This is a genomic window from Paenibacillus sp. Y5S-9, from assembly GCF_036894235.1.
Classification (GTDB): Bacteria; Bacillota; Bacilli; order Paenibacillales; family Paenibacillaceae; genus Paenibacillus.
The window spans coordinates 6,170,844-6,401,529 of sequence record NZ_CP145887.1; the positions used below are offsets into that span (position 1 = coordinate 6,170,844).

The 230,686-nt window shown below is 46.1% G+C and carries 173 protein-coding genes and 1 riboswitch (1 of these 174 running past the window's edge); of the genes, 27 read left to right on the top strand and 146 right to left on the bottom strand.

Annotated features, from left to right (window positions below; all coding sequences use genetic code 11):
• Positions 1 to 46 precede the first annotated feature (46 nt).
• The 3 genes from argB to argC form a co-directional block, all read right to left on the bottom strand.
• Positions 47 to 886, bottom strand: coding sequence for an acetylglutamate kinase (argB, locus tag V6669_RS27210; protein ID WP_338588680.1), 840 nt, complete (start codon positions 884 to 886; stop codon positions 47 to 49).
• A 317-nt stretch (positions 887 to 1,203) separates the two neighbouring features.
• Complete coding sequence (gene argJ / locus V6669_RS27215) at positions 1,204 to 2,442, bottom strand: bifunctional glutamate N-acetyltransferase/amino-acid acetyltransferase ArgJ (protein WP_338588681.1); 1,239 nt, start codon at positions 2,440 to 2,442, stop codon at positions 1,204 to 1,206.
• A gap of 131 nt (positions 2,443 to 2,573) precedes the next feature.
• Complete coding sequence (argC, locus tag V6669_RS27220; RefSeq protein WP_338588682.1) at positions 2,574 to 3,623, bottom strand: N-acetyl-gamma-glutamyl-phosphate reductase; 1,050 nt, start codon at positions 3,621 to 3,623, stop codon at positions 2,574 to 2,576.
• Between the two features lie 331 nt (positions 3,624 to 3,954).
• Here argC and cls point away from each other — a divergent pair, with 331 nt between their 5' ends.
• The gene (gene cls / locus V6669_RS27225; protein WP_289390479.1) at positions 3,955 to 5,403 is read left to right on the top strand and encodes a cardiolipin synthase; all 1,449 of its coding nucleotides are present in this window, start codon (positions 3,955 to 3,957) and stop codon (positions 5,401 to 5,403) included.
• A 280-nt stretch (positions 5,404 to 5,683) separates the two neighbouring features.
• Here cls and V6669_RS27230 read toward each other — a convergent pair whose 3' ends face one another.
• The 9 genes from V6669_RS27230 to V6669_RS27270 form a co-directional block, all read right to left on the bottom strand.
• Positions 5,684 to 6,592 (bottom strand): YitT family protein, encoded by a 909-nt coding sequence (locus tag V6669_RS27230; protein ID WP_133386069.1) that lies wholly within the window; start codon positions 6,590 to 6,592, stop codon positions 5,684 to 5,686.
• Between the two features lie 134 nt (positions 6,593 to 6,726).
• A protein-coding gene (prfB, locus tag V6669_RS27235) for a peptide chain release factor 2 (RefSeq protein ID WP_124116498.1) occupies positions 6,727 to 7,840 on the bottom strand; the annotation gives its coding sequence in 2 pieces (ribosomal slippage) (positions 6,727 to 7,767 and positions 7,769 to 7,840; 1,113 coding nt in all).
• Between the two features lie 243 nt (positions 7,841 to 8,083).
• Positions 8,084 to 10,588 carry a preprotein translocase subunit SecA gene (secA, locus tag V6669_RS27240; RefSeq protein WP_338595056.1) on the bottom strand — a complete coding sequence of 835 codons (2,505 nt, stop codon included), beginning with the start codon at positions 10,586 to 10,588 and terminating at the stop codon, positions 8,084 to 8,086.
• A 786-nt stretch (positions 10,589 to 11,374) separates the two neighbouring features.
• Positions 11,375 to 11,938, bottom strand: coding sequence for a ribosome-associated translation inhibitor RaiA (raiA, locus tag V6669_RS27245; protein ID WP_047840659.1), 564 nt, complete (start codon positions 11,936 to 11,938; stop codon positions 11,375 to 11,377).
• Between the two features lie 421 nt (positions 11,939 to 12,359).
• Positions 12,360 to 12,557 carry a cold shock domain-containing protein gene (locus V6669_RS27250; RefSeq protein WP_024631599.1) on the bottom strand — a complete coding sequence of 66 codons (198 nt, stop codon included), beginning with the start codon at positions 12,555 to 12,557 and terminating at the stop codon, positions 12,360 to 12,362.
• Positions 12,558 to 12,849: 292 nt separating this feature from the next.
• Positions 12,850 to 13,209 (bottom strand): hypothetical protein, encoded by a 360-nt coding sequence (locus V6669_RS27255; protein WP_338588683.1) that lies wholly within the window; start codon positions 13,207 to 13,209, stop codon positions 12,850 to 12,852.
• Complete coding sequence (gene fliS / locus V6669_RS27260; protein WP_338588684.1) at positions 13,206 to 13,589, bottom strand: flagellar export chaperone FliS; 384 nt, start codon at positions 13,587 to 13,589, stop codon at positions 13,206 to 13,208. Before fliS ends, V6669_RS27255 begins: the two co-directional genes overlap by 4 nt.
• A 23-nt stretch (positions 13,590 to 13,612) precedes the next feature.
• Positions 13,613 to 15,094, bottom strand: coding sequence for a flagellar filament capping protein FliD (gene fliD, locus V6669_RS27265; protein WP_338588685.1), 1,482 nt, complete (start codon positions 15,092 to 15,094; stop codon positions 13,613 to 13,615).
• Positions 15,095 to 15,107: 13 nt separating this feature from the next.
• Positions 15,108 to 15,500 (bottom strand): flagellar protein FlaG, encoded by a 393-nt coding sequence (locus V6669_RS27270; RefSeq protein ID WP_338588686.1) that lies wholly within the window; start codon positions 15,498 to 15,500, stop codon positions 15,108 to 15,110.
• 163 nt (positions 15,501 to 15,663) lie between these two features.
• On the opposite strand from V6669_RS27270, the gene V6669_RS27275 reads away from it, so the two are divergent.
• A complete protein-coding gene (locus V6669_RS27275; protein ID WP_338588687.1) occupies positions 15,664 to 16,131 on the top strand; it encodes an adenylyltransferase/cytidyltransferase family protein in 468 nt (155 codons plus the stop codon).
• 102 nt (positions 16,132 to 16,233) lie between these two features.
• Here V6669_RS27275 and V6669_RS27280 read toward each other — a convergent pair whose 3' ends face one another.
• The 24 genes from V6669_RS27280 to V6669_RS27395 all read right to left on the bottom strand — a co-directional run bounded on the left by V6669_RS27280 (position 16,234) and on the right by V6669_RS27395 (position 48,485).
• Positions 16,234 to 18,363, bottom strand: coding sequence for a hypothetical protein (locus V6669_RS27280; protein WP_338588688.1), 2,130 nt, complete (start codon positions 18,361 to 18,363; stop codon positions 16,234 to 16,236).
• Between the two features lie 12 nt (positions 18,364 to 18,375).
• Positions 18,376 to 20,040, bottom strand: a complete 1,665-nt coding sequence (locus V6669_RS27285; RefSeq protein ID WP_338588689.1) for a methyltransferase domain-containing protein — start codon at positions 20,038 to 20,040, stop codon at positions 18,376 to 18,378.
• 14 nt (positions 20,041 to 20,054) lie between these two features.
• Complete coding sequence (locus V6669_RS27290; RefSeq protein ID WP_338588690.1) at positions 20,055 to 22,196, bottom strand: hypothetical protein; 2,142 nt, start codon at positions 22,194 to 22,196, stop codon at positions 20,055 to 20,057.
• 21 nt (positions 22,197 to 22,217) lie between these two features.
• Positions 22,218 to 23,393, bottom strand: coding sequence for a LicD family protein (locus V6669_RS27295; RefSeq protein ID WP_338588691.1), 1,176 nt, complete (start codon positions 23,391 to 23,393; stop codon positions 22,218 to 22,220).
• A gap of 16 nt (positions 23,394 to 23,409) precedes the next feature.
• Positions 23,410 to 25,953, bottom strand: coding sequence for a hypothetical protein (locus V6669_RS27300; RefSeq protein ID WP_338588692.1), 2,544 nt, complete (start codon positions 25,951 to 25,953; stop codon positions 23,410 to 23,412).
• 11 nt (positions 25,954 to 25,964) lie between these two features.
• Positions 25,965 to 28,130, bottom strand: coding sequence for a hypothetical protein (locus tag V6669_RS27305; RefSeq protein WP_338588693.1), 2,166 nt, complete (start codon positions 28,128 to 28,130; stop codon positions 25,965 to 25,967).
• Between the two features lie 72 nt (positions 28,131 to 28,202).
• Positions 28,203 to 29,252 (bottom strand): NAD(P)-dependent oxidoreductase, encoded by a 1,050-nt coding sequence (locus V6669_RS27310; protein WP_338588694.1) that lies wholly within the window; start codon positions 29,250 to 29,252, stop codon positions 28,203 to 28,205.
• 20 nt (positions 29,253 to 29,272) lie between these two features.
• Positions 29,273 to 29,998 (bottom strand): IspD/TarI family cytidylyltransferase, encoded by a 726-nt coding sequence (locus V6669_RS27315; RefSeq protein WP_338588695.1) that lies wholly within the window; start codon positions 29,996 to 29,998, stop codon positions 29,273 to 29,275.
• A 291-nt stretch (positions 29,999 to 30,289) separates the two neighbouring features.
• On the bottom strand, positions 30,290 to 31,489 hold the full coding sequence (locus V6669_RS27320; protein ID WP_338588696.1) for a CDP-glycerol glycerophosphotransferase family protein: 1,200 nt from the start codon (positions 31,487 to 31,489) through the stop codon (positions 30,290 to 30,292).
• An 11-nt stretch (positions 31,490 to 31,500) separates the two neighbouring features.
• Positions 31,501 to 32,571 (bottom strand): NAD-dependent epimerase/dehydratase family protein, encoded by a 1,071-nt coding sequence (locus V6669_RS27325; RefSeq protein WP_338588697.1) that lies wholly within the window; start codon positions 32,569 to 32,571, stop codon positions 31,501 to 31,503.
• Positions 32,572 to 32,683: 112 nt separating this feature from the next.
• Complete coding sequence (locus V6669_RS27330; RefSeq protein WP_338588698.1) at positions 32,684 to 33,376, bottom strand: IspD/TarI family cytidylyltransferase; 693 nt, start codon at positions 33,374 to 33,376, stop codon at positions 32,684 to 32,686.
• Between the two features lie 280 nt (positions 33,377 to 33,656).
• Positions 33,657 to 34,499 (bottom strand): TylF/MycF/NovP-related O-methyltransferase, encoded by an 843-nt coding sequence (locus V6669_RS27335; RefSeq protein ID WP_338588699.1) that lies wholly within the window; start codon positions 34,497 to 34,499, stop codon positions 33,657 to 33,659.
• A 71-nt stretch (positions 34,500 to 34,570) separates the two neighbouring features.
• Positions 34,571 to 36,454: a glycosyltransferase gene (locus tag V6669_RS27340; RefSeq protein ID WP_338588700.1), complete on the bottom strand. Its 1,884-nt coding sequence runs from the start codon at positions 36,452 to 36,454 to the stop codon at positions 34,571 to 34,573.
• Between the two features lie 161 nt (positions 36,455 to 36,615).
• Entirely contained in the window at positions 36,616 to 37,509 is an 894-nt protein-coding gene (hag, locus tag V6669_RS27345; protein ID WP_338588701.1) for a flagellin Hag, read from the bottom strand.
• A 144-nt stretch (positions 37,510 to 37,653) separates the two neighbouring features.
• Complete coding sequence (gene csrA, locus V6669_RS27350; protein ID WP_237177432.1) at positions 37,654 to 37,899, bottom strand: carbon storage regulator CsrA; 246 nt, start codon at positions 37,897 to 37,899, stop codon at positions 37,654 to 37,656.
• A 1-nt stretch (position 37,900) separates the two neighbouring features.
• Positions 37,901 to 38,386, bottom strand: coding sequence for a flagellar assembly protein FliW (fliW, locus tag V6669_RS27355; protein WP_338595058.1), 486 nt, complete (start codon positions 38,384 to 38,386; stop codon positions 37,901 to 37,903).
• A 39-nt stretch (positions 38,387 to 38,425) separates the two neighbouring features.
• Complete coding sequence (locus tag V6669_RS27360) at positions 38,426 to 38,995, bottom strand: DUF6470 family protein (RefSeq protein ID WP_047840674.1); 570 nt, start codon at positions 38,993 to 38,995, stop codon at positions 38,426 to 38,428.
• Between the two features lie 18 nt (positions 38,996 to 39,013).
• Positions 39,014 to 39,934 carry a flagellar hook-associated protein FlgL gene (gene flgL, locus V6669_RS27365; RefSeq protein WP_338588702.1) on the bottom strand — a complete coding sequence of 307 codons (921 nt, stop codon included), beginning with the start codon at positions 39,932 to 39,934 and terminating at the stop codon, positions 39,014 to 39,016.
• A gap of 24 nt (positions 39,935 to 39,958) precedes the next feature.
• A complete protein-coding gene (gene flgK, locus V6669_RS27370) occupies positions 39,959 to 41,515 on the bottom strand; it encodes a flagellar hook-associated protein FlgK (RefSeq protein ID WP_338588703.1) in 1,557 nt (518 codons plus the stop codon).
• A 19-nt stretch (positions 41,516 to 41,534) separates the two neighbouring features.
• A complete protein-coding gene (locus V6669_RS27375; protein WP_338588704.1) occupies positions 41,535 to 42,038 on the bottom strand; it encodes a flagellar protein FlgN in 504 nt (167 codons plus the stop codon).
• An 11-nt stretch (positions 42,039 to 42,049) separates the two neighbouring features.
• Positions 42,050 to 42,334, bottom strand: coding sequence for a flagellar biosynthesis anti-sigma factor FlgM (gene flgM, locus V6669_RS27380; RefSeq protein WP_047840678.1), 285 nt, complete (start codon positions 42,332 to 42,334; stop codon positions 42,050 to 42,052).
• A gap of 178 nt (positions 42,335 to 42,512) precedes the next feature.
• Complete coding sequence (locus V6669_RS27385; protein WP_338588705.1) at positions 42,513 to 42,917, bottom strand: TIGR03826 family flagellar region protein; 405 nt, start codon at positions 42,915 to 42,917, stop codon at positions 42,513 to 42,515.
• Positions 42,918 to 43,066: 149 nt separating this feature from the next.
• Entirely contained in the window at positions 43,067 to 47,578 is a 4,512-nt protein-coding gene (locus V6669_RS27390; RefSeq protein ID WP_338588706.1) for a fibronectin type III domain-containing protein, read from the bottom strand.
• 316 nt (positions 47,579 to 47,894) lie between these two features.
• Entirely contained in the window at positions 47,895 to 48,485 is a 591-nt protein-coding gene (locus V6669_RS27395; protein WP_338588707.1) for a ComF family protein, read from the bottom strand.
• Here V6669_RS27395 and V6669_RS27400 point away from each other — a divergent pair.
• Positions 48,465 to 48,827, top strand: coding sequence for a hypothetical protein (locus V6669_RS27400; protein ID WP_338588708.1), 363 nt, complete (start codon positions 48,465 to 48,467; stop codon positions 48,825 to 48,827). The two genes, V6669_RS27395 and V6669_RS27400, sit on opposite strands and share 21 nt — an antisense overlap.
• Positions 48,828 to 48,856: 29 nt before the next feature.
• Here V6669_RS27400 and V6669_RS27405 read toward each other — a convergent pair whose 3' ends face one another.
• The 53 genes from V6669_RS27405 to V6669_RS27665 form a co-directional block, all read right to left on the bottom strand.
• Positions 48,857 to 50,746, bottom strand: coding sequence for a helicase-related protein (locus tag V6669_RS27405; protein ID WP_338588709.1), 1,890 nt, complete (start codon positions 50,744 to 50,746; stop codon positions 48,857 to 48,859).
• Between the two features lie 456 nt (positions 50,747 to 51,202).
• Positions 51,203 to 51,580 carry a hypothetical protein gene (locus tag V6669_RS27410; RefSeq protein WP_036612497.1) on the bottom strand — a complete coding sequence of 126 codons (378 nt, stop codon included), beginning with the start codon at positions 51,578 to 51,580 and terminating at the stop codon, positions 51,203 to 51,205.
• A 357-nt stretch (positions 51,581 to 51,937) separates the two neighbouring features.
• A complete protein-coding gene (locus V6669_RS27415) occupies positions 51,938 to 52,660 on the bottom strand; it encodes a response regulator transcription factor (protein ID WP_026081439.1) in 723 nt (240 codons plus the stop codon).
• 7 nt (positions 52,661 to 52,667) lie between these two features.
• Entirely contained in the window at positions 52,668 to 53,828 is a 1,161-nt protein-coding gene (locus V6669_RS27420) for a sensor histidine kinase (RefSeq protein ID WP_074092506.1), read from the bottom strand.
• Positions 53,829 to 53,875: 47 nt separating this feature from the next.
• Positions 53,876 to 56,599: a stalk domain-containing protein gene (locus tag V6669_RS27425; RefSeq protein ID WP_338588710.1), complete on the bottom strand. Its 2,724-nt coding sequence runs from the start codon at positions 56,597 to 56,599 to the stop codon at positions 53,876 to 53,878.
• A gap of 329 nt (positions 56,600 to 56,928) precedes the next feature.
• Entirely contained in the window at positions 56,929 to 60,639 is a 3,711-nt protein-coding gene (locus V6669_RS27430) for a SwmB domain-containing protein (RefSeq protein WP_338588711.1), read from the bottom strand.
• A gap of 192 nt (positions 60,640 to 60,831) precedes the next feature.
• A complete protein-coding gene (gene metK / locus V6669_RS27435) occupies positions 60,832 to 62,034 on the bottom strand; it encodes a methionine adenosyltransferase (RefSeq protein ID WP_091036339.1) in 1,203 nt (400 codons plus the stop codon).
• 255 nt (positions 62,035 to 62,289) lie between these two features.
• Positions 62,290 to 62,562 carry an alpha/beta-type small acid-soluble spore protein gene (locus V6669_RS27440; RefSeq protein ID WP_017691962.1) on the bottom strand — a complete coding sequence of 91 codons (273 nt, stop codon included), beginning with the start codon at positions 62,560 to 62,562 and terminating at the stop codon, positions 62,290 to 62,292.
• Between the two features lie 148 nt (positions 62,563 to 62,710).
• A complete protein-coding gene (locus V6669_RS27445) occupies positions 62,711 to 63,277 on the bottom strand; it encodes a hypothetical protein (protein WP_091036335.1) in 567 nt (188 codons plus the stop codon).
• A gap of 140 nt (positions 63,278 to 63,417) precedes the next feature.
• Complete coding sequence (locus tag V6669_RS27450; RefSeq protein WP_338588712.1) at positions 63,418 to 66,015, bottom strand: hypothetical protein; 2,598 nt, start codon at positions 66,013 to 66,015, stop codon at positions 63,418 to 63,420.
• Positions 66,016 to 66,151: 136 nt separating this feature from the next.
• Complete coding sequence (locus V6669_RS27455) at positions 66,152 to 69,439, bottom strand: S-layer homology domain-containing protein (RefSeq protein WP_338588713.1); 3,288 nt, start codon at positions 69,437 to 69,439, stop codon at positions 66,152 to 66,154.
• Positions 69,440 to 70,025: 586 nt separating this feature from the next.
• Complete coding sequence (locus V6669_RS27460; protein WP_076332560.1) at positions 70,026 to 70,367, bottom strand: hypothetical protein; 342 nt, start codon at positions 70,365 to 70,367, stop codon at positions 70,026 to 70,028.
• 204 nt (positions 70,368 to 70,571) lie between these two features.
• Complete coding sequence (locus V6669_RS27465) at positions 70,572 to 74,483, bottom strand: S-layer homology domain-containing protein (protein ID WP_338588714.1); 3,912 nt, start codon at positions 74,481 to 74,483, stop codon at positions 70,572 to 70,574.
• Positions 74,484 to 74,648: 165 nt separating this feature from the next.
• On the bottom strand, positions 74,649 to 75,776 hold the full coding sequence (locus V6669_RS27470) for an MraY family glycosyltransferase (protein ID WP_036612523.1): 1,128 nt from the start codon (positions 75,774 to 75,776) through the stop codon (positions 74,649 to 74,651).
• A gap of 374 nt (positions 75,777 to 76,150) precedes the next feature.
• Positions 76,151 to 76,909 carry a WecB/TagA/CpsF family glycosyltransferase gene (locus V6669_RS27475; RefSeq protein WP_338588715.1) on the bottom strand — a complete coding sequence of 253 codons (759 nt, stop codon included), beginning with the start codon at positions 76,907 to 76,909 and terminating at the stop codon, positions 76,151 to 76,153.
• 7 nt (positions 76,910 to 76,916) lie between these two features.
• Positions 76,917 to 78,098, bottom strand: a complete 1,182-nt coding sequence (csaB, locus tag V6669_RS27480; RefSeq protein ID WP_338588716.1) for a polysaccharide pyruvyl transferase CsaB — start codon at positions 78,096 to 78,098, stop codon at positions 76,917 to 76,919.
• Positions 78,074 to 80,095: a DUF5693 family protein gene (locus V6669_RS27485; protein ID WP_338588717.1), complete on the bottom strand. Its 2,022-nt coding sequence runs from the start codon at positions 80,093 to 80,095 to the stop codon at positions 78,074 to 78,076. The genes csaB and V6669_RS27485 overlap by 25 nt, the downstream gene beginning before the upstream one ends.
• A 217-nt stretch (positions 80,096 to 80,312) precedes the next feature.
• Entirely contained in the window at positions 80,313 to 82,034 is a 1,722-nt protein-coding gene (locus V6669_RS27490) for a phospho-sugar mutase (RefSeq protein ID WP_076209803.1), read from the bottom strand.
• 111 nt (positions 82,035 to 82,145) lie between these two features.
• A complete protein-coding gene (gene fabZ / locus V6669_RS27495) occupies positions 82,146 to 82,577 on the bottom strand; it encodes a 3-hydroxyacyl-ACP dehydratase FabZ (protein ID WP_036613058.1) in 432 nt (143 codons plus the stop codon).
• A gap of 487 nt (positions 82,578 to 83,064) precedes the next feature.
• Positions 83,065 to 83,289, bottom strand: coding sequence for a DNA-directed RNA polymerase subunit beta (locus V6669_RS27500; RefSeq protein WP_017691949.1), 225 nt, complete (start codon positions 83,287 to 83,289; stop codon positions 83,065 to 83,067).
• A 12-nt stretch (positions 83,290 to 83,301) separates the two neighbouring features.
• Entirely contained in the window at positions 83,302 to 84,141 is an 840-nt protein-coding gene (locus V6669_RS27505; RefSeq protein ID WP_338588718.1) for a flagellar hook-basal body protein, read from the bottom strand.
• A 44-nt stretch (positions 84,142 to 84,185) separates the two neighbouring features.
• Entirely contained in the window at positions 84,186 to 85,070 is an 885-nt protein-coding gene (locus V6669_RS27510) for a flagellar hook-basal body protein (RefSeq protein WP_338588719.1), read from the bottom strand.
• A 102-nt stretch (positions 85,071 to 85,172) separates the two neighbouring features.
• Entirely contained in the window at positions 85,173 to 86,171 is a 999-nt protein-coding gene (locus V6669_RS27515; RefSeq protein ID WP_133386096.1) for a rod shape-determining protein, read from the bottom strand.
• 219 nt (positions 86,172 to 86,390) lie between these two features.
• Positions 86,391 to 86,678 carry a sporulation transcriptional regulator SpoIIID gene (spoIIID, locus tag V6669_RS27520; RefSeq protein ID WP_024632710.1) on the bottom strand — a complete coding sequence of 96 codons (288 nt, stop codon included), beginning with the start codon at positions 86,676 to 86,678 and terminating at the stop codon, positions 86,391 to 86,393.
• A 170-nt stretch (positions 86,679 to 86,848) separates the two neighbouring features.
• On the bottom strand, positions 86,849 to 87,586 hold the full coding sequence (locus tag V6669_RS27525) for a M23 family metallopeptidase (protein WP_133386097.1): 738 nt from the start codon (positions 87,584 to 87,586) through the stop codon (positions 86,849 to 86,851).
• A gap of 1,039 nt (positions 87,587 to 88,625) precedes the next feature.
• Positions 88,626 to 89,966 carry a stage II sporulation protein D gene (gene spoIID, locus V6669_RS27530; RefSeq protein WP_338588720.1) on the bottom strand — a complete coding sequence of 447 codons (1,341 nt, stop codon included), beginning with the start codon at positions 89,964 to 89,966 and terminating at the stop codon, positions 88,626 to 88,628.
• 471 nt (positions 89,967 to 90,437) lie between these two features.
• On the bottom strand, positions 90,438 to 91,784 hold the full coding sequence (gene murA / locus V6669_RS27535; protein WP_338595061.1) for a UDP-N-acetylglucosamine 1-carboxyvinyltransferase: 1,347 nt from the start codon (positions 91,782 to 91,784) through the stop codon (positions 90,438 to 90,440).
• A gap of 522 nt (positions 91,785 to 92,306) precedes the next feature.
• Positions 92,307 to 92,564, bottom strand: coding sequence for a DUF1146 family protein (locus V6669_RS27540; protein ID WP_017691941.1), 258 nt, complete (start codon positions 92,562 to 92,564; stop codon positions 92,307 to 92,309).
• Between the two features lie 606 nt (positions 92,565 to 93,170).
• The gene (locus V6669_RS27545; protein WP_091036299.1) at positions 93,171 to 93,575 is read right to left on the bottom strand and encodes a F0F1 ATP synthase subunit epsilon; all 405 of its coding nucleotides are present in this window, start codon (positions 93,573 to 93,575) and stop codon (positions 93,171 to 93,173) included.
• Between the two features lie 62 nt (positions 93,576 to 93,637).
• Positions 93,638 to 95,041 (bottom strand): F0F1 ATP synthase subunit beta, encoded by a 1,404-nt coding sequence (gene atpD, locus V6669_RS27550; protein WP_047840699.1) that lies wholly within the window; start codon positions 95,039 to 95,041, stop codon positions 93,638 to 93,640.
• A gap of 96 nt (positions 95,042 to 95,137) precedes the next feature.
• A complete protein-coding gene (atpG, locus tag V6669_RS27555) occupies positions 95,138 to 96,010 on the bottom strand; it encodes an ATP synthase F1 subunit gamma (RefSeq protein ID WP_338588721.1) in 873 nt (290 codons plus the stop codon).
• A 130-nt stretch (positions 96,011 to 96,140) separates the two neighbouring features.
• A complete protein-coding gene (gene atpA, locus V6669_RS27560; RefSeq protein WP_047840700.1) occupies positions 96,141 to 97,655 on the bottom strand; it encodes a F0F1 ATP synthase subunit alpha in 1,515 nt (504 codons plus the stop codon).
• 16 nt (positions 97,656 to 97,671) lie between these two features.
• Positions 97,672 to 98,220, bottom strand: coding sequence for a F0F1 ATP synthase subunit delta (locus V6669_RS27565; protein ID WP_036612565.1), 549 nt, complete (start codon positions 98,218 to 98,220; stop codon positions 97,672 to 97,674).
• Positions 98,217 to 98,705 carry a F0F1 ATP synthase subunit B gene (gene atpF, locus V6669_RS27570; protein WP_036612568.1) on the bottom strand — a complete coding sequence of 163 codons (489 nt, stop codon included), beginning with the start codon at positions 98,703 to 98,705 and terminating at the stop codon, positions 98,217 to 98,219. The genes V6669_RS27565 and atpF overlap by 4 nt, the downstream gene beginning before the upstream one ends.
• A 113-nt stretch (positions 98,706 to 98,818) precedes the next feature.
• The gene (gene atpE / locus V6669_RS27575) at positions 98,819 to 99,043 is read right to left on the bottom strand and encodes a F0F1 ATP synthase subunit C (protein WP_017691934.1); all 225 of its coding nucleotides are present in this window, start codon (positions 99,041 to 99,043) and stop codon (positions 98,819 to 98,821) included.
• Positions 99,044 to 99,121: 78 nt separating this feature from the next.
• Positions 99,122 to 99,940 (bottom strand): F0F1 ATP synthase subunit A, encoded by an 819-nt coding sequence (atpB, locus tag V6669_RS27580; protein ID WP_091036293.1) that lies wholly within the window; start codon positions 99,938 to 99,940, stop codon positions 99,122 to 99,124.
• A 45-nt stretch (positions 99,941 to 99,985) separates the two neighbouring features.
• Complete coding sequence (locus tag V6669_RS27585) at positions 99,986 to 100,363, bottom strand: ATP synthase subunit I (RefSeq protein WP_062836961.1); 378 nt, start codon at positions 100,361 to 100,363, stop codon at positions 99,986 to 99,988.
• Complete coding sequence (locus tag V6669_RS27590; protein ID WP_024632723.1) at positions 100,356 to 100,610, bottom strand: AtpZ/AtpI family protein; 255 nt, start codon at positions 100,608 to 100,610, stop codon at positions 100,356 to 100,358. The genes V6669_RS27585 and V6669_RS27590 overlap by 8 nt, the downstream gene beginning before the upstream one ends.
• A 186-nt stretch (positions 100,611 to 100,796) precedes the next feature.
• Positions 100,797 to 101,954 (bottom strand): UDP-N-acetylglucosamine 2-epimerase (non-hydrolyzing), encoded by a 1,158-nt coding sequence (gene wecB, locus V6669_RS27595; RefSeq protein ID WP_036667768.1) that lies wholly within the window; start codon positions 101,952 to 101,954, stop codon positions 100,797 to 100,799.
• Positions 101,955 to 102,004: 50 nt separating this feature from the next.
• A complete protein-coding gene (gene upp, locus V6669_RS27600; protein WP_017691929.1) occupies positions 102,005 to 102,634 on the bottom strand; it encodes a uracil phosphoribosyltransferase in 630 nt (209 codons plus the stop codon).
• A 430-nt stretch (positions 102,635 to 103,064) separates the two neighbouring features.
• Positions 103,065 to 104,312: a serine hydroxymethyltransferase gene (gene glyA / locus V6669_RS27605; RefSeq protein WP_017691928.1), complete on the bottom strand. Its 1,248-nt coding sequence runs from the start codon at positions 104,310 to 104,312 to the stop codon at positions 103,065 to 103,067.
• Between the two features lie 255 nt (positions 104,313 to 104,567).
• Complete coding sequence (locus V6669_RS27610) at positions 104,568 to 105,161, bottom strand: TIGR01440 family protein (protein WP_076254013.1); 594 nt, start codon at positions 105,159 to 105,161, stop codon at positions 104,568 to 104,570.
• Between the two features lie 141 nt (positions 105,162 to 105,302).
• Positions 105,303 to 105,384, bottom strand: a riboswitch (ZMP/ZTP riboswitch).
• Positions 105,385 to 105,480: 96 nt separating this feature from the next.
• Positions 105,481 to 106,053, bottom strand: coding sequence for a low molecular weight protein arginine phosphatase (locus V6669_RS27615; RefSeq protein ID WP_338588722.1), 573 nt, complete (start codon positions 106,051 to 106,053; stop codon positions 105,481 to 105,483).
• Between the two features lie 58 nt (positions 106,054 to 106,111).
• Positions 106,112 to 106,672 (bottom strand): manganese efflux pump MntP family protein, encoded by a 561-nt coding sequence (locus V6669_RS27620; protein WP_338588723.1) that lies wholly within the window; start codon positions 106,670 to 106,672, stop codon positions 106,112 to 106,114.
• 205 nt (positions 106,673 to 106,877) lie between these two features.
• On the bottom strand, positions 106,878 to 107,960 hold the full coding sequence (locus V6669_RS27625) for an L-threonylcarbamoyladenylate synthase (RefSeq protein ID WP_338595062.1): 1,083 nt from the start codon (positions 107,958 to 107,960) through the stop codon (positions 106,878 to 106,880).
• A 354-nt stretch (positions 107,961 to 108,314) separates the two neighbouring features.
• On the bottom strand, positions 108,315 to 108,974 hold the full coding sequence (gene spoIIR, locus V6669_RS27630) for a stage II sporulation protein R (protein WP_338588724.1): 660 nt from the start codon (positions 108,972 to 108,974) through the stop codon (positions 108,315 to 108,317).
• 424 nt (positions 108,975 to 109,398) lie between these two features.
• A complete protein-coding gene (locus V6669_RS27635; protein WP_338588725.1) occupies positions 109,399 to 109,545 on the bottom strand; it encodes a hypothetical protein in 147 nt (48 codons plus the stop codon).
• A gap of 128 nt (positions 109,546 to 109,673) precedes the next feature.
• Positions 109,674 to 110,891: an FtsW/RodA/SpoVE family cell cycle protein gene (locus V6669_RS27640; protein ID WP_338588726.1), complete on the bottom strand. Its 1,218-nt coding sequence runs from the start codon at positions 110,889 to 110,891 to the stop codon at positions 109,674 to 109,676.
• 271 nt (positions 110,892 to 111,162) lie between these two features.
• Positions 111,163 to 112,383 (bottom strand): FtsW/RodA/SpoVE family cell cycle protein, encoded by a 1,221-nt coding sequence (locus V6669_RS27645; RefSeq protein WP_091036279.1) that lies wholly within the window; start codon positions 112,381 to 112,383, stop codon positions 111,163 to 111,165.
• Between the two features lie 85 nt (positions 112,384 to 112,468).
• Positions 112,469 to 113,353 carry a peptide chain release factor N(5)-glutamine methyltransferase gene (gene prmC / locus V6669_RS27650; RefSeq protein ID WP_338595064.1) on the bottom strand — a complete coding sequence of 295 codons (885 nt, stop codon included), beginning with the start codon at positions 113,351 to 113,353 and terminating at the stop codon, positions 112,469 to 112,471.
• 24 nt (positions 113,354 to 113,377) lie between these two features.
• Positions 113,378 to 114,445 (bottom strand): peptide chain release factor 1, encoded by a 1,068-nt coding sequence (gene prfA / locus V6669_RS27655; protein WP_091036276.1) that lies wholly within the window; start codon positions 114,443 to 114,445, stop codon positions 113,378 to 113,380.
• A gap of 669 nt (positions 114,446 to 115,114) precedes the next feature.
• The gene (gene ychF / locus V6669_RS27660) at positions 115,115 to 116,215 is read right to left on the bottom strand and encodes a redox-regulated ATPase YchF (protein WP_062836948.1); all 1,101 of its coding nucleotides are present in this window, start codon (positions 116,213 to 116,215) and stop codon (positions 115,115 to 115,117) included.
• A 192-nt stretch (positions 116,216 to 116,407) separates the two neighbouring features.
• Entirely contained in the window at positions 116,408 to 116,878 is a 471-nt protein-coding gene (locus V6669_RS27665; protein WP_338588727.1) for a GNAT family N-acetyltransferase, read from the bottom strand.
• Positions 116,879 to 117,092: 214 nt separating this feature from the next.
• Here V6669_RS27665 and V6669_RS27670 point away from each other — a divergent pair, with 214 nt between their 5' ends.
• Together V6669_RS27670 and V6669_RS27675 are read left to right on the top strand one after the other, a co-directional pair.
• Complete coding sequence (locus tag V6669_RS27670; protein ID WP_338588729.1) at positions 117,093 to 117,527, top strand: hypothetical protein; 435 nt, start codon at positions 117,093 to 117,095, stop codon at positions 117,525 to 117,527.
• A 71-nt stretch (positions 117,528 to 117,598) separates the two neighbouring features.
• Positions 117,599 to 118,051, top strand: a complete 453-nt coding sequence (locus tag V6669_RS27675) for a hypothetical protein (RefSeq protein ID WP_338588731.1) — start codon at positions 117,599 to 117,601, stop codon at positions 118,049 to 118,051.
• 151 nt (positions 118,052 to 118,202) lie between these two features.
• Here V6669_RS27675 and fni read toward each other — a convergent pair whose 3' ends face one another.
• The 9 genes from fni to V6669_RS27720 form a co-directional block, all read right to left on the bottom strand.
• Positions 118,203 to 119,270 (bottom strand): type 2 isopentenyl-diphosphate Delta-isomerase, encoded by a 1,068-nt coding sequence (gene fni / locus V6669_RS27680; protein WP_338588733.1) that lies wholly within the window; start codon positions 119,268 to 119,270, stop codon positions 118,203 to 118,205.
• A 309-nt stretch (positions 119,271 to 119,579) separates the two neighbouring features.
• Complete coding sequence (gene crtI / locus V6669_RS27685; RefSeq protein WP_338588735.1) at positions 119,580 to 121,061, bottom strand: phytoene desaturase family protein; 1,482 nt, start codon at positions 121,059 to 121,061, stop codon at positions 119,580 to 119,582.
• Positions 121,058 to 122,206 carry a glycosyltransferase family 2 protein gene (locus tag V6669_RS27690; RefSeq protein WP_338588737.1) on the bottom strand — a complete coding sequence of 383 codons (1,149 nt, stop codon included), beginning with the start codon at positions 122,204 to 122,206 and terminating at the stop codon, positions 121,058 to 121,060. The genes crtI (V6669_RS27685) and V6669_RS27690 overlap by 4 nt, the downstream gene beginning before the upstream one ends.
• Before the next feature lies 1 nt (position 122,207).
• Complete coding sequence (locus tag V6669_RS27695; RefSeq protein WP_338588739.1) at positions 122,208 to 122,969, bottom strand: lysophospholipid acyltransferase family protein; 762 nt, start codon at positions 122,967 to 122,969, stop codon at positions 122,208 to 122,210.
• Positions 122,938 to 123,705, bottom strand: a complete 768-nt coding sequence (locus V6669_RS27700) for a carotenoid biosynthesis protein (RefSeq protein ID WP_338588741.1) — start codon at positions 123,703 to 123,705, stop codon at positions 122,938 to 122,940. Before V6669_RS27700 ends, V6669_RS27695 begins: the two co-directional genes overlap by 32 nt.
• Entirely contained in the window at positions 123,705 to 124,577 is an 873-nt protein-coding gene (locus tag V6669_RS27705; RefSeq protein WP_338588743.1) for a phytoene/squalene synthase family protein, read from the bottom strand. Before V6669_RS27705 ends, V6669_RS27700 begins: the two co-directional genes overlap by 1 nt.
• On the bottom strand, positions 124,574 to 126,037 hold the full coding sequence (gene crtI / locus V6669_RS27710; RefSeq protein WP_338588745.1) for a phytoene desaturase family protein: 1,464 nt from the start codon (positions 126,035 to 126,037) through the stop codon (positions 124,574 to 124,576). Before crtI (V6669_RS27710) ends, V6669_RS27705 begins: the two co-directional genes overlap by 4 nt.
• Complete coding sequence (crtI, locus tag V6669_RS27715) at positions 126,034 to 127,584, bottom strand: phytoene desaturase family protein (protein WP_338588747.1); 1,551 nt, start codon at positions 127,582 to 127,584, stop codon at positions 126,034 to 126,036. Before crtI (V6669_RS27715) ends, crtI (V6669_RS27710) begins: the two co-directional genes overlap by 4 nt.
• Before the next feature lie 265 nt (positions 127,585 to 127,849).
• Positions 127,850 to 128,794: a MerR family transcriptional regulator gene (locus tag V6669_RS27720; protein WP_338588749.1), complete on the bottom strand. Its 945-nt coding sequence runs from the start codon at positions 128,792 to 128,794 to the stop codon at positions 127,850 to 127,852.
• 267 nt (positions 128,795 to 129,061) lie between these two features.
• Between V6669_RS27720 and V6669_RS27725 the strand changes: the two genes are divergently transcribed.
• The 8 genes from V6669_RS27725 (at position 129,062) to V6669_RS27760 (ending at position 138,721) form a co-directional block, all read left to right on the top strand.
• A complete protein-coding gene (locus tag V6669_RS27725) occupies positions 129,062 to 130,537 on the top strand; it encodes a phospholipase D family protein (RefSeq protein ID WP_338588751.1) in 1,476 nt (491 codons plus the stop codon).
• Positions 130,538 to 130,663: 126 nt separating this feature from the next.
• Positions 130,664 to 131,287, top strand: coding sequence for a TetR/AcrR family transcriptional regulator (locus V6669_RS27730; protein WP_338588753.1), 624 nt, complete (start codon positions 130,664 to 130,666; stop codon positions 131,285 to 131,287).
• Entirely contained in the window at positions 131,284 to 131,625 is a 342-nt protein-coding gene (locus V6669_RS27735) for a multidrug efflux SMR transporter (protein WP_017691902.1), read from the top strand. Before V6669_RS27730 ends, V6669_RS27735 begins: the two co-directional genes overlap by 4 nt.
• Positions 131,625 to 131,939: a multidrug efflux SMR transporter gene (locus tag V6669_RS27740; RefSeq protein ID WP_017691901.1), complete on the top strand. Its 315-nt coding sequence runs from the start codon at positions 131,625 to 131,627 to the stop codon at positions 131,937 to 131,939. The genes V6669_RS27735 and V6669_RS27740 overlap by 1 nt, the downstream gene beginning before the upstream one ends.
• Before the next feature lie 199 nt (positions 131,940 to 132,138).
• Positions 132,139 to 132,270, top strand: a complete 132-nt coding sequence (locus tag V6669_RS27745; protein WP_338588759.1) for a hypothetical protein — start codon at positions 132,139 to 132,141, stop codon at positions 132,268 to 132,270.
• A 213-nt stretch (positions 132,271 to 132,483) separates the two neighbouring features.
• The gene (locus tag V6669_RS27750) at positions 132,484 to 133,431 is read left to right on the top strand and encodes a TetR/AcrR family transcriptional regulator (protein WP_124116559.1); all 948 of its coding nucleotides are present in this window, start codon (positions 132,484 to 132,486) and stop codon (positions 133,429 to 133,431) included.
• Between the two features lie 33 nt (positions 133,432 to 133,464).
• Positions 133,465 to 136,701: an efflux RND transporter permease subunit gene (locus V6669_RS27755; protein WP_338588762.1), complete on the top strand. Its 3,237-nt coding sequence runs from the start codon at positions 133,465 to 133,467 to the stop codon at positions 136,699 to 136,701.
• Positions 136,702 to 137,044: 343 nt separating this feature from the next.
• Complete coding sequence (locus V6669_RS27760) at positions 137,045 to 138,721, top strand: PucR family transcriptional regulator ligand-binding domain-containing protein (RefSeq protein ID WP_338588764.1); 1,677 nt, start codon at positions 137,045 to 137,047, stop codon at positions 138,719 to 138,721.
• 15 nt (positions 138,722 to 138,736) lie between these two features.
• Here the strand turns inward: V6669_RS27760 and V6669_RS27765 are convergent, their stop codons facing one another.
• From V6669_RS27765 to V6669_RS27815, 11 genes are all read right to left on the bottom strand, one after another.
• The gene (locus V6669_RS27765) at positions 138,737 to 138,964 is read right to left on the bottom strand and encodes a hypothetical protein (protein ID WP_062836929.1); all 228 of its coding nucleotides are present in this window, start codon (positions 138,962 to 138,964) and stop codon (positions 138,737 to 138,739) included.
• Positions 138,964 to 140,409 (bottom strand): dihydropyrimidinase, encoded by a 1,446-nt coding sequence (gene hydA / locus V6669_RS27770; RefSeq protein ID WP_338588766.1) that lies wholly within the window; start codon positions 140,407 to 140,409, stop codon positions 138,964 to 138,966. The genes V6669_RS27765 and hydA overlap by 1 nt, the downstream gene beginning before the upstream one ends.
• On the bottom strand, positions 140,406 to 141,701 hold the full coding sequence (preA, locus tag V6669_RS27775) for an NAD-dependent dihydropyrimidine dehydrogenase subunit PreA (protein ID WP_249912690.1): 1,296 nt from the start codon (positions 141,699 to 141,701) through the stop codon (positions 140,406 to 140,408). The genes hydA and preA overlap by 4 nt, the downstream gene beginning before the upstream one ends.
• A gap of 697 nt (positions 141,702 to 142,398) precedes the next feature.
• Positions 142,399 to 143,766 carry an NAD(P)-dependent oxidoreductase gene (locus tag V6669_RS27780; RefSeq protein WP_338595065.1) on the bottom strand — a complete coding sequence of 456 codons (1,368 nt, stop codon included), beginning with the start codon at positions 143,764 to 143,766 and terminating at the stop codon, positions 142,399 to 142,401.
• Between the two features lie 50 nt (positions 143,767 to 143,816).
• Entirely contained in the window at positions 143,817 to 144,698 is an 882-nt protein-coding gene (locus V6669_RS27785) for a nitrilase-related carbon-nitrogen hydrolase (protein WP_338588770.1), read from the bottom strand.
• 4 nt (positions 144,699 to 144,702) lie between these two features.
• Positions 144,703 to 145,992: a M20 family metallo-hydrolase gene (locus V6669_RS27790; protein ID WP_338588772.1), complete on the bottom strand. Its 1,290-nt coding sequence runs from the start codon at positions 145,990 to 145,992 to the stop codon at positions 144,703 to 144,705.
• A gap of 109 nt (positions 145,993 to 146,101) precedes the next feature.
• Positions 146,102 to 147,475, bottom strand: a complete 1,374-nt coding sequence (locus V6669_RS27795) for an aspartate aminotransferase family protein (RefSeq protein WP_338588774.1) — start codon at positions 147,473 to 147,475, stop codon at positions 146,102 to 146,104.
• 199 nt (positions 147,476 to 147,674) lie between these two features.
• A complete protein-coding gene (locus tag V6669_RS27800) occupies positions 147,675 to 148,739 on the bottom strand; it encodes an ABC transporter substrate-binding protein (protein WP_338588776.1) in 1,065 nt (354 codons plus the stop codon).
• A 140-nt stretch (positions 148,740 to 148,879) separates the two neighbouring features.
• The gene (locus V6669_RS27805; protein ID WP_338588778.1) at positions 148,880 to 149,818 is read right to left on the bottom strand and encodes an ABC transporter permease; all 939 of its coding nucleotides are present in this window, start codon (positions 149,816 to 149,818) and stop codon (positions 148,880 to 148,882) included.
• Positions 149,815 to 150,627, bottom strand: coding sequence for an ABC transporter permease subunit (locus V6669_RS27810; protein ID WP_091036204.1), 813 nt, complete (start codon positions 150,625 to 150,627; stop codon positions 149,815 to 149,817). The genes V6669_RS27805 and V6669_RS27810 overlap by 4 nt, the downstream gene beginning before the upstream one ends.
• Entirely contained in the window at positions 150,608 to 151,432 is an 825-nt protein-coding gene (locus V6669_RS27815) for an ABC transporter ATP-binding protein (protein ID WP_338588782.1), read from the bottom strand. The genes V6669_RS27810 and V6669_RS27815 overlap by 20 nt, the downstream gene beginning before the upstream one ends.
• 443 nt (positions 151,433 to 151,875) lie before the next feature.
• On the opposite strand from V6669_RS27815, the gene V6669_RS27820 reads away from it, so the two are divergent.
• The 3 genes from V6669_RS27820 to V6669_RS27830 all read left to right on the top strand — a co-directional run bounded on the left by V6669_RS27820 (position 151,876) and on the right by V6669_RS27830 (position 156,438).
• Positions 151,876 to 154,101, top strand: coding sequence for a methyl-accepting chemotaxis protein (locus tag V6669_RS27820; RefSeq protein ID WP_338588784.1), 2,226 nt, complete (start codon positions 151,876 to 151,878; stop codon positions 154,099 to 154,101).
• A gap of 119 nt (positions 154,102 to 154,220) precedes the next feature.
• Positions 154,221 to 155,222: a GTP 3',8-cyclase MoaA gene (gene moaA / locus V6669_RS27825; RefSeq protein WP_017691896.1), complete on the top strand. Its 1,002-nt coding sequence runs from the start codon at positions 154,221 to 154,223 to the stop codon at positions 155,220 to 155,222.
• A 379-nt stretch (positions 155,223 to 155,601) separates the two neighbouring features.
• Positions 155,602 to 156,438 (top strand): methyl-accepting chemotaxis protein, encoded by an 837-nt coding sequence (locus V6669_RS27830; protein WP_338588787.1) that lies wholly within the window; start codon positions 155,602 to 155,604, stop codon positions 156,436 to 156,438.
• Positions 156,439 to 156,648: 210 nt separating this feature from the next.
• Here V6669_RS27830 and V6669_RS27835 read toward each other — a convergent pair whose 3' ends face one another.
• Positions 156,649 to 157,257 carry a LysE/ArgO family amino acid transporter gene (locus tag V6669_RS27835; protein WP_338588789.1) on the bottom strand — a complete coding sequence of 203 codons (609 nt, stop codon included), beginning with the start codon at positions 157,255 to 157,257 and terminating at the stop codon, positions 156,649 to 156,651.
• A gap of 361 nt (positions 157,258 to 157,618) precedes the next feature.
• Between V6669_RS27835 and V6669_RS27840 the strand changes: the two genes are divergently transcribed.
• A complete protein-coding gene (locus V6669_RS27840) occupies positions 157,619 to 159,112 on the top strand; it encodes a PLP-dependent aminotransferase family protein (protein WP_338588792.1) in 1,494 nt (497 codons plus the stop codon).
• 158 nt (positions 159,113 to 159,270) lie between these two features.
• Here the strand turns inward: V6669_RS27840 and V6669_RS27845 are convergent, their stop codons facing one another.
• The 6 genes from V6669_RS27845 to V6669_RS27870 all read right to left on the bottom strand — a co-directional run bounded on the left by V6669_RS27845 (position 159,271) and on the right by V6669_RS27870 (position 167,837).
• A complete protein-coding gene (locus V6669_RS27845; protein ID WP_062836914.1) occupies positions 159,271 to 160,098 on the bottom strand; it encodes a carbohydrate ABC transporter permease in 828 nt (275 codons plus the stop codon).
• On the bottom strand, positions 160,095 to 160,979 hold the full coding sequence (locus V6669_RS27850; protein ID WP_338588795.1) for a sugar ABC transporter permease: 885 nt from the start codon (positions 160,977 to 160,979) through the stop codon (positions 160,095 to 160,097). Before V6669_RS27850 ends, V6669_RS27845 begins: the two co-directional genes overlap by 4 nt.
• Positions 160,980 to 161,160: 181 nt before the next feature.
• On the bottom strand, positions 161,161 to 162,441 hold the full coding sequence (locus V6669_RS27855; protein WP_338588797.1) for an extracellular solute-binding protein: 1,281 nt from the start codon (positions 162,439 to 162,441) through the stop codon (positions 161,161 to 161,163).
• A 147-nt stretch (positions 162,442 to 162,588) separates the two neighbouring features.
• Positions 162,589 to 163,698: a response regulator gene (locus tag V6669_RS27860; protein ID WP_338588799.1), complete on the bottom strand. Its 1,110-nt coding sequence runs from the start codon at positions 163,696 to 163,698 to the stop codon at positions 162,589 to 162,591.
• The gene (locus V6669_RS27865; RefSeq protein ID WP_338588801.1) at positions 163,695 to 165,485 is read right to left on the bottom strand and encodes a sensor histidine kinase; all 1,791 of its coding nucleotides are present in this window, start codon (positions 165,483 to 165,485) and stop codon (positions 163,695 to 163,697) included. The genes V6669_RS27860 and V6669_RS27865 overlap by 4 nt, the downstream gene beginning before the upstream one ends.
• A 348-nt stretch (positions 165,486 to 165,833) precedes the next feature.
• Positions 165,834 to 167,837 (bottom strand): beta-galactosidase, encoded by a 2,004-nt coding sequence (locus V6669_RS27870; RefSeq protein ID WP_338588803.1) that lies wholly within the window; start codon positions 167,835 to 167,837, stop codon positions 165,834 to 165,836.
• Between the two features lie 245 nt (positions 167,838 to 168,082).
• Between V6669_RS27870 and V6669_RS27875 the strand changes: the two genes are divergently transcribed.
• Positions 168,083 to 169,057, top strand: coding sequence for an AraC family transcriptional regulator (locus V6669_RS27875; protein ID WP_338588805.1), 975 nt, complete (start codon positions 168,083 to 168,085; stop codon positions 169,055 to 169,057).
• Here V6669_RS27875 and V6669_RS27880 read toward each other — a convergent pair.
• Complete coding sequence (locus V6669_RS27880; RefSeq protein WP_338588807.1) at positions 169,027 to 169,656, bottom strand: molybdenum cofactor guanylyltransferase; 630 nt, start codon at positions 169,654 to 169,656, stop codon at positions 169,027 to 169,029. The two genes, V6669_RS27875 and V6669_RS27880, sit on opposite strands and share 31 nt — an antisense overlap.
• Before the next feature lie 126 nt (positions 169,657 to 169,782).
• Here V6669_RS27880 and V6669_RS27885 point away from each other — a divergent pair, with 126 nt between their 5' ends.
• On the top strand, positions 169,783 to 171,012 hold the full coding sequence (locus tag V6669_RS27885; protein ID WP_338588809.1) for an MFS transporter: 1,230 nt from the start codon (positions 169,783 to 169,785) through the stop codon (positions 171,010 to 171,012).
• 646 nt (positions 171,013 to 171,658) lie between these two features.
• Here V6669_RS27885 and V6669_RS27890 read toward each other — a convergent pair.
• Positions 171,659 to 173,392 carry a glutamine--tRNA ligase/YqeY domain fusion protein gene (locus V6669_RS27890; RefSeq protein WP_338588811.1) on the bottom strand — a complete coding sequence of 578 codons (1,734 nt, stop codon included), beginning with the start codon at positions 173,390 to 173,392 and terminating at the stop codon, positions 171,659 to 171,661.
• 280 nt (positions 173,393 to 173,672) lie between these two features.
• Between V6669_RS27890 and V6669_RS27895 the strand changes: the two genes are divergently transcribed.
• The 3 genes from V6669_RS27895 to V6669_RS27905 all read left to right on the top strand — a co-directional run bounded on the left by V6669_RS27895 (position 173,673) and on the right by V6669_RS27905 (position 175,640).
• Entirely contained in the window at positions 173,673 to 173,915 is a 243-nt protein-coding gene (locus V6669_RS27895; protein ID WP_244988428.1) for a DUF2164 domain-containing protein, read from the top strand.
• A gap of 47 nt (positions 173,916 to 173,962) precedes the next feature.
• On the top strand, positions 173,963 to 174,511 hold the full coding sequence (locus V6669_RS27900) for a GNAT family protein (RefSeq protein WP_036612698.1): 549 nt from the start codon (positions 173,963 to 173,965) through the stop codon (positions 174,509 to 174,511).
• Positions 174,512 to 174,725: 214 nt separating this feature from the next.
• Positions 174,726 to 175,640 (top strand): hypothetical protein, encoded by a 915-nt coding sequence (locus tag V6669_RS27905; protein ID WP_338588816.1) that lies wholly within the window; start codon positions 174,726 to 174,728, stop codon positions 175,638 to 175,640.
• Between the two features lie 219 nt (positions 175,641 to 175,859).
• On the opposite strand, the gene V6669_RS27910 is transcribed toward V6669_RS27905, so the two are convergent.
• Together V6669_RS27910 and V6669_RS27915 are read right to left on the bottom strand one after the other, a co-directional pair.
• Positions 175,860 to 176,648: an SDR family oxidoreductase gene (locus V6669_RS27910; protein WP_338588818.1), complete on the bottom strand. Its 789-nt coding sequence runs from the start codon at positions 176,646 to 176,648 to the stop codon at positions 175,860 to 175,862.
• A gap of 32 nt (positions 176,649 to 176,680) precedes the next feature.
• On the bottom strand, positions 176,681 to 177,172 hold the full coding sequence (locus V6669_RS27915; protein WP_338588820.1) for a GNAT family N-acetyltransferase: 492 nt from the start codon (positions 177,170 to 177,172) through the stop codon (positions 176,681 to 176,683).
• Between the two features lie 269 nt (positions 177,173 to 177,441).
• Between V6669_RS27915 and V6669_RS27920 the strand changes: the two genes are divergently transcribed.
• Complete coding sequence (locus V6669_RS27920; protein WP_338588822.1) at positions 177,442 to 178,644, top strand: methyltransferase domain-containing protein; 1,203 nt, start codon at positions 177,442 to 177,444, stop codon at positions 178,642 to 178,644.
• Between the two features lie 82 nt (positions 178,645 to 178,726).
• Here V6669_RS27920 and V6669_RS27925 read toward each other — a convergent pair whose 3' ends face one another.
• Both V6669_RS27925 and V6669_RS27930 read right to left on the bottom strand, forming a co-directional pair.
• Positions 178,727 to 182,119, bottom strand: a complete 3,393-nt coding sequence (locus V6669_RS27925) for a cellobiose phosphorylase (RefSeq protein WP_338588824.1) — start codon at positions 182,117 to 182,119, stop codon at positions 178,727 to 178,729.
• 162 nt (positions 182,120 to 182,281) lie between these two features.
• Positions 182,282 to 183,271 (bottom strand): LacI family DNA-binding transcriptional regulator, encoded by a 990-nt coding sequence (locus tag V6669_RS27930; RefSeq protein WP_338588826.1) that lies wholly within the window; start codon positions 183,269 to 183,271, stop codon positions 182,282 to 182,284.
• Between the two features lie 762 nt (positions 183,272 to 184,033).
• On the opposite strand from V6669_RS27930, the gene V6669_RS27935 reads away from it, so the two are divergent.
• The 3 genes from V6669_RS27935 to V6669_RS27945 all read left to right on the top strand — a co-directional run bounded on the left by V6669_RS27935 (position 184,034) and on the right by V6669_RS27945 (position 188,601).
• Positions 184,034 to 185,671, top strand: a complete 1,638-nt coding sequence (locus tag V6669_RS27935) for an AraC family transcriptional regulator (RefSeq protein WP_338588828.1) — start codon at positions 184,034 to 184,036, stop codon at positions 185,669 to 185,671.
• 110 nt (positions 185,672 to 185,781) lie between these two features.
• Complete coding sequence (locus V6669_RS27940) at positions 185,782 to 186,810, top strand: ABC transporter substrate-binding protein (protein WP_338588830.1); 1,029 nt, start codon at positions 185,782 to 185,784, stop codon at positions 186,808 to 186,810.
• 78 nt (positions 186,811 to 186,888) lie between these two features.
• A complete protein-coding gene (locus tag V6669_RS27945; RefSeq protein ID WP_338588832.1) occupies positions 186,889 to 188,601 on the top strand; it encodes an ABC transporter ATP-binding protein in 1,713 nt (570 codons plus the stop codon).
• Between the two features lie 52 nt (positions 188,602 to 188,653).
• Here V6669_RS27945 and V6669_RS27950 read toward each other — a convergent pair whose 3' ends face one another.
• The 21 genes from V6669_RS27950 to V6669_RS28050 form a co-directional block, all read right to left on the bottom strand.
• Positions 188,654 to 190,234 carry a hypothetical protein gene (locus tag V6669_RS27950; protein WP_338588835.1) on the bottom strand — a complete coding sequence of 527 codons (1,581 nt, stop codon included), beginning with the start codon at positions 190,232 to 190,234 and terminating at the stop codon, positions 188,654 to 188,656.
• Positions 190,235 to 190,430: 196 nt separating this feature from the next.
• Positions 190,431 to 191,723, bottom strand: a complete 1,293-nt coding sequence (locus V6669_RS27955) for an ABC transporter substrate-binding protein (RefSeq protein ID WP_338588837.1) — start codon at positions 191,721 to 191,723, stop codon at positions 190,431 to 190,433.
• The gene (locus V6669_RS27960; RefSeq protein WP_338588839.1) at positions 191,702 to 193,477 is read right to left on the bottom strand and encodes a sensor histidine kinase; all 1,776 of its coding nucleotides are present in this window, start codon (positions 193,475 to 193,477) and stop codon (positions 191,702 to 191,704) included. The genes V6669_RS27955 and V6669_RS27960 overlap by 22 nt, the downstream gene beginning before the upstream one ends.
• 92 nt (positions 193,478 to 193,569) lie before the next feature.
• The gene (locus V6669_RS27965; protein ID WP_338588841.1) at positions 193,570 to 195,219 is read right to left on the bottom strand and encodes an ABC transporter substrate-binding protein; all 1,650 of its coding nucleotides are present in this window, start codon (positions 195,217 to 195,219) and stop codon (positions 193,570 to 193,572) included.
• 27 nt (positions 195,220 to 195,246) lie between these two features.
• The gene (locus V6669_RS27970; RefSeq protein ID WP_338588843.1) at positions 195,247 to 196,116 is read right to left on the bottom strand and encodes a carbohydrate ABC transporter permease; all 870 of its coding nucleotides are present in this window, start codon (positions 196,114 to 196,116) and stop codon (positions 195,247 to 195,249) included.
• Positions 196,117 to 196,131: 15 nt separating this feature from the next.
• Positions 196,132 to 197,097, bottom strand: coding sequence for an ABC transporter permease subunit (locus tag V6669_RS27975; RefSeq protein ID WP_017691858.1), 966 nt, complete (start codon positions 197,095 to 197,097; stop codon positions 196,132 to 196,134).
• A gap of 443 nt (positions 197,098 to 197,540) precedes the next feature.
• Entirely contained in the window at positions 197,541 to 199,088 is a 1,548-nt protein-coding gene (locus V6669_RS27980; RefSeq protein ID WP_338588846.1) for a response regulator, read from the bottom strand.
• A gap of 270 nt (positions 199,089 to 199,358) precedes the next feature.
• Positions 199,359 to 200,273 carry a class I SAM-dependent methyltransferase gene (locus tag V6669_RS27985; protein WP_338595069.1) on the bottom strand — a complete coding sequence of 305 codons (915 nt, stop codon included), beginning with the start codon at positions 200,271 to 200,273 and terminating at the stop codon, positions 199,359 to 199,361.
• Positions 200,274 to 200,486: 213 nt separating this feature from the next.
• A complete protein-coding gene (locus tag V6669_RS27990) occupies positions 200,487 to 201,710 on the bottom strand; it encodes an MFS transporter (protein ID WP_026081431.1) in 1,224 nt (407 codons plus the stop codon).
• 193 nt (positions 201,711 to 201,903) lie between these two features.
• Entirely contained in the window at positions 201,904 to 203,967 is a 2,064-nt protein-coding gene (locus V6669_RS27995; protein ID WP_338588848.1) for a molybdopterin oxidoreductase family protein, read from the bottom strand.
• 443 nt (positions 203,968 to 204,410) lie between these two features.
• Positions 204,411 to 205,262, bottom strand: a complete 852-nt coding sequence (locus V6669_RS28000; protein ID WP_338588850.1) for a formate/nitrite transporter family protein — start codon at positions 205,260 to 205,262, stop codon at positions 204,411 to 204,413.
• A 375-nt stretch (positions 205,263 to 205,637) separates the two neighbouring features.
• Positions 205,638 to 206,999 carry an FAD-dependent oxidoreductase gene (locus V6669_RS28005; protein ID WP_338588852.1) on the bottom strand — a complete coding sequence of 454 codons (1,362 nt, stop codon included), beginning with the start codon at positions 206,997 to 206,999 and terminating at the stop codon, positions 205,638 to 205,640.
• Positions 207,000 to 207,507: 508 nt separating this feature from the next.
• Positions 207,508 to 207,987: a glutathione peroxidase gene (locus V6669_RS28010; RefSeq protein WP_047840764.1), complete on the bottom strand. Its 480-nt coding sequence runs from the start codon at positions 207,985 to 207,987 to the stop codon at positions 207,508 to 207,510.
• A gap of 239 nt (positions 207,988 to 208,226) precedes the next feature.
• Positions 208,227 to 209,111, bottom strand: coding sequence for an ABC transporter ATP-binding protein (locus V6669_RS28015; protein WP_091012819.1), 885 nt, complete (start codon positions 209,109 to 209,111; stop codon positions 208,227 to 208,229).
• A gap of 499 nt (positions 209,112 to 209,610) precedes the next feature.
• Positions 209,611 to 212,808, bottom strand: a complete 3,198-nt coding sequence (locus V6669_RS28020) for a hypothetical protein (protein WP_338588858.1) — start codon at positions 212,806 to 212,808, stop codon at positions 209,611 to 209,613.
• Positions 212,805 to 214,064 carry a hypothetical protein gene (locus tag V6669_RS28025; protein WP_024632789.1) on the bottom strand — a complete coding sequence of 420 codons (1,260 nt, stop codon included), beginning with the start codon at positions 214,062 to 214,064 and terminating at the stop codon, positions 212,805 to 212,807. The genes V6669_RS28020 and V6669_RS28025 overlap by 4 nt, the downstream gene beginning before the upstream one ends.
• A 90-nt stretch (positions 214,065 to 214,154) precedes the next feature.
• Positions 214,155 to 214,802: a beta-mannanase gene (locus V6669_RS28030; RefSeq protein ID WP_338588864.1), complete on the bottom strand. Its 648-nt coding sequence runs from the start codon at positions 214,800 to 214,802 to the stop codon at positions 214,155 to 214,157.
• Between the two features lie 19 nt (positions 214,803 to 214,821).
• Positions 214,822 to 216,105: a vWA domain-containing protein gene (locus tag V6669_RS28035; protein WP_338588866.1), complete on the bottom strand. Its 1,284-nt coding sequence runs from the start codon at positions 216,103 to 216,105 to the stop codon at positions 214,822 to 214,824.
• An 88-nt stretch (positions 216,106 to 216,193) separates the two neighbouring features.
• On the bottom strand, positions 216,194 to 218,641 hold the full coding sequence (locus V6669_RS28040) for a transcription initiation factor TFIID (protein ID WP_338588868.1): 2,448 nt from the start codon (positions 218,639 to 218,641) through the stop codon (positions 216,194 to 216,196).
• 1 nt (position 218,642) lies between these two features.
• Positions 218,643 to 222,032 carry a tubulin-like doman-containing protein gene (locus V6669_RS28045; protein WP_091036105.1) on the bottom strand — a complete coding sequence of 1,130 codons (3,390 nt, stop codon included), beginning with the start codon at positions 222,030 to 222,032 and terminating at the stop codon, positions 218,643 to 218,645.
• Positions 222,033 to 222,291: 259 nt separating this feature from the next.
• Positions 222,292 to 224,085, bottom strand: coding sequence for a VWA domain-containing protein (locus V6669_RS28050; protein WP_338588872.1), 1,794 nt, complete (start codon positions 224,083 to 224,085; stop codon positions 222,292 to 222,294).
• A gap of 408 nt (positions 224,086 to 224,493) precedes the next feature.
• Here V6669_RS28050 and V6669_RS28055 point away from each other — a divergent pair, with 408 nt between their 5' ends.
• Positions 224,494 to 225,426 (top strand): hypothetical protein, encoded by a 933-nt coding sequence (locus V6669_RS28055; protein WP_338588874.1) that lies wholly within the window; start codon positions 224,494 to 224,496, stop codon positions 225,424 to 225,426.
• Positions 225,427 to 225,918: 492 nt separating this feature from the next.
• Here V6669_RS28055 and V6669_RS28060 read toward each other — a convergent pair whose 3' ends face one another.
• The 3 genes from V6669_RS28060 to V6669_RS28070 form a co-directional block, all read right to left on the bottom strand.
• A complete protein-coding gene (locus V6669_RS28060; protein WP_074092592.1) occupies positions 225,919 to 227,526 on the bottom strand; it encodes a DEAD/DEAH box helicase in 1,608 nt (535 codons plus the stop codon).
• A gap of 903 nt (positions 227,527 to 228,429) precedes the next feature.
• Positions 228,430 to 229,881, bottom strand: a complete 1,452-nt coding sequence (locus V6669_RS28065) for a SulP family inorganic anion transporter (RefSeq protein WP_338588878.1) — start codon at positions 229,879 to 229,881, stop codon at positions 228,430 to 228,432.
• Between the two features lie 519 nt (positions 229,882 to 230,400).
• Positions 230,401 to 230,686: the 3' end of an AarF/ABC1/UbiB kinase family protein gene (locus V6669_RS28070; RefSeq protein ID WP_338588880.1), read on the bottom strand. The gene runs 1,385 nt beyond the window's last position; the window shows 286 of its 1,671 coding nt (coding positions 1,386-1,671); the start codon falls outside the window, past its right edge — the gene reads right to left on this strand; the stop codon is at positions 230,401 to 230,403.

Sequence of the window (230,686 nt, forward strand, 5' to 3'; positions counted from 1 at the left end):
CACATATTTTTTATTTACTATCAGACCATGAATACCCAAGTGAACCTTATTGCATACGGATGATTTTTGTTCCGATGATTTCTCCGCCGAGCACGCGGCTCAGGATTTGGGGTTCGCTGCCGTCTACGATGACGACCTCACGTACTTGGCCATGGATACAAGCGATAGCTGCACGTACTTTGGGAATCATGCCGCCATAGATTTCTCCGGTCTGGATCATGTCCTCAATCTCTTGTACAGATACGGATGGCAGCACTTTTTTCTCACCGCCTACGTTCTTCATAATGCCAGGAACGTCAGTCACGACAATCATCCGACTTACGCCGAGATGAGACGCCACTGCACCCGCAGCTGTATCTGCGTTAATGTTGTAGCGTTGTCCGGTTGCATCTACACCAACTGGTGCGATAACTGGCATGTAACCCATGTTCACGATACCTTGAATAATCTCTGCATTCACACCAGTGACATCGCCTACCCAACCGATCTCTGCGTGGTTTGTAACAGGTTTAGCCTGAATCAGGCCACCGTCCACGCCAGACAAGCCTAGTGCACGACCACCAACACGTTGAATCAAACGCACGATCTGTTTGTTGATACTTCCAGCGAGTACCATCTCCACTACGTCCAGCACAGGTTCAGTTGTTTTGCGCAGGCCGTTAACGAATTCGGTTTCGATGCCAAGCTTCGCCAGGTTATCTGAGATTGCAGGACCTCCACCATGTACGATGACTGGCTGTGTGCCCTGAGACTGCATATCACGCAGATCCGCAAAGAAAGACTCGGGCAATGCCGCCAGCGTGCTGCCTCCACATTTCATGACAAACATCTGTTTCTCTGTGCTCGCTTCCGTTGCGGTACTCTTGTTTGGCATTGTTGAATTCATGAGGGCAAGCTCCTTCCGTTCAAATATTCTAAAAGGTTTAACACTTAATAAATCCATGTTAGACGGGTCTAGCCGTTACAAATTCGGATCGTTCTTTTGATCGCTGTTGTCTCCAGGTTTTTTTGATTCCCATATTTAAAGGGAAAACCCGGAGACAAAGGCGCACGCTTCGCTTCTTCAGAATCGATTCCGACTTTTTCACTACCCCCGTCAATGATCAAACTAAAAAGTTTAATCCTTATAGATGTTCTACATATTTTTACAAAGCAGCTTTTCAATCATGAAGCTGCTAGATTATTAAAACTAAATACAAAATATTACGTGCGGTATGCTGCGTTAATTCGGACGTAGTCATACGTCAGGTCGCAGCCCCATGCTGTTGCAGTACCTTCGCCGTGGTGCAGATCCACCACAATGCGAACTGTATCGGTCTGCAAATAAGCCAATGCCAATTCTTCGTCAAACACGACTGGGCGGGACTGCGCGAGTACCGAGATATCTCCCAAACGGATATCTACTTTATCCGGGTTTACTGGCTGTCCTGCACGCCCTACGGCTGCAATAATCCGTCCCCAGTTGGCATCTGCGCCGAACATGGCGGATTTCACCAAACTGGAACCGATGACGGTTTTGGCAATTGCCTGTGCGGATTCATCACTTACTGCACCTGTAACTTCTACCTCAACCAGTTTGGTTGCTCCTTCACCATCGCGAGCAATGGCTTTGGCCAGCACTTGGCATACATAGGTGAAGCCTGCTGCAAAAGCTTCCCAATCCGGGTGATCCATCGTCAGCTCTTCATTGCCTGCATATCCACTGGACATGGCTACCAGCATGTCGTTTGTACTTGTATCCCCATCAACGGTAATCATGTTGAATGTGTGATTCGTTGCCTGGCGCAGCAGGCGCTGCAACGCTTCTGCACCAATGACCGCGTCAGAGGTCATGAAAGCGAGCATTGTCGCCATATTCGGATGAATCATACCCGAGCCTTTGGCGGCTCCCGCAATCGTAACCATCTTGCCGTTAACCATAACGGAGACGCAGGCTTCCTTTTTCACCAAATCCGTTGTCAGAATCGCTTGTGAAAATTGTTCCGCCTCATTCGACTCCTTGCCCATATGTGCTGGAAGTCCGGTGATGCCTGAATGTACAGCATCCATTTTGAGCAATTCCCCAATGACACCTGTGGATGCCACAGCCACGTCCTCATCCGCCACACCCAACTCACGCGCAGCAGCCGAACGCATCGCATAAGCATCTTCTTCCCCTTGTTGCCCTGTACATGCATTGGCATTACCACTGTTAACGATAACAGCTTGAAGGCGTCCGTTGCTCAAGCTTTCGCGCGTTACTTTGAGTGGTGCGGCCTGAAACACGTTCGTTGTGTATACAGCAGCAGCTGTAGCAGGTACATCACAGCGGATCGCTCCGATGTCATTACGAGATGTCTTTTTCAATCCGCAGTGAAGTCCACCAGCAGTGAATCCCCCAGGGGTTACAATTGTTCCGTTCTCAACCACGGTAAAGTTCTGTTGCTCCACATTCGTTCCCATATCATATCCCCCGTATGCGTTCAGCTATATGCCGATGATCCGCCTGCTTAACCTGATCCGTTCTCCCTAAAAGACTCTGAGAGAGCACTTTTACACCGAATGTTCCAGTGCTCCTCCTGAATTCCAATCCCTTATGGATATACCGGTGTCATGTTCAGCCCGAGGTTCTCCTCCCATCCCATCATCAGGTTCATATTTTGAATCGCTTGCCCGGAAGCACCCTTCACCAGGTTGTCGATGACCGAAATAATCGTCAAACGCCCTGTGCGAGGATCTACCGCAAATCCGATATCACAATAGTTGGATCCGTACACTTCTTTGGTAGAAGGCCAGATGCCCGGTTCACGTACACGTACAAAAGGTCTGTTCTCATAATATTTACGATACAGATTCACGATCTCCCGGTCGCTGTGTTCCCCAACGAGTTTTGCATACATCGTACTCATGATTCCACGTGTCATTGGCACCAGTTGTGTTGTAAAGGTAACCGTAACAGGCGTTCCTGTTATATCACCAAGCACTTGTTCAATCTCGGGAATATGTTGGTGTTTGTTCAGTTTATAGGCTTTGAAATTTTCATTCATCTCTGCATAATGGTTTGTCAGACTTGTTCCGCGTCCTGCACCGGATACGCCTGATTTAGCATCAATTATAATTGTAGAAGGATCAATCCAGCCTGCCTCTACTGCAGGGATCAGTCCAAGAAGTGTAGCTGTTGGATAACAGCCTGGGTTGGATATAAAATTCTGTCCCTTCACTTCTTCGCCATACACCTCAGCCATGCCGTATACCGCTTGTTCCAGCAAATCAGCTGAAGGCGCCGGATGTTTGTACCACTCTTCGTACACTGTTCCATCCTTGAGTCTGAAATCGCCAGACAGGTCAATCACCTTAAGTCCTGCTGCCAGCAGGCTTGGTACGAGCTTTGCACTTACGCCGGACGGGGTCGCTGTGAATACCAGATCCGCACGACTCGCAATTTCAGCCGGATCTACACCGTCGAGTGGCCTGTGAATCACATCCGTCAAATGCGGGAATCCATCTGCGATGGACTCACCACTGCTCGATGATGAGATCACCGATGTGATTTCAACCAGCGGATGGTTCTGGAAAAAACGAATCAGCTCCACCCCGCCGTAGCCGGTGGAACCGACGATTGCTACTTTTAATTTGTTATTCACTCTCGCTCCCCCAATCTCGATGTATGCGCTACTTGTGCTATGCCCTTGCATGAATGAGGCCTGAACACAGCAATTCCGTCGCTTATATGCATATTTGTGTATTATTATACGACTCTGGTTATATAAATACAACACTCTATCATCAATTTCACATGGATTTCCATCCAATCCGAACATATCTTTTTTTAACATCCGGGACGAATAGGTATACTTCTGTTAAAATACGTATTAGTAGGAAACATTACAATCAGGGTCTCATTCATAACTAACCTGCTAATCAAGGACATATGAATAGATTCATGATGGTCATTATGAGACGTGGGGGACTATAGTGCATATTGAATCCATTTTACTTATTGTACTCCTTGGCCTGAATATTATTTTTGCCGCAGCAGTCGTTTTCTTCGAACGGAAGGATGCCAGCGCTTCCTGGGCTTGGCTGCTCGTCTTGAACTTTATTCCGGTGTTTGGGTTTGTACTTTATCTTTTAACCGGTCAGAATCTGACCCGATACCGGCTTTTCCAGTGGAAAGAACGAAAGAAGCTCGGGCTAGAGGAACGTATTGAAGCCCAGCTCACGCAGTTGCACGATAACCGCACCCCTTTCCGCAACCAAGCAACCGAGAGTAGCCAGGACATGATCTATATGAACCTGAAGCAGAACGGCGCTCTGTTAACGGAGGATAATGCGGTTGAGATCATTACGGACGGAACAGACAAGTTCCAACGGCTCTTGGATGACATCGAAGCGGCTCAGGATCACGTGCACGTACAATACTACATTTATAGAGGCGACCGTCTGGGCAAAAGAATTCGGGATGCACTTATCCGCAAAGCGCGGGAAGGTATCAAAGTCCGTTTACTGTATGACGCGCTCGGATCGCGGCGGGTATCAAAACGCTTTTTCAAAGAATTGCGCGAGGCAGGCGGTTTGGTTGAAGTCTTTTTCCCCTCCAAATTCAGTCTGATCAACTTGCGTATGAACTACCGGAACCACCGGAAGATTGTCATCATCGATGGTAACCTTGGGTACACAGGCGGGTTTAATGTCGGAGATGAGTATCTCGGCTTAAACTCGAAATTCGGTTACTGGCGCGACACACATCTGCGTATTCAGGGGAATGCCGTTCATGCGCTGCAGACCCGTTTCCTCCTGGATTGGAACGAAGCTTCCAAGCAACACGACACACCTTATGTTCCGGCGCATTTCCCTCATATCGAGGGCACAGGAAAGATTGCCATGCAGATTGTCTCCAGTGGACCGGATGCAGAGACCGAGCATATCAAGAACAGTTATCTCAAGATGATTAATGGTGCCAAACATTCGATTCTGATTCAAACACCTTATTTTATCCCGGATGCCAGTGTATTCGAAGCTATTCGTCTCGCGTGTCTGTCCGGCATAGATGTTCGCATCATGATTCCAAATAAACCCGACCATGCCTTTGTATATTGGGCTACGTTATCTTATATTGGTGAGTTGTTAAAAGTTGGCGCCAAAGTATTTATATATGATAATGGCTTCATTCATGCCAAAACACTTATCATTGACAGTTTGGTTGCATCCGTGGGAACCGCCAATATAGACTACCGCAGTTTCCGCTTGAACTTTGAGGTTAATGCCTTTATGTACGATGAGACGATTGCGACAGCACTTGTACAAACCTTTGAGCACGACCTGCATGTATCGCGGGAAATGACGCTCGATGAATACCAAAAACGCAGTCTGATTATCCGCTTCAAAGAAGCCATTTCCCGTCTGCTGTCTCCGATTCTGTAGTGGTGGCACTCCGATGACAGAACATCCTTCCGATCGCTGTTATCCCCAGATTTTTTTGATTCTCTATTCTAAAGGGGGAAAATCCGGGGATAAAGCCGAACGTTCCACTTCTTCAGGATATTTCTGTCCTCTCCGTTATGTGAAATATTAAGTTAAACTTTTAATAAGAGAAAAGCAGGCACTCCCTCTCCGTCATCTTAGAGAAGGATGTACCTGCTTTTTTTCTTAAATTTTCAAACTTATGAGCCTACACGGCTCACTCGCTGTATTTTAAACCCGTTCACACATGTTCTCCCCGCTTAAAACCTTCGCCGAGCACTTCGTGCGCGTTACTGATAATGACAAAAGCTCCCGGGTCCACAGAGCGGATTAACGCTTTGAGTCTTGGTACCTCATTTTGCCCAACCACTACCATCAGTACTGTTCGTTGATCGTCAGTGTAACCGCCTTTGGCCTCGAGCTTTGTTAATCCGCGATCCAGGTCATCCAGAATTACTTTGCTGATCGCTTCCGTCTGGTTGGAAATAATATAAGCCACCTTGGAGAAGCCAAGCCCCATCTCAACCGCATCGATCACTTTACCGGTAACATACAACCCAATCAGCGCGTAGAGAGACTGCTCCAACGATAATACAAATGCAGCCATAATAATAACTGTGGCATCCATAATCACAACACAGAGAGAGTAACTCAGCCCACTGTATTTCTGTACGATTCTGGCAAGAATACTCATGCCCCCTGTTGATCCTCTACCTCGATATACAATGCCAATCCCCAGACCCACGCCAATTCCACCGTACAGTGAACCCAGAAGCGGATTCGTTGTTGGAATGGCCCAATCCTTCGTCAGATAGACTAACAATGGCAGGACAATACTGCCGAGAACTGAACGGATACCATACTGTTTGCCAATGAGCAAAAACCCTGCAATCAGGAGTGGTATATTAATTGCCCACTGCGTATAAGCCGGCTCCCAATTGAGCCATTCCTTGCCGAGGATCGATAACCCGGACACCCCGCCTGAAGCGATCTGATTCGGTAATAGGAATAAATTAAAGGCCACTGCGATTAAAAATGAACCTACAATGATGGATAACGTATCCACGACGTTTCTCCAGGGCCCGTTTAGGGGGATGAGGCTGGTTAACCTCTTTTTGCGATTATTATGAAATTGTGATCGTTGTTGCATGTTCTCGTGCTCTCCTTTGTTGTGACTGATCAATTGTTCGCTCATTTTTTCTATATCCTATAAAATTATTCAAAAAAAAGCTCCCATATACACCAGCATACGCCTACACGTATGGGTCCATACAGGAACTTATATTAATCGGTTTCTACTTTAATCTGGCTACGCAAATAACCATCGATGAATGCATCGAGGTCGCCGTCCATTACTGCACCTGTATTCCCAGTCTCTACGCTTGTACGGTGATCCTTTACCATACTATAGGGATGGAACACATAGGAGCGAATCTGGCTACCCCATGAAATATCCGACTGATCTCCTCGGATTTCATCCAGCTGTTGTTTTTGCTCTTCAATTTTACGCTCATACAATTTCGAACGGAGCATCGTCATCGCTCGCTCACGGTTCTTGATCTGTGAACGTTCATTCTGACACGTTACAACTACACCTGTTGGAAGGTGAGTAATCCGTACGGCAGAGTCGGTGGTATTGATATGTTGTCCACCCGCGCCACTTGCCCGGTACGTATCGATCTTGAGGTCCTCTGTGCGAATGTCCAATTCAATCGTATCATCAATCTCCGGTACCACATCACAGGATACAAAGGACGTATGTCTACGGCCCGATGAGTCAAAAGGTGAGATCCGCACCAGTCGGTGTACACCCTTCTCGGCTTTCAGATAACCATAAGCGTTATGTCCCTTAATCGACAACGTAACACTCTTGATCCCAGCCTCATCACCTGGCAGATAATCCAGTACCTCAACCTTGAAGCCACGCTTCTCGGACCAACGTGTGTACATCCGGAGCAGCATCTGTCCCCAATCCTGGGACTCGGTACCACCCGCACCCGGGTGAAGCTCCAGAATCGCATTCATCTTGTCATATGGTTGATTCAGCAGAAGCTGAAGTTCGAACTCTGCAACCTTATTCACGATCGCCGTAATACTGTTACCAATCTCGGTAGCGAGGTCTTCGTCGCCTTCTTCGTCCGCCAGTTCGATCATCATCACTGCGTCATCATAGTCCTGTTGGAGTTTGGTGTATTGATCCACAGATCCTTTCACCGCATTTAGCTCAGCGATTACGGATTGCGCCTTGTCACTATCGTCCCAGAAATCCGGGGCAGACATCTTCACTTCGAAGTTGCCAATCATCTCTTGCTTCAGATCTAAGTCAAAGAGACCCCCTAAGGTTTGTTAGTTTCTTGCCTATTTCACGCAGGTCATGCTTCACGTTTGGATCGATCATGTGCAATTCCTCTTTTCATTAAGATAAGCTCCCCGCATCCAGGGTATTCCTCCAGATCAAGTATGCGATGCGTCACCCTGGTGTAGAGACAACTGTTGTATCAGTATATCTCTTCTCCGTGATCATGGTCATATTATTATAACTATGCACCATTAATCGGTTTTGCATCCTTCACTTTCATCCTATGGAATACCCGGCTGCAAGGAGCCGTTCATGTCATTCGTGTATAGAAAAAACCTTCAACTACTCTTGACCGTGGCAGTGTTTGAACTTCTTGCCACTACCGCATGGGCATGGATCGTTACGTCCGATTTGGTCAGAAACCTTCACTGGACGTTTCTCAGCAGGTTCACCGCTTGTCGAGATCTGACTTTCCTCAACAACCGCTTGACGCTCCTGATTGCTCTCGATCTGTGCTCTCATCACATAAGTCGCTACTTCTTCCTGAATCGAAGCGATCATCTGATGGAACATCTCGAAGCCTTCGAACTGGTACTCACGCAGTGGATCTGTACCGCCGTAAGCGCGAAGGTGGATACCTTGACGCAATTGATCCATAGCATCAATATGATCCATCCACTTGCTGTCTACTGCACGAAGCACAACCACTTTCTCGAACTCACGAACCATATCTTCGCCAATTCGCTCTTCACGTGCATTGTACTTGTTCTGAACTCTCTCGAACAGATACTCGATAATCTCTTCTGCTTCCTTGCCCCACAGATCATCTTTTGTTACCGAACCATCATCCAGCAATTTGCTGTTCATGTAATCGGCAACTTCCTGCAGCTCCCAGTTTTCTGGAATATCGTCACCACAATGCGCTTCAACGATACGTTCAATGGAAGGTTTGATCATATCCATAACGATCTGTTTGATATTTTCGGACTCCAGTACCTCGCGGCGCTGTTTATATATAATTTCACGTTGTTGGTTCATGACATCATCATATTGGAGAACGACTTTACGCACGTCAAAGTTGTTACCTTCAACACGTTTCTGCGCCGATTCTACTGCACGGGTAATCATCCGGCTCTCAATCGGTTGGTCTTCTTCAAAACCAAGGCGTTCCATCATGTTCAATACATTGTCTGCACCGAAACGTCTCATCAATTCATCGCCGAGTGACAGATAAAATTGTGTTGAACCCGGGTCACCTTGACGTCCCGCACGACCACGCAGCTGATTATCGATCCGGCGTGATTCGTGACGCTCTGTACCGATGATATGAAGGCCGCCTACTTCAGCTACACCTTCACCCAAGATAATATCCGTACCCCGTCCAGCCATGTTGGTTGCAATCGTTACTGCACCCGCTTGACCAGCTCCTGAAATGATCTCTGCTTCTTCCGCATGGTACTTGGCGTTCAGTACCTGGTGTTTTACACCACGGCGCTTAAGCATGTCAGACAGGCGTTCAGAATTCTCGATGGATACTGTACCTACCAGAACCGGCTGGTTCTTGCTGTGGCGTTCCACAATCTCTTCCACAACCGCTTTGAACTTGCCATCAATACTCTTATACACGACATCTGCCATGTCATCCCGTTTGTTCGGACGGTTAGTTGGAATCTGCAGTACTTCGAGACCGTAGATTTTTTTGAACTCTTCTTCCTCGGTTTTCGCCGTACCCGTCATACCCGCAAGTTTACGGTACATCCGGAAATAGTTCTGGAAGGTAATCGTAGCAAGCGTCATGCTCTCGTTTTGTACTTCGATACCTTCTTTGGCTTCAATCGCTTGATGCAATCCATCACTGTAACGACGTCCAGACATCAGACGACCTGTGAATTCATCAACGATCATAACCTCTTCATCACTGACCACATAATCCACGTCACGACGCATGATTACGTTAGCTTTCAAGCCCTGTACAATGTGATGGTTGAGAGTAACGTTGGCATGATCATACAAGTTCTCGATACCAAATGCTTTCTCCGCTTTGGCCACGCCGGCCTCAGTCAACGCTACGGATTTCACCTTAATGTCTACCGTAAAGTCTTCTTCCGGCACCAAACGTTTCACAAAACGATCTGCTGCATAGTACATATCCGTCGACTTCTGAGCTTGTCCGGAGATAATGAGTGGCGTACGCGCCTCATCGACCAGGATGGAGTCTACTTCATCAATGATACAGAAGAACAATGGACGTTGTACCATTTGCTCTTTGTAAAGAACCATGTTGTCACGCAGATAATCAAAACCAAACTCGTTGTTCGTTCCGTACGTAATATCACATGCATACGCATGTTGTTTCAAAGCATGGTCCATACCGCTCAGGTTAACCCCTACCGTCATGCCCATGAATTCATAGATTTGTCCCATTTCCTGGCTATCCCGCTGTGCCAAATAGTCATTGACCGTGACCACGTGTACACCTTTGGACATCAACGCGTTCAGATACACAGGGAGTGTTCCTACCAGTGTTTTACCTTCACCCGTTTTCATCTCGGAAATACGGCCTTCATGCAGAGCGATACCGCCCAGCATCTGTACATCGTAGTGACGTTTGCCCAGTACACGGCGTGAAGCCTCACGTACGGTTGCAAATGCCTCTGGAAGAAGCTCATCTGTTGTTTCTCCCTTTTCAATACGAGCACGGTATTCGTCCGTTTTACCTTTCAGTTGTTCATCAGACAACGCCTGAAATTGTGGTTCCAGTTTATTGATCACATCGACCGTCTTCATCAGACGTTTAACATCACGTTCATTCATGTCGCCGAAGATCTTTTTGACAAGTCCTAGCATGGTATACCCCTTTCGTGCAAAACAGAATAGACCCCCTGTTGCCGCCACGCGACACCATCGGATGGATGTTGCATCCACTTGCCCGGGGGTGACAAACAATATAAAAGTAATATGATGAATCAACTCCAGGCTTGCCAAGGGTTCCTCATGAAGCTGATTCGGTATTCATACGGATTCGGTTATTAAAAACTAGCCGAAGCCCGAGCCTTGCGAATCATGTTCATGGTGCTGTGCCTGTCATTGATTATGATTAGCGATCATTCGTTGACAATTCCTCATCAGGACAATGATTCTCTTTGCATAAATTGTAACAGTTTGTAAGGGCCGCCGCAACACGCCACGGCACACTTCTTTGAACTTCTGAGACATATCAAACGGAGTTTAAGTGCAAAAAATCATAGTCGTTACCAGAAGCGTCCGATTGTCATGTTTCATTTTGCAAGGTAGACAGCCCTGTCAACGAATTTTGATGGTAAATTTGGATGATAATCTCAATATTCAGTTCTCGAATGTAGGTGTACGATTATTTTCGTAACCATCGGAATCTGGCAGTAAACTTTTACAGTTTGTGCTTCTTCTTACTATCTATTAGACGCAGCAGCATAGGGAATAGTTTCACCATTTTATTTCCAAAGATCATTTCCCAGCTCCTCTACGCACAAAAGAGCCCCATCCCCTAAGGGATGGAAGCTCTTGATAAATCTAATCCAGGAAACAATAGTCCCTGTCTTCATTATTATTAGATATTCATACGCATGTCCGTTCCGGTGATCCTGTACGTTAAGATTAACCTTGTTCGATCAATCCGTACTTACCATCGTTCCGTTTGTAAACAACGCTAACTTCTTCACTGTCAATGTTGGAGAATACGAAGAAATTGTGACCAACCATGTTCATTTGGAGGATGGCCTCTTCCACGTCCATTGGTTTCAACATAAAGCGTTTCGTCCGTACAACTTCCAGATCATCGTCATCCGTGTCCGCATCCAGTTCAGCTGTAGCTACAGTACCTGTTGGATCTTCAACGAAGAGTGTTTTCAGGCTACCTTCCTGGCGGAACTTACGGTTAATTTTTGTTTTGTGTTTGCGGATCTGACGTTCCAGCTTGTCCACCACGGAGTCAATGGATGCATACATATCATCGCTCTCATCCTCAGCGCGGAGCACAATGCCTTTCAAAGGGATCGTCACCTCTACCGTATGCAAACCTCTCGTCGTGCTCAATGTAACAGCACCGTCAGAGTTAAGGGGTGCATCGAAATACTTCTCGAGTCTACTCAACTTTTTGTCGACATAATCCTTCAAAGCATCAGTAACCTCGATTTGTTGACCTCGAATACTTAAATTCATAGGGCACTCCTCCTTTTTCCTTTGCCACTTCATTATAACACGAATGTAAGCGCCATGTAAAAACTCCCGGTGACCGAATAATGACATCTGTTCAAGCCACATCTGCCAACGTAGGCATAACGCCATATTTCGCGATATTTCATCATATTCAGCCATAATCGTATATTTACATGGTATGAATTATTAGGCGCTTGATGATGTAATTAACCCATTTTGAGCTTGCTCAATCTAATATGTAAAATGAACTTCAATCTATCTCTTGAATCTATTAAATTCAATAGAAAAATGTTACTCGGATGATTCTCAAATCTCTAATCTATTAAAACAAAAAAAGACCCCGGAAAGTACCGGAGTCTGATGCTAGCGATAATTCAATTTGGTAACCATCTAACCATATATGTAGGTCGGATTGTCCGGATGATTATAATTTGATTACGTTAGCTGCTTGCGGTCCACGCGCGCCTTCGACGATGTCGAATTCTACGGATTGACCTTCTTCCAAAGTTTTGAATCCTTCGGATTGAATTGCGGAGAAATGTACGAATACGTCGCCGCCATCTTCAGTCTCAATGAAACCGTAACCTTTTTCTGCGTTGAACCATTTTACTTTACCTTGCATGCACTAACATTCCCTTCGTCATCAAATGAAGTGAAGCTTTCGGCCTTAACCTCTGCCCACAACTCAGATGATACCACCCAAAGTTATCCATTGTCAATTGGTAAAGTAAATGTTTTCTTGGAATTTTTTGTAGATTAATTGGGGATTGTGTTGAAAGGTGGGATAACTTGAATATATCAGGTAAATGGAAGGTTGGTAAGTCTATTTTTGTGGTATTAATGACGGCAAGAAAAAACCCGTACGGAGTATTTACCCGTACGGAGTTTCGTTATAATTATAGGATCCTTTTTAGCTACTTTCGTTTATCCATAAGATAACTTTCAGAAGCATATTTGGATTCATATACCGTGCGTTGTGTTTTTGCAGTATTGCGTTGGAGCAACCATTCCTGCGCTTCGTTCTTAAGTGATGACATACGTTGCTCTATTATCTTGTCGTATGCCAAAACTTTCTTCAGCGCTTCCTTTTGCAGATCACTCATCTCTTCAACGTCCAAAACTTCATGCAATTGCTGAACTAGAAGTTCACGCTCTTGAACAAATTGTTCTACATGATCAGAATCTTGAATTTCTAAATCTTTAATAAAACTCTGCGTAAGCTCAGAAAGTTGGCTCAGAAGATTGTCTATCAGAGTCTTGTTGCTACTACTCATTGAGCTGAAGCTCCCATTGCTTGTTTGCTGGCTACAACCCAGGTCTCACGCAGTTCCTGGAAATATCCCAGAGCTTCTTCCCCATGCTTGATATCTTTTTTGATATTGGCTTGAATCAGCAAATGGTTCATGTACTCATATAGCGAGAACAAATCTTTGGAGACAGGATAAGATAGATTCAACGTAGACATTAGCTCACTGACAATCGTTTGAGCTTTACCGAGGTTCACATTCGCTTTAGAATAATCCTTGGTTCTAATTCCTTCCAAGCCCATTTTCGTAAATCGAATTGCACCATCATACAACATAATAACCAGTTGCCCTGGAGTAGATGTTTGAACTGAAGATTGCTTATACTTGTCATAAGGAGATGTAATCATGCCAAAATATTCCCCCTTTTATTTTATTGGAAATAACTTGATAGACTCGAGGACTGTGACTGGAATTGACTCATTGCCTTTTCCATAGCGGCAAATTGTTTATAATATCGAGTTTCCCAAGTAACCATTTTTCTATCTAAGTCTGAAATCCTATTGTTGTAATTTTTCAATTGTTGGCCCATACTACTCTCCGTTTTGAGAGTCATGCTTGCATCAGTGTCTGTCTTAGAAGTACCCACTTTTTTGACCAACATATCCAGGGTTGAATTCAACTCTTTTCTCAATCCACTAAATATAGCAGGATTGTTAGCGTCGGTAGAAGGGCCTCTAAAAGCACTTAGAATTCTATCGGGATTACTGTCCAACGCGCTTTTAAGTTTAACTTCATCAATCTGTAGCTTACCCTTTTCATAATATTGCCCTGTTGTTATTCCTGCCTCACTTAGCACCTTCAAGTTTCCTGTAATGACAGACCTCATCGAAGCTACGGCCGAGCTTAGAATGGTATCATTCTTCAGAAGCCCACTTTTGGCTCGCTCTTCCCAGTTTTTAATGTCATCTTCCTTCATATCTTTCTTTTGCTCTGCGGTCAAAGGTGCGTAATCACGATACTTTTCTTCTGATAATCTTGTGTTCATTAACCCCAACAATTCATTGTAAGTATCAACAAAAGACTTGATCGTCTCTATCGCTTTTGTAGGATCGGACTGTGTTGAGACCTTGCTGGGTGAGCCTACGTTCGTTTCTAACAGGGTCAAATTCACACCATTGACTAATAGTGTATCTCCCGTAGTTTCATACTTACGGGTACCTGAAGAAGTGGTAATGTTTACTTCCCCTTTTTCCGCAGCATTCGCTGACAAACCTAACATAGCTGATAAGGTACTGGTTTGAGGCTGACCATTACTTCCCGTCAACATAATTTCTTTCCCGTTTTCTCTCGAAGTAATCGTCAGCTTGCCACTGATTTCATCATAACTTGCGTTAGCTGTTGGGATTTCGGAATTAATACGAGATAATACAGTTGATAAAGAATCTGTATTTTTGAATTCCAACGATTTATTATTAATATGAAGTTCATATTTTTCTGGCGGGGAGCCTGATTTATCAAGTTGTACTAAGGTAGTGCTTAGGCTTGCTTTTACACTAGGTGTTCCCGTGGTTAGTTCAGTTGCATTTTGTAAATTGGCCTTTTTGGCAAGCGTCTTGACTTCGACACTCATCGTTACAGAAATTGCATCAGCATTAGCCTCGGCTCTAACTGCTGTTGTGTTTCCACTGACCGTTGATTTTTGTGTGTTTGTCGCTGCTGACAGATCCATCTGTTGCAATTTATTGCTTAACTGCACAATTTTACTGTTCAACTGTCTATAGCTATCCCTGGTCCAATCCAGAATCTGTTTCTGTTGATTTAACTTATCAAGCGGAACTCTCTTCACTGTCATAAGAGATTTGACCATACTGTCAATATCCATACCAGAGAAGCCGTTAATTCTCATGTTCATTTATAGTAACCTCCTATACCTTTTCATCAATCAGGATACCGGCAATTTCCATCATTTTGGCTACCAAGTCTAATGTTTTTTCAGGTGGAATCTCACGAATCAATTCACCGGTTTCTTTATTCAGGACTTTCACTAAGATTTGATGAGTTTTTTCATGAACGCTCATCTCCAAAGTTGTTGTAGGTCCCTGAAGAGCTTTTACAGCTTTGTCGATCGCTTTAATAAGGTGTTCGTCACCATACGGAATGCTAATCCCTTGTCGTTCAAGCTTAGACATATCAACGCCGTTTCTCACCGCTTGAATGAGTTGTGTGTTCGAATTTACTGATGCTTCACTTGGTTGACTTAAAGAACTTGAAGTACTGTTGTTCACTGAATTCGTTGAAAGTGAGAACTGTAGATTCATCGTTCATCCCCCGATGGAATTATTTATTATATTTATCGGTTGAATTAAAGAGAGAATGAAGAGGTATTTAAAATTCGCATATAAATAGACTTTACATGCATTTTTTTTTAAAATACGCTTAGACAAATGCGTATTCCAAAAAAAGATAGTAGGAGTGAAATAAATGGATCGTTTAAAAGATATTATAAGTCAAGAACCTCCTTACAAGGTTGGATACATTGCAGGAGTCTTCGATTTATTCCATGTAGGACATCTCAATTTACTCAAGAAAGCAAAAGAACGTTGTCATTTCTTAATTGTGGGAATTTTAGAAGACGAACTAGTAATGCACTTCAAGAACATAATGCCTTTTATTTCTCAAGAAGAAAGACGTACGATAATTGAGTCAATTAAATATGTAGATCAAGCTGTATTGGTTTCTATGGATAATATCGACAAATTAAAAGCATGGGAAATATATCAGTTTGATTGTCTTTTTTCTGGAGATGATTGGAAAAATGAACCGAGTTGGAACAAAGATAAGGATCGTTTAAACCAACTTGGCTCTAATATTGAATTTTTCCCTTACACAAAAGGAACCAGTTCTACACAAATTCGTAAATCAATACAGAATTCAGCAAAAAAAAGTTAAATCTGAATTAAAAGAAAGCGTCCAAATTAATTTTGGCGCTTTCTTTTAATTACCAGTTCTCTACATTTCTCCTGGATATACAGCATATATCCCAACAAATTTTTAACAAACTACCTCTATTTCCCCTACACCAAAATCATCAATCAATACCATATTATAGAAACTTTCATTCTCGATATTTGTGAATTTCTCTTGAATGAAACTATACATTACTTCAGAAACCATGTTATTAATAGGCGCGGATCGTTGATATACATTAAGAATATAATCACAGCAGAAATCTGTAATCGCTTGATGCATTTCACTTAAATATTTCATCTCTTTCTCAGTTCGTTTTTCAGGTCTATAGATAGGATTAGTATTCTCATCAAAAGAAGCTAATGAGGGCTCAAATGAAGTTACAACTAGTTCCATAAAATTGTAATTTTCAAAAATATAGCTTTGTGTTTGATATGTGAAATCATTTTCGTAAAATGCCTTAATTGATAGCTGATTCTTCTTGAGGTTGTTAATTTTATAATTCAAGAAATATAGCCCCGTTAATTCGCAGGGAAGTAGGTCTGTAAGATACATTTGACAAGTGCCCGTTGATACAAAATCGAATACTGCTATTTTATCCTCTTTGGAAAAGTTAAATTGTCTTATATATTTCATGTAATTTTCTTTTAATACAGAAGAGCGTGATAAGATAGTTGTCTCATGCATTAAGACGTACTCTTCAACAGTTATTTTCGGATTATATGGTAGTATTTCAATATTTTCTAGACTAAAACGTGTTTTTAGCAACTCTTCAGGTGAGTCCGTAAAGGGTATTTTGGCAATCTCAATAATATCTTCTCTTGAAACGATTGATGATCCCGCACAGATCATTCTTGAAGTGAGAAAATACTCATTTTCTGGCATAATGTCCATATTTAAAATACGAGTAGCCTGTTGATACAGTTTTTGTATTAAGTATCCATCTCTCGCTAAAAACAAAATTTTATCATAATTCCCCTCTTTAGATGCTTTAAGCAACCACAGTACAAAGTTGGTTATAATAGGGGCAACAAAAGAATAGCCAACGTCATACGTCGAAATGAGCTTTGGACGACCATCAGACTGATAAAGAGCAAAGGGGTTGTTAAATACCCGGGATAACTGAAGTCCTAACAAAGACCGATCGTTAATTGAAGTTAAACTCTTAAAAATACTACGATAAGATGAGATTTCTAGCATTTCCAAAGAACTTTTTATATGAAATGAGTCCAAACCATGTAACTTGGCAAATGTATAGTCCGCATCATAATTATCCCCTATATGAAGATAACTACTTGCTTTAACTTTATCTTTGAAAATATCAAACAAACCATCACATTTAGGTGTACGATATTCACAAGAAACAAATACATCTTTAAATCCACGAACACCCAAGTCAGAAAGGTAACGAAGTAATATGGTCTTCGGTAGATACATATCAGAGATGAGATATACATCCTTACCATGAGAGACCGCATAATGAAGTAACTCAACCATTTTTTCTCTTTTTATGAGCACTTCTTTTTCTGTCGCCAGTTCAAGCGCTAATAACTCTTCTTTCTCTTCTGATGATATTTGAGTTAGATCTTGCAGTTCCTCATAAATTTCATAGATATTAGGGTTTGTTCTCATTAATAATGAACGCTCAGACTCAGCTCTTTTTTGTCTGAATTGTTGCACACTTAATCCAATTTGCAGAGCCTTCCCTTCAACTATTTCAAATACGTCTTGAGGATAAAGAACTTTCCTCATCATTAACGTATCAAAAATATCAAAACTAATAACTTCATGCTTTAATATTTCTTCTTTTAGTGAATTCTCATTAACCTGGAAATATAACTCATTCTCATCCGAAATTCTTTGGTCATCAAACAACTCAAACAAATTATTTTTATTAACATCATAGAGGATAACATTACTATCAGCATATAAATTAGAAATCCTATTAAATATAATTTTAACTGATTTTGAGCGCGCTATCACAATAATGGCTTCAACATCCAATTCAGAGGCTTCCTCAAATGTTAGTATTTTCTTGTCATAAATATCACCTGTTCTTACCGGATCCATTAATCCAATGATATTGAAGTCAGGAAACGCAGAGAGAATAGCTTGAGTATGAAAACCGATTCCGTACAGAACAATCCTACGATTTTTGAAATCAGAGAAATTCTCTCTAAATGTGTTTACTACAAAATCCTTCTCGCTGATCATACTCAGTTCCCCTTAATCATTTTTTCGATTTGCTCTTAATAATTGTTTTGCATTAACGCGCATCCCATTTCGATCTATATAGGTTCTTTTAAGGAAATTATGATACTCGTTATATTTTCGGTTCAAGGATACAAAGTTGTATTCTTCTTTTTCGAATTCTTCCCACAAATGATTAAGCCCGTATCTTTCCTGCATGTCACCGAGCGAGATATATCTTTCTGCATCTTGAATGAAAAAATACGTATACTTTAACGCCCTGAACAAAACATATTTAGCAGGGTATTGTTCCTTCACAAATTCCTGATCAAAGAAAATAAGCTCCTTATCATGATAAAAACAGTTCACCGGAATCATATCGATATAAGCCTTTTCAAGAATGACTCCATAGTCTAATGAGTCGTTATAGCCATGAAAGGAAGGATTCATGTGTTCAGTTATACTGGATGATTGCAGTATACTATTGTATAACTGATCAAATAACAATACGAATTCTTCAGGATTCTTTCGGATGATGATCTTTAAATAATCCGATAAAGTATCGTAAGCTACGTAAGGCATAACTAATCTATTTTCTTTGAGAAGCGTTCGAATTACTTTTAACTGACTGGATTCTAATTCATCGTGGTTTTCTTTTATATTTCGCAATTGAGGCAACCCTTCTGAATATAAAGGTGTTTTCTTGACATTGCCATCACTATGAATTGTCGTTGCGAACCCTTCTCTCCGTCCGCGATCAGTAGAGACAGCAGCATAAATTACATCACAAAAATCCATATCATTAAAAGAGCATTCCACCAGGAAAGAATTTGCCACAAATTCCAAAGCATTGTTTTCAATTACATCATCGTACAGATCGTTCTCATACGCCAGCAGTGAAGAAGAATCAATATAATACGGGGTTAATCTTTCCTTCAAACTTGTTTTAGGTATACATTTTTCAGAATAGATCAATTGAGGCAATCTATAGTCTGGCAGAGGATAATAAAATTTAAAATGTTTATAACCTGCATTTTCTATTATTGTAGTTAGTTCCTGCTTACTGAAAGAGTGGCCTGTTCCCTTCTTGTAAGAGCTTTGATTGATTTGGGCAAACGGAATTCCATAGTATGGATCAGGCGCACCACACAAATATTTCAAGCCAAATCTGTTCTCGACAGCGATGATAAGTTTTCCACCAGGTTTAAGACGCTCACCTATTGATTTTAAAAAGTCACTGTAGATTAATCTGTCCTTACTCCCTTTTCCTTCAAACTCCAAAAGTCCAATAAGAGCAATATAATCAAACTTTTGATCTATTGGAATATCTCCAATGTTGCCGGCATATATTTTGAGGTTCGTTCGATTTTTATGTCTTTCCTGAATGTGTTTGGCTCGTTGAAGAGACCCCTCCACTGAAACAACTTCTGCACAATGATCACAGAAGAGACCAGTCAAAGCTCCGAAACCACCACCTATTTCAAGTAACGTAGAACCAGGTTTAAAGTCATACCAATTTAACAATGATTTCCTCAGTCGTGTTAGTTGTAGAAAAACATTCCACCTTGGATCCTCTGATATCAATTGATCATAGTTATCTTCGTTATTCTGAGAAATATAACTACAGATATCCATCTCTTCCTGACTGAGTTCTACTTCATCATTCTCACTTTTATAATATTGTGTTATGAGTAAAGTCATTTCTTATCCACCTTCTAAGTTACTCGTGGTAATGTCATATGCCATTGACCGAAGTCTTCCATTAACCTTAAGTTATCAAAAATCTCACATTGTTCGTTAGTATATCTTGATTGATGATAGCTAAATATGCGATCTACAACAAATTTATTGATCTCAATATTCATAATGTGCATATTCTCTATATAGTCTAAAAAAATGTCTTCGACAGCTTGATGGACTTCCTGAACATAGATCATTTCCTTACTGTTTCTTACTTCCTCACCATAAATAAATTGACCGTCAGGGCCAATGCTTGCAATGGAAGGATTCAGCGAAGTCATCACCGTTTCTAATAACAAGTAATTTTCGTAAGAAAAACTACAATAGACTTGTTCTACCATATTCTCAAACATAGCATCACCTGAAAGGTTCAATTTTGATTCATCATTGTTATTGTATTTACAATAATATAATCCTTCCAAATTTAATGCGGTAATCTTATCCAATAACAATTGACAAGTCCCTGAAGAGACAAAATCCACAAAAGCATACTTTCCTTCAGATTTCAGATTTAAACTTTCTATATAATTCAAGTAGCTTTCTCTAATACGTTTTGCGTTGATGAGTATACCTTCTGTGTGGTAATATGCATACCACACAGAATCTACATGATTTTCTTCAACGTACTCATGTATTTCTGAATTATTTAATCCGAATCTACGTTTAAGCATCTGTTCTGGCTCATATGCATGAGGCACTTCAGCTATCCACCGAATATCCTCTTCTGTCGTCACAGAAGCAAGAGTGCAGAGTGTTCTTGATGTCTGAAAATATATCCCTTTGGGAATGTTAATACTCATTTTCTCACGTAAAATAGAGTACAGCCTATGTGTAATCCACCCATCTCTAGCAGCAAATAATACATCATCATATTTTTCATTCTTCGTCTTGCCTATGATCCAAAATACGTACTTTATAATTAATGGAGCTATAAAAACGTACCCAAAGTTATAATTATTATCGACTTTCGGTTTTCCATCCGAATTATAGAGTGCAAATGGAGAATTAAACAATTTGGCTACAATTAGTCCGAACAGAGAGCGCTCATTGATATTATTGAGGCTATAGATCATATCCTTATATGAAGATAAAAGAAACATGTCATATGCACTTTTGATCAAAAAGATGTTAAACTTACTTTGGTTTACCTGGACTATTTCACTTTCCGAGTCCACTCCTATATAAAGAGAACTTTCATTGCTATAATTGTTATCCCAAAAACTGAGCAATCCCTCACGTTTTGTTCGTTTATGTTCATTTGAGATTATTAAATCAGAATAACCAGTTATTCCTTGGCTTAGTAACAGCGATTCTAAAAATCCTTTTTGAAAATAAGTATCACTGACCAAGTATACCTTTTTATTTTCATCTAAAGCATATCGCATCATAGCTTTGATTGAACTCCGACTACAAGTAATAGACGTCTCAACTTCGAGTTCAACTGCCATAGCTTCAAGAGCATTTTCAACTGAGATGTTGCTAATTTTAGCTAATTTTTCATATATTTCATTGATTGTGCCGTGTGACATCATAACTTCTTGTTCGGCTTTGATTCTTGCATTAATGTAGTCAGGAATCTTAATGTTAGCTTGAGTTAATCTATATTCAACAATATCCAATACATCCAACTTGATTAATGTCTTTCTCATGATTAGAACATCGTAAATATCAAAATAAATGATCTCATTTTTGTCAATTTGACTCTTTAGTAATTCTTCATGTACATCAAAATACTGTATCTGAGAATCGGATAGCCCATGATAGCCGTAGGCAGTAAATAAATTTCTCCCGTCAACAGAGTACAATGGAATATTATTGGTATGACAAAAATAAGCTAACCGATCATAGATCATTTCTACATTTCTTTTAGCAGCTGCCACGATAATAAGATCTGGCTTGTTTTTTAACACCTCTTCATAGGAATATACCTTCTTACCTAATAGCTCTCCGTACTTCTTATTTCCATCCATTAGACCTATAATATTATAGCTGGGGTTATTATTCAGGATGAACTCGGCTACTACCCCTGTCCCATAAAGTAAGATCTTCTTATTTTTATAAGTGGAGAAATTCTCTTTAAATGCCTTCTGGATTGTAGTCTCAAATAGATTGTCCATAATACCTCCCCCTGTTTTTAATTAAAGCCAATATTGATTCTGTACAAAAATTGCATATTCACTGATATTCATATTTTTTAGTTGATTCACAATACTTCTATAATGAATACTGCAAATTAAAACAATTGTTTCTTTATCATTTTCATCTAGTAGATACTGTGGCGATTTCACATCAATATCTTGTATCGACATTCCCCACTTCATTGGATCATTATCTAGGATATATTTCGGGCGCTTGTTTACTGTTCTTTCTAAATAGTATTGAAGCATCTGTCCAGCTCCGAAAATAACAACGTTTTTACTATCAGTTACATCTTTAAGATTGTCAGAATTTATAATGAATTTAGTATAAGGGATCTCGCTACTCAACACTCCAATATGGGCGGGCTTACGTTCTTCCTCTGGAGGCAAATCCATATAATCCCTTCCATATTTCAAATATAAGTAATTCTTGAATCCAACCGGAGCGGGCAATAGCATTGTCTGAAAATTCATAGGAGTTACATCTTCAAAATCTACTGTCTCCAGTTCTATAGGAAAATACTGATCAGCATGATATGCAAAACTAGTTACAAATTTAGAGTATTCACAGGAAGAGCTTGCTGCTTTAAGCTGTTTACTTATCCAACTTCTCGAACACATTTTAGTTCCTAATTTAAATAAGAACCAATGGAAATCCGATAACTCTAACAGCCCCTCCTTTCTTTTAAATGTTTTCGCATACATTAATCTTTGAAAAAATCTAATTCTGTTAACTTGTATTTTTCTTTTTAACTTATCTTCAGCGAGAAAATCTAATATACTAATATCTATCCAAATCCCAAAATTCGCCTTACAGCTCATGTGAGCATAAGTAATATTAGTAGTATGACTATTTCTAAGTCTTGCAAATCCCCCCAAATACAAGCCAGGATCGCTCTCCTCAGTCTGCAAAAAATATGGCTCTGTAAACTCCTTAGCCGCAACCAGTTTTAGTTTCTCATAATCCTTTCGGGGCATTAGAAAATCTGCATCATCATCCCAAGGAATAAACCCCTGGTGTCTAACTGCTCCCAGCAAGGTTCCACCCGACATATAATAGGTAAGATTATGTCTATCACATACTTCTTTTAATCTATCAATCAGATCCATTTCCACAGCCCATAATTTTTTCAATTCTTCTGAAGCCATATAATCTCTTACTACGACCTCTTTCACCTTCCCTCTTCTTCCACTAATATTGCCCTTTTTCCGCACTTTCCAATTGATTCGTGATCTTTAATTGGTTAGTTATATGTTGATGTATTTTCAAGCCACTTGTTCCGTCCATGTTATTAATAACCTTTTGATAAGCTTTTTTTTGAGCTACACTGTGTTCAATATTATATTTATCTAAACCGTCAAGAAAGTCTTCAACGTTGGAAAGTACTCCTTCTCTACAAGCATACGGTAGATTGCTGCCCCATTCTTGAAAATGTAGTCTGGATTCATTTTTAATAAATTTGCTCTCTTTCAAAACTACCTGTCGAGTTTCAGTATTTATAAATAGCAGTGAGCTATCATATGCTGTAAGTGCAACGATCTGATCTTCGTTAATTCTTTTCACAAAATAGTAATTATTCGGCCAATTATGTTGTTCTGATTTCCTTTCCCCTTCTTTGTATGGCAAATCCAAAATGTATTCTTGCATAATCCCTGATTCTTTATTAATTTCGACAATCATATTACCTTTTTTGGGGAATAACAGCATATAGTCTGTGGCACAATTTATTATGCTGAAAAATCCTTTTCCTCCTGACAAAAATCCTTTTGGATATTTATCATATTCGAATGTTTGATTTGTTTTACGATTCCACTTAACTATTGGTCCATCTTCATTTGAAATCAACCAATAGTACTCACCGTCATTTTCCATACGATAAAATCCTGTTTCTTTAGTTCCGACTTTGTGCAGTATTATAGTCTCGGTAACTGTATTAAATTCAATAATAATATTTGTCTGAGCAGCTGCCAAAAAAAGTGATTCGCCTTCTTGAACAATTGCATTCATAAAATATAGACCCTGCTTATTATTCAAAGAATATTTTTTTATTTTTTTCACTATTTCAGAATAATATTTGAAGGTTCCATCCGTTACGTTATACCTCACTAAAGCAAAATGATTTACTGGTAAAAAGTACAGAAAATTATTCAGTCGCACTGCTCTTGTAAATTTAGAGAAAACATTATCATTCTCATTTTCATATGCAACTTTTTCGAATTTGTTGTTTTCCATATCATAAATGGCCATCTCTTCTGCACGACTTGGTACAAAGTATAATTTATGATCTACTTTAGCGATATCGTGATACAACAGATCTTTTATTGGAAGCTCATTGGGGATACTATTCAAAATCTCAACTTGAGCAGTGTGAATGTTCATTTTACATAAAGCATTATAATGAGCGTGAGTAAACCACAGTTCTTCACCTTCTAGATGTGCATCTGCAAATCCTAGTCGGTTAATACTTTCGTCTCCATAATGGAGTAAAAATATTGGTTTTCCTGTAGCCCCAAACAAATGAATAACAGAAGAGCCTTCTTCCCCAATATATGCATCTGAAATCGCTACAGAAAGTGAGATGTCAGGACTTGCATCCAAAATACCTATTTGATTAAATATAAATTCTTCTTCTATCTCGCAGTACTCCTGATACAGTTGTGGAAACGTTGACTTTAATGTAGCCTTAACTAGAGGATGTGGTCTCCATAACAACACTTCGTTCTCTCTGCCCTTAAAACAAGTAAAAACATCCTTCATCTTCTCAAGGCATTTTTCTCTATATTCATATAAGCTGGATAGACTTGTATTATAGAAAATGATCTTCTTATCTTGGATAATGGACTCCCACTCTATCGGTATTACTCTATTTTCTTTAGAAAGCACTTGTACTTTGTCTACTTTTGGGGAGCCTAGCGCGACTAATTTTTCTGAAGCGACATTACCTTTATAGAAACTACTCACACTTTCCGATTGAGTGACAATCACATCCATAAATTGGTATGTTGGTAACGAAGTAAGACTTTTTGAGATTGATCCTCCGGTTACAAAATAAGGAATATACACAAGAAGATCGGTATACTCTTTTAATATAGAAGCATAGAACGAAGGATGAACAGATGTAACATTATTGTATTGATCATATGGATTGTGTATATAGATTACGTCAGGCATTTGCTGCTTAAAATCATAGTTATTAAATGGCATAGTCGGAACGTATGATGGAAATTCGGCTCCATCATATCTTAACACTTGTGTTTTTGGATTTTGAATAAATTCAAAGTATGGGACAGGAATAACATAAGAATTACAATTCGGATCTTCATTCGCAGCTTTCCACACGCTCTCCATTGAATCCCACATGGAAGCTTTATATGGAAGAAATACAACCTCATATTTCACATGAATTTCACTTTCAATACATATTTCTATATCGTGCAATTGGTCAGCTAAATTTTTCAACGGATTACTCGCAAGATAATCTGCATTCTCTACATTTATATAAACCCGGTAGACACTCTCACAATAATTCTCTAATTTCTTGATAATGTGTCCCGTATCTTGGTTAGCCTGCTGCTCTATTGTAGTTCCAATACTTATAGCACCTTCTTGACAAGCTTTTAGTACTTCTAACGAATCGGTATATCGCCCAGCATGAACAAGTGTTTCTAAATTAGAGGTCGCTTGTTGAAGTGAATAAACTACATTCAACAGAGTACTTTTCATCTTTTTTCGCACTAATAATCTCCTTAAATCATATTTTCCCAGATATTCATCGTTTCTTCTGAGGCGAAGCTGTCATAATACGCAAAACCCTTACTTAGTGTTGGTGACATAATCGTTCTCTTAACATCCATCATTTCACTAAAAGAATCTACCATGCCTAAATTAATAGGTTGCAGATACCAACTTTCATTTAAGTATTCCAAATCAGCTATAAAGTCTTGAACACCTCTCTGCAAGGCTATAATTTCGTTGTGGTTATACTCACTAGACTTTATAAACTGAGGATTCCCTTTTTCGTCGAAGCACTTTAACTGTCCTTCGGATGACGCATACGCAACTTCAAAAAGCTGATAAAATTTTTGAAAAGAGAAACGAGCTTCTCCTGCATCTCCAAACAATCGCTGTATCTCATCCAAATTGGAGATATATTCATTGGGGGCATCTTTAACATCAAAACATATCAATTTCATATCTGAGAGTAATTTTTTGAGATTATGAAAACTTGTTCCTTTTGTAAATAAGTCAAAGAAGTATACCTCACGGTCATCATTGTACTTATTCTGAAGGACCAGGTCTATATACTTGAAATAGTTGACTCGCTCTTTTAAAGCATTACTGAGAATTAACTGCTTATATTCAAGTACTCGTTCTATAATTTGATCGCTCTCTTGGGTATCCTGAATTGTATTTAGTTCAGAATTCAGAATCTCATCCTTAGGATCGAAATCAATACCTAACCGTTGCCCTAAAATTTGATTCAGCTTACCTCTTGATAAATCCAATACTGAACGAACAATATTTGCTATATCCTTTTCCGAATGGATACAAGCAACGTTTACCGCTCTTCTGGATATATAAAAATAGATGCCTTCAGGCAATCCCAAATCAACTTGTTGACTTCTTATTTTTTCGTATAATTGATGCAACAGATACCCATCTCGCGAAGCGAATAAAATAACAGCATTATGGTTAAATCTATATTTCTCTGTAAGCCAAGTAAGGAACTTTACTGTTAAGCCAGCGAAACAATAGTATCCAAGTTCATATAAATTGTTAATCTCCATTTTACCTTTAGAAGAGGATAAAACGAACGGATCGTTAAACGCTTTTGATGCTAGGACGCCTAATAAGATGCTGTCGTTTAACGTTATCGCCTTCGGAAGGATATAACGAATTGAGGATTTACTCCATAACTCATATGAAGTCGCCAAATAAATTGCTTCGATATTATAATTTCTGACCTTATCAACATTTCTATTACCGATGTGCATTTTCTTTCCTGTGCCAGCAATTTCATTAAAATACTTATAGATTGAGCCATCTCGAGTTGTCTTTCTAATTTCATTAGAGATTAAACACTCACAATTCTCAACATTAATAAAGCAATTTTCAAGAAGACTTTGAATCTGAGGGCTTGTAAGGCTTGTTTCAAATATTAAATAGACCCTTTTACCTTGATCCCTAGCATAGTCTAGTAGATAAACAATAGATTCTCTTTTAATTGAGTACTTCCTTTCCGTCTCAATCTCCAGTTCCATTAACCGTGACCACAACTGTGAGTCGATCTTAGGCTGATTGTTTCGAATCTCTTTGTATATTTCTGTCAAATTCGGAACATACCCCATATCTATTAGTGTTTGCTCTGCTTTAACCCTTAAATAGCTAAAATTCAAATTATCCACAAAAGATTTCGACTTGGACTCAACGATATCAAAAATATGATCTGGATGCAGAACTTTTCGCATAATCAATGTGTCCCATAGATCAAATGAAACGATATCACTTCTATCAATATGATTCTTCAATTCTGTAATGTTCTTCTCCCAGTATGGCTCATCAAAAAATTCGTTCTCATGATCCTTAGCAGACAAATTTTCACCTGTTAAATCATATATTTCTAAACCAGCCTCTTCAGCGTGCTTTATTCTATTGTAGATTGTTTTAACCGATTTCATTTGAGAAACAATAATAATTAATTCGGCACTATTCATTACCGAATCGATAGACATAACTTCTTTTCCATACACAACTTCACCGATTCTTTCATTTGCCACAATACCAACAAAATTATAGAGTTCATACAAATCTAAAATCTTTCTTGTAGTAATCCCCAACCCGTATAAAGCAATGGGCCGTTTATTATGCTCTTTAAATGTTTCAATAAACTTTTGATGGATTTGTTCACTCATTATGCAAACCTACCCTATAATTATACTGAAAAACTTTACATATACCGGATCAATAAATAATAAATGTGACTTCTAAACAGTTAATTCCTGTTCATTCAATGTCATGTAATCAATCATACGTTTGTACATGAGTTCTAATCCATACTTAGGTTTCCAACCAAGTTCCCCAATTTTTGAAGCTGATAGCTTTATATTAGTTGTAACAGCATATCCGTATTGATTTAGCGTAGGAATTTCATACTTCACTTTAATATTTCCCCCAGAAACATTCTGAGCTACAAGATTTGCCATTTCTCTAATACTTAAGCTTGCTTCTTCATTGACCACATTATATTCCTGTCCATTAACACCATTGAATAGAATATAGAACAGCCCCCGAATTACATCCGCTGAATAGCAATAATTACCCATGGATGATCCATCTGTATGAAGCACGATATCCTTACCTTGAAGAACGCTACGGGCAAATTGCGCAAAGACTCTATTCTCATTCTCAGAAATACCAGCTCCAAAGGTTTGTGCAAGTCTTGCAACCTTAACAGGTACCTTGTATTCAGAAAAATAACTGAAGCAAATGTTCTCTGCCATTCTCTTACCGAGAGGGTAACAGTTCCTTGTATTATAAATTTCAATACACCCCAGATCCTTCTCACCAACTTTGGAACTCCCCTCACTACTACCGTAGACTTCCATAGAAGAAAGGAAAACAACACTTTTTACGTTTTGTTCTGCTGATAACTTCATGACATTAAATGTCCCTTGCACAATTCCCTCGGTCACTTCAACAGGTTCTGCAATCATTGCCTTCGAATTGGTCACAGCTGCACAATGGAAAATAAAATCAACTTGCATTTCGAGTGATAACAACTGTCGAATGTCACTTTCCACTATTTCTACTTCCAATGAATTAAATACATTCATTGCTTTATTGTAATCACGAGCAAGTGCTACAATTCTAATGTTATATTGATAGTTCTTATTCATATAATCAAAAAAACGAACTAATAAAGACCCTATATATCCTGTTGCTCCTGTAATAAATACAGTGCTATTCTTAATACTTTCCCACGGTAGATGAGCATCCTGTATATATTCAAAATCTTCTTTTAGAATTTCATTCATCGTATCACCAATTTTCAATGTTATAGTCCGAATATTTGCGAGTTCTCCTCGGCTTCAAATAAAGCTCTAAAAATATAATAATCTGCAGGAGTCGTAATTTTGATGTTATAGTTAGAACCAAGTACTGTATGAAGATCATGTCCATAATAATTCATTAAGGAAGCAGCATCTATCATTGAATGAATCCCCTCAGTCTGTGCCTTATAATGTGCTTCCATAAGTCTGTCCATATAAAAACATTGAGGTGCTTTTGCAATTCTAGCCTTGTCCCTATTCTCTACTCGTAAAATCTTTCCATCATCATCTACTGAGGTTATAGTTTCAATCGCGTAACTAACAGTCACAGAGGATCCTCGATTTTTAACCGTTTCAATATTATCTGTTATTAACTTTTCATCTATTAACGGACGTACCCCATCATGAATTATTGCAATATGATTTTTTAAATGACCCATTTCATTGTAAACAGCTTTCAGTCCATTATAGGTTGACATTTGGACTGTTTCTCCGCCTCCTACAACCCACTTCACCTTAGTTATATAATTTCTTTTTATGACATTCTCTAGTTCTTTTTTCCACCCTTTAACACAAACTACCACTATATTATCCACTTTTGGATGGCGTTCGAAATGTTCTAATGTATGAATAATGATTGGTTTTCCATGAAGCTCCAGAAATTGTTTAGGTTTTGTTCTACTATTCATTCTTACTCCAGTTCCACCTGCCAAAATGATTGCCGTGATCATTTTATGCCTCCTCCTATGTTGTCTGATATCCAAGATAAACTCATGATGGGTTTCGATTAAATTAAGCATATATTATGCACGGTATTGTGAGATAAACTTACTACTGTTCTCTAACTTATATCGGATTAAAAGGAAACTTTCATTAGCTCAAAACTCACAACTCAACATCCAATTTATTCCAAAAATGAAGCAAAAAAAATAAGAAGACGTCTCCTAAAAAGGGAACCATCTTCTATACATTTGAAGCCAGTAATAGTCAAAAATTAAAGCTGTAGCGTTAGATCTCTTAAGTTATTTCTTTTGTATAAGATCAACAACTCTTTGGCTCGCATAACCGTCTTCCAATAATTCAACTTCCTCACGTAATTTACCTAGGCCATTATGATACTCTTCCTCATTAAACTCAATGATATTTTTTAATAGCTCATCATTGCTATATGATACTTTAAAAGGTAAATCCTCCATATCCCAAAGAAGCCTGCCTCTATCTTTCACATAATCATCCATATCCTCAGCGAAAATAAATACGGGGATATTCATAGCTGCAGCGTCGAAGGCTATACTTGAGTAATCTGAAATAAACAGATCCGTGGCAGCTAATACGTCATATGCATCATCTCTATTGGTTATATCAAAAATGATAGAGTTATTCTCTTTGTTCTCAAATTTCTGACCTTTGAGGCTTGGATGTAACCGTACAAAGATATACCAATCTCCCTGGAACTTTTTATTTAATACTTCGTGTAGAGCTTCATATGACAGTCGGCTCTCCCCCGATAAAGTATTCATAACTATATTTTGTGTCCCACTCCGAAATGTTGGAGCATAAAGCAATATTTTTGAATTTTCAGGCAGTTCAAATTCTTTGCGTATTCTATTACGCATATGCTCTGCCTCTCTATAAACATCACATCTTGGAGAGCCGGTTTTAATGATTTCACCTTCGTAAAAGAACGCCTTTCTATACATATCACTGCACCATGAAGAATTAGACAAAAAATAATCCACAAGTTGCGAATCATGTTTGCTGACCAATCGGGCTATCTCAGGAAAGGAAGTTCCTCTCAATTCACCTACAGCTTTAAAGCCAATTGCTCCATGCCACGTAGCTATATACAATTGCTTTTTTCTCTTTCTAGTTTCCAATGGCTTTCTATGGTTATCGATCCATATGGCTGCTGTGGATAGTTGGTATGCTCTATTCCAAAAACTGTTTTTCTTCACAAGAATCTCACTCGGAAATATATTGGAAGTATCATTTACTAACCAAATAAGTTTGTATGCTTGGCTGCTTAATTTATTTCTCTTTAAAATCTCCTCAGCTATATATTTAGGATTACAACTGTATCCTTGTTTTCCTTCAAAACTGGATAATACAACTTTTTTATCGTCTATTGGTAAAAACCGAAACAAATAGTACAAAGCTGCTATAGAGATAGCTTTTATACGTCGATAACCAATGTATAGACTTTCACTGAACGCTCTGCTCATGTTGCCTCCGATTACCTGGAATCTAATTTAAGTTCAAGGATTATTTCAACAGTATTTTTCAAACTTTCTTTTATATCAAATATGGGGGACCAATCCAATAATCTTAATTTATCAATATTTAAAATGGCTTTACTCGCCTTAGAATATCCCATTTGTTCATCTTCATTTGCTAATTCGTATCTGACCTGTCTTCCATTAAGGCTAGCCAAGTATGTTGCTAAATCTTTAAGAGTGATATTCCCTTTTTTCCCAGAAAGATTGTAACATTCCCCACTCTCACTCTCGAACATTATTTTTAATATGCCTAATACAGCATCACCAACATAACAATAACTAAAATATTGATTCCCTTCACTTTTCAGGACGATATCATCTTTATTAACCGCATTTTTTATAAGTTGAGACACTGCTTTACTATCATCCATATTCATGGTTGGCCCAAAAATTCTTGCCAAACGAACAGTTACAAAATCAACGTTTTTCTCTTTATAATACGCTTGGCATAGTGCTTCTGCTACCCGCTTCCCTTCTGGGTATCCTGCCCTTAAAGTATTGCAGTCAATATAGCCACAATAATCTTCAGTGAATTCCTCAACGTCTCCTCTATTTTCTCCATATACTTCAACCGAAGATAATAGTACAAATCGTGCTCCCTGTCCACGAGTTGCTAATTCAAGCATATTGTTTGTACCCAACGTATTAATTAATATTGTATCAATAGGTGCATTGGAATATTCTAAAGGGTGGGTTTTGCTGGCTGCATGAATAACAAAATCAACTGCTTCAATTTCTCTAAGCGTGTTAATATCATTGATATCACATGGTATGAATTGAAATCTTTCATAACCAAGATAATCAGTAAATAAAGAACTAGCTTGACTCATTGTTCTCCCTAAAGCAATAATGGATATGTTATTCTGATAGATCTTATTGCGATACATAATTACATCAATTAAAAATCTCCCGATCATCCCACTGGCACCTGATATTAATATTTTTTTATTACTAACCTTGTCCCAGTTGAGATCTTGAGCTGCCACTTTCTTTATATCCATAACATAATTCAAACTTTTATGAATCATAAGTTATTGTCTCCTTGGAATATAACTTGAACCTTTATTTAATGTTTTGAATTAAAATAATCAACTATTACACATAATCACTAATATCATTTATATAGCAAATTGATATAGTCTACTGTGTATGCAGAAGTGCCTTGAGTATTTCCATATCTTCCATCGTTGTCAACTTTATATTTTTTTCCGAACCTTTTGATAAATATATTTTCTCCCCCAACTCCTGCATTAAAGTGCAACTTGCTACTGAATTTTCTATCCCCTTTTTTGCTGCCTCTTCATGCGCCCAGAGAAGTTTGCCAAGAGAATAGGTATGAGGCGTCTGAGTCCTGAATAATTGTTCTCTAGGTATATAAAAATCAGATGAAAGTCCATCCTCGCTTCTAAATACCGCTTCATTACAAGGTATAGCAGCTACAGCACCGCCATAATCTTTAAATGTAGCCAAACTATCGGATATAATTTCATTAGTAATTAACGGTCGATTCCCATCATGAACCATGACTGTATCTTGTGCTTCACATGAATATTCTAGTTCTTTTAAACCCTTATATATTGATTCTTGACCTGTACTCCCACCAGCAACAACCCATTTCAACTTTGTAATTCCATGTTGGTTAGCATAAGATAACAAAACTTCTCTCCATCCCTCTAAGGTCACAACCATTAAAGCGTCTATGTTGGGATCATTCTGGAAAACTTCCATTGTATAGATGATTATTGGTTTATTATCTATATGAAGAAATTGCTTCGGAATACTTTGGCGCATTCTACTGGCAGTACCCGCAGCTGTTAATAAAGCTATGTTCATCTCTAGAACACCCCAATTCATTCTCATATACATATAAATTAATAAGTTTCTTGAATATATCATTAATTTATATATTGCATTTAAAATCCTATACTTAAGTGAGCTAGGCTAAATCCAAATTTCCCTCTTAAGTAATCTTAGGTTTTCTCGTTTACAGTACTCTGAATAATTATTCACGGACTAATTTTTCAACACTTATATTTGAGTTCTAAACGATTCTCCCCTATCTTGTTTCTTCACCTAGCTCAAAAAAGCACCTACATTAAGGCTGTTATCCCAATTATTTAGCTATAACAACACTACTGCCTCTATCCAAGATAGGGAGGTAGGGAACATTATATTTCTCACTAAATTCTCTTACGGCCAAGGTGGCCCCAGGCCAATTGACCTTATCATAATCGTGAATAAATATATAACCTCCACTTACTAATCGTGGATAAAAATATTCTAGTCCTTGTAAAATTGGCTTGTACAAATCAGCATCCAAACTTACAAAACAAAAAGTATCCTCTAATCCAACTGCAGTATCAGGAAAGTATCCTTTTTTCACGGTCACCTTTTCAGGAAATTGCATCCTATTCAAAACGAGTTCTACATTTGTATCCGTAAACATTGGTGAACTAGATACATATTCATCTTTATGATGCTCATCTCGTTGATCAAACCCCTCAAAAGTGTCAAAAAGATACAGGTTTTTATCTGGGAAGAACCTATTCAAATAACTAGCAAATTCTCCTTTATATACGCCGAGTTCTGCAATATTTCCAGGAATTTGACGCTTATTTATTTCTTCAATGCACGCACGAGCCATCACATATCTATTCTCAAGCCATTGAATATTCCTATCATCAGGATGGAAAGTTATAATTCTCTCTTCTTCTACGCCTAGATTCATTAGTTGATTTTTTATATCTTTTTCTAAGGTTCCAACAGAAACAATGATACTGTCATACTGATAGTACTGAATTTTTTCGGGAGGAATAATCGGTACATCATTTACCATATGACCATGTTTTGCTTGATGATTGTCTACAAAAGCTACTACTTTAATATATCGCTCATCCAAGGAATACAGTATACGCTTACCATATCCGGAAGCCCCAAAAATTAAAACATTCTTCATTTAATTTATCCCTCTCCTACACCTTTCACTTTACAGCGAAATTAAAGTTAAGTTAATCTTCCTTCTTTAATTTAAAATTGTATGTTAGCTACCCATAGGGCAGTTGGATAAAGTTTTGATATCTCCTTCTGTAATTGCACTTTCTCAAACTCATCATTGGAATTTTTAATTAATTCAAAACATCTCTCATAGACTTGATAGTTAGGGTTATTTTTCTTTAAATAATTATAAAAGAATGTCGCATCTTCTAGGTAATTATTACGGAAGCACAAGTCTCCAAGTAACTGAATCACTTCAATATTACTGTTCTCATTGTTATAAAGAGTAGTTAACAAATCTATAGCTAACTCATCAAATTTATATTTTTTTAAGAGCTTGCTGAGTGTTATTTTGTAATTTCGCTTCGATTCCATAAGCTTTTCTGCAAGTTCCTGGAACAAATCAAACTCCTCGATAATAATCAGCTTCTCACACAATACAAAAAACGCTCTTTCTAAACTCACACTCATTGAGCCAGGTAAGGCTTTTCCTTCAAAAAGCATTCTGATAACCTTTAATTCTTTACTCCCCAAGTTCATCAAAGGTTGAAGTTGAGTGATTAAAGTCATCTCTTTGAACGCATACGCTAAAAGTAGAAGATCTTCACCATTTTCTTCTTTAGTGATATTTCCAGACTGGTCTAAAGCTCTCTTCATAGCTTGCTTATCCTTACTGTAAATCATCGATACTACATTAATATGGGCATCTGCTTCTATTTTGAATTTTTCCAGATAATAATGGAGTAATGGGTGACGTAAACCATATAACATATTCATTAGGTTTTGTAAGTCTTGTATATTATCCATTTTATAAAACTTCTTAATATTTTGTATAATTTCATCAGCAGGTTGATTCATTCTCAATGTAAATTCCAAATAATTAAAAATAATTTCTAATGAGCTTTTTGTTTCCAAAGCTTGTATCTTCTTCTTATAACTTTCACTCAGATCACCTTGTAGTTCATATACCTCAGACAGCTCAAGATGAGCCCTAAAGCTACCACTACCTTCAGTCACCGCAGTACCCTGATCCCCCAGTTCAAGACAGCGTAAAAAACAATCTTCGGCGTCTCTATAATATCCTGCATTTTTATATATAACACCTTGGATATATTTCATTTCAGTTTCATTAGGATAAATAGAGGTTGCATCTCTTAAAATACTTAATGCTTCATCGCTCTGTCCTATCTCTGCAAGAGAATATGCCAATTTAGTTAGTAATTCAGGCAAGTACATACGGTCTTTACTTAGTGGATAAGATCGTTTGAAAAATTCTATTGCTTTCATGTAGTCATGCAATCCAAAATATGTCTTTCCCATATTAAATAAGTTATAGCCTGTCGGATTTTCTTTAACTTCCAATTTCATCAGCGGAAGATTTCGATTCACCTTTTTTTCTTCAAGTTTATTGGAATCGCCGTATCCCGAGTGAACGATTAAACAATTAGAAGTCCCACTTATAAAGTTTTTATGATTATCAATAATATTTAAATGTTCATGTAGTCTGTTCTCATAATATAATTCAAAATTATTTTTAAATAATCTTACTGCAGTATGATTAAATGCTGTACCTTGATTTGTTGTATTTTTAATATTAAAAACATAGAAATCTAGTTCCTCTTGTAAATCTTTTTTTAATTCATATCCCGATTCCAAATATTCGTCGGCGTCCAACACTAAAATGTAATCAGATGTAGCATATCCAATGGATTCATTCCTTGCTGCAGAAAAATCATTAATCCATTCAAATGAATAGATTTTATCTGTATATTTTCTTGCTATATCTGGAGTTCTATCTATTGATCCCGTATCTACAATAATGATTTCATCAACAAATTCTTTAACACTATCTAAACATCGTTCCAAAACGCTCTCTTCATCTTTAACTATCATGCATAACGAAATCGTATTAGTCATAGAACCCTCTCGTCTCTTCAGTCTTATACTATATGTCGGTGCACTTCCCTATTTTAATTAGTCGTTTTTCGGGGAATTCATCTGAAAATTTATGGAATTTATATTTTAAACACAAAAAAACTGCCAAGACAAAGCCTGGCAGTTTTTGAGATAATATAAAATTAACGAAGCAATTGCAGTACAGCTTGTGGCTGTTGGTTTGCTTGTGCCAACATTGCTTGGGAAGCTTGAGCCAAGATGTTGTTTTTCGTTTGGTTCATCATTTCTTTAGCCATGTCTACGTCACGAATACGGGATTCAGCAGCAGACAAGTTCTCGGAAGTTGTTCCCAAGTTGTTGATTGTGTGCTCCAAACGGTTTTGATAAGCACCCAGTTTTGCGCGTTCTGTAGAAACTGTTTCGATCGCGTTGTTGATTGTTGTGATGGCAGCGTTCGCGGAAGTTGCGCTGGAAATGCTGATACCACCAGTTACAGCTGCTGCTGTTGCGCCAGTAGCAGAAGAAGATCCTGTTGCTGCACCAACAGACAAACTTGCAGCGTCCATTGCTTTAATTGTAAGCGAGATGTTTTGATCAGCGTTTGCACCAATATGGAAGCTCAGGTTAGCTGCACTACTTACGCCAGAAGCACCATCTGCGAAACCGTTAAGCAATTTCTTAGTATTGAACTCAGTTGTGTTGGAGATACGAGTGATCTCTTTAGCCAACTCATCCACTTCGTTTTGAAGAGCTTCACGGTCTTTATCTGTGTTCGTGTCATTGGAAGATTGAACTGCCAATTCACGCATACGTTGCAGGATAGAGTGAGTTTCGTTCAATGCACCCTCAGCTGTTTGGATCAAGGAAATGCTATCTTGACCGTTTTTAGTAGCCATATCCAAACCGCGGATTTGACCGCGCATTTTTTCGGAAATTGCCAAACCTGCAGCATCGTCACCAGCGCGGTTAATACGCAGACCGGAAGACAATTTTTCAATAGCCTTGTTTGTGTTGGCTGTGTTTGCACCCAATTGACGGTGAGTGTTCATTGCAGCGATATTGTGGTTGATAATCATTAGAAATTTCCTCCCTGAAAATAAGTTAGTTCCACATCCTTGTGGTAAACGCCGCGACATTAAGGTCGGCCGCCCTGCCGAAGCAGCGTCTAAACTATATATCGACAGGAAGAGAAGAACTGTTAATAGTAAATTGGAATATTTTTATTTTTTTTTATTTTCAATGCCTTGAAGTAATTCCATAAAAGCAGCGACACTAGGGGCATCAGGTTTTGCAGACTCTCGATTAGCCTCCTGAATAGATGCATATACCTCTTTCCGGAAGATATCAATGTGTTTGGGGGCGGAGATACCAATTCGCACTGTATCACCTTCCACTGCCAATACAGTTACCTCAATGTTATCATGAATGATAATAGATTCGCCCTTTTTACGTGACAATACTAACATTTCAGACCCCCTCCTTAGCCGAAGTCGCCTCTTCTGTCCATATGAGATGTTTAGTCATATAACCGGTTTGCTGGAGAACAACTTGCTTGCCTACTCGATGTGCAGGATTAATTATAACTGGGGCCAAGAGATTCATCGTTGATTTTGTCACATCTGAATGTACAGTGACTATGGAATAAACGGCTACATCTTCTTCGATTTTGAGTTCTTCTTTATCTTCTTCACTCAATTCAAAACTATAGTTCTGCTTAAACTCAAAAGGACTGACTACCAAGAAAGAGAGCTCTTTCTCCGTTAATGATTGTAAGTAACTAAATGGTGTGTCTTCCCAAGGGATTAGTGCAAAACTAGTTTCGTTTTCAAAACCAGGCAGACCTCTTGGAAATTGATATGTGCTGTTTTCATCTACTTCAATTTTTCCCCATGTACTTGTCTCAATAAAAATAATAAACGCCTCCTTGGCGATGATTTTATAGAAAAAAGCTATAGCGGGGTATTATAACCGTCTATAGCTCTACATTATATATTATAATCCCATATCAATCGTAGGCGGAGTGTATTGTATAGAAGCATATTGCTGCACATAAATATCCAACTTACCACGTTGATATTCAATCTCTGGCTTGTTCACAATTACATTCATCTCGGATTCTGCTGCTTCAAATCGAATGTCTGGTGCTTGCGTAAACACACGTACATCCACATTATCAGAGGAAGCTGCCGTGCGTGTCTCAGGAAACGGTTTAGCCTGCCAATTCGTTCCTACAATATTGGCAATCGTATTGCCTGGTTTGTGGATGGCTGCCATATCATTTCCTTGTTGCACACGCTCAGCCATATTCTGCATGAATAATTGCTGAATACCCGAATATATTCGGGCATTCATATCAATCATATTCCCACCATGATAGGCAGAAAAAGCCTTGGACTGATCCACATTCAGCTCTATTGCATGGCTTTGCACCGTTAATTTACTAGGCTTGGTATGGAGTTGGACCTCCGCCTTCGGCTGACGAATCGAATACTGACCAATGTCCGCATCGATATGTAATAGCGTGGGCGTTGTGTGTATTTGTACCACTGGAAGAGTATTCATCAGATGATCTCTCCTTTGTTATCTAAGAAAATCAACTAATGATTGAGAGATAATTTTAGCACCAGCAGAAAGTGAAGCATTATATATGTTTTCCTGGATTTTAGACTTGATTGATAACTCAGCGTAATCTGCATCTTCAACCTTTGCTTGTAAATCCGTTAAGTTCACTTCAAGATCACTTAATCTACCTTGCATGAGTTCGACGCGATTGGTTTTCGCCCCGATTTCTGCACGAATCCCGAGCATCTTGTTTGTTCGAGTATCAATGTTTGTAAGCTGATTGGACAATTCCTTTTGATCCCCACTCGCGAGAGCCTGACTAATCGTATTAAAGATTACAAATAGATTATCGGCTTCCGTAGAATCACCAAATACTTCATTGCCAGTTACGTTAATTGGTAATTGGATACTCTCACCCACGATAAAATTAATTTTACCGGGATCAGTAACGATGGAAGCAGCATTAGTTGTATCGAACGAACCATCAGCACTGGTAGGAAAGTCATAAGGTTTCACATCGTAGGTTTCACCATTGAATACATACTTCCCGTTCAACGTGCTGTTTGAAATATCAACAAGTTGTGCTTTTAATTGTTTGACCTCTTCGTTGATGCTATCTAGTGCAGATTGGGGGTTAGTACCCGTAGCCGCCTGCACCGTCAGTTCTCTCAACCGCTGAACCACACTGCCAGCTTGGTCCATTACTGTATCATTAAAATCCAACCATGATACAGCGCTATCCACATTTTTTTGATACTGCTCATTGGAAGACAATTCTGCACGATAACGAAGGGAGTACGTAATCCCTACCGGATCGTCAGAAGGTTTGTTGATCTTCCGTCCCGTTGCCAATTGAGTTTGTGTACTATTCATCTGTTGTGCATTCCGATTCAAGTTAAGAATCAATTGCGAGCTCAACATATTATTAGTAATTCTCATCGTCTGTTATGTCACTCCTTTCTATTATCTGCCTACTACGCCGGTGGAGTTAATTAATTTTTCGAGCAATTGGTCATATGTGGTCATAAAACGTGCAGAAGCACTGTAAGCATGCTGGAATTTGATCATATTGGCCATCTCTTCATCCAAGGAAACACCACTGACCGATTGACGACGAGTGTCCACTTGTTCTACGAGAAACTCGGAATTGGACGTCTGACGGGACGCTTCTTGGGATTGAACACCCAACTGTCCAACGATTGCACTAAACTGAGCACCAATCGTTGCATTACGCAAACCATCAACGGATTTCATTGGAGTATCCTTCAAATTAGCCAGCAGATTAGCCAGTGTATTGTTACCTTTAATTACCGTTTCTACTCCTGAAGAATCCGTTGTGGTTCGGAGCGAGGTTGCGATCTTGTTGGGATCAGCCAAGATTTCGGCATTCAATGAAATATTGCCAGCTGTGATGGCTGTTCCACCACCTGCTGCTGTAAAGAAAGGTAATCCTGGCGAATTCGTTCCGTCCATACTGTATCCAAGCTGATGCAATCCGTTTAGGCCTTTGACTGTAACCTTCAGATCAGTTGCCAGTGTCCGTGCTGCACCTGTGTATGTAACTCCATCCAGTACAGTATTATCTGGCAAGACAGAACCCGCAGGAAGGGTGATCTCAATATCCCCATTGGCAAGTGTATTAGCCAAGTCGTCCATTTGCTTCTGATAATCAGTCACCAAAGTATCTCTGGACTTAATCATGCCGTGGACCTCGCCGTTGGTGAGCGTGCCTGCTGTATATGCAGCATTCAGAAAAGCAGGATCAACCGCTACTTGTACCGCCCCACCAGTGACGAGTGCCTGTCCATTCATCTGAACCTGGTATCCTTGCGGAGAATCCGTAACGGTAACATTCATGATTTTGGAAAGCTTGTCTGTCATCAGATCACGTTGGTCACGTAAATCGTTGGCATTGTCGCCAAGAGACTCGACTTTTACAATGGCACTATTAAGGTTCGCAATGTTACCGAGGTAGCCCTGAATTTCATTGCTTTTCACAGCAATGTTACTATCAAGATCCTCGCTAAGTGCATCCAGTTGACGGCTAATCTGATTCATCGCATCGGTCAGAGCCAACGTCGTTTCTTTTACGATCCGCCGTGCTGTGACATCCTCAGGATTTTTACTCAGATCTGACCATGATTTGTAGAAATTATCCATAACGGTTCGAAAACCAGTGTTTGATGGTTCATTTACAATAGCTTCAAGTTTCTCAAGAGTATCTCGTTGAATGGACCAACTCCCGAAGTTGGTATTTTCATTGCGATACTGGTCATCCAGAAATTTCTCGCGCACACGTGTAATGGAGTCAAATTCTACCCCTGTACCGAGCTGTCCTGGTGTTGTACTATGCAGAAATGCGAACGGCTCCATCGGAATAGATGCCTGCATGTTTACCTTTTGGCGTGAATAGCCTTCAGTGTTGGCATTGGCTATGTTATGGCCTGTTGTGCTAAGAGCTGTCGTCTGTGTGAACAAACTGCGTTTAGCCGTTTCGATTGAATGAAATGTAGATGTCACCTGGTTTCCCCCTAATTAATCAGGCACGCGTGTCAAACAGACCGATTCGCCCTGGATTACCGTTCTTATCAGCAGGATGCTGATATGTGGCATCCTGTTCTGGTCGAGAAGCAAAGATGTCCATGGATAAGTCAATAAACATCAGCGATTGCTCGATCAACTTTTGATTCAGTTGATTGATTTCTTTTAATTCATGCAGTGTTCCCGCCAGCTTTTTCTGGACTTCAAGCAATCGCAGTTTGTCAGCCGGATCAAAAATCAGCTTCGAGATCTCAGTAATATTCAGGTTCAGCATAGATTTGATTCCACGCTCCTGTAGCAGTTCATGAACTGCACTCTGCCGTTCGATCTCTAATGGCTCCTGTTGTTTCATGAAACGAGATTCTTTGTTGAGGAGGGCAATGAGTTCATCTACATCATTTTTGACAATGACCTGTCTCTTGACCTCACTGAGTGCCAGCATCTCGCGGTGACTTTGTTCCATTTGCTGCAAAACTGCAATCAATCTGTCCAGTGCTGCCATTACGTGATCACCTATTCCTTATCAAAAGACTTAAAATACGGTAGCAACTTGTCAGCAAGCTTGCTGCTATCTACCTGATACGTTCCCGAACTCACCTGTTCTTTCAGTTCCTGTATCCGTTGTATGCGTCCTGCGTCCTGTGTACGACTTTGTTCCTCAAGCATCTTCATCGCCTCCGGAGAAATGGATACCTCGTCCTTACGGCGGCTCTTCTTGGCATCAGCCTGCTGATTGGATTCAACGTTCCTTTGATATGAATTGATTGCTCCAATTCTACTCGGTTCATTGATTTTCATTCAAAATACACTTCCTTCCATGATTAGGAGTTTACGTTGATATACGTTTTTCTTACTTTAATCTTTATGTTGTCAAAATGATTAGGATAATAAAAAAAACCGATAATCTTTAATAAGTTTATCGGTACGTTTCAAAACATTTGTTATAGCAAAACATGTATTTGAGCCCTCGCTCCTATTAATCGCGTAGTTTGTCGACAGCATTGTAGGTTCGTCCGCCTACATTGTTGTTATCCTTCTGACCTACTTCACGAGCTGCTCCTGCCAAGTCTTTCGTTAAACGATTGCGGCAAGAGTCACACATATGACCTTCACGAATCAACGTTCCGCATACTTCACAAGGATACATCATATTTGGGGCGTTCTCGATGGAAATTCGTCCCTCACGGATGAACTTGGTAATATTTCTAATTGAAACCTCTGTTGCATCAGATAGTTCCTGTATGTTGGTGCCCTTGTTTTCGCGCAAATAATCTACACAGATCTGATATTCCTGCTCTATTTCCTTGATACAATTCGAGCATACATCTCTAAAATTCAACGCATATAATTTACCACAGCGAGGACAATTACCTAGATTCATCGCTAAAACGCCCCTCTCAAACTTCCATTTCCGAATAGATAATAACTATACATTACCTTATTTTCTCTGATGAAGCCATAGTCTATTTACAGAACAAAAGATGGGAACAGGATGCACATATACGCAAGCCTGTTCCCCATTATACAACACTAATTCAATGTTCTAATACTTAGTACAGAAGACCATGCACTTGTGTTCTGGTCGTTGAATGCCCGAATGCGATATTTATGCGAACTGGACGGTAATAGGTCAGAATGAATAAACGTTGCATCACTGACAGTCGCCACAATTTGCCCATCTGCTTCAATTTCGTAAGATGAAGCTCCCCCAACCGCGTCCCAAGTCAGAATAACGTTTGTTCTGTCTGAAGTTCCCTTCAGCACAGGTGTAGTTAATTGAGTCACTCCCGTTATAATCTCACTCCAAGCTCCTGCACCAGAAGCATTTTTTGCACGAATTCGGAAGGTATGTTCCGTATTTGGTGCAAGTCCGCTCTTCGTATAAGCAACTCCACTCACGGCAACCACCGTACCATCAATCTCCAGATCATACCCTGTAGCTCCAGATACAGCAGTCCATCTCAGCGCGATAGCCGCTGTGGTTGCTGAGTTAATACTCAAACCTGAGACACTGGCAGGTAACGTATTTTGGGACAATATTGCTGTCCATGCACTCACATTAGTGTCGGTCAGGGCACGAATACGGTATTTATGCGCCGTCCCACCAAGCAATCCATTGTGGACAAACAAGAGATCACTCACCGTAGCAACCACTATGCCATCTGCTTCAATCTCATATTTTGTTGCACCATCAACTTCATTCCATGTCAGCGTAAATGCAGTTTCTTCAGGTACAGCTTTCAGCGTTGTTGGTACATTTAATTGGGTCGAGGCGGTTACAATCTCACTCCAGTTACCGATGCCCGCAGCATTTTTGGCACGAATGCGGAAGGTGTGATCTGTATTGGCTAGAAGACCACTTTTCGTATAAGCAGACCCACTCACAGAAATTACAGCACCATCAATGTCCAAATCATAAGCGGTAGCGCCTGTAACAGGGCTCCATTTCAATGAAATAGCAACAGGTGTAGCGGTATTTAACATGAAACCGTTAACGGAAGCAGGGATGGTACTTTGCGTCAGCACTGCTGTCCATGCACTTGTGTTGGTATCCGTCATCGCACGAATGCGATATTTATGAGCCGTTCCTGGTAATAATGATGTATGGGTGAAGCTAGGCTCTTCTACTGTTGCCACTACTGCTCCATCCGCCTCAATTTCATATTTCGTTGCATCTACTACATCAGCCCATGTCAGGTTAATTGCAGTTTCTTCCGATGTTACTTTTAGTACCGGTGTATTTAGAAGTGTCGTTCCATCGATGAGTTCGCTCCAGGCCCCTACACCAGCAGCATTCTTCGAACGAATACGGAAAGTATGGTCTGTGTTCGCTGCAAGACCGCTCTTCGTATAAGCTACTCCCGTTACTGGGACAACCGTTCCGTCAATCTCCAGATCATATCCCGTCGCTCCAGTCACTGCTGTCCATTTCAATGCAATAGCTACGTTTGTAGTTGAACTAACAGTTAATCCTGTCACTGAAGCAGGTATCGTGCTCTGTGTCAGGGTTGCTGTCCATGCACTGTTGTTAGTATCCGTCAAGGCACGAATACGATATTTATGGGCTGTTCCTGGTAACAATGATGTGTGACTGTACCTAGGCTCCTCTACAGTTGCAACCACTGCTCCGTCTGCCTCAATCTCATACTTCGTTGCGTCTGCTACCTCAGCCCACGTCAGATTGACAGCAGTTTCTTCCGATGTTGCTTTTAGTACTGGTGTATTCAGCAGTGTCGTTCCACTGATCAGATCACTCCAAGCACCTACACCGGCGGCATTTTTCGAGCGAATACGGAAGGTGTGATCTGTGTTTGTTGCAAGACCACTCTTCGTATACGCTACTCCCGTTACTGGGACAACGGTACCGTCGATTTCTAGATCATATCCCGTGGCTCCAGTTACTGCTGTCCACTTCAAAGCAATAGCCACGTTCGTTATTGAACTAATGGTCAATCCTGTCACCGAAGCAGGAATCGTGCTTTGCGTCAGAGTTGCTGTCCATGCACTTGTATTGGTATCCGTCAACGCACGAATGCGATACTTATGCGCCGTTCCTGGAAGCAGTGTTGTATGGGTAAAGCTAGGTTCCCCAACTGTCGTGACTACTGCTCCATCGGCTTCAATCTCATACTTCGTTGCATCAGCAATGGCTGCCCATGTCAAATTGATTGCAGTTTCTTCTGATGTTGCTTTTAACACCGGTGTATTTAGAAGTGTTGTTCCACTGATCAACTCACTCCATGCCCCTACACCGGCGGCATTCTTCGAACGGATTCGGAAGGTATGATCTGTATTGGCTACAAGACCACTCTTCGTATAGGCCACTCCCGTCACTGGGAAAACCGTTCCATCGATCTCTAGATCATATCCCGTTGCACCTGTAACTGCTGTCCATTTCAGAGCAATGGCTACGTTCGTAGACGAGCTAACCGTTAAGCCTGTAACAGATGCAGGTATAGTACTCTGCGTCAGAATTGCTGTCCATGGACTTGTATTGGTATCCGTCAACGCACGAATGCGATACTTATGGGCAGTTCCTGGCAGCAGTGCTGCATGGCTATAGTTAGACTCTTCTACTGTTGCCACTACTGCTCCGTCCGCCTCAATTTCGTATGTAGTCGCATCTGCTACATCAGCCCAAGTCAGATTGATATTCGTTTCTTCTGATGCCGCCTTTAATACAGGTGTATTCAACAGTGTCGTTGTACTGAGCGGATCACTCCAATCACCCACACCTGCAGCATTTTTCGAACGAATACGGAAGGTATGTTCTGTATTGGCTGCAAGGCTACTCTTTGTGTAGGCTACGCCAGTAACAGCTACAATTGTACCGTCAATCTCCAAATCATATCCTGTCGCTCCGGTCACTGCTGTCCATTTCAGACCAACAGCTGCATTAGTGACAGTGTTTATAGTGAGATTCGAAACAGGACCAGGGAGTGTACTTTGGGACAACATTGTAGTCCATGCACTTGTATTCGTATCATTCAAAGCTCGTACACGATATTTATGAAGTGTCCCTGGTGATAGATCAGTGTGCGTGTATGCCGGATCTACAACAATTCCTACATTAACTCCATCAGCTTCAACCTCATAAGAGGTAGCCCCCTCAATTGCAGGCCATGCCACAAACATATCTTCTTGCGAAGAAATCGCTTTAATAACAGGCGTACTTAGAAGTGTCGAAACAGTTAGCATGTCAGTCCACTTACCTACGCCGCCTGCATTTTTAGATCTCAATCGAAATGTGTGCTCGGTATTGGGCGTAAGAGCCGTCTTGCTGTATGTTGTACCAGAGACCGGAACAACGACCCCATCAACCTCCAGGTCATATCCACTAGAACCTTTAATTGCAGTCCAACTTAAAGAGATTTTATTGAATGTATTTTCTGTAATTTTCAAACCACTTGCTGAGTCAGGTACAACAAGTTGCGTAGCCGTTCTACTCCAGTTGCTCTCATTATCTGATGATACTGCTTTTAATGCATAGGTATGACTGGAATTGGCCTCCAAACCAACGTGTTCGTAATTCGTTACATTACCTAGGTCAATTGGGGCTTCACCATCAATTTGGAGTTGATATCCATAGGCATGATTAATTGCAGCCCACTCTACTATATTTTTCCCTTGCTCAGAGCTCGTGGAGATAACAGGTTCGTTAAGAAGTGTTTTGATATTATAGACACTACTCCATTCACTTTTCCCTATAGAATTTATAGCACGTATTTTGTAAGAGTAATTTTTGTTAGGAATGAGTACAGCATCATCCAAGCTCGTACCATAATAAGGCCCCATTAAAATACCATCACGCTCAATTTCATACTGTACAGCTTCCTGTGCATGATCCCAGCGAATATGAGTCGTGTTTTCACTTGAGTTACCCGTTATATTCGAAGGCACAGAGGGTACATTATTAATCGGTAACGGATTTACCTCCTGTTTGGTAAAAGAAGCGGGCTCAGCTTTACGTGTATAGTACGGATTAAGTTCAGAGTAAAAATCTACAACTTCTCCCGTATCTGCGTTTACAACCAAACTCAACTGTCTGACATCATAATCATATACATCAATTGGCGTTAGTTGACCTAGCACATTATAGTGTGTAATCGTCCACTCGCCAACTTGGTTATACGGTTGTCTGTACGTCATCTCAGTAGCAATCTCACGAACTTTGCTCAGATCGATAAGAAAAGCATTGTCGATCTGTCCGGCATATTTGGATGTATACGATCCGAAGCTTATGTTGGTAATATCACTTGTGAAACCCAGGATAGACTGCATTCTGGTGAACGAATAACCTGTTGATGAAATATTGTAGGATCTCGCCCAACTCAGTTTAACTGATTTTTGGTTCACCTGTAGTTGACCGTTGTTGTTGGTCATTACATATTGGTAATCATTACTTGATGAGACTATCCCGCTTCCTACTGCTGCATGTGCCCGGTTCCCCCCGTACACGCCAAACTGTCCGAATACCAGCATGAATACTAGTAGACGGACAGTCCATAAGTAAAATCCGTTTTTTCTTTTTCCTGCGACCACTTTTGTTCTCCCCTTCAAAAGATATGTTGTGCCACTCCCTATGCTGTCACCTGTGGTGAACGGCAAAACTATCTATTCTGCGCGAGAAAACCAATTCCTCTTTTTTACATGTAAAAAATTTCTTATTGCGCTTTCATTCATCATTTCTTCAAACAACTATACTTCAAACGGTATAAATGGAATGGAGACAATCACAATTATAACAATGATTATTAAAGGAACATATTTTCCTGTCTACTTGAAGGTAAAGCGTAGGTTGTGTATACAGGCAGACTTGAAGAATATTAAACAGTAGCTCAATATACTGATTTGCCGATTACGATCTCGCCAGTGTCAGCGTGTAAATCTCGACCGGAATCGCCATGTAGAAACCAGCATTTAGAATAACCCGCCCACAAGCGTCCAAGGTGCTGCCTGTTGTGTAGATATCATCGATTAGAAGTAACTGTATGGGTTTGGCATGTGACATGCCCATATGTGTTGGCAGATGAGATCTCCTGTTTAGCTCTTCAATTAACTTAATGCCATCTGGGTTGATGGAAAAAGCGTTTTTCATCGTTTCAATACGCTCACCGCGTGATTTGAAGCTTTGTTTGGTGGTGTTGATCTGGCGCTGCAACAGATCAACAATGGGTAGGCGGCAGGCGGTGGCAAGTCCAGCAGCCAACCGCTCCGCCTGATTGAAGCCACGCTCGGCCAGACGCTCGCTGCTCACCGGGACATAGGTGACCGCGTCAGGCCGCCATTGCGGCTTCTTTTGTTGAGCAAGTGTGGCGGAATAAGCCACGGGGGCTGGGGGTTCTTTTGCCAAAGCAGAATTCTGCTCCTCTCTCATCGCTTGAAAGGATTGAATCAACAGCGCGGTTAAGAGCGGCGCGTATCTTTCATGGCCTCGAAATTTGTACATTCCAATCCATTCTCTCATAAGAGTGTTGTATTGTACGGCGCTGCGGTTGGCGATAAAAGAACGGTTTTGCATATGTGGACGAGCACAGTCCGGGCATCCGACACCCCGACCACAACGCAGGCAACGGATGGAACGGATCCATGGAATCTGCTTCACACAACGTGGGCATATGCCTGGATAGGTAGAAGACAGAATCGCTCGAGTCCCACATGTCAGACAAGTCGCTCCCGGCGGGGCGAGCAGATGATGAAGACGCTGGGTCAGGTACTGCGCGTGATCGGTTATGTTGCTGAGCCAGTTGAACATAGGGGGCATACCTCCAGTCTCGGGAATGTATTGTGATATGTGGATACGAACTGGGCAGATGACAATTATGTCTGGGATGGTGGATGCAGGTAACCTTTGCGACGAGCGATGGTGTTCATTTTCCGAATCTGGGCAACGGCCTTCACCTGTGAGCGCGTCCGACGAGACGATGCAAAAACCACTCTACCTGCCGGGTCATCCATGGAACGCCCAGCTCTGCCTGCCATCTGAACCAGTGAAGCTTCATCAAAGAGACCATTGTCTGCGTCCAATATAAAGACATCGCTACGCGGAATGGTTACGCCACGCTCCAGAATCGTTGTCGTTACGAGCAAACGAATTGTGCGCTCACGAAAGGCTATAACTTTGCTAGCACGATCAGGGTCCTGAGATGAGGTTCCTTCGATATGGATTCCGGGAAAAGTACGACGCATCAGGTTCACAAACGTCTCAATCTGGGCAATGCGTGTTACAAAGACAAATACCTGAGCGTCGCGCTCCAATGAAATTTGGATGTTAGTCTTCAAGGCAGAAGGAAGATTTCGTTTCTTAATACATTCAGCAACGGTAACCATCTTGATCAATCTTGGCACGGGCAAAGGATGACGGTGGAAACGTACTGGAACTTTGGCATGAGTTAGTTTCCCCTGTGCTGCTTCCCTCTGGAGCCGAGCTGGCGGTGTAGCAGATAGATAGACAAATCTCCCGTCCGGCTTACAGGAGGATGCTGCCGCGTGAGCGAGCATGGGATCGTTGTGATAAGGGAAAGCATCCAGTTCGTCAATGATGACGAGATCAAACCCCTGATAAAAACGCATCAGTTGATGTGTGGTCGCAAGCGTGAGCTGAGCGTCTTTCCAACGTTCATCACTACCTCCGTAGAGAGTAGCGAGCGAGGTGTCCGGAAAAGCTTTCGCCAGACGCGGAGCTAGTTCCAGCACCACATCCCTGCGCGGCGTAGCGACCAAAGCTCGTCCGCCACGATCCAATGTATGTTGGAGTAGAGGGAAAATCATCTCGGTCTTGCCGGCCCCGGTCACGGCCCACAGCAAGAACCGCCCCGGCCCTTCCCCTGCGGGTGGCCGGGCCAAAAACGCAAGCGCCGTGGCTGCTGCCGCGCTCTGCGCTGCGCTAAGCCCCCACCGGGCGAGCCCGCCGCCGGTGGGGGCCAAGGCCGTGCCACGCGATGCTTCGCCGCGTCGTGGCACGGCCCCTTGCGCTGCACTGCGTAGCAGCAGCGCACAAGCACGGCTGCGCCCTAGCGCGAGGCAAGCCTCGCAGTAGGCGCACGCCGCCAGGCCGCAGGCAGCGCAGGGCACGCGCTGCCTGGCTTCGCTGCCACAGCGGTGGCAGCGGGACGCGCTCCGCGCGCGTCCAAGCCACGCGTGCCGACGGCGCGTGGCAGGCCCTTCGAGGGCGGCTGTGATACTCAGCCGCCCGTGCAAGCGCGCGAGCTGCGCAGCCGCGCGCCAATCCTTTGGCGGCTGGGCGGTATCCGCCAGCAACGCCTCCGCCTCGGCCGCCAGTAATTGGCGGCCGCTGATCCGCTCAGCCAGCAGGGCCGCGTCCCGCTCCAGCTGAGCCCACTGCCCGGCGGGATACGACTCTGGCATCCCGCCTACCAAAGCACCACGCACAGCGACACTCCCCGCTGTGCCCGCTATACCTTTTCTGGCCTCTGTTTCCCCCGAGGCCAGTTCATACACATCCAGCCTCCGTGCAAAATAGCTCTGCCATTCGTACTGCCCCCACCGATCCATACCTCGCTCCATCTCAAAATGTTCAACCAACCAGGATGCCTGGCTTAACGGCACCATCTTATCTAACAGCAACCAACGCAGCACATGTCGCCCACTTCCACCCTCCAGCCACCAAGCCACATCCACTCGAATGTCGATTGATAACATCATGCTCCACCCTTCCCCTACACGGCACACATACAAAGCAACCTTCATTTACTCTCCTCCCCCATCCTACTTTCTCCTAAACGCAAAAAAAGCACATGCCAACCCGGCTGTTCGCCGGAGCATGTGCTTCATGTCCATATTTCATCTTCTTATGATTAATCTACTTATCACTATACCAATTGAATCTCTACATCACAAGATTAGTCACACAACATGATACCATCATACAATTCTGCTAATAACCAGAATCTTTCTATAAAATTGCGAAACTTTTTCCAATCTGAATCGTCTATACTTTTAAATTAAGAGTTCTGACTTCGAAAAGTTTATTTCAGTGCTCATGAACTCACCTTAACCCAGACAATAACCATAGATTGCATAAAAACCCATTTTTAATTTAAAAGCAGACTTGGCTACAATTACAAAAAAAGACTACAGCTTCTGCTGTAATCTTTTCACTGTAGATCTGCGAAATGTTAATCCCATTTTCCGTTCACATATGATTTATTGCTCTGACTCACGCAAATCAATCAGGCGAAACGTGTGATCGGTCTGTGCTACCCGTTCAATATCAGCAGGGACAGCAGGCAGATAAGATGTCTCCATTCCTTGCCTTTGCATAAGCTTTTCAATAATCGTAATCGTTTCCGCTTCTGTACGATCAGCAACAACGGTTAATCTGAAGCTCTTACCACGGTATAATAATTCCCGGCAAAGTTCTCTTACAATGCCTTCGATCCGCCCTGCCTGATTGGAAGGGATGAGCAGGATCTGCTCGAAACCTTCAGATTCCGGACGGGAAAGATGGCGCTGGTGCATGGCATGAACGGCCATTGCCGCCAGGAAGTATATGAGCAGAATCATAGTCAGATGAGCAACCATGGCAACTGCACCTCCTCGGAAGGTCATGCTCACCCATGGCGAACATCCCTGTATACAACAAGTATATGCTGTACTTCCTGAAGGGTTACAATTGCATTTCCTATCACTCATATTCCACGCTGATCGACACCGGACGAAGAAAGACAGGCCAGGTCATTCATTCACGCCTAAGCTTGAACATATGTTCCGCACAACCTTGCACTTTGCTCATTTGCAGTGATAAAGTCCATTAACCCGCAGACCAATCCAACATTCTGGAAAGGGCGCGAGTGAACACCAATCTATACTTCGTCAAGGTTGAATCAACCAATGGACTGACTTACCGTAAGAATACTGCTTTACGAAAAACATAAGGTATTAGAGCGTAACCCAACCATATTTGATCGAATTGATAACAGCTTGTGTACGGTCATCCACTTCCATCTTCTGCAGAATACTGCTGACATGGTTTTTTACTGTTTTTTCACTGATGAACAGGAATTCACCAATCATTTTATTGCTCTTACCTTCTGCCATCAAGCGAAGTACTTCAGCCTCACGACGTGTGAGCGGGTTATTGTCGCCAGCGACAAATTTAACGCCTGCTTCCTTCGAAGCTCCTTCACTCATTGCCCCTGTTTCATTAAGATACGTCATACGACGCAGCTGCATGATCAGTTTGCCTGTTACTTTCGGATGAATGAACGCATGTCCTTCATGCACGGAACGAATCGCATTGATCAGAGACTCAGCCTCCATATCCTTCAGCAAGTATCCGTTAGCCCCTTTACGAAGCGTCTCAAATACATAACTTTCATCATCATGAATGGACAAGATAATTACTTTGACATCAGGGAACAGCTCACGCAATTTCTCCGTTGCCTCAACCCCGTTTTCAATCGGCATGTTGATATCCATCAATACGATATCAGGTTTATCCTGATTGCAGAATTCGAGCACTTGAATTCCATCGCCGCATTCGCCGATGACCTCAATGTCGTCCTCCATATTTAAAATGCGTTTCAGTCCCTCACGGAACAGCTGATGATCATCAGCCAAAAGAACTTTAATCGATGCTTTACCAGTATCACGGTTTTCCATCATCCTGCTACTCCTTTCCCTTATCCACGTTTGTCGGGATATGAATCACTATTTTGGTTCCTTGATTTTCTCCGGATTCAATCTCTATTCTTCCTTCTAACAGTTCAACCCGTTCTCTCATCCCAATCAGACCGAAGTGGGTATGATCCTTGCTTTTCTTCGCAAGAAGCTCCGGTTTGAACCCAAGCCCATTGTCCTGAACGACAATTTTGACGAGCTGAGCCTGGTATGTAATTTCCACTACAACATAAGTGGGATAAGCATGCTTTGCAGCATTCGACAGACCTTCCTGCACGAGGCGGTAGATCGCTGCCTCCATCGCGGAAGATAAACGGTGTTCCTTACCTCTTGTTTCAAAAAGCGACCGGATTTTCGTTTTTACCTCAAAATCCTGCACGTACTTCCGAAGCGTTGGAATCAGTCCCAGATCATCCAGTGCCATAGGACGCAGATTGAAAATAACTTTTCTCATTTCTTCAAGACTGGAACGAACCTGGCCTTTCAAATCTACTATTTCGGCCTGGACCATCTTAAAATCCTGCTTAATGAGCATTCTTTCTACAATTTCCGTCCTAAGCACTAGATTGGCGAGCATCTGCGCAGGCCCGTCATGAATCTCACGAGCAATACGTTTCCGCTCTTCTTCCTGGGCCAAAATTATTTTCAAACCAATCATTTGTCGATTTTTGGCTGATTCGATGATCCGGGTCACTTGACCCAGTTCACCTGACAGGTACTCGAGTACAACACCCATCTGCGAACCGATGGTCTCGGCACGCTCCACAGAAGCTTCCACATTTTTGGCACGCTTCTGCAGATCATCCCGACGAGCCTTCAGATACATTTCCTTCTCACGATAAATCATCAGATCCAGCTGCAGCTGTGTTGCTTTCTCGTACGCCTGCTTGATATCATGCTCGGAATAACGGACAAAGTCGCGGCTAACCTCAGTCAGCCGGATCCGGGAACGGCGGTAGTTCAGCTCCAATTGATCTACTTTCTCGATCGTTTCCGCCGTCTCCTTCAGTACCGACTTTAACTCCTCGTTGAGTGTTTTCAGCTCATCACGAGTTGCGTCCATAATTTCGAACATTTGATATTTGCTGTTTTCCATGACTTGTATGGCGTTTTTAATGACGCGGTCTATGGCATCGGCTTGTAAATCCACGTTTGTTCGACTCCATTTCTATCGTTTCCGGTATATATCATACCATATCACGATGAGATGGTAACGGTCTTCGTTTTCTGTTCCCATTTTACAGTCAGACCAAGTTGCTCGGAAACGAGTCTTAACGGGACTAAAGTCCTACCACCCGTTACGTATGGTGCAACAGTTGCGCTCTGTCTTTTACCATTCAGAATGAATTCTTTCTGCCCTACAACCAGATCAATCAGCTTGCCACCACGTAATACCGTGATCCGCTGATTTTTGCTATCCCAGCTTGCCTGACCTCCAAAAGCATCTAAAACATGTTTGATTGGCACATACGTCGTACCATTTTTCAGGACCGGTGCTGCGTCAATCGCTTTTTTCGTTCCATTCACCGTCATCGATTTCTGTCCAAGCACAAGCGAAGCTGTACCCGTAGGCAATCCAACTTCACTGGACTTGGAAGGCATCGTGAATGCGATGTTGTCAAAAGCAACCGTACCTGATTTCGCACGCTCATCCTGACCTTCTTCCACGTTCACCACATAGACCCGCTTCAGTTTCGCCGGATAGGCAATGTTCAGTCCGTTCAGGTCCACACTCAGCTTCTTCCACCCGTTCCAGTCAATCGCCTTGGCGAGATCGGCATATACCGTTTTGCCATTGGCATCCGTGAATTCGGCACGCAGCCAGTTCAGGCTCTTATCTCCCATAACATCCATGGACATTGATGTAGCTGCTGCAGATACCTCTTTACCTGTGGAACCGTTCAGTTGTGCATATGCATACATTTTGCCTGTTCCAGCAGTCATATCATAATCGAGTTGCAGCACATTGGAGCCAGCTTTTTCACCCGTTCCTGCAGTAACAGTTGCCGAACCAGTCACACCCGCTGCGTTTGTCGTGAAGTTGATCGGATAATTCACGTTGTCGAAATTCTCCCAGATCGTTTCGCTGGCAGAAGCCGAGAGGACTACGACTGTGCTGTAACCATCGTAACGACCAATCGCATATCCCACTTGTGCACCAGAATTGACGGAAGATACGGTTAATTGGTCAGCAGTAACTTTACCTTTGAATCCGATAAATTCCCATGTCAGCGAGTCCGCCGGAACCGTAACACTTTGTCCGCTCTTCGTTGTTGCCGTTACCGGAATGGACATCGTTGTGCCCGCTTTGAGGGAACCGAGACCTGATCCTGCTGTCAGGGAAGCCAATTCACTACCACCCAGTACCGATACTTTAATGGAGGATGAAGCTCCATTGCTCGTTGCCGTCAGGGTAGCTGTACCTGGTTTCACGCCTTTGATTGTGCCGTTGCTTACACTCACGATGCCGTTGTTGCTGGACTTCCAAGACATGCTGATATCGCCTGTTGCAATCGGGTTGTAGTAGGTGTCATATCCTTTGGCTGTGTACTTGCCCTCTTGTCCCACCAGCAACGTTTGGCTGCCACTTACAGCAAAGCCCTTCAGTGTACCTACAGGAGCCGTAGAGAACACACCTAGCGTGTTTACAACCTGACGTTGCTCGGTGCCATATTCTGTGTTAAACGTCAGACCGGCGGTTTGCTCACCTAACGGACGGGTTACCATTGTTGTGGAGCCGCCTCCGTCCAGGTTCATGCCTTTCCAGACACCCACACTGGTCATAAAGGATTGTAGTTCCGTCAGCGACATCCCGCTGCTGTTACTGTTTTTCTCTGCTGCAATGATGTAGACATACCGACCATCCTGCGAGTATCCTACTGCCGTTCTTGCACGAATGCCACCGATGCCGGAAGATGCGATATCACGGGAAAAGGAAGCTGCCTTGCCACCGTTCACCAAAATGGTGTGACCGCCAATCATCATCTCCAGATTACTTGGATCGACCGATTGCCCGGTTGTTTTAGCTTTCAGCTTGTAATCCGCATCCAAGGTTTGGCCAACAGATAGATGGCTCATGATCCATGTCGCCGCTGTTCCATGCGCACGCAAAATGTACCCATCCTGCGGCACCGTCATGTTTAACGCTTTTTTATCCGAGATTTGGGTAATTACTCCGTTCTGCACGAGAACCTCTGTCGGCGTTGTAGAAGGGTCATTTGGACGTTTGGTGGATGTCCATGCCGGTGTATAAATATACATCGAGTTGGCATGACTATATTTCACCGCACCCGACTCTACTGTATAATCCTCTTTATTTATCCCACGCAAAGCAAAGGTTGAACCATCCTGGGCCTTCACGGTTCCGTCAAAAGAATACTCGTCGATCATCGGCTTGCCATCCTTGGTCACCGTGAGGGCATACATGCCCGACAGTTCGGAAGGTGTGGAGACCAGTACGCCATCGGAGACCTGTCCACCAATCGGCGCGAGCTCCCCGGATACATTGAAGTAATCGCCATTCACAGCAGCTACTGCACCATTTTCCTTAGCCATGGCACCTGTGCTCTGTTTACTGTTCAGATTACCGCCCTTGCCTGTCATCACATCCAGCTTCACATACGGGTTCTGCAGATCCACCTGGATGACATCAGCCAGTACGTTGACCTTGGAACCAGAACGTGTTGTTGTATATCTGTATTTCATGAGCTTCGCACCCGAAGTCAGAATTTCTTCACTCAACTTGCTTGTATTCGTAGATGCCGCTGCGGCCACCGATTGCCACGAAGTGCCTGACCACATCTGCCCACCTGCGCTCATCACCGGTGCAATCCAGATCACACCCGCCAGCGTCACAATTGCCCATTTCTTCACCTTACTGCCCTTAACGTCTTCCAGCTGTTTCCCATGTTTCCCCAGCATGTCTGAAACGTCTCTCCCATCTTGTATATCAATCTTAGACATCACGAACACTGCCAAGTAGGCAGCAGATAGCGAGATCCCTAGTATACTCTTCTATTAATAGACTGCTTTTTGTGGAAAAAGTTACGTTTGTCCCCTATATTAGCATGCATAGATTTTGAAAATAGCACACTTTCATATCTCGGATGTAATATTCCATTCATTCATATGTAGGTCTATATAAAAAGAAACACATCAGCGTGAGTAGTTCGGCTGATGTGCTTCTAAGTTGGTATATATAAACTCAAGTATTGTAGAATACATTTCCGCAATACTTGAAGTCATTATTTTTATAGATAACCGATTTGATTCAACATCCGTTTTAACATTACTGCTGCCTGTTCTCTGGTCGCTCTGTCCAAAGGCTTGAATTCCTTATTTTCTGTCCCTTGAATAAGGCCTGTCTGTACTGCCTTGGCAACAAGATCCGGAGATTTAATCTTTTTATGATCCTTGAATTTGGCCAAGGTATTCGCGGCTGACAATTGAAGAGTTGGTGACTGCCCCGCGTAATTCATTGCTTTAACTAACATAATCGCCATTTGTTCACGGGTAATCAGATTGTTAGGTTGGAACTTCCCATTACCAACGCCCTGAATAATCCCCGCCTCGACTGCAGCACCGATATACCCGTTCGTTGTGCTGTTCTTGCCAAGATCACTAAATTGCGCAGCAGCCGCGTTTCCTTTCAGTCCGAGCCCTTTTGCAACAAGTTCAGCAAACTCAGCACGGGTGATCTTACTTTTTGTATTGTATTTAGCAAGATTATCCGCTGTAATAATCCATTTAGAAGCTAATTCCGTTACAGCATCACGTGCCCAATCCGGTACGCTCGGGAAGCTAACCAGATGTGTGATCGGCGCGACAACCTGGTTACCATTGAGCATTCCTCGTGCCACAATCCCTGTTGATGTCGTTCTGTACGCAGTAGGGATATACGATAATGACTGTGAATTGGGATCAATCGCTGTCAAACTTGTTAGTGTAGTAGACGTGTTGCCAGGAAGTTTGATTGAATACTGGCTTTTAATATTTTGCTCCACACTTTTCCCTGTATTTCCGTTGAAGAGTGTAATATAAGCTTCCGTTGCATCTCCCAGACTCTGAGCATTGGATCTGGACAACATGTAATCCATAGCACCTGAAGATAGTCTCGGGACAGTTTCCATCTGTACATATAATGTTGCCGTACCTGGAGCCGTTGTTATTCCTGCACTTTGTCCCATGGATACCAGTTTCAAATCAGCGAGGGGCACACTCCATATACTGTCTTTATATTTGACCCCAATCGTACCTGTGCGATACCTGGAAGCGATTTGGGATAGCTTATGGAATGGAATTCCAACGTATGCTGTCTCATTACTTGCTGGCACCTCGAACAATATAGGTTGGTTTAATTTATAACTTGCAGAAGCATATTCAAATGCTTGACCAAGCTTGGTCTCATCGATCGTATATTGCTGCGTTGTACGATTATTATGTGAAGGAGTAGTCTTGGCAGAAGCTACATCCGTACTCATGACCAGAAGTCCTTGACCAAATCCAGAATCAGCGGCACTCCACTCGGTCAGCCACGCTGGACGCCCTACTGCTGTAGTATCTGTGGGATTAGTAATTGTGCTCTCCTGAAGTGTTAACGGACCGAAAGCCCCTACCTCAGAATTCAGCGCATCTCTAAGCGACACTGTTCCAGGTGTGTAAGTAACCGTACCCGTCTGTCCAGCCGGTACCGTTTCGGAAAGTTTCAAGGTAACCACTGATCCTGTTACAGAGGCAGAATTCACCGGAATGGTCTTACTACCAATCAGTACTTTGAATTGAGCAGGTGTTAATAACGGCTCTGTTTTTAACGCGTTTCGGAAATTAATCCGTATTGTGTCCCCTTGTAAAACACCTGACAAGATCGTTCCGTTCCCATAAGTATGCGTCACAGGCACAAGATCCAGCAGAGCTGCTTGATTACCAGCTAAGTCTGTCAGACGATAAGCCCCTGGAACATAAGAAAGGGTTACGATCTGTGTACTTGTTACAGGTGAGGCAAGCTTCAGTGTCACAAGATCGTCCTCGATGTCTACATTGTTAACAAATACGGCTTTTCCATCTACCAATACGGAATACTGATTGTTCAAAGGTTTGTTCAATCGACTTAATGGCTCATTATAATACACCCACAACTTATCACCATTAATCTCAGCTTTCTGGAATTCAGGCGGCTTCGTATCATTGTTATTGCGCACATAAAACCCACTGAAGCCAGCAAGCGCCTGACCACGGCTATCTTTAACAGGCTGTTCACCCGGCTGATAGGATACACGGACAACTTCACCATTAGATATTGAACGACTGAGATTCAATGTAACAAGTGAACTGGTATTGGTTGACATACTGCTGACACCCACAACTGATCCATCTGCAGTAACACTGAATTGTTTATATGCATCACTGGAGTTAATATACACGGTCTCAGGATAATAGAGATTAATTGTATTCGTATACGCTATACCTTCACGTGGCTTGGACATGATTGAATCCAGACCATTCTCCACGTCTCTGGCAGAGAATGCTGGCGCTGCATTAAGTGATAGATCCTGAATCTTGCGTATCCCAGTTGCAGGTGTATAAGCGATTCTCACCACCTGCCCTACCGCTACTCCCGTATCAAGTACAACATACACACTATCACCTGACACGTAGGATGAGCTTACATTCCGATTTTCACCATTAACCGTAACTGCAAAACTTGATGATAACGGATCAAGGGTTGAAAGCAACTCATCATACGTTAATCGGATGATCGTATTACTGTACATTTTTACTGTCTTAAGTACAGGGGCGGTTGTATCAACAGACAACGTTCTGAAGGTCCATGCTGTAGCTCCATTCAATCCAGTGAACAAATTTCCGGATTTATCTCGAAATACATTAGCAGGAATATCAATCGTATACGTTGTGTTACTCGTCAAACTTGTTTGTGGAATGATGCGTAACTGACGGTTATTTGAACTGTTTATAATTGTTGTAGCATTAACCGTTCCACCATTCATATTGTTAAGGACGGCTTGGGCCGTGTAATTGGTATCTAGCTCTTTGGTAAAAGTTAAGGTGATCTCAGGTGTAAGACCTATACCTGTTGCTCCGTTTGTAGGAGTCAGGGAGGCTACTGTTATCGCATTTGGGTCGGATAGCACACTGAATCCCCAGTCGATTCGTTGTATTGCGGACGTGTCGTTCCCATTTGCATCACGTAAGAAACCTGCTGGTACAGCTATGTATATCGTGCTGTTATTTGGCCAATTTCTAGCCGGATCAATCGTAACCGTTGTTTGGGATGTGTTAAAACTGATCTGTGTTGAATTCGCATCAATCTCCTCATATAAGGTACTTCCCTGATAGATCTGCAGTTTGCCAGTACCTCTGGACATTGCTTGATCGTAGGTAAGCACGATATTAGCAGACGGTGATACACCTATAGCAGCTGTTTGCGGTGACCGGTTTAACAGTCTGGCTGGATTAGCTGCAGCAACATGGAATACCCATTCCCTATTTAATCCTGCAAAGGTTTGATTATTCTCATAGACAAAAGATTGACTGCCAATAGAAACATAGAAGCTACCGCCTGGCAAAGGTGAAGCTGGTCTGATTTCTACCAATTTCCCTAGGCTCGCATCAGCATCGATATCATCTGGTCTGACGGTTACCGCTGGACTATTCACGTCAATCTCTCTAACGATAGAGCCATCGGAGATCCGACGGATGGTGATTTTATCTCTAGTACCATCAAACTTCTTTACTGGGTTATCGAATTCAATCTTGAGTGGCACAGAACCGTCCACCTGAGTAGCATTTAACAAAGGAAGCGTCGCAATAATTCCTTTCCCAGCCAATTCGTCTGCTGCATATGCAGACTCCATACCTACCCATCCGGTCAACCAGCCTTGTGCAACTAACATCACAACCATAAGACTAAGCAAACCCTTACGGGCCATTTTTTTCACAAACACCCAACCTTCCCCCTTATCTCAATATCCTAGTTGTCTGATATACAGACCTCTATATTTATGTCGGTCAGAGGGAGATTTTCAATTAACAAAATGGAAATGTATGGTTCTTAATTTTGTAAAAAGATGCAAAAAGCCCCTGATTCCATAGCGGAATCAAGGGCTTCATTGGATGACCATATAGCGTTAGCTAACTTACAGACCTGCTTGAGTTTTCAAAAGGTCTACTTTGTCCACTTGCTCCCAAGGTACATCCAGGTCTGTACGGCCGAAGTGACCGTAAGCAGCAGTTTGTTTGTAGATTGGGCGACGCAGATCCAGCATACGAATGATGCCAGCCGGACGAAGATCAAAGTTGTTGCGTACAAGCTCAACCAATTTCTCGTCGCTGACTTTGCCAGTTCCGTATGTATCCACGTTGATTGATACCGGGTTGGCTACACCAATCGCGTAAGCGAGCTGGATTTCCACTTTGTCTGCAAGTCCTGCAGCTACAAGGTTTTTCGCTACGTAACGAGCCGCATATGCTGCGGAGCGGTCTACTTTTGTTGGATCTTTACCAGAGAACGCACCACCGCCGTGACGTGCATAACCGCCGTAGGTATCTACGATGATTTTGCGTCCAGTAAGGCCTGCATCTCCCTGAGGTCCGCCAATAACGAAACGTCCTGTTGGGTTGATGAAATATTTAGTCTGCTCATCCAGCAATTCAGCTGGTACCACAGGCAAGATGACATGTTCTTTGATGTCTTTTTGGATCTGCGCAAGTGTAGTCTCTTCAGCGTGCTGAGTAGACACCACGATTGTATCCACACGTACCGGCTTGTCACCGTCGTATTCAATCGTTACTTGCGTTTTACCATCCGGACGAAGATATTCCAATGTACCGTTCTTACGCACTTCCGCCAGACGGCGTGCGATACGGTGGGACAGAGCGATTGGCAAAGGCATGAGTTCTGGTGTCTCGTTCGTTGCAAAACCGAACATCAGACCTTGGTCACCTGCACCAATGTTTTCTGTTTCACGAGCGACTTGTTCCGGGTCACGATTCTCAAGCGCTGCGTTCACGCCTTGGGCAATATCAGCGGACTGCTCATTCAGAGAAGTCAGAACTGCACAAGTGTTATAATCAAAACCGAACTTGGCACGTGTGTAGCCAATATCCTTAATTGTATTACGAACGATGGACGGAATGTCCACGTATTCAGAAGCTGAACTGATTTCACCGATGACAAGCACTAAGCCTGTGGCTACGGAAACTTCGCAAGCTACACGAGCATTGGGGTCGTTTGCAAGAAACGCGTCCAATACGGCGTCTGAGATCTGATCGCAGATTTTATCCGGATGTCCTTCAGTTACAGACTCCGATGTAAATAGATGCCGGCCTTTAACAGACATGAAGTTTCAACCTCCCATAACTAGTAGTATGGCGATTGCCCGAACAAAACATGACAGCGATTCGTTCACTGTACCCTCGAAGCTTTCCAAAATGGAATAAGGACGCGGAGTCCGCAGTACCGAAGATAAGGATTTTTCAGGTAATTGCCTCAAACGAAAATCAACCTTTCCCTAGTGGAAAAGGTTGCATACCTCAAGTGCCATCTTAACGTATTTGTCAAGACGTGTCAAACGAAATGGGGTAAGGAAAATGCCCTATAAGTGCTGCTCTGCCTGACGAATTAGCCTTTTGGTGATCTCTCCACCAACCGATCCATTCTCGCGGGAAGTCAGATGTCCCCACCCTTTGTATTGCCCATAAGAGTGATCACTCACTTCACCCAGTTCAGATCCAAATTCTGTATCCGCACCAGCTAAACCTCTGCCACCATAACCTACATTGAGACCAAACTCTGCAGCAATCTCATACTTCATCTGATCCAGCATTTGACGACTTTCGGGTACCACTTTGCGATTGCTTCTAGCCATGGTTCCTGCACCTCCATTAATTGATTGTCAACAGTTATAGAGTGAGCAGGAACAAGGTTGGCTAGCCGTATTAATGTTTGTTAGAAATGGGTAATCTGAGCAAATGAAAAGTAAGACTAATGAATAATTCCTTTAACAGCTACAAATCCTATTTCAGAGTATATCCACCACGAACCATTACGGTTAGGCTATATTTGTTTCCTTCCAATACCGTGATCCCCCGTCCATCCCTTGGAAAAGAGAGCAGGTGATTGGTCGGCGCTGCCTGTCCATTCGTCAGGTCAATCCCGTCCGTCAGATCCGCTACACCATTCGTACCTTCACTGACGATCACAGCTTTGCCGCTACGTACAATGAACTCCGCTCCAGACTTGCCGATCAGCTGTTGACCCGGCTTCACGGTTACGATCTCAACGGCATCAGAAGCGCCTGAGACCAGTGGAGGAAGCGAAGTGTCTCCACCTGTGCTACCTGAGTTCCCGGTTCCCGTAGATCCGGAATTATTACCGGATGAATTGCCAGAACCCGTGCTAACGCCACCACCCAATGCTTTTTGAATCTGCTGGTCAACATAACTCTTCGTTACAACTGGATCGTCTGCTGTTCCTGGCTGGCTTGTCCCTGCACCGATCGCTGTATTACTGTATACCGACCCAACCCACACGCCAACACCAATCGCGAGCGCAGCAAGGGATACTTTCATATAAGGTTTCATGTGAATCATTTTCCTCCTCTGGTAATCTATTAACTTTAACTATAGAGAAAAAATAGAGATGCGACAAGCAAAACCTCGTTTCCTTGGAGGTGGAAACGAGGTTTTGTGGACAAATCTAACGATTATTTGAATCTATCCATCTATCTTATATCGACGGGTTCTTCCTTCGGAAGTTTGGTCAGGTCATATCCGTAGCTTTGTTCCGCAAGACGAAGACGTTGTCCCTGGAACTGATCATCTACGCTTAAGCGATACGAACCGCCACGCAGCTTCTCGAAGAAGCTGTCTTCTACGCTCCAACTCAGTGTCTGGTTGGTTCCCACTTTCAGATCGGTTCCCAAAGTCAACTCTTTCTCATATGATTTGCCTGCTTGATCCGTCATTGTAAGGATTAACTTATGCTCGTTCTCGCCCATCTCAATCTCTTCATTACGTGATAAGCTGTAATTCATCTCGATCTGTACAGACGAGCTGCCTGCCAGGTATGCTCTCACACTGTTGGCAGTCCAAGAGTAAGGATAGAGATCAATATTGGTTAACGAGCCTTGAACACTAATGGAGGTTGGCGGCACTTCGAATGCCAGAGCATTCACATAAGCAGTTGCTTCCCCTTCGCCCGTTACAAACTTGCTGTCTGCAATACCTTCACCCACAATCAGACGCAAGTCTGAGAAGGTAACGGACTTCGGAATCTTAGCCCAGAACGTAACAATCGACTTTTGACCCGGTCCAGGCAAACGCTCTGCTTGTTTCGCTGTTGCCCTGTAATATTGGCCATCCGATGTTTTGAAGTATCCTACTAGTTTACCGAGACCACTTTGACGGAGTGATTTGTTCGTCATTTCGAATTCGGTATATACGATGTCCGATGACGTTCCTGGATAACGAATCGTTCTCCGCACACCCATTTCGGTCTCTTTATCCGCTGTACCCGATGTGTATGTCTTGCCGCTTCCAACATAAGATACAGGTGAAATCAGTCCAGACGTGTTGAGCGTGATCCACTCATTCGTTTCTTCTTCACTAACTTTCTCGTTCAGACTAAGTTCCAGACGAGAGATACGTAATTCAGAAGGAATCTTGGTCAACAGGTACGCCTCGGTTGTCATGCCTGCTCCAAGTAGCTTGCCACTTTGTGTATAAATTAGCTTCTTGTCTCCCTCAATCTCAGCAGAATCAATCATAAACATTGCTTCAAGTTCAGGAAGTTGGACTGTTTTGTTACCTGCGTTACGAATGGTCACTTTTGCCGCAATAATATCACTGTCAAGCCACGGCAACCGCTGTAGCGATCCAAAAGATACACCAAATGTACCTTTGTTATTTTTAATGACCGTTTCGGTCGTCAATCCATCTCCACTGGATACCGATTCAGGAATCGCATAGACACCTACAGGATAGGAGAAAACAAATCCATTTGTTGGAGAAGACGTTGTGGATTCTGTGCTTTCATTTTTGTCGACCGGACTCATTACATACAGCTTGATTTTGCTTGTATTACCATCACCCTGAAGGGTTGTACTTAGCTTAATCGTCTTGATATCGCCTGGGTTCAACTTCAAAGTATCCAGAGCTTTGGTTTCGATCGGATAGACCGTTCCGTCTGTATTCCGTACCTCGAAGGTATATGCCGGCACCTTAATGGCTTTCTTGCCTTCATTCTTTAGCTTCATTTGAAGGTTAAGACTATACTCACCATCATCGATTCGAACTTTAGCAGATTCAAGCAATGTGGACAGTCGTTGTCCTTCAACAGAGATGATATTGGGCTGATTGGCAGCAACCTCTACATTCGTCTTGCTAGCCTCTGGCAATTGCAGAGCAGCAACAGGCAGAACACTCTTCTCTTCACCCTGTTCTTCTACAAGCAAGAGCTCAGACTTTTGCAGCTTCACTGACGTAGGAAGAGATGCCATCAGGCTAAGTGCCTTATTGGCCTGTGCCTGAATGCTAACATTCGTACTGTCTTTATCCGGAGTTAAGGGATAGTTCGTACCACTTGGCGTACGTAGAATCCATTTGATATTCGGATTTTCAAGCAATTTATAACTAATATTGTTTAAATTCACGCCAATTTTCACATACTGTTTCTTATCTTCACCTGGAAACACTTTAATACCTGATACTTTCACCTTCACCGCAGAATCACTCAGACGAACCGTCTTTGGTTTTCCTACAGGAGTGGTAATGCTATAGGATGCGGGCACGTTAAACTTACCCAGCGTACGTTCATAATTAGTTTGACTGAAATCCCATTTAACGATGAGAAAGTTCAGATCACTGAGTTTCACTTCGCGACCCACTTTCATAACATAGGTTAGGTCAACCGTTGATCCAGGCGCGACTGTTTTCTTTTCCTGATCTTTTGCAATCAGTTTGGGCGAGAACGATGTTCCACCCTTAGTTTTCACCTTGCTCCAGTAATCGAGCATCATCATTGGGGTGCTGTCATTGTTTTTGTAAGACAATGTATACGTAACCACATTGCCATCGTCCTGAGCCAAGATATTCACATCTGTTAATCTTACGGAACTTCGTGCTGTCACTTTAACAGCCGATAGGTTACCGAGTGTATGTACAACCTGTTTCGTGGTGGTTGTTGTTTTCTTCGATGTACTGCTATTTGAACTGATGGCAGACGTTTTATTGGTTGTGCTCGCTGCCATGGCTATGCCAGCTGTTGAACTAATCAACATTGCACTTGCGAGCAAGCTCACAAACATTTTCTTTTGATTCACTTCCAAACCTCCCATAAGTTTCTTGTTGCTATTATAGTATAAACGTTTGGGAAGGGGAGAAAGTTACGATGTTGTTTAAATCAAAAAAAAGTGTTTCTCTCTTAAAGAGAGAAACACTTTTTTTAAAAAGAATTAATTATTCAGCAGCAAAAGTTACAGCTGTACGTGCAGATTCAGTTTTACCAGCTTTAGTTACAGTTACATGAACTGTATCACCAGCAGGGTTCAAAGTGAGTCCTGTAACAGTAGCAGTTGTCCCAGTAGATGTAACAGAACCAATCGCTGTTCCACCAGTTGCAACATCGTATACTTTTACAATGTCACCTGCAACTACGTTATCTACTTCAACACTATCACCTGTACCAACAACAACATTTACAGTGATATCAGCTACAGCTGGAGCTGCGCTAGTACCAGAAGTAACTGCCAAAGTACCAGTGGAGTTATCGGAACCACGAGTATCGAAATCAGCAAGTTTCAGGTCTGTTTTAGCAACACCATCAAGTCCTACTGCAGAAGCATCAACGAAGTTTCCGTTGCTGTTTGTGAATACGATGTTGATAGCTCCACTGTAGTTAACATTTGCAAAGTCAAGCACGATTGAGTTTGCACCTGCAGCGTTTGTAAGAGCATTTGCGTTCTTCACAGCATAAGTGTTTGATCCACTACCATAAGTGATTTCAGTACCATCTGCTTTGTAAACTTTGAAGTTATCTTTCAAGTTGGCAGTGTTTTTAACAACTACCTCTTCATCAAGTTTAATAGTAACATCATTTGTAGTACCACTGAAGGAGATATCTCCACCAGCACCCAATGCAATTTTACCATCAGTTTTGCTTACAGATGGAGCGATTGTATCAAAGATAGTAATGCTATCTGCAGTCAATGGAGCATTAACAAGGTTTTTAGCTGCATCTACAGTGTATGCAAGAGTTTCACCCGCATTTGCACTCAACTTGCTGCCAAGAGTCAATTTAACTACTGTATTGTCATTGGAATCAACAACAGCATTTGTGATTGTGTTAGAAGCAATAGAGAATGCAGTTCTGTCAACATTGGAAACTGGTTGGTTGAATTTAACCAAAACAGTATCTTTTGCAGTTGCATTTGCACGATCTACTTTGAATGTGTTAGTGATTGGGTTTCCAGCAGTTCCGTATGTTGCAGAGTATCCTGACAAGAATACACCAGCATTACTCTTAACACCTTGAATTGTAAGTTCTTTAACAGCAGTTACATTCGTAGGCAAAGTGATAATTACACCTTTATTGTCATTCACTGGTGTGATGTTCGTACCAGCTGGCAATTTACCTGTGATGTCATTAGCTGTTCCAGTTCTTGTGTACTTAACAAAGTAGTTCTCAGTGTTAAGAATAGAAGCTGTAGAAGATACATCCATAGATTTGCTGAATGTTACATAATACACATTTCCGTTACCGGATACGCCAGCTACTGAAGGTGCTGCAGCATCTTTAGCTTCAATTGTAGTTGTGTGTGGAAGCATAGTGTTTTTCAAAGTTGTTGTGTCTTGCAATCCAGACAATTCAACTGTGTATTTACCAGCATCCAAAGCTTTAGAGAATTGAAGTGTGAACTCTTTAGCTGTTCCAGTAGCACCACCAAAGATGGATACACCAACATCTGTTACTGCTTTACCATCTTTATCTTTAATTACTACGTTTGTAGTTTTGAAAGTGGAAAGATCAACAGATTTAGAGAAAGTGTATTTAATGCTATCGTAAGAATTTTCATCATACAATGCACTTACAACTTCAGGGCGAACTTGGTCAACCACAGGGTTAATAGATACTTTAGTATCTGCCGCAATCACATTGCCACTGTAGTCAAGAATGTTTTGAACATACAGATCAGTTGCAACAGCTGGAAGCTTATCGGAACCACTGAATGTCAATTTGAATGTTTTGGAGTTGATTCTTTCAACAGTGCTGTTAGCATAATGTTTAGTCGAACCATTCAACCAGTAGTAGTTACCACCTTTGATTGCTTCAGAGTCTTTAACATCTTCGCTAAATACTACTGTCGCACCTTCAAGAGTAACATCTTTAACTTCTGTAACTGTTGGAGCAGTTTTGTCTTCAACAACTTCGAAGTCTTTAGTTGTTTCAATCAATTTGTAAGGAACATAGTCTTGAACACGATCATTGATTGTCAAAGTGTGTTTACCAACACTCAATGTGTTGAACACTTCAACGATCACTTCACGAGTACCAGATCCTGAAATCACACCAGAAATTGCATTTCCGTCCAATTTGAATGTTGCAGCAACAGAACTTGTTACAACTACTGGCTCAGAGAATGTGATTTTAACTGCTTTATTACCCAAACCTTCAACATTCTCTACTGTAGGCAATACAGAATCAACTGGTTTGAACTCAATATCTTTTTGAGATACAAGTTTAGTTGTGTCTGAACCTTTCAGCGAGTTAACAGAAAGTTTGTAGTCTTGTTGGTTAGTAAGGGAATTAGTCAAAGTCAGAATAACAGACTTACCACCGTTTTGAAGTTCTACAGACTTGATAGAAACATTGTTATCAGCTTCATCTTTGATTGTGTAAGTAGCTACATTCTCAGCAGATGCTTTATTAACGTCTCCGTCAAAGTTTACAGTTACTTCTTTCAAGTTAGTAGCAGATACGCTCTCAACTTTAGTAGCTGTAGTTACTACATAAGTAACTTTCTCAGTGAACTCTTTATCTTTGTAAGTGAATTTCACTTCAGTTTCTTTGTTAGCTTCAAGAGCTTTATCCAAAGTTACTTTAACAGTTTCGCCGTCGCTGATTTTGAATTCAACTACTTTACCAGCTTCAGTTACTGTGTAAGATTCTACTTTCAAGCTTTGAGCTTGATCGATAGAGTAAGCTGCACCTACCAACAATTCGCGGGAAGCGTTGCCGCTGAAGTTAGCGTTAGCGTCGATCAGACCTGCGTTGATCGCTGCTTGAACATAACCTTTAGCCCATGCTGCTGCATTGTTGTTAGTTTCAGTTGGGATTTCAAGGTCAAGTGCACGAGTCAAGATTGTAGCCATTTCAGCTACTGTCACTTTACCATTGAAGTCGAAGATTTTTTTCTCTACGTTTTTACCTTCCATGATACCCGCAGCAGTTACTGCTTCGATGTAAGGTACAGCCCAGTTTTTAGCTGTGTAGTTTTTGTCGTTGTAAGAAAGAGTTCCAGTGATCTCTTTCAGACCGAGCAATTTAGTGATAACTTTTGCGAACTCAGCGCGAGTCATCTCTTTGTCCAGACCAGCTGTTCCATCTGGGTAACCATTGAAGATACCTTTTGCTTTCAAAGCATCAAACTGTTGTTGTGGTGTTACTGCTGTGTCACCGAATGCTACAGATGCAAACATTGAGAATGCCATTGCTGTAGACAGTGCTACGGATAAAATTTTCTTCATAACCTTTTTGTCTCCTCCTTGGGCGTTCATAACATTGGAATTTTCTTTAATAGGGTCGCTCGTATTCCTCATTCTATTGTCGCACCCCCTTTCCAGAGTTATGAGCAAGTTAATATAAATGATGTCTGTGAGCATATCACAGAAACTTGTAAACAAGAATAAAAGATAGAATCATACGTAAATAGAGTAGTTTCCTAATCCTACCTTACGTATTATACAATGGGTCTCTCGTGCCGTAAAGCAATTTTTTCTAATAAATAGACAAGATTCTTCACGAGGTCATTCTTGGTAAGTTGCCCAATGTTTTCGACTCTACATCTTAAACGCAGCAGATTTCAAAAAGTTGCGGATTCCTCAAAAAAAGTTTTGAATTTATTTATGTATTGATGCAGTGCGGGTCTTTAACGGATTCAAATCCTTTAATGCAGTTGAATTAATGACGTATTTTCCGAAATCACTCTGTGTAAGGAATGCTGTGGACGTTTATTTATACCCGTTATTTTCCACAATGAAGCGACAAATTCTACAATATTGAAAATAAAAAAGAGGACCCCCAGGGCCCTCTTCTTCAATAAGTCACTATAACTTAGCGAATCTTCATCGCTAGCTCAATAATCTGAGCACGCATATTCGGATCGCTGTTCAATCTCAGATACATATCGTCAATTGGTTGTCTGTTCTCCCGGTATGTCTTCTCATGCTTCATCGTGGTGTGAGACCATTCAATCAATTCATTCTCGGCCAGAACCAGACTGTTATACGCATCATGGAAGCCGGTGGACTGTACAAGTCCTTCCATGACTTCCTGAGAGATCTCCTCTGTCTTACGTGTATCTTCCAACTTTTTCTCCAGAATGACTGCCTGCTTCTCGAACTGTGTCTTTGCCTTCATGTAGCCCAACTGGGCTCTCGAATAAATCGGTTTCATTAGCTAACTTCACCCTCTAGATCATTGTGTATTTACCGTTATTGTATCTTAATCTCTAGCAAATTACAAAAATAGTTATTGGTAAAAAACAGATTTCTTCTATTATAAATGAATTCTATACAAGCTCTTCTTCAGTCATAAAAAGAACCCATCCCTTTAGTAAAAGGGACAGGTCCTTCCTAAAATTATCTCAACTATGCTAGATTAGCTCAATGTTTTAGGGAATAACTTCGTGCTCTTCTTAAGAAGTTCTACAGCAATTTTGGCTGCTTCCGCACGTGTCAGATTCCCTTTAGGATTAAACTGATACATCGTTTTGGTAGATCCTGTAACCTGTACAGGGCTACCTTCCATAATTTTCGCTTTTGTTATTGCTTGTACTGACGGACGAGCATAGTACTCAATGGAAGTGGAATCCTGGAACGACTTCGCTAAAGCTGAGGACAATTTGCTATCATTGGCCGCAAGCTTGCTACTCATTGCCCGTGCAATCATTACCGCTGCCTGTTCACGTGTAATTGAGTCCTCTACTCCAAAATATCCATCGCTTAAACCCGTTACAATACCTGCTCTCGCTGCTGTCTCAATGGAGGCATAGTCCCACGTATCGCTCTTGGTCGTAGGAGACACGTCAGTAAAGGTTTGTGTATTGGTATAGTTCAATGGAATATCCAGACCTTTAATCAGCAAGGTAGCAAATTCTCCCCGTGTCGTCTGATCATCTGCACCAAACGCGTTGAAACGCAGGTTATTCATGATCCCTTTGGAATACAATGCATTCAACAGATTTCTTGCCCATGGATGATTCGTGATGTCCTGATAGCTCTTACTTTGCTTCATAACTTTATAGTATCCAAACTCATCAAATGAAACCGTAATTGTGTGTTTCTTGGTGTCTACTACTCCGCCAATCGGTACCCATTCACCAATGTTGGTTTTGTCTGTGTAACGGAATACCGTAATCGTTGAACCTACTTCATCAACAATGGTCGGATCATACGCAAGCGTTAACGTTCCCCGGTTAGAAGGGACTAGGACACGTTCTGTTGGATACTGCGTAAAGCTCCCTTCCAACGAGTAAGGTGTCACACCATCTGTTCCAGGCTTGTACCCACTCGATCCTTTATCTCCAAGCTCACCAATTCCGCCGTTGATCCAGTATGTCTCCGAAATTGGCACAAAGTTACTTGTAGTCAGATTTGAGTTAAACAACTCTGTTAAAATGGTTGGTACTGTGATCGGTGTCAGTCCTCCCGTACTGCGAGGATCAGCCTGTCCGATATTAAAGCCATAGTCATTTTTCCGTTCAAGCACGCCATCCTTCGGATCGGCAATACCAAACAAAATTTTATTATCTGGATAAAATTTGACTACACCACTGCTCGATTTGGAAGCCGATTGCAGTATGGTGCCTTTAGGGAAGGCCAATTCAACCTTCTTGTTAAATACCGAATATTTGTTGGCAATTTTAGGTGTCATATACTGTGCATCTGTTCCGACTGTGCCCGTATAGAACACATTTATCGTGTCGTTGATGGTAGCGCCATCCCTAATAATCTGAATTTTGATAGCATTGCTCTTATCCTGTTTCAACCCCACATAATTCAGAACAAAGCGATCATTCATATCTGGACGTTTAATGGCAGGCACTTTATCGATTAGAACTTGTGTAGCACCTTCGGCTTCAATGTCAAAGTTTACATAGTTTTTATTCACGACAATCTGCTCACCTACAGTTGCTACAGGAGAAAGAATGCGATAGGAAGATGGCTCCCTTACGATTTCAAGTCGTTGTGTTGTTCTTGCACCTGTACTGTTAATCAACTCTAACGTGTATACATGGCTGCCAGGTGTATCAAAGACATAGTTACGGATCCGAACCATGAATTCATCCTGGTTACCTGCAAAATCAGAAATATGACTATCTAAAGTTTGTTTATTGGTATCCGCTGTATCTGTTTCCGGCATTGGATTATACGTGTAGATCAGCTTAGAGCCTGAGTATAGGTTAGCAATCTGTGCACCGCCACCTTTGAATACCAGATCATATCTCTCTTCACTCGTTACGTATTTGCCATCCCTAATGATAAAGTCCGTTGTAACTTTGAAAATATTGGACATTTCCTCAGGTGTATACAGACTGACATCTGCCTTGGTAAAATCCTGACGAGTATCCGTCGGAACGGGAACCGGCATGAATTTATCAATATTGGAAACATTACTATCCGAAATATATATCCTTAATTTTTTCTCGATTACTTTCGTCTTTCCAGCGCCGTCCTTATCCGTACCTGTAATGGTAATCGTATTTTCACCGTACACAAGATTACCATTCGTACCCCCAATCTGAAGTTCGAAAGAAAACTTTCCAACTGTTGTTCCAGGAAAACCTGTAACAGTTGTGTTTACACCATTGACCAATAACTGGCCAACAAATTGAGGAGATTGCAATGTACTAAACCCTACAAACTCACCATCTACCTTCAATTTCTGAGTTATTTTAGAATTAAAGGTATAGGTCTGTCCATCATACAAGTTAGCTACATAAATATAACTTTTGGATGAATATGATACAGTCACATCATACGATGGGTCTGGCGTTGAATAATAGAAACGAATTTTTTGCGTACCATTGGCCAAATTTTTCACCAGGTAGACAGCTTGCTTGGTTGTCAGCCCTGAAGGAGCAGGGGTAAGCGCAGCAGGCGCCTCAATGGTTAATTTCGTTGCACCTGTAGGCAAATATTCTCCGATTGGCACTTCTGCTCCAATATCCTGACTGGACTCCACCATAATATAAAAGCTTTCTTTGTCAATCTGTGCATTATTCAAAGCAACTTTATTGGTCACTGCACCACCATTGTAATCCGGAAGGTAGTACATGTTCGTAATTGCTTTTACCCCTGGAGCATAAATGAACTTCCCTTGATAACCGGAACTGAAGTTACCAAATCCAACAACAGCGTTGACCGTTTGATTCTTGAGAATTACTGCTGGTGTTGCTCCATCTGTTTGTAACGGATATGCATTGGTTGTTTTGAACGTTACTATGCGATATTCCGGTGTAGATCCGTCTGGACCTGGAATAATAATTTCTGTTGGATCGCTGAATGTCATGGTCGTTCCGTTCACAGTGAACGAGCCCACATCTTTGAATGTGCTGTTGCTTGCCGCGTATGGTAACACCATTTGTACGTCTAGTTGTGCTTGTGCAGCTGTTGTAGAGAACGTTGGTATATTATCCAGAACAGACTTACTGTCTGTCGTACTTAACATTACGTTGAGTGTAGAGAACGGCTGATCCTTGTCATAATAATAGACAGCCCGCTCGGTAATCACTGAATCTGAGCCATTGGCAATCTTAAATTTCAAATTGTTCAATCCGGCTTTTAGCTTCAATTGTGGTGTGAAAAATGTCCCGTTCTGAAGCAAAGAGGAATCAAGCTCTTCTTCTCCATTAAGAGAAACAGTTACCTTATTCGCATTTTGCACTTTACCTTGAACAGAGACGAACTGTGTATTTACAACGGTCTGCGATCCTTCATTTAGACCATAAGATGTGTTAGAACCCGTGCTTGGATCGGTAAAAATTTTAAAATCTTGAATAAAAGGAACCTGATCATAGAGTACATAGAACGTATCTGAACGCTCTACTGAACCTTGACTACCGTAGAACGTAATCCGGTTGAACCCGGGGAACAGGGTAAGATTGTTGGCGGAAAATTTATTATTACCCGCGGTGCTTGCAGTAACTGCGGTTGTATTGGAACGTGTGGCATCTGGCTCCCATTTTGTCTTATTGCCTTCTACAACGGAATTCAGTTGCTCCACTTTAACCCGCATTGTATCTTTCGATACAAATGCATAAGCACCTGTTATTGTAATTGTCCCTGAAGTCGTTTGATAAGCCAAAGACCGGGACAGAAATCTCGTATTAGTGGAATCATCCAAGTTAAGATCAGATGTGTTACTAATCAGAGTATTGTCTGGTGTAAAATAGGTAGTCTGTGCGTTGGCAGCCGAAGCAACGGAACCACCGAATAGACCTTGTGGGAACAATGAGAACACCATGGTGACCAACATGATCCAGACCAACGGCCGTTTCTTTTGTTGCATTACGTATCATCTCTCCTCTTTTTAAGTCAGTTACCTTTATATATCGGCAAAAGGTTCCAATTATTTAGTAAAAACCTCAAAATAAACAAAAAACCTTATCCACAAGGGATAAGGTTGGGTCTGGAATAATATTCAAGAATAGCTGTAACCATTACATTTATCTATTTATGATTTCGAACGGGTCTCCGGATTCAGCTTGACGCGCATGCGCATCAGGAAGTTAATAACCGGTCTTCTCGTTTTGCTAACAAGCCCGATGACTTCTGCTCCCACCTGAAGGAAGAACATCATGATACAGATGACCACGAATGTTACCCAGTTCGCTTCAAACATGGCAGCGGAAGATTGGATAATCGCCAGAACTCCGAAGAATGCGGCAATTCCATAAATGATCAGTACCGTCTGACGGTGACTGAATCCTAGTTCACGCAAGCAGTGATGCAGGTGACCTTTATCCGGTGCGAAAATCGGTTTCCGTTGTACCGCACGACGGATAATCGCGAAGAATGTATCCGAGAGCGGCACACCGATAATGATCAGCGGGGTAATAAAGGACACGATAGCAATTTGTTTGAATCCCAGCATGGACAGCATCGCCAGAGAGAAACCAAGGAATAGCGATCCGGTATCCCCCATGAAGATCTTGGCTGGGTGGAAGTTGAAAAACAGGAATCCAATGATGCTACCCAACAACACAAGGCACATCAAGGCGATCATCATGTTACCCATCAGGAATGACATCACGGCAATGGTACCAATCGCGATACCAGATACACCAGCTGCCAGACCATCCAAACCGTCAATCAGGTTAATCGCATTCGTTACACCAACGATCCATAAGATCGTCAGCGGAATGGATACCCAAGCTTCGAGTGAAGAATAGGAATCCTGAAAAGGGATGTTAACGAAATCTACCCGGATATTAAATCCGAATACAACGACAGAAGCAGCAACGATCTGACCGAGCAACTTCACTTTGGCCGACAGCTCAAACCGATCATCGAGTGCTCCGATCAGTACGATAATGGTTCCACCAATCAGAAACGCGCTGACAAAACTCATATCACGAGTCGTGAACCATGCCGATACAAACGGAAGCAATGCAGCAACTGTAATAATAAAGGCCAGGAATATCCCCAGACCACCAAGACGTGGCATGATCCGTGTGTGTACTTTACGTGCATTCGGCGTATCCATTGCGCCAATGCGGACTGCGAACTTTTTGACAAGTGGTGTCAGGGCAAGAGCCAGTCCCATTGACACGATAAATCCAATGATAAAGATCGCTACCATTTGAACATTCGACCCCCAATTATAATACCTGTACGAAATTATAAATCCCCTGATCTCTTTTTATATATAAAAAATTATTGTTAGTCACTTTTGATGAAAAATTCTGTTACACGATAACGAAGAGTGCAAGGAAAACCTAGAGAAGTGTAACGTTCGCATTTATCGCCGGATTTCATCCTTTGGAAAAGGATAAAAGGAAATCTGGGGATAACGGCGATCGACAGGTTGCCTTGCAATCGTAGTGCCAAGTGTAACGCTTCTGTTTTCATGGAGTGGCACACATGTAATCCGGAATGAATTATACGCTCATCACACCCGAAAAGCCATCCTTAATTTCTAGCAAAAACAAGCATTTATCTCGCAATTACCTGTTTTTAACGGACTTTCGTCACGTTTTCTTTGTCCCGCATCACCTTAACAGCGAATTTCGGAAGCGCAAGCATCCGGCCAGCCCGGCTTGGTTCACGCAATAAGCGATAGAACCACTCCAGTCTTAACTTTTGGAACAGCATAGGCGCACGTTTGGTTTTGCCCGAAATCACATCAAAGCTGCCGCCAACGCCCATGGTTACGGGAACTTGAAGTGCATCTTTGTGTTTGTGAATCCACGGTTCTTGGGTGTCTGCCCCACGTGCTACAAACAACAGATCAGGTGCAGCTTCCCGTATGGAAGCAACAACCTGTTCATCCTCAGCCGGACCAAAATAACCGTCGCGATAACCCACAATTCGAATCGCCGGATACTGCTGTTGTAACCGAACTGCCGTTTCTTGAATCACCTCAGGGGTGGAACCCAGCAGATATACGCCCCATCGATAGTTTTCTCCAACACGCAGCAATTCATGTAAAAGCTCAAAACCCGGCACTCGCTCAGCTACAGGATCTCCACAATAGTTTGCAGCCCATACGACACCTGTTCCATCAGGAACGATCAATTCCGCAGCTTGCATGACTTCCATAATTGCGGGATTTTCCAGTGCAGCCATAACCATAATCGGGTTAGCTGTAATGACTTGGTGTGGTTGCTTGGACAGCACAGCTTCCTGAAGAACCTTTACCGTTTCTTTCATCGTCAGTTTGGAAAAAGGAATGCCGTAGATCGAAACGGTAGGTATTGATCCGGTCTGACTCATCTTTATCTCATCCTTTGCGGCCTAAATAGTTAATAATCTGCTGTGCAGGTACTCTAGCTTCCTGCTTCAGTTGGGTGATACCTTCTTCATGTTCCTTCAGCCACTGTGAACGTTGATCCAGCAGTCCAACAACAGTCTTAGCGAGTTTGTCGCCATCGAGTGTATCCGTATTGCCTGCTGGTTCACTATCCAGGCGAAGCAGGAATTGATCAATTTTCGGATCATACGAGATGCCCACCGGAGGCACATACTGTGATGCCGCATAAATCAGACTGTGCAGACGCATACCGATGACAAGATCACACTTGCTGACTTCCTCCAGCATAAGCTGAGGATCGGTCAGATCTTCTGTGATGCTAATCTCACTGCCTTTGCTGCTCACATCACCGAGCATTTCCATAAGGAATCGTGAAGCCTGTTCATCAACTGGCAAATGGAATGGCAGAAAACGCAAGTGCACAGCTCTTTTGGAGCACAACTTTTTCAATCCTGCGGCAATAGCCGTAAGTTCCTTTCGGTCTGATTCCCAAAAACGTACCGAAATGCCGATCACAGGAAGCTTGGTATGTCCTCCAGTTGAAGGTTCCACTCGATTAGCCTGGTTAACAGCATCTGCTGAAGTAGCGCCTGCTACAGCTTTCGAATTTGTTTCAGGTAATGGCAAGCCCATTACTGGGTCGGGTACAACATGGATCTGATTCCACTGTAACCCGAGCCCACGCAAGTAGTCTGCGGATTGTTCATCCCGAACGGATACATAGGTGCAGGCCTTAAAGACCGATTTGATCATCGGATTAAAAATTTTACGATTCACAGGGCCAATCCCCTGTGCATAGATAAACGTTGGTTTTTTCAACATCTGAGCCAGCTTGATTACACCCAGATAATAAGGAATGGATTTCAGTCCAGTTGCATCCTGCAATAGACTTCCTCCGCCACTGATTAACCCGTCGCTCTCCTTGAGTGCTTCACGGACTTCCTTCAATTTCATGCGATGCACGGAGCGTACACCGTACATGGCGGTTGTTGACTCGGGATCACCCGAGAGAACAATAGGTTCAATGGTGACGTTCGACCTTTGGCTTTCCTCTTCCAGCGCTGTCAAAATCGACTTTAGCACCGCTTCGTCTCCGCTATTGCGGAATCCGTAATACCCCGAGATGACTAACTTTTGAGAAGTGGTGACCATTTTTTCCAACATCCTTCCGCTACTTGCCACACACCCACAGCAATGATACCGAAGATTAAGCCAAGTCCCAATCCCATCACTCCACGAATGAGTGACAATACAGCCGGCGTATGGATATGCGCGAACGTATCCACCATGGACAATTGTCCAATCGCTGCAATAATGAGCACAAAGATGACTTTACGATATTTTAAAGCGGCGAACACGCCAACGATAAATAGCGGGTGTCCCAGCATAAATTCTTTGAATCTCGGCCGCACACCGAACGTATCTTCCAACGTGGTACGAAGGAACATCTCGAATGGTGTTACTGAACCCGAGTTGCCTGTACGGCTCAAGTAATAGTATCCAACAACGGCAGCAACAAGCGCCAAAACAACCATTAACACATTAATTGGCATACGAAGCATTTCTTTAATTTTCTTAATAGAGAATGAACCCGAACCACGATAAAACACAATATAGATCGCTACCAGTGCCATAGGTGCAAAGTGCAACAGACTTACGCCGCGGAACTGGTTAATTACCAGACTGTACGTAATACTGTTAAGCAATGCGATGACAAAAGGTACCGCCAGGAACGACAGAATTGACGTTCTTACATATAATACTAATGTCTGTTTCAAACGACGACCCGCAGATGCGTCAGGTTGACGCTGCTGCTGATAGTTCACTGTACGAACGGCCAGCACCATCGCTATGGTCGGCGCCGCTATGGCCACAAGCAAGGCAATTCCTTGCTCCAGCAGCGTTGGTTTCAAGAGGAACAATCCTGCACTGCCCACCAGAGCAACCACAAATGCTATCAAAGTCAGCAGTGGGATAAAATAAGAAACCATAAGTGCAATCATGGCAATTGCACCAACAAGAGCAACCAGCTTGGCATAACGTTGAATCGAAGAATCCTTAACTGTAAATGCCTCAGCTTGTCCTAGCTCGAATCCATGCTTCGCCATGCGTTCTACCGCATGACCCGGCTCACCCAGGCTGTTGATCAGATTCTCAATTGGATCTGTAATCATGGCCTTTGCTGTATTCCGGCTTGGTGATGCATTCATATAGAGCATACGAATGTTGCGATCCTTGGTTGCGAGAACAAAACGGTCAGCAATCGTATCTACGTCCAGATTGGCATCTCCATCACTAAGCGAGTACAGACGCGTAACGTTGTAATCCGTTTTATAAGCAAGGGTCTGGAATCCAGACTGCGGTTTCTTCAAGTTCTCGATGGCTGCAAGACCAATATTGTGCTTGTTCAGCAATTGTGCGAATTGGTCGAGACTTTTCATCTCTGCATTATCATTGTACCCTTTCACAGCATCACCATCAAACAAGATGCGCTTTACGCCATTCTCTTCGAAGAAGGTAAGCAAGCGCTCCATCGATTCCTGGCTGTATGGCACACTGTCCGAGATCCGCGGCAAAATGTAAAAACCTTTATCACGCAGCATCTTCACGGCAACCGGATCGGGCTGCAAAGGCTGCATGTTGGCATTCTCCGGAGGAGTCTGCAATATTAAGCCGCTACGACCTTCATATTCCCATGGTACTACCGGAATCTGCCGATCAGCGAACGTTTGTTCAATAATAGGAGTATACGTCTGTGCGTTTTCCTCCGATGTAAATAACACATACGTGTAATTTTCATTAGAAGGAATCACATTTTTGGTCAAGTTCGCGAGATCTTGGCCATTGTACACCATTAGTCGGCGTGTCTTTCTCAGCTCGTCCAATGTACTTTCGAACACAGCCATCGTTGTTACGCCTGCGTCTTTCAGACGAGTCAATTGTTCGTTCATGAAATCTTGCGGATGTGCCTGATACGCGGAGATATCCAGCAGACCTCTATAGTTGAAGACAAGCTCCACCTTTTTGGCAGAAGATTCTGTCTGTACCCGATCACTGATGACAGGGATGGACGCAACCAGACCGATAATAACGACGAGCCACAACCACTTCCGAGAAGCGTTATTCCAATAAAGCCATTTTTGACGCACTACATGTACCTCCTCAAGTGTTGGAACCAAATGCACGTTCAGCTCAAGTAATTCGTTCATTTAACATTCATACAATAGGTTACAAACAGCTTGTGTCAACAAGCCCTCTTATATGCTAGATCCATCTACACTTTTATTTCAAAGAAAAACCCCTCCGCCAACCAACCTTACGGTGCGGAGAGGCCTTCTCATGTTCTTGCTCATTGTTGCATTCGTATTATTGTGCGTCTACACGCGACATCACTGTAGTCACCAGACGCTCGATCCGGCTTTCCGCATCTTCCAAGTTCTCTCCACGCACGGCGAAGTATACTTTGATCTTTGGCTCTGTTCCTGAAGGGCGCAAGCAGAACCATGAACCGTCTGCCAAAATGAACTTCAGTACGTTCTCCTTCGGAAGACCGTCCAGACCAAGGGAATAGTCCAGTACATCCTGTACAGCAATTCCCGCTACTTCTTGTGGCGGATTGGAACGCCAGTCCGTCATTTTGGCCTGAATCTGAGCTACGCCGTCTTTGCCTTTCAGCGTACGGGACTCCAGCTTCTCCAAGAAATATCCGAATTGGTTGTACAACTCTTGCAAAACATCATACAACGTCTTGCCTTGGCTCTTATAATACGCAGCTGCTTCAGCAATCAGCATCGAGGCAAGGACAGCATCCTTGTCACGGGCATAGTTGCCGGAAAGGTAGCCATAACTCTCTTCATATCCGAACAAGAATGTATGACTGCCTGTTGCTTCGAACTGGTTCATTTTTTCACCGATATATTTGAAGCCTGTCAGTGTGTTCATCACTTCTGCCCCGTAATGTTCAGCAATGACAGCACCCATCTCACTTGTTACGATCGTTTTGACAACTGCACCGTTGCTTGGCAGCGTTCCAGTCTCTTGCAGGCGACTGAGCAGGTAATGTACCATAATGGCACCGGACTGGTTACCAGACAAGACGAAATATTTGCCATCGTTGTCTTTCACGACAGCACCCATACGGTCTGCATCCGGATCTGTACCGATCAGAATGTCAGCACCCACGGATTCTCCCAGTTTCATTGCAAGCGTAAATGCTTCTCGTTCTTCCGGGTTAGGGGATTTCACGGTCGAGAACTCAGCATCCGGCTGTTCCTGTTCAGCTACAATGTGCACTTGCTCGAATCCGATCTGCTCCAGCACGCGACGTACAGGGATGTTGCCTGTTCCGTGCAGCGGTGTGTAAACGATTTTGAAATCACGGCCTATGCCGGATTGAATCAGTTCGCGGCTCAGACTGCGGCTTGCTACGGTATCCACAAACGCTTGGTCTTGGTCTTCACCCAACCAGATCAGGAGCCCCTGAGCTTCTGCTTCTTCTTGCGTCAGTTTCTTCACGTCAGCAAGGGAAGGCACTTCCTGAATGTACTGAATGACTTTTTCCGCTTCATTCGGTACCAATTGACCGCCCTCATGATTGTAGACTTTGTAGCCGTTATATTCCGGTGGGTTATGGCTCGCTGTTACAACAATTCCGCCAGTTGCCTTCTGATGACGCACCGCGAATGACAACTCAGGAGTTGAACGCAGGGATGGGAACAGCTTGGCTACAATGCCGTTTCCAGCCAGTACAAGCGCAGCATCCAGTGTGAATTCAGGTGAGAAATGACGGGAATCATGAGCAATGACAACAGAAGGTTTGCCTTCTTGGTCACCATGCTGCTCAAGCAAATAACGCGCAAATCCTTGCGTTGCCCGACCTACGGTGTAACGGTTCATCCGGTTGCTTCCGGCACCAATAACTCCGCGCAATCCACCTGTACCAAACTCCAGGTTTCTGTAAAAACGTTCCTCCAGCTCTTTCGGTTGATCCTGCAAGTCACGAAGCTCCTGTTTCGTTGCTTCATCAATCGAAGCATCCTCCAACCATTGCTGCAACGTCTCTGCTGCTGCTGTGCTTAACTGTTCCATTCCGATAAACCCCTTCCGTCTATATAAATTCAGGTGTGCTGAGTTACTTCAGCATCTTGCATCATTCGGTCCGTCTACGTTCCTGCATGATGTAAATGCTCACGTATGTAATCAGCTTGGGTCAGACAGTGCAAACATAATCTCGCCTTCAGCGACAACTTTGTCGTTCACTCGGGCAGTTGCTTTACCTTTACCAATAGAACCCTTCAGACGTGTAATCTCCACTTCCAGAATCAACGTATCTCCGGGCACAACTTGTCCACGGAATCGGAAATTGTCCAGTCCCGCCAAAAAGCCGATTTTGCCTTTGTTGCCTTCCAAATTCAGAATGGCTACTGCACCAACTTGTGCAAGCGCTTCTGTAATCAGTACACCCGGCATTACCGGATACTCTGGGAAATGACCAATGAAGAAAGGTTCGTTAATGGTTACGTTTTTCAAACCAACGGCACGTTTTCCATCCTCAATCTCTAGAATCTTGTCCACCAGCAGAAACGGGGGGCGGTGCGGGATGATTTCTTGAATCTGTTTGATATCGAGCACAGTGTAATCTCCTCTCGGGATGTTTATATGAGCGTTCTTCATCATGGATTGACTCTTAGCGCTACGGTGGTCGTTACGGTTACGGATCGTCCCTCTGATCGCTGTTGTCTCCGAATTTTTTTGATCCACCTCAGAGAGGTCAAAATTCGGTGACAAAGGCGAGCGCTTTGCTTCTTCTGAACGATTCCGTTCCCTCCACTTACTTCGGTGCTGCAAGGTCAACCCCCACATGACAAAATCGAAGCTCATATAAATGGTTTTTTAATTTTTAAATTTTGTATGAAAAGCATATTTTGGGTTAACACTAGTTATATCCTTCATGACTGCAGTAGTGAAGGTTAAGATAAGGGGTCTCTCTTCGCGATGACGAATGTCTTTCGCAGGGGAGGCCTCTTTTGTGACGTCAAACGTCATCCATCATTATACTGTTTTCAACGTCAAAAAGAAAACTCCTGCCTGCGCAGGAGTTTTCGCTTAACTCGTTACATTATGGAGCGAACACCAGATTATATACATGTTCCCATGTACTCCATTGCCATACGGAACCGATATCCTGTTTGCCCAGTACCACATATCCAGCTACCATTCCGCCAGCGAGGGCAAGAACAAGCAGGACCGGAACCAGGAACCATCTTGCGATGCGCCATCCACTCTTCTTCTTCTTGACTTCCTTTTTCTCTGGCTTACTGTTTTGCTGCTGTGTTTCTGTCATCACATTCACCTTTTACGCTCTCATATTGTTGGCAAGACCCAACATGGAATCACTTGATGTTAGCGCCTTTGCCGCCAGCTGATATGTCCGCTGTCCTTGCATAAGCAGAGACATCTCCTGTGTCAGATCCACATTGGATTGCTCCAGAAATCCTGGACGGATCAAGGCAGCCGCTTGACGTGTAGCTGCATTAGCGCCAAATACATCATCTTCGGTTAATCCCGCATCCAGACCAAAAAGGTTATCCGCATACTGTACCAGCCCCTCAGGGCGTTCAATGTCTACCACTTGCAGCTGTGCTCCAATGGTTGCGTTTGCCTCATTACCGCGTCGGATTAACAGGTTGCCATTTTCATCAAAAGCAACTTTGCTATTATTCGGTGCCGTAATACGATTGCCTTGACGATCCAGGGCAAAGTGGCCTTCGCCATTGACCATCACCATCATATCAGGTGAATTTGGAGTAGGCTTGGGTCTTGTATCAGGTACAAAATGAAATGCACCCTGACGTGTCCACATTTTCTCCCCATTCGCTTCAACTGCAAACATCGCATTTCCCTCAATGGCCAGATCGGTCGGAAGGCCAGTCTCGTTCAAGGGGCCTTGAGACATATCCTTCGTTACATCTGCCAAACGAGCACCAAAACCGAGGTTATATCCCATTGGTGTGGAACGTCCATCCAGTTTGTACTTGTCCGGTTGTTGTTGAACCCGGGTCAGCACATCCTCGAAAGCCGCTTGTTTGCTTTTATAGCCTGCCGTATTCACGTTGGCAATATTATCGGAAATGACATCCAGACGCTGCTGTATGGCAGTCATGGACACCTTGGCACTAATCATGGAATTATTCATCGGTGGTTACCCTCCCGCTGCGCGGTTATATTTAAACGTCGACGTTATACACGCCCGACTTCATTGACGGCTTTATCCAGACTGCGGTCGTAGAATTGTACGACCTTCTGGTTTGCTTCATACGCACGGAATGCGGCGTTCATATCAACCGTTGCCTGTGAGGCATCAACATTCGAGCCTTCCAAGTATCCCTGACGGATCTGCACATTATCTCCTGCAGCCATCATCCGGGCTGTTGCCCCGTTTGCATCGCTGAGACTGAAATTGCCATCACCTTGACGAACCAGTTGATTCGGCTGGTCAATGACACTAATGCCAAGAGTAACCCCTGTTGGTGCACCCGTTGCTGCATCCACCAAACGGCCTTGCTCATCCACTTTAAATTGCTCTATGGAACCTGTCAACACTACAGGTTGTCCATTATTATCCAACACTTGTGAACCTGTTGAGCTCAGCAATTGTCCCGTTCCTGTGATCTCGAAGTGACCATCGCGTGTATATCGGGTGTTACCTTCTGCATCCTGAACTGTAAAATACGCCTGAGGCTGGTAAGTCACCGTGCCGTCGGCCCGTACAAATTTGCCTGATGCGTCAAACGGGACAGGTTGTCCAGTCTGCGGATCATTGACAGTCATATTGGATGAAATGGAAAAATCATTTTTCTGCCCAGTCTCCATAATGGTCCCCTGCAAATTCATGGACAAACTTTCTTCCGCGAACACCCCCGTGTTCAGCTTGCCCAGCCGCTTTGTCGGGAGATTTGCATCTCCGCCTACCAAGGTAATGAGCATTTCCGGGAAGGAACGGCTTACGCTGTTCACCTGTTTGTATCCCGTGGTGTTCATATTTACGATATTCTGTGTTGCTGTGTCATGGCGGCGTTGTTGCGTAATCATTCCCGCAGTAGCGGTGTACAGACCTCTTAACATGAATTAACCCCTCTCCTCAAGCGCTTGACCTGCATCACAGGTTGGCTGCTTGTCCGTTCTGCTTTCCGAGCATGGCGAACCTTTGCTATTTATATCGGCAGATTAGAACTTTTTCTTAACCACCTGATCCAAATTATTAAGCATTATGCCTGTCCCCTTCACGACACAGTGCATTGGATCTTCAGCCACCCATACCGGTACATGTAATTCATTGGACAAAAGCTCGTCCAGTCCGTTCAGCAATGCACCTCCGCCAGTCAATACAACACCACGGTCGATAATGTCCGCTGACAATTCAGGCGGTGTACGTTCCAATACCGACTTCGCTGCCACGATGATGGATTGTACGGAATCCCAGAGTGCTTCCTGTACTTCATTTCCCGATACCGTTACGGTAACCGGCAGACCGGATACCATATCGCGTCCGCGAATGTCCATCTCCGTTTGATGTCCACCCGGATGTACGGTACCAATCGCAATTTTGATATCTTCAGCGGTCCGTTCACCGATCATGAGCTTGTACTTGGCTTTGATAAACTTGATAATGGCTTCGTCGAACTTGTCCCCTGCGACTTTAATAGAAGAGGCGGTGACCACGTCGCCCATAGAAAGGACTGCAACGTCAGTCGTACCGCCGCCGATATCCACGACCATATTGCCGCTCGGCTGAAAAATGTCCATTCCCGCACCGATCGCTGCCGCTTTCGGCTCTTCTTCCAGAAACACTTCTTTGGCACCGCTGCGTTCTGCCGCCTCACGGATGGCCTTCTGCTCCACGGAAGTAATGTTCGTTGGTGCACAGATCAGAATCCGAGGGTGGCTGTACCAGCTTCTTGCACCCACACGATTAATGAAATGTCTGAGCATCGCTTCTGTAATCTCGAAGTCCGCAATAACGCCGTCACGCAGCGGTCTAATGGCAACAATGTTACCTGGAGTACGCCCCACCATACGACGCGCTTCTTCCCCAACAGCAAGGACACGCTTCGTATCTCTTTCAATGGTCACGACGGAAGGTTCATCGAGGACAACCCCACTTCCTTTCACGTGAATAAGCACGTTCGCCGTGCCAAGATCAATACCGATATCCTTGCTAAACATAAAAGAGCCCCCAAAGTGATATTATTTGGTCAGCGTATCCTGTGAAAAAGAGTCCCTTATCACGTCACCGCTCGTTCGACAAAGTGCAACATATATATGTAAAAATCGGGCTGATAAGATGTCATAATTCGATCCTGTACCAGCTTTTAACATATCATACTTCAGGGGAGGGATTCAATGCATGTGTGAGCTTTTTGGCCTACGTCTTTGTGAAGATGCTTACGATTTGGCGGAAGCCAACACCTCACGTTTCTTGCCACTCGTTTTTTTGTATTTAATTTTGGTCGCTTCACCGCCCCGCAAATGGCGGATGGACTTGTGATACTCCAAAATGTGTTTCACCTGGTCAGCAAGATCAGGGTTGATTTCCGGCAGACGCTCCGTCAGATCCTTATGCACAGTACTCTTTGACACGCCGAATTCTTTGGCTATGGTACGGACCGTATTCCTCGTCTCAACAATGCAGCGACCAATTTTGATGGTCCGTTCCTTGATGTAATCGTGCACGCTCCCGCCTCCCTACTGTGTGGATAGTTTGGTACATTATATGAGGAGCATGCCTATATATTCGCGGTTTAGAGGTATGACAAGCTTCGAAGGTCCCATTATTTTCTGAAAAGCACAAAAAGAGCAGAGGTTCAACCCTCTGCCCATCATGTTGCTGCGGTAAAATTCATTTATTTTTCCGGAAGATATCCTTGCGGGTTAACCGGCTGTCCGTCTTCGTACACTTCAAAGTGAAGGTGGTTGCCAAGCGTTTTACCCAATTCATTGACGCCAGCGGATGCAATCGCATCTCCCTGTTTCACTTCGTCGTCCTGTTTCACTTTGACGTCTGCCAAGCTTTGGTATACCGTCTTCAGGTTATCGCTGTGTGTGATTTCCACAACCTGACCTGTGAGCGGATTTTGCTCAACCCGGGTAACTTTACCGGCAAGCGCTGCTTTTACTTCAAATGTTTTATTATCCCCACGTGCCAGATCCACACCCGTGTTCGGGATGAATGTATCATTGTACTGCACCATCGCCGCTTCATGTTCCTCGGTTGAAGCTTCGCTATCATAGAAAGGTTTTACTACCGAAATTTCGGACGGTACCGCTACCGGCCATACAAAATTCTCCGACTTTGCAACAACTTCCACACTTTCTTCTTCGCCTACTGCTGTTCCTTCTGTACCCGCCGATGCGCCTGTTTCTACTACCCCGCTAGCAGGGTCCGAGTTCAGCGTTTTGTCGCCTGTGCCCTGATAGACCCACACTAAGGTTAGTATAATGCCTGCTGCTGCGATGTAGGCTGCCGGGAAGACCCAGCGTTTGGACATTGCTCTTTTCCATGAAGAGGGCTGGCTAGCCGGTACTCCTTGAGTTGTTTTAGGAGTTTCTTCTTGGACTGATTTTTTGTTTTGTTCATTCATGTTAATCACCTCAGTAACAAGTGTTACCGGGTGCAACTCTTTTATACACGCGCGACTCTAATTATTTTCACGGAGGTTTCAGAGAGTGCTATATATGTGAGGGGTGAGTGATTAGTGCGTGCACCGCTTCGGGGCCAGAAAACCTTTCGACCGCTGGTTACTACCAGATTTCTTCTATCACCTTCTTCAAAGGTGAAATCCGGTAGTAAAGGCGGACACTTTGTTTCTACAGGTCTTTTCTGTCCCCTGCGCTCTCCATACGCTAGCACTCTCGGCATATATAGCCAAATCTCGAAAGCTCCGGAATGGGTGTTGGTAGACTGGTCCGGATTGGCTGTAAAGGTCAATCCTTCTATGAAGTTCATTTATCGGTGAGAGCGAAATGATATAGGTTGTGACCGGATAATACAGATTTAGGACGCCCAGGTTCTTTAAAGTGAGATTTGAGATTAGAGATAGACAGGGCGCGCCACTAATGACTGTTTCATTTAACATCTAGATTTTAAAGAAGCTGAATCATGATTGGTTACAGTATAGTTAGAAGTTGCTTGGTAGACAGGGAACATAAATCATTTTTTTAACCTTAGGGCTCGGAGACTTGATTTCAACGTTCTGGTTCTGTTTTGGTTTTGGTTCGGCTTGCTTATTGCGAATGAGCATGTGGTGAATGACAGAACCCTCAATTTTGCTCATGATTAGATAATAATATATTTCTAACGAACTCAGACGGTCTTATTGGCGGGGAAATCGCTGCTTAGGAATTCTAAAGAACCCTAGACACGCTAATTACCCTTTTGGGCGCTATTATCGGATCAGCTCGGTGGTATATCGTGATATAGCGTGTCTGAGGTTCGTTAGAATTTTCATTCATCTTGATAACGCCCAATAAGGTCTGTCAGATTCGTTAGCGCGCCAAAGCTTATATGGGAAGCCTGATCATTTCGTCCAAACAAATCTAAACAGCTCTCATCCCCTTACATTTGCACACATTTGCATCCATTCGAATTAATTTACATTTATCCATCCGTGTTCATCTCTCCTACTTCGATGCAAGCATCTTGGATGCCTGTCCGAATGAGATGCCGGTATAGTAGTGTTTGAGAATCTGGGTGGCCGTGTGTCCCTCCTGCGCCATGCCGTTTGCTCCCCATTGGCTCATGCCAACCCCATGCCCGTACCCGTACGTTGTAATTTGGACCTCATCACCTGTGGTCTTCCAACTGAACTGGCTGGATCTTAATCCAAGCAGTTTGCGAACTTCGGGTCCGCTGAATGTCTCACCTGCGATCTGCATTTCCTTAATCCGATGCCCTTTGGTTGTAGACAATACTTCCATCCACGATCCACCCTTCTGGGCGGTAACCGGAATGGCATCCAAGTTCAACTTCTGCAGAATCTCATTACGCTTCAAGGTAACGGTCTGCTTGAATCCTGGTGCCAGATTTTTGTCCCACGGACTGTCTACACTTTGCAGATACGGCACAGCGTTCCCCCATACATCCTCGGCATTCTCGGTATACCCATTACTTGTGGAAAAAAAGGATGCGGTGATTGCCTTGCCCTGATAGGTCATCACCGTATCTCGACTTTCGCGCACAGCCTGTTGCAGCTTCTCCCATTCCTTTGCCTTCCCTAGACGCGTCCAATCCGCTTTCACCTGATCTGGCGGAATAAACACCTGATGGCTGACCGTATCCGTCACATCCGCCGCACCTGATGGAACTCCGCTTGTATCACTAGCAGCAAGTCTTCGCACGATAAATGTGCGAGCTGCTATCGCCTGTGCCTTTAACGCCTCCAGTCTGAATTCCGCCGGCATCTCAGCTGCCACAACCCCGGTAACATAGTCTTCCAATGGCAGATTCATCGTTGTGCCCGTTGCAGACAGGTATACGCGTACTTTAGGTTCAGGGTAGGTACCAGGAACGGCTGGTGCAGGAGCTGGGTTTCTTGTACTGCTTGAATCTGTTGGAACAGGGATCGGCTTTGGTGATTCGTTTGTCCGCGGCCATACCAGAATTACCGGAATCAGCAACGCCATTACCAATAAGGCAGATACAGCGGCAGCGGGTTGCCATCGCGTCGTATTACGTCCCCATCGGGGTTTTCGTCCAAATGTCCGCATTCGACGACGCTTCACACGGCGGAACTGGTCCAGCTCAATAACAGGTATATGAATATGCTCGGTTGTCTTTCGGTTCAGTTCATCTGTCGACACCCGTCCTGGATTGGATAATCTTGCAGGCTGTGATGGAACAGTCCTCAGGTTCAATGGGGCAGGCTTGTCTTTTTCCACTCCAGAAACGGTAGTTCCCTCCGGCTCTTGCATACCTTGACGAGGGACAAGGGGTACCTTTACCTGTACACGAGCTTCTTTCATTCGAATATAACCCTCCGTTATCTATGGCCGGTCATGTGCCGGTCGTGTTGTTCAAATCCATAGTTTAGGTTATGAGCTGGCTTGATCTGATAGAACCTGATTTAAGAGAAACGAGACCCTTTTCGTTCTGTTTAATTTCCTGTTTTCTTTTGCTATGTACATCTTAGAAACGTTGATCTGTCGCTGAATACCGGTGTTTAGCTGGACCCAACACCCTATATAAAGTTCGCTCTTTCATTTGGTTCAGAATCGATACAGAATACGATGTTATGCTATACAAGTTAGGACCAGCTATTAATAGAATCAGGTATCAAATATCTCGTTGTCTTCTTAAAAGTAAACACAAAAAAAGCCAAGCCGGATGGCTTAGCTTTATCACTTTTTTTACAATATACGTTCCATCGTATTCATAATCCACACAACTGTGTGACTCATCATAGGAGGACCATATTTTTTCTATTCAATCCAGTGTTAAGCCAAAGTTGGTTGCACCTTAAACATCGGTACTTCTTTCTCCACTTTTTCACTAGGTGCTTTGGTTGCTTCCAGCTTAGGCTCATCAACCGAGATCCGATAGATGTCAGCGCCAAGTCCGTTAAGCTTCTCAGCGAGATGTACATAGCCACGGTCGATGTGATGAACACCGCCCACTTCCGTTGTACCTTCAGCAACGAGACCTGCAATAATGAGTGCGGCACCCGCACGCAAATCGGTAGCCGTTACTTTGGCACCCTTCAGTTTGGCATTACCTGTGATGATGGACGAACGTCCTTCAACTTTGATCTCCGCATTCATCAATTGGAATTCATCAACATGCATGAATCGGTTTTCAAAAACAGTCTCTGTCACGACACTTGTTCCTTCAGATGCGAGCAAGAGTGCCATCATCTGGGATTGCATATCTGTAGGGAATCCTGGGTATGGTAATGTTTTCACATCCACAGCCTTAAGAGGACGATCTGCGATTACACGCACGCCATTCTCATCCGGTTGGATTGTAACACCCATCTCTTCAAGCTTCGCGATAACGGAGCCTAAATGATCAGAGATTGCACCTTCAATGTACACGTCGCCACCAGAGATTGCAGCAGCAGCCATATACGTACCAGCTTCTACCCGATCCGGAATAACGGTGTGTGTAACACCTGCAAGTTTCTCCACACCTTCAATGCGGATCACTCCAGTACCAGCACCACGTACGATGGCACCCATTCCATTCAGGAAGTTGGCAAGATCCACAATCTCAGGTTCTTTCGCCGCGTTCTCCAGAACAGTTACACCTTCGGCCAATGTTGCAGCCATCATAATATTTTGAGTGGCACCTACGGAAGCCACATCCAGATAAATTTTCGCGCCACGCAACCGTCCTTGGCTACGAGCTTCGATATAACCTTGGCCCAAGCTGATCTCTGCGCCCATGGCTTCAAAACCTTTCAAATGCTGATCAATAGGCCGTGTACCGATGGCACATCCACCAGGAAGTGAGATTCTTGTATGACCCATTCGAGTCAACAAAGGCCCCATGACCAGGAAAGACGCCCGCATTTTACTTACCCATTCATACGGGGCTTCACAGGAAGTAAGTTTCTCCGCATTTACGGTAATCACTTCGTCCCGGTATGTAACTCCCGCTCCCAGCGATTCCAACACCTTGTTAATCGTCATCACATCGTCTAGAGGAGGCGCGTCAATAATAACGCTTTGTCCTTCTTCCCCTAAGAGAGAGGCAGCGATGATCGGAAGAACAGAATTTTTAGCGCCGCTAACTTTGACACTTCCGGTCAACCTTTTGCCACCGCGGACGATAAATTTGCTCATCATGGTTCCCTCCGCGCTTTTATTCCCTTTTCTTCATTCCGGAATACGTAAGCCCCACTATGCTAGAAAGGACTGTTGCTGTGTGTGGAATTTCGACATATTCTGGCATATTGCCACAGATGTCTGTTCAGAAAAGAATTGGTTTTTATAATCCATATCAATGATACCATGTGCCGTGCATCTTGCTATTCAGCATGTAAAAATCAGTGTCTTACAAGCCAGCAGAGCATCAGAACAGACAGAGTGGGATGGTTATTAGCCGGCATGAACCGGATATCCCGTTTATAACTACAAAATAAGTGAACAATTGTGAATTCCCTAACTTCCATCATAACATTGTTGAATTGTACGATACAAGCATTTTTACATAAAACATCTCAAATTCATCCAATTTTACGTCACATTTTTTTCTTAATTTCTTTACCGACAACTCATACTCTAATTGTTAACACAATTAATCGATGTTATTCGACAATGAGCAGCTTGAAGAACCTAACAGATGATTAACCAACCATCTCAACATTAAAACAAATTACGCAACATTTGAGTCCAGGACAAGTAGTCAATGACAAAGCCAGCAACGGCATGCCCCAAAATGATGGCGAGCAACAAATGCAACAGTCTTCCCTGAGCACCTCGTGGTTGCCTGATGATTAAATCCAGTTTGAGATTGGTCAAAGCCCACCAAGACAATGCTATACATAACAGGGAGACGATGATTGAGACCAAGCCATTGGTGCTTAACGCCTGATTCACCTGATTCGTCAGATCAGTATCCATATATTCTTTACCTCCACATTTGTTGCAGCGATCAGCATATCATATGCCCGGCACCCATAACTTGTTAGTATACTGGAATGTCTTGAGCACAACATACTGAGCGTACTGTCAGATTTACTCCTGCCAGGCAGGAATCTCCTGATGCCCAATCACCGAGCAGCAACAATGCGGCTGTGCATGACTATGGAATCTACTACGCAGCTTCCTGCTTCTGCTGACTCTATGGAATATAGGCTCTTTCATCATACATTGTCAATTACATTGATTTCCACTTCTAAAATATTTTAATTTTAAAATGCCGGGATTTTGTGACTAAAACGACATAAAAGAGCGCTATTTCGATATCGATTCTGTCATTTCCTCGGAAATAATTTAAATTAATTCATGAAAAAAATGGTTCTCTTAGTGGTAAATGCGCCCACTACTTTAGTCCTACATTCTATTCAAATCCTCGTAATCGGTGAATATTTTGCTTAAAATACTTCTGTTTACTGAAGGGAACTTATGGATTTGTGGTCAGCCATTTTAATATATTCGATAAAACAATTCTATCAAACAAACTCAAAAAAGCCCGGCAGACTAAGCCGCCGGGCTTCCAAGAATCGTTTATTTGCCGAACACATTAATCCGGTTAACCGCTTTTTGCAGCGCAATCTCTGCACGACGGTGATCAAAGTGGTCCTGATTGCTTTGGCTTGCAAGCCGGCGTTCTGCCCGCTCTTTCGCCGCACGCGCACGATCCACATCAATGTTTTCCGGGAATTCAGCACTCTCTGCTAGTACAACAACCTTATCTTTACGTACTTCAATAAACCCGCCACCGATAGCAACTCGTTTATTTTCTTTTCCGTTATGGATATAGATCGGTGCAATCTGCAAAGGTGTAACCATAGGAATATGACCTGGCAGAATGCCCAGTTCCCCTTCAATACCACGAGCCGTAATGCTATTCACCTGTTCTGAATAGACCAAACGCTCAGGTGTTACGATTTCCAACAAAAAGGTGCTCAATTCCATCCCTCCTGAAATATCCGAAGGATAGCCCGCTTCATAAGGACAATCCTGGATTCAGACTAAACCAGTGTTTTGGCTTTCTCCACTGCCTCTTCAATTGTACCAACAAAGAGGAAAGCTGCTTCCGGAAGATCATCATACTTACCTTCGAGAATCTCTTTAAAGCTGCGCACCGTTTCTTTAACTGGAACGTATTTACCCGGAATACCGTTAAATGCTTCAGCAACGTGGAATGGCTGGGACAAGAAACGTTGGATTTTACGAGCACGGTATACAAGCGCTCTATCTTCTTCACTCAACTCGTCCATACCCAGGATTGCAATGATATCTTGCAATTCATTGTAACGTGCCAAGATACGTTTAACGCCTTGAGCTACGCTGTAGTGTTCTTCACCTACAACTTCAGGGGACAAGATCCGGGAGCTGGAAGCCAGCGGATCTACCGCAGGGTAGATACCCATCTCGGAAATTTTACGCTCCAGGTTTGTCGTTGCATCCAAGTGGGCAAACGTCGTTGCAGGAGCCGGGTCAGTGTAGTCATCCGCAGGCACGTAGATGGCCTGGATGGATGTTACAGAACCTTTTTTCGTTGATGTGATACGTTCTTGCAGTTGACCCATTTCTGTTGCCAGCGTAGGTTGGTAACCTACCGCGGAAGGCATACGTCCAAGCAAGGCAGATACTTCTGAACCCGCTTGGGTGAAACGGAAGATATTATCGATAAAGAGCAACACGTCACGGCCTTCTTCATCACGGAAGTATTCCGCCATCGTCAGACCTGTGAGGGCTACACGAAGACGTGCGCCTGGAGGCTCGTTCATTTGTCCGAAGACCATTGCTGTTTTGTTGATAACGCCAGAATCACTCATCTCGTGATACAAGTCATTACCTTCACGTGTACGCTCACCAACACCCGCAAATACGGAGATACCGCCGTGCTCTTGTGCGATGTTGTTGATCAATTCCTGAATGGTTACCGTCTTACCTACACCGGCACCACCGAAGAGACCGATTTTACCACCTTTAGCGTAAGGAGCGAGCAAGTCGATAACTTTGATTCCTGTCTCCAGCATCTCTGCTTGGGTAGTCAGTTCATCAAATGCAGGTGCTGAACGGTGAATCGGGTTCTTATGCTCAGCAGCTACGGCACCGCCAGTATCAATTGCTTCGCCGAGTACGTTAAATACACGACCCAGTGTTGCTTCTCCGACAGGTACAGAGATTGGCGCTCCTGTATCTAAAGCTTCCATACCACGAACAAGTCCATCCGTGGAGGACATCGCAATACAACGTACTCGGTTGTCACCCAGATGTTTCGAAGCTTCGAGTGTAAGGTTTACACTAACGCCGCTCTCACTTACTGTAGTGATCGTAATGGCATTGAGGATTTCCGGCAGACCGCCGCGATCAAACTCGACGTCAACAACCGGACCCATGATGCTCACAACGCGTCCTTTGTTCATCTTAACGTTCCCCTCCTACAAGCCTGCTACTTTTGCAAAAATAATGTACCGTTCGTTTATCTTTGCTCTGCAAGCCTTCATTAATAAAAAAAACGGTTAGCCTTGTGCTGCGTTGGCACCTGCCACAATTTCCGTAATCTCCTGCGTAATCGCCGCTTGACGGGCACGGTTATAGGTCAATGACAAGTCGTTAATGAGTTTGGATGCATTTTTGGTTGCATTACCCATTGCCGTCATTTTCGCACCCAGCTCACTTGCCTTACCGTTCAGAAGTGCACCATAGATCAGCGTTTCCGCGTAACGCGGAAGCAAAACCTCCAGTACAGCTTCAGCAGACGGCTCGTATTCGTAGCTTGCCGTTGGTCCTTCCGCAGCAGTTACCTCAGGTGTTTCCATCGGAAGAAGTTTTTCTACCGTAGGAATCTGGGTCAACGCATTCACAAAGCGGTTATAACAAATGTACAATTCATCAAATTCAGCCAGTTCAAACCCATGAACAGCTTCGTGTGCGATGGATTTGATGTCTGCAAATGAAGGCGAATCCGACAGATCCGTTGTTGTGGATGCCATCGCCATTTCACGACGTCTGAAGTAATCGCGTCCTTTACGTCCAATGACGAACAATTCGTAGTCATCCTCGGAGTTGTGGCGCTCTTTGAGCGTCTGATTAACCTGACGCAAAACGTTCGCATTGTATCCACCTGCAAGACCACGGTCCGATGTAATAATTAGGTAAGCTGTCTTTTTGACCGGACGGCTCTCCAGCATCGGATGCTGTATGCCTTGCGTGCTTGATGCAATACTAGCTACAACTTCTTTCAGTTTCTCCGAATAAGGACGGGCTGCTTCCGCTTTTTCCTGCGCTTTACGCAGTTTTGCAGCAGCTACCATCTCCATTGCTTTGGTGATCTGCTTGGTGCTTTGTACGCTTTTAATTTGCCGCTTAATTTCGCGCATGCCTTTTGCCATGATTTCACCACCTTAAAGTTTTGACAGAGTCAAAACTACATCGTAAGCATCATCTTTTTTTGACAGAGTCAAAGTATTACATGCAGACATGCGGAATCGGTTAGACAACTCCGCACCTGCAATCATTTATTTAGACAGAGACAGCAAAGCTCTTTCTGAACTTCTCAATTGCACCTTTCAGTGCATTTTCGTTGTCTGCAGTCAATTCTTTAGTATCACGGATGGATGCAAGAATCTCCGGATGGCTGCTCTCCATGAACGCGAGGAACTCACGCTCGAAACGAGTAACATCACCTGTTGGAATCTCATCCAGGAATCCTTTAACCGCAGTGTACAAGCTGACAACCTGTTGTTCTACAGGCAGAGGCTGGTTAACACCTTGCTTCAGGATTTCCATCATACGCGCACCACGATTCAGGCGGGCCTGAGTCGCTTTATCCAGATCGGAACCGAACTGGGAGAACGCTTGAAGCTCACGATATTGAGCGAGGTCGAGACGCAGGGAACCTGCAACCTTTTTCATCGCTTTGATCTGAGCAGAACCACCGACACGAGATACGGAAATACCTACGTTGATCGCCGGGCGTTGTCCAGCATTGAACAAGTCAGCTTCAAGGAAGATTTGTCCGTCCGTGATGGAGATTACGTTCGTTGGAATGTATGCAGATACGTCGGAAGCTTGTGTTTCAATAAACGGAAGTGCGGTTAAAGAACCACCACCAAGTTCATCATTCAGCTTCGCAGCACGCTCCAGCAAACGGGAGTGCAGGTAGAAGACGTCACCCGGATAAGCCTCACGGCCCGGTGGACGACGAAGCAACAAGGAAAGCTCACGATATGCAGAGGCTTGTTTGGTCAAGTCATCATAGATAACCAGAACGTGCTCGCCTTTGTACATGAAGTACTCACCCATCGAACAACCGGAATACGGTGCGATGTACAAGAGTGGTGATGGATCGGAAGCTGCTGCAGTTACAACGATTGTGTACTCCATTGCGCCTTTACGACGAAGAGTTTCCACAACTTGAGCAACCGTAGACTGTTTCTGACCAATAGCCACATAGATACACTTCATGCCGCTACCTTTTTGGTTCAGGATCGCATCAATTGCGATGGATGTTTTACCTGTTTGACGGTCACCGATGATCAACTCACGTTGTCCACGACCGATTGGAACCATTGCATCAATGGCTTTGATCCCTGTTTGCATCGGCTCATGAACCGATTTACGATCCATTACGCCTGGTGCTTTACCTTCAACCGGACGGAATTCCGTTGTAGCGATTGGCCCTTTGCCATCTACAGGAATACCGAGCGGGTTCACAACGCGTCCAATCAATGCTTCGCCTACAGGCACTTGCATGATTTGACCAGTACGTTTCACTTGGTCACCTTCACGAATATCGTAGTAAGGTCCCAGGATAACGACACCGACATTGCTTTCTTCGACGTTCATGGCGAGTCCCATAACACCGCTTGGGAATTCAACCAACTCGTTGGACATGACGTTCTCAAGTCCGTAAACACGAGCGATACCATCACCAACCTCGATTACCGTTCCGACTTCGACTACATCGATATCGGTCTTGTATTGTTCGATTTGGCTCTTAATTAATGTACTGATTTCTTCTGGTTTGATACTCAAGTGTCCTCACCCCAATCTACTGTACTCGTCTGTTAAAAGACTGCTCAAGACGTTCGAGCTTGCCAGCCAAGCTGCCGTCATAGATCGTATCGCCAATGGCGACTTTCAATCCGCCCAGCAGAGTCGGATCAACAATGTTCTCGATACGAATCTTTTTATTCACACGGCCACCGAATTCACGAGCTACCGCTTCTTTTTCTTCATCATTCAACGCATAAGTCGAGTAGACACGTGCATCTGCGATGCCTAGCGACTCACCTTGGATCTTCCGATAATCATTCAGCAAGTCTCCCAGCAATTCAACGCGTCCGCGCTCAATCAACAGCAAGACTGTACGAAGGACTGAATCGGATACCTTGCCATCAAGACTTGAGTGAATCACGTTCTGTTTGGCTTCATCAGAAATATTAGGGGATACGATAAATTTCTCGATATCTGCATCTCCGGTCAATGCACTGACTACTGCAACCAGTTCCTGTTCAACCTCAAGCACCTGCTGTTGCTGAAGAGCAACTTCGAACAATGCTTTCGCATAACGCTTGGCAACAATCGTATCGCGGCTCATTGTCGGCCTCCTACCTCATTGAGGTATTGGTTCACAAGCTCTTCTTGTGCAGGACCGTTCTCAACTTCTTTTTTGATCAACTTGGATGCAATCTGAACGGAAGCTGTACCCAGTTCGCTGCGAAGTGCTGCGACTGCTTTGTTCTTCTCGCTCTCGATTTCGCGTACTGCATCGTCTTTCAGACGATTAGCTTCAGCTTTTGCATCAGCCAAAATCGATTCAGCTTGTTTGCCACCCGTTTGTTTGGACTGTTCAATGATGTCGTAAGCATCTTGACGTGCTTGCTCAAGAGCTTGTTTTTGTTCCTCCACATAGGCAATGGCCTGTTCCCGAGTCTGTGCAGCCTCATTCATCTGCGTCATCACGAGTTCACGACGTTTTTCCATAATGGAGAACAAAGGCCCGAAGGCATAACGGCTAAGCAGCCAATATAAAATTGCAAATGCAACAATCGCAAGAAGCGTATTTTCCCATATGAAACTCAATCTGTTCACTCCTTCCTGGAGGTATCCTTGAAACGTCATCCGTTAGAACGGACATTACCTAAAAAGAAGGCGCGGATGGCTATGGCCTTCCCCGCCAAACCTTTAAAATTTAATTAAGCCATACCGTAGAACATGAACGCGAGTACCACACCGATGATCGGCAATACCTCGATCAAACCTACACCGATAAACATTGTTGTTTGAAGAGTGGATTTTGCTTCCGGTTGACGGGCAATACCTTCCACCGTTTTGCTGATTACCATACCGTTACCAATACCTGCGCCAAACGCGCCCAGTCCTGCAACAATTGCTGCTGCGATTAATGCCATTGCTCCCATTTGTATATCCTCCTTAAAATGATAAATCGAATTTTTTATTGTTCAGCCTGGTGAAGAAATCTTCGTAGGGCTTGAAACTTAATGCTCGTCGTGCGTCTCGATGCTCTGTGAAATGTACACCATCATCAAGATAACAAACACAAATGCCTGGATCGCGCCGATAAAGATACTGAAGCCTTGCCACACCATTAGTAGCGGAATCGCTGCAATAGCACCAAACACTTTGAATGTGGTCAGTTTCAGGATCGTTGCGATCAGTACCTCACCCGCGAAGATATTCGCGAATAGACGCATACCGTGTGTCAACAGCTTGGATGCCGTCTCAATCAAGTTGATTGGCAAGAACAAGGCGAATGGCTTAAGGTAATGCTGGAGATACCCTTTTGTGTTGCGGAACAATCCTAGTCCATGAGATACAAGGAACGCTACGAGAGCGAGTCCCATCGTTACAGACAAGTCGGCTGTTGGTGATTTCCACCAGGCCAGTTCAACGTGTGGGTGTGCTTCAGGATCCTTGGCATGCGCTTCTTCAAACGCCTCCACCGCTGTAACAATCGGCTTACCGAATACCTGTGCCTGACTAACATCTGTTACTTCAGATACAGCCACGAGCGGAAGGCCGAGCATATTCCCTACAAAAATGAACATAATCATGGAAAGAGCGAGAGAGATAAAATGTTTACCTTTCTTCATATCCATTGTGCTGGAAATCAGATTGCGGACGAATTCTACTGCCCACTCCATAAAATTTTGCAGCTTGCCGGGATTTTCAACGGATAATCTCCGTGTTGCCAGTACAGCAAAAATAAAAACAATTGCACCTGTAACTACCAGCATCAACAGAACCGATAGATCCAGTCGAAATCCGCCAAGCATAATAATTGGAGCTTCATGCATATTTTTCTCACCCCTTTCTCGACTTGAAAGCTGCAACCCTTAACATCATTCTGCTCTGCGGGAATGGACAATCCCTATAATCAGTAAGGAAAATTGTGCAATGACGAGACCGCCTGCAACCGCATATGTATTGAAGTACTGCGGAAAGCGCATCGATATGAATATACCGAGCACAGCGAGTGCCGCTCTTGTCAAAAATCCCAGGTTCACACGCTTCAAGTTACCTTCTGCCGCATCATCAGACATTTTCCTTACTTTGTAGCCCAAGTAAAATGCATTGATCCAACTAATTCCTGTACCCAGGGCCAGTCCCAAAGCAATTGTCTCCACACGTGGCATAAAGGCCGCTGCGAGAAAACAAATCATAAGAAAGTACATGATGAAAACAGTCATCGATCTGCGGTATCTGGTTAGTTCACTCATCACTTTCCCCCATGAATTTTTTCGCGATAAAGTAGATGCTTACACCGCCTGCCGCAAGAAAAAAGAGAACGCTTACGGCGATCCATATTCCGTTACCTCCGATGGTCTTGTCCAACCAGGAGCCAGCGTAATATCCGGCAACAGCGAGAATGGCAATCTCGATCCCAAAAGCTGTCACGAGTCCCATCGCTTTCCATACATTATCGTCATGGTTACGGGATGAATTTGGTTTGTTCGAATCGGCCATTTTCCACGCCACCCTTGCAATCCCAGTTAATTTTACTGAATGATGAGAGCCTTTGTCAATTGAATGATTTTAGCGTTTTAAAGGGGAAAACGACGGGAATACAGACCCTCAAAGCCCATAAACCCGCGTAAACCGTACAGTTTAACTGTATGCTATGCCCTTTATAAATCCGTCAGAAAAATTGTATTATTTTTTGAATTTTCTGTGAAATGATTCCGGACGCTCACTATTTACACCAAAATGGTGCAGAATCGCATTGACAATTCTTTCCGAAGCATGTCCATCACCGTATGGATTGGCAGCCTGACTCATGCTTGCATACAGGGTTTTGTCTGTAAGCAGAGCTTTGGTCCGTTCATACACACGTTCCTCTTCGGTACCTACCAGTTCCAGCGTTCCGGCTTCAATACCTTCCGGGCGTTCTGTTGTATCGCGCAATACGAGCACAGGCACACCAAACGAAGGTGCTTCTTCCTGCAAACCGCCTGAATCGGTCAAAATCAAGTGAGTGTGCGGGTAAAAGTTATGCAAATCCACCACGTCTAGTGGATCAATTAATTGAATACGGGGATGATTCCCCAAAATCGCGTGAGCCGGCTCCTTCACAGCAGGACTTGGATGCACCGGGTACACGATGGCAATATCTTCGAATTCGTCGGCAATCCGTTTGACGGCCTGGAAAATGTTGCGGTGAGGCTCGCCTTGAGATTCACGGCGATGAGCTGTCATCAGCACAAGGCGTTTGCCTTGGGCCCAATCAAGTACCGGGTGTGTGTAGTCCTCCCGTACTGTATATTGAAACACATCTGTTACCGTGTTGCCTGTGACGTACGTACTAGACTCCGATTTATTTTCTTTGGCAAGATTGGAAGAAGACCAATCCGTAGGCGCAAAGTGTAGATCAGCCAGTACTCCCGTCAGCTGACGATTCATCTCTTCCGGATATGGAGACAGCTTGTTCCACGTCCGCAGCCCCGCTTCCACATGCCCTACCTGAATCTGTTGCAAGAATGCTGCGTAGCTCGCTACAAAGGTAGTTAATGTATCTCCGTGAACCAGCACAATATCCGGCTTAGCTTCAGCTAACACCGGCTCCAGACCGCCAAGCACACGAATTGTGATTTCATTCAATGTCTGACGGTCCTTCATCACATCCAGATCATAATCGGGATGAATGTCGAAAACTTCAAGTACCTGATCCAACATCTGGCGATGCTGCGCAGTTACGCAAACAATAGATTCAATAGACTCAGGGTGTTTTTGCAATTCCAAAATAAGCGGAGCCATCTTAATGGCTTCCGGACGCACCCCGAAGATCGTCATGACTTTAATTTTGTTGGACATTCGAGCAAAGCCCCTTTTCTATAAGTTCCGATTACAAGCATGCGATATGCTTATTTAGTGCCGTATAGACGGTCTCCTGCATCTCCAAGTCCTGGAACGATGTAACCATGATCATCCAGACGGTCGTCCAATGCTGCTACATAGATGTCCACATCGGGATGTGCATCTTGCACAGCTTTTACGCCTTCCGGTGCTGCAACCAGGTTCATCATTTTGATTTGGGTACAGCCACGTTTTTTGAGCACGTCAATAGCTGCAATTGCCGAACCACCCGTTGCCAGCATCGGATCAATTACAATCAATTGACGCTCTGTTACGTCTGTAGGCAGTTTGGTGTAGTATTCTACCGGTTGCAGTGTTTCCGGGTCACGGAACAGACCAACATGTCCAACTTTTGCCGCTGGCAACAATTTCACAACGCCATCCAACATTCCGAGTCCTGCACGCAGAATCGGCACCAGTCCGAGCATACGTCCAGAGATGACTTTACCTTGTGTTGCAGCTACAGGTGTCTGTACATCAATCGTTTCCAGTTCAACATCTCTTGTAATCTCATAAGCCATCAACGTTGCTACTTCATCCACCAATTCACGAAAATCTTTCGTATTCGTACGCATGTCGCGTATAAACGTCAGTTTGTGTTGAATCAAAGGGTGATCACATATTACTAATTTTCCCATCTAATTTGTCCCTCCGGTAAGTTCTTCATGTTAAGCATTTCCAAATATACCTAGCCACCATTCATGGGCTCGATAAATCCTGTATATTATATCATCACCAACAACGAATTACACCATCAAAGGGCACCCAATCATTACAGATTACCGAATCCTATAAAAAACAGGACCGGAAAATGATCCATCCGGTCCTGTTTTGCTCATGTTGTTATGTCGTTGAGATAAGGAAAATGATAAATACAATTGCACTCCGCCACCAGAATGCTCCTTCGATCGCTGTTATTCCCGAATTTTATGAATCTCCTTATAAAGGTGTAAATTCGGGAATAAATGCGAACGCTTCGCTTCTACGGCCTCATTCTGTCTGCTTCGTTTTTTTGTATCCCATTTTAAGAACGAACATCTCAAATACAAACAGCATGAGCAAAGTTTTTTAGTATTTAAGGTCGGTATAAAGCGGGAATTGGTCTGTCAGTGCAGTCACTTCTGCACGAGCTTCATCCAGCTTCGCTGTATCTTTTGGATTTTTCAACGTTTTGGCAATGATCTTACCAATAGCAACCATCGCTTCTTCGTTCATGCCACGGGAAGTTGCAGCAGGTGTACCAATTCGAATACCGCTCGTTACAAACGGGCTTGTAGGGTCGAATGGAATTGCATTTTTGTTCACGGTAATACCGATGGAATCAAGCACATGCTCAGCTTCCTTACCTGTGATGTTCACACTGCGTGTATCGATCAGCATCAAGTGGTTATCTGTACCACCAGATACAATGTTCAATCCTTCAGCGATCAGTGTTTCAGCCAGAACCTGTGCGTTTTTCACAACGTTCTGTGCATATGTTTTGAACGAAGGCTGCAAAGCTTCTCCGAATGCTACCGCTTTGGATGCGATCACGTGCATCAGAGGTCCACCTTGGGAACCAGGGAATACGGCTTTATCAATCGCTGCTGCCCACGCTTTACGGCACAGAATCATACCACCACGAGGTCCACGCAGCGTTTTGTGTGTTGTTGTTGTTACGAAATGCGCATGTGGAACCGGGTTTGGATGCAAACCAGCAGCAACCAGTCCTGCGATGTGAGCCATGTCCACCATGAACAAAGCGCCTACATCATTAGCGATGGAAGCCAGCTTTTCAAAATCAATGGTACGCGGATATGCACTTGCACCAGCAACGATCAGACGAGGGCGGTGTTTGAAAGCCGCTTTGCGTACTTCATCATAATCAATCAGGAATGTATCTTCCTGTACGCCGTATGCTACGAAATTGTACAGCAAACCGGATGCGTTAACCGGGCTACCGTGTGTGAGGTGTCCACCATGGGCAAGGTTCATACCGAGTACAGTATCACCAGGTTTCAACGCTGCAAGATATACTGCCATGTTCGCTTGTGCACCGGAGTGAGGTTGAACATTCACGTGTTCTGCTCCGAACAATTCTTTTGCACGATCACGCGCGATGTCTTCAACGATGTCCACATGCTCACAACCGCCATAGTAACGTTTACCTGGATATCCTTCAGCGTACTTGTTGGTCAGAACAGATCCCATTGCTTCAATTACTGCTTCACTTACGATGTTCTCGGATGCAATCAGTTCGATGTTGTTCTGTTGACGTTTCAGTTCAAGATTCATCGCTTCCAGTACTGCCGGGTCATTCTTGCGCAATTGTTCCATGATTAAATTCCTCCCAGTTTATAAGTGAATTTATAAAGTGAAACTAATGTTTACACGAAAACGGCGAGTGCAACACCAATCTGAAGAAACAAAGTAGTCGCCAAAAAGCTTTCTTTAGAAAGCTACTCCGGAAGCATAGGCTATCACCGGATTTCCCCTTTAAATAGGGAATTAAAAATCTGGGGATAACAGCGATCGGAAGATGGTGATGCAATCAAAGTCAGGAGTGTAACCCAATTAGTCTCGCTTTATATGTTAGTCACAAAATGTTGAATCTGGTTGTTCTTCCATACGATACACCGCGCGTTCGCCGCCAATCAACTTCGGACGAGTCAACGCTGTGGTCACACGTGCATCTCCAACATAGCGGAGCGCTGTACGATAGGGTACGGCTACATGCCGGAGATGCATCCCAATCATCGTCTCCCCAATGTCCAGTCCCGCATGGGCCTGCACATGTTCAGCCAGGCATGGATCGGTCAGCGAACGATATGCTGCGGATGCCATTGAACCTCCGGCCTTGGGCACGGGTACTGCACCAACCTCGGTCAATCCAAGACGAGTAAGCACAGAACGCTCCATTACCAGCGCACGGTTCAGATGCTCACAACATTGGAATACCGTATCAAAACCGAATTCCTCCTGCACCTCGCGTATACCCGCAAGAAGCTGCTGTGCCACTTCAATGGCACCACTCGTACCAATCCGAGCGCCTGCGACTTCACTTGTGCTTGTACCGATCACAACGATCTGTCCAGGCCCAAGCTGTCCAGCAAGCGCCAGTTCATGCAGAATAGACGCGGTCTGTTCCTGCAATCCGGGTTGTTCCGAATCTAACTCTATAGTCATCCTATCATCGCCTCCCGATAAAATCATGCCCGCTGTCTCTTGGTTGTCCTTCGTATTCTTGCACGGCATCTCAGGTACTATTATAGCGAATAATCAGATGAAAGACGAAAAAAAGAGCAGTCTGCGGGTAACGCAGAATTGCTCTTTTGCCCAGGCGACCGGCCGTTTGTTCCGGTGCTCCATCGTGGTTATGCCCACTTCGTCGCCAGTTACACCGGATCCCTGTTTTCCCCTTCATCATAAAACAACCCGCGGCTAAAATCAACGGTTAATTTACATCACGTGTTCTATTTCTATAACCTGCCTCGCAGGATCAGAATTATCTCAGCTTATCCAAAAGCCGGTCCAATGCCGTCCGAATCTCAGCTGCAGCTATATTGTAATCATCACGACTTCCCCCAAACGGATCAGAGATGTCGAAACTTGGAATTCGTTGTCTAATCTCAATGGCTCGCTCCCGCTCCGATGCCAGGATCTCTTGCCCAAGGGCACGTTTCATCTCCAGCGTTGCAAACAGGCTGTCCAACTCCTGGACATCACTTAATACCTGTTCATCATCCTCCACATATTCTTTCAATGTATAGGTTTTGTGGACTGAATCGGGAAAAACCTGCATGACATGCTGCTTGTGACTCCGTGTTAATGTTAGAACCAGATCGGCCCAACCTACCAGGTTAGAGCTAAGTTGTGTGGAATGAGGTGGACCTTCAACGTTATGATCTCTCAAAACCGCTTCCGCATGACGAGAGATCGGCATACCCGACGTTGCTGCCACACCTGCGGAACGAACTTCTACCTGAATGCCACGCTCCGATGCCAGTTTTCGCAAAAGCCCCTCTGCCATGGGGCTGCGGCACGTATTTCCTGTACATACGAATAAAATATGTTTCATTGTGTTAGCCTCCCCATTTTACATATGATGCGAATGATATGATATCTCAAGTTTTATTCTAAAATATAAACAAAAGTCCAAACGCAAGCAAGATTGCGCCACCAATAGCTTCGCCGTAATCCCCGAGATTCTGACTCACCCGACGGCCTAATAGCAGACCCATAACCGACATCACCCCGCCACAAAAGCCGAAAGCAAGTACGGTTAAGATCAGATCACTGCTAAACATCCCTAAGGAAACGCCAACGGAGAACGAATCCACACTTACACTGAGGGAGAACAAAACAACGCCGAGCAGGGAACGGTGGTCCACCAGCTTAGTATCGCCTTCACGGAATGCATTCAGAATCATATGAGCACCCAGCAAAACAAGTAATCCACCTGCCGCATACGTTGTAATGTCACCGAGCAGGGAGCTGACGTATTTGCCCATATACATGCCGATGAGCGGCATGATGATATGAAATAGCGCGGTTACAATACTGATTCGCAATACATCCCTCAGCCGAATGCCCTTCATGCCAATTCCGATTCCGAGTGAGAAGGCATCGAGGCCAAGCGCAACAGCCATGATCAAAATGGTTACCAACTGCCCTACATGGGCAGACACATCCCACATCCCCATACCCCCAAGTCACGTAAAGGTTCTTGTACACGATATGCGGACAAGGACCTAAACATGACCGATGAAAGGCAAACGGCGGCGACGGATCTACTCGATATCCGTGGTGCATAAAGCTAGATTGGCGTGAAAGTGGATATGGTGGTTTATTGATTGTTTTGAAAAAGAGTACGTAGCTCTCCTGATATATGATCAGGGGAGGTTAAGAGGGTTGCTGGTTGCCAACTTGTATGAGTTGGTTCCCCGCAGCCTTGAGCAGCCGATTCATGACGGCTGCTCCCAGCCCTTCGCGTGAGCAGGCTTCAGCCACAATATATGTGGCGCCTTGCTCATCGCAGCTGCGCAGCGCGGCGTATAGCCGGCGCGCTGCCTCTTCCAGCTCGCTGGCGTCTCCCAGCGAGAACACGGCATCGGCGCGGTACTGCTCCGCGTGCTCGGCGAACGCCAGCACAGCGGTGCGCTCTCCGCGCTGCGCCGCCTCTGCGAGGGCGGCGCTGATCCAGGCCGCCACCGCTGCGAGCGGCCCCTCTACCACGCACAGCGCCCCTGCGGGTGCGTAGTGCGTGTACTTCATGCCCGGCGAGCGTGGCGCCGGGCTGCCCACGCCATCGGCCCCCTCCGCGAGTAGCGCGGGGTCCGTGGCGACATGGGCGGCAACGGCGGACAACTGTTCCGCCGTAATGCCGCCAGGGCGCAGGATGGTGACGGTACCGTCGTCACCGACCTGCACCACCGTGGACTCGACGCCCACCCCGGTGGGGCCGCCGTCCACGATGCCGCCGATGCGGCCATCCAGATCCTCGCGTACATGAGACGCGAGTGTCGGGCTTGGCCGCCCGGAGCGGTTGGCGCTTGGTGCAGCCACAGGGCATGCCGCCGCTGCGATCAACTGCAAGGCCACCGGATGGTCCGGCATGCGCACGGCCACCGTGTCCAAACCGGCGGTCACACGCGGGGACACCGCCCCCGGCCTAACCGGCAGCACCAGCGTCAGTGGTCCCGGCCAGAAGGCCGCCATCAGCGCTTCCGCCGTTTCATTCACTTCCGTGACCAGAGTATCCAACTGGTCACGGTGCGCGATATGCACGATCAGTGGATTGTCGGAAGGTCGGCCTTTGGCGACAAATACAGCCTCCACGGCTGCTGTGCTACGCGCATCGGCACCCAAGCCATAGACCGTCTCGGTCGGAAAGGCCACCGTCTGACCGAGACGAATGCAGGCTGCGGCAGCCTGCAAGTCGGCGAGCGCCTGTTGATCGGCGCTCCCCTTTTTCACATCCAACATTTCAATATTACCCAATCCGTGATCGTTCTCAGCGCTCACCAAGACGCGTACATCCCACATCTCAGTGACCAGCTCTCCCTTAGCTTTCATATCACGTTCTTCTCTACCATCCCTCATCTCAGAGGTGTGTTGCAATGGTTCATTTTCTCTGCTCATATATCATCATTCCTAAACTTCAAGTAGGTTAGTTCATATCCATATTCAATATAAGTAATTATAACATACCTGTACCGCCTCGGATGCCCTTCACACTTCACTCCACGCATAAGTCTCGCTATATCCTCGCCACTAATTCATATCAAAAGGGCAGCTCCCTGAATCGAAGTCGCCCTTATTCATAGTATAAGTACCTTGTTATGCGAACAATCCAGTTATCCAACTCCACAGTTTCACAGCCATATCCCACAGAAAGAATCTTGCTTCCGGTGTATCTCCCTGCACAGATGCCTCTGCATCTCCAGGTTCAGCTGAAGCGGCCGATAACATTGAAGGTTTCGCCAGGGCATCCCCAGTCCCTGCATCAATGAAGCACAGCGGCGGGAACAACACACACCACCAATTCTGACCTTTTCCTTCGCCCAGCGTAATCCGAACCGCTTCATAATCTCCGGCAGGATACACAGTTCCTCCATATAGTTTGGTCGGGAACGGAACGGAACCCAGCTCCACCTGATACTCATAATTTAAACCGCGACTGGCCAACTCTTCTCCTACTCTATTCTCAATCTCGGACAAATGCTCACGAATAACCTTGCGCGCTTCATCCAGACTTTGCGGATTCTCCAGTTCGGCTACCCACTCACCCATCTGAGCTACGACAGCATCCCGAATCTCGCGTTTCACCAATTGATCTCCCGGTGCATCCGAGTTTGCTAGAATGCGCAAGCGAATCGATTGTTCCGGAATTGCTGTGGCCGCCACAGCTGCATCCGTTTTCTGACCTTCCCACATCATGATAATCATCATAAGACATACAATAATAAGTCCAATTTGCTTTACGATTCGTCTGTTCATTCCGTTCTCCCCCTCGGCTCTCTGATCACGTTGCCTACAACTCTCTCATGTCTATCAGTATGCCCCGGAGAATCGGAAGTAAACCTAGCATTTGCAATAAATCTACTAGAGTTTGTCTTTAAACTCAGGCAAGTTATACGACGATGAGCCTCAGCATACACAAAAGCTTGAAGTCTGGGCTGACTCACCCTAGCGAATGAACAGCCGATGTTTTAAGGAACCGAGGAAGTCTTATTTGCCCTTCAGGTCTTCTTTTGAAATTGTAAGGAACATGAGGAACGTTATTTCCCAAATTCATCTGACCCACACGCTACAAAAGGCTGTTTATGCTGACATAACGTGTCTCAGATTCCTTAGCTTTCTCCGGGTACTTCAAATCCCCGAATAAGATGTGCGAGGTTCGTTAGCTCCTAACTTTTAACTCTTAACTCCTAACAGCTGGCACCTGAAGCTCCACACCATGCTTAACACTCTGTTCCCGATTCTTTTCAGGTACATTTCTACTTACGACAAGCTTGAAGACACCCTCTGCATTGATTCTCTCTTTTCTCTTCTCCCATCTCTCATTCACACTTTCTCTCCCATCATGTTAAAAAGGCTGATCTGCACCTGGTTACAGGGCAAATCAACCTCTTCATTCCTACGAACGATTACGTTATAAGTCCCACCACTTTACTTTTCACTGCACCGACTCAACAGTTACACAGCACTTTTCTCTTTCTTGAGCATATTCCATAAACGTTCCGACAACCGGGGTTGCTGCTCCCCCATCAGAAGTTCATCCTCCTCTTCCTGTCCATACAACTTAATGCTCATGACCACCCCAATACAAGCCATATTAATGAGCAAAGAAGTGCCGCCGTAACTGATGAACGGCAACGTAATACCTGTGAGCGGCATCAGTCCGAGGAAAGCCCCCACGTTCTCAAATACCTGATACAATAACATTCCGATAATACCTACAATGATGACGGGTCCCGCGCGATCTCTACAAGTCAGAGCAATCAGCACCATACGTTGAATCAGAATAAAGTACAACAAAATCAGTACGGATGCACCAACAAAGCCAAACTCCTCTGCAATTACAACAAAAATGGAATCAGAATACGTATAGGGGACTCGTCCACTCTGAACGGATGTTCCTTGCAAATAACCCTTGCCCATGATGCCCCCTGAACCGATGGCTAAACCTGCATTTTTCGTATGCCAGGAAGCTTTGGAGGTAGCCTTTTCCGGTACAAGCCAGGGATCAATTCGCTCCGCCCAATGCTCACGTTTTATCTTCTCAAGAAAAGTGAATACTTCATCATGGTAGAAGGTATAGGCTTTAACAAAACCAAAAAACGCTACCCCCACGATCGCCAGTGCAATCAATGCGTGCTTCAGCCTCATATTTCCGATCCAGAATACCGCAGCCAAAATCACCACATACCCGAGCGCATTCCCCAAATCATTCTGAGCCATAACAAGGGCAAACGGAATAAACGCCCAGCAGCCAATCGGCACAATATCTCTCCAAAATTCCAACGTACCTCGTTGTCTCTTCACAATTAAATGGGCGAGGAACAGAATCAGAATCATCTTGAACAGCTCTGCCGGTTGAAAAGAAAATTCCCCCAGCTTAAGCCAGCCGTTAGCATTATTGATCGAACTGCCCAGGACATTAGCCAAGATCAGCAGTATAATTCCCAACCCATACAAATAAAACGCATATTTCACGTATAACTTGTAATTCACAAGCCCGATCACAAGCACCGCAATGAACCCGGCCACATAGAAATAAATCGTTTTGACATGGTGATTCGCCAGCTTGGCATCTGTCTGCGTTCCGCTGTAAATCGCAAATATACTAATAATCATGAGCAACAGCATTACGAAGAGAATCACACCATCCATCTTTTTCAGCATTCTCAACATGACTCCGTCCATCCCCCTGAATCTAACATTCTATGATTTCCAATTGAACTCAATATTACCATTGTATATAATTGGATAATAAAATGGAAATCTGGATCGCTTCAGGTTATAAAGTGAACTATTCAATGGCCTGAATTACACCGTAAAAACAATAAAAACCCCAAAACATCCACCCCAATGTGACTTGGGCTGATCTGTTCCAGAGTTCTATAGTTATCTAGCTAGCTTATATACATAAATCTAACGTGTTTCACGGTTTGATTCGAGAACGTTATTGCTCCTGCTGGGATGGCTTGCGTCTTAGCAATTTCATCACCAAATCGGTAATACTTGGTTGTTCCGCAGAGCCAAGAATATCCTCGTTCTCTTCCGTGTGGACCTTAATACTCATCACAAGACCCATGCTGATCATGTTGATCATAATGGAGGTACCACCTGAACTAATAAACGGTAGGGTAATCCCTGTCAATGGCATCAGACCAATGAACGGACCAATATTGACAAAGATCTGGTAGAGCAGCATCGCTATAATACCTACAATTAGATATGGCCCCGCGCGATCCTTACACTCCAGTGCAATCAGCACCAGCCTGTGAATAAGGATAAAGTACAGTAGAAGCAATACCGAGGCACCGATAAAGCCAAATTCTTCACCGATCTGTACAAAAATGGAGTCAGCATAGGCCAGCGGCACCCGATTTGACTGAATCGTCGTGCCTTCCATATACCCTTTGCCTGTAATCCCGCCAGAACCAATCGCAAGTTTTGCATTATACGTCTGCCAGAGCACATCTCTTGAGGTCAGCTCTGGTACAAGCCAAGGGTCAAAACGATCCGCCCAGTGCGAACGTCCAATGTCATTCAGGAATTTAACAATCTCATCATGATAATGAATATATGCCTGTGTACCGCCGATAAAGGTAGCCACAGCAATAATAAAGCCAATGAGGGCATGCGTAAATTTAATGTTGCCGATCCATAATAGGCCCACAAGAATGACAACATAACTCAACGCATTTCCCAAGTCATTTTGAAGCAATACGAGTAGTAACGGTGGCAGCACACAGAGAGAGATCGGAATAACATCACGTCCAAAATAGAGCGGACGATTCTTCTTTCGGGCCAAAAAGGCCGATAAAAACACAATTAGGCATAACTTGAACAACTCAGCAGGCTGCAAACTGACCCCGAAGATGGACAGCCAGCCTTTTGCACCGTAATACTCTTTACCAAAGAACATTACGAAAATGAGCAGCAGCATACCCACGCCATAGATATATAAATAATTTTTGATTATGAATTTATAGTTGATCATCGACATCCCAAAAAAGACTACGAATCCCAAAATATAAAAGATCACTGCACTTTTCGGGAGTCCCTCCAGCTTTGGACGACCAAACGTTGTACTGTAAATCGACAAAATACTGATAACCATTAGAATAACCAGTATAAACACAATAGAATAGTCTATCTTTTTAAATTTGTGCAGCATGTAATTATGTTCCCCCAAGCATTCAGAAATCTTCGGTATATCTCATTGTAGAGGATTTCACGGCAAAAAGAAAACCCGCGGAACCTTACATTTTCGTCACCTGTTCCGAAGTACGAACACCCAGGACATGCCGCTCGATTCCGGCAAGGTCCGGTACAATGATTATTTCCGGCCAATGTCCCGCCGATTCAAGCAAAGCCGCGATGTCGCGAGCTTGCCCCTGGCCCAGCTCAAAACCAATGATCTGTGGCGGCGCAGACAGTAGCGCCAGTTGCTCCAGCATGATACGGTACGGTGCAAGCCCGTCCGGACCGCCGTCCAGTGCCATGCGCGGCTCATGATCGCGCACTTCTTTCTGTAACCCGGCGATGTCTGCCGCTGGGATATATGGCGGGTTGGACACCAGGATATCCACCCGAGCCCCGGCGAACGGGGCCAGCAGATCGCCTTCACGGAAGTCGATCTGTACCCCGTTCGCGGCCGCGTTCCGCGCGGCCACTTGCAGGGCAGCCGCCGAGAGATCTCCGGCGCCTACCTGCCAGCGCGGGCGTAGTGAAGCCATCGTCACCGCGATGGCACCACTGCCCGTGCCAATATCGACGGCGAGCGGAGCGCCGTCGGGAAACACGCGGTCGGCTTCGCGCAGCACAGCCTCGACCAACAGCTCGGTCTCCGGCCGCGGAATCAGCACGGCCGGCGTGACCTCGAACGGCAGCCCGTAGAATTCCTGGCTGCCGATAATGTATTGCGCTGGCTCACCTGCAGCCTTGCGCGTGACAGCGTCCTCCCAGCGGCTGCGATGCTCGCTGGGAAAGGGCTCCGGCTGCATCATGTAGTACTGGGCGCCATAGACGCCGAGTACATGTTCCAGCAGCAGCCGAGCATTGTTTTGCGGCTCGTACACGCCGCACTTTTCCAAAAAAGAGGAAGCCTCCACGAAGGCTTCCCGACAGCTCTGTTCCGGCGTCATGACAAACTGCGCTCGGGTCACAGATTATTCTCCTCTATCCATCATCTCAGTCTGCTGAGCAATCGTCAGTGCAGACAAAATATCTTCAATCTCTCCGTTCATCACCTGATCCAACTTGTGCATCGTCAGGCCGATACGGTGATCCGTCACACGGCTTTGCGGGAAGTTGTACGTACGAATCCGCTCACTGCGGTCGCCCGTTCCCACTTTGCTCTTCCGCTCAACAGAGATCTTCGCTTCCTCTTCCATACGTTTCATATCGAAGATACGTGTACGCAGAACTTGCAACGCTTTTTCCTTGTTGGAGTTCTGTGATTTTCCATCCTGACATGTCGCCACGATTCCCGTTGGAACGTGCGTTACCCGTACTGCGGATTTTGTAGTATTAACCGATTGTCCACCGGCACCACTGGAACAGAACGTATCCACACGGATGTCTTTGTCATGAATTTCGATATCAAAATCTTCGGCTTCAGGCATAACCGCAACCGTTGAAGTTGACGTATGAATACGTCCGCCAGACTCGGTTGTTGGAATACGCTGCACACGGTGTGCGCCGCTTTCGTATTTCATTTTGCTGTATGCGCCACGTCCGTTGATCAGGAAAACAACCTCTTTGAATCCACCGAGATCATTCGTGTTAACGTCCATCAGCTCTACACGCCAGCCTTGTGCATCTGCATAACGTGTGTACATCCGATACAGATCTGCTGCAAACAACGCTGCTTCATCTCCACCAGCTGCTCCGCGAATCTCAACAATAACGTTTTTGTCGTCATTCGGATCTTTTGGCAACATAAGCACACGAATCAATTCGTCCAGTTCCTTCTGGCGAGTGCTCAGTTCGTCAATTTCCATTTTGACCATTTCGCGCATCTCATCATCCAGTTTCTCCCCCTGCATTTCCTTCGCAGCTTCGAGATCCTGACTTACCTGTTTGTATTCATTGTACGCTTCATAAGTCGGTTGCAGATCGGATTGTTCTTTGGAGTATTCCCGCAGCTTTTTGTTGTCACTTGCCACATCCGGGTCACACAAAAGCTCGCTCAACTTGTCATAACGGTCGGCTAACGCCTGTAATTTATCCAACATGTATAGTCACCTCACGCATTATTTTGTCCAAGCACATCACATTTTCGATACTTATTTCAATTCAACATTAATTACATCTATAATCTATATTCCACAACGCACAGGATTCTCACCGAATCCCCTGACCGCAGCATGTATTCACATTCATGTATGATCGACGTATAACATCGCTACAACGTCATCAAATCCTTTACTTTTAAAGTGATATCAAGAAATCGTGTACCCTGTATGAAACCCGCTTCAGCTCATCTGTTACAGCGCGAATTTTAACGTGGTATACGACTCTTAATTATAGCATATTCTTATGGTTCTGAATAGTAACTGTTCCGCATGCGGATGAACTAATTTTTGTGTTGCAAAATACAAAATGAAATTGTTGTTTGATGTTGTTACGAAACGTTCCTACTGTGGTGTAATACAAGTATAACAAGTGTAAAATAAACAAAAGCCACGATGCGCTAACATCGTGACTTCTCTAACAAAGGCCGGTGGGCGACCACCGCGAATTTCAATCAAATGAATGAAGAACCACCGGATTGCAAGGCGACCAACCTAATCCCGGTGGTTTTTCTTGTTCCGCACTGCAAAACTCTAAGTCAAAGACCCCACGAACTTCACGAGAAGGTCGCAGGGTCTTGTTATTAAATCTACATATAAAGGTGTAACAACCTATACGTTGAAACGGAAGTGCATAACGTCGCCGTCATTTACAACATACTCTTTACCTTCAAGGCGAAGTTGTCCGCGCTCTTTGGCACCGTTCATGGAACCCGCTGCAACCAGATCGTCGTAGGAAACAACTTCTGCACGGATGAATCCACGCTCGAAGTCTGTGTGAATGACACCCGCTGCGCCTGGTGCTTTCGTTCCTTTACGGATTGTCCATGCACGAACTTCCTGCACACCTGCTGTGAAGTATGTGTACAGACCGAGCAATTTGTAGGCTGCTTTGATCAACAGGTTCAGACCGGAATCCTCGATACCGAGTTCTTCCAGGAACATTTGTTTATCTTCGCCTTCCAACTCAGAGATTTCTTCTTCAACCTTCGCGCTGATCGGCACCACTTCTGCGTTTTCAGCAGCTGCGAATTCCCTTACTTTTTGCACATAAGCATTGTTTGCCACATCACCGATTTCGTCCTCAGCTACATTGGCTGCGTACAGAACTGGCTTCAGGGTAAGCAAGTGCAGATCACGTATGATCAGAAGCTCATCATCGGTAAGTTCCATGCTGCGTGCCGGCTTGTCATCGTACAGAACAGCCTTCACTCTCTCCAATACTTCTACTTCTTGAGAGGCAGTCTTGTTGCCGCCCTTCATGTTTTTCTTGGAGCGATCGATTTTCTTCTCAACACTCTCGATATCGGCCAGGATCAGCTCCAGATTGATCGTCTGGATGTCGCTCACCGGGTCAATTTTACCATCGACGTGTGTGATGTTCTCATCTACAAAGCAACGTACCACGTGTACAATTGCATCTACTTCACGAATGTGGGCAAGGAACTTGTTACCCAGACCTTCGCCTTTGCTTGCACCGCGAACAAGACCAGCGATATCTACAAACTCAAACGCCGTTGGTACTGTTTTCTTAGGTACAACGAGTTCTGTCAGTTTGTCCAAACGCTCATCGGGTACTTCAACGATCCCTACGTTAGGGTCAATCGTACAGAACGGATAGTTTGCCGATTCGGCACCTGCTTGTGTAATTGCGTTAAACAATGTAGATTTACCAACGTTAGGCAAACCCACGATTCCAGCTTTCAAAGCCATGTATATGACAACTCCTCATTGATTACTTGTTCGGTATGGATAATCCTATACATTATATATGACAAACCTCAAGGCATCAAGGAACTTCGCCAATTCGACCAGAGTCCCATCCGCTTCCCGAAATCCCCGGTTAATGCAGATAATTCGTTTTGCGCAGATCTTAAGTTTTGCCCAGAATATCCGCTATTAGGTCTACCCTTTGATTTCCTTATACATCGTCAGATCCGTTACCTCATATCCCATCTTGCGATACAGGCTGCTCGCCCGCACATTATGTCCAAAGACATGCAAACCAATGCGATCCACGCCAAGACTCAAGGCCGTCTGTTCAAGCGCCTGCATCGTCTCTGTTCCGTATCCCTTACCACGGTGTGCTTCTTCAACCACAATATCCAGCAAAAAAGCATCTTTCCCGCGACGATTATCCGTGATGTTAAACCAGATATATCCCACATTTCCGTCCACAGAATGCACCAGATTGTAGAGATACGCTCCCGGTGTGTTCAAGCCTTCTGGCAGATAACGTTCGTAAGATTCCTCCGCCAGTTGCTGAGCCTCTTCCTCAGCCCAGGTGCCCGCTTCTACTTTTTCCTGTGCAAAATCCTTAATCGATCGAATGCGAAAACTCGCATAATCTTCCTGATTCATTGGAGAAAGTTTCAACTTTTTCCCCTCCTTATTTCGAGTGATCTTGATTATGTATGATCTCTGTGCAGCCCTTTTTGCACTACTAGTATCTTATTGTATCCTGTTCTTCCGCTTAGCGCATGAAGAATTCTGACGATTCGGATTTCAGTTTTCATATTTATCCATTTTAATTATAACTTTTGATCTCTTCCCATCGTTTATACCTCATGAAGGAAAGGAGTGGATCACATTGAACACACGTCGCCGATTCTCCAAAAAGAAGATGATTATCTTGTCCACTATTATAATCGTCATAGGCATCATCGCCTTTAGGAGCTTGCTGAATGCAGTCGATCCCTTTCGCCACTTAAGGATCACGATCCACAACCAGTCCGACTATGATCTCACCAATATTCAGGCTAGCCTAGTCCAAGGCGACAACTCATCTAACAACAACGAGAGTGGCTCCACCTACGTATTTGATAAGGATATTCCCAGCGGAACAAACGTGAAATTCGCCCCACGGCTGAAACTTTCCGGCGAGGGCGCCATCTCCTTGGCGTTTACGGACAGCCGTGGCAAAACCTATAACAAAATGGTTTGCGGTTATACGGAATACTTGTCAGGCAATTCGTACGTTACTGTAACCAATGAGAATGTCACCGTGAAAGAGGAATGTATGTAATAATTCGGCAACAGTATGTATGTAAGTAATTGAAACATTATTACATAATACTGAATAAGGAGGGAATTACATTGTTATTCAATATAATTTTAGGTACAGGTGTAGCTTTGTCTATATTACTTTCTGCACATCCAGCTAGTACTGTTGAATTAGAGTATAGAGTGAAAGATGCTTTTACTCCCCCTCCAATCACTGTGGAGAACACTGAGGATCCGATTATTAATCCAATGGATGTACAGCTTATCAGACCATTCAATTACAGCAGTTACAATGCATACGAAAAATCCTTCACATTGGATCCTGACAATGGAGAAGATGCCGATGTTTGGATTCAGAACAATAGTACGGATACTATTTATGCCAAACTTACTGTGGGCAATCTTTCCCCAATTGATATTCCAATCAAAAAAGGGACTCAAAAAACAACAAGAATAGGTGTTATAGGCACAACAAACGTCAAAGTTTATATCTATAGTTCAGCAGGTCATAAAATGCATATGAATATCAGTGCCCGACAATTTTAATATTATAAACAGTGTAGGGGATACTTCTTAAATGAAGTATCCTCTACACTGTTTTTGTTCCAGATTATATAGAAAGCAATATGAGTAGACTCAAAATATATAATTAAATAACTCCAATGAAGTTTATATCATCTTCATTTTGACCCCACGCCTAACGCCGTTCCACCAGACGTGACGTCTGCTGCAAATCCTCGATCCGACCTGCGCCAATGCCAAACATCACGGTACGCAGCTCAAATTCAACCTGTTCCAACCGCTCATTCAGCGCATCATCCGAAGCGACTGCGGATTCGAGCAGAGATCGACCGAAACCAGCGAGATCTGCCCCGAGCGCGAGGGCTTTGGCCGCATCCACGCCAGTGTGCAGTCCACCACTGCCGATCAGGGCACCGGTAGGGTTCAGCGCCCGCACTTCCTGAATACACTCCGCTGTCGGAATGCCCCAGTCGGCAAAAGCTTCCGCTGCCGCCCGGCGTACCGGGTTATTGTTGCGGTACTTCTCTACCTGCACCCAGCTTGTACCTCCAGCCCCGGCTACATCGATAAACGCGACACCCGCTTCATACAAGGCTTTCGCTGTAACACCATCGATGCCAAAACCTACTTCTTTTACGCCAACAGGTACGTCTAGCTCACGACACAAGTTTTCAATCCGCTGAAATAATCCGCTGAAATTGGTGTTACCTTCCGGCTGGAAAACTTCCTGCAACGTGTTCAGATGAAGCACGAGCATGTCCGCACCCGCAATATCTACGGCACGCTGGAAATCAGCTGTTGTGAAACCATAGTTCAGCTGCACCGCACCCAGGTTGGCAATAACCGGGATGTCCGGTGCCCAGCGTCGCACATCGAAGGTACTTGCGAGTTCCGGCTGTTCTACAGCAGCCCGGATCGAACCTACGCCGAGTGCCCAGCCTCTGGCGTTTGCTACTCGAGCGAGGCGCTCATTGATGGCGCCCGTTGTTTTGCTTCCACCCGTCATCGAACTGATGAGCAAGGGGGTACGTACTTTTTTGCCAATGAACGAAGTCTCCAGATGCACCTCTTCAAAATCCAGTTCCGGCAGTGGGTGATGGCGAAAAGCAAACCGCTCCATACCGCTGGTTACCCCTTCTCCTGCCACATTCTCCTCAAGACAGAGGCGCACGTGTTCCAGCTTCCGTTCTCCCGTAGCCACTTCGGGAAGCAGCCGTTCGCCGGCTCGCTCTTGTTCATTCATGATGAGACCTCCTATGTGAGAATCGTGCGGATCGACAGGATAACCTGCCCGTTCCTTGCTTCTATGTATATACGTCTTATGTACAAGACAAAAACATTAATCCTATAAGCATTGCAGCTCAGCAGTTTAACTCTATCCAGTATAACGTTCCAAACCATCTATTGAAAGGATGCCCCGACACCAAATGTCTCACTTAAATCTCGGAGCACCACTATTCTATACCTACGCAAAAGATCTGGTTAGCGCGGACGACGCACATAGGTGTCGATCAACAGAATGCACTTCCACTCCATCATCTGCAGAACGAACTTATCTCAAAATTTCAGATGCTAACTGCTCACCAACAAGCTGTCCGGACAATGTCACAATCGGGGTTCCGCCGCCTGGATGTGTTGTACCGCCGACGTACCAGAGTCCTTGTACATCTTTACTTCGATTGCCCGGACGCATAAAGGTCTGCTTCACGGAGTTGGACGAGATGCCGTAGATTGAACCTTGATGCGCCAAGGTATCCCGTTCGATATCTCGCGGCGTATATCGGATCAGCACATCAGATTGGTTCAACCCGGTAATTCCTCGCGCTGCCAATTGTTTCAGTACAAACGCTCCGTAACGTTCCGTTTGTTCCTCCCAATTCCATGAATCCGACAAGTAGGGGGCATTGACCAGAATGAACAGGTTACTTGCTCCCTCCGGAGCCATACCTGCTTCCGAATAACCGGAATAACAGATGTAGATCGTCGGATCTTCGGGCATTTTACGGTCGCGGAAAATATGGTTGAACTCCGGTTGATACCGTTCCGGGAAGAACACCGTATGGTGCAGTAGTGCATCATATTGTCTTCGCACACCTGCCAGCGTCACAAATCCCGAAATGGATGGTTCATACTTCCGTATGCGGCCATCGCTCATCTCTTTCCGATGTTCCGGTGCAAGCAGCAGTCGATTCACACTAAGCACATCTCCATTGGCAACCACCTGATCAGCTTCCCGGAAGCCTTGATCCGTATCCACGCCTGCCACTTTGCCATTCCGAACAACAATCTGCCGGACCTCTGTGCCGGTAATGATCTGTACACCTTTTTCCCGAGCCAGCCGGGTCATTCCTTCGATCAGTTGATAGGTTCCGCCTTTGACCCCGTAGATGCCGACTTCTGCTTCCACATGACCCATCATGGCAAAGATGGAAGGCGATTGATACGGCGATGATCCCACATAGGTCGCGTACCGTCCGAACATAGCCAGCGTATGCGGATGTTGGAAATACGAGCGCAGTAACTTATCCAACTTCACCGTTGGCCGCACGCGGAGCAGGCTGCGCAACATTTGGAGATTGTATTTGTCAGAAGGAGACAGCAGCAACTTACCGAGAAAATGACGATTGGCTTCCGCATACAGTGCAGCAGACTCATCCATAAATGCATCATAACGAGCCGCATCCTCCGGACTGTACGCCGCGATCTGCTCCTTCATCCACCCGCGATTGCCTGACAAATCTACCACTGTGCCATCTGCGAATATATTACGCGTGCGCGGCTCTAACTCATATAACTGTACGTAATCTTCCATTGCTACTCCAGCATGGTCGAAGACTGAACGAAAGGTCGATGGCATCGTGATCGTGCTCGGTCCCCGGTCAAAATGATACCCGTCCCGCTCAATCTGCTGCAGCTTGCCACCTACGTGTTCCTGCCGTTCCATAATGGTTACCTGCAAACCTTGTGAAGCCAGTCGTATCGCACACGACAGACCTCCGAATCCTGCTCCGATAATAATGACGTTACCTCTCAACTGTACCGCCTACCTTTCCATACATACCCCTTGCCGGAGCGGCCTGCCTGCCAGGAAGCAAGTCCGATGGCAATGACACAGGCCATGCTGACCGGTTGCAGAAGGGCGAGCCACCAGGGTTGTCCGCCAGCATGATCCGCTACTCTTTTCACAGCCATACCTAATAAAGTTCCTATCAATCCATACAGAATGGACACCGAACTACCCATCATAATTCCAATAATCAAGCCTAGCGGGGGCACAATATACATCAGTGTATACATGAACATCGTGCCAAGCAGCAGTACGTCTTTGCGTCCCATACCTTCGTACATATTTTTCTTATATCCGTTCCATACTTCTGCCCCGTTCTGATACATGCGGGTATTTGTTACGTCATGCACATCGGTCAGCATCACCGGATGGCCTGTACGCTTGACTGCTTTGGCGAGACTCATGTCATCCACCAGATGCGCCTGAATGGCAGCATGACCACCGGAAGCCTCGTAACTGGAGCGATGAATCAGCAAAAAAGCCCCCGTAGCGGCCACAAACATCGGACTGGATGATCTGCGTATCATAAAAATGGGCAGATGACTGATGATGGTGAAGACCATCATGGGCACAACAAGCTTTTCCATCCATGTCTTTGTTACCTGATAAGGAAAACCGGTTACCAGCCCCCCGCTCTGCTCACACCCTGCTGCAAGAGTCTGCCGAATGGCACTTGGCTCCAGACGCACATCCGCATCCACGAACATATACCATTCTCCCTTGGCCTCCTGAACCAGCCTGTGACACGCATGGGATTTACCCATCCAGCCCTCGGGAAGATCGACACCATGCAGCAAACGCACACGTGTATCGCGATCCGCAATCGCCTGTACCATGGCCGCTGTCTCATCTTCGGAGCGATCATCCAGCACCAGCACTTCCATCCGGAATCCCGATGTCTCGCTCGCTAGTACACTTTCAAGACATCCTTCGATATGTAGTCTTTCATTTCTGGCCGGAATCAGTACCGAGACCAGCAGGTCTGGTGGTTGTATCTTATCTGCCCGGAATGAACGTACTTTGGGCAGACAGGAGACGTTCCATAGAGCGAACAGCAACTGTATGCCCAATATACATGTAAGCACAATCCAGAAGATTTCAGATGCATTCATGCTAACGGTTCACCCGCTTTCGTGCCGCATCGTATTTTTCACTTGTCGAACGTACATGACGAATCAACGGAAGCGCATCTGGCAAACTTCCCTGCCCCATCCGTACAAGTGCTGATCTATGATCGTCTAACTGCTGTTCCAACACATGGCCGAGTCTGGCGGCAATCTCTTCACTCTTCAACGCCTTCCAGTCTTCTAACACAGGCGGGCCTGCCTGCATCGATATTTCCGGTAAATCATGCTGGACCATTCCATGGCACAAGGTTACCGGTACGGCGATGGCATTCGGGGAGCGACGAAGCAGCAATCCGATGCCTGGACGGAACCGAATCGGTCTGGCCTCCTGATGCAGAATTTCTCCTTGTGGAAAAATCCAGACCCTTTTGCCCGAATTCAACAGCTCACTGGTGTACTGTAGAGAGGTCCGAATACCGGACGCACTCTCCTTATTGATCGAATACGCACCCAATTTACGAAAAAAAGCATATTGCTGAAGCTGTTGCTCCTCCATCATCACATAATGATCTCCCCGCGATGTCTGTCTGGCCGCATGATAGAGCAGCAGACCATCCCACCAGGAACTGTGGTTCATGAAATAGATCACCGGACGAGTCGGTTCAATCGGGGAGTTGTCCCTGATGTCCACCTGTGGGTCCAGTGACCCTGTGAGCGTGAAGGAGCGGAAGCGCCGACGTAGCAGATAATAGTGATTGTATAAGGCAAAAATATAATTAAACGGTTTTGATTTTACGGCGCGAATCATAGAGCCAGCTCCCTTCGGCAAGAAGCACACCAGCAATGGCGATGATAAAGCTGCCTGTAATCCCTTCCTTTAGAGCAAGCAGGCCGAACAGAAGAATAAACAGCTGATACAGCCATTTTGCACGCAGCAATGAGCTACGGTCATTAGGCATGGCCGGAAGGAAGAGGGATAGGAATGCACCCATGATAAACCAGCTTATGTAATTGGTCCACGGAACACCGTAGAATCCACCTGGGGCCTGCCACTCCCAGAATCCTCTTGCATGCGCAACAGGGTCGAGTACAAGATCAAGAACAATCGCCCAGAACCCGGTCTTCACTGCTCGAAGCAGTTTGCCAGTCCGTGTTGAACCACCACCACTTAACAGCGCCGAGTTACCAACCACTGCGATCCAGGCAAAACCCAGCGTAACTGGCACACTGAACATATGAATCCCAAAGAAGTCTGAGTAAGCATACTCACCAAAAGGCCAGTGCGTATGCACTCCTATCCACTCTACGCCCATACCTCCAAGCCAGATAATCACAGAGGATATCCAGAGTCCGGGTTTCAGCCAGATGACTGACTGGTCGGACAGACCTGTCCGATTACGCCCTTGGTAGATCAGATCCAGCACATACAATGCATAGAAGATTAGAAATAAACCATTTGAAAAAGATAATACGTCAGGCACACCTATCGTTAGCATCAAGGTTGCTCCAATGACATACCACGCCCAGTAAAGCCACTGGATCATCAGGATACCGCCGTTCGGGAGGCTTGATAGGCCAGCATCGGGTAACGTTTCACAATCGCACCCAGCATCTCCAGTTTCAATTCATCGCTAACATATGCCCGTTTGGTATATACGTCATAGTCGTTGCGTTCAACCGCGTGTAGAATGGTGGAGTAAAAGGCTGCTGCCAGCTCGATGGAAAACGCACTTTCCGTTGGGTACGTATCCAGACGATCCATGCCAATACGGAACCAGTTCAATGCTGCAGCTTTTAATTCATGAACAATGGCAATAAACCGTTCGTCCACGACCCCGTCTTCAAAGTCCTGCTCGGTGTAACCATGCTTCTCCATGATCTCCAGCGGAACATACCGGCGTACTCTGGCCCGATCTTCACCAACATCCCGAATAATATTAACGATCTGCATCCCTTTACCCAAAGCAATCCCGTTCATGGCTACTTCCGCGCCGTTATCATCCCGCAATACAGGCAACAACATCTCGCCTACGGTTCCGGCTACCAGATAACAATAATGCTCCAGTTCCTGCATCGTTGCATAATGCGTTACTTTAAGATCCGTGAGCTGCCCTTCCATCTGACGGAAAAATGGCCCCTTATCCAGATGAGAGAAATTGCTGAACAACCATCTCAGTGCTGGCCAGATAAAATGTCCTTCCGCGTCATCCAACTGATCAAACAAATCATGGATCTCGTGAATTGTATAGGGCGAGTGTTCCGGCTCGTCTACACTGTCATCAATCATGCGGCAGAAGGCATAAATGACATATACCGCTTCCCGACGTGGACTTGGCAGCCCTCTAAAGGCCTGATAAAAAGAGGAAGAACCCTTTTGCATCAACTCTTCACACCTGCTCAAAATCGCTTCATTCATGTTCCCATCTCCTTCATGAGTTGATTGACGGCCATCCGTGCACTCTGCATTACAATCGGCACTCCGCCACCTGGATGTACAGATGCTCCTGCGGCATATAATCCCTTTATATTAGGGAATGGTTTGGGTTGCGGTCGGTATACACCGGACTGGAACAATACAGGTGCTATACCAAAGCTTCCGCCCCCATAGAGCCCGTCTCGCTCTGCGTCAGCGGGTGTACGTACCTTTTTCCACTTGATCGCTGCACGAAGTCCCGGGAATCCTCGTTGCTCCGCTTCTTCCAGTACACGTTCTGCCAATGCTTCACTCTCCTGATCCCAGTCGACACCTTCAGCATCTGGTACGGGAATGAGGAAATACAATACACTCTGTCCTTGAGGTGCTGCAGTTTCATCCAATGCGACCGGATTAAATACGTAAAATGAGGACTTTGCCGGAATGCGTCGCTGATTGAAGACTTCCTGTAAACTACCTTCTAGACTCGGTGGCAAGAAGAACTGATGCGTCGTTGCATCTTCCCAGGTTTTGTCCACGCCCACATAGAGCAATACACATCCGGAAGAGGGACGATACGGTTTTCTTTTACGTGCTACCTCTGGTGATTGTCCAAGCAAACCTGATAGATGGGGGAAATCACCATTGTAGATAACTGCATCCACATTTTCTGCGCCTGCTGCCGTTTCTATACCTTCACATACACCATTTTTAATCGTGAGCCCGGTAACTTCCGCATTCAGCACGACACGCCCACCACGTGATATCAGTTCCTGTTCCAGAATAGCCGGCAATGCTGCATATCCACCTTTGACCATCCAGATACCATATTCATGCTCTGCGTAAGGCAAAAGGGAATAGATGCCAGGGGTCCCGAACGGTGATCCACCGATATACAGACTTTGCAGTGAGTATGCATCGAGCAATTCCTCGTGCTGAAAATAATCGCCTACCGCTTTCCGGACACTTTTGTGTGCGCGCAATCTGCCCATGAGTGACATGAGAGATGGTGTGAAGAAATCCCTTTTGCGCGGAAAAGCCCTTTCCAGGAACGCTGCCCGGCCTGCCGGAAACAACGTGTCCATATCTTTCATGAATCGTGTGAATCCCCGGCTCTCTCCCGGGAACAAACGCTCAATCTCCGCCGTCTGCTCTTCACGTGACGTCATCTTGGTCATGACACGACCACTGTGGTAATGCACTCTGTATAACGGATCACAGCGAAGTAACTCAATCTTCGAACGATCTACGCCTGCTTCCTCAAGTATGCCAAGTAACATCTCTGGCAGCAGCACGATGGTTGGCCCCTGATCGATCCGGTACTCACCTTCCTGCTCATAGCCAATGCGTCCGCCAACGCGGGAACCCCGTTCATACACGGTGACATCCCATCCCTGACGGTTCAATAACAATGCAGAAGTAAGTCCACCAATCCCTGCCCCTACAATAGCGGCCCGCTTCATGAATGCCCTCCGGCTTCTGCCGTCTTCACGTACGAGGATGGTTTGGAGCTTCTGCGCGCGTCCTCTTCCTGAATCAGTCTGACACTGATTCGTGCCGACTCAAAGATCGTTGGCAACCCGCTGCCCGGATGTGTTCCGCCGCCTACCAGCCATACACTTTTCAACTCTTCAAACTGGTTATGGGGACGCAGATACATCATCTGACCCAAATTATGAGCCATATTAAACGTTGCTCCGCGATACACATCCAGTTCATTTTCCCAATCGAGTGGAGTGAACAGCATACATTCTTCAATGCGGCTGCGAATGTCTGCCAGCTCAGGAATGCCCTCCATGCGTTTCATCATGGCCTCCTGCACATTCTCACGTTCTGCTTCCCAATCGATGTCTGCGGTAAGGTTAGGCGTAGGCATGAGAACATATAAAGCGGATTTCCCTTCTGGTGCCAGCGTCGAATCGAGTCTGGAAGGGTTATGAATATATAGAGATGGATCGGCTGACAACATTTTGTGCTTTGTAATCTCATCAACGTTCAACCGGTAGTCCTCTGGAAAATAGATCGAGTGATGCGGAAGGTCCACATCACCATCCACACCCAGATACAGCATTGCTGTAGAGCAGGAATACTTTTTGCGTTTCATTTTCTCCGGGGTATATTTCTTAAGAACACCCGGTTCGAAGAGATGATTCACCGCATGTGCAAAGTCGGCGTTCACCACCACATGGTCCGCTTCGATGCGTTCACCGTTCTCAAGCAACACACCTTCTGCACGACCATTGCGAACAATGACCTGTTTTACCGGAGTAGAAGTATGTATGCGTCCTCCGTATTCTTCCACGACATCAGCCATGGCTTGGAATATCCGATTCACGCCGCCGATGGGGTGGAACAATCCATAGTGGTGCTCAATGAACGATAGTATGGTAAAGGTTCCCGGACAATCCCAGGCAGACATGCCAAGGTATTTGGATTGGAATGTAAATGCCCAGCGTAGACGCTCATCTGTAAAATAGCGGGACAAGATTCCGTAGACCGTATTATGGACATCAAGCTTGGGTAGAGCTGTTACCGCATCTTTGCGCAAATAGTCAGTCAGCTTGCCAAAAGGACGGCGGAGCAAAGGCATGACTTTGCCAAATTTCACTTCTTCTTCTTGCATGAACCGAAGGTAATTGTCTTCATTGCCCGGAAACAATTCCTTAATCTGTGCAGCTGTATCTTCCCGATTACGAGAAGGCGTGAACACCTTATCACCAAAGTTCAGTGCGTACAGTGGGGTTAGCTCTTTCATATGCACATAATCGGATAACTTGCGTCCCACCACGTCGAACATCTCTTCAATCAGCTGAGGCATCATCAAAAATGTAGCACCCCGGTCGAATCGATATTCACCCAGTTCCAATCTGGCAGAACGCCCCCCGATGACTGGCTGTTTCTCATACACATCTACCTCGTACCCCTGACCGGACAATAACATCGCTGCTGCAAGTCCACCTGGACCTGCGCCAATGACAGCTGCACGTTTGCGTTGTTGATTCGGTATCATGCCACTCACCTTTCTATGTAGGGAATTCCTATAGTTCTCTAGCCCCTAACCTATTATTAAACCGCCCAAGAACACTTTAAGCGGTAACTAGCAAAAACATTATACAAATATAATACAAATATTATACGGCCTTGTAAACCAAAAAATGACCCACTGGTCAAAATACGAGGATACTCCATTTATTAACGCAAAAAAACATCCCTTGATCACTTCGTCAAAGGATGTCCTGTATTCACTAACCTATTCATATCATTTGAGATTATGTTTAATTATTGGCCTGTCCGAACCTTGCACCAGTTGCTCGCTCGGAGAGATACTCACGCTCCATCCACGATTGCCAGTCCGCAGAACTCTCCGGCATAATCCATTGCGGATAACGCGCATGCTCTGCACGCTCATAGCCTTTACCTCCCAGTACAAAGCGAATATGCGGGAACTCGTTCATAATACGCTCGACGAGCTGATCACATTTTTCAAGAAGTCCTGGACTTGTGATCGACAGGCAGACCAACTTGATCTTCTGCTCCCGGATAATCGGGAAGATGCCTTCCTCTGGCGTGTTGGCACCGAGATATAGTACTTCCGCTCCATTTTTGCGCATAAAGAGAGAGAACAGCAGCAATCCAACCTGATGGTGCTCCCCTTCCGGACACAACGCCAGAACTTTGGGCAGATGCGGATAGATCGGGAACAGATGGAAAAACTGATAAAACCGCTGTGATATCAGCTGTGTCATGAAGTGTTCCTGAGCCACCGAAGCCCTGCCTTGCTCCCATGCATCTCCAACCCGAACCAGAATGGGCACCAACACATGATAGAACATCGAGTCATACCCATACATGGTGAAACCAAAATCAATCAAACCATTGGCACGTTCACCCTGAAAGTTGTAGAGCGAGTCATAGATCTGATCTGCCATGCGTGCGTAGGCTTCTTCCATCGTAGGCACCGGAGCCATGATCGGCGTGGGCACAGCCTCGGGCGGATTTAATTTGTTTACTTTCAACATCCGTACCGCTTCCGAAATATTGGTCTGATGCAGCTCAACTTGTTCTTTCAACCAGCGCAGATCCGCAACATTCTCTTCGGTATACATTCGATAACCCGATTCCGTCCGCTCAGGGGTGACCGCACTATACCGATTCTCCCAAGCCCGGAGCGTTACCGTCGGGATACCGAGCATGGCAGCGACTTGTTTGATGGAATACACCTTATTACCCACTTTCTTTCCTAAATGTCCAGATTTCAAAGGTTATATCATTGGTTCCCCGTCCTTGTCAGGCATATGAAAACCCTAACATTCTACAAAAATAATACACTCATTATACACAACGCTCAGACACCTGTCGATTGCATCCTGCCAATTTTGCCATATGCATTTTACCGCTACATTCCTTATGCTGGTGGGTTCTCCTGCGTCAACGTTATCATCCGTGTGGTAATAGAAGTCAGCAAGTACAGAAGGGGGAGTCCACCGTTGGTCTCATTACGCCGCCATACATCAGACCGCAAATCTTCACGCGGCAAATTTCCATACATACGAACAGGAATCGTCCTATTGGTCCTATGGCTCATCGCCGTCATGCTCTATCAAACCTACAAACCATTACCAGCGGGCATTTCCTACGAAAGTCCGGAGTATCGTGTGGATCAAGTCGAGTTCCTGCATGACCTCACTTATCCTTCCTCCGACGGACAGATGGAGCACGAACAGCAGATTTTCCAGCGCATGATGCAAATTGTGGAGAAAGCAGAGCAGTTTGTCCTGGTGGATATGTTCCTGTTCAATAATTATCAGCACAAGGGACAGAACTTTCCTCCCGTGAGTACTGAATTCACCGAGGCTCTGGTCGCCAAAAAAAATCAGCATCCTGATATGGATATCTGGTTCATTACAGATGAAGTAAATACCAACTATAACTCAGCACCCAATCCGTTACTGGAACAAATGAAACAAGCAGGCATTCATGTGGTCATCACGGATGTGGACCCTTTGCGTGATTCAACTCCAGTATACTCTGCGGTCTGGCGGACCTTCTTCCAATGGTTCGGTCAATCCGGAGATGGCTGGATCAAAAACCTGATGGCGACGGATGGTCCAGATGTAACTGTACGTTCCTATCTCAAGCTGCTCAATGTGAAAGCCAATCATCGCAAAGTTGTTGTTAGTGAGAAGAAGGCGATTGTCTCTTCTGGCAATATTCATGATGCGAGTGCCTACCACTCAAATATTGCATTTGAAGTAACAGGTCCAATCATTGGCGATATTCTTCAGTCAGAGCAAGCTGTTCTCGACATCTCGGGCGGAGGCCAGGTTCCTGCCTACACAGCTCCTCCCACGGATTCCAAAACGGGAGATTTGCGAGTCCGCTATTTAACTGAAGGCAAAGTGAATGACGCTGTACTCCATGAGATCAATCAGGCTGGCAAAGGTGACACCTTATGGATGGGCATGTTCTATGTGGCCTCTCCAAAAGTATTGGAAGCCCTGCTGGAAGCCGCAAAACGAGGAACCGAGATCCGGCTTGTACTGGATCCAAATGAAAATGCCTTTGGTCAGGAAAAGATCGGCATTCCGAACCGTCCTGTCGCTGCTGAATTGCATGATAAATCCGACGGTAAAATTCAGATACGCTGGTATAACACCACCAAGGAGCAATACCATACCAAGATGATCTATATTGCCAAAGCAACCGGAGATCATATTGTCCTCGGGGGTTCAACCAATTTCACCCCCCGAAACATGAATGACTACAATCTGGAGAATGATCTATGGGTTGCTGCACCTCCAGACAATAAGTTCACGCTTGATATCGCGAATTATTTCGAGCGTATTTGGAATAATGATGATGCGGAGTTCACGTTAGACCTGGATGAGTTTCAGGAGAAGACTACGTTTTTGAAAGGTATCCTATATAAGCTGCAGCTGATTCTGGGTCTTACGACCTTTTGATCAAAAACCACATTCATACCTGTTATATCCGCCTGTACTCTACTGTGCAGGCGGATATTTTCATCTTGACAGGCGATGTGAAGTGTGAAAATATAATTACCTAACGACCGTTAGGAAGGTGATTGAATGACTGCTCAATCCATTCGGGATGCAGCCCTGTTCCATTTTGCGAGAGATGGCTATGAGGGGGCTTCTCTGAGAGCTATTGCTGATGAAGTCGGGATTAAAAAACCGTCCATATATGCACATTTTAGCTGCAAGGATGACTTGTTTTTACACACACTGGCCTTTGCTTTTCACGAGGTAAAACGGCACACACTGGAATATTTCCGTGATCATGCGGATCTGCCATTGGAGCAGAGGCTGAAAGGCTTGTTGATCTGGTTCGAACAAGAATACAATGCCCATGCTTCGGCTCGTTTGATGTTGCGCAATTGTTTTTACCCACCACTTTCTCTGTATAGCGAAGTGATGGATCAGGTGTATCCGTTTATCGATGGCATGGAACGTGCTCTGAATCGTCTGCTGCAACGGGCAATGCGTAATGGAGATATACCGCCCCTTCCGGCGGAACAAGCCGCCATTGCATTTATGACGTTCCTCGACGGTATCACCGTGGAAATAATCTATGGAAGCTCACGTCGGTACAAGAGACGGTTGGAAGCATCCTGGCCTGTCTTTTGGCATGGCATTCATCATTTGAACGAAGAGGCACAACACGTTGTGCCGGAAGGAGATTTAACATCATGAACCGCAACTGGTTATATGTATTTATCGGTGGAATTATTGAGATTGTCTGGGTAAGCGGGCTGAAACATGCCTCGAATGCCTGGGAGTGGACTTTAACGGGGATTGCCATCGTGATCAGCTTTGGACTGATCATTGCCGCTTCCAAAAGGTTGCCTGTAGGTACGGTGTATGCCGTCTTTACGGGAATTGGTACGGCGGGTACCGTCCTTACGGAAATGGTACTGTTTGGTGAGCCATTCCGCTTGGCCAAAGTATTGCTCATCGGGCTGCTGCTCTGCGGCGTAATCGGACTGAAGCTGGTTACGGATCAACAAGAAGCCAAAGGAGGTGCAGTATAATGGCTTGGATGGCAATTGTAGGTGCAGGGATATGTGAAATTTTCGGCGTAATCGGTATTAATGGTGCTTCCACCAAGAAAGGATGGCCATACATCGTACTTATGCTAGTGTCGTTTGTGTTCAGCTTCTCGTTGTTGTCCTACGCCATGACGTCCATTCCCATGGGCACAGCGTATGCCGTGTGGACAGGGATCGGGACTGTCGGCAGTACGTTAACAGGCATGTTCCTGTTCGGTGAACGGAAAGAAGCGAAACGTATCCTGTTTATCGCGATGATTTTGGTGGCAGCGGTGGGTCTTAAACTGATCACATAATGGAACAACTGAATTACACTCTATATCTCCGTTGGTTCTGCAATCTCCGTTATCGTGTAATTCTGAGCTTCCATTATGATATCTAGTAAATTTTAGCAATAAAGTTAGACGACTTCGATCAAGAAGTCGTCTTTTTGGGGTTATAATAGAAATAGGAAACCTCTCTATACTTTTCTACGTAAGAAAGGAAGTCGTAATTATGAAAAAATTATTGGCACGCATGGGCTCTTATACAGGGTATACCCTTCTGATCGGCATGGCCATCTTCTATCTCATCGCTCTGGTCGCCATTATTATACTCGCCTTGTACGCCTTTGCCGGAGTAAACTAACTTATCCATTCTTGATACCTTATCCATAACGTACATACAAGCTACACCTTGTTACTTGCCGTCTCTACTTCCATTTGATCAACCTCTTTTCTCCGCTCTAATTTTCCAATTTACTCCCATTTGAATTCCTTCAACCAGATCGTTTATACTAAGTTTGACCCTAGAGTCAATTCAAGAACTCATAAGTTCCCTGATGAGGTGAAAGTATCGTTAATGAACCCTATACATGAGATGAATGAGAAGAAAAAACTCATCATTACTACAGCACTCAAGCTATTCTCGGAAAAAGGCAGTGCCGCAACCTCCATGCAGGAGATTGCAGAGATATGCGGGATGTCTAAGGGAAGCCTTTACCTTATATTCAAATCCAAAGAGGAATTGGAAGACAGCACGATGGAGTACTGCTTATTTACACTCATAGATGAACTATCCCAGATCGAACATGAAGCTGACCTTACTCCGAGAGAACGTTCACACAAACAGATTGAGACACTGCTGGGCCATGTGTCCGAGCTAAAGGAATTTTTGCGTGTACAGATGCAAAGCATGATGATGAATGATGAGCCACATCGCAAGGAAAAATGCAGCCCGCAGCATAAAGATCTGGAGATTCTTACCCTACACGGTTTCAAGGACAAACTGGAAGATATGTACGGACCGGAGATTGAACCCTATACGATAGACCTTATTTTGCTCATACAGGGTATGTTCCTCTCCTACGTTAAGATCTGGTTTACCGAAATGCCTTCCCTTACCGTCTCCAAAATGGCAACCAATATGCTGCAAATGATTGATTATGCAGCTTACGGATTGCTCGATCAGCGCCCTGCGCCTTTGATTTTGTTGGAAGACTGGCCCGCATGGAATAGTGATCCAAACACAGACTCCACTGTGATGCGTCATCCCATTCACATCATCAAGCAAATGCAGGATATCGCTGGTTCCGAATTGCCCGCAGGGCAAACAAAGAATGATGTGCTCGAAACTATCGCCATTCTCAGACAGGAGATGATGGAATTCACGCCTCGGCGTGCCATCATTCTCGGCATGATGCACAATTTGGAGAGCGTATCTGCCATCAAACCTTTGCACTCTGAGCTTAAGCACAGTCTGGATGCCAAGTATAGCCGGTTTATCCAGGCTGACTCGTCACACATATAAACAGGAGAAACAGAGAGGAGAAGAAACCATCGTATGAAAGGTATTATTAATTTTTCACTGAACAACAAGTTTGCGATTTGGATTCTGACGATTATCATCTCTTTTGCAGGTCTGTACAGCGGACTGACGATGAAACAAGAAACAATCCCGAACATCAACGTACCGTTTCTGAATGTCACTGCCATTGATCCGGGGGCTGCACCGGAGGGGATTGTTGAGGATGTCACGAAGCCTCTCGAAGTAAAACTACGTAATGTAGATGGCGTGAAGACGGTGACCTCCACTTCCATGGAGAATGCAGCATCCATCACACTCGAATTTGATTATGGAACAGATCTGACCAACGCAACGGCAACCGTTCGTGAGGCACTGAATGAAGTTCAATTGCCTGACAGCGTGCAGAAGCCGACCATTTCCAAGTTCAGCATTAACTCTTTCCCGGTTGTATCTCTGAGCCTGTCCGACAAGGACGGCGGTGACCTGGAACAATTGACACGACTGGTTGAATCGGATATTCAGCCTGCACTCGAAGATATTGACGGTGTAGCTCAGGTTCAGGTGTCCGGTCAATATGTGAAAGAAGTTCAATTGAAGTTTGATCAAGCCAAAATGGCCGAGCTGGGCCTGACCGAAGATACGGTAAACGGCATCGTTCAAGGTTCATCCATTCGTGTGCCCCTTGGACTGTTTGAACTGGATAAATCCCAGAAGGCCGTTGTTGTAGATGGAAACATCGTCGACATCGATGATCTGAAAAACCTTGCCATTCCAGTCGTACCCGGCGGTGCTGGCGCTTCTGCAGGTAATGGTGCAAGCGCAGCCCCACAAGGCTCTGGAGCACCAACTGGTGAAGCTGGTCAAGGTACCGCTCCAAGTGCTTCACAAGGAACGGACCAGACTGCAGGCCAGGTTGCTGGCGGTAATGCCGGCGTGGGTAGTCCTTCGGGCGCTGCCAACGCAGCTGGTATCCCTACAGTGAAATTAAGTGAAATTGCCAAGATCGAAGTCATCGGTCAAGCGGAATCCATTTCCCGGACAGATGGCAAAGAATCGATCGGTATTTCCATTGTAAAATCCAACGATGCCAACACGGTTGATGTCGTTAACGCAGTCAAAGATAAAGCGGAAGAATTGCAATCGCAGTTCAAAAATGCTGATTTGACTGTCCTGCTCGACCAAGGTAAGCCGATTCAGGACTCGGTGAACACGATGCTGGGCAAAGCCGTTTTTGGCGCCTTGTTTGCCATCCTGATCATCCTGCTCTTCCTGCGTAATATTCGTTCAACCATTATCTCCATTATCTCGATCCCGCTCTCCTTGCTCATGGCATTGACTGCGCTCAATATGATGGATATCACCTTGAACATGATGACGCTGGGTGCCATGACGGTTGCCATCGGACGGGTTGTCGATGACTCCATCGTTGTTATCGAGAACATCTACCGCAGATTAACACTCAAAGGTGAGAAATTGAAAGGCCGTGAACTGGTCCGCGAAGCAACTCGCGAGATGTTTATTCCAATTCTTTCTTCCACCATCGTAACAATTGCTGTATTCCTGCCACTGGCATTGGTAAGCGGTATGGTTGGTGAGTTATTCACGCCATTTGCACTGACAATGGTATTTGCTTTGCTGGCATCCCTGATCGTTGCCATTACCATTGTGCCGATGCTCGCGCATACCCTGTTCCGTAAAGGGTTGAAGAATAAACAGAATCACGAAGAAAAACCAGGCAAAATGGCGGAAGGTTACAAACGCCTGCTGAACTGGACACTGTCTCACAAACTCATCACGGTCAGTATTGCAGTAATCCTGCTGGTCGGCAGTTTATTCCTGTACCCGTTCATCGGTGCAAGCTTCTTGCCGGAACAACAAGATAAATATGTGACCATTACGTACAGCCCACAAACAGGAGCTTTGCGTGAAGATGTAGAAAAAGAAGCACTCGTTGCCGAGAAGTGGTTGCTGGAACAACCGGGTCTGGAGAAAATGCAATATTCCATCGGCGGAAGTAATCCACTGAGCAGTATGGGTGGCGGTGGTTCCAACTCGGCTCTATTCTATATTGAATATAACGAAGATACGAAAGACTTTACTCAAGTGAAGGAACAGCTTGTAGAAGGTCTGAAGAAGGAAGTTAGCGTAGGAACCTGGAGTGAGCTTGATATGTCCGGGGGGCTGGGTGGCAGCGGACTGAGCCTCTCCATCTATGGCGATAATGTAGAGCAACTCAAACCTGTATCGGATGAAATTCTGAAACTGGTTGAAGCGGATAAGGATAATTTTGAAAAAGCAGATACAACACTTGCTGACACCTACGGGCAGTATACGCTCGTTGCAGATCAGGAGAAACTAAGTTCCTTGGGCCTGACTGCAGGCCAACTGGCTATGGCACTGAGCCCGGCACGGGAACGTCCTGTGCTCACAGAAGTCGATATCGATAATAAAACGTATAAAGTATATGTAGAAACAGACAACAAAACATTTAGCAGTATTGATGAGATTGAGGATGAAACCGTCACTTCACCGCTTGGCATCCAAGTTCCGATCAAAGATGTTGCCAAAGTGGAAGAAGGTACCTCCCCGAACTCCATCATGCAAATTGATGGTAAGGTTGTCGTGCAAGTTACAGCCAACATCCTGGCTTCGGATGTAACAAAAGCTTCGAGTAACTTACAGGCTGAGATCGACAAGCTGGATCTCCCTGATGGCGTTGAAGTGAAGTTCGGCGGTACAACCGAACAGATTAATGATACATTCACTCAACTGGGTCTCGCCATGCTGGCGGCCATCGCCATTGTATACTTCGTGCTCGTTGTTACATTCGGCGGCGGATTGGCACCATTCGCAATCCTGTTCTCCCTGCCATTTACGGTCATTGGTATTATGGTAGGTCTGTTCATCGCTGGTGGTACGCTCGACGTCTCGGCTATGATGGGTGGACTGATGCTCATCGGAATCGTGGTCACCAACGCCATCGTGTTGATCGACCGTGTTATTCACAAGGAAAAAGAGGGTATGCCTACCCGTGAAGCTTTGCTGGAAGCCGGTGCAACTCGTCTGCGTCCAATTCTGATGACCGCTCTCGCAACCATCGGTGCCCTGTTGCCACTGGTTACGGGCCTCGAAGAGAGTGCCGGTATCATCTCCAAAGGATTGGGAATTACCGTAATCGGCGGTCTGATCAGCTCCACGCTGCTCACGCTGGTTATCGTACCGATTGTGTATGAGTTCCTGATGAAATTTAAAAAGAAAAGAATTGAAGATTAAGAAGTAGTTAGTCGTGCTCATGTAAAGATTTGAGTACAACTTAACTACAGACTGTACGCTCTAACTTCTCGCCCCTTAGCGCATATTGGAATGATTGAATTCCGATGTGATGCTAAGGGGCTTTTTTATTTGAGTCGAAATTACGTTACATAGACTGACATAGAAACCATTCATTTTTAATCAAAATCACAAAAAGAATAGTCTCGATTGTCATTTGAAACAAATGAACGTGAGATTTTAGCCCATTGGCTGTAAATCGACATATAATATGGATTAATTATGCAAGTTGACGGATTCCAGACTCCAGATAGATCACATGTGATTGGGGAAGGATGGTGGTTGTGTGGGGGAGACAACGCTTCACATTCAAGTCAGAGACATGTTAAAACGTCCCGTGTTTCGCAAGGCAGAAGTCCTTGCTAGTGAACGCGCACTGGAGCGGTATGTACGCTGGGTTCATATCATGGAAGTCCCTGAAGTAGGGGACTTGCTTAATGGCGGGGAATTGGTGCTGACGACAGGCATTGGCTGGCAGGAAGGTGAGCAGCAAGGTCTGTCTTTTCTGCGTCAGTTAATTGCACGTGGAGCTGCCGGACTCTGTATGGAATTGGGGGATCACACCAAATCACAGCTCGGTGCCATGAAGGAAATTGCAGTGGCAGCAGATTTCCCGTTGATCTGGTTCCACGAACAAGTCCGTTATATTGATATTACGCAAGATCTGCATTTCACCCTGATTCGCAGTCATCAGCGGATGATTGCCGAACTCGATAGTCTCACCACCTCGTTTAACCAACTTCTTCTGAATGGAGATGGCGTACAACCTCTGCTTCGATTATTGTCACGAACAACCGGATGTGCCGCGGCCTTATACCCACTTGAAGGGGAAGCGAGCAGCGTTCCCTATTGCGCTCCAGAGCAGCTGGAGACTCGTCGGCAGGATTGGTTTTTGCAGCGGGAACATTTGGCGGGAGAGGATATTCCGAATATAATGCAGCTCTCAGATAACACATTACATGCGTTCAGCATGCCTGTTCGGGCGTTAGACTACACCTTTGCCGATCTTGTACTCATGCACCAAAAACTGCCGGATCACGATTCAAATATACCTATCAAACCCTCGGATGAATTCGTCATTCAGGCACTGGAACGTTGCGCGGCCGCGATTGCCCAGGACTGGATGCGAACCAAATACATGGAAGAGAAACGCCGCTACAAAGAAGATATGTGGGTCATTGACTGGCTTAACGGACATCACTCCACGAAGGAAATCCATGAATATGTATCCACCGTTAATCCCCTTCTCGCAACGAGCAAAGCCACGATTATTTTATTCGACAGTAACCCTGCATACACAGACAGCCTCAGGCTTCAGAAATTATTGATCCAACGTAACATCGTCGCCCGTTCCGTGTTTGCTCGGGAGAACTTCACCCTCTACAGCACCGTTCTGAATCACCAGATCATTCTTATCATTCTCGACCCATTACCTGGATCTCAGCGCAAAAGCAGTCTCTGGCGCTGCATCGAACAACTGCAGCAGCACGAGCAGGAACAGACCCACTGCCTCTTCTCAGGCCTGTTCGGTATCGGTCATAGCTGCACGGACCTCTCCCGTCTCAAGGACAGCCTGGAATCCGCGAAGGAGACACTGCGAATTCAGAAGGACATCGGTGTGATGCAGCAGCCCTTTTACAGTAATCTTCATTGTTACCGCATCATCGCCAGTATGAAGCAGAGTGGCAATCTGGATGATTTCATCGAAGAATATCTGGGCCCTCTCATTCGTTACGATGTAGAGAAAGGAGGTCAGCTGCTGCGCACGCTCAAGCAATATTTGGTCCTGTGCTGCTCCAAGCAAGAGACGGCAACCGCTCTATATATTGTCAGACAGACGCTGTATCACCGGTTGGACAAAATCGAAGTCCTTCTGGGAGAAGACTATATCCTCCCAGAGAAGCGGGTAGCGATCGAACTTGCACTCTATGCCTATGAGTACATACACGGCCCGATCGCATGAAGGCTTCAGTATGGTCTACGCTCCCCGCTGCTCCTGAAGCTGGCGAATCAGGATGTGACTGAACCATTTTCGTCCAGACGCTGTGCCCACGTATTGCTCTTGTTTCTCTTCGGGAAGATCCGGGTGCCCCCATATGACGTGAGCACCCTCCAGATGTTCCCGTACCGCATAGATCCGATAACCCTGCGCAACCATTCGCTCTATGGCGATCCTCTCGGCCTCAAACACATCATGATCTGACATCAGCTTCTCCCTCCATTCACTGCTGTCACAGGCTGTTTCATCGGTATGGGTGCGCCTGCATCATACTTGTTGCGCTTCACATATTGGCCTGCCCCTGCTGTTCCGGCATACTGCCGATCTCGAATGACATACTCCCCGCGGCAGAACACCGTCACCGGACACCCCTGTACCTGCATACCTTCAAATGCACTGTAATCTACGTTCATATGATGCGTATCTGCCGAGATCATCCTGTTTACAGATGGGTCAAAAATAACGATATCCGCATCTGTCCCTACAGCCAGAGTCCCTTTCTGCGGAAATAATCCAAATAACTTGCTCGCTCTTGTCGAACACAGATCGACCCACTGATTGAGCGTAATCCGCCCCTTGACTACACCTTCCGAATACAGAATGCTGAGGCGATCTTCGATGACAGGCCCCCCGTTCGGAATTTTGCTAAAATCATCCTTGCCCAAGTCCTTCTGCCCCTTGAAATTAAACGAGCAATGATCTGAGCCAATCGTCTGCAACTGACCACTTTTCAATGCATTCCACAACACGTCCTGATGAGCCGCTTCCCGCAGCGGTGGTGACCAAACATACTTTGCACCCTCGAAGTCCGGCTGATCCATGATCGATTGATCTAACGTCAAATACTGAGGACAGGTCTCCCCCCAGATTCGGTATCCCATTTCACGCATACGCGCGATCTGTTCCACAGCCTCCGCACAGGTCACATGCACCACATACAACTGTGAATCCGCAAGTGCAGCCAGACGTGCCGCCCGGCCTGTCGCTTCTCCCTCCAGCATGGATGGACGAGTCAACGCATGATGAATCGGCTCCGTTCGCCCTTCGGCGAGCGCCTGTCGAACCAGCAGGTCAATAACATCCCCGTTCTCAGCATGCACCATGACGAGTGCGCCGTACTCTTTTGCCTTTTGCAACGTCTGGAAGAGAATCCCGTCATCGGCCTGAAACTGGTTTTTGTACGCCATGAACACCTTGAAGGATGACACACCCTCTTCTTCAATGATCTGCGGTAACTCTTCCAGCACCTGATCATTCATCTCGCTGATCATGAGATGGAAACCGTAGTCGATGGCGGCTTTACCCTCGGCTTTAGCGTGCCACTCTTGGAGGGATTCGATTAACGGACGGCCTTTTTGTGTCAGGCAGAAATCAATGATCGTTGTTGTACCACCAAAGGCTGCCGCTGTTGTTCCCGTCGCAAAATCATCCGCCGTTACCGTTCCACCAAATGGCATATCCAGATGTGTATGCGGGTCGATGCCGCCCGGAATGACGTAACAGCCCGCTGCATCCACAACCTCCGTTCGTTCGTCAGGCACCAGTCCGATGCCAATCTGGGTGATTTTACCCTTTTCGATCAAAATGTCTGCTTCAAAGGTATCTGACGCTGTCACCAAAACACCGTTACGAATCAATTTGCGGGTACTCATGATATCGCCTCCTTGGTTGATTGATCTCTAACGGATTGCAGCATGGCAATCGCAGACTGACGTTCATTCCAGGTTACAGGTTCCTGCTCAGGTACAAGTTCAACCATGTCAATCGCCCCATCCACCGGGCAAACGATCGAACACAGATTACAACCAACACAGTCCTCTTCCACCACTTCCAGATAGGAGCCGGACGGGTCGGTCAACATATCAATACACTGGTGCGAGGTGTCCTCACAAGCAATATGGCATTTGTTGCAATTGATGCAGACATCGCGGTTGATGCGGGCGACCACTTTGTAGTTCAGATCGAGATTGCCCCAATCCGAGTAACGTGGAACCGTCTGACCTACCAGTTCTGCTACGCTGCTCAGACCCTTTTCATCCAGATAATCGTTCAGCCCATCAATCATGTCCTCCACAATGCGGAATCCATGATGCATCGCTGCGGTACATACCTGAACCCCTGTAGCACCCATGAGCAGAAACTCTGCCGTATCCCGCCAGTCCGAGATTCCACCAATACCCGAGATCGGCACACCCACCTCCGGATTACGCGCGCACTCAGCAACCATGTTCAGTGCAATTGGCTTCACGGCTGGGCCACAGTATCCGCCATGTGCTCCTTTGCCGCCCACATGGGGCACGGTATTCCACGAATCCAGATCCACACCTGCGAGAGAGTTAATGGTATTGATCAGAGAGATCGCATCCGCGCCACCTCGTACAGCTGCCCGGGCTGTCGCCGTAATATCCGTGATATTTGGCGTGAGCTTCACGATCACCGGTGTGGTCGCCACTTCCTTCACCCACATCGTCTGGAGTTCTACGAGGTCAGGTTGCTGACCAGAGGCGGCTCCCATACCTCGTTCGGCCATGCCATGCGGGCAGCCAAAGTTCAGCTCCAGGCCATCGACGCCGACGGCCTCCACCTTTTTGACAATCTCATGCCACTTCTCTCGCGTAGGTTCCACCATCAGTGAAGCGACAACCGCGCGATCCGGGAATCGTTTCTTGGTCTCGGCAATCTCCCGCAGATTTACTTCCAGCGGACGGTCCGATATCAATTCTATATTGTTAAACCCCGCCACCCGTTGCCCACCAAAATGGACCGCAGCGAAACGGGAGGATGTATTGATAATTGGCTCACCCAGCGTCTTCCACACCGCGCCACCCCAGCCTGCCTCGAACGCACGTTGGACCTGATAGCCCGTATTGGTCGGTGGTGCTGAAGCCAGCCAGAATGGATTGGGTGATCGAATACCTGCCAGATTAATAGATAAGTCAGCCATAACGATCCCTCCTTGGTGTTGTTTGAACTTACTATATAAGTTGAACTAAAGATTATTTACACTGACACTACGATGACAGAATAACCTTCCAATCGCTGTTATCCCCAGATTTTTTTGATTCCTTTTATAAAGGGAAAATCCGGGGATAAAGGCAAGAGTATGCTTCCGATGCAGCTTTCTTTCAGAAAGCTTTTAGCTCTCCGCTTCTTCAGGTTCTTTCTGTCCTCTCCGTTTCGTGTAAATGTTAAGTTCAATTTTTATCGTTGTACTGGATATTTGGTCGTGCTCAGGATCTCTGCGTAGAACGGGTGTTTCTAGATAGTACGCACCTAAATTCTAACGAACTATACAGCTCTTATTGGGCTCATTAGCGGCACTTTCAAAATCTAACGAATCGTAAAAGTCTTATTTGGCTGTAGTAGCTCATTTCGGCTTCATTTCAACAGGTGTTCGTCAACATAAGACGTGTGAGATTCGTTAGATTTTCCAATCCTCGGTAATTGCCACTATAAGGTGTGTAGGGTTCGTTAGCGCGTCAGGGACATTAGGAATTGATGTACCCACACTTCTTGCTCAGATCTGATCTACACCTCTATCACTCTATTAGTCCCTTGCGCCCTCCCACCCGTACTCTCCTTGGATGCTCTCATTCCACGCTTTACGTGTACTCTCCACTTCCCTTTGTCTCCCTCACAACTCACGCCGTCTCTTCCACCTGTCCAGGTAACGCCTTCATGACTGCGGCAGCTGCCAGCTTACCCTGCTGTGCAGCCGAGACAACCATCGCCTCTCCCTGGCCCTGACCAAAAATAACGTCTCCTGCCGCATAGATCTGAGGATGCGAGGTACGGTACGTATGCGGCTCAATCTCAACGACGCCCCAGTGGTGACGAAGAGCAAACGCTTCGATTAATTGTAATAAACGATGCTGCCCAATCGCCCGGATGACCGTATCACATTCAATCATGAACTCCGATCCCTCGACAGGCACAGGCAATGCACGCCCACCGCCAGGTGGGGTAATCAGCTCCATTTTCACGCATTCTACAGCCTGAACCCGACCGTTCTCGTCTCCAATGATACGCTGTGGCATCGTAAACCAGCGGAACTCCACACCCTCCTGCTTGGCAAACGTATATTCAAACGCATACGCCGTCATCTGGCTTTCCCCGCGCCGATATAACATCTGCACCCGCTCGGCACCAAGACGTACCGAACAGGTCGCTGCATCTACCGCCGTATTACCCGCGCCAATAATGGCGACCTTCAGACCATTTAATGCAGGTGGAACCCCCTGCTTGGTAGACTCCACCAGTTCAATCGCATCATAGACACCTTCCAGTGTCTCTCCTTCAATGCCCAGCATAGGTACTGAACCCATGCCACAGGCCAGAATGACCGCTTCATGCTGCTCCAGCAACTGCGAAGCAGGGATATCCACACCGATGCGCACCCCATAACGGATCTGCACACCAAGTGCCTCCACCTGCTCCACTTCCCATAGCGCAACCGATTCGGGCAAACGGAAAGATACGATGCCATACGTATTCAGCCCGCCGCCTTTGGGTTTGGCTTCATAGATCGTCACCTCATACCCTGCGCGCCCCAGTTCACGTGCCGCCGATAATCCCGCTGGCCCGGCACCTACAACAGCAACATTTCTCCCATTGGCAGGTGCCGCCTGGAATAACGGCTCATTCTTCGCCCGTGCCCAGTCGGTGGCGTAACGCTGCAAGTCACCAATTCTAATCGGCTTTGACGATTCGTTCAGCACACATGCACCTTCACACAGTTCCTCAGTGGGACAGACACGTGCGCAGCTGGCTCCAACCGGATTCGCATCCATGATGGTGCGGGCCGAACCTTTCAGGTGCCCTGTTGATATTTTGCTAATAAAAGAAGGGATATTAATGTCGGTTGGACAGGCCTTGATACAAGGTGCATCGTAACAGTACAGACAGCGGTTTGACTCTTCCATCGCTTCCTTACCTGTCATGGCGGGTTTCATCTCGGCAAAACGACTCTCCCACCCATAATCGGATAACGTTGTTCCTGAGCTGTTCATCAATGTCATGCACCTCCTGAAGTTTGATTCGCGCTAGCTTCCAGCCACTTTTACAGACTAACCAGATGTTCGTACGTTTCCGGTCTGCGATCACGGTAGAACTGCCATACATTACGCACCTCACGAATCATCTCGGTATCCATCTCGCCAATGACGACCTCATCCTGATCCCGGCTGCCGATCGCTACCATTCTGCCTCGCGGGTCGACCAGGTACGACTGTCCGTAAAATTCACCCATATTCCACGGTGCTTCCACGCCAACCCTATTGATCGCTGCAACATAATAGCCGTTAGCTACCGCGTGAGCAGGCTGTTCCAGTTTCCACAGATATTCCGATGTCCCTGCAACCGTAGCGGACGGATTGAACACAATCTCTGCCCCCGCGAGCCCGAGCAATCGTGCCCCTTCCGGAAAATGACGATCATAACAGATGTACACACCCACTCTGGCGTAGGCCGTATCAAATACCGGAAACCCTAGGTTCCCTGGTTTGAAATAATACTTTTCCCAGAACCCATTCGTACCCTCACCTGCTTCCACATGCGGGATATGATGTTTGCGGTATTTGCCCAGATACGTACCATCTGCATCAATGACGGCTGCCGTATTGTAATACGAAGCAATGCCCTCCACCTCGTACACGGGTAAAATAATCACCACCGCAAGCTCCTTCGCCAGATCCTGAAAAAGCTTGGTCGTAGGTCCTTCCGGCACCGGTTCAGCGGATGCATACCATTTGGGACTTTGCTCTGTACAAAAGTACGGGCCATAGAATACTTCCTGCAATCCGATGATCTTGGCGCCTCTTGCAGCAGCTTCACGGACCAGCGTTATGTGCTTCTGAACCGCAGCTTCTTTGTGTACCTCAACGGGAGCCGAACCTTCAATCTCATGAGAAGCCTGGATTAATCCGATGCTAATTTTGCCCATAACGTCACAACGCCTCCTCAGGTAAAATGATTGGTTGGTTCATTCCACTGCACATCCTCCGAATGGTGCGATATAACACTTCCGTGCCGAGTCCAATATCCTCCGGGGAGGAATATTCGCTGGGATGATGACTGATGCCGTCCTTGCTGCGGACAAAAATCATGCCATAATCACATACAAGCGAAAGGGCCAATGCATCATGGAACGGACCACTCATCAGTTCTGGCAAAGTAACCCCGATCTCTTCCGCGGATGAACGAATCACCGACTTGATTGACTCTGCACAATACCGCGGCTCACTGTTCGTATCCTCTGTCAGCGAGTAGGTTAGACCATATCGGGAACTCACGTCATCCAAAATGTTCATCAATCGGGCTTCAAGCCGGTTCCTGCGCTCCATCTCCATGTCTCGCAAATCAACGGTGAAGCTGACTTCCTCCGGAATGATATTCCGCGAATCTGGAAACACCCTCAGACTACCCACCGTACCTACGGTTGGAGCTTCCGGGTCTTCTCTCACCATATCGTCAAAAGCCGCAATGACTTTGGCGCTGCCTACTAAAGCATCATGCCGCATCCCCATCGGAACAGAGCCAGCATGACCCGCCATACCTTTCATCTTCACCGTAAGCCACAGCGGGCCCGAGATGCCCGTCACCAGACCTACTGATGCATTCAGCGCTTCCAGCACTGGTCCCTGTTCAATATGCAGCTCCAGATAACTGCCAATGGAACCTGGCGGATAGATCGCTTCTTCAAAATCCGAAGGAGAACAGCCGAAGGCTTCCAGTGCCTCCCGGCGGGTCACTCCGTTTTTATCCTGCCGATCCAGTTCGCCTTCTTCCAACTGACCGGTTATGCCACGTGAGCCGAACAGGCCTTTGTTAAAACGGGAACCCTCTTCATCGCAAAAAGCAATCACCTCAATCGGCATACGGGGCTGAATGCCATTTTCGATCAAGCATTGCACCGCTTCGAGTGCGCCGAGCACACCAATCGTTCCATCATATCGACCGCCATAGGGCTGAGAGTCGATATGGGAACCAATCATGAGGATCGGCAGCGCCTGATCCGCGCCTTCCAGACGACCAATCAGATTGCCGAAGGCATCAAGTCGTGTCGTCAGACCGGCCTTTTCCATCCAGAGACGAACCTGAATGATGCCGTCCATATCTTCCGGGGTCAGGGCAAGTCGGCAGACACCCGTCTCCGCGATTCGGCCAATGCGTGATAACTGCTCAATTCGTTCATTCAGCCGAAGCTGATTAATGAGTGTACCTTTTATGGTCTGCATCCTCCATCGCCTCCTTGCGCTTATTTATCGCGTAATGATATGAAAATCTCCAGCTCGCTTGCTAAACCGTAAACGTCTGTCGTACCTGTGTATTATCCATCTATGGCAACTAACCTGCGTCCAGACTACGTAGTGCAACGAGCAAGCTACCCGCGATCAGATCCAACTCTTCCTCGGTGGTGACAAACGGTGGTGAGATTGTCAAAATGTTTGCAAACCCCGGCACGGTATCGCCGTTCTTGCCAATCAGAATGCCATCCCTTTTACAACTGGCGAGTACCTTCATCACTTTATCCGCTTCCGCAGGAGAACCGTCTGCTTCAATCAATTCCACCCCACAGGCGAATCCGAATGAACGGATATCCCCCACAATGGACAGCTCTAGCAAAGGTTCCAACTTCTCACGAAGCAGGTATCCCAGTTCCTCCGCGCGGCTGACCAGATTCTCTCGTTCCAGAATCTCCAGATTCGCCAGTGCCACCCGGCAGGACACCGGATTCCCGCCAAATGTATTCACATGGCGAAAATGGGCATCCGGTCCGGGTTCGCGGAACGTGTCATACAGATCGGCTCGCACGGCCGTTGCTGATAATGGCGAATAGGCGCTGGTCATGCCTTTTGCCATCGTCACAATATCTGGCTGTACGCCATAGTTCTGATGACCAAACTTCTGCCCAGAGCGGCCAAAACCACAGATGACCTCATCTACAATGAGCAACACACCATAGCGCTGACAGATCTCTTGTACGGTGCGCATATAATCCGGCGGGGGCACAATCATGCCGCCCCCAGTGATCACTGGCTCCATAATTACCGCGGCAACCGTCTCAGGACCTTCCCAACGAATCACCTCTTCATAGATGGTTGCACATTCGAGACCGCATCCATTCTTATTTCGCCCAAACGGACAGCGGTAACAATATGGTGGCGGAACATGAGAGAAACCTACGCCGAGCGGCTCGTACTTGATCTTGCGGGCGGCTTGCCCAGTGGCGCCCAGCGCTCCCATGGAGTTGCCGTGATAGGCACGGTGACGGGAGATGAATTTGTGACGAGTAGGCTCACCATTCTGATGGTGGTACTGACGGGCTATTTTGAAAGCCACCTCATTCGCATCTGAACCCGAGTTGGAGAAGAATATTCGATATTCCCCCTCCAGCCAATCATTCAGCTTCTCTGCCAACAAAATCGCCGGTTCGTGACTCTGCGTCATCGGGACATAAGCGAGTGCTTTCATCTGTTCGTAGGCACTTCTCGCAATCTCCTCACGGCCATGCCCCACATTCACACACCACAGTCCGGACATCGCATCCAGATAACGTGTACCATCCTGATCAGTAATCCAGCTTCCTTCTCCACTTACCGCAATCATTGGATGATCGTTATGAGGCGAGATGTGATGCCATACGTATTTGCGATCTTTCTCCAGCCATTCTTCCTTCGTACCGCCAAGCGGCTGAGGCTGCTGATTCACAGAACTCATTCGTCATCCTCCTTCTATAAGCTGATCCAATATGCTTTACACATGCCCACTCCGATTGCAGTACCATCTTCCGATCGCTGTTATCCCCAGATTTTCTAGATTCATTTTTCCTTAAGGAAAAATCCGGGGATAAAGGCGCACGCTTCGCTTCCTCAGATTGGTTCTGCACTCTTCGTTCTCGTGTAATGTTGGTCCACGCTTATTTCACCGCTTCTTCATAGATGCTTTTCTCCAGCGCTTCATCCAGGTTGGCCGCTTTTTTGATCAAACCATAATTCAGTGCAATATCCGCAGTTCGGGTAAATGACTCATCCACAAAGCTACCGACTTGCTGCTCCGTAAATCCTTCCGGGCGAATTAGCTTTGCAATCTCTTCCAGCATCGTGACCTGGTGTTCACGAGTGGTGCTGCCTTCCGTCACATTACTCATCACGATATCCACCGTCTCATCCTGATTGTCGATGGCGTAATTCCAGCCTTTCAGAATGGCACGAGTCACTTTAACCGCAAGCTCACGGTTGCTGTCTACCCATTCCTTCTTGGCAATCAGCGTATCCTCCAACATCCCAACACCGGCATCTTCAATGTTGAATACATCCAGATCGGATTCTTTTGTTCCACTTTCCAGCACCACGTGATATTCGTTATAGATCGTTGCCGTCGCCACATCTACCTGATCATTAAAAAACTGATCCATTGTGAACCCCTGCTTCACCAGTTCAATATCCTTCTTCGGGTCGAGTCCATTCTTCTCCATGAATGCAAGCACCTGAAACTGCTGACTGCCAAACCAGGTACTGACCTTTTTGCCTTTCATCTGAGCGGGATCAGTAATACCTAAAGACTTCTTGGCAATCAAGCGATAACTGCTCTTCTGTGAGATCTGGGCAAGCGAGACAAGCGGCAAACCGTTATCCCTGCTGACCAGCAAACTGTCTACTCCCGTGATCCCCACATCGGCCGCGCCATTGACTACCTGCTGCTCAATCACGATATCCGGCCCACCCGGAATAATCTCGGCATCAATGCCTTCATCTGCAAAAAAACCTTTTTCCTTCGCTGCGTAAATCCCGGCAAACTGAGCCTGCGGCACCCATTTCAGTTGTATTTTCACTTTGGTTAAGGGTTGATCTGCTTCTCCCGCCCCTCCTGTACTCGCAGCTACAGGCTCAGCCGCTGGCTCGGACTTCGTAGAACATGCGCTCAGCATCGTAACAACCAACAGGACCAATACCAGCAAACCCGGCTTCAACGTTTTGTACATGTACAGAACAACCCCCTGTTTATATACGATTTTTCAAGCATCAGTCCGTGTTCAAAAAGTCTGCTTTTCAGTACCGTGGACTTTTTGAACAACCTCTATCAGATATTACGATCTATGGATGGTTGGTACCCTGATGTATGTTAGTGATCTGTGCGTGCACGATTCCACGGAATGAGTCGTTTTTCTGCCAGGACAACCGCTTCATACAACACAATACCGAGCGCGGCAGCGATGACAATGCAGGACCAGGCCAAGGGCATGTTCGCCAGTCTAATCTGATCCGAGAGCAAGTACCCCAGCCCTTGGGAGGCGATGAAAAATTCACCCACAATGGCCCCGATAATACTGGTGGACATGTTGATCTTCAGTCCTGCAAAGAGGGAAGGCAGCGCGTGAGGCAGTCTTAGCTTCCAAAAAAACTGCATCCTGCTTGCAGCAAGGCCACTCAGCAGATCACTGTACTGCGGCTGAATGGAAGTCAGCCCTTTGAATAGGCTAACGGCCATGGCGGCCATCGTAATCACCGTGACAACAGCAATACGCGACCAGATCCCGTCTCCAAACCAATTGTTCATAATTGGGGCAAGAGCCACGATCGGAACAGCGTTCAGTGCAGACAGAACCGTAACCGCCGCCCTGCCGCTTGTTGGGAAGAACGATGCACCTACCGCTGCCAGAGCGCCGAGCAGTGAGCCGAGCAAGAAACCTCCCAGCATTTCGGCTCCGCTGTACACCGCATAACGAAAGAGCATATTGGCATTTTCCTGTATCGATGCCGCAATCGCGGAAGGCACAGGCAGTTGGTAGCTTTCCAGCGAGAATATCCAATGAAACAGCCTGAGCTGCCAGAGAGCGAGAAACATCACACCTGCCCCCCAAGGAAGCATGCTCAGTACAATTGAGCGCCCGCGAACGCTGGTTCCCGATCTGGCCTTTTCGGCTTGTCCCTGTTGTCCATGAATTTCCGATCCAGGGGCAGATGTCACCTGTGAACCCGTGAGGGGCGTAGCTGCTCCAGTTACAGCAGCAATTGCCACACCTTCATCACGCTTCCGTTGCAAAACTCTACCTTCACTCATGTGGCATCACCTCCTTTGGCCCTGAACTCAGGCTGCCAGGGGGTTAGCCAACGTTCAGCCAGACTGATGACCAGATACGAGATCAGGCCAATGCCAATGCTAAGCATGATGGTGGCCCAGAACATGCCAACTTGGGCATGGCCGTAATATAACGAACTGACCATCAGGACGCCGAGTCCGTCGGGAGCGCCCATCAATTCCACAACGATGGAGGAAGTCACCGCGAGCGGAGCAGCTATTTTCATACCAGAAAATAGTCCCGGTAGTGCTGAGGGCAGCAGACATTTGATATATCGTGCGGTCAGTGAAGCTCCACAGGAACGCATAAGTTCCAGATGCTCTGGTGCTGCACTTTTCAATCCTTTTAACGTATGGATAATGATCGGGAAGAAGGTGACATACGCCGCCATAACAATTCGGGCCCACTCCGCGTTGTGGATGATGCCGTACACGATTGGTGCGAGACCAATAACCGGAACCATCTGTGAGGAGACAACATATGGCGATAACGTGCGCTCCAGCCAGATAGCCCCACTCATGAGTAGAGCCAGACCCAGACCAAGCAGCGTTCCCCCTGCAAAACCAATGGCTGCATTGCCAAAGGTGACAGCCCCCTGCTCTGCCAGCGTACCCGAGTAACGAAACAAGGCTACAAGGACATCATGCAGATAAGGAAGGCGAGACGCCGCCTGCTGGGGTGACAGGAACAGTTGGAGCATCCAGGCGATTCCTTCCCACAGCATCAATACGGATACAATCCAGATGACGATCCAAGATCGATATCCGGGTTTAAAGAACCTCAGGGACATGAGATTCATCACGCTCCTCGTAGAAGCAATTGCGAATGGTTGTGATCATGTGGTAGAAAGCTTCCGTTTCTCTCAGTTCACTATGGCGGTCAGAAGGCAGATTAACAGAATGAATGGAGTGCACTTGCCCCGGATGCGCCGAGAGTACGATGATCCGGTCGGACAGAAATACGGCTTCGGGGATGCTGTGTGTGACAAAGAGGAAGGTCTTGCCTGTTGAGCGCTTGATCTCAAGCAGCTCCAATTGAAGTTTTTCTTTGGTGAATTCGTCCAGGGCGGAAAAGGGTTCATCCATGAGCAGCAATGGTGGATCAAGCGCAAGGGCTCGTGCAATGGATACACGTTGCTGCATCCCTCCACTGAGTTGCCATGGATAATGGTCGGCGAAGCGAGTTAGTCCTACCATTTCAAGCAGTTCACTACTAATGCGGCGGCACTCCTTACGGCGGGTACCCAGCAGTTCCAAGGGCAATTCCACATTGTGACGAACGGTGCGCCAATCGAACAAGGCTGGTGTCTGGAAGACAATGCCGAACTGTCGCTGTAGCCGGGCCCGCTCAGGCTCCTGACCTGCAATGCGAACGGTGCCTGAGGTGGGCTGAAGTAGATCACCCACCAGCCTGAGCAAGGTCGACTTGCCACAGCCGGAAGGGCCAAGCAGCGAGACAAACTCATTGGACTGGATCTGGAATGTAACATCCGACAAAGCAGTGACTTGTTGTGTACCTGTGCCAAAAACAACGGACACATGATCTACATCAATATGGCAGGCTTCGGGGACTGTAGCTGAGGGTGCGGAGGACATGGGCATTCTCCTTTGTGGAAGTTATTTTCATTACACACCAAGGCTGAATGGGAGGTTTATATACACGAACGTAACAGGTTTTGCTTGTTAGATAATACTATATCGCTTTGGGCAGGGATTACATTATACAGTCTGTTTTGAGTATGGGCCTGTTCATGTTACACAATGTAAAATGAGATGGATTCTCAGATACATCCATGTGAGTTTTCTTCGTAGATAGCTAACATTCATTTCACCTAACAACAAGCGCACGATCATTTGTATTTATTGAATAAATATTCGGAAAATATGACATATCCCCTCGTATTCTTGTTCATTTTCTTGTATAAAGATTGAATAGATAGGTTGAATTCCTCTGTCACATATCACTTTGAAAACCACATATATAGGTCTATCCAAAGATCAGTAGAACGAAGCTTTCAAATCCAGAAATCGGGGTGGTCATGATGTTTGATTGGCTGGGATGGAGAAAAGGATTGCCGCTGTGGCGATCGTATCGGTTGAACGCACATATGAAAGAAGATGTGGAACAGATTTTTGAGGGGATTGCCGAAACGAGACGGCAGCTTATGATGGACTGGGCAGATGAACAATGGAATCACCTGGATCGTTTGCTTCAACAGATACAGTCGGTCCAATTACAGGATGTATTACAAGGTTCACAGCAACTAAGCAAACTAGATGCATGGTTTCAATCCAGTTATATTCGAGCCGTAGACAGTACGGAGCTATTCATGGTGAACGAACAGAATCAGGTGGTATTCTCTACATATAAGAAACATATTGGACAGATTTATGAAGATTACGAAGCTTTAATTGGACCAGGATTGAAATACTCCAGAGCAGATCGTCATGGCAAAAAATGCTTGTATGGTCCATATTCTGATCCACTGACGTTGGATATTGGTCCACGCTCGTCCAATTTTCACGATGATGTCACCTTGCTGTTTATCTCCCCAATCCTGCAGGAAGGTCGATATGTCGGTTCGTTATGCAGCCGTGTTCCCGGGGATGTACTGGGTGACCTGATCCAACGAGAATCAGGTCATATCTATCCCGATTCCGGTGACAATTACCTCTTTATGGCTGAGTCGATATTACGGCCCCATCTGCAACCCGGCACCGCCTTATCCCGAAGCCGCTTCGAGGATCATACTTTTACACATGGGGAAAATCTCAAAGATGGAGTCACCACCGAATGGGGTATCGTTTCCGTTAAGGAGCATACCGAGCTGGAACTCATGTTCACTGATCCGTCGACCGGAGAACTGCACCCCGGGGTAGCAAACACCATTCAGAATGGTTCCAATCTGTTCGTAGCTTTTCCCGGCTACTCGGATTATCGCCATATTTCTGTGATCGGCAAAGGCATCACCTTCCAGCTGCCACACTGTCCTGATCGCTGGGGCATGATGTGTGAAGGGGATCTGGAGGAAGTGTATCGGATACGAAGCATCGGCTGGCGCCAGTTCAAGCAGCACAGTCTCTTCACGCTTTTGTCAGGCGTTTCAGGAGCCGCGCTTGTCTATGCCCTCACTGGTAGTGGTTGGGGTGCGGCAGCAATGGCCGCTTTTAATGTGTTATTTGGATTCTTCACTGTATTACAGCTGCATCGTAGCCAATATCGACGGGTTCATGAAGACTTACGTCGAATAAGCCGATTTATCCGAATTAACGCCGAAGGCAGGGGGGATCTGACCCAGCGTCTGGACACGTCTGCTTTTGCCCAAGACGAATCCGGTGAACTGGCGAAGTGGATTAACAACATGATTGACTCTCTGGAAGGCATTATGCTGAAAGTACAACTTGCCACGGTAGACGTTATGGACAACCAGTATCAGATGCGAACTTCAACAGAGACAACCCAGGGTACGACTGAGCGTGTAAACCACAAGCTTGGTTCGATGATTCAGGCCATTCGCACTCAACTGGAAGATCTCGACCAGGCCAGGGTCGCTGCCGATCACATGCGCATAACGCTGCAACAACTGGAGACCTCTGCAACCGAACAGATCGGCGTGGCCCAGCAGGAAGTGGAACGAATCGGCGACAAAATGACCCAAATCTCAGGAGCGGTATCCGATACCAACCGTACCATCCTGTCCTTTATGGATACGATGAAAGAGATTTACCGTGCACTGGCTATTATTGATGAAATTTCAGCTCAGACGAACCTGCTGGCTCTCAATGCTACCATTGAAGCTGCACGCGTGGGCGAACATGGCCAAGGCTTCTCGGTCGTGGCAGGGGAAATCCGCAAGCTGGCCGAATTATCTCGCTCTTCAACTGAAAATATTCATCAGATTCTGGACCGAATCTCAACCGCAGCAGGAGCTGCGTCCCAATTGATCACAGAGGGGGATCAGGTACTTGCTGAGGGAACGACACTGGTTCAGGCCGCTTCGCAACTTCTGAAAAACGCTACCGCTGAAGAACCTGAGCGCACACAAGTCGTGGATCAAGTGGTCATGCTGATGGAGAATATTGCTGCAATCAGCCATCAAAATCGGGCGACTTCTGCCGAGGTAGAAGCCGAGATGATGGAGCTGATCCGTGATATGTTGCAGGTTCAGCATTCTTCGCATAACGTGGAAGCCATTACGGTCTTTCTGCAACAACTCGTGGGACAATTCCATCTAAATCACCCTGCCAAAAATGCTGTCATCTGACGTCATCGTTGACGCGGATTGGAGAAATAGCTAAAATTTGATGCAACTGTTCCTTTTGAAATTGTCGTATCATTTATAATAGAAGATTTCCAATCTGAACCGATGAAAGGGTGGTCTGCATGGAACTGCTTCAGGATTCATTTGGCCGGATACATGACTACATCCGTATTTCTGTTACGGACCGCTGTAATTTACGCTGTGTGTACTGCATGCCTGCAGAGGGCATGGAATTTGCTCCACATGATGAGATTATGAGCTACGAAGAAATAGCACAGGTGCTGAAAGTGCTTGCTCCAATGGGCATGCGCAAAGTCCGACTCACCGGGGGCGAACCGTTGGTGCGCAAGGATCTGCATAAGCTCGTCAGCATGATCTCGGCAATTGACGGGATTGACGATATTGCCCTGACTACTAACGCTCTTCTACTGGATAAGCAAGCTCAGGCATTGAAAGACGCTGGATTGAACCGGATTAACATCAGTCTGGATTCCCTTCGAGCTGATCGCTTCTCCATGATTACCCGCGGCGGAGATGTGAACAAGGTACTGAAAGGCATTGAAGCTGCAACAGCCGCTGGCCTTGCTCCGATCAAGCTGAATGTTGTACTGATGAAGGGTATCAACGATGATGAGATCAAGGATTTTATTGCAATGACGATTGATCAACCTCTTCATGTGCGTTTTATTGAATATATGCCGATTGGACAGGCTTCGGATTCATGGCGCAAATCTTATTTGCCGCTGGAAGCCGTGACAGATGTATGTGCTGAAGCAGGCTGGACGGTAGAAAATACAACAGGCCCTGCGGGCAATGGCCCATCACGTAATATGAAAATTGCGGGCTCCGAAGGCACATTTGGATTGATTCATCCCGTGAGCGATCACTTCTGTGACAATTGCAACCGACTTCGGCTGACCGCTGACGGACATATCAAAGCCTGCCTCTACTGGTCGGATGAGTATAATGTTCGTCGCTTCGTGGATGATCCGGATGCCATGGCGGCGCTTTTCCTCAAAGCGCTGGGTACGAAACCAAAGAACCATGAGATGGCTCTGGCTTTGGAACAAAAAATGCAATCTCACACGCCGACGGTACGGCGCATGTCCCAGATTGGCGGATAGCAACAGTACGCATATAACACAACCGCGCATTCCTTCGTACGGGTACATATTTGTACCGTCAGGATGACCTCTTCACACAACGGATGAGATAACGCTGGCGCGGTGAACCCTTACGTAAATCAACATGGATCACGAGACATGGAGCATTCCATAGAATAAGTGGATAGCAAAGCAGACGAGAACTTGATTGTTCTCGCCTGCTTTTTTGTTATGTTTTCATAAATTCCTGAAAATCATCAATTCTCCTGTTTCATTTATTAAAAATTTAATTAATATACCTTATTGCCCTTGTTGGGCCTTCAAGATTGCGATAATTCTGACGATGTATATACATACATCTAGATAATATGCACACATACACTATAGGAGCTGAACCTCATTGAACATTGTTGAAGCACTCGTTGCAGCGAGTCCATATTTTAAAATTATGCTCAAAGAACACGATATCATGATTGCAGTAACTGACACGGAGAAGTTCTGGTATTATGTTCCCAGCAACGAGCTTGATCTGGGCATCAAGGCAGGAGACCCCGTTTCTCTCGATGACCCTACACTCCGCCGGGCACTTATACATGGGGAAACTTCAGCGAACCGAATTGATGCAAAATTCTATGGCACATCAATCAACTCGGCGGCCACCCCGCTTCGGGATGAGCAAGGAAATATCGTGGGTACACTTGCCATTGGTTTCTCTCTTCAGAATGAGGAAAAACTGGAGTACTTCACTGAATTGATCGGGGGGATCAGCGGAAAATTAACAGATATGGTGCAGACGGTAGCTGCCCAATCCGAGCAATTGACGGCCTCTTCCACACAAATTTTGGATAATACCCGCATGGCTGTGCAGAACTCAGGTGAAGTGAACAAGGTCGCCGCATTCATCCGTGAAATCTCAGAACAGACCAATCTACTGGGCCTGAATGCGGCTATCGAAGCCGCCCGAGCAGGCGAAGCAGGCGCCGGATTCAGCGTTGTTGCATCTGAAGTGCGTAAACTTTCTACCGGTACCAAAGAAGCTACGGTGAATATCGAACGTTCATTGAAGGATGTTCAGCATTCCATTCAGCAGATGGAGCAAGAGATCACATCCATCTCGCAGTCCAGCAGCCAACAGGCTGTGATGGTAACCGAGTTCAGCGAGGTCATTGATCAGTTGAACAGTGTAAGCCATGATCTGAAAGTGTTTATTGAATCCATGCTGCTAAAGGCAGAATAGATCCGATTACGATGATCTTAACTCAAATGACTAACCATATATAAGAGACGCTACACCAAAGCGTTATCGAGCACTACATGTTCCAACTCAATAACTAGATCAGCAGGTTATGCTGATCACCAAATTCAGCACTCATATTGAACTCCCTGCGCGATTAACGTCACGGGGAGTTTTTTTATTTTAAACAAGACGAGCCACATCACGGTCCTGCTAGGAATAGATGAGCTTCCACAGCATCATACACGCCAGCCCAACCATGACCACAGCGGACAACCGATTAAACACCAGACTGATGCGTCCAGTTCGATCCGTTCTCCCAATCACCCTGCCTGCGCCTGCAAGTCCCAAGAACCATATCCAAGATACTACCGCGGCTGTCAGGGCAAAATAGATGCGCTCCACCCCTTCATACTGAAGTGAACTGGTGCCAATCACGGCAACCGTGTCCAGCAGAGCATGGGGATTGAGTAAAGATACCGATGCGGCAAACGCAATCTGTCGCCCCGCTGACATTACCGTCCCCGAACCTTCCACAGATTCGGATGACCTCCAGATACTCCAAGCCATATACAGCAAAAACAAGCTTCCTGCGCCATACAACACATTCGCCAGCAATGGCCAATGCAGCAAAATGAGTGATACTCCTCCAACGGCTGCCCCGATCAACAGCGTATCACTGACCCCTGCCGTTATTACAGCAGGCAGTGCATGTATATAACGCCTCTGGCTCATGCCCTGGTTAAAAATAAATACATTCTGCACACCCAGTGGCAAGATCAGGCCAAACGCCAGAACCACTGCATGAATAACAACCTCCATCGTTCTTCCCCCTTATCTCTGTACTCCATATTAGGGCAGATGTTGGCTGACGTAACCAACCACTTGGATGGCATCAGACCCAACCAAATGATATAGTTTTGGTTACAAAGTGTCATTTCAGAAGTTATCTATATAAAAAATAAAAATTCACACGTAAACGGAGAGGGCAGAAATAACCTGAAGAAACGAAGCTAAAAGCTTTCTGAAAGAAAGCTGCATCGGAAGCATACACCTCGCCTTTATCCCCAGATTTTCACCTTTGTAAAAGCGAATTTAAAAAATCTGGGGATAACAGCGATCGGAAGGTTGTTCTGCCATCGAAGTACCAAGTGTAAATTCAAACGGAGGTAATTCTGCTGTTATGGAACGTTCTGATTCTCGGCTAAACATGGGGTGGAAGCCGAACCCTTCTCTCGACTTGCCCTTGTATCGCCAGATTGAAGCCTATATCCGGCAGAAAATCACAACGGGCGAATGGTCAGCAGGATATCGTCTCCCCTCACAGCGCATATGGGCTGAGTCCATGGGCGTAAACCGCAGTACATTGGTGACTGCCCTGGATAATCTGGCCGCCGCCGGTCTGATTGAAGGCAGACATGGCGGGGGAACTTATATTTCCGGCTCCGGTTGGCATGGCATGGCTCACGGAGCCATGCCCAACTGGAACGAAACCATTGAGGAGGGCTGGTATTATCCCAACCTGCCCGAGATCCAGCAGATTAATCAGGCTGAATTCAGGCCTGGCATCATACGTCTTGGTACAGGGGAACTTGCCCCGGACCTGATGCCTCAGGATGCTTTTAACGACATTCTGTATGCCCTGTCCCATCGTTCTCGTACGCTCAACTACCTGGAACCTCAAGGAAGCCTGGAGCTTCGTGAGGCTTTATCCGTCCATTTGCAGACTACCGGCATTCAGGCCTCTCCAGATTCCATACTGATTGTATCCGGCTCTCTTCAGGCGCTGCACTTGATTTCGGTCGGACTGCTCCCTCGCGGATCAGCGGTTCTGCTGGAAAAACCGTCGTACCTCTATTCCATTCACGCCTTTCAGTCAGCAGGGTTGAAAATGAGTGGTATCCCGATGGATAACGAAGGCCTACACATTGCACGCCTGGAGGATGCTGCGCAGCATGTCAAAGATCAAGATCATATCTCGCTTCTCTACACGATCCCGAGCTTTCACAATCCCACCGGCTCTGTCATGAGTGATCACCGCCGGGAAGAACTGATGAACATCGCTCGAACACTGGGCATCTCCATACTGGAGGATGCCGCCTACAGTGATCTGTGGCTGGACACACCTCCTCCGTCATCGCTGAAGGCGCGTGACCAAGAAGGACGGGTGCTGCATATGGGCACCCTGTCAAAGGCGGTCAGTCCCGGTCTGCGCCTCGGATGGCTGGTCGGGCCAGAACCGGTTATACGCCGACTCGCAGATATCAAAATGCAGACCGATTATGGTACCAGCTCACTTGCGCAAGAAGCTGCTGCCCTATGGTTCGCCGAAGGACATCATGCAGGACATATGGAACGCCTTCGCCCTGAGTTACGCAAACGAAGAGACTTCATGCTGGATCTGTTGCAACAGCACTTTCATGGCATAGCGGAGTGGGAAATACCCGCTGGGGGTTTTTATATCTGGTTGCAATTCACTGTCTCCCCTCTCTCCATCCGCCAATTGTTCCATACCTGTCTGGAGCAGAATGTACTTATCCACCCGGGCTATCTGTATGACCGCTTGGACGCGAGTCACATTCGGCTCTCTTACGCTTATGCATCCCCTGATGAGATGGAACGTGGGTTGCAATGCCTCGCAGAGGCCGTCCACAGACTTATAGACTCTGGCTCCTGACTTAGAAGAATGCTGTTTCCTGATTTCACAACAAAAAACAGCCTTGACCTGGAAGGACCATGTCCTTCAGATCAAGGCTATTTGCGTAAGTTTCGAAAGTTTGGTCAAATACCAGAGCGGGCAAATACTAGCTGCGCTCCGGAATTCCTTCGAATGTTTTATCCCTTTACAGCACCCTCCGCAATCCCCTCCATGATGAACTTCTGGAAGAACGCATAGATCAGAATAACCGGAATCGCAGTCAGTACCAGGGAGGACAGAATCAACGGCCATTCCTTGTTATATTCACCAAACAGCATGTTCGTCGATAGAATCAGCGTATAACGATTCACATCGGTCAACATGAGCAGTGGTAGCAAGAAGTCATTCCAGATCCACAGAAAGTCCAGAATCGCGATGGTGACTGTGATTGGAAGCAAGAGCGGGAAAATAATCTGGAAGAACGTCTGGAACTCATTACATCCGTCAATCTGAGCCGACTCCTCCAATTCACGCGGAATAGACTTCACAAACCCGTGATAGAGGAAGATCGCCATGTTCACACCAAGTCCGATATAGATCAGGGCCAATCCGTATGTGCTTCCCTGTACACCCATGCCTTTGGCTACCCGTGTCAGCGGAATCATGATCGAGTGAAACGGTACCAGCATGGAAGCAACAAACAGGAAAAAGATCAGGTTGCTCAAGCGGCCTGAGGTACGTGACAACTTGTATCCCGCAAGTGATGCACAGAAGACAATGCCCCCGATCCCCAGAAAGGATACAATCGCCGAGTTCATCGAACTGCCCAACAGATTGATTTTGTTAAACGCGTCCGAGTAATTCTCCCAGTGCAACGTTGTTGGCAGCGCGATAAAGGACTGGAACATCTCACCCTGTGTTTTGAAAGAGTTCACCACCGCCATGTAGATCGGCAGCATGGCGACGAGAGAGCCCAGAATCAGCAGCAGTCGAATCAGATAACTGTTCAGTCGTTGCATCCTCATGCTTCCACCTCTTTCTTCTTCATGACGGTGATCTGGATGAGTGTAAAGATGAGTACGATGATGAACAGTACAACCGATTTGGCACTCGCATAGCCGTATCTGAAGTTGTTGGAGAATGCTTCTTCATAGATGTTCATCGTGATAACCTGCGTGGCCCGACCCGGTCCACCACCAGTCAGTCCGTACACCACTTCGAACACTTTAAATGCTCCGTTCAACGTCAGGAAGAAACAGATGGTCACGGCATGAGTAATCATCGGCAACACCACATTGCGCAGTACCTGGAATGCGTTGGCCCCATCAATAACTGCCGCTTCCTTGAGACTTTTTGGCACACCCTGAAGAGCGGCCAGATAGATGATCATCATATACCCTACACCGTTCCAGAGCGATACGATCAGAATGGAGTAAAATGAAAACTTCGGATCACCCAGCCATTGCTGGTCGAGGAACGAAAAGGCCAGTTTCTCTGCGAGTTGTGGCAACACCTGAGAGAAGATGAATGTCCACATGAAAGCACTGATGATTGTACTGATCATGTTAGGCATGAAGAACAGGGTCCGAAAGATCCCTTTGCTGCGCGTCCGTGACTCAATCAAAACGGCGAGTAACAAGGCAATTCCATTTTGCAGAATCAGCATAAATATTACATATTTCATCGTGAACCACAGGGAGTTCAGAAAGTCGGGATCTTCTTTGAACAATTCCACAAAGTTGCCCAGACCGATAAAGCTGTAATCCCGATTGAGTCCGTTCCAATCCGTCAGACTATAGAACATGCCACTAAACGTGGGATACAGCAGGAAAATCGCATAGATGACAAAGGCAGGCGCAGTGAACGCGAGCAGTGACAGATACTTCTTGAACACATTCGTAGCCATAGGTTCTCCCCCTTTTCACTCGAAGCGGATGATTGTAAACGAGGGAACGAAGAACGTTCTGCCTGCCATATCATCTGCTTGGAGACTGCGACGAAATAAAGTACCGCTAATTTGTTGACAAAACTCCCAAAACCGTTGAGATTTTGCCAACAAAAGCAGGTACTAAATTTCTCGCAACTCCTTACTTGTTGACTTTATTGTAGGATTTCCACGCCTTGTCGAGCGCATCGATAACCTGCTGTTGATTTAATTGCCCAGAGTAGTAGCCTTGCAACGCTTTGCCTGACTCGTCTTTCACCGCTTGAGGAAGAGATGGGTCCTCATAAGCTTTACCTTCACTCACATATTTCTGGGCATCGTCTACCCACGGGAAGCTCTTGAAGTCATGGATCTTGGCAATCGGATTAAACTTGAGTGCTTCGTAGAATGCGCTTGAATCCTTGTCATCGAGAATGTAGTTCACGAAATCGAGTGCCACTTCTTTGTTTTTGCTAGATGACGATACTGCCAGTGAAGTGGAGGTGCTCAGATTGATTTTGGTATCATCCGGATTGTCATTGATCGGCATTGGTGCTACACCAAAGTTAAAGTCCGGGTTGGACTTCAGAATGGTTTCGGCAAACCATGGTCCCTGAATCCACATCGCGGCGCTTCCTGATGCAAAGGCTGCTGAACCATCATCTCCGCCCACTTCCAGCGCTTTGTCCGTTCCATTGGCATTGACGAGATCGAAGATATCGAACAATGCTTTCATATCGGAGAAGGAGCCCTGATCCTGATTCATCTTCTCCACGAAGTCTTTGTGCTCAGACTGAGTTAATGCACCCACGGTAAGTGGCAGGAATAATTGCGGAATCCAGGCTTCTTTGTAGGAAAGTTCAAACGGTGTAATGTTGGCTGCTTTGAGTTTCTCCACGACCTCTTTCATTTCCGTTAACGTCGTTGGCACTTCCAGCCCTTGCTCTTTGAAAATATCTTTATTGTACAGATAGCCCCATGATACTGTTTCCAATGGAACAGCTACGACTTTGCCCTCCGCATCCGTTATGGAAGGTTTAACCGAATCCAGCAGCTTATCGACAAAAGGTTGGCCCGACAGGTCTTCCAGATAACCAGCTTTGCTGAATGGTGGAATCTCATTGACTGCATGCAGGGCGAACACATCCGGTGCATCATTGGAGGCGAGGCGAGTCTTCAGAATCTGAGGGGCATTGTCCGCTGGCGGCATCTCCAGTTGCACGTTCACCTCAATGTTTTTCTCTGCTTTCTCCTTGGCTTTGAACTGTTCTATATATTTATCGTAGTGTTCTTTCAGCCGAGGTTGTGCAACGAATACTTTGAGTGATACCGTGCTGCCTGACGCCGACTCCTCCTGCCCATTGTCCGTTCCTGCATTGGAGCCGCAACCTGCGAGCAGAACACTGACTAGCACCGCACTTGCTACGCTTTTCCATACTTTCATCTTTTATGACCTCCCGGTGTGTAACTGGTTTGTCTTTCATAGGCTCATTATATATCAGAGAATGAAAGCGCTTCATTGGACAAAATTAGACTTGTGTATTGGATTATTTTAAACCTTAATCCTGCCACAAATGCTCTCTCGAACGGCTCATTCCGTGCTACTGCTTGAATTGCCTGACATATGAGGTTGTCCCTTCCGCATCTCCCCTGGAGATATTCCGAAATGCTTTTTGAAAACCCGATAGAAGTAGGACACATCTTCATAACCCGCCATCTCGGCAACATGCTTGAACGGAATCTGTTCATCCATCACCCATTCTTTCGCTCTCGTCATACGTAATTGGATAACATAGTCGGTCACGTTCACCTCATACTCTTTCTTGAATACCTTGCTGAGATATTCCTTACTAACAAAAAAGATCTGGGCGAGTTGCTCCAGCGTAATCATCTCCATACAGTGCTGCTCAATGTATTGCTTTACCTCATTCAGGTTCAGCTTGTTCTTGAATTTACGCTGCGCAATCAGCTGCTCCAAAGCCTGGTAGTATGGAGTCGAAATCCATGTGATCGTGGATTCGATGGAAGCCAGCGCTGTTGAAGGAGGTAGCGCCGTTGCTTCGGGTCGCTCGTACAAGCCATTGGAGACGCACAGTTCATCCAACAAAGCCTGTAGTTCATGAGTCACCCTTCCAAGCTGCCGAGGTCTGTTAATCTCGCATCGTTCCAGCTTCTGCTGCAATTGTTGGAACCACTCACGCAGACTCTGAACGTTCAGGTCATTAAACCGCAAGCGAGCCTGCTGCTGAAACAGGGAGAACTCACCTGCGAACGTAGAAGGATACGATTCCCATGATTCAGGCGCTGATTCAACCTTCTCCAACTCTTTTGCACATTTGGCCAGCACCGCATTCAGTTCATCCGGATTCACCGGTTTGAGCAGATAATCAGCAGCCCGATGACGGATCGCATGTTTTGCATAATTGAAGTCGTCGTACCCGCTTACTACAATCACTTTGATCTGTGGATACTGTCCGCTCAGCGTCTGTAGCAGTTCCACGCCGTCTGTGCCGGGCATGCGCATATCCGTAATGATAATGTGCGGCTGATGCTGCTTAACCAGTTGTATGGCCTGCTCACCATCCTCTGCCTCACCTGCAACGGCCATGCCGAGTTCATTCCAATCTCCCAGGTTGCGCAATATATCCCGGTTCCACGGTTCATCGTCCACCAACAGCACTCTGTACATTTCCTTGTTCACAAGGCTTCGCCTCCTCTATTGCAGGGAATTCGTACCGTAACGCTTGTCCCCTGTCCATATTCACTTTCCATGCTCATCCCGTACTCAGGTCCAAAATGCATTACAATTCGTGAGGCCGCATTAACCAGTCCAATACTTGTACCTGAACTCCACACCCGATCAGCCTGCCGGGAAAGCCGATCCAGTCTGGACTGCATCTCCGTTAGTTTCTCAGCATCCATCCCCACACCGTTATCACGAATTCGAATGGTTACATCTGTAGGTTCACAGACGACTTCAATACCCAGCTTCCACTCGCCCTGTTTCTTCTCCAGACCATGCAAAAATGCATTCTCCACAATGGGTTGCAAAGACAACTTGGGAATATAACACGCCCGAAGTTCTCCGGTAATCTCCAGTGTATATTCAAGCCTGCCGGCAAAACGTTGCTTCTGAATCAGCATATAATGCTCCAACTGATCGAGTTCAGACTGTAGAGGGACAAGTCCATCCGGCGCTCGCACAATATAGCGAAACATCTCGCTTAAGGCTCGAATGACTTTGTAACTGTCTGCCGGTTTTTGCGAGTAGACCATGCCACCAATCATCTGCAGTGTATTTTGCAGGAAATGCGGATGAATCTGGGATTGCAGTGCTTTGAGCTCGGCCGTCTGCTTCTCCAGATTCATCAGGTAGTTGTCACGAATATGTTCCCGAATACGATTAGCCATGCCGTGCAGATTTTTCTCCAGCAGACCAATCTCATCTACCCGGCCGCTTCGTACCACTTCCCTGTCCTTGATCAGTTGAATACCCTTCATGGAATTCGCCAGTCTGACAATGGGCTTTGATGTGCGCCAGGCCACGAATACAGCCAGTCCCACAGAAATGACGGTTGCCAGGCCACCCACAACCAATCCGTATTTCATCGTTTCCAAGGCACTTTCATTAATGACATGGGCAGGTACAATCTTGATCACACGCAGTCCTGACGGCTCAATGGAATGAAAGAATACGTATTCCTTGGCTGTACGGATAAACCCCGAACTTTCTTTTGTACCTGCCAATTTCTCTAGTGCTTCTGCAGAAGGCTGAATCTCTTGATTTGGCTGATAGACCGGACTACCCGCGCTATCAGCAATGTATACCGCATAGTCTCCCCGGCTATCCAGCAGCTCCAGGGTCTGGTTGAACTCAGCCCACTTGACCTCCAAACTGATGGCGCCGATCTGTGCCTGATCCTCAAAGCGGTTCATACTGCGGGTCATGTGAAACTTCTGCGGATCGTCCGGATCATTGATAATCGTAAAATCTTTATGTTGTGCAAAAAGCTCATGATACCCTTCCGGTATTTCCGATACCGCCTTGATGCGAGAATCCATGGAGTTGAAGGTGAACAAGGTGTCCAATTCCTTCAGATACAATTCAACGCCAAATACATAATTGCCAGCAGAATAGTATACACTGTTCAGCATATTGAACATGGCCTTCTGTTCATCGAATCGGCTGGCTGCCGGTGCTTCCTGGTTCAACGCCAGATATTGATGCAATTCGTCACTGATCTGAATCGAATAGATAATATTGTTCATGCGGGCGAACTGTTCACCCAGATAGATGGAGGCCCAATTCATATTGGCTCGGTTGGTCTCCATAATCTCCTCTTCCATGGAAGAGCGGGTATTCTCGGCTGCCATAGCAGTCATGGCAATGACGGGCAGAACAGCCAGCAGCGTCATGGTAAGAATCAATTTATTGCGAATGCTGCGTTTAAAAGGATCTATCAGCTTCCGATAACATTCGGTAAACACAGCGCATCCACTCCTGAGCTAAAATAGACAAACGCCCCAGCATGGAAGCCGAGGGCGCTTTGGTCTTTATATTCGTTTGGAAATGTTAAAATATCACGTTATACAATAGATTGAATGGTTACACGAGATCACTACGTGGTCAGAACAACCTTCTGATCGCTGTTATCACCGGATTTTTTTGATTCCCTTTTTCTAAGGGAAAAATCCGTTGATAAAGGCGAGGTGCATGCTTCCGATGCAGCTTTCTTTCAGAAAGCTTTTAGCGTCGCTTCCTCAGGTTATTTCTGCCCTCTCCGTTAACGTGCACATGTTAAATCCAACTTATATACCTATATTTATTATTTCCTATTATTGTTCGATGATCCGTATGCCCCATGGCTCCAGTTCGATCTTCTCTCCTTCAGCAATCGGGGTTCCTGCCAGAAGTTCAGTCCCTTCTCCATAAGCATTCACAAAGGATGTTGCCTCATCCGCATAATTGAAATAGTAGCGAATTGTGTTTCCTTGATCGTTCACACCAGTCTTCACAATGATAGGAAAAGCTAGCTCCTGATCCGCTCCCCATACGCCTGCCTCCTTCATGACACGTTCCAACACCTTACGGATCACCGCAGAACTAGTGTAACAGCCGACATAGGTTGCTTTGCCTTTTCCATAGGCATTCTGGGTAATTGCCGCATATTCACCCCAATGTGGATGATCATACCAAGCGAGTACCTCAGCCGTTGTTGGTGTAATCAGTTCCATCCAGGTATGAATCTGGTTCTGCTCCTCACCAACCTCGAATGGATCGTCCCGCAGCGAAACAAGTTTTGGCTCTACAAAAAGGTTATAGCTGATCCCGCATGCCTCACTGATCAGGCCGGGCTGGCGGGTAGAGCGTACCTTGATATGCTCATTTGTGAATCCGCTTTTGAACGAGTAGACGATATGTCCACCATCCTGTACGAATTGATTTAATTTTTCCAGCAATGCATCCGAAACAGCATACAGAGCAGGTACAACGAGTACGTCATACTCCGCATAACTCTCAACCGACGGGTCGATGAGGTCACAGCCAATGTTCATCTTGTACAATTCATCGTACATCCAGCGCACCACGTCATTGTAGTTCTTGTCACTGGTGAAGTTAAACCCAAACCACTTAATTGATGTCAGCGCCTCATTGCTGAACAGCACAGCCACCCTATTCTTTTTCTTCAGATTAACGAGCTTTGGACTGAGACGAGCAAAATCTCTGCCAATGGTCTTCGCTTCGTTGTACACCGGATTCGGTTCAAAGTCATGACTGAGCAATCCTTTCCAGTACGTCTCAAATGAATTGTGCAATGAATGCCAGTGCCAGTAAGCGACCATGTTTGCTCCTGATGCCAGATGACTGAATGCCTGCAAACGCAGTTGTCCCGGATAGGGAACCCAATGCCAGAACGCCTGCGCTTCGGTCTCCAGTACAAGGTAATTCGATTGTTTGGTGGAACGCGCGACATCCCCGCCAAATGAAATCTCAATGCCCGTCAGATCATCCTGGGAAGGATGGTAGATATCCACACTGGTGATGTCAAAAGGCTTCGATGCTGCAAAATGATCCACATCCCCTTGAATACCGTAGGAATATCCACGCCAATCGAAGTCAAAGTTCTGGGTAACAAACTGTCCTTCCTGTTTGTATTCATTCACGATCCCCACTTGCCAAGCCAAAAAGTTGGTTACCAGCTGTCGCTGGAACTTGGCAAATTCAGCGCCCAGACTACCGTTGATCGTTCCTACAACAGACGGGAAGTCTTCCCAGCTATTGATTCGATTGCTCCAGTAGTCGAGGCCAAATTCCTTGTTGAGTTCATCCAGAGAACTGAACTTGTTCCGCATATATTTGACGAATTGCAGTTGTACATTATCTCCGGCCGTATTGTAATGCTTCGTCTCGTTATCTGTCTGATATCCAATTACCGCTGGATGTGTGCTTACCCGAGAGATCAGCTTGCGGATGATCCGCTCGGCATAGAATAGATAGGTTGGATGGGTAATATCCATGATCTGTCTTGCGCCGTATTTACCAGGTCCCTGTGAGGTTGTAGCCAGAACGTCCGGGTGTTCCTTTACCATCCACGTTGGAACAGCATACGTTGGTGTGCCAACGATGACCTGAATCCCCGCCTCATGCATGGCATCCAGCACACGGTCTACGGAAGAGAAGTCAAATACGCCATTCTGCGGTTCATGGGTACTCCAGGTTGATTCTGCAATGCGGACCACATTGATCCCTGCATCCTTCATCATCTTAATGTCCTTGTCCAATCTTTCGTAAGGCATATATTCATCATAGTAGGCTACACCATATAATAATTTGTCCATGATTTAATCTCCTTTTTAGGTGGAAAATATAATGATCTTGACGTGTGAAAGAGTTGACATATTCCAATCCACAATGGTAGCGTTTACATTATTATCGGTTGAAGAACTTCGATTGTTCAGCAACCACTTCAAACGCTGATGTGTTCCATGGAATATCAATGCCCGCGTTAAACTGATTATAATGAAGTATACTACGAGTGCCGATTGTATAAGGCAAGTTGTTTTTACCCTTTTCCGAGGTGAATATGATGGATATCCGATCACAGCTCCGAGAAATGCCTCACCATACGCTGGCCCACTGGCTACCTATTATCGACTGTAACATCAAATTCTATGGTGCGCACAGCCAACAAGTACCCTATGGATGGGCGATGCCGGAAGAATCACATCCGGGCTTTGAGATTATGTTGATCATCGAAGGTACGCAGGAGAGTGTGATTCATGGTTATACCTATACCGTGGAGGCAGGTTCCATTCTTCTCATTCCTCCCGGGTTCAAACATACGAATCAATGTGTATCCACGGAAGGCATGACTTATTTTAGCGCTCATTTTAATGTGGATGATCCCGTCTTCACCCTGAAGCTGATGTCACAGCATAGCCAAATCTACGCAGCAGATACAGCTGATAATAAGAAGATGCGCGTTGTACTGGAGAGTTGGATGGGGATGATTAACGTATCTGAAGCCTACACGTCCACTGACAAAATGATCATGCAGGCCCGCATGTTTGAACTGTTCGCCCTGTTGTCCCAAGCCGCTGACAATGAACCGGAGACCACCACTTCCGTTGCTGCTTCACATGCACCAGCTCCAACAGCCATGCATTATGCGGGAGCTATAGCGGAGGCAATCAAGCAGGCATTCCATGCCCAGCTTCGTACCAAGGAAAGCAGTGTATCCACGGTCAAAGTAGAGCAGATTATATCCTCGTTTGGCATCAGCCCGGGATATGGTTTACAGGTCTTTCGCAAGGTGTACGGGCGGTCGCCCAGGGCTTACCTGTCCAGCTTGAAGTTGCAGGAGGCCAAAGTACTGATCGAACAGCCAGAGCTGTCGCTCGGGGAAATTGCGTGGAAGCTCGGTTACACCCATCTGTCCCATTTCAGCAGACAATTCAAACGTTGGACAGGCCAAAGCCCGCTTCAATATCGCAATCATCATGCAGATGCATCAGGTGATCCTGTATCCTACAGATCGGAATCGAGTCCAGAATCTTGATTACGGATACGCTCGTACTCTTCCGGCGTGTTCATATTACTCATTTGCATCGCTACTTGATGAACGCCAGCTCTCTCAAGCTCTTCCGCTTCGACATAACAGCAACCAATCTCTTCAAGCCATCGCATGACTCGAAGATGATCCTGAATCAGACGCTGCTCAAGATCAGGGAGCACTCGTTTGTGGTAAGCCCCTGCAAGAGGGTGGACATGTCCATCCACGCGTGGAACGATAGCAGAATAAGAATTATGCGATTCGACCAGCTTTATTATCCCATCAAAAAAAGACGTTTGCAGGAGCGGCATATCGCAGGCGCATACCAGATTCCAGTCTGTATCGGAAGCTTCCAGCGCCGCGTGTAGACCGGCGAGTGGCCCCTTCCCCGGATAGTGATCCTGAACGCAGTCGTAGCCCATTTCACTGTAGGTTGTCACATTGGGTCCGGCAGCCACGATGATACGGGATACGGCGGGTCTCATGGCATTTGTGACATGTTGCAGTACAACGGAACCGTTCAGTTCCAGCATGGCCTTGTTGGTCCCCATGCGGCTGGATAAACCTCCTGCCAATATGATGCCTGTCCATTCCCTTGTGTTCATGATGTTATCCTCCTTCAGATCACGATATGTGTTTGACTGCATCAATTTCAAAACGTTCGCTATGCATTGAATCCCCTTTCAACAAATGATACATTGAACAATATGCATTTGAAAGGAATGGCTTAATTGGACAGACCTGCACCTTCAAGAGGCAATACCTCATTAGTTTCTCTGAAACTATATAACTTTTTCATATATGGAGCCATCTCGATCTTTGCCGGATTCCTGCAGCTTTACCTGCAAGAGATTGGTATGACCAAACTGGAGATTGGCAGTCTCATGGCGATTGGACCCTTTGTATCCTTGTTTGCCAACCCATTCTGGGGTTTCTGGAGCGATAAATCTCGCAACATTCGCATCATCCTGATGATTATGATGGGAGGCACATTTGTGCTCGCCCAAGGTGTATTCTATGCGCCCACGTATACATGGATCTATGTAGCCATGATTTTCTTTTATTTTTTTCAAAGTCCATTATTTGCTCAAACCAATAGCCTGATTCTCGGATATATCGATGGGACAACCCAGAAATTTGGGTCATTCCGGCTCTGGGGTTCACTCGGTTGGGCACTGACTGCCGTCGCAGCCGGACCGCTCATTGACCGTTTTGGCATCGGCAGTGTATCCATTATATTTGCGTGCATGATTGCCACCGCCTTTGTATTATCCGTATTTTTACCCAGACAGCCGATTGCTTCGGATACACCCGTGGTTACTTTTCGGCGGTTTGGCAAAGTCATGTTCAATCCATATTTTATGGCATTTATCGGCCTGGGTGTACTCGTATCGGTGCCTAATGCGATGAACAGTACTTTTATGTCACTATATATTGTAGAAATGGGTGGCGACAAACAGATGGTCGGCTGGGCCATCTTCACCTCATCCATTCTTGAAGTCGGCGTATTCCTGCTGCTCGACCGCCTACTCAAACGCAAGATGAGCATGCTCTTGGCATCTCTCATTTTGATCAGTCTGCTGTTTGCACTGCGCTGGCAGCTCATGGCACTGGCCATCAACCCGATGGAGATTGTATTCATTCAGCTGATGCACTCCATTACGTTCGGTGGGTACTTCTATGTGGGTACACAGCTGACTATGCTGTTCATTCCAAGACCTTACCGTTCATCCGGTCAAGCGGTATATACGATGGCCTGGGGTGGTCTCTCGGGCGTTATTGCCGGTCTGTTCGGTGGCTGGCTGTTCCAGAGCTTCGGTGCGGAAATCATGTATAGCATCGGCGTATTCTTCTCGCTTATCGGCGCTGTTGGATTTGGCATCATGTGGTTGTCTAACCGCCGTAACGGCTATCAGCCGGTTGTGTTGACGGAGATGGGCAATATGGATGAGGACGGTTAATCTTTTGTTAGAAAGAATTGAAAGATTTCCACTGAAGCACTACGAGGACAGAACAATCTTTCGATCGCTGTTATCCCCGGATTTTTTGACTCCCTTTTCAAAGGGTAAAATCCGGGGATAAAGGCGAACGCTCCGCTTCTCCAGCTTTCTTCTGTCCTCTCCGTTATGGTGTAAATAAAACGTTCAAACATTCAAACAAAAGATTAAGAATAGAAGCAGTAAACAGAAAGGCGTCTAAGGTTTGTTGTACTAACGAACCTTAGACGCCTTATTTGCAGCAATTTCACTTAATTCTAAAGCTAAAGAACCTCAGCCACCTTATTTTGCATAAAAGATGTTAAAAACCCCAAAAAGACAAGCCAAATGAGGAAATAAGGTGTCTACGATTCGTTACGTTGCTGGAACGCCCAGATACACTTGAATAACGTGTCTTCGGTTCGTTAGATTTTTGCCTCATACGCACATCTAGGCCTTAGCTCATGTTCATGCGGAATTGTATTGTCTAAAACTGGACCTGGCTAGATCCAGAAAAACAATAAAGGGCACACTTCGCCATAATCATGACGAAGGGATGCCCTTTATTTATCTTATAAATTGGCTGCTTACCAGCACACTGATAAACAAACCCTAAATTCATCCATTAGCCTTATGCCTTCGGCAGTTGGAATGAGCTTTTCAGGGATACGACCCGGTTAAATACGGGGCGACCTGGCTCGGAGTGTTTTGGATCTACACTGAAGTAACCGTGACGGAAGAATTGGAATTTATCTTGAGCATTCGCTTCCTTCATCTCTTGCTCCACATACCCGTGGACAATCTCAAGGGAGTTCGGGTTCAGTTGATCCAGGAACGTTTTCTCCGGTTGCTCTTCCACAACCTCAGTTTCGGCTCCAGCTACTGCCACTTCCACCTCTGCTTCCGGTGCTTCATCCAGGATCAAAGGCTCATATAGACGGAATTCAGCAGGTACCGCTTGAGTCGCTTCTACCCAGTGGATTGTTCCTTTGACTTTACGGCCAGTGAAGCCACTGCCGCTCTTTGTCTCCACATCATAGGTACAATGAATCTCAGTTACATTGCCTTCTGCGTCCTTAATCACATCGTTACATTTGATGAAGTATGCATGCTTCAGACGAACTTCGTTGCCAGGGAACAAACGGAAATATTTGTTCGGCGGATTTTCCATGAAATCGTCTTGTTCAATATATATCTCACGGGAAAACGGAATTTGGCGATTACCCATCTCTGGGTTCTCCACATTGTTCTCTGCTTCAAGCCATTCCACTTGTCCTTCAGGATAGTTGGTAATAACCACTTTGAGTGGGTGCAGGACAGCCATCGTGCGCGGAGCTTTCAGTTTCAAGTCTTCACGTACAAAGTGCTCCAGCGTTTGCAGGTCGATAACCCCTTGGCTCTTGGAAATGCCTGTTTCGAATACAAAATCACGAATGGCTTCCGGTGTATATCCCCGGCGACGCAGACCCGAAATCGTTGGCATACGTGGATCATCCCATCCATCCACATGGCCTTCGTCCACGAGCAGTTTCAACTTCCGCTTGCTTGTCACCATCTGGGACAGGTTCAGGCGACCAAATTCGTATTGACGTGGTTGGCTCTCCATCTCACATTCTGCAATAACCCAATCGTAGAACGGGCGTTGATCCTCGAATTCCAGGGAACAGAGGGAATGCGTTACACCTTCAATTGCATCTTCGAGTGGGTGAGCAAAGGCGTACATCGGATAGATACACCATTTGTCGCCCGTGTTATGATGGTGTGCATGTGAAATCCGGTAAATAACCGGATCGCGCAGATTGATATTCGGTGCAGACATATCGATCTTGGCACGCAGCACTTTCTCTCCGTTCTTGAATTCACCTGCACGCATACGTGTGAACAGGTCGAGATTCTCTTCCACCGAACGATCACGGTACGGGCTGTTCTTGCCCGGCTCCGTCAGCGTTCCGCGCATTGCACGGATTTCGTCGGCGCTTTGGTCGTCGATGTAGGCTTTACCCTTTTTAATCAACAAGACAGCACGGTTGTACATCTCGTCAAAATAATCCGAGGCAAAACGTTTCTCGTTCCACTCGTATCCGAGCCATTTCACGTCTTCCTGAATCGATTGAACGTACTCTACATCTTCCTTGACCGGATTCGTGTCATCAAAGCGCAGATTCGTTTTGCCGCCAAATTCGCCGCCCAGCGTAAAGTTAATCCAGATCGCCTTGGCATGGCCGATATGCAGATAACCGTTCGGTTCCGGAGGAAAACGGGTAATAACTTCCTGGACTTTCCCAGACCGGAGATCTTCGGTAATAATATTTTTGATAAAGTTAGGTGGGGTTGTACGATTGTCCACAGGTATCAAACCTTTCATGAATGGATTGGAGCCTTCGGGAATTGCAGCAATTCCGGCTATAATTCCTTAATAACGAAGTCATTTCCTGAAAAAATCTATTTTCTTGGAAAGTTTCGTACGCGTTTCATTTAAATATACCTTTAACGGGGGAGGAGTTCAATAAAGAACGGCACCAAAGTCAGGATCAGCCGTGCATAAATAGGCCCAAAACCATTTTGACGGGTTCGCTCGAATCATGTAGCATGATAGTAAAAACAAATTAAAGGGAGGGTTTCCCATTCCATCGAACTCGCTTAAACTGACCAAAGAACAACAGGATGAAGCCATTCGCACCATACAGTCGTATTTCGAAGAGGAACGTGGCGAAGAACTCGGCGATCTAGCCGCTTGGGGTGTCCTCGACCTGTTCATGACACAGCTCGCTCCCTACATATATAATCAGGCACTCCGTGACGCACGCACAACAGTCAATCAACGCATGGCCTCAATGGAAGAAGACCTGTTTGCACTGGAGCAAAAGTTACCCAAGACTTCCCGTTAATCCACCAAAACTAAACCCATACTATACAAAGAAAGAAGGTTGCATTCATGTTTACCTATTCATTGGATGAATATACCGAACTCCGGCCACTGGCCATGGAACATACCAAACCGCTGTTCGAACTGACGGATCGTTCGCGGGATCAACTGCGACATTGGTTGCCGTGGGTGGATCATGTCACAGAAGTGGAGCACACCTCAAACTTCATTACTAACGCGTTAAAACAAGGTGCCGAGAATGGCGGATTCACCGCCGGAGTATGGTCAAAAGGGGATCTCGCTGGCGTCATCGGATTCCACGAGATTAACTGGACCAACCGCTCCGTAAGCATCGGATACTGGCTTGGAAAAGGCTTTGAGGGTCAAGGCTTGATGACAAGCGCTTGTCGCGTTCTGGTAGACTATGCACTGGTGACCCTGGATCTGAATCGCGTCGAGATTCGCTCGGCAACAAACAACAAACGGAGTCGCGCCATCCCCGAAAGACTCGGATTTGTTCTGGAAGGTGTCATTCGACAGGCAGAGAAGCTGCCTAAAGGTTACGTGAACCATGCAGTATACGGCATGCTTCAGCATGAATGGGAACTATTACGCTAATTCGTTTACATAATTGAGTTACATCTAACTGAAACCGTCCATATGCCCCTTTCCTGTGAGAATTTCAAACATAGGTGAGGGGCATTGTTGGTAAGAGCACCATTTTTTACTGCCAATTAAGGTTCCACTCAGCCTGCCTTCATTCTTGCTCTCTAATATAACGTTGTGGGCGTACACCCATACCAACCTACAGAAGAAAGAAGGATGATCCAGGATGAAGAGAACCAAAACATCAAGAACAGTAGTGGTTACCAGCACAATGGCTTTGACGATTGCACTCGGCGGAGGTATATTTGCACATTCAGTGGCTAATGCAGATCCGGCAGCTACTCCTTCAGGCCAGACCAAATCGGACAGCTCTTCTACATTAAATTCACATAAAATAAAACCAGAAGACGGAGTTAGAGGTTGGGGACCCGGGCTGCAGCGCCATTCGGACGAACTGACCTCCGTACTTGGCGTGTCTGCCGATGAGCTGAAAGAAGCGCGCAAAGCAGGCAGCACCATTGCCGAGATTGCAGCTACCCAAAATGTGGACGTGCAGACCGTCATTGATAAACTGGTCACAGCGGAGAAAATAGAACTACAACAGCAGTTGACCGATGGCAAAATCACGCAAACCCAGTACGATGAGCGTACAGCTACACTTACACAACGTGTGACTGACCTGGTAAACGGTAATATGAAGGAAGTTGGGGCAGGTGGACGTGGTCCGGGTGGATTCGGTGGACCAGGAGCAGAACGTTATGCCAAGGAACTGGCCTCCATCCTCGGGGTTACAACAGATGAACTAAAGGAAGCCCGTGAAGCAGGCAGTACGATTGCTGAGATTGCAGCCACCAAGAACGTGGACGTGCAGACAGTTATCGACACAATCGTTACTACCCAGAAAGCAGAACTGCAGCAACAGTTGACCGATGGCAAAATCACACAAAGCCAATTCGATGAGCGTGAGGCAGACATCACTCAACGAGTTACCGACCTCGTTAATGGTAAACAGCCAGAAGGTCCAGCAGGTCACGTCCATGGTCATGGAGCAAAACGTGACGGCGAGGCCAAGACAATGCCGAATCCGGATTCCAGCAAAGTCGACACGTCAACTAATGACAGCGGCAAAGACTTATCTTAACAAAGCAATAGGCCCAGAACGTTGGGCAAGCTCGGTTTATCTATACACCCGGTATAATTGTTGTTAACGTTGTTAGGGAGCTCGTTTTTCCACACAATGCATGAATCAAAATTAAGCCCCTCCTTCTCCACAACAAGTGGACATTAAGGAGGGGCTTAATTTTAATAATATCGTAATCCGTTTCCTTATAACTTTGAATCTGTTGATCAAACTCCTCCCTTATAGGGCTCGGACCATGCCACCATCCACGATCAATGAGGTTCCGGTAATGTACGTATTGGCTCCGGATAACAGGAACACCACCGCTTTGGCAAACTCCTCTGGTTGACCATAACGGCCGAGTGGGATCTCCTTACGAAATTGGTCAGAGACCTCTTCCTCACTGATTCCGTTCTGCTCTGCCCGTGCTGCATCCAGCTCACGTATACGGTCTGTTGCAATACGACCCGGAGCCACCGTGTTGATCAAAATTCCGTATGGAGCCAGCTCCTGGGATAACGTCTTCGCCAATCCAAACACGCCGGTACGGAACGTGTTGGACAGAATCAGACCCGGAATCGGCTGCTTCACTGAAGTTGAAGCGATATTCACAATGTGTCCTCCGCTTTCTTTCATATAGGGAAGAGCGCCGCGAATCAGCCTTACATAACTGAGTACATTTAATTCAAATGCACGCTCCCAATCTTCATCCGTCAGTGACTCAAATGAACCCGATGGCGGGCCACCCGAATTGTTCACCAGAATATCAATCTGCCCGAACAGCTCCGCTGTCTTGTGAATCAAAGCCTCAATATCTTCCTTCCGTGTCACATCGGTTGCACAATATTCCACACGTCCACCACCACCAAGCGCCAGAAGCTCCTGCTTCACTGCTGCGAGCTTTTCTTCACTCCGGCTGGCAAGCATGACGTCAGCACCTTCTGCTGCCAATTGAGCGGCTACCGCTTTGCCCAGCCCGCGACTGGAAGCCAGCACCAGTGCTTTTTTACCCTGAAGCCCCATATCCATCGTTGTTCCTCCTCAACTAGTTTCTATTTGGTCTAGATAAAATAACCCATAAGAATATCGTCCACATACTTGCCTCCGATATAAAACTCGGACACCAGCCTGCCTTCCGTCACAAATCCACACTGTGTATAAAACGTGATGGCTCCCGGATTGCTGGAGAGAACGCGCAGCCTGAGCTTGCGAACGCCTTGTTCAAGCGCATGCTGCTTGATAGCATCCATCAAAGCTGTGGCAATGCCACAACGCCGATCATGAGGATGAACTGCAATATGGATCTCGTAGACATGACGGTTAACAGGCATACCTGTGGCTGGCTGGAAGCCCACATAACCACATACCCGCTCTCCCTGCACCGCAATCAATTGACTGCCTGGCGGACAATGCTGCAGGTATTGCTGTCTGGAGCGCCAATGCATCGGTGCAGGAGAGGTGTATTGGTCCCATACCAGGGTGTCCAACTCCATTAGCTGTGTTGCATCCTTAATTTCGGATGGACGAATCGTAAATGTATGGCTGGTAAGCATAATGATTCAACCTTTCGTGCTATAGTCGACAACGCTGTGCGCTACAACGTCGGGAAAGTTAAGAGAGTTAAGAACGTTGAGAAACTTAGGAATAGGAAGACATTGTTCTTTACTTCACTATTTAAGTTTTTTTGTTCTATATATTGTAGCATAGCCCCAGCTTTGACTAAAATTCCACTCAGTATTAAACCTTTTCGCAAAATGAAATAAACACTTAACCTTGCCGTAACGTCATGGTTTATACTGATTCGATAAGGAGGGGATGCAAGATGAATATCAAAGAGGCAGCAAGCAGGCTTGGTATATCAGCGAGAGCCATTCGTTTTTATGAGGAAAAAGGATTAATTCTCCCCGCCAAACAGTCTAGTAACGGCTATCGCACATACACCGAGAATGATATCTGGCGGCTTCAGACCATTGCTGCGCTGCGTGAGATTGGCATGTCGCTACAGGATATTACACACGCGCTCGGAGAGATTGATCAAGGGAATCAGCAGCGGCTGGAAGAATATCTGGAACTGCAACAGGCCGTCATGTATGCCCAGTGGATTGAGCTCAAACGTATGATGGATACAACCCAGCGCATGATTGACCTGAATCGTCAGGACGGACCGCTGGATGTCAGCCATCTACACGATCTCGCGGACAGTGCGCGTCGCCTGCGCGAAGCACGGCAGAACTGGCATGATCGGTGGAATTATGACACACAGGCAGCCATCCACGATCAACGAGTGCAAGCAGCAGGCAGAGTCAGTACTGAACAAGCCAATTCAGAGGGCAGGCATCATTCGGACAACCCCTCGCCTATAAGCGATGAGCATGAAGTTCCACACCCACATCATAATGCAGATGCAGATCATTCCGCGCCAGGCGATTCCAATGATACGGTACAGTCTTCCTTTTATCTGTATCACAACTATGACGAAGCGCTCGAACAGACAGCTCATTGGATCTCTCCCGCCCTTGGTGAGAAAGGACTCGATATTGGTACAGGCACAGGTAATCTGGCTGGGAAACTGCTACAGCGCGGCGCAAACATGACTGCAATCGACCAATCCCGGGAGATGCTACGCAGATGTCGTACCAAATATCCTGAGATGCATGTGAAACTTGGTAATTTTCTGGCGTTGCCTTTTACCGATCATTCCTTCGACTTTGTTGTATCCAGCTTTGCTTTCCATCATCTAAGTCCAGATCAGCAACTATTGGCTTTACAGGAGATGCAGCGGGTATTAACCTCGCGTGGACGTATCGGTCTAACCGATCTGATGTTTGTTGATGCGACTCACCGTGATTCCTATATTCGGGAGGCAGAAACCACAGGACACGAGGAACAGCTGCGCGCCTTGCGCGAGCGTCACTTCCCTCTGCTGGGTGAGCTATGCAGCTGGCTGGAACAACAGGGCTATGTAACCAAGCATGTGCGGCATAATGAGCTGTTGCATACGTTACTGGCGGTTCCGCTGCGGTAAGCAATCGTAAGAGCATATGGCAAAAAGGCCATCCCGCCTTTGAATAAAGGAGGATGACCTTGGTGTACATCATGTTATGAGATTACATATAGATATCAACAACCGTACGCTCAGTTGCACTGCGTGCTTGTCTGAACTCATCAAGCGAGATGCTGACCCCGCCCTGACGGTAACGGTTCGCTGTACGCTCAGTGCGAATGTCTTTGCCGTTCACCGCTACACGGCTCACAGCACCTTCGTTCAAGTGATAAATGAACGTCACCGGCTCACCTGCATACTCGAATTCGAATTGCATGCCGTTCAGCTCAGCTGGCAATACCGGGTCAATGACCAGATCGCCGCCCTCTTGACGAATGCCAAGTGCATTGGAGATCAGCTGGTTCATGTAGATTCCAGGGCCGCTGGAGTAGATTCTCCATCCGCCTTTCACTTGTACAGTCCCTTTACGAAGCTGGTCAAAATGCTCCTGTGCCTCGTAACGTGTATTAAACTTACCGTCCGAACTACTGAAGTATGAGTTCGCTTGGCGAATCTCCGCGTTAGGTACAACCTCGCCGATACCAACCGGGTTGATCATCGCGAGACCATTCCACACCTGATCTGTCTTACCCAGCTTCGCCATCGCTTCTACGTAACGGATATGAGCGTGTACATATTGCAAACCAATCTCACGTCCGAAGTTGGATGCTTGCTCTGCACGTTTGAAGTGTGTGCTTACTCCGCCAGCATATTGAGCCGGACGATTCATCAGACGCACGCCATCCGGGCACAGGAACTGTTCACGGATCAATGCGTAATGAGACTCTGCTTGCTCCGCATTCAGCAACTCACCAATCATGCTGCGCGTCATTGGCAACAGGCGATATTGGATGCCTGTCTCTGTATCCGTTGGATGAAGCATCAGCTTCGCTTGGTCCGCTTCTTCCATGTATACAAAACCTGGAATCACATCTGTGCCCAGCATGTAACGGTTAAAGTCCTCACGAATACCTTGAGCCAGCACATCAAGCTCCTGTGCAAAGTCTGCATCCTTAAATTTCAGCGCTTGCGAGAGCACATTCACGGACTGATACGTCAATGCCACCGTCCAACTGCTCACCATGTATTGCTTCAGCTGTGCATTGGCTGGTTGGAGCGTATCATCCCAGTCGCCATCTCCGTAGGAAGACAGGAACGTATCGTGCAGGAAGTGCGAACGGATATATTCGATTTCTTTTTTCGCGTGATCCAGTACCGTTGCCGTTTCTTCCGTGAACCCGAAGCTATGTTTAACCGTATAAGGTACTTTCTCATCCAGGATTGCATAGTCGCGAGTCGCTGTCAGGTAATCCGCCAGAACTTTCAGCGGCCATACGATGATGTCGCCATGGCTCTCTTCCTGTTGGATCGCAAAGTATTTATCAAACATGAACCATTGCGGCCAGTTGCCATCATCTTCATATTGGTGAGTATAAACCATTTTGATGATATCGCGAACTTGCTCATATTTTTGCGTCGCCATAAAGTACTCCACCGGGCCTTGGCACACATCCCTCGTACCCCAAGCCGCGCCGCCATACTGCTCCAAACCGTGAGGCACAGAGTAGTGAACCAGCATGTTGTGGGTGTACCACCAAGCCAGCGCATTAACTTTGAACAGATCCTCTGCACTCTGGCCTTCTCCACGGGACAAACGGAACCCGTTCATCACACCTGCGAAGAACTCGCGGTATGCCTGCACTTCCTCTTCAAACGTAAGACTTGAGCCTGCTACCACTGCGCTATCCGCTTGGCCTTCCAGTACCCCTTGTACCTTCAGCGTCCATTCAGCACTCGCTTCCAGACTAAGTGTAACCAGTGATGCGGAACCACTGCGGATACCACTTGCCAGCAACGTTTCGTCACCTACATTTACAGTCGCACCATCCACCGACATGCGGTATTGCAGATCCGGATACGTTCCAGCACTAATCGCTTGTGGATCAGCCTTGAAGATCAAAGTATCGCCATCCTGCGTCATATGCAGTGGATATTCGTATTCATTCACATTCATCGTAATCTGGTTTGTTACCAGGTAACGGTATGCTGTGCCACTTGTGGAGCGTACGTTCATGCTCACTTCGGTAGTATGTGCCCCTGTATAGTTCGTCACGATGATCGTATCGGATTCCGTTTTGTAGATCCAACGTACATAGTTGAAGCCAATCTCGAACAGGGAAGGCATCGTCAGCAGACGATATTGTCCGTCCATTTCCACATAGATGCGTTGTCCCGCCGTTTTCGGCACGTTTAATGCATTCCGAGCATTACTGATCATTTTATTAAAATTGGTGTTACCAATAACGAGTTGTGAGTTGAAAATACCGTACATATACGATGTCGTCGTAATAACCTGTGCTCCAAGTTGCACGTTGCCACCACTCATCAGAATGTGACCGTGCGGACGCTCTACAAGCAATTCTTTTGCTTTCAGAACGATATGTTCATAGCTGCCTGTGAAGAAGGATAACAGTTCCTCACCGCTGTGCTCTTCCTGATGACGATCAGGGAACAGATCATGAATCTCATCTTGTGTCAGATCAAGCGTAACCAGTGGTTCACCCAGGAAGGAGGACAGTTTCACCTGTTCCAACGTATCACCATTTTCCACAGTCAGAGCCTGTACTTCATTCCATGCTGCTGTAACTTCATCTCCGAATTCCAGTGCAGAGATTCCTTCCGCATGATTAGGCTTCGCCAGTCCATAAAAGACCACCTGTGCTTCTCCGTTCAGATTCAGCAGTTCAGATTGCAGCGCCGTGTAGGCAAATTCATACTGATACGTCTCATTTGCCAGCGTTGGGCGCTTCAAGCTCTCTGGTTGATTCGTTTCCTTGTACGACAGACCGAAGAATTGGAATCCATCTGTGGAGTAACCGACTGCTTTCGTCAGGGAACCTTGTTGCATATAAGGAAATGCACCGCCCTGAGGCTGGTTTTGACGGGAACAAACGACATAACCTTTCGCCTCATCTTCAAACACCGTATGGTCAATGTATTGTGACAGATAAGCTTCATTGCTGCGTACCGCACCTGGATCAGCAAGACCTACATCCTGTCCGTACACCACGTCTACGTTATGTTGTTGTCCTGTGAGCTTCACATCCCAGAACCATACACCTTGCGGTGTAGCCGTAAATACGACCTGATAGCCAATGCCTTGTTCGCTACCTTCCAGCTGGACTGTGCCCTCCCAGATCAACTGGTTGCTGGACTGTGCTTTACTTGTAATCACCTTGCTGTTCGAACGTACACCGAGCAACGGGAACGAGCTGATGTTCTCTCCCTCGTGTACACGCAGGTACAGGTTATTCAGAGATCCATCAATCTGGTTGCTGAGCAACTGGTTCAACATCGTTGTGCCGGATGTGGCCTGATACAGGTCTCCACTGTTCAAAAAGGTAAAAGATAACTCCCCGGCGCTTAACCGGATCGGTGCATTAATCATCGTTGTCATAAGGTTCACTCCTTGAATTAGTATAAAATCGAAACGTTTCGATTAATCTGAAAAAGAATAGGGGCCTCTTCAAACCGACTTTTTACAGCCCGTCCGGACGATAACCCCATCATTGAACTTTCACTTCAGCATGCAGGCATTTCTTGGTTGGTCAGACTCGGCCTAAACCGAACGTACAGAGCTGCGCTCGATCATATTAATTGTTAACGTATATGAAGGGTCAACCGCTTCGCCATTGAGCATCTGGAATAACAGATGTCCGGCGAGCGACCCGGCTTCATGCTTAGGCTGGCGTATCGTTGTCAGCGGTGGATGCACATATTCGGACAACTGAATATCATCAAAACCGATCACGGAAATATCATTTGGCACCGATACACCACGCTCTTCCAATGCCTTCAGGCCACCAATCGCCATCTCATCGTTACCGTAAAATACCGCTGAGGGAAGATCACCTTGCATGATCATCATTTTGGTTGCACTGTATCCGCCCTCACGCACAAAGTTACCGTTCAGACGCCATTTGGACTTTTCTTCAAGTCCGGCTTCCCGCATCGCTCGCAGATACCCTTGGTAACGGAGCGCGTTGTCATACGAGTTGGATGGGCCACTGATATAAGCGATCTTCTGATGTCCCGACTGAATCAGGTGGCGGGTAGCAAGGTAACCGCCCTGCTCTCCATCCACCAGCACGTTGACCAAATGGTCACTCGACAGCTGACGATCCATCACAATGATTGGAAAGCGATGACCAGCAGATTCTACCAGAATATCATCATGAATGTTATGCGCCAGGATGATGGCTCCATCTACTCTTTTTTCACGCAAAAATCGTACTGCCGTTGAATCCCGTCCACCCATAGAGCTGCACGCAATCAAGTCATACCCGTTCGCGAGGGCTACATCCTGTACACTACGGATCAACTCCGAGTAATACGGGCCCGACAGATCTGTAAGGATCAAAGCGATGGTGTTCGTCCGGCTCCGTTTCAGGTCCATGGCAAAGCCGTTCTTGCGGTAATTCAGTTCTCGTGCTGCCTCAAGCACTTTAGCCTTGGTTTTGGCACTAACCTTGCTATCCCCGCTCAGCGCATAGGAAGCAGTCGAGAGTGCTACACCTGCCAGCTTTGCCACATCCTTAATCGTTGCCATTCCACGTTCGCTCCTTCTAAACTATATATAAGTTCAACTAAAGAATATTTACACTTACCACTCCGATGACAGAATAACCTTCCGATCGCTGTTATCCCCAGATTTTTTTTAATTCCCTTCTTCAAAGGGAAAATCCGGGGATAGCGTATGCTTCCGATGTAGCTTTCTTGCAGAAAGCTTTTAGGCGAACACTTCGCTTCTTCACGTTATTTCTGTCCTCTCCGTTCTCGCGTAAAAAGTTTAGTTGAACCTATAAAGAACAAATTCAAGGTTATCTACATTCTATACGATACATGGTTAGAACAACCACTAAATCCTGTATTATCGTTTATTAATCTTTATACATATCATAGCGATGGATGTCAATCGAAACGTTTCGAGGTGTACTCAAAAAAAATCCTCGTTTCCATCCTTATGGGGCCACGGTTGAATGCGTCCCGTTCCAATCCATACCATAAGTGATGGTCATGACACGTCTTTCAATCTGGCGCTCTATAAACAGTTCGTGCCTAATACAGTGAAACTGGCAGTAAACGCTAGATTGAAACGTTTCGACATTTTCATTATAGTCGGTGTTGATAGCGATTTCAACCACTTTATCTATTTTTCATAGAAAAAGTTGATTTGTTCAATCTGTCCATCCACGTCACTTCAATTATAGTATATACTGCATAATAGTCGAGATCCGAGAATTACGCCAGTATACAAAGGGCATGAGACGAATAATGCCCCTGCTGACTTATGTAAGGAGACAGTTATCCAATGAATATATCCAAGACCATTTATCATAAAAAGTCGCTGTCCCGCCCCGTTTCCTTGCAGAAAATTCAGTCCATCCCCGATGCCCTGTTCAAGCTGCGCAATCTGGTGCAACTTCACGACCGTGAGGCGTTCTCCCGTACAGATGAGATGTGGAGTACCCTTCATGTACTATACGTTATTACTGCTGGCCAGGCCAGGCTGATCAGTGCAGAGGGTAAACTGACACTAAATGCAGGCTGTGCAGTGGTTCGGCAAGCTGGAAGCCTGCTTCAGCACGAGAACAAGCGCGGCTCCCTGTCGCCAGTACAGGGGATTGCTATTGCTTTTGATTCTACTGAAAATGAACAGCTGTTCTGGCCGTTCGGGATACCAGCTCCCATTGTGAGTCGTACTCTCACCGATAGGGCAGTAGAGCTGGTTCAAGCAAGTTCAAAGGGGCATGGTTCCAGTCCATTCAGGCCACATATGCTTTTCTATGAGTTACTGGATATTTTGCGGGATCATGCGGCTCATTCTGCTCATGAAGATCACTCCTGGCTCGATGCCGTGCTCAGACATATCCATCAGATGTATACCCATCCGTTAACCCGCGAACAATTGGCACGGGATGCAAATGTGAGTCCTGAGCATTTTTCACGGGAGTTCAAGAAACATACAGGTCTTACGTTTGTTGAATATGTAACTCGTCTCAGAATCAGAATGGCTCAAGAACATCTGTTGTTCGCGAACCCTACGCTACAGGAGATTGCACAACTGACAGGCTACAGGGACACCTTCTATCTGAGCCGCAAATTCAAACAGATGGTTGGATCAGCACCAACACACTACCGGAAAATGCCCAAAAAGATTGTATCTTTGACTTACAACTATACGGCCTCACTTCTGGCATTGGGCCACACTCCCCACATGGGCGCCGTTGCCAGCTGGATGGAAGAAAAACTGGGGGAACATGGTCATGAACCATTTGAGCAACATTCCGAATATGAGCTGGTTAAACATACGGATCTGATTGCACACGCTCAGCCCGATGTCATTATCGGGTATGCACCGCATCCCGCTTCCGATGAACTACGTCTGATCGCACCGACCATTCTGATGCCCTTTGAGGAACTCGATTGGCAGGAGCAGCTTCTTCATCTCGGCCGAATTACCGGGCTTGAGTCCAATGCACAGGCGTTGTTAGATCGATATCATCAACTTGAGCAAGAGGCCAATCATACATTAGATCAGTGGATGGAAGGGACACGTGGTTCCGCCGTTTGCATGTTTATGATTGGAGAGGACGGCGCTTATATCTATGGTCATGGCTGGGGCAGAGCTTCTCATGTGCTGTATCAATCGCTGGGCTTCACTCCGCCGTCACGCATGGAGCAGGATGGGCAATTACTCACGGGGTACGTTCATGTTCCGTTGTCTGAGATTCACTTGTATGCAGCAGATCACATGTTTGTCGCCTACCCTGAGGAACCTGCCGAACGAGAAATGTTGGATAACCTGCTGAATCAGGAATCTTGGGGCACCCTCTCCACCGTTCGTGAAGGACGCGTATATGAAATTGATGCCGACATGTTCTATGGATTTGATCCTTTGTCCGTTATGGAGCAGTTGCAGCATATCATGCGTCACCTCACATCATAATTGTCCATGCAGTAGTGATCATAGTTGTCCATGTACAAATATCACGTCTTCCTCTATGTTATTAATGAGAATAATAATCATTATTGATTATACATAGGGGGAACAGAAATATGTTTGCTGCAAAAAAACGTTTTTCCGGCTTGCTACTTATGCTCGCCATCATTATGGTTCTGGCTGCTTGCAGCAGCGGAACAGGTTCGACTGCCACTGAACAGACATCGGCAACGGGAACCGAAGCGACAACCGGCTCTACCGAGACGAACACAGACACATCGTCCGGTTCGGATAATTCAAATGCTACACGAATCTACAAATCATTAAGCGGGGATGTTGAGATTCCGGCTGAACCGAAACGGATCGTTACGGATATGTACGTAAGTGATCTGCTCGCACTGGGTGTGAAACCCGTTGGGGCCGTTCAATATTATTTGGAAAACCCGTTCTATGCCGATCAGGTGGCGGGCATAGAGGGTATCGGTGATCGGGCGGCTGTATCCATGGAGAAGGTTATTGCCTTGAACCCGGATCTGATCATTACTTACTCCGACCAGGCCAGCGAAATTGAGAGTTACCAAAAAATCGCACCTACCGTGGTCATTCCGTATGGTACATTCACCAATGTACATGACGAAATCCGGGGATTCGGAGAGCTGATGAACAAATCCGAAGCAGCCGAAGCTTGGCTGAAAACGTACGATGAGCGAATTGAAGCCGCTCGCGCTAAGGTGAAAACAGTCATTAAACCGGAGGAAACCTTCTCCATCCTTGAAGTATCCGACAAGAGTTATTATGGATATGGAGACAATTTTGGTCGAGGAGGACAAGCGGTCTACAGTGCTTTGCAACTTGCCCCACTCGAAATTACCAAAAAAGAACTGATGGGTGATACCCAATGGAAAGAAATTTCACGTGAAGTTGTTGGTGATTATGCAGGGGATCATATCTTCTTAACCGTTGGAGAGAACAATAAAAATTACCAAGGTGACTCCATCTGGCAATCCCTGCCGGCTGTGAAAAACAATCAGGTGTATGAGTTGCTGGAAGACCGTTACTGGTACTTCGACCCGATTGCGATTCAAGGTCAGGCTGAGGAATTCGCCGATATGATCGTAGAACGTGCCGAGCAAAACCGCAAATAACATAAGCATGAATACAGGTGTCCGGACAGGCTAATTAGCCTGCTCGGGCATTTATGTCATATTGAGGAGGACTTACATATGCTTCGCCGTTTTATGTCTTATTATCGTCCTTACAAAAGGCTATTTATCTTGGACTTTTCCTGTGCCATCGCCGCCGCGTTACTGGAGCTGGCCTTTCCACTCGCTGTTAACCGGGTGGTCGATCAACTGCTTCCGGCTGGTAATTGGTCCATGATCTTAGCGGCGTGTGTCGGATTGCTCGGCATCTACCTGCTCAGTTCCTTTTTCCATTATGCAGTGACCTATTGGGGCCACAAACTCGGCATTAACATCGAATCCGATATGCGGCGTGAACTGTTTCAGCGTGTACAGAAGCAGTCTTTCCGCTTCTTCGATAACAATAAGACCGGACATCTGGTCTCCCGCATGACCAACGATCTGATGGATATTGGTGAGATCGCGCATCACGGACCCGAGGACTTATTCATCGCCTTCATGACACTGGCCGGAGCTTTCGGGATTATGCTGGGGATCAACTGGCAGCTTGCTGTGATGACGTTCATCATCGTTCCGCTGATGATTTACCTGTCACTGTATTTCAGTCGCAAAATGTCCAAGGCGTTTAAGCGCATGTTTGCAGATATCGCCGATTATAATGCACGGGTTGAGAACAATGTGAGCGGCATCCGTGTGGTACAAGCTTTTGCCAATGAAAAACATGAAGTAGGACGTTTTGTTGAGAACAACGAACGTTTCCGACTCACCAAACTGATCACCTACCGCATTATGGCCTGGAACTCTTCACTCAGCTTCATTCTGATGAAATTTGTATCGCTGTTTGTGCTGGTGTGTGGAACCTGGTTTGTTATTCAAGGAAGTATGACCTATGGGGAATTCATCGCTTTTGTGATGCTGTCCAATGTCTTCCTCGGACCGATTGAGAAGATTAACTCCGTCATCGAGACGTATCCCAAAGGCATAGCCGGATTCAGACGTTATCTGGAGCTTCTTGAAGCTGTACCGGATGTAGAAGATACACCACAGGCGAAACCGATTCCGGATGTCAAAGGAGATATTGCTTTCCATAACGTTACCTTTTCTTATGGAGAACACAAACCTACGCTGTCTCAGGTCAATCTGGATATCCAGGCAGGCCAGACGGTTGCTCTGGTTGGACCTTCGGGCGGAGGTAAAACGACGTTATGCAGCCTGATCCCACGTTTCTACGATGTGGATGCGGGACATATCTACATCGATGGCATCCCGGTGAAGGACATGACGCTGGAATCACTGCGCTCCCATATCGGGATTGTGCAGCAGGATATTTTCCTGTTTGACGGAACGATTCGTGAAAATATTGCATACGGCAAACTGAATGCTTCCGATGAAGAAATCTGGCAAGCCATTCGCCGGGCCCAATTGGAAGAGCTGGTACAATCCCAGCCGGATGGACTCGATACCATGATTGGTGAACGTGGCGTGAAATTGTCTGGCGGACAGAAGCAACGTTTGTCCATCGCAAGAATGATCCTGAAAAACCCGCCAATCCTTATTCTGGATGAAGCTACCTCCGCACTCGATACCGAAACGGAAGCAGCCATCCAGCTGGCCTTATCCGAACTCGCTCAAGGACGTACGACATTAGTAATTGCCCATCGACTGGCAACCATAAGACACGCCGATCGTATCGTGGTGGTGGAGAACGGCAGTGTCGCTGAACAAGGAAGCCATGAAGAACTGCTCGCACGTAAAGGCTCGTACAGCCGACTGCATCAAGCCCAGTTTGGGTAAATACAACGACAAAACAACCTTCCCTCAAAACTAGAGGTGAAGGTTGTTTTATTCATTTCAGGTATCCTTTTGATTTCCAGAATCGCTTCGCAAATGATTCAGCAGCGTACGGCGGCTCCCCATTCAGTAAATCCTCATTTGCTTGAATGAGCACTTGTCGTCCACGTTCGAGCAATTGAACGGCATGTAGTAATTGAGAGCTGCCTATATAATGAAGTTCAAGCAACACCGGTTCTTCTTCCTCATCCGCGTCCTTCTGAGCCGAGTATTCGATCAACACACTTTCCGTGCCGTCCTCATGTTGGTACAGGGTATAATAGTATTTCTCCACCTGCGTCTCCCCTTGAGTATCCTTATACTCTCTTCCAATACGTAGCATAGCTGGCTGGGGAACACCATCACTCAGCTGACCTGCTTGTCGAAATGCATAATACAAGTCTCCAATCCACAGCCCATGCCGGTCGTCATCATAATAATCGTCATATGGCTCCACGATCGGCAAAGCTAATAAATCACGGATCAGTTGATGCGAAATTAAGGAACGGGCATACTGATAATTCGATACAGACTGCAACAAGGTGCTCCATCCTTGCTCGCTTAACTGCTGAATATCAGCAGGTGAGTTCTCCGAAAATACGTTCCATTCCGAATTCTCATTGTGCAGATAACGATATGCACCTGAGATCATCCAGACAGGTTTACCCGGTTGTAGGATATGTTTATCAGGAGAGTTGAAACCTTGATCTGATGGCTCCATCTTAAGCAACAATGCACAGTTATGGTCATCCTGAAAATAAAGACTGCGGAAATACCCCTCCGTATGCTCATCTCCATAGACCGATACTCGGCAAAATTGCTCGTTCAACCAAAATTCATAGCTGTTGAGTAACTCATCCTCCTCTCTTACAGGCAACAAAGATGGATGAGTAAGACGCTCTATATTCTCAGCGGTAATACGATGATCTTCGAACCAATCCGGCACATCTGGATCTGATTCATCAGCATGAATGTACTTTCGGTTGATTACAGGTTGTCCTTGCTGCAGCCTCTTTAACATTTCTTCTCGCCAAGGAAACGGCTCTGTATCTTCATCAATCACACATTCAGGAACCAATAACGCCAACATGTCAAAGCCCCGCCATGGTCCGAGATCCTCCCATTCTTCAAGCTGACGCTTCACATTACGCTGTCCTTGAACCTGAATCATATATTGCTCGGTACTTACCAGCAATCCACCTTCTACATTCCCTCTCACTGTCAATTCTCCATGGTTATAATCCCCCCAGAACATATCCTCCACATAGAGATTACCTGTAATATATATTTCCTGCCCACCCACGATCATATAGGGTGTTATGAGATTCCCAAGTACAACCAGATTTGAACTGGCCGCGTCGGAACTTGTATTTCCAATATAACGATCCACTGTCAGATTTCCTTCAACCAAGATCAAAAAAGGTCCTTCATCCAACAACAGTTCACTGATATGAAGGTCACCAGAATGTAACCATACTTCCTCGGCTTCAAATTCACCGTTGTGCGCTTCATTCTGAGTGTACATCCAACTTTCCTGAGGCAACTTCGTTTTGATATCAGCAAAAGACACCTTGTGACCTATCTGATGTATGGACATGTCCTGACACTCCTCATCCAATAATATATGGATAGAATCTATCTGATCTACAGATAGACGACTACCCATTTTTATTATACTAGAGGAAATATACACCATTCCATAACAAAAACCCTCACCCGAGTAGAATGAAGGTTGAGCTTGTGAACGACAACAGCCCCAAGCCCATTATATACATATATGATCTAGTCCATTCTTATAACTTCCCATTCAAAATTGTGTTTGCCCGCTCACGGAATTCCACCGCCGCCTGCTCAGGCGTAATTTTGCCAAACAGCAGGAGATCATACAACTCACGTAGCACCGCAGTGACCTCAGGTGCACCTACAGGATCAGGCGGGTCCATCTGAGTGCTGTTATCCGCAACCCAATCGATATAATCAAACACCTGCGCCAGCTCCGGTTCAACCACCAGCTTCATCCGCTCTTTGACACTGGATGAGACGGGCACACCCCGCTCCCCTTTGAGCAGCAGATTGGCATCCAAATCATTCACAAAAAAGCTGATGAACTTGGCCGCTTCCTCCTTATGTCTGGAATTACCCGCCATGGAGAAAAACATGCCTGGCTTCAAGAACAATCCATCCTGGCTGTTTGGCCCAGGCATTGGGGAGATGGTTAAGGGTTTGCCATAACGCTGAGCGGTGCTGATAAATTGGTTGGAATACCCCCAGCTAAACAAAGCCTCTCCCAGATAAAACGGGTCGTTATCAGGCTGGCCAATGTCTGATGTCCAGATATCCGGTGCAAAAATAAGTTTCTTTTCCGCGAGCTTCTGCATCCTGCCAAAGTACTCAATAAACAGCCCATCATCCTCATACCCCAACCTCTTGCCATCCTCGGCATATAGCTTGGAACCATACTGTCTCAAGTAGTAGGCGAAAAACTGTTCCGGCGTAAAATAGGTTCCCAGATAGATGCCTTTCCCGAGCAATTGCTCGCCCATCCGGTCAAAATCCGCCCATGTCCACGTATCCGTTGGCAATTCAATATCATTGGCCTTTAACACTTCCGGATCATAGATGCTGAGCATGGCGTTAACCCCCAAACTGAGACCATAGGTTTTTCCATTCAGGCTACCACTCTCCAACTGTTCCTTCTCAATATCTGTCGTGTCAATCAGCCCGCTCTGCATGTACGGCGTCATATCCTCCAACAGTTGCAGCGAACTGTACTGGGACAGATAGGAGATGTCCATCTGGATAATGTCGGGCAACGCATTGCCTGCTGCATGTGGGGCAAGTTTTCTCCAGTATTCGTTGAAACTGCTATATTCGTATTCGATGTTCACATGTGGATTCAACTTCTCATACAGGTCGATAACAGCTATCGTTGCATTGTTGCGGAACTCTCCACCCCACCAAGCGATTCGCAGTGTTATCGGCTCTTCGTCCACAATCATGCCTGGCCTTTGATCCAACTGGTTCACGCAGCCAGGAAGAGTCAGCATAAGGCAGAGCATGCCTATCATATGCATCCATCTTCCCATAACTTCTCCTCCTTACCTGGTGATGGGGGTGGCAGCAGCACCGTTACTCTCGTTCCATGCCCCGGCTTGCTCTCCAGCAGAACATCATATTCTTCGCCAAAAGCCAGACGTACCCGCTCCCTGATATTCAGCAGACCAATACCTGTGCCTCTGGTTTTCACTTCACCGCGCAGTACCTGTTCCACATATTCGGGTTCCATGCCGGGACCGTGATCCTCCACGATAAGGGCCAGCTTGCCACCTGATATCTCGGCATACACTCGAATCAGACATGATCCAACCTGTGGTTCCAAACCGTATTGAATGGCATTCTCCAGTAGCGGCTGTAGGGTCAACTTGGGAATGGCACAACCCAGATAAGAAGCAGGCACATCCATACGAAAATCCAGCCGCTGCCGGAAACGGTAGGTCTGAATGGTGATGTAATGATTGACGATCTCCAGTTCTTCGGCAATGGTAATGATATTTTGCTTGAAGCTAATGGAGGAACGCAGCAAATACCCAAGTGACAGCACCATACTGGAGATTTGCTCCTGCCTGTTCTTTTTGGCGAGCCAATGAATGGAATCCAGCGCATTATACAAAAAGTGGGGATTAATCTGCGCCTGGAGCGCCTTAAACTCCGTTTCTTTAATGACCAGCTGGCTTGCATAATTTTCTTTGATCAATGTATTAATATGTGTAATCATCATTCGATACGTTCGCTGTAATAACCCCAGTTCATCCATGTGCTGGTGTGTTGGAATGGACAGATTGGAATCCATATTCTCCAGATCCCCATATTGAACCTCCTTCATCTGACTGATGAGTTGCCTGATCGGCCTTGTCAGACTGCGTGCGAACACCATGCCGAGCGCGAGAACAACCAGAATGGCGATAAGATAGACGACAATCAAACTATTTTTTAGCCATATAATTCGTTCAAAAATTTCATCATATGAGGCCATATTATAATACACCCAGCCGGTGTATGCGGATTTCTTCTGGGAAAGAAATATCTCCCTCCCATCCAGATTCTTGATCTCATATCCCCCACTACCTGGAAGTGGATTCAGTCCAGTGGACACCGCTTCTGGAAGCTGACGATAAGGATAGACAACTTCACTGCCTGCTTTTAAAATAATGTCACTGTCCTGGCTGTCAATGCCCGCATACTCCTCAACGAGTCGCTCGATATTAATACGCAGAAACAGTATGCCTACAGGTTCCAGGGTCATCGGTTCGTAGGCTCGCACTTGACGCACCATAACCAGCATCGGGTCATCGTCATCCGGGTATAACCAGCGTACTGCACCATTGGCCTGCTCCGCAGCCGCAATCATCCGATCATACTTTTCCGGGGATACAGTTAGTGTCTCGCCATATTTATTCACTCTTCCCCTGGAATCAATCAGATGAACGGACTGCACATAACGTGCAGCCCCACTAATATGCTCCCATAGCCGATCCGTGATCTTCTTTCGTTCAATAAAGCTTGAATATGCGCTATCATCATCCAACAACGACTTCAAGGCTCTTTGAATCTGCGTATCGGAGATCATGTTTAATGATAACGCTTCCAACTTCTGAAGTTCAACATCCACTGTAGACGAAGAAAGGTTCAGAAGTCGGGACGACTTATCAAACAGCTGTTTGTCATACACCGAGTACGTATAATACAAGGACCCAAACGCCAGGATGATGATAAACGCCATCATGAACATAATCATCAGAAACATTTTCATTTTGATGCTGAGTTTGCGGTAGGCTGTCATGACCAAAGCGCTCCTTTGAACCACGTGATACTACTAGGTATATCACATGCAGGAAGGTTTTCCCAAAGTTTTAGCGCTCGATTTCTCACGTATTATTTGGACTGATATCGGTCATAGGCCGCCTGATGAACCTCAATCGCCCGGTCAATGCCCATGCTCTTGATTGTTTCGGCCATCGTGTCAAATTCGGTGATCGGCTTCTGTCCGCTAATGATGGCAGTCATCGTTTCATTCAAATACGTATTCACCTGGCTCATGATGGACGTACTTGTGGTCACCTCATCTGTTGACAAACGAATTGGAGGAAGCGTTAATGCAGAGCTTGCTTTCATCCATTCCGCATTCGCCGCACGTTGTCCGTCGTCAAATAGTAAGGCATCCAAATAACGACTATCCTGATTGATCGGACCGTCCATAATGGATAAGGCATAGGAAGCTAGTGCCTGATCATACGTCAGACCGTTCGGATTATTAATGATGGTATCTGTGAATTTGACACCTTCCCCGTCGCGAACATAGCTGTCATTTTCGATACCAAAGTTGAACAGATCACTACCCTCTTCGCTATAGTTGTAGTCCATCCACTGTACAATGTATTTCAATTTGTCTTCGTCTGCGGAAGCCGTAATGGCCTCACCATAAGTCAACACTTTAGCGTCCAGATTAAATGTCGCATAGGACGTTCCATCCGGAGATACAGGCCACGGTACGCCGGTTACATTAAAGTTCGGATCCGTATCTCTCATCAGATTGAAGTATTTCCCCATGCCACTGAACACACCGCCCTGATATGCGCCTGCCAGATTGCTGGTAACCTTATAGTCAAATGCTTTACCGTCATTGGTCATGATCTCGGGATCAATAAGCCCTTCCTTGTACCACTTGGCCATGGTCTCCAAGAAATCACGGTAGCCCGGCTGAATCGGTCCAAACTCTACCTTGTCTCCATTCATCTGGAAACCACCAATGACACCAAAGGCCGCGGCAAAATCATGGAGCTTGGTCAGGTTACCCGGCCCCCAGTTTCCGGTGAATGGCAGCTCATCTGGCTTGCCGTTGCCGTTAGGGTCCTGTTCCTTAAATGCCTTGAGTACCGTATACCACTCATCGATGTTGGTAGGTACCTTAAGGTTCAATGCATCAAGCCAATCCTGGCGCATAATTAAACCGGAAGTGGCATTTAGCTTCAAAGCATCCAGCTTGAGCAGCGGGAACATATAGATCGTTCCATCGTCGAGTGCAATCTGCTTTTTCACATCCGGATCGGATTCAATAATCCGCTTTAAGTTCGGTGCATAACTGTCGATCAGTTCGTTCAATCGAATGATTCGACCATCTTTGATCATTTTTTCCGGTCCGCCAACGGCATCTGCCCAGTTATAATAGATGACGTCCGGAAGCTCCTTCGTGGAAATCAACAGATTGAATTGGTCACGCTGTTGTCCAAGCGGAGGATGTGTGAACTTCACTTGGATGCCTGTCAGCTTCTCCTTTTCCTTATAAGCCGCCATATCGCCAAAATTGTTCAAGGAAGCTGTCAGTTTGGCATCATTGGCGCGCCAGTAGTCAATGGTAAATGGCTCACTTGTAATCGGTAGCGGAATCTCGGTCAACGCCTGAACCGCAGGTTCTGTTCCTTCTACTGGCTCAGCGCTACCTGGTTCATTATCACCCGTACAGCCCGCCAGTAAAGACATGGTAAGTAGCGATGACAACAGGATGGACCCCATTCTTTTTTTCACGTAATTCGCCTCCATAGGATACATTTTTTATTGTTTCACAGCACCGATTAAAGCGCCCTGAACAAAATAACGTTGGATGAACGGATATACCAGCATAATAGGCAGCGTCGAGATAATGATGGTCGCATATTTGATGTTCTCCCCAATGGCAAAGCCGGTATCGGCGCCAGCGCCCATGGCCTCCGTACTGCTGCTGATCAGAATATCACGCATAATAATCTGGATCGGATATAACTCCTGACTGCGCAGGTAGAGCATCGGTCCGACATAATCATTCCAATGGTCAACCGCATAATACAGCATCATGACCGCCAGGATTGGCTTTGACAAAGGCAGTACAATTCGGAACAAAATCAGAAAGTCATTGGCACCATCAAGCTTCGCCGATTCGATCAGACTGATCGGAATGCCCTCAAAGTTTGTTTTCATAATAAGGAAATAGAATGTGCTGATGGCACCAGGAATAATAAGCGCAAAACGGGTATCCACCATGCCCAGATTTTGAATCAGCAGAAACGTCGGAATCATGCCCCCGCCAAAAAACATCGTGAACGTTATTAATTTCATCAACGTTTTTCTGCCCATCAGATCACCGCGTGACAGCCCATATGCAGCCAGTGAAGTCATGAGCAGATTGATCGCGGTACCCACCACAACATAGAACAAGGTGTTCATATATCCCGTATAGATGCGAGTATCCTGAAATACCGACTTGTACGCTCCCAGCTGAAAACCTTCAGGAATGAGCATCAGTGAACGGGAACGCAGCATCTGGTCCGGGTCGCTGATTGAAGAATTGAACACGTACAGCATTGGATAAAAGCATAAAATCATGATCACCAACAGCAGCAATGTATTAAATACATCAAAAAGTCGTTCCCCTATAGACTGTTTCATCGCTTCACCTTCCGATTACCATAGACTGGTTGAGTTAAGCTTTCTGCTGATCGCATTTGCGATAATAAGTAGCGCGAAATTAATGACGCCATTGAAAAGTCCGATGGCCGTTGAATACGTATAGTTGCCCTCCAAAATACCCGATCGATAGACAAAGGTGGATATGACATCCGATGTCTCATAGGTCGGTGCCGTTTGCATCAGCAATATTTTCTGAAAATCCGCGTTCATGACTGCCCCCATGCGCAGAATTAACATGATCACAATCGTTGGCATGATGCCCGGCAGTGTAATATGTAACAGCTGTCTCCAGCGGCCTGCGCCGTCAATTTTGGAAGCCTCATACAACTGAGGATCAATACCACTTAGTGCTGCCAAAAAGATAATCGAGGCCCATCCTGCGCCCTGCCATATGTTGGACAGGATGTACATCGGGCGGAACATATCTTTTTCCGCCAAAAACATAATCGGCTGCAGATCGAAAAAGTCACGAATGACGTTAAATAACCCACCATCCAGAGATGAGAACGTTTTCAACATTCCAACCACGACAACAACCGAGATGAAATGCGGCATATAACTGATGGTCTGTACTGCGCCTCTGAACCACTTTTTCCGGACTTCATTCAGCAACAGTGCTAGTAGAATCGGAGCCGGGAAACCAAACACAATACTGTAAAAACTCAAAATCAGTGTGTTCTTAATCAGTCGCCAGAAATAATAACTTTCAAAAAACATGGTGAAGTTGTCAAATCCAACCCATTCGCCTGCCAAGATTCCTTTGATCGGGTTGTAGGATTCCTGAAATGCCATCAGTAGCCCGTACATTGGCCCATAGCTGAAAATCAGATAGTAGGCTACCACAGGAACGAGCATCAGATAAACGTATCTGTTGCGGACAAGTTCCTTTTTCACCGAACTCCATTTGCCAGCTGGCTTCAAACGCCCAGGTTCAATTCCCCGGCTTCGATTCAGCTCCATCCACTCGCCCTCCACTCTCGGTATTGATTCACTAACATGACACTTCTAATGATAGAAGCGAGCGCCTTTTCTTCCCATGCTCATTTCCGTTAAATGGATGTTCAAAACCGAGTTCCGTCCGACAAAAAAAGACCCTGCTGCCGATGAATGGCGTACAGGGCCCGATCACAGATTAGATGTAGAGGTTGCTATCTATATAAATCGAGCTAAAGAATATTTACACTTGCCACTCCGATGACAGAACAACCCTCTGATCGCTGTTATCCCCAGATTATTATGATTCCCTTTTCTAAAGGGAAAATCCGGGGATAGCATATGCTTACGATGTAGCTTTCTTTTAGAAAGCTTTTAGGCGAACGCTCCGCTTCTTCGTGTTATTTCTGTCCTCTCCGTTTTCGTGTAAATGTTTAGTTCAATGCTGTAGAAGCGACAGCAACGCTGTCCTAGGGTACTTTTTTATACTCGGAAGGGGAGAATCCCGTGTATTTCTTGAACATTTTGCTGAAATACGGCCAGTTGGCACCAAACCCTGTCTGCTCGGCAAGCGAGGATACAGTGCAGTTCCCGTCCTGCTCCAGAAGTTCCAATGCTTTGCGGATGCGGTAGCTTAACACATAGTTCGTAAATTTCTCACCGGTTTCTTTTTTGAACATTTTGCCGATGTAGTCTGGATTCATGTATATTTCCCCAGCGATGGACTGGAGTGTTAATGTCTCGTCCCTGTAGCGCTTCTCTACCAACTGTTTCACACTGCCTACCATCTGCGATTGTCTGGAGCGGTGTTGTTCGTAACGGCGAAGCGTGATTTCCTTGGCAACGGCAAGCAGAAACTGTTGAAAAGAATGCAGGGTGCTGGATTCTATCATGCCTGGCAACTGGTCCATATACCTTTTCATCTCGGCAGAGCCACTGAGTCGAATCATCTCCATAAACATCTGAATAAGATAGGACTTCGTTTGGGATATATCGTATCGCAAGCTGGCCAGCAGCTGAAACATCCGGTTCAGCTCTGATCCCACTTCCTGCCAGTGTCCCGCCTTGATTGCAGTAACCATCCGCTCCGGATCGTATTCGAATTCAGGAAGAATGCGTTCTCCAGGAGAGTAAATATCCCGTTCCATAATGAGACTGCCCTCACCGAGGTAAAAGCGGTAATTGAGATAAACCAGCGTCTGCATGTACAAATGGCGTGCCTGCGAGAGGTCTCCTGGCTCGCTTAGCGCTATTGTGAGATCATCATGATAATATCGGGTAAATGTGGCGCGAATCTCATCGATATTATGGAACAACTGCGTTTCAGACAACTTATCCTCCATAATAAGTAGCACATGCCTTCCAACCGTGGCACTTAAGATGGGATTGTGAAAAATATCCTCGGCAATGTTCTTCACCGCGAACAAGTGCAGATACTCATGATCCCCCTCAATCTCTACCAACAGCAATCGCACACGTTGATCCTGAAATTGTACATCGAACAATTCCTCGAAATATTTCCACTCCTTGGCCCCATACGTTCTGTTGGTCACCAGCTCTTTCAGAAAATATTCCTTGGCATGCGGCAGTACACGCTCCAAATTATATTGGATCGACTGTACAAAGCGCTCTTGATCGGTCAACTCCCGCTTCTCACTGACCAATTCACTAATAGCCTGTACAAGATGCTCCTCGCTGCAGGGCTTGAGCAAATAGTGCTTCACTCCATAATGCATAGCCGTCTTCGCATATTCAAATTCCGTAAAACCCGTAAGCATGATAAACGAGATATGCTGATACTTCTCGGCCACTGCTTCAACCAGCTGTAACCCATCCATTCCCGGCATGCGAATGTCCGAGATGATAATATCCGGACGTTGCCGCTCAATTGAAGCAAGCGCTTCCAATCCATCTTGAGCAATGCCGATCAGTTCTGTTCCTAATCGGGTCCAGTTCACAACACTGGAGATCCCGTCCGAGATCATAAATTCATCATCGACCAACAAAACCTTGTACATCGTATGCATCCCCCTGCCTTTAACCAGATCCATTCTATTATATGGGCATTATGCACAAATAGAGGCAAGGACATTGAATGACATGGAATTGCACCCTATCAAGTCTGATTTCTGAACATTTGTATCACATGCGAAAATATTGACTACCGAATCATGGTCTATGTTGATCCTTCGTTCAAACCAAACAACCCTCACCCTGCCTCAGGATGAAGGTTGGTCGTTGCTATGCAAATGTAGGCTATCTAGGTAATCCTGTATGCCCAGATTGATTTATTTTTTTACCGCGTGAATGAAATGTATCGTTTCAAATGCCCTTAGATAATCGGTTCGATCCTGGAAAAACTGTTCCTGAATCGCCTCTGGAGTCAGATGCTCATAGATAAGCAACCCCGCTTCATCAAGCAAGGCCTCCATCTCCACATATGAGTACCCGGATTGCATCGGCTCACCGCCAGCTGCTGCCATCTGGATCATATGGTCCACGCGATTAGATATGCCCTTTGTATCAAAAAGATGTTCGTCAGCGTAGTCAAAAACAATTGAACTGCCGGAAGGCAGTTTCGTAAACAACACTTGTAACAACCGGGACAAGTCTTCTTTGGTCAAGTAAAAAGAGACGCCAAGTAAACTCACAAAGGATTTCTCGCTGCTTAACTCTTCAGTCACGAGCGTTATAAGAGAATCCTTATCGGTCAAATCCATAGCTACAAAGTGCAGATTGGATGGAATAGGTAGTTTCGCGGACGACAGCCGACTGCGTTTGAATTGCTGTGTGGCCGGGATATCCACTTCAATGATGTTCAGTCTATCCTTTAATTCCGGATACCGAAACGCAAACGTATCCAGACCGGCTCCAAGTATTACATATTGCGTGCCTCCTAATGCCATTTCATGAAGCAGCACTCGTTCGCAATATGCGGCACGTGCCAAGGGGGTTGGAGCAAGCTGGGTCTGTACAATCCACCTCAGTATCTCATCCGGGTCGTCCTTGATCAGATGAGCCATGTCCGGGTTGAAAAAATGGATACCTTGAATCATATTCTCACGGATATCCGAAAACTCTTGAGGAGTGATAAGCGCACTGGCTATATAATCATCCAAAATAAGAGGTGTATCGTATTGGCAGTGGTAAGATCGACCAAAAGCCGAAATCAAGGATGTAATGCTGGACTCATTTTGCTTCATCATATTTCATCCTCCCGTACAAACAAAAATAAGATTCCCCCTGGCCAGGAGAACCTTAGTATATACGGAATGTTTTAATATGTAAATTATAGCATAAAAAGATTTTTTTGTCAATATAAATCTAAGGGATAATCTGACAGGTTAAAGTAGCTTTCTTTTCTCCTCCACTCTAACCTGTCCTCTCCCTTCATCATACGATTCAGCCCAAAAAGGCTAGGCGTCCATCCCATACTCCTTCACTTCACGGTTACGGTTCAACACTGCGTGCAGTACAAAACCAAGTACCGCAATAGCTGCTGTGCCTGTTGCCAGCCAAGCTACAGGAATAAGTCCTTGCTTGTCATACATGACCCCCATCGCATAGGGTCCGATAACCCGTCCAACCGCACCGATCCCACCCGATATCCCGATGTAAAAAGGTGCCGCCCTGCCAGCATGCTCGGAGATAAATGCAGGCGTTGCAGGGGAGATCAACATCTCTCCAAACGTGGCCAGTACCATTGCGAGCACCATGCCCGGATAGCTGTACATGGTAATCATCACAATGTAGGCCATGCCATAGAATACCGCACTCGCCGTCATCTGGGCAGTGGAGGTACGGGCCATGGTCCGTTTCACCCAGCTGGTAAAAGGTTGGCCCACAAAGATCAGCACCCCGTTCAGGGTCCAGAGCAGACCGTACATTCTTTTTTCCATACCCTCAGAAATGATATACGGGGACACACCTGTGTTCCAGATGGAGTTGCCGAATAACAGGAAGAGCACGCCCAAGCTCATAAACAGATATAATCGGGTATTACCCAGCAATGCCCAGACGCCCGGCCCATCGGGGACGGTTTTGCGTTTGGTCAGATGCACTTCCCCCTGATCCGGTTCGACTCGCGACAGATAATACCAGAAGAATATCGCAAATCCGGCTGAGGTCACTCCGTTCAGTACAAAGCTGAGGTGATAGGAAAAGTCAGCCAGAAAACCACTCAGCGCCGTACCAATCGCCACCCCAATATTGTTCGCCACATAGATAATATTGAATAATTCACCGCGTCGCTCCGCAAACCGGAAGCCAATAAAGGCCTGAATCGCTGGCAGCGACAATGAACTGAACAGACCAATCCAGCCCATGGCACATATAAATACGACCCAGTACGCACTAATCCACGGCAACGCAAACAAACCTAACGCATTAAGAGCCAGTGAGCCGATAATCAGCTTCTTCACACCCACCCGATGGTACAATGAACCTCCAAGCAATTGTCCAAAGATGCCACCCAGGGACTGAATCAGGATCACAAAACCCGCGTTTGCCATCGTCCGTCCAAGTTCATCAAACACATACATGGTGGTCAACGGCCACATCAAGGCACTGCCTGTTGCGTTAACCAGACTTGCTAATAAAAATATTCTCACTTCTTTTGGATAGTTATCCAGCCATCTCATCATCGTTAATTCATTCTCCTTAGTACCTCTGCACAAACAAATAACCATAAAAAATAGACCTTTGCCCTGACGGCATAACCATAACCAGCCAGAGCGAAGGTTTTATGAAGTGTCACATGTATTGCTCTTTAGATCCTGCTCAAGTTTTATCCTTTGTTCATCTTACCTCAAAAAAATCATGCTGCAAGCACACTCATTGACGCTTCACTTCAACAGTGGCCGAGAAGAAGGTCGCCCCGTTACCCATGTCAGACAATCGGTTGGACGTGAGCGAATTGGCTCGCTGCTTCTTGCCATCACCATCCCACCATAAACCTTGGCTGATGACGGTTCCCGGCAACATGGCTTCACTCACCTTGGCGGTAAGTTCGATGCGCCCACGATCATTCCATACGACCACTGCATCTCCATCCTCCACGTTTCTACGAATAGCGTCCTCAGGGTGTATCTGCAATAGAGGCATCTTTTCCAAACGCTGATGTTTGGCTGAATTGCCAAAGGTGGAGTTCAGGAAATTATGGTTTGGCGGCGACAGGAACATCAATGGATACGTATCGGCAGGTCCAGCCGGATTCTCCCCATCATATCCTTCAACCAGAGCGCTATAGGTAGGGAGCGGGGGAAGCCCTCTCTGTTCCATTGTCTCGGAATACAATTCGATTTTGCCTGAAGGCGTGGGCAGCTGATCCAGATATGTAGCATGTGGCGTCATATCCAGCTTCACGAATCGATGTTCCTTCAGTCCCTCCAACGTGACCCCATTCATGTAGGGGTTGCCTGTGCCCTGAAGTGCGTCCTCAATCATCTGTTCCGGCGTTTCTCCGAAGATTGCAGGATCGTACCCCATAGCCTGCCCAAGCAGTGAGAACAGTTCCACGTTGCTCTTGCTCTCCCCAATCGGTGCAATTACCGGCTCTTGCAGATGAACGTACTGATGCCAATAAGAGGTGTACAGGTCCGTCGCTTCAAATGAAGATGTGGCTGGCAATACGATATCTGCATATTTCGCCGTATCCGTGATGAACAGATCATGCACAACCGTGAACAGATCTTCCCGTGCAAAACCTCGCTCCACCCGCTCGGTATCCGGTGCCACCACCAGTGGATTGCTGCAGTAAACCATCATAGCCCGGATCGGCTGCTCTGCTTCCAGCAACGCTTCACCAATCCGGTTCATGTTCACTACTCGCGGCTCCGGATTCTGCCGCAGCTCCGGACGTTCCAGCGCGTCGCTATTCGTGCTCGCGTAGCTGTTCGTGCGAACGGCACCGCCGCCTTGCTTCAGCCATTGCCCTGTAATGGCAGGCAGACAAGCAACGCTACGCACGTTCATCCCCCCATTATCATGGTGCTGGAGGCCATTGCCGATGTGAATATGGGCTGCCTGTGCGTTGCCGTATAGTTCGGCCAGCTCCACAATGGTTTCCTCCGGCACACCCGTAATGCGTGCAACACGTTCAGGGTTGTAACTGCGGACATGATCACGCAGTGCCTCATGACCCACTGTATACTTTTGCATAAACGCTTCATCCGTTAGTCCCCGTTCGAACAGCACATGCATCAAACCCAGCGCTAGTGCGCTATCCGTGCCCGGATACAAAGGAATAAACCAGTCGCCCCATTGGGCCGTACGATTGCGATGAACGTCGATGACGACGATCTTGGCGCCTTTCTTACGGGCTTTCTCCGCCAAAACGACCTGGTGCATATTCGTACTGACGATATTACCGCCCCATACCAGGATGAGATCCGCGTGCTCCGTATCTTCCGGCACCGTTCCGTGGTTGGCGCCCATCGTATATTTCCAGCCGGTATTTCCAGCAGAGTTACAGATCGTCTGCTCCAGCACACTTGCACCAAGCGCATTGAAGAAACGTCGGTCCATGCCGTCTACGCCGAGAATGCCCATGTTACCGTAAAAGCTGTAGGGCAGGATGCTCTCCGGGCCGTAAGTCTCGGACAATGCAGTGAATTTGGTCGTAATCTCGTAAATCGCTTCATCCCAACTGATTCGTTCAAACTGGCCTTCACCTTTGGCTCCTACACGTTTCATCGGATATTGTAGACGCTCGGGGTGATACACCCGCTCGGTCATATTTCTGACTTTATTACAAATGGCACCCTTGGTGATCGGATGATCCGGATTGCCTGCCACCTTCACAATTTTACCGTTCTCTTTATGTAGTAACAGACCACAAGTATCCGGACAATCGAGCGGGCATACCGCTGCGAAAATTCCATTCTCCTGATCGATCATCGTATGGCTCCCCCTCTTTAAAAAACTATCCCTATATCATATCTTCTTCGAGGTTAATACGTAAAGAGAACAATATATTTTCGCCCAATATTCACCGCTATAGCGGATTAAAATTATTTTCAAAAAAATGTTTTGCCATTTGATTCAACTTCAGAATTCAGGGGTAAATTAAAAATAAGGCATTAGGCTAGTGTTTCCCCACTTCCTCCTCATGCCATATCATGGACCACTCCCGAAATTCGCCATGAACAGGTTTCGTTCCCCCGAACCTTGTCATGGCGAATTTATTTTGCGTTAAACTCCAACAAGGACCCCATACAAAAAAACGATCCCGCCTTGCTCCATCACAGCATATTCGCCATGAACCGAGCAAGATCAGAATCGTCTTCTCTTCTACATGAATGTTCCATTACCCATGTATACATACGTGTATATATGCCCTGCTACGCCTGCTTGCTCCACATCGCTCTGGCCTCCGTCTCCACAGCTTCGATCGACGTGGCTACCTCCGGTTTCACTTTCGGCTCAGCTTGGCGCAGGTACACCACCCAATAGGCTGCAGCTACAAACAGAGCACCACCAGTCAGATTCCCGAGCCATACCGGAATGAAATTCATCACATATTGGCCCCACGAATAATGTCCTTCGAAGATTGCCGCCGGGATGAGGAACATATTGGCCACAACGTGCTGGAATCCAATGGCCACAAACGCCATCGTTGGAAACCAAATACCCAGTACCTTGCCACTCATTGTATCCGATGCATAAGATAGCCACACCGCCAGCGCGACCAGCCAGTTACAGCCGATGCCTGAGATAAAAGCCTGCAGGAATCCGTCATGCAGCTTGTGTCCAGCCATATCCACCACTTTCGCCAGATATACACCCTCTCCGGTCAGACCAAGCACATGTCCAAACGCGTATGCGACAAACAAAGCTCCAACAAAGTTACCAATCGTCACTAAGGTTAGATTTTTCAACATATTACCAACGGATAACTTTCGAGCAATCGTCGCGAGTGGAACTGCCATCATGTTACCTGTCAGCAACTCGCCACCACCGATGAGCACCAAAATTAGTCCCACCGGGAACACTGCTGCACCAATCAGATTAACCAGACTTCCCCACTCAGCAGGAGCAGATGCAATCACCCGAATATCCAGTAGAAAACCGAGCGCAATAAAAGCCCCTGCCAGAAAACTAAGCACCAGTACAGAAGACACCGGATATTGAGCCTTCTTCATGCCTGTTTGCGCCGTATATTGTGCAACCTCAAGAGGTGTTTTTGCTGCCATATCATTCATCCTCTCCTTCATTGTTCATCATTGGATAAAACCATTTGAAATTCATTAGTTATGCGTTGAATACCACATCCTAATTGTATCTCGGTCCTAAACATAACTTTGTGCAAATTATCACAATGTTGTTTAAAAAAATACTTTCAGAGCGTCTTTGAATAGTTAAGTCAGCAGAGTATAGTAAGACCTTTTGAAGCTAAAAAATCACAAAAAAGACTGACGATATACTCGCCAGTCTTCTTTTTCCTATATAATCGTCCGCCTTGTTTCGTAATCCTGGCAGTTATTGTACACCTCATGTTTACAGATAAGCATGACTTATCTTTGTATGGCGTTTATCATGCTCGCTGTTCGACCATCTATTCTGCTTGCTTACACCATTGCTGGTGCTTTTACTTCTACCGGTGGCAGTGCTTGCAGACCAGCCGTGTTCAGGAAGTTCCATGGTTTGTTGTAATGTGGCTGGAAGAAGAAGTCGATGAAGGCCAGCTCATCTACGGTCATGTTGTTTTGGATGCAGACCGAGATCGTATTAATCGATTGGGTCAGGTCAACCTGAGACATCACCTGTGCTCCGACGATCCGACGAGTTGCCTGCTCATATACCACTTTAAGCAACAGTTTCTCAGCCGTTGGCATAAACTCCGGACGGTAGCTATCTTCCAGTACGACAGATTCCACAATCAAACCTTCGTCAGCAGCAGACATTTCCGTCATTCCTGTACCTGCGATATTTTGCTCATAAATTTTGATACCGGATGTTCCTTGTGTACCCATGTATGGTGTCGTAGGACGAACCAGGTTGCGGGCTACAAGTGTACCCATCCGTACGGCGTTGGTTGCCAGCGGAATGTAAGATGCTTTACCTGTCGGGTTGTAATGAATAGCACAGCTGTCACCTGCAGCGAAGACGTCTTTTTGACTCGTTTGCATATATTTATCCACGACGATTGCGCCGTTTGGCAGCATATCCACTTGGCCTTTAAGCAACTCTGTATTTGGACGGAAACCAATGCACAGAATAACCAGATCGGTTTCAAACTCTCCTTTGGACGTAATCACCTTAGTTACTTTGCCATTCTCTCCAGTAAACTTCTGTACCGTTTGACCAAGAGCCAGCTTGATGCCACGCCCAGTCAACGTATCTTCGATCGCATCCGTGAATTCAGGGTCCAGGTATTTGTTCAAAATCCGGTCCACACTGTCGATCAGGGTAACTTCCTTGCCATTCATTTGGAAAGCTTCCACCAGCTCAACGCCGATATATCCTGCACCTACAACGGTAACACGTTTGGCATCTTTGGCTTTTTCAATAATCGTGTTGGAATGATTGTAGTTTTTGCAAAGTAAAATGTTATCCATCTCGATGCCTTCAAGCTTCGGAACGACAGGCCATGACCCCGTTGTCACAATCAGTTTGTCAAACGTATCTTCAAATTCTTCCCCGGTTTGCAGGTTTTTAGCCTGAAGGGTATGGCCCTTGGCATCTACTGCTGTTACTTCATGAAGCATCTTGGTTTCAACACCAAGCTCTGCCAGTTGATTAGGCGAAGAATAGAACAAACCGTCAGGGTCTTTCACAACCCCACCTACGTAGAGCGCAATGCCACAAGATAGGAAGGAGATATTGTCATTGCGCTCATACACCGTGATGGTAGCATCCGGGTACAATTTGGCGGTATTTACGATGGCTGCGGTTCCTGCGTGTGTACATCCGATAACTGCGATTTTCATTAAAAGTTCCTCCTCGAAATATATAAATGAGTTTGAATATAACGTTATTATGGTTGTGAAATATTTCACTTCTTGTTCGAAACTGTGTATGTGATTTATTTCACTTTATACACTCATTATAATGTGATATTTTTCACATTGCAATAGGTTGAGCAAAAAAAGTTTGTCGAAAGAAGTCATTTCCCTGTATTTAAGCCTTTCTCCCCTTCATTGTATTGGTTTCATTGTCCCCGGATTGGGGTCGATTTATGCTATGCAAAGGCTTCCGCGTTCCCTGTATGGACACAGTATGGACGTATAAAATTAGAGTCCTCTCCCACATTCATGTTTTACTTGTACAAAAATAAATACATTCAATTTCCGCTAAATGTTGATTTTTAGATTGGTAAATGATTACAAATTTATTCTGAAGCCAACCTTACCTGTGAAGAGAATATAGCCACGCTATATAATAATCAAAGAAGCCTATCCTTGCTTATGCAAGGACAGGCTTCTCAACGTTCATGTATTAACCGAGTAATTTCTCGATATCTGCAATCATTGTCTCCGGAGATTCTTTCGGTTCAACACGACCTACCACTTCACCTTCACGGTTAACAAGGAACTTGGTGAAGTTCCATTGGATGTCGCTTGTTTCACCTACGCCAGGTTGTTGCTCCTTCAGGTATTGGAACAGAGGATGAGTGTCCTCACCATTCACATCTACCTTGGCAAACACCGGGAAATTCACACCATAGTTAATCTGGCAAAATGATTCCGCTTCCTCACTTGTACCTGGCTCCTGCCCTCCAAACTGGTTACAAGGGAAACCCAGTACAACCAAGCCTTGATCGCGATAACGATCATAAAGCTTTTGCAATTCACCGTATTGCGGGGTCAGCCCACACTTGCTGGCTGTATTAGCAATGACCAATACCTTACCTTGATACAGATCCAGTGAGACTTCTTGGTTCGCGGTGGTTACCGCCTGATATGAATATACGGACATGACTGATTCCTCCCATGACATATGTTGGTTTGGGCTGTTGCGAGCACGTTGGCATAACCAATGAACCCACAGCCTGTCCTATTATTATAGACCTGATCCGATGCGATTACCAAATCCCGGGTCTACCCGTCCCCTTTGCTCCCATGCGTTGCAAATTCCCCATGAATGCAAAAGAGCCGCGTGCGACAGCGCACAACGGCTTCATTCTATAATGTAACGACCACATATGGCCCATTTCGTTAACTTCCTGTCGCTTGAACACGTGGTTCTGTCCGTCCTCCAGCATGAACCATCGCACTGTTCATGACCATCTGCTCTGGCGTCTTCGATTGCTGACGTTCGCCTGCAAGAGCGTAAGGCAAGCAGAGCGGTACACCGGAACGCGGATCAATCACAATATCTGCTTCAATGTTAAATACTTCACGAAGCACATCCGAATTCATAACTTCTACGGGTGAACCATGTGCAATGGCTTTACCTTTTTTGATACCAATCATGTGATGTGCGTAGCGGGATGCATGATTCAAGTCATGTACAACCATAACAATGGTACGGTTAGCTGTGGCATTCAGTTGCTCCAGTAATTGCAATACTTCGAGCTGGTGAGCCATATCCAGGAACGTAGTCGGCTCGTCCAGGAAAAGGATATCCGTCTCTTGAGCAAGTGCCATGGCAATCCAGGCACGTTGACGCTGTCCACCGGACAGTTGATCAATCGGACGATCATGGAATTCAGTCATGGCTGTCACTTCGATAGCCCATTCAATCATACGTTTGTCTTCCGCACGCATGGAGCCAAATCCTTTTTGATAAGGAAAGCGACCATACGATACCAGTTCAGTAACGGTAAGACCTTCAGGGGCTGTTGGATTCTGTGGCAAAATCGCAAGCTGCTTGGCAACTTCACGCGTGGACTGTTTATGGATGGACTTCCCGTCGAGCAATACATTACCTGCTTTTGGAGCCATAATACGCGCCATCGTTTTCAGGATGGTTGACTTCCCTGAACCATTGGCTCCAACAAGTGCTGTAATTTTTCCTTGGGGAATCTGAATATTCAGATCCTCTACAATTAGTCTTTCCTCATAAGCGATATCCAGCTTGGTCGTCTCCAGACGAAACATGCGATCATCCCTCTCTCATTTATCCCGGTTATGTAATCCGGCTATGACAACAAAAACGAAATTGTAATTCTGTGTATTTCCGACGCAAATATCTTCTACACTAAAGATACTGATAATCATTATCATTTGTCAACATAAAAAACCAAATTTTCTTCTCTTTTCGTGCTTTATTTGCTCTTTCTGTAGCAGAAATCTCCCTCTTTTCCCAAGTGCATATGAGATCTTTTCTCATTCATTCCGCGTACTTTATCATTTCTGACTGTCTTTCAAACTCTTGAATCGCAAATTTTGTGTCTGAATTGTGAATGTGTGAGTTTTTTTCATGCGTTTGCTATATCCGCCATATCAAATAAAAAAAGATGACCTTGAAATTCAACTTCAAGGTCATCTCACATACGCTCGTTTAATAAGGTATGAAGTCAGCATTTTTTTCATTGTTGGATCAAAAGACACTCAATGAATCTATGCAACACGCTCAAATAATATGATGATTTACAGCCTAATTAGGCTGCGGCATCAATTGGATTACCGTCATCCCGCCCTGAGTGCTCTGCACACTGGCAATGCTCTCGGCATCCATATTCGCTGGAAGATCAATCTGCAATCCATAGGGATAAAGGCGATCTACCTCTCCAATAGACATCTGTGCAGGAGTGGTCGCATCCGCATCCTGTTCATTGGATACAGATGTGTCAGGTGATGTCGAACCTGTAGCCTGATCTGAATCGGTCCCTTGATCCGTGTCTCCACTCGCAGCATTAGACGATACATTCGTCCCTGTATCCGTTGTTGCATCGGTAGCAGGATCTGAAGTGCCATCACTCGATGTTGAAGGATCGGCCTGCTGATCGCCATCCTGCGTCTGCTCTGTGTTCCCCGTGTCTCCCGCTGAGGACCCATCCGTGCTTCCTTCGGAAGTACTTCCTGAGCCACCATCGGAGGTATCTTGGGTATCAGGCTCTTCATTCCGATTAAAGCTCTCCCACTTGCCTGTAGCATCCAACTCTTGAGTGCTGCCATCCTTCATCGTCAATTGAAGTTTGCCTTGCTCAAACTCAGTGCTTCCCGTATCATTCCTGAAACGGATCACCAGTTGAGCAGGTGATTGCGTACCCTCCTGTTCACTCGCAGGAATCATATAAGCAATCTGCTCCGCGAGCTGCACCTCAGGTTCAGCCGGTATGACAGGCTCCTGGGTAGATGGAGGGGATGCCGCTGGCGGCTCTACAGAATCTTTCATCCATGCATATGTACCGCCAGCAATACCAAGAACCAGGATCAAGAGGATTAATCCGAACAGATTTTTCCTTTTACCCGTTAGCATCCGCACCAGTGGAGAGGACAATTCCGTCTTCGCACGATCATAGACCGGCTTCATTGTCTTGCTGGCTCTTGCATAATACGGTTTGAAAGCCGACTTCGACTTGAAAGCTTCACGGTCATGGGCTTTGAAATACGCCACGATGGCATCCGCATATCCTTTATGCGCATTGGAACCCCGGACAAACATTCGATGATCTCCTGACCAATCGAAGAATGGATACAGCCCTTCAGCACGACTTGCATTGGTGCGGATGAATTCAATCAGGCCAGGATAATCCAACCGATTGCTGCCGCTTCCTCCCCGATAAAAAGCCATCGGCAAAGCTTCATATGCCGCGATCCCCGGATGAGCCTGCAGCTCTCCGGCAAGCCAGCGACGCGTCCAGCGCTGAAGTTCATTGCGTTCTGCCAGGGAAAGTGCCTCCAATGCCTCTTCTTCATTCCCCTCGCCACTAAGCCACGCTCTAGCTGCCAGCATCATGTTTGTTCGAGCGGAAACATCCGAGCCCTGACGTGCCGCCCAATCCCGAACCTCATTGCCATGCTGCAAAATATCGATACTTAACAGCTGTTCACGGTTAACCCGTTCCAGATCCAGATCCTGAATCATAAACAGGTTAATGACATAAGCAAGCTTGTCTGCAAGGCGGGTTAACTCCTCCTGATATGCCGGTTCTTGACTGGCAGACGGAGATTTACCTTTTCGATTAGAGCGGGCTGTAGATTCAGACTGACCAATTCGTGCAGTAATACCTGTATCATAAATACTCTCAGCTGGTACCTGATCCAGTATGCTAACGCGCTGGAGTGCTTCATTCGCAGCTTGCACCGGATTAGGTGCAGAACATAACCGTTCACGCAGCTCACTGGCTGTCCGCTCCAGCAAGAAGCTGTAGTGGATCGCAGATGGATGGGACGTAACCCATCTTTGGATCACTTCCACAACGTTCGCTGCCGATTCAGTACGTTTCAGCTGATTATCCAGATAAGGCTCGAACAATAGCTTGGTGAGCGATTCATTGGCCAGCACTTTATCAAAGAATGCCCGATTCAGCTGCGTATGCCGATCCAGCACAGCATACAGTTCCTGCACAGCACGCATACGCTTCTGGGCGCGGGCATTATTCACACCGTAGATGAAATAGTCCACAATCCAGGATTGCACCACAGGCGCGGCAACACTGAAGTATTCTCCAATGCGAGCAGCAACGTCTTCTTCGGGTACATTCTCACGCTTCACACTGTCCAGTTCTCGGCTGAGCAAGGTCAGGAACAGCTCGTTCAGGCGGGAACGTTGCCGCGATCCACCATCCGGCTTCAGATAGGTCAACAAGCCACTCAGGACATGGCTTTTGTTATCCAGGTACAGATCTTCCATGCCTTGTTCAAGAGCATAGAACACCGATAGTTCGCCATAGGCTTCAATGGAAAGCTCCCGTCCAGGCTCCATGCCAGACAGCATTTCGTCCGCAAAGGTATAGAACGCATCCGCAGCACGAGGTTCCTGCAATAAAGCCCAGGCGAATTCCGCATAAGGTAACTTCGCCACTGATGCATCCGCATGTGTCACTCTGCCGGATACCAGATCAAAGGTGAAGTCCTTCTCCGTATTCCGGTCTTTCGGACGCAACGTCCCCCGCTCTACAAACTGGATGTGGATGCCCTTCTTGGCCTGCGGCTCCTTGGCAAACGTCATGAATCCCAGCTGCCGCCGGAAGGCGTATGGTAACGCTGTGTACAGTAAACGTAACAATCCTTTGGCACCTGCGGTCACTTCTTCTGCTGGAAGGTCCAGCGCAATGTATACTTTTCTGCGTGTCGCTACAGACTGCATTACCGCATAGAGCAGGCGCTTGAACAGCACCTCGTTCATCTTCAAGGCGCTCAGCATCTGGCTTGGCGATGAATCAGGGCCGCTTCCCTGCGATATTGGCAATTCAGCAAGCGCTGGTAGAACTGTACCTTGTTCGATGTCATAGGACGTGGCGAACACGGCATCCAGCCAGCCGTCTTGCTTCATCTGCTCTTCCGAACGTTCGGGAGACAAGACGTAATTATGTGCAAAAAAGGCACTGCGCAGCCCGGTGAAATCCGCAGCCTGGTACACATTTTGCCCAAGAATCGTCTCTCCACTCTCCAGATGAAGCAGGTGAATGGAAGCCGGAAACTTCGTCTCGTCCTTCTCGCTACGGCCTGTCAGCTCCGCTGGAGCGTCATAGACACAGTAGGGGTGAAGCACTTTTTTGATAAAAGAAGGGTCCAGTCCCGGCGATGCCGCAACCGTATCAAACCCCTCTGTTGTGCGAAACACCCCGCGCCGCTCTCGGGTATACAATTGTTGTTCAATGGGCGGGGTTACGGAAGAACGCATCATCCCACTCTCCCCTCAATGTACTTCAGTTTGTACAGCAACCACAGGAAGGGTTCATCCACGCGAATCGGGCTAACCACACCCTGCAATTTCATATCCACCGGATTGCTGCCCAGCGCAGATACTGCGAAATAAGCTGTATCCTTGAAGTACACATCCATCGTGCCCTTGAACGGACGATCCACCTTCTCGATAAAACGCCGGATTTCCCCGTCGATATTTTCGAACTCCGTTAGGTCGAACCAATCGCGGTGCACCATGTTGCGGAACACGTTACTGTTCGATTTGATATAATCCCCCTCTTCATCCTTGAGGGAATGCAGCATGTCGCTTTTCGTGAGCACAACGGCTGTTGGAATATTGGTCTTGGCTTTGTCCTGATACGCGATAAAATCTCCGAACATCGTCAGCACCACATCACGCGGCTCATCGTATCGTGGCGTCCACTCTCCAGGCTCGTTGCCGAGGTTAATGCGGATTTTGTCCCGAATCGAACGAATCTGAAGCGGGTCCACCATGAACAGGATACCTGCCGAGTTCTTGATGTGCTGCCCGTGAAGTCCGAGATAATCCTGCTCCACCATACCTTCGCCCGCAACGTCAAAGAATACCAAGGTCAGCGGCGCTTTATCTTCGTCCTTGAACACAAACTGGAAGATAAACGGCTCTTGCAACTTCTCCTTCTGGGTGGAATCCAGCAAATCGCCCCGTTCGAACAACGGTTCTTCATAATCCGCACGGAACCGTCGGCTGATCTCCGCATTCAGTGGCATGCAAGCCGCGTCAAAATGATCCGCTGTATAATGCTGCAATGTATGAATTAATGAAGTCATGTAGACGGATTTACCCACCTGGGACGCACCAATAATGGAAATGATGTTGCTCGGTGCTTTACCAGCCGTAACAGGTAGCTCGTTATGACATTGCGGACACAACCGGCGGCGTGTAACGACACCGTACCGATCGTTCAGACCCATCACGATGTTATCGGAATAAATCCGATGTTCCTCTGGTACATCATGCGGAGCCAATACGGCCTCCATATCAAATACCGTGTCGAGTCCGAACCTTTCACGATACCGATTCAACTTCGCATCTTCCCCGAGCGCGTAGTCCTCATCATCATCGCGGTGATGGGCGGCGCGGAACACCACCTCTTCCGGTGAAAACTTGCTGAAACAATAAGGGCATACAATATCGTAAAACAGCGGACGTTCCTCCGGCTGTTGTCTCTTCAAAAACCGACTAAAAAAGCTCATAGCCACTCCCCTCCCCTGATCAGTTAGACTAAGGTGATTTACACTTGCACTACGATGACAGAGTAACCTTCCAATCGCTAGTCCAACTATCTAGTCTGATATAAGCCGATAGGCGGCTCCATATTTCGGTCCGTCCGTGAAGAACAATCGTACATAATCATCCTTGGCAACTTCAACGGGCGGCATCTCATTTCTTCCGGGAGCAAAATCACTCACAAAAGGATACACCGTACCATCTTCCTTATTCAGCGGAACCCCGCCCTGTTTGCGAACATAACAGAGGGCTTCCTTTGGAACAGGTACTTCCGCTGTGACGGTGATCAATACACTTTTTCGTTTCTGAAAAAAACCGCTCTTGTAGCGAATGGAAAAGCGGATATCCGCCTTCCCTGCGCTTGCAATCACCATGTTGTCCTCGTCTCGTTGACGAATCAGTACAGGTCCCTCTTCCTCCATCTGACACACATACACGGTGTACTTGATGGCACCAAAACCTGTGATCCGATCCGTGTAACCATTGCTCGCCTTATATTCCTCTCTCGTGTACAGCTTCAGCTTGCCCTGTGCAGGCTCTTCCCCATTACGAACATCGCTCATCATATCCAGCTCCAGCCGTTCCACATACACAGCTTCTACCCGTTCCGGCCAGAGCCAGCGAAGTGTACAACGCCCTTCGTCCACCGCAAGTGTCAGCTTTCGAATCAAGGGTGTCGAAGGGTCTGCATCCGTAAACCGCATTTCCATTGACCTCCCGACGTTAGAATCCTTTGCTGCGTGTATCTCTTGGTCTCTGACCAAACCCTTCGGCAGAAGAAGTTCCGCCGCCAGCTTCACGACGACCCCTGCTCTTCCGCGGCGTGTTCTCCTTAATCGGAACAATCCAGGAGAAGAGGGTCAATACGCCAGACAAAATGAGCATCGCACCAAGACGTACGAATGTATCACCCACGTTCGAACCGTCGAGGCCCCATTCGAGCAGAAGCCCTGCCAGTAGACCCGATACCGCACCACCAATACCGAAGCTGAGCGCGAGATGACGGTTATCAAACACGAGTCCGAGTGACACACCCAGCGCCACGCCAATCAGTAACACGGCTGCTACACGGAAAATCGCCAGATAAACGCTATGCTCCATCATGCCTGTACGCTCCGTCACCAGCGTCCGTTCATCAATCGTATCGTAGATCTGCTGGAATGCCAGATTCAGACCACCGGAATCCGGTACATCATAGTACATGCCACCCGTTTGCTGGGCAATATTACGCAGCAAATCCGTTCCTGATGGGTCCACCAGACTGAGGCCGACTGTATTAATGGAAATCTGTTCGTTGTTATATTGGGACAAAATATCTGCCGTATCCGCTTCACTGAAGCCATCGGATAACAAGATGACAACGGTACCGCGTTTCGGGTCCTGTTTTCCCTGAATCTGCTCCATGCCTTCCCGCAACACGGCATCAAAATTGGTGCCGCCCGAAGTTGTGACAATGCCATCAATTTTGTTATAAACCTCATTCTTGGCCGCTTCACTATCCAGCGCAATAAACGGTTGCAACAACTGCGGCTGGTCATCAAACGTAATGACAGCTACCTGTTTGTCACTCTCCATTTGGCTAATCAGTGTCTTGGCGGCTTCAAAGCGTCCATTATCCGGATCTGTCTCGCTCATGCTGCCCGAGTTATCGATCATGAGTATGATGTCTTTCACTTGCTTCACACCGCCCGGATTGATCTGATACAACAATTGCAGGGCGAGTCCAACAACAAACAACAGAGCCAGTGTTGCCGGAACAAGCAATTTCCACGACAGTCCCAGATACCGGAGCTTCCATGAAGCGCCATTCAGCTTGGGTGAGATCATCTCTGCGATCAAACAGAACAATCCAACGCTCAGCGCAAGTATCCCAAAGTATAATCCCATCAGCAACAGACGTGGCATCTCCCCAAGCCATTGACGCAGCATGATTTCTCCTGCCGCAAAGCCCACTGCCCCGCCAATCAGGCTGAACAGGACCAGGAGAAGATTGATTTTTCGCTGCATGTCTACATGCATCCTTTCCATACCAGCCGTAAGCAGGCTGAGTTAATACAAAATTGGTGCTGGGTATAGGACACCGCCAGACGTCGTCTTAACGGATGGGTGCCAACTTCTCCACCAGACCTGCGGGGTGAAGTTCATAGCCATTTTCCGTATACGAGTCGTAATATACCTTACCGTTCCGATACACCATGAGATCCTCCAGATGGAAACCTCCCATCAGATTCAGCTTCTCTACACCACTGCTGCGTTCTTCGTACACCACACCCAACTTGTAGATGCGTGACGTCTCTTCGGCATGTGCCGCGTAGTCCATGAAAGCACTATGATGGTCACCAAAGAAATACTTCTCTTCATACCGATGTTCCTGCGTATAATCGAATACCCGTACCCGAACCACCGCCTGATCCTCCAGGGTGTGGTACAACCTGCGGAACAGATCATCCCTGGTTAATACGTCTTTATCTCCGTAGGCAATCGTTACATTGGCCCGCTGCAACAGCTCTTCTTCAAATGGCAATCGCAATGGCTCGGCTGTAAGCAGCAACGAGTGACATACCTCCATCAGCCGTTTCAACAGACGGTCATCGCCTTCTGTGGCAAGCCGGTTCATGTCTCCCATGTAACGGTCCTCAAACCATACATCTCGTCCGCGCTTGGCTTCCAGGTCGATGATTAGCTCTTCCGTCACTTTGCCGTAGTACTCCATCACGTTCTGGCCAATGTATTCATCCGCAGCGGCGATACTTTGGGTAGCTGTCTCGCGCAGTGTGCGTTCCAGCGCTTCAAGTGCTGCTGTGACGTGGCGACTAAAACGGTGAAGCTCTTCCATCTCCGTATCGTAGATGCGCAGCAGATGTAATTCATTTTCCAGTCGCAGTAATTCTACCTTCGGTACATACACTCGCTCCAGCATGCAGTCAATCAGATTGCGTACATTCTGTTTATCACGGAACAACGCTCGTTTGAACGACTGATCTTCCACTCGCTCTTGCTGACGTTGCTCCAGCAGAGCACGTGCCGATTCAAGCTGCATTGATTTATCCCGAATCAGTCCGAGCAGCGCTTCACGTACACTGCCAGGCTCACTGTCACTCCAGGCCGCCCACTGGAAGTAACCAACCTCTGAATGCTCCGCGCGGGATTGTTCGGCCTGACGGCGCAGAGAGCCGCCAGAGCTGCGCTCACGCACACGCTCTTCGACAAGACGGACAACGTTATCGCGGAAGTACGCTTCAGCTCCTTGTCCAAACAACGCTCTCTCCGCTTCACGAAGGGAGAGAGGCTTCAGATCAGAGAAACTAACGTTATGCGTCATGATGCCACTCATGCCACTAACCAGATCTTCATTGGGCAGCAGACCTTCGACTTTGCGTTCCACCGAGGCCGCATCCAATCCGAAGAAAGCGAGCTTGTCCTTGATGCTCCAATCCGGCTCCTGCCGCATGCGTGCGAGCAGATACCGATACATGTGATATAACACCGCCAAGGCAATTGGCTTGTTTGGCCGCCTAATCTCGGCAAAACCCGCACTTGCATAACCATGCTGATCAGAGGTGGTACGAATATTGTTTTTAAAAGATGTATTGTTGTATGTGTTCGCTCCCGTGCTTGAAACGGTACCCGAGTGATCCACATCCTGCTTCCTGTTCTTCAGCAGGCAGATGCGGCAGATGATCTCGGCATTTTCGATCCAGCCACCGGGAACGCCGGTTCCACGCTCATTTTTGTCGGACAATAGATATACCAGATCAAACAACGGCGAAGCGGGATGTGTAACAGGAATGGAGATCCCATCCTCCGTCACCAGCAGATTACCGCTGAACGTATAGTCCAAGGACTGCATATAATCCAGTTCCCGTAGAAAAGCAAGACCTGCTGCGCTGGCATACCCGAAGGAATCCACCTGTTCCATCTCACTGACCAATACATGTAGATCCGTCTGCACCGACTTGAAGGCTTGGGACAGAATGGTCTCCGTCAGCTTGGTGAGCTCCGGCAACAATACATTCAACGGATCATCCGCTCTGGTTACCACCGTAACGTAAATCCGATCAAATGACGAATATAACCGTCCATATTCGGCAATCCGGTTACTTACCCGCCGAAGCGTACGATTCAGATCAAAGAGCGCCTGATCCGATTCATGGAAACTGCGATGTACATCCTTACGCCGTGTTTTGGACGGTCGCTCTGTCTGCCCAGCGGACAAAGGCAAGCGGTGACGAGTCACCTGACCATCATCGGACGAGCCACCATTTCTCGTTTCAACCGGACGTGCTTCCTGATCTTCTGTACCGATCTGAACGTAGACCACACCGTCTCCGTTGTCCCACTTCAGCCGATTGATCTCCTGCACGGCAGACACTGCAGGTGCAACCAGATCACCCACAAACAGGAACAGTGCCGGGTAATGGATACTGCTGCGTCCATCACCCAGGCTGCCTTGACGCTCCTGCTCGATTGCATACTGTGCTGCATAATTCTCCAGATCACGCTTCAGGGTATTGTTCGAATTGAACTCCATCCCGGCCGCCATCTTACTTCAGCCTTCTGCGAATGTCGTTCAGCTTGGACGACATCGTTCTGTAGAACTGATAGATGTCTTCTCCGTTAGCCAGCTCTACCCGCTCGTATTCGAGACGATCACGCGATTCCATGAACAGCGCAGCCAGATCATCCAGCTTTGTCAGCAATGGGGTGATATCCTCAGAGGCTGTAAGATCGTTATCGCGACGGGAGGCTTTACGCAGCAATGTACTGCGATCCTTCTCCGCCAGACCGCGGAAGTTGCCAAACACTTCATACTCGGCAAAGTTACGGCTCTTCATCAGGTTTGCAAACGGCTCCCATGCGTCTTCTTCCGGGTCACGGTCATAAACGTAAAGTGCACCTTTTTTGACGATGGTGTCGGTATATAACGCTTCGATGAAGCGGTCATACCACTGCTCTTCGTCCTGGTACTGGGCAAGAATGCCTTCGAGTTCGGCGACTTTGGCCGAGATGGCATTCATCTTTGCCAGTTCCTCACGTACACGTGCGATCAGCTGCGGAGAGCGTACCAGGTTTTCTTTGGCCATATCTTCATTAATACTTCCGAAAATATCCTTAACGCCTACACGCGGTAACCCTTCGGATTGCAGACGTTTCAGCTCGATCACGGCCCGCTTCACTTCGCCGAGGTTCGGCGTGGTGGACGTCAGACGCATGTCGTAGGCTCCCAGTTTGGCAGACAAATCAAACGCTTCTGTTGTCACAATCGCATACCGGTTGCTTGTATTCTCATCAATGGATTTGGCTGTCACAATGTTGTATCCGAGCGCCTGCTCAAACTCGTTACGTACACGGGCGTTATACTGCTTCACGCGGGCGTTCTCGTACACATCTCCCCATGATTTCTCCGGAATCGGAGACGGCAGATAGGTCCAGTTGTTTTTCTCCGTTTGCACCAAGTGACGACCAATGCCTTCTTTGTCCAAAATGGTACGTTCATAACTTTCCTCATATACCTTGAGCGGTGTATACACAAAGAGTGGCACCCCGTTGCGGGTGTTCAGCCAGAAAATCCGGTTACGCACTTCACTTTCCTTGACGGTAAAATGAGACTTGCCCACCGCATTGTTCTGATAATTACGAATCCCTTTCAGAATGCCCGGCGCCTGTGCCGGTACCGATACAAATCCCCATGAAGGGAAATGCAGACTGCCTGTACTGTTGCTCAGATTAAACACCGGAACGGCCTCATCATCCAGCTTGCCAGCAATGAAACGTTCCACGAATTTCTCAACCGACTCATCCTGACCATATTTGATCACCAGGAAATCTTCCATGGAACGCGTAATCAGATCACCGAATTTCTCACTCAGGAAGTCGGAGATGGAGCTGACGATATCAATCTCGTTCTCTTTCACCCACTGGCTGGAGTTTTCCAGCAATTCACGGGAGAAGTCACGAATCAGATCATCCGTATCACGCTTATCCAGTAGCCCGTCCACCACACTGACGATATCCGGTACACTTACGACGTTCCAGTAATATGTTTTGTTGCCTTTGTGATCGGCTTGTTCTTCACCGCGTGTCAGCAAATCACCATTCTTGGCGAATATCGAGCTAAGGGCGTTCAGCGTTTCGGTAAATACGTTATAAATGCGGCTGTTTTCCTGGTTCAGCAACTCATACAGATCTTCATAGAACTCGATCATCTGATCGTTGCGTTCCACGTCGGCGTGCAGCCAGTACTCATGAATTTTTGCTTCAATATAAGCATTCTTTTTCTTCTCTTTGGAGACAAAAGCACTCTTCGCATCGCCCAGTTTCTCTTCGGACTGCTCCTGAGCTGCTTCAATATCACGTGGAATGCGGAAGGCATTCTCACGCAGCGTTTCGATGTACGACTGAATCATCTTCAGTACACAGAAACCTTTTTCCGTATAAATTAGACGAGAGACATAGAACGGACCTTGTTCGGGATGTAAAAACATACGCCGGATCTGTTCAGTGAACTGACCCGCAATCTCACCCGGCAGCTGTTTCTTCGCCTTGATATATTCTTCACGAGCACGAGCCAGGAAGTTCTGCTCCAGTTCGGTATCCATATTCACAACCTGTGATTTCACCACGTTGCCATAGGATAAACGCTCGCTGTTCTGATAACCAGGCAGCGGCTCTGGCACGCGCGCTTCAAAGGACTTGACCACACTTTCGAGATCAATGCCCAGCTTGCGGGCAAACTTCTCGGTATCCTCCTGGTTCGGTGCTTTGGAGAACATCGTGTTCATTTTGTCGAACATCCGGTAAGCCAGATACGTTGTCATCTCTTCAATCGGCAGTACAGCCGAAGATGCACCGATGATGTTGTAATCATAGTTAGCCGGGTACACCTTGTTCATCTGTGCAATGTTGGTCCGAATGTTGCTGATATAGTCATGGATCGCAAACTCCTCACCCGACTGCTTCTCCTCACTTGCCATGAAGTTGGTAATGTTCTCGGCCGTGACGTTCATGCAGTAATCGTAGGCGTTCTCCAGCAATTTGCCCTCTGTATTCGTCGCAGAGATCAGGTGACACAGGTTAAATGGCGGTAGTGGTGAGTTGACTGTTAAAATATTGCCGTACTTCTGTGTAAACCGCTCACCGCGGCTATCCACGTTCATCCAGTAATCCAGCTCTTTGAGCGCAGCATATCCGTTCTTACGAATGTATTCGCGAGTGTGTTCGCTCAAGCTTTTGTTGGACAGGTTCACGTCTGGCGTGAACAGATACCCCAGCGTATTGACACGGTCAATCCCGGCAGAGCCGTGATCACGTTCGATAATGCCGCGTACGATATAGGAAATATCGAGGAAACAGCCGCTGCCTGTACCGCCGGACAGACCTGTCAGCAGGAACACCATCAGTTTTTTGTTGGTGCCTACGGATAAGGTTTTGATCTTTTTGTCGATGGCCTGCACAACCTGATTAATCTTCGTGAACAGGAGCAGACGTCCAGCCTGACGCACACCTGCGGCGCCGTTCATACCGTCCGTGATGCTCAGTTCCGGAGATAGCCAGTCCGTAATGTAAGGCTCCAGCACGCTGCGGTTTTGAAGAAGTCCGCCAATCTCGGCATTGGATAGCAGCACGAATTCATTAATCGGATCAAGTCCGATCCCTTTATACTTTTTGGCACGATCCTGTTCGTTTGTCTCAAAAGCCAGAAACTCCACATTATCCGGCTTGTCCATTTTTTTCTTGGATACCGGGTCCTGTGGCAGCTTGAAACGACGGTTAATCTGATATTTGAGCCGCAGCAGCGCATCAATTCCCGTTCCCCCCAGACCAATAATCAGAATGGGGTTATCAATCGTATCAACTCTGATCTTCTCACTGACAATACCTCCGCCAAGTGATACATCCAGTTGCTGAATATGTTCTCTAACAATCGGCTTCATTCGTTGTCCTCCTTAGATTAACGCACGTATGCTTCAATCTATATAATTCAAACTAAAGAATATTTACACTTGCCACTCCGATGACAGAACAAACTTCCGATCGCTGTTATCCCCAGATTTTTTGATTCTCTTTTTCAACGGTGAAAATCTGGGGATAAAGGCGAACGCTTCCGCTTCTCCAGCTTTTTTCTGTCCTCTGCGTTCTCGTGTAAATGATTAGTTCAACTTATATAGCTTACGTTCACTTAGCTATAATCCTTCACACCAGATACTCAATTAAAATGGTCTTGTCCGCCTGTTGCAGCGGGATGCTCAGTCGGTCACCGTTCTTCAGTTCAACGCCTGAGCTTGCATCAACTGCACGACCGGATTTCTCCAGCGTACCGCCTGCGGTGTTACGGACTATAATTCGATCCCCATTGCTGGGCGTAAATACGTATTTTTCGGTTTCCTTCAGCTCAGGGTCCAGTTGCAACAACTGATGCAGATGGAATCTGCCCCGGAAGGATACCAGCTTTTTATATTGCGGATATGATTTATCTCCCGTGTTCTCATCACGAATTTCCACGACCATCTGGCCTACAAAACCTCTATTTTTTCGTTTCAGCCAGCCCATCAGGAACCAGGCACCAACACCAACCACGATCAGGGCTATAACACCCAGGATGACAGGCAACCAAGGAAACGACTTGTCCTGTTCACCGCCAGACGTTGTTGGTTGAGATCCACTTCCGGCTGCTCCGCTCGCGTTGATCGTGATTGGCGCACTTTCACGGTAGAAGCTGTCTTCTTCCGCACGGATGATCAATTCATAATTATGATTGTCCGGTACTTCAAACGTTCCGGCAAAACCAGAACCTGTGTTTTCCAGCGGTTGTTCCTCGCTTTTCCCTGTATCTACATCTTTCACAACCAGCGTGGCCTTCATATCTGTATACAGATCATTATCCTGAAGTGGCTGACCACCATTCTCCAGTTTGGCTGCTAGATCAACCTTATCCCCTTTGGTATAGGACTTGGTCTTAATTGGGTCCACAACGAGCTGAAGATCATAGTTGAACAACAGGTTGATATCGATGCTGTCTTTCGGAGCCCCTTTTACCCGAAGTTTCCAGTCTCCCTCTTGGGGTTTCAACAGCTTCACGAGTGAATAACTCTTCGACGTTGAGAGCTTTGCTTCGTCTGAGTTCAGGTCCACAGCTTGTCCGGAAGGGTCTGTCAATTGTACTTCCACCGGCTTCGAGGACATGATCGAAATGTTTGCTTCCAGCACACTGTCGTTTGGCACGTTCACGGTAACTTCCTGATAACTGCCGTTTCCCGTTACAGAGGGCAGCTTCACCACATTCAGTTTGGCATGATCGGCGAAGATCTCACTCAAAATCTGTGGCAGATCATCCGGCGTATCGGTAATGAATGATTTACCTCCGGTCTGCTGAGCCAGGTCTGCAAGTGCATTCTTGTTCAGCTTGCCATCGGCGTTCAGTCCAATCGTATATACCGGAATACCCTGATCCTGTGCTTCCTTCACGGATTTTGCCAGATCAGCGTCGGATTGTGCCTGTGTACGGCCTTTGGTTTTGTTAAAGTCATTGTTACCATCCGCCAGCAGCACGATCATCGGCGAGTGGGATGGGTCTGCACCATGATTCAGTATGTTCACAGCTTCGGCGACACCAACTGAGACATCGGTATATGGCCCCCGGCCGAGCTGATCAATAAAATCCTTCAGGCTGCTCTTGTCCGCATCGGACTGAATCTCCAGCATAGCCTTTTCCCGCTCCACCTGATCGGTATAAGCGACAATCCCTACCTTGTCCCCCTGGACTGGCAGCATATCAATAAACATTTTCATGGCTTCATTACTGATCTTGTCACGGTCACTTGTATTCATTGAGTTACTTACATCGGCTACAAGCACCGCATCGATTCCGCTTGTCTGTGCCTGAGCCGCTGCAGCTTGTGGCAGCAACGCTTGAGGTAGCAGTAGCGTTAGAATTGCCAGCAGAACCATCGTTCCGCTGAGCCAGCGTATTTTGCGTGTCCGCAGCATTGGGTGTACTCCTTCACGTTTGAGATTAAAATGGGAATAGTTTATTATAGGCGTCAAGCCTTAAGGAAATCTTAACAGTCTACTAATAAATTCTGAAAAGCACCCCTATCTTGAGTTACAGTTTTGTAATGACTGACAAAAATCGACGATTTCACGCCTGTAACTGGCACAAAAGTACCAACTATGGAAATATGATATAGTTATTGCCAGCAAACTGCAATATAACAGCGCTTGTTTACCAAGCCATAGAAGGGAACGGATTATGGTTACATACGGATGCCTCGCCATATTGTTTCTTTTTGTCATCATAAAGGGTTTTGCACTCCAGCTTCATCGGCGGAAACCAATCTCCCGCGAAGACACGGATCGTACCCTCTACACTATTCTGAATGGTGAGCGTGATTGAGCATGAGTACTAAACTAGTTGTATCCATACGACCATTTCAACGAACGACATATGCCTATGAAAAGTTGCAAGTCTGCTCACGTTGTGGACAGTACACCTGCCTGTGGGAAGATGAGTGCACGGCCTGTGGCCGGGGTACCCTGAACTCCGTTCAGGCGAAGGCGACTTCCCGTGTGAAACGCCGCATTGCACGCGACCTGTTCATTACCATATTGTTCGGTGCAGGTGCCACCTATTTCGGTGAGACCATTGATCAGACCATGGCGGCAGCCAGCGTTTCCCTGCTGCTTCTGGCCTTACTGATCTTCATGCAGAAACGTTCATTCGAGGTAGAGCAGCAGCGCGAGTTGAAGCGCACGTTGCAACAGGATGAGGAAATCATCCGCCAGGGAATCAACCGCAACTGGGCTCTGGTCGCCGAAGCCCGAAAGCAGGATGAAGCACTTGCCTATGAGATGCTCCGCGAGATCGGCTCCCTCGTCTACAATGACCGGATTCGACTGCAACAGGTTGCGCTGTTACAATCCTTTGTCCTGCGCAGTGACATGGATCTGCAACTCAAGCCCTTGCTGTTACGCAGCTTCGAGCGGCTGCTGGCTGAATATATCGGTGAGATTGCGCGGCTTAAGCCGGATTTGATCCGTGAAGATGCGATTCGTTATATCGCGACCTATGAAGTGAACATTTTACAGCTCCACAATGGAATTCAGATACTTACAGCCGTAGCTGCTGCTGCCGTGCGCAAGAGCAAATATATTGAGTTATTCCCTAGTCTTATTACCCGCTACGCCCGCTTTATGCCCAAGGATCGATTCATGAGACTTTATCACACGATTGAACGCTATCCGAGCAAGGCACGCGGGGGTCTCGCGGAGTCGGTAGGCCGGGTGTATAACGAGAAATATCGGGATCAATACGCAGATGTTCAGCTGTAGAGATGATATATTGAGAAAGAAAAACGTAATTTAGTGCAAACTCACTCCTTGTATATAGACGAATGCAATTTCATCCATCCCTGCACACGCGTCAGCACCACAGATCGAAGGTTATGATTCTAATGATATAAGAATTAATCCAAAAACACCCCATCCTTAGGTCTAGGATGAGGTGTTTTGAAGTTTATGGCAGTCAGCCAAGTGCTATGCGAAGGACACGGACAGAAAGAAAAACTAGATGGGGAATACCTAAATGGCATATTCCATGGATCAAACAGGCGCGCAAACAGGCACTCGCAGACGACAAAAACAATAAGCGGAAATGATCATCTGTCCTAGTGAAAAAGGGCCGCGACGTGGTTCCGTCGCGACCCTTGATCTGAGGGTTCGGTACATCTGTACCCGAACCCTCTCATAATGTGCCATGCCCATCCCTGTGGCATGGCATGGTGCCTGCGCAATTGCGGCTATATCGCCGCTTGCGCCAAGGCTTTACCGTCCGCGACGAGAATCGCGACGGTCGCCCTTCGCCGGTCCGCGTCCTGCGGATTCCGGACGGCGAGAGCCTTCGCTACTGCGCCCGGAGGTGCGCTTGTCGGCACTACGGCCAGCCCAGCCGCTGCTAGCTGCACCGCGTCCGCCTTGGCCCGCTGCACCGCGACTGCTGTCGCTGCTGCGCGCGGAACCACGACCTGCGCTGCGCTCGTCGCCACTGCGACCCGCACCGCGTCCACCTTGACCTGCTGCTCCGCGACTGCTGTCGCTGCTGCGGCCACCGCTACGACCACCACTGCGTCCGCCTTCACTGCGTCCACCTTCGCCGCCGCGGGAACCACGACCCCCACGTCCGCCATCTCTGCGATCGTTACGGCCTGCACCGCGACGGGCACTGCCAGTTCCGGAAGAGCGTCCGCCTGAACGTTCGTCATCACCCTGACTATTAATGGAACGTCTAGCTGCTCCAGTCGAAGCAATTGGACCTTCGCTTGTCCACTGGATACGGGACAGCTTCTGGTCAATACCTTGTTCAATACGTGCAAGTTCCGGTCTGTCGTGCTCTGTTGCAAACGTTACAGCAAGACCTGTACCGCCTGCACGGCCTGTACGACCAATCCGGTGGATATAACTTTCCGCATCATGCGGCATATCGTAGTTAAATACATGCGTTACACCTTCAACATCAAGTCCACGTGCAGCTACATCTGTAGCAACGAGCACTTGCAGTTTGGCATCGCGGAACGCTTTCATTACGTTCTCACGCTTGGATTGGGACAGATCTCCATGAAGTTCATCACTTGCATAACCTGCTTCACGCAGATCTTGGTTAAGCTTGGATGCACGACGCTTGGTCCGGCAGAAAATAATTGCCAAGTATGGGCGATACGTATCAATCATGCCGCGAAGCGCTTCTAATTTACCGCGATCCGTGCATTCCAGCACTTGCTGGCGAATCTGTTTGATCGGAATAACAGATTGAGAGGATACTTTTACATCTTCCGGATCTTTCATGTAGGTCTTCGCCAGGTTGCGAATGCCCTTTGGCATCGTTGCTGAGAACAGCATTGTCTGACGTTTATGTGGCAGCTCACTAAGAATCGTTTCCACATCATCCAGGAAGCCCATGTGCAACATTTGGTCGGCTTCATCCAACACCAGTTTTTTCACATTATCCAGCTTCAACGTGCCACGGCGCAGGTGATCCAGGAGACGACCTGGTGTACCAATAACGATCTGGGTACCGTTCTGCAATTTACGCAGTTGCTTGTCCACATCCTGCCCGCCGTATACGGCAAGCACGTGCAGTTTATCGTCGTTTGCCGTGAGCTTCTTCGCTTCTTCCGTAATTTGCAGCGCAAGCTCACGCGTAGGCGCGATAATCAACGCTTGCGGCGAACGGTCGGATACGTTAATTTTCTGAATAATCGGCAGCAAAAACGCCAGTGTTTTCCCTGTTCCTGTCTGTGCCTCAGCGATAATATCGCGTCCACCCAGCAGTACCGGAATCGAACGCTCCTGTACCGGAGTCGGCACGGCGATGCCCTGATGTTTCAGGATCTCGCACCATTCCGGGCGAATGCCCAGTTGTTCAAAGTTTGCCAATCGTTACACCTCTGTATATTCATTTAGATAAGTCCATTTCATAATGACTTCTGTATCAGTATCTGCCATCAAGACTAGTTTTCCTTATATCAATCATGATTATGAAATGAATTTTTTAAAAAGCAATCCACTCGTTGCTCTTCTTCTCCATACCCTGTAGTTTACACGTTAGTCAAGCAAAACAAAAGGGGATACAGCGTTACACCCCTAACTTGTAGCACAAAATTCCAAGATCAGTGTAACTTGTATCGACCAGGTGAGTTTGAGGATGGTTTTGACAGTAACTATAGGAGCCCCTTTGAAAATGAAGATGAGTGGAACAACCTAAAGTGCCAGCTAACTCGAAGTATCACTCTGACTCTATGAATGGGATTGAGATTTCTAGCGGTTAGAAAATAGCTCTTACGATGAAACCTCCTATGCACCACTAATTCTAACGAATCCAGGACACCCTATTACGCCATTTAGAGCCGTTTGGATTTTCTAACGAACTCCAGTCACCTTATTACTCGGAAATACCCGCGAAACATCATCAGTATGGGTGGAATCAGCAAAATAAGATGTCTGAGATTCGTTAAAATAACGAAAACATGAAATACCCCCATATAAGACGTGCCAGGTTCGTTAGATTTTACACACACTCTAATAAAAAACAGCGACGCCCTCTCCCCCATTTACATTAGGGAAAAAGTGCGCCGCTGATAAAAAGTATCTTTATATGTTAACTACTACATAGGGCTGTCGCATGTCTGCTCACCACTACTTTAGGACAGTAGCCTTCATAACTTCATTACTTGTTTAGATCCTTAATTCCAGATTTACTAAACCGTTCATTTTTCACCTTGTCTGCGTAACTACGTTTCGACATTGCACCTTTGTACAACAACCCTCGTTGCAACCAAGTTACGAACCGTGCCCTCCAACTGTCGCAAATCCACTCCGTTCAAGAATGCGAGAGCTTTCCTCGTTTAACCCGCGCAGGTGAACGGTTTTGCCCAGCTTCGCGTATTTGAACTTCACTTTGCCGATAGCCACAACCGCAGTATTGTCCCAGATATGTGACCCTCCAAAATCAATCGTGATCTCCTTCGGATCAGCCTCTGCATCAAACTCATCCACAAAGCGGGACGAAGAACCGAAGAAGAATGGTCCGTGAACCCGGTATACTTTCTGGCCTTGCTCCTGGCTCGCCTGTACGCGGATCTTGGTCTGTTTCCAGCCAAAATGCAGCACACTGAGTACAACGCCGACCATAACCCCGATCGACAGATCGTGGGTATAGACCACAATCGCCACCGTCACGATCATGACAAAGGCTTCCGCGCGCGGCACGCGAGCAATATTTTTGATGGAACTCCAGTCGAATGTTCCGATACACACCATAAACATTACACCGACGAGCGCACCCATCGGTACCTGTTTCACCACACCGCTAAACAGCAACAACAGGATCGCGAGAAACGCACCCGCAGTAAACGTAGACAATCTTCCACGTCCGCCAGACTTCACATTAATGACCGACTGCCCAATCATCGCACAGCCGCCCATGCCGCCAAACAAACCGTTCACAAAATTTGCGATACCCTGACCACGCACTTCGCGGTTCTTGCTGCTTTTGGTCTCGGTCATCTCATCCACGATGGTTGCGGTCAGCAGGGATTCCAGCAAACCAACCAGTGCCATGGTGAATGAATAAGGCAGCAGAATCATTATCGTGTCCCAAGTCCATGCAATATTCGGCAAGTGGAACATCGGCAGAGTACTCGTTATATTCCCCATGTCGCCGACCGTTCTTACGTCCAGATGAAACACCAAGGTAATAATCGTCATCACGATGATTGCAATCAGTGGAGCTGGAACGCCTTTGAAAAACCGCGGTAAAATATAAACGATCGCTAACGTGCCCGCCACCATCGCATACATGATCCAGTTCGCTCCCGTGAAGTGGGTTAACTGCGCCATAAAGATCAGGATAGCCAGTGCATTCACGAATCCGGTCAGTACCGAATGAGGCACAAACGTAATAAATCGCCCAACCTTAAATATGCCAAGCAGAAACTGAATAATGCCCGTCAAAATCGTAGCTGCAAAAAGATATTCCACGCCATAATCCTTGACGAGTCCAACCATCAGTACCGCCATGGCACCGGTTGCCGCCGAGATCATGCCTGGTCTTCCACCAGCAATCGAGATCACAATCGCAATTGTAATCGAAGCGTATAATCCGACCATCGGATCGACACCTGCAATGATGGAGAACGCAATGGCTTCCGGAATTAACGCCAGCGCTACCGTAATGCCTGCCAGCACGTCTCCGCGAATGTTGCTAAACCATTGTTGTTTTAAAGTATTCATATGTTCTTGCCGTTCCTCCTACGTGTATTCCTTATAATGGACAATTCTACTGAAGAGTAACGGAAGCCGTTCACACTAACCAACTACCCAGGACAGCACAAAACAACGGAATCCTCTCCGCATCATTCGCCTATGCTCCTGCCTGAATTGCATCATTCTTCACCATCCGTATAGCCTTGACGGGTTAATGTGCATTCACATTTTTTCCGTTCCAGTGTGTACAGCTGGTGTTCCATTACTGCCTCAGTTGCCTTACTTTCTGCGACATCAGGAGCTGATCCTGACGCCCATAGGTTTTCCCCTCTCAGAAAAACCGGGTCCGTTAATGTACTGACCTATTATTATAGTCACAGGACTGGATATGTACTAATACAGTAAGGGCGAAAAAACAGAACCTTTTCTTCTATTATCTTAATCTTTCTATAATTTACTCACCAATTCTCTATTCACAAAAAATAACCCGCAAAGATCCTTTGAAGAAAGTCTCTTTACGGGTATTCTTGTGATGTAATGCTGTTGCTAGAACCTTCCCGATTTGAATATTGAATAGAGCAGGAAAGCCACCATCAAAATCGCCACCAGGAAACCAATCTCAATGACCGGAATATCCCACAGCATCGTGGATTGATGACTGATGGACGAACCGATAATCAAGCCCACCATGATGATACAAAAAGCGAGTAATACGATACTGAAAGACAGCCGATTACTAATCTGGTCCATTCTACGCATGAGTGCGTCCAGTTCAGGGACACTGATCTCCAGCCTCAGCTTGCCTTTGCTAATAATGGATGATAACTGCCTT

Coding starts and splice junctions, on each gene's coding strand:
- V6669_RS27875 (WP_338588805.1), top strand. CDS start 168,083: ATGATGGATATCCGATCACAGCTCCGAGAAATGCCTCACCATACGCTG.
- csaB (WP_338588716.1), bottom strand. CDS start 78,098: ATGGTCACCACTTCTCAAAAGTTAGTCATCTCGGGGTATTACGGATTC.
- V6669_RS27445 (WP_091036335.1), bottom strand. CDS start 63,277: ATGAAACCTTATATGAAAGTATCCCTTGCTGCGCTCGCGATTGGTGTT.
- argB (WP_338588680.1), bottom strand. CDS start 886: ATGAATTCAACAATGCCAAACAAGAGTACCGCAACGGAAGCGAGCACA.
- V6669_RS27695 (WP_338588739.1), bottom strand. CDS start 122,969: ATGATTCGCGCCGTAAAATCAAAACCGTTTAATTATATTTTTGCCTTA.
- fni (WP_338588733.1), bottom strand. CDS start 119,270: ATGAATGAACAAGAGCGAGCCGGCGAACGGCTGCTTCCCGAAGTGGCT.
- V6669_RS27375 (WP_338588704.1), bottom strand. CDS start 42,038: ATGGCAGCACTGGACAGATTGATTGCAGTTTTGCAGCAAATGGAACAA.
- V6669_RS27330 (WP_338588698.1), bottom strand. CDS start 33,376: ATGAACATAGCTTTATTAACAGCTGCGGGTACTGCCAGTAGAATGCGC.
- V6669_RS27785 (WP_338588770.1), bottom strand. CDS start 144,698: ATGGGCAAAATTAGCATCGGATTAATCCAGGCTTCTCATGAGATTGAA.
- spoIIR (WP_338588724.1), bottom strand. CDS start 108,974: ATGAACAGACGAATCGTAAAGCAAATTGGACTTATTATTGTATGTCTT.
- crtI (WP_338588747.1), bottom strand. CDS start 127,584: ATGATACCGAATCAACAACGCAAACGTGCAGCTGTCATTGGCGCAGGT.
- V6669_RS27690 (WP_338588737.1), bottom strand. CDS start 122,206: ATGAATGCATCTGAAATCTTCTGGATTGTGCTTACATGTATATTGGGC.
- V6669_RS27490 (WP_076209803.1), bottom strand. CDS start 82,034: ATGGAACAGTTAAGCACAGCAGCAGCAGAGACGTTGCAGCAATGGTTG.
- hydA (WP_338588766.1), bottom strand. CDS start 140,409: ATGAGTACCCGCAAATTGATTCGTAACGGTGTTTTGGTGACAGCGTCA.
- crtI (WP_338588745.1), bottom strand. CDS start 126,037: ATGAAGCGGGCCGCTATTGTAGGGGCAGGGATTGGTGGACTTACTTCT.
- V6669_RS27270 (WP_338588686.1), bottom strand. CDS start 15,500: ATGAATCTACAGTTCTCACTTTCAACGAATTCAGTGAACAACAGTACT.
- V6669_RS28050 (WP_338588872.1), bottom strand. CDS start 224,085: ATGCTGCGGACACGCAAAATACGCTGGCTCAGCGGAACGATGGTTCTG.
- V6669_RS27765 (WP_062836929.1), bottom strand. CDS start 138,964: ATGTCAGATCATGATGTGTTTGAGGCCGAGAGGATCGCCATAGAGCGA.
- metK (WP_091036339.1), bottom strand. CDS start 62,034: ATGTCTGTTAAAGGCCGGCATCTATTTACATCGGAGTCTGTAACTGAA.
- V6669_RS27920 (WP_338588822.1), top strand. CDS start 177,442: ATGAATATCAAAGAGGCAGCAAGCAGGCTTGGTATATCAGCGAGAGCC.
- V6669_RS27625 (WP_338595062.1), bottom strand. CDS start 107,960: ATGTTGGATGTGAAAAAGGGGAGCGCCGATCAACAGGCGCTCGCCGAC.
- V6669_RS28040 (WP_338588868.1), bottom strand. CDS start 218,641: ATGGCGGCCGGGATGGAGTTCAATTCGAACAATACCCTGAAGCGTGAT.
- hag (WP_338588701.1), bottom strand. CDS start 37,509: ATGATTATCAACCACAATATCGCTGCAATGAACACTCACCGTCAATTG.
- V6669_RS27960 (WP_338588839.1), bottom strand. CDS start 193,477: ATGACAGCCTACCGCAAACTCAGCATCAAAATGAAAATGTTTCTGATG.
- V6669_RS27970 (WP_338588843.1), bottom strand. CDS start 196,116: ATGAAACAGTCTATAGGGGAACGACTTTTTGATGTATTTAATACATTG.
- V6669_RS27610 (WP_076254013.1), bottom strand. CDS start 105,161: ATGACTATAGAGTTAGATTCGGAACAACCCGGATTGCAGGAACAGACC.
- fliS (WP_338588684.1), bottom strand. CDS start 13,589: ATGATTACATCTCCTTATGACAAGTATAAGCAATCTTCAGTTCAAACA.
- V6669_RS28045 (WP_091036105.1), bottom strand. CDS start 222,032: ATGAAGCCGATTGTTAGAGAACATATTCAGCAACTGGATGTATCACTT.
- V6669_RS27340 (WP_338588700.1), bottom strand. CDS start 36,454: ATGACTAATACGATTTCGTTATGCATGATAGTTAAAGATGAAGAGAGC.
- V6669_RS27475 (WP_338588715.1), bottom strand. CDS start 76,909: ATGAGTCAGACCGGATCAATACCTACCGTTTCGATCTACGGCATTCCT.
- V6669_RS27735 (WP_017691902.1), top strand. CDS start 131,284: ATGAACCGCAACTGGTTATATGTATTTATCGGTGGAATTATTGAGATT.
- moaA (WP_017691896.1), top strand. CDS start 154,221: ATGGAACTGCTTCAGGATTCATTTGGCCGGATACATGACTACATCCGT.
- V6669_RS27835 (WP_338588789.1), bottom strand. CDS start 157,257: ATGGAGGTTGTTATTCATGCAGTGGTTCTGGCGTTTGGCCTGATCTTG.
- V6669_RS27640 (WP_338588726.1), bottom strand. CDS start 110,891: ATGTTGAGAATGCTGAAAAAGATGGATGGTGTGATTCTCTTCGTAATG.
- glyA (WP_017691928.1), bottom strand. CDS start 104,312: ATGGAACAATTGCGCAAGAATGACCCGGCAGTACTGGAAGCGATGAAT.
- V6669_RS27455 (WP_338588713.1), bottom strand. CDS start 69,439: ATGAAGAAAATTTTATCCGTAGCACTGTCTACAGCAATGGCATTCTCA.
- V6669_RS27320 (WP_338588696.1), bottom strand. CDS start 31,489: ATGAGCAGAGCGTTCAGTGAAAGTCTATACATTGGTTATCGACGTATA.
- V6669_RS27360 (WP_047840674.1), bottom strand. CDS start 38,995: ATGAATACTCTTCCAGTGGTACAAATACACACAACGCCCACGCTATTA.
- V6669_RS27910 (WP_338588818.1), bottom strand. CDS start 176,648: ATGGATATGGGGCTTCAGGGTAAAAAAGCACTGGTGCTGGCTTCCAGT.
- V6669_RS27705 (WP_338588743.1), bottom strand. CDS start 124,577: ATGAATGAAGCGATTTTGAGCAGGTGTGAAGAGTTGATGCAAAAGGGT.
- V6669_RS27935 (WP_338588828.1), top strand. CDS start 184,034: ATGAATATATCCAAGACCATTTATCATAAAAAGTCGCTGTCCCGCCCC.
- V6669_RS27840 (WP_338588792.1), top strand. CDS start 157,619: ATGGAACGTTCTGATTCTCGGCTAAACATGGGGTGGAAGCCGAACCCT.
- V6669_RS27730 (WP_338588753.1), top strand. CDS start 130,664: ATGACTGCTCAATCCATTCGGGATGCAGCCCTGTTCCATTTTGCGAGA.
- V6669_RS27335 (WP_338588699.1), bottom strand. CDS start 34,499: ATGAAGAATGTTTTAATTTTTGGGGCTTCCGGATATGGTAAGCGTATA.
- preA (WP_249912690.1), bottom strand. CDS start 141,701: ATGGCTGACTTATCTATTAATCTGGCAGGTATTCGATCACCCAATCCA.
- V6669_RS27995 (WP_338588848.1), bottom strand. CDS start 203,967: ATGATCGATCAGGAGAATGGAATTTTCGCAGCGGTATGCCCGCTCGAT.
- V6669_RS27385 (WP_338588705.1), bottom strand. CDS start 42,917: ATGAATCTAGGTAATTGTCCTCGCTGTGGTAAATTATATGCGTTGAAT.
- V6669_RS27395 (WP_338588707.1), bottom strand. CDS start 48,485: ATGTACAAATTTCGAGGCCATGAAAGATACGCGCCGCTCTTAACCGCG.
- V6669_RS27850 (WP_338588795.1), bottom strand. CDS start 160,979: ATGGCTACGAATGTGTTCAAGAAGTATCTGTCACTGCTCGCGTTCACT.
- V6669_RS27815 (WP_338588782.1), bottom strand. CDS start 151,432: ATGTCCTCCGCACCCTCAGCTACAGTCCCCGAAGCCTGCCATATTGAT.
- V6669_RS27325 (WP_338588697.1), bottom strand. CDS start 32,571: ATGATTCATAAAAGTTTGAATTATGTTATGGATATAAAGAAAGTGGCA.
- V6669_RS27950 (WP_338588835.1), bottom strand. CDS start 190,234: ATGTCCATACATCAGATAGGTCACAAGGTGTCTTTTGCTGATATCAAA.
- V6669_RS27460 (WP_076332560.1), bottom strand. CDS start 70,367: ATGAAACCGATTTATTCGAGAGCCCAGTTGGGCTACATGAAGGCAAAG.
- V6669_RS27305 (WP_338588693.1), bottom strand. CDS start 28,130: ATGAGTGAACAAATCCATCAAAAGTTTATTGAAACATTTAAAGAGCAT.
- atpG (WP_338588721.1), bottom strand. CDS start 96,010: ATGGCAAAAGGCATGCGCGAAATTAAGCGGCAAATTAAAAGCGTACAA.
- V6669_RS27820 (WP_338588784.1), top strand. CDS start 151,876: ATGATGTTTGATTGGCTGGGATGGAGAAAAGGATTGCCGCTGTGGCGA.
- V6669_RS27780 (WP_338595065.1), bottom strand. CDS start 143,766: ATGAACAGCTCAGGAACAACGTTATCCGATTATGGGTGGGAGAGTCGT.
- V6669_RS27615 (WP_338588722.1), bottom strand. CDS start 106,053: ATGAAACATATTTTATTCGTATGTACAGGAAATACGTGCCGCAGCCCC.
- V6669_RS27845 (WP_062836914.1), bottom strand. CDS start 160,098: ATGAGGATGCAACGACTGAACAGTTATCTGATTCGACTGCTGCTGATT.
- V6669_RS27880 (WP_338588807.1), bottom strand. CDS start 169,656: ATGAACACAAGGGAATGGACAGGCATCATATTGGCAGGAGGTTTATCC.
- wecB (WP_036667768.1), bottom strand. CDS start 101,954: ATGTCCAACAAAATTAAAGTCATGACGATCTTCGGGGTGCGTCCGGAA.
- V6669_RS27810 (WP_091036204.1), bottom strand. CDS start 150,627: ATGTCCCTGAGGTTCTTTAAACCCGGATATCGATCTTGGATCGTCATC.
- V6669_RS27540 (WP_017691941.1), bottom strand. CDS start 92,564: ATGGATACTGATCTGACGAATCAGGTGAATCAGGCGTTAAGCACCAAT.
- V6669_RS28010 (WP_047840764.1), bottom strand. CDS start 207,987: ATGTCCGTATATTCATATCAGGCGGTAACCACCGCGAACCAAGAAGTC.
- V6669_RS27945 (WP_338588832.1), top strand. CDS start 186,889: ATGCTTCGCCGTTTTATGTCTTATTATCGTCCTTACAAAAGGCTATTT.
- V6669_RS27525 (WP_133386097.1), bottom strand. CDS start 87,586: ATGAATGAACAAAACAAAAAATCAGTCCAAGAAGAAACTCCTAAAACA.
- V6669_RS27515 (WP_133386096.1), bottom strand. CDS start 86,171: ATGTTTAGCAAGGATATCGGTATTGATCTTGGCACGGCGAACGTGCTT.
- flgM (WP_047840678.1), bottom strand. CDS start 42,334: ATGAAAATCAATGAACCGAGTAGAATTGGAGCAATCAATTCATATCAA.
- upp (WP_017691929.1), bottom strand. CDS start 102,634: ATGGGAAAATTAGTAATATGTGATCACCCTTTGATTCAACACAAACTG.
- V6669_RS27290 (WP_338588690.1), bottom strand. CDS start 22,196: ATGGACAATCTATTTGAGACTACAATCCAGAAGGCATTTAAAGAGAAT.
- V6669_RS28015 (WP_091012819.1), bottom strand. CDS start 209,111: ATGTTTCGTCTGGAGACGACCAAGCTGGATATCGCTTATGAGGAAAGA.
- ychF (WP_062836948.1), bottom strand. CDS start 116,215: ATGGCTTTGAAAGCTGGAATCGTGGGTTTGCCTAACGTTGGTAAATCT.
- murA (WP_338595061.1), bottom strand. CDS start 91,784: ATGAGCAAATTTATCGTCCGCGGTGGCAAAAGGTTGACCGGAAGTGTC.
- V6669_RS27310 (WP_338588694.1), bottom strand. CDS start 29,252: ATGAATGAAATTCTAAAAGAAGATTTTGAATATATACAGGATGCTCAT.
- V6669_RS27510 (WP_338588719.1), bottom strand. CDS start 85,070: ATGTTAAGAGGTCTGTACACCGCTACTGCGGGAATGATTACGCAACAA.
- V6669_RS27425 (WP_338588710.1), bottom strand. CDS start 56,599: ATGCTGGGGAAACATGGGAAACAGCTGGAAGACGTTAAGGGCAGTAAG.
- V6669_RS27230 (WP_133386069.1), bottom strand. CDS start 6,592: ATGCAACAACGATCACAATTTCATAATAATCGCAAAAAGAGGTTAACC.
- V6669_RS27985 (WP_338595069.1), bottom strand. CDS start 200,273: ATGAAGCAAAATGAGTCCAGCATTACATCCTTGATTTCGGCTTTTGGT.
- V6669_RS27405 (WP_338588709.1), bottom strand. CDS start 50,746: ATGAAGGTTGCTTTGTATGTGTGCCGTGTAGGGGAAGGGTGGAGCATG.
- V6669_RS27795 (WP_338588774.1), bottom strand. CDS start 147,475: ATGAGTTCTGTGAATCAGCAGCCTCAGCCGCTTGGCGGTACGAAGGAA.
- flgL (WP_338588702.1), bottom strand. CDS start 39,934: ATGAGAATTACTAATAATATGTTGAGCTCGCAATTGATTCTTAACTTG.
- csrA (WP_237177432.1), bottom strand. CDS start 37,899: ATGTTAGTATTGTCACGTAAAAAGGGCGAATCTATTATCATTCATGAT.
- V6669_RS27890 (WP_338588811.1), bottom strand. CDS start 173,392: ATGAAAGGTTTGATACCTGTGGACAATCGTACAACCCCACCTAACTTT.
- V6669_RS27990 (WP_026081431.1), bottom strand. CDS start 201,710: ATGAGATGGCTGGATAACTATCCAAAAGAAGTGAGAATATTTTTATTA.
- V6669_RS27755 (WP_338588762.1), top strand. CDS start 133,465: ATGAAAGGTATTATTAATTTTTCACTGAACAACAAGTTTGCGATTTGG.
- V6669_RS27280 (WP_338588688.1), bottom strand. CDS start 18,363: ATGATCAGCGAGAAGGATTTTGTAGTAAACACATTTAGAGAGAATTTC.
- V6669_RS27975 (WP_017691858.1), bottom strand. CDS start 197,097: ATGGAGCTGAATCGAAGCCGGGGAATTGAACCTGGGCGTTTGAAGCCA.
- V6669_RS27250 (WP_024631599.1), bottom strand. CDS start 12,557: ATGCAAGGTAAAGTAAAATGGTTCAACGCAGAAAAAGGTTACGGTTTC.
- V6669_RS27275 (WP_338588687.1), top strand. CDS start 15,664: ATGGATCGTTTAAAAGATATTATAAGTCAAGAACCTCCTTACAAGGTT.
- V6669_RS28065 (WP_338588878.1), bottom strand. CDS start 229,881: ATGAATACTTTAAAACAACAATGGTTTAGCAACATTCGCGGAGACGTG.
- V6669_RS27905 (WP_338588816.1), top strand. CDS start 174,726: ATGAAGAGAACCAAAACATCAAGAACAGTAGTGGTTACCAGCACAATG.
- V6669_RS28025 (WP_024632789.1), bottom strand. CDS start 214,064: ATGAGCTTTTTTAGTCGGTTTTTGAAGAGACAACAGCCGGAGGAACGT.
- raiA (WP_047840659.1), bottom strand. CDS start 11,938: ATGAATTTAAGTATTCGAGGTCAACAAATCGAGGTTACTGATGCTTTG.
- V6669_RS27440 (WP_017691962.1), bottom strand. CDS start 62,562: ATGGCTAGAAGCAATCGCAAAGTGGTACCCGAAAGTCGTCAAATGCTG.
- V6669_RS27645 (WP_091036279.1), bottom strand. CDS start 112,383: ATGCTGCACAAATTTAAAAAGATAGACTATTCTATTGTGTTTATACTG.
- prfA (WP_091036276.1), bottom strand. CDS start 114,445: ATGTTGGATAAATTACAGGCGTTAGCCGACCGTTATGACAAGTTGAGC.
- V6669_RS27750 (WP_124116559.1), top strand. CDS start 132,484: ATGAACCCTATACATGAGATGAATGAGAAGAAAAAACTCATCATTACT.
- V6669_RS28035 (WP_338588866.1), bottom strand. CDS start 216,105: ATGCAGCGAAAAATCAATCTTCTCCTGGTCCTGTTCAGCCTGATTGGC.
- V6669_RS27805 (WP_338588778.1), bottom strand. CDS start 149,818: ATGAGTGAAGGTAGAGTTTTGCAACGGAAGCGTGATGAAGGTGTGGCA.
- spoIID (WP_338588720.1), bottom strand. CDS start 89,966: ATGAAAGAAGCTCGTGTACAGGTAAAGGTACCCCTTGTCCCTCGTCAA.
- V6669_RS27790 (WP_338588772.1), bottom strand. CDS start 145,992: ATGCAGACCATAAAAGGTACACTCATTAATCAGCTTCGGCTGAATGAA.
- V6669_RS27980 (WP_338588846.1), bottom strand. CDS start 199,088: ATGTACAAGGTTTTGTTGGTCGATGATGAATTTATGATCTCGGACGGG.
- V6669_RS27415 (WP_026081439.1), bottom strand. CDS start 52,660: ATGGAAAACCGTGATACTGGTAAAGCATCGATTAAAGTTCTTTTGGCT.
- V6669_RS27315 (WP_338588695.1), bottom strand. CDS start 29,998: ATGATCACGGCAATCATTTTGGCAGGTGGAACTGGAGTAAGAATGAAT.
- V6669_RS27915 (WP_338588820.1), bottom strand. CDS start 177,172: ATGCTTACCAGCCATACATTTACGATTCGTCCATCCGAAATTAAGGAT.
- V6669_RS27930 (WP_338588826.1), bottom strand. CDS start 183,271: ATGGCAACGATTAAGGATGTGGCAAAGCTGGCAGGTGTAGCACTCTCG.
- V6669_RS27900 (WP_036612698.1), top strand. CDS start 173,963: ATGTTTACCTATTCATTGGATGAATATACCGAACTCCGGCCACTGGCC.
- V6669_RS27700 (WP_338588741.1), bottom strand. CDS start 123,705: ATGATCCAGTGGCTTTACTGGGCGTGGTATGTCATTGGAGCAACCTTG.
- V6669_RS27870 (WP_338588803.1), bottom strand. CDS start 167,837: ATGGACAAATTATTATATGGTGTAGCCTACTATGATGAATATATGCCT.
- atpE (WP_017691934.1), bottom strand. CDS start 99,043: ATGGGAGCAATGGCATTAATCGCAGCAGCAATTGTTGCAGGACTGGGC.
- V6669_RS28055 (WP_338588874.1), top strand. CDS start 224,494: ATGAGTACTAAACTAGTTGTATCCATACGACCATTTCAACGAACGACA.
- V6669_RS27620 (WP_338588723.1), bottom strand. CDS start 106,672: ATGTGGGATGTGTCTGCCCATGTAGGGCAGTTGGTAACCATTTTGATC.
- V6669_RS28005 (WP_338588852.1), bottom strand. CDS start 206,999: ATGAAAATCGCAGTTATCGGATGTACACACGCAGGAACCGCAGCCATC.
- V6669_RS28030 (WP_338588864.1), bottom strand. CDS start 214,802: ATGCGGTTTACGGATGCAGACCCTTCGACACCCTTGATTCGAAAGCTG.
- V6669_RS27855 (WP_338588797.1), bottom strand. CDS start 162,441: ATGAAAGTATGGAAAAGCGTAGCAAGTGCGGTGCTAGTCAGTGTTCTG.
- atpB (WP_091036293.1), bottom strand. CDS start 99,940: ATGCATGAAGCTCCAATTATTATGCTTGGCGGATTTCGACTGGATCTA.
- V6669_RS27565 (WP_036612565.1), bottom strand. CDS start 98,220: ATGAGCCGCGATACGATTGTTGCCAAGCGTTATGCGAAAGCATTGTTC.
- fliD (WP_338588685.1), bottom strand. CDS start 15,094: ATGAACATGAGAATTAACGGCTTCTCTGGTATGGATATTGACAGTATG.
- V6669_RS27800 (WP_338588776.1), bottom strand. CDS start 148,739: ATGTACAAAACGTTGAAGCCGGGTTTGCTGGTATTGGTCCTGTTGGTT.
- V6669_RS27740 (WP_017691901.1), top strand. CDS start 131,625: ATGGCTTGGATGGCAATTGTAGGTGCAGGGATATGTGAAATTTTCGGC.
- atpD (WP_047840699.1), bottom strand. CDS start 95,041: ATGAACAAAGGACGCGTTGTGAGCATCATGGGTCCGGTTGTTGACGTC.
- V6669_RS27400 (WP_338588708.1), top strand. CDS start 48,465: ATGGCCTCGAAATTTGTACATTCCAATCCATTCTCTCATAAGAGTGTT.
- V6669_RS28020 (WP_338588858.1), bottom strand. CDS start 212,808: ATGATGCGTTCTTCCGTAACCCCGCCCATTGAACAACAATTGTATACC.
- V6669_RS27255 (WP_338588683.1), bottom strand. CDS start 13,209: ATGAGTAGTAGCAACAAGACTCTGATAGACAATCTTCTGAGCCAACTT.
- prmC (WP_338595064.1), bottom strand. CDS start 113,353: ATGACGCCGGAACAGAGCTGTCGGGAAGCCTTCGTGGAGGCTTCCTCT.
- V6669_RS27465 (WP_338588714.1), bottom strand. CDS start 74,483: ATGCAACAAAAGAAACGGCCGTTGGTCTGGATCATGTTGGTCACCATG.
- argJ (WP_338588681.1), bottom strand. CDS start 2,442: ATGGGAACGAATGTGGAGCAACAGAACTTTACCGTGGTTGAGAACGGA.
- V6669_RS27585 (WP_062836961.1), bottom strand. CDS start 100,363: ATGAGTGAACTAACCAGATACCGCAGATCGATGACTGTTTTCATCATG.
- V6669_RS27940 (WP_338588830.1), top strand. CDS start 185,782: ATGTTTGCTGCAAAAAAACGTTTTTCCGGCTTGCTACTTATGCTCGCC.
- V6669_RS27745 (WP_338588759.1), top strand. CDS start 132,139: ATGAAAAAATTATTGGCACGCATGGGCTCTTATACAGGGTATACCCTT.
- V6669_RS27590 (WP_024632723.1), bottom strand. CDS start 100,610: ATGGCCGATTCGAACAAACCAAATTCATCCCGTAACCATGACGATAAT.
- V6669_RS28000 (WP_338588850.1), bottom strand. CDS start 205,262: ATGGCAGCAAAAACACCTCTTGAGGTTGCACAATATACGGCGCAAACA.
- V6669_RS27410 (WP_036612497.1), bottom strand. CDS start 51,580: ATGGTTGCTCATCTGACTATGATTCTGCTCATATACTTCCTGGCGGCA.
- V6669_RS27470 (WP_036612523.1), bottom strand. CDS start 75,776: ATGGTAGCGATCTTTATCATTGGATTTATCGTGTCAATGGGACTGGCT.
- V6669_RS27955 (WP_338588837.1), bottom strand. CDS start 191,723: ATGGGAAGATGGATGCATATGATAGGCATGCTCTGCCTTATGCTGACT.
- V6669_RS27500 (WP_017691949.1), bottom strand. CDS start 83,289: ATGACAGAAACACAGCAGCAAAACAGTAAGCCAGAGAAAAAGGAAGTC.
- V6669_RS27285 (WP_338588689.1), bottom strand. CDS start 20,040: ATGACTTTACTCATAACACAATATTATAAAAGTGAGAATGATGAAGTA.
- secA (WP_338595056.1), bottom strand. CDS start 10,588: ATGCTAGGACTTGTCAAAAAGATCTTCGGCGACATGAATGAACGTGAT.
- V6669_RS27925 (WP_338588824.1), bottom strand. CDS start 182,119: ATGACAACGATGATTAATGCACCGATCCGGTTAAGCGCCGGGGAGTTA.
- V6669_RS27505 (WP_338588718.1), bottom strand. CDS start 84,141: ATGAATAATTCCATGATTAGTGCCAAGGTGTCCATGACTGCCATACAG.